Origin of the sequence: Pseudoclavibacter sp. JSM 162008 (genome assembly GCF_041366455.1) — a bacterium.
Lineage (GTDB): Bacteria > Actinomycetota > Actinomycetes > Actinomycetales > Microbacteriaceae > Pseudoclavibacter.
The window spans coordinates 57,352-285,521 of sequence record NZ_JBEWYX010000003.1 but is presented as its reverse complement, the minus strand read 5'-3'; the positions used below and the strand labels follow the sequence as shown (position 1 = coordinate 285,521).

The 228,170-nt window shown below is 68.0% G+C and carries 209 protein-coding genes, 5 tRNA genes, 2 other RNA genes and 1 pseudogene; 154 read left to right on the top strand and 63 right to left on the bottom strand.

Annotated features, from left to right (window positions below; translation table 11 throughout):
- Positions 1–128 precede the first annotated feature (128 nt).
- Complete coding sequence (locus ABVF28_RS04150) at positions 129–1,025, bottom strand: hypothetical protein (RefSeq protein ID WP_371029569.1); 897 nt, start codon at positions 1,023–1,025, stop codon at positions 129–131.
- 130 nt (positions 1,026–1,155) lie between these two features.
- Between ABVF28_RS04150 and ABVF28_RS04145 the strand changes: the two genes are divergently transcribed.
- From ABVF28_RS04145 to ABVF28_RS04135, 3 genes are all read left to right on the top strand, one after another.
- Complete coding sequence (locus ABVF28_RS04145) at positions 1,156–2,211, top strand: ABC transporter ATP-binding protein (RefSeq protein ID WP_306455467.1); 1,056 nt, start codon at positions 1,156–1,158, stop codon at positions 2,209–2,211.
- Positions 2,187–3,758: a hypothetical protein gene (locus ABVF28_RS04140; RefSeq protein ID WP_179556502.1), complete on the top strand. Its 1,572-nt coding sequence runs from the start codon at positions 2,187–2,189 to the stop codon at positions 3,756–3,758. The genes ABVF28_RS04145 and ABVF28_RS04140 overlap by 25 nt, the downstream gene beginning before the upstream one ends.
- A 78-nt stretch (positions 3,759–3,836) precedes the next feature.
- Positions 3,837–4,127 carry a DUF3039 domain-containing protein gene (locus ABVF28_RS04135; RefSeq protein ID WP_104312608.1) on the top strand — a complete coding sequence of 97 codons (291 nt, stop codon included), beginning with the start codon at positions 3,837–3,839 and terminating at the stop codon, positions 4,125–4,127.
- Between the two features lie 95 nt (positions 4,128–4,222).
- Here the strand turns inward: ABVF28_RS04135 and ABVF28_RS04130 are convergent, their stop codons facing one another.
- A complete protein-coding gene (locus tag ABVF28_RS04130; protein WP_211890233.1) occupies positions 4,223–5,563 on the bottom strand; it encodes a nicotinate phosphoribosyltransferase in 1,341 nt (446 codons plus the stop codon).
- A gap of 90 nt (positions 5,564–5,653) precedes the next feature.
- Between ABVF28_RS04130 and murI the strand changes: the two genes are divergently transcribed.
- From murI to rdgB, 3 genes are read left to right on the top strand one after another with little or no spacing between them, the layout of a single operon-like run.
- Complete coding sequence (gene murI / locus ABVF28_RS04125; protein WP_371029568.1) at positions 5,654–6,487, top strand: glutamate racemase; 834 nt, start codon at positions 5,654–5,656, stop codon at positions 6,485–6,487.
- 59 nt (positions 6,488–6,546) lie between these two features.
- On the top strand, positions 6,547–7,278 hold the full coding sequence (rph, locus tag ABVF28_RS04120; protein WP_371029567.1) for a ribonuclease PH: 732 nt from the start codon (positions 6,547–6,549) through the stop codon (positions 7,276–7,278).
- Positions 7,275–7,901 (top strand): RdgB/HAM1 family non-canonical purine NTP pyrophosphatase, encoded by a 627-nt coding sequence (gene rdgB / locus ABVF28_RS04115; protein WP_179556505.1) that lies wholly within the window; start codon positions 7,275–7,277, stop codon positions 7,899–7,901. The genes rph and rdgB overlap by 4 nt, the downstream gene beginning before the upstream one ends.
- Before the next feature lie 107 nt (positions 7,902–8,008).
- On the opposite strand, the gene ABVF28_RS04110 is transcribed toward rdgB, so the two are convergent.
- From ABVF28_RS04110 to ABVF28_RS04100, 3 genes are all read right to left on the bottom strand, one after another.
- Positions 8,009–9,385, bottom strand: a complete 1,377-nt coding sequence (locus ABVF28_RS04110; RefSeq protein WP_371029566.1) for an aspartate aminotransferase family protein — start codon at positions 9,383–9,385, stop codon at positions 8,009–8,011.
- Positions 9,386–9,484: 99 nt separating this feature from the next.
- Positions 9,485–9,566 (bottom strand) — tRNA-Leu (locus ABVF28_RS04105).
- A gap of 99 nt (positions 9,567–9,665) precedes the next feature.
- Positions 9,666–10,187: a hypothetical protein gene (locus tag ABVF28_RS04100; RefSeq protein WP_371029565.1), complete on the bottom strand. Its 522-nt coding sequence runs from the start codon at positions 10,185–10,187 to the stop codon at positions 9,666–9,668.
- 177 nt (positions 10,188–10,364) lie between these two features.
- On the opposite strand from ABVF28_RS04100, the gene ABVF28_RS04095 reads away from it, so the two are divergent.
- The 11 genes from ABVF28_RS04095 to smpB all read left to right on the top strand — a co-directional run bounded on the left by ABVF28_RS04095 (position 10,365) and on the right by smpB (position 18,487).
- Positions 10,365–11,594 (top strand): CpaF family protein, encoded by a 1,230-nt coding sequence (locus tag ABVF28_RS04095; RefSeq protein ID WP_371029564.1) that lies wholly within the window; start codon positions 10,365–10,367, stop codon positions 11,592–11,594.
- Entirely contained in the window at positions 11,591–12,454 is an 864-nt protein-coding gene (locus ABVF28_RS04090) for a type II secretion system F family protein (protein WP_371029563.1), read from the top strand. The genes ABVF28_RS04095 and ABVF28_RS04090 overlap by 4 nt, the downstream gene beginning before the upstream one ends.
- Positions 12,451–13,389 (top strand): type II secretion system F family protein, encoded by a 939-nt coding sequence (locus ABVF28_RS04085; protein WP_371029562.1) that lies wholly within the window; start codon positions 12,451–12,453, stop codon positions 13,387–13,389. Before ABVF28_RS04090 ends, ABVF28_RS04085 begins: the two co-directional genes overlap by 4 nt.
- A 23-nt stretch (positions 13,390–13,412) precedes the next feature.
- Positions 13,413–13,589 (top strand): hypothetical protein, encoded by a 177-nt coding sequence (locus tag ABVF28_RS04080; RefSeq protein WP_371029561.1) that lies wholly within the window; start codon positions 13,413–13,415, stop codon positions 13,587–13,589.
- Positions 13,576–14,001 carry a TadE family protein gene (locus ABVF28_RS04075; protein ID WP_371029560.1) on the top strand — a complete coding sequence of 142 codons (426 nt, stop codon included), beginning with the start codon at positions 13,576–13,578 and terminating at the stop codon, positions 13,999–14,001. The genes ABVF28_RS04080 and ABVF28_RS04075 overlap by 14 nt, the downstream gene beginning before the upstream one ends.
- A complete protein-coding gene (locus tag ABVF28_RS04070; RefSeq protein WP_104312254.1) occupies positions 13,991–14,428 on the top strand; it encodes a hypothetical protein in 438 nt (145 codons plus the stop codon). The genes ABVF28_RS04075 and ABVF28_RS04070 overlap by 11 nt, the downstream gene beginning before the upstream one ends.
- A gap of 38 nt (positions 14,429–14,466) precedes the next feature.
- A complete protein-coding gene (locus ABVF28_RS04065) occupies positions 14,467–14,892 on the top strand; it encodes a hypothetical protein (protein ID WP_371029559.1) in 426 nt (141 codons plus the stop codon).
- 54 nt (positions 14,893–14,946) lie between these two features.
- Positions 14,947–16,062, top strand: coding sequence for a peptide chain release factor 2 (gene prfB / locus ABVF28_RS04060; RefSeq protein ID WP_104312252.1), 1,116 nt, complete (start codon positions 14,947–14,949; stop codon positions 16,060–16,062).
- A gap of 107 nt (positions 16,063–16,169) precedes the next feature.
- A complete protein-coding gene (gene ftsE / locus ABVF28_RS04055; RefSeq protein WP_104312251.1) occupies positions 16,170–17,012 on the top strand; it encodes a cell division ATP-binding protein FtsE in 843 nt (280 codons plus the stop codon).
- Positions 17,009–17,920: a permease-like cell division protein FtsX gene (gene ftsX / locus ABVF28_RS04050; protein ID WP_371029558.1), complete on the top strand. Its 912-nt coding sequence runs from the start codon at positions 17,009–17,011 to the stop codon at positions 17,918–17,920. The genes ftsE and ftsX overlap by 4 nt, the downstream gene beginning before the upstream one ends.
- A gap of 90 nt (positions 17,921–18,010) precedes the next feature.
- The gene (gene smpB / locus ABVF28_RS04045) at positions 18,011–18,487 is read left to right on the top strand and encodes an SsrA-binding protein SmpB (protein WP_104241539.1); all 477 of its coding nucleotides are present in this window, start codon (positions 18,011–18,013) and stop codon (positions 18,485–18,487) included.
- Positions 18,488–18,585: 98 nt separating this feature from the next.
- Here the strand turns inward: smpB and ABVF28_RS04040 are convergent, their stop codons facing one another.
- Positions 18,586–20,694, bottom strand: coding sequence for a hypothetical protein (locus ABVF28_RS04040; protein ID WP_371029557.1), 2,109 nt, complete (start codon positions 20,692–20,694; stop codon positions 18,586–18,588).
- 171 nt (positions 20,695–20,865) lie between these two features.
- Between ABVF28_RS04040 and ssrA the strand changes: the two genes are divergently transcribed.
- Positions 20,866–21,234: a transfer-messenger RNA gene (ssrA, locus tag ABVF28_RS04035) on the top strand.
- 86 nt (positions 21,235–21,320) lie between these two features.
- Here ssrA and ABVF28_RS04030 read toward each other — a convergent pair.
- The 3 genes from ABVF28_RS04030 to ABVF28_RS04020 form a co-directional block, all read right to left on the bottom strand.
- The gene (locus ABVF28_RS04030; RefSeq protein WP_371029556.1) at positions 21,321–21,935 is read right to left on the bottom strand and encodes a DNA-3-methyladenine glycosylase I; all 615 of its coding nucleotides are present in this window, start codon (positions 21,933–21,935) and stop codon (positions 21,321–21,323) included.
- A gap of 157 nt (positions 21,936–22,092) precedes the next feature.
- Positions 22,093–22,536, bottom strand: a complete 444-nt coding sequence (locus ABVF28_RS04025) for a septum formation family protein (RefSeq protein WP_371029555.1) — start codon at positions 22,534–22,536, stop codon at positions 22,093–22,095.
- Positions 22,537–22,545: 9 nt separating this feature from the next.
- Entirely contained in the window at positions 22,546–23,121 is a 576-nt protein-coding gene (locus tag ABVF28_RS04020) for a septum formation family protein (RefSeq protein ID WP_179556516.1), read from the bottom strand.
- A gap of 162 nt (positions 23,122–23,283) precedes the next feature.
- On the opposite strand from ABVF28_RS04020, the gene ABVF28_RS04015 reads away from it, so the two are divergent.
- A complete protein-coding gene (locus tag ABVF28_RS04015; protein WP_179556517.1) occupies positions 23,284–24,828 on the top strand; it encodes an MFS transporter in 1,545 nt (514 codons plus the stop codon).
- A 31-nt stretch (positions 24,829–24,859) separates the two neighbouring features.
- On the opposite strand, the gene ABVF28_RS04010 is transcribed toward ABVF28_RS04015, so the two are convergent.
- Genes ABVF28_RS04010 through aroA form a run of 3 tightly spaced genes read right to left on the bottom strand, consistent with a single transcriptional unit; the run spans position 24,860 to position 28,210 of the window.
- A complete protein-coding gene (locus ABVF28_RS04010) occupies positions 24,860–25,675 on the bottom strand; it encodes an inositol monophosphatase family protein (protein ID WP_104312183.1) in 816 nt (271 codons plus the stop codon).
- A gap of 25 nt (positions 25,676–25,700) precedes the next feature.
- The gene (gene rsgA / locus ABVF28_RS04005; RefSeq protein ID WP_179556518.1) at positions 25,701–26,762 is read right to left on the bottom strand and encodes a ribosome small subunit-dependent GTPase A; all 1,062 of its coding nucleotides are present in this window, start codon (positions 26,760–26,762) and stop codon (positions 25,701–25,703) included.
- A 2-nt stretch (positions 26,763–26,764) separates the two neighbouring features.
- Entirely contained in the window at positions 26,765–28,210 is a 1,446-nt protein-coding gene (gene aroA, locus ABVF28_RS04000; RefSeq protein ID WP_371029554.1) for a 3-phosphoshikimate 1-carboxyvinyltransferase, read from the bottom strand.
- A gap of 149 nt (positions 28,211–28,359) precedes the next feature.
- Here aroA and ABVF28_RS03995 point away from each other — a divergent pair, with 149 nt between their 5' ends.
- The 3 genes from ABVF28_RS03995 to ABVF28_RS03985 are packed head-to-tail and all read left to right on the top strand — an operon-like array spanning position 28,360 to position 29,826.
- Positions 28,360–28,995 (top strand): sigma-70 family RNA polymerase sigma factor, encoded by a 636-nt coding sequence (locus ABVF28_RS03995; protein ID WP_371029553.1) that lies wholly within the window; start codon positions 28,360–28,362, stop codon positions 28,993–28,995.
- Complete coding sequence (locus tag ABVF28_RS03990) at positions 28,992–29,252, top strand: zf-HC2 domain-containing protein (RefSeq protein ID WP_104253513.1); 261 nt, start codon at positions 28,992–28,994, stop codon at positions 29,250–29,252. Before ABVF28_RS03995 ends, ABVF28_RS03990 begins: the two co-directional genes overlap by 4 nt.
- Positions 29,253–29,283: 31 nt before the next feature.
- Positions 29,284–29,826: a hypothetical protein gene (locus ABVF28_RS03985; RefSeq protein ID WP_104312179.1), complete on the top strand. Its 543-nt coding sequence runs from the start codon at positions 29,284–29,286 to the stop codon at positions 29,824–29,826.
- A 79-nt stretch (positions 29,827–29,905) separates the two neighbouring features.
- Here the strand turns inward: ABVF28_RS03985 and ABVF28_RS03980 are convergent, their stop codons facing one another.
- Positions 29,906–33,619 (bottom strand): multifunctional oxoglutarate decarboxylase/oxoglutarate dehydrogenase thiamine pyrophosphate-binding subunit/dihydrolipoyllysine-residue succinyltransferase subunit, encoded by a 3,714-nt coding sequence (locus ABVF28_RS03980; protein WP_371029552.1) that lies wholly within the window; start codon positions 33,617–33,619, stop codon positions 29,906–29,908.
- Positions 33,620–33,763: 144 nt separating this feature from the next.
- On the opposite strand from ABVF28_RS03980, the gene ABVF28_RS03975 reads away from it, so the two are divergent.
- From ABVF28_RS03975 to ABVF28_RS03955, 5 genes are all read left to right on the top strand, one after another.
- A complete protein-coding gene (locus tag ABVF28_RS03975; protein ID WP_371029551.1) occupies positions 33,764–35,203 on the top strand; it encodes a GuaB1 family IMP dehydrogenase-related protein in 1,440 nt (479 codons plus the stop codon).
- Positions 35,204–35,275: 72 nt separating this feature from the next.
- Positions 35,276–36,622, top strand: coding sequence for a hemolysin family protein (locus ABVF28_RS03970; RefSeq protein ID WP_371029572.1), 1,347 nt, complete (start codon positions 35,276–35,278; stop codon positions 36,620–36,622).
- Positions 36,615–37,658 carry a hemolysin family protein gene (locus tag ABVF28_RS03965; RefSeq protein WP_104312175.1) on the top strand — a complete coding sequence of 348 codons (1,044 nt, stop codon included), beginning with the start codon at positions 36,615–36,617 and terminating at the stop codon, positions 37,656–37,658. Before ABVF28_RS03970 ends, ABVF28_RS03965 begins: the two co-directional genes overlap by 8 nt.
- 66 nt (positions 37,659–37,724) lie before the next feature.
- Complete coding sequence (locus ABVF28_RS03960; protein WP_371029550.1) at positions 37,725–38,660, top strand: NAD(P)H-hydrate dehydratase; 936 nt, start codon at positions 37,725–37,727, stop codon at positions 38,658–38,660.
- A gap of 20 nt (positions 38,661–38,680) precedes the next feature.
- Positions 38,681–40,036: a glycosyltransferase 87 family protein gene (locus ABVF28_RS03955; protein WP_371029549.1), complete on the top strand. Its 1,356-nt coding sequence runs from the start codon at positions 38,681–38,683 to the stop codon at positions 40,034–40,036.
- Here the strand turns inward: ABVF28_RS03955 and ABVF28_RS03950 are convergent.
- Positions 39,929–41,137, bottom strand: a complete 1,209-nt coding sequence (locus tag ABVF28_RS03950) for a homoserine O-acetyltransferase (RefSeq protein WP_179556523.1) — start codon at positions 41,135–41,137, stop codon at positions 39,929–39,931. The genes ABVF28_RS03955 and ABVF28_RS03950 overlap by 108 nt on opposite strands.
- Positions 41,138–41,165: 28 nt before the next feature.
- Positions 41,166–42,455 (bottom strand): bifunctional o-acetylhomoserine/o-acetylserine sulfhydrylase, encoded by a 1,290-nt coding sequence (locus ABVF28_RS03945; RefSeq protein ID WP_211890248.1) that lies wholly within the window; start codon positions 42,453–42,455, stop codon positions 41,166–41,168.
- A 144-nt stretch (positions 42,456–42,599) separates the two neighbouring features.
- On the opposite strand from ABVF28_RS03945, the gene ABVF28_RS03940 reads away from it, so the two are divergent.
- Genes ABVF28_RS03940 through ABVF28_RS03925 form a run of 4 tightly spaced genes read left to right on the top strand, consistent with a single transcriptional unit; the run spans position 42,600 to position 46,366 of the window.
- On the top strand, positions 42,600–43,421 hold the full coding sequence (locus tag ABVF28_RS03940) for an SDR family oxidoreductase (RefSeq protein ID WP_371029548.1): 822 nt from the start codon (positions 42,600–42,602) through the stop codon (positions 43,419–43,421).
- Positions 43,418–44,149 (top strand): Type 1 glutamine amidotransferase-like domain-containing protein, encoded by a 732-nt coding sequence (locus ABVF28_RS03935; RefSeq protein ID WP_371029547.1) that lies wholly within the window; start codon positions 43,418–43,420, stop codon positions 44,147–44,149. The genes ABVF28_RS03940 and ABVF28_RS03935 overlap by 4 nt, the downstream gene beginning before the upstream one ends.
- The gene (locus ABVF28_RS03930) at positions 44,146–44,868 is read left to right on the top strand and encodes a uracil-DNA glycosylase (RefSeq protein WP_371029546.1); all 723 of its coding nucleotides are present in this window, start codon (positions 44,146–44,148) and stop codon (positions 44,866–44,868) included. Before ABVF28_RS03935 ends, ABVF28_RS03930 begins: the two co-directional genes overlap by 4 nt.
- Before the next feature lie 46 nt (positions 44,869–44,914).
- Complete coding sequence (locus ABVF28_RS03925; RefSeq protein ID WP_371029545.1) at positions 44,915–46,366, top strand: amidase; 1,452 nt, start codon at positions 44,915–44,917, stop codon at positions 46,364–46,366.
- 22 nt (positions 46,367–46,388) lie between these two features.
- On the opposite strand, the gene ABVF28_RS03920 is transcribed toward ABVF28_RS03925, so the two are convergent.
- The 3 genes from ABVF28_RS03920 to ABVF28_RS03910 form a co-directional block, all read right to left on the bottom strand.
- Positions 46,389–46,784, bottom strand: coding sequence for a Fe-S oxidoreductase (locus ABVF28_RS03920; protein WP_104312166.1), 396 nt, complete (start codon positions 46,782–46,784; stop codon positions 46,389–46,391).
- A 116-nt stretch (positions 46,785–46,900) separates the two neighbouring features.
- Positions 46,901–47,656: a PspA/IM30 family protein gene (locus ABVF28_RS03915; protein ID WP_104312165.1), complete on the bottom strand. Its 756-nt coding sequence runs from the start codon at positions 47,654–47,656 to the stop codon at positions 46,901–46,903.
- Positions 47,657–47,744: 88 nt separating this feature from the next.
- A complete protein-coding gene (locus tag ABVF28_RS03910) occupies positions 47,745–49,835 on the bottom strand; it encodes a TPM domain-containing protein (protein ID WP_371029544.1) in 2,091 nt (696 codons plus the stop codon).
- Positions 49,836–50,091: 256 nt separating this feature from the next.
- On the opposite strand from ABVF28_RS03910, the gene ABVF28_RS03905 reads away from it, so the two are divergent.
- Both ABVF28_RS03905 and ABVF28_RS03900 read left to right on the top strand, forming a co-directional pair.
- Complete coding sequence (locus ABVF28_RS03905; protein WP_179556530.1) at positions 50,092–50,394, top strand: DivIVA domain-containing protein; 303 nt, start codon at positions 50,092–50,094, stop codon at positions 50,392–50,394.
- Between the two features lie 77 nt (positions 50,395–50,471).
- Positions 50,472–51,302 (top strand): siderophore-interacting protein, encoded by an 831-nt coding sequence (locus ABVF28_RS03900; protein ID WP_104312162.1) that lies wholly within the window; start codon positions 50,472–50,474, stop codon positions 51,300–51,302.
- Positions 51,303–51,380: 78 nt separating this feature from the next.
- Here ABVF28_RS03900 and ABVF28_RS03895 read toward each other — a convergent pair whose 3' ends face one another.
- From ABVF28_RS03895 to ABVF28_RS03880, 4 genes are all read right to left on the bottom strand, one after another.
- Complete coding sequence (locus tag ABVF28_RS03895) at positions 51,381–52,898, bottom strand: SDR family NAD(P)-dependent oxidoreductase (RefSeq protein ID WP_371029543.1); 1,518 nt, start codon at positions 52,896–52,898, stop codon at positions 51,381–51,383.
- Positions 52,899–52,971: 73 nt separating this feature from the next.
- On the bottom strand, positions 52,972–54,225 hold the full coding sequence (gene fmdA, locus ABVF28_RS03890; RefSeq protein WP_371029542.1) for a formamidase: 1,254 nt from the start codon (positions 54,223–54,225) through the stop codon (positions 52,972–52,974).
- Between the two features lie 35 nt (positions 54,226–54,260).
- Positions 54,261–54,548 carry an FmdB family zinc ribbon protein gene (locus ABVF28_RS03885; protein ID WP_211890255.1) on the bottom strand — a complete coding sequence of 96 codons (288 nt, stop codon included), beginning with the start codon at positions 54,546–54,548 and terminating at the stop codon, positions 54,261–54,263.
- A gap of 160 nt (positions 54,549–54,708) precedes the next feature.
- Positions 54,709–54,781 (bottom strand) — tRNA-Arg (locus ABVF28_RS03880).
- Between the two features lie 130 nt (positions 54,782–54,911).
- On the opposite strand from ABVF28_RS03880, the gene ABVF28_RS03875 reads away from it, so the two are divergent.
- From ABVF28_RS03875 to prfA, 9 genes are all read left to right on the top strand, one after another.
- Complete coding sequence (locus ABVF28_RS03875; protein WP_371029541.1) at positions 54,912–55,703, top strand: transglutaminase family protein; 792 nt, start codon at positions 54,912–54,914, stop codon at positions 55,701–55,703.
- A 57-nt stretch (positions 55,704–55,760) separates the two neighbouring features.
- Positions 55,761–57,425, top strand: a complete 1,665-nt coding sequence (gene argS / locus ABVF28_RS03870; protein ID WP_371029540.1) for an arginine--tRNA ligase — start codon at positions 55,761–55,763, stop codon at positions 57,423–57,425.
- 7 nt (positions 57,426–57,432) lie between these two features.
- Complete coding sequence (locus tag ABVF28_RS03865; RefSeq protein ID WP_371029539.1) at positions 57,433–58,236, top strand: DUF2993 domain-containing protein; 804 nt, start codon at positions 57,433–57,435, stop codon at positions 58,234–58,236.
- Positions 58,237–58,341: 105 nt separating this feature from the next.
- A complete protein-coding gene (locus ABVF28_RS03860; protein ID WP_371029538.1) occupies positions 58,342–59,457 on the top strand; it encodes a hypothetical protein in 1,116 nt (371 codons plus the stop codon).
- Positions 59,458–59,517: 60 nt separating this feature from the next.
- On the top strand, positions 59,518–60,978 hold the full coding sequence (gene lysA, locus ABVF28_RS03855; RefSeq protein ID WP_258068172.1) for a diaminopimelate decarboxylase: 1,461 nt from the start codon (positions 59,518–59,520) through the stop codon (positions 60,976–60,978).
- 13 nt (positions 60,979–60,991) lie between these two features.
- Entirely contained in the window at positions 60,992–62,338 is a 1,347-nt protein-coding gene (locus ABVF28_RS03850; protein ID WP_104312156.1) for a homoserine dehydrogenase, read from the top strand.
- A gap of 96 nt (positions 62,339–62,434) precedes the next feature.
- On the top strand, positions 62,435–63,385 hold the full coding sequence (gene thrB / locus ABVF28_RS03845) for a homoserine kinase (protein ID WP_104312155.1): 951 nt from the start codon (positions 62,435–62,437) through the stop codon (positions 63,383–63,385).
- A 143-nt stretch (positions 63,386–63,528) separates the two neighbouring features.
- The gene (rho, locus tag ABVF28_RS03840) at positions 63,529–65,475 is read left to right on the top strand and encodes a transcription termination factor Rho (protein ID WP_371029537.1); all 1,947 of its coding nucleotides are present in this window, start codon (positions 63,529–63,531) and stop codon (positions 65,473–65,475) included.
- A gap of 17 nt (positions 65,476–65,492) precedes the next feature.
- Entirely contained in the window at positions 65,493–66,575 is a 1,083-nt protein-coding gene (prfA, locus tag ABVF28_RS03835; RefSeq protein ID WP_104312601.1) for a peptide chain release factor 1, read from the top strand.
- 85 nt (positions 66,576–66,660) lie between these two features.
- Here the strand turns inward: prfA and cysE are convergent, their stop codons facing one another.
- Together cysE and cysK are read right to left on the bottom strand one after the other, a co-directional pair.
- Entirely contained in the window at positions 66,661–67,257 is a 597-nt protein-coding gene (gene cysE / locus ABVF28_RS03830) for a serine O-acetyltransferase (protein WP_371029571.1), read from the bottom strand.
- Positions 67,258–67,266: 9 nt separating this feature from the next.
- Positions 67,267–68,202, bottom strand: a complete 936-nt coding sequence (gene cysK / locus ABVF28_RS03825) for a cysteine synthase A (RefSeq protein ID WP_244295926.1) — start codon at positions 68,200–68,202, stop codon at positions 67,267–67,269.
- Positions 68,203–68,336: 134 nt separating this feature from the next.
- On the opposite strand from cysK, the gene prmC reads away from it, so the two are divergent.
- The 16 genes from prmC (at position 68,337) to ABVF28_RS03745 (ending at position 84,638) form a co-directional block, all read left to right on the top strand.
- Positions 68,337–69,245 (top strand): peptide chain release factor N(5)-glutamine methyltransferase, encoded by a 909-nt coding sequence (gene prmC, locus ABVF28_RS03820; protein ID WP_179556539.1) that lies wholly within the window; start codon positions 68,337–68,339, stop codon positions 69,243–69,245.
- Between the two features lie 6 nt (positions 69,246–69,251).
- A complete protein-coding gene (locus ABVF28_RS03815) occupies positions 69,252–70,061 on the top strand; it encodes an L-threonylcarbamoyladenylate synthase (RefSeq protein WP_104312152.1) in 810 nt (269 codons plus the stop codon).
- Position 70,062: 1 nt separating this feature from the next.
- The gene (locus tag ABVF28_RS03810; protein ID WP_104312151.1) at positions 70,063–71,274 is read left to right on the top strand and encodes an MraY family glycosyltransferase; all 1,212 of its coding nucleotides are present in this window, start codon (positions 70,063–70,065) and stop codon (positions 71,272–71,274) included.
- Positions 71,271–71,711 (top strand): hypothetical protein, encoded by a 441-nt coding sequence (locus ABVF28_RS03805; RefSeq protein WP_104312150.1) that lies wholly within the window; start codon positions 71,271–71,273, stop codon positions 71,709–71,711. The genes ABVF28_RS03810 and ABVF28_RS03805 overlap by 4 nt, the downstream gene beginning before the upstream one ends.
- Before the next feature lie 174 nt (positions 71,712–71,885).
- The gene (gene atpB / locus ABVF28_RS03800) at positions 71,886–72,713 is read left to right on the top strand and encodes a F0F1 ATP synthase subunit A (protein WP_104312599.1); all 828 of its coding nucleotides are present in this window, start codon (positions 71,886–71,888) and stop codon (positions 72,711–72,713) included.
- 58 nt (positions 72,714–72,771) lie between these two features.
- Positions 72,772–73,002: an ATP synthase F0 subunit C gene (gene atpE / locus ABVF28_RS03795; RefSeq protein WP_104241494.1), complete on the top strand. Its 231-nt coding sequence runs from the start codon at positions 72,772–72,774 to the stop codon at positions 73,000–73,002.
- A 12-nt stretch (positions 73,003–73,014) separates the two neighbouring features.
- Positions 73,015–73,584: a F0F1 ATP synthase subunit B gene (locus ABVF28_RS03790; RefSeq protein ID WP_104312149.1), complete on the top strand. Its 570-nt coding sequence runs from the start codon at positions 73,015–73,017 to the stop codon at positions 73,582–73,584.
- Positions 73,584–74,375 carry a F0F1 ATP synthase subunit delta gene (locus ABVF28_RS03785; RefSeq protein ID WP_179556541.1) on the top strand — a complete coding sequence of 264 codons (792 nt, stop codon included), beginning with the start codon at positions 73,584–73,586 and terminating at the stop codon, positions 74,373–74,375. Before ABVF28_RS03790 ends, ABVF28_RS03785 begins: the two co-directional genes overlap by 1 nt.
- Before the next feature lie 52 nt (positions 74,376–74,427).
- Positions 74,428–76,053, top strand: coding sequence for a F0F1 ATP synthase subunit alpha (atpA, locus tag ABVF28_RS03780; protein WP_104312147.1), 1,626 nt, complete (start codon positions 74,428–74,430; stop codon positions 76,051–76,053).
- Positions 76,054–76,091: 38 nt separating this feature from the next.
- Complete coding sequence (locus ABVF28_RS03775; RefSeq protein ID WP_104312146.1) at positions 76,092–76,988, top strand: F0F1 ATP synthase subunit gamma; 897 nt, start codon at positions 76,092–76,094, stop codon at positions 76,986–76,988.
- A 30-nt stretch (positions 76,989–77,018) separates the two neighbouring features.
- Complete coding sequence (gene atpD / locus ABVF28_RS03770; protein ID WP_104312145.1) at positions 77,019–78,485, top strand: F0F1 ATP synthase subunit beta; 1,467 nt, start codon at positions 77,019–77,021, stop codon at positions 78,483–78,485.
- Between the two features lie 2 nt (positions 78,486–78,487).
- Entirely contained in the window at positions 78,488–78,766 is a 279-nt protein-coding gene (locus ABVF28_RS03765) for a F0F1 ATP synthase subunit epsilon (protein ID WP_104253476.1), read from the top strand.
- Entirely contained in the window at positions 78,763–79,578 is an 816-nt protein-coding gene (locus ABVF28_RS03760) for a YaaA family protein (RefSeq protein WP_371029536.1), read from the top strand. Before ABVF28_RS03765 ends, ABVF28_RS03760 begins: the two co-directional genes overlap by 4 nt.
- A 171-nt stretch (positions 79,579–79,749) precedes the next feature.
- Complete coding sequence (locus tag ABVF28_RS03755; RefSeq protein WP_104312142.1) at positions 79,750–80,502, top strand: DUF5684 domain-containing protein; 753 nt, start codon at positions 79,750–79,752, stop codon at positions 80,500–80,502.
- Positions 80,503–80,689: 187 nt separating this feature from the next.
- On the top strand, positions 80,690–81,775 hold the full coding sequence (locus ABVF28_RS03750) for a DUF4192 family protein (protein ID WP_371029535.1): 1,086 nt from the start codon (positions 80,690–80,692) through the stop codon (positions 81,773–81,775).
- A complete protein-coding gene (locus ABVF28_RS03745; RefSeq protein ID WP_371029534.1) occupies positions 81,738–84,638 on the top strand; it encodes an FtsK/SpoIIIE domain-containing protein in 2,901 nt (966 codons plus the stop codon). Before ABVF28_RS03750 ends, ABVF28_RS03745 begins: the two co-directional genes overlap by 38 nt.
- Here the strand turns inward: ABVF28_RS03745 and ABVF28_RS03740 are convergent.
- Positions 84,635–85,648 carry an asparaginase gene (locus ABVF28_RS03740; protein ID WP_371029533.1) on the bottom strand — a complete coding sequence of 338 codons (1,014 nt, stop codon included), beginning with the start codon at positions 85,646–85,648 and terminating at the stop codon, positions 84,635–84,637. The genes ABVF28_RS03745 and ABVF28_RS03740 overlap by 4 nt on opposite strands.
- A 112-nt stretch (positions 85,649–85,760) precedes the next feature.
- Here ABVF28_RS03740 and ABVF28_RS03735 point away from each other — a divergent pair, with 112 nt between their 5' ends.
- From ABVF28_RS03735 to rbfA, 12 genes are all read left to right on the top strand, one after another.
- Positions 85,761–87,098: an RIP metalloprotease gene (locus ABVF28_RS03735; protein ID WP_371029532.1), complete on the top strand. Its 1,338-nt coding sequence runs from the start codon at positions 85,761–85,763 to the stop codon at positions 87,096–87,098.
- Positions 87,099–87,235: 137 nt separating this feature from the next.
- Positions 87,236–88,240, top strand: coding sequence for an AAA family ATPase (locus ABVF28_RS03730; RefSeq protein WP_371029531.1), 1,005 nt, complete (start codon positions 87,236–87,238; stop codon positions 88,238–88,240).
- Between the two features lie 2 nt (positions 88,241–88,242).
- Entirely contained in the window at positions 88,243–89,139 is an 897-nt protein-coding gene (locus tag ABVF28_RS03725) for a DUF58 domain-containing protein (RefSeq protein WP_371029530.1), read from the top strand.
- Positions 89,126–89,614 carry a hypothetical protein gene (locus ABVF28_RS03720; RefSeq protein ID WP_179556550.1) on the top strand — a complete coding sequence of 163 codons (489 nt, stop codon included), beginning with the start codon at positions 89,126–89,128 and terminating at the stop codon, positions 89,612–89,614. Before ABVF28_RS03725 ends, ABVF28_RS03720 begins: the two co-directional genes overlap by 14 nt.
- Positions 89,605–90,600, top strand: coding sequence for a hypothetical protein (locus tag ABVF28_RS03715; RefSeq protein WP_371029529.1), 996 nt, complete (start codon positions 89,605–89,607; stop codon positions 90,598–90,600). The genes ABVF28_RS03720 and ABVF28_RS03715 overlap by 10 nt, the downstream gene beginning before the upstream one ends.
- Positions 90,597–91,583, top strand: a complete 987-nt coding sequence (locus tag ABVF28_RS03710) for a VWA domain-containing protein (protein ID WP_371029528.1) — start codon at positions 90,597–90,599, stop codon at positions 91,581–91,583. The genes ABVF28_RS03715 and ABVF28_RS03710 overlap by 4 nt, the downstream gene beginning before the upstream one ends.
- Positions 91,580–92,302 carry a hypothetical protein gene (locus tag ABVF28_RS03705; protein WP_371029527.1) on the top strand — a complete coding sequence of 241 codons (723 nt, stop codon included), beginning with the start codon at positions 91,580–91,582 and terminating at the stop codon, positions 92,300–92,302. The genes ABVF28_RS03710 and ABVF28_RS03705 overlap by 4 nt, the downstream gene beginning before the upstream one ends.
- 87 nt (positions 92,303–92,389) lie before the next feature.
- Entirely contained in the window at positions 92,390–94,168 is a 1,779-nt protein-coding gene (locus ABVF28_RS03700) for a proline--tRNA ligase (RefSeq protein WP_371029526.1), read from the top strand.
- A gap of 110 nt (positions 94,169–94,278) precedes the next feature.
- Positions 94,279–95,298, top strand: a complete 1,020-nt coding sequence (nusA, locus tag ABVF28_RS03695; protein ID WP_104312131.1) for a transcription termination factor NusA — start codon at positions 94,279–94,281, stop codon at positions 95,296–95,298.
- Positions 95,204–95,584, top strand: coding sequence for a YlxR family protein (locus ABVF28_RS03690; protein WP_371029525.1), 381 nt, complete (start codon positions 95,204–95,206; stop codon positions 95,582–95,584). Before nusA ends, ABVF28_RS03690 begins: the two co-directional genes overlap by 95 nt.
- Before the next feature lie 93 nt (positions 95,585–95,677).
- Positions 95,678–98,557, top strand: a complete 2,880-nt coding sequence (gene infB / locus ABVF28_RS03685) for a translation initiation factor IF-2 (RefSeq protein WP_371029524.1) — start codon at positions 95,678–95,680, stop codon at positions 98,555–98,557.
- A gap of 154 nt (positions 98,558–98,711) precedes the next feature.
- A complete protein-coding gene (rbfA, locus tag ABVF28_RS03680; RefSeq protein ID WP_371029523.1) occupies positions 98,712–99,146 on the top strand; it encodes a 30S ribosome-binding factor RbfA in 435 nt (144 codons plus the stop codon).
- Positions 99,147–99,186: 40 nt separating this feature from the next.
- On the opposite strand, the gene ABVF28_RS03675 is transcribed toward rbfA, so the two are convergent.
- Positions 99,187–101,094: a 2-dehydropantoate 2-reductase gene (locus ABVF28_RS03675; RefSeq protein WP_371029522.1), complete on the bottom strand. Its 1,908-nt coding sequence runs from the start codon at positions 101,092–101,094 to the stop codon at positions 99,187–99,189.
- Between the two features lie 99 nt (positions 101,095–101,193).
- Between ABVF28_RS03675 and truB the strand changes: the two genes are divergently transcribed.
- The 4 genes from truB to ABVF28_RS03655 are packed head-to-tail and all read left to right on the top strand — an operon-like array spanning position 101,194 to position 103,892.
- A complete protein-coding gene (truB, locus tag ABVF28_RS03670) occupies positions 101,194–102,117 on the top strand; it encodes a tRNA pseudouridine(55) synthase TruB (RefSeq protein WP_371029521.1) in 924 nt (307 codons plus the stop codon).
- Positions 102,114–102,500 (top strand): hypothetical protein, encoded by a 387-nt coding sequence (locus ABVF28_RS03665; protein WP_104312125.1) that lies wholly within the window; start codon positions 102,114–102,116, stop codon positions 102,498–102,500. The genes truB and ABVF28_RS03665 overlap by 4 nt, the downstream gene beginning before the upstream one ends.
- Positions 102,497–102,949 (top strand): hypothetical protein, encoded by a 453-nt coding sequence (locus ABVF28_RS03660; RefSeq protein WP_104312124.1) that lies wholly within the window; start codon positions 102,497–102,499, stop codon positions 102,947–102,949. Before ABVF28_RS03665 ends, ABVF28_RS03660 begins: the two co-directional genes overlap by 4 nt.
- The gene (locus ABVF28_RS03655; protein ID WP_371029520.1) at positions 102,933–103,892 is read left to right on the top strand and encodes a bifunctional riboflavin kinase/FAD synthetase; all 960 of its coding nucleotides are present in this window, start codon (positions 102,933–102,935) and stop codon (positions 103,890–103,892) included. The genes ABVF28_RS03660 and ABVF28_RS03655 overlap by 17 nt, the downstream gene beginning before the upstream one ends.
- Before the next feature lie 86 nt (positions 103,893–103,978).
- Here the strand turns inward: ABVF28_RS03655 and ABVF28_RS03650 are convergent, their stop codons facing one another.
- The gene (locus ABVF28_RS03650) at positions 103,979–104,635 is read right to left on the bottom strand and encodes a maleylpyruvate isomerase family mycothiol-dependent enzyme (protein WP_179556559.1); all 657 of its coding nucleotides are present in this window, start codon (positions 104,633–104,635) and stop codon (positions 103,979–103,981) included.
- A 265-nt stretch (positions 104,636–104,900) separates the two neighbouring features.
- On the opposite strand from ABVF28_RS03650, the gene ABVF28_RS03645 reads away from it, so the two are divergent.
- Positions 104,901–107,057, top strand: a complete 2,157-nt coding sequence (locus ABVF28_RS03645; protein WP_371029519.1) for a DEAD/DEAH box helicase — start codon at positions 104,901–104,903, stop codon at positions 107,055–107,057.
- A gap of 51 nt (positions 107,058–107,108) precedes the next feature.
- Positions 107,109–108,605 (top strand): aspartate ammonia-lyase, encoded by a 1,497-nt coding sequence (locus ABVF28_RS03640; RefSeq protein WP_371029518.1) that lies wholly within the window; start codon positions 107,109–107,111, stop codon positions 108,603–108,605.
- Between the two features lie 97 nt (positions 108,606–108,702).
- Here ABVF28_RS03640 and ABVF28_RS03635 read toward each other — a convergent pair whose 3' ends face one another.
- Positions 108,703–109,161, bottom strand: coding sequence for a hypothetical protein (locus ABVF28_RS03635; RefSeq protein ID WP_371029517.1), 459 nt, complete (start codon positions 109,159–109,161; stop codon positions 108,703–108,705).
- 167 nt (positions 109,162–109,328) lie between these two features.
- On the opposite strand from ABVF28_RS03635, the gene ABVF28_RS03630 reads away from it, so the two are divergent.
- From ABVF28_RS03630 to ABVF28_RS03585, 10 genes are all read left to right on the top strand, one after another.
- Positions 109,329–110,510: a PrsW family intramembrane metalloprotease gene (locus ABVF28_RS03630; RefSeq protein ID WP_104312119.1), complete on the top strand. Its 1,182-nt coding sequence runs from the start codon at positions 109,329–109,331 to the stop codon at positions 110,508–110,510.
- Positions 110,507–111,751 carry a PrsW family intramembrane metalloprotease gene (locus ABVF28_RS03625; protein WP_371029516.1) on the top strand — a complete coding sequence of 415 codons (1,245 nt, stop codon included), beginning with the start codon at positions 110,507–110,509 and terminating at the stop codon, positions 111,749–111,751. The genes ABVF28_RS03630 and ABVF28_RS03625 overlap by 4 nt, the downstream gene beginning before the upstream one ends.
- Positions 111,752–111,754: 3 nt before the next feature.
- Complete coding sequence (locus ABVF28_RS03620; RefSeq protein WP_068480291.1) at positions 111,755–112,129, top strand: FKBP-type peptidyl-prolyl cis-trans isomerase; 375 nt, start codon at positions 111,755–111,757, stop codon at positions 112,127–112,129.
- Positions 112,130–112,238: 109 nt separating this feature from the next.
- The gene (gene rpsO, locus ABVF28_RS03615; protein WP_104253448.1) at positions 112,239–112,508 is read left to right on the top strand and encodes a 30S ribosomal protein S15; all 270 of its coding nucleotides are present in this window, start codon (positions 112,239–112,241) and stop codon (positions 112,506–112,508) included.
- A 125-nt stretch (positions 112,509–112,633) separates the two neighbouring features.
- Positions 112,634–113,716 carry a polyphosphate kinase 2 gene (ppk2, locus tag ABVF28_RS03610; RefSeq protein ID WP_371029515.1) on the top strand — a complete coding sequence of 361 codons (1,083 nt, stop codon included), beginning with the start codon at positions 112,634–112,636 and terminating at the stop codon, positions 113,714–113,716.
- Between the two features lie 255 nt (positions 113,717–113,971).
- Entirely contained in the window at positions 113,972–116,230 is a 2,259-nt protein-coding gene (locus ABVF28_RS03605; RefSeq protein ID WP_104312116.1) for a polyribonucleotide nucleotidyltransferase, read from the top strand.
- Positions 116,231–116,374: 144 nt separating this feature from the next.
- A complete protein-coding gene (locus tag ABVF28_RS03600; protein ID WP_371029514.1) occupies positions 116,375–117,724 on the top strand; it encodes a M16 family metallopeptidase in 1,350 nt (449 codons plus the stop codon).
- Positions 117,724–118,323 (top strand): histidine phosphatase family protein, encoded by a 600-nt coding sequence (locus ABVF28_RS03595; RefSeq protein ID WP_179556565.1) that lies wholly within the window; start codon positions 117,724–117,726, stop codon positions 118,321–118,323. Before ABVF28_RS03600 ends, ABVF28_RS03595 begins: the two co-directional genes overlap by 1 nt.
- Positions 118,324–118,411: 88 nt before the next feature.
- On the top strand, positions 118,412–119,149 hold the full coding sequence (dapB, locus tag ABVF28_RS03590) for a 4-hydroxy-tetrahydrodipicolinate reductase (protein ID WP_371029513.1): 738 nt from the start codon (positions 118,412–118,414) through the stop codon (positions 119,147–119,149).
- Positions 119,146–119,607: a hypothetical protein gene (locus ABVF28_RS03585; protein WP_371029512.1), complete on the top strand. Its 462-nt coding sequence runs from the start codon at positions 119,146–119,148 to the stop codon at positions 119,605–119,607. Before dapB ends, ABVF28_RS03585 begins: the two co-directional genes overlap by 4 nt.
- An 18-nt stretch (positions 119,608–119,625) precedes the next feature.
- Here the strand turns inward: ABVF28_RS03585 and ABVF28_RS03580 are convergent, their stop codons facing one another.
- A complete protein-coding gene (locus tag ABVF28_RS03580; protein ID WP_371029511.1) occupies positions 119,626–120,579 on the bottom strand; it encodes a TIGR01777 family oxidoreductase in 954 nt (317 codons plus the stop codon).
- Positions 120,580–120,719: 140 nt separating this feature from the next.
- Between ABVF28_RS03580 and hemW the strand changes: the two genes are divergently transcribed.
- Entirely contained in the window at positions 120,720–121,931 is a 1,212-nt protein-coding gene (gene hemW, locus ABVF28_RS03575) for a radical SAM family heme chaperone HemW (RefSeq protein WP_371029510.1), read from the top strand.
- A 12-nt stretch (positions 121,932–121,943) separates the two neighbouring features.
- Here hemW and ABVF28_RS03570 read toward each other — a convergent pair whose 3' ends face one another.
- Positions 121,944–122,498, bottom strand: coding sequence for a DUF4870 domain-containing protein (locus ABVF28_RS03570; protein ID WP_371029509.1), 555 nt, complete (start codon positions 122,496–122,498; stop codon positions 121,944–121,946).
- A gap of 166 nt (positions 122,499–122,664) precedes the next feature.
- On the opposite strand from ABVF28_RS03570, the gene hrcA reads away from it, so the two are divergent.
- The 11 genes from hrcA (at position 122,665) to leuA (ending at position 133,597) form a co-directional block, all read left to right on the top strand.
- Positions 122,665–123,696 (top strand): heat-inducible transcriptional repressor HrcA, encoded by a 1,032-nt coding sequence (gene hrcA / locus ABVF28_RS03565; RefSeq protein ID WP_371029508.1) that lies wholly within the window; start codon positions 122,665–122,667, stop codon positions 123,694–123,696.
- A gap of 87 nt (positions 123,697–123,783) precedes the next feature.
- Positions 123,784–124,869 carry a molecular chaperone DnaJ gene (dnaJ, locus tag ABVF28_RS03560; protein ID WP_371029507.1) on the top strand — a complete coding sequence of 362 codons (1,086 nt, stop codon included), beginning with the start codon at positions 123,784–123,786 and terminating at the stop codon, positions 124,867–124,869.
- A gap of 1 nt (position 124,870) precedes the next feature.
- Positions 124,871–125,641: a 16S rRNA (uracil(1498)-N(3))-methyltransferase gene (locus ABVF28_RS03555; RefSeq protein WP_211890287.1), complete on the top strand. Its 771-nt coding sequence runs from the start codon at positions 124,871–124,873 to the stop codon at positions 125,639–125,641.
- Positions 125,642–125,650: 9 nt separating this feature from the next.
- Positions 125,651–126,001 (top strand): histidine triad nucleotide-binding protein, encoded by a 351-nt coding sequence (locus ABVF28_RS03550; protein WP_104312107.1) that lies wholly within the window; start codon positions 125,651–125,653, stop codon positions 125,999–126,001.
- A gap of 88 nt (positions 126,002–126,089) precedes the next feature.
- Positions 126,090–127,043: a PhoH family protein gene (locus ABVF28_RS03545; protein WP_104312597.1), complete on the top strand. Its 954-nt coding sequence runs from the start codon at positions 126,090–126,092 to the stop codon at positions 127,041–127,043.
- Positions 127,040–127,507, top strand: coding sequence for an rRNA maturation RNase YbeY (gene ybeY, locus ABVF28_RS03540; RefSeq protein WP_068480328.1), 468 nt, complete (start codon positions 127,040–127,042; stop codon positions 127,505–127,507). The genes ABVF28_RS03545 and ybeY overlap by 4 nt, the downstream gene beginning before the upstream one ends.
- Entirely contained in the window at positions 127,504–128,778 is a 1,275-nt protein-coding gene (locus tag ABVF28_RS03535) for a hemolysin family protein (protein ID WP_371029506.1), read from the top strand. Before ybeY ends, ABVF28_RS03535 begins: the two co-directional genes overlap by 4 nt.
- On the top strand, positions 128,775–129,665 hold the full coding sequence (era, locus tag ABVF28_RS03530; protein WP_104312105.1) for a GTPase Era: 891 nt from the start codon (positions 128,775–128,777) through the stop codon (positions 129,663–129,665). The genes ABVF28_RS03535 and era overlap by 4 nt, the downstream gene beginning before the upstream one ends.
- A complete protein-coding gene (locus ABVF28_RS03525; RefSeq protein WP_371029505.1) occupies positions 129,631–131,016 on the top strand; it encodes a sensor histidine kinase in 1,386 nt (461 codons plus the stop codon). Before era ends, ABVF28_RS03525 begins: the two co-directional genes overlap by 35 nt.
- A complete protein-coding gene (locus tag ABVF28_RS03520; protein ID WP_104312103.1) occupies positions 131,013–131,669 on the top strand; it encodes a response regulator transcription factor in 657 nt (218 codons plus the stop codon). The genes ABVF28_RS03525 and ABVF28_RS03520 overlap by 4 nt, the downstream gene beginning before the upstream one ends.
- 155 nt (positions 131,670–131,824) lie before the next feature.
- The gene (gene leuA, locus ABVF28_RS03515; protein ID WP_371029504.1) at positions 131,825–133,597 is read left to right on the top strand and encodes a 2-isopropylmalate synthase; all 1,773 of its coding nucleotides are present in this window, start codon (positions 131,825–131,827) and stop codon (positions 133,595–133,597) included.
- Positions 133,598–133,634: 37 nt separating this feature from the next.
- Here leuA and ABVF28_RS03510 read toward each other — a convergent pair whose 3' ends face one another.
- Positions 133,635–134,447, bottom strand: a complete 813-nt coding sequence (locus tag ABVF28_RS03510) for a trimeric intracellular cation channel family protein (RefSeq protein WP_179556573.1) — start codon at positions 134,445–134,447, stop codon at positions 133,635–133,637.
- A gap of 84 nt (positions 134,448–134,531) precedes the next feature.
- Here ABVF28_RS03510 and recO point away from each other — a divergent pair, with 84 nt between their 5' ends.
- Complete coding sequence (gene recO, locus ABVF28_RS03505; protein WP_371029503.1) at positions 134,532–135,341, top strand: DNA repair protein RecO; 810 nt, start codon at positions 134,532–134,534, stop codon at positions 135,339–135,341.
- Positions 135,338–136,159 (top strand): isoprenyl transferase, encoded by an 822-nt coding sequence (locus ABVF28_RS03500; protein ID WP_371029502.1) that lies wholly within the window; start codon positions 135,338–135,340, stop codon positions 136,157–136,159. Before recO ends, ABVF28_RS03500 begins: the two co-directional genes overlap by 4 nt.
- Here the strand turns inward: ABVF28_RS03500 and ABVF28_RS03495 are convergent.
- Positions 136,152–138,620, bottom strand: coding sequence for a hypothetical protein (locus ABVF28_RS03495; RefSeq protein WP_371029501.1), 2,469 nt, complete (start codon positions 138,618–138,620; stop codon positions 136,152–136,154). The two genes, ABVF28_RS03500 and ABVF28_RS03495, sit on opposite strands and share 8 nt — an antisense overlap.
- Before the next feature lie 238 nt (positions 138,621–138,858).
- Between ABVF28_RS03495 and ABVF28_RS03490 the strand changes: the two genes are divergently transcribed.
- From ABVF28_RS03490 to hutI, 21 genes and pseudogenes are all read left to right on the top strand, one after another.
- A complete protein-coding gene (locus tag ABVF28_RS03490; protein WP_179556577.1) occupies positions 138,859–140,238 on the top strand; it encodes a glycine--tRNA ligase in 1,380 nt (459 codons plus the stop codon).
- Between the two features lie 10 nt (positions 140,239–140,248).
- Complete coding sequence (locus ABVF28_RS03485) at positions 140,249–140,854, top strand: DUF4352 domain-containing protein (protein ID WP_179556578.1); 606 nt, start codon at positions 140,249–140,251, stop codon at positions 140,852–140,854.
- A gap of 79 nt (positions 140,855–140,933) precedes the next feature.
- The gene (gene dusB, locus ABVF28_RS03480; protein WP_104312095.1) at positions 140,934–142,088 is read left to right on the top strand and encodes a tRNA dihydrouridine synthase DusB; all 1,155 of its coding nucleotides are present in this window, start codon (positions 140,934–140,936) and stop codon (positions 142,086–142,088) included.
- Between the two features lie 2 nt (positions 142,089–142,090).
- Positions 142,091–143,389 (top strand): deoxyguanosinetriphosphate triphosphohydrolase, encoded by a 1,299-nt coding sequence (locus ABVF28_RS03475; protein ID WP_371029500.1) that lies wholly within the window; start codon positions 142,091–142,093, stop codon positions 143,387–143,389.
- The gene (gene dnaG, locus ABVF28_RS03470; protein ID WP_371029499.1) at positions 143,380–145,362 is read left to right on the top strand and encodes a DNA primase; all 1,983 of its coding nucleotides are present in this window, start codon (positions 143,380–143,382) and stop codon (positions 145,360–145,362) included. The genes ABVF28_RS03475 and dnaG overlap by 10 nt, the downstream gene beginning before the upstream one ends.
- An 83-nt stretch (positions 145,363–145,445) precedes the next feature.
- Positions 145,446–146,450, top strand: a complete 1,005-nt coding sequence (locus tag ABVF28_RS03465; protein ID WP_104253421.1) for an ATP-binding cassette domain-containing protein — start codon at positions 145,446–145,448, stop codon at positions 146,448–146,450.
- Positions 146,451–146,456: 6 nt separating this feature from the next.
- On the top strand, positions 146,457–147,464 hold the full coding sequence (locus ABVF28_RS03460; protein ID WP_371029498.1) for an NAD(P)-dependent oxidoreductase: 1,008 nt from the start codon (positions 146,457–146,459) through the stop codon (positions 147,462–147,464).
- 98 nt (positions 147,465–147,562) lie between these two features.
- A tRNA-Asn gene (locus ABVF28_RS03455) sits at positions 147,563–147,635 on the top strand.
- Positions 147,636–147,915: 280 nt separating this feature from the next.
- Positions 147,916–148,071 carry a zinc transporter permease gene (locus ABVF28_RS03450; RefSeq protein ID WP_371029497.1) on the top strand — a complete coding sequence of 52 codons (156 nt, stop codon included), beginning with the start codon at positions 147,916–147,918 and terminating at the stop codon, positions 148,069–148,071.
- 372 nt (positions 148,072–148,443) lie between these two features.
- Positions 148,444–149,286 (top strand): hypothetical protein, encoded by an 843-nt coding sequence (locus tag ABVF28_RS03445; protein WP_371029496.1) that lies wholly within the window; start codon positions 148,444–148,446, stop codon positions 149,284–149,286.
- A 296-nt stretch (positions 149,287–149,582) separates the two neighbouring features.
- A complete protein-coding gene (locus ABVF28_RS03440; RefSeq protein WP_371029495.1) occupies positions 149,583–150,350 on the top strand; it encodes a hypothetical protein in 768 nt (255 codons plus the stop codon).
- Positions 150,351–150,535: 185 nt separating this feature from the next.
- Positions 150,536–152,050 (top strand): annotated as a pseudogene (locus ABVF28_RS03435) (MFS transporter); the annotation flags it as partial.
- Positions 152,051–152,119: 69 nt separating this feature from the next.
- Positions 152,120–153,445 (top strand): FAD-binding protein, encoded by a 1,326-nt coding sequence (locus tag ABVF28_RS03430; protein WP_371029570.1) that lies wholly within the window; start codon positions 152,120–152,122, stop codon positions 153,443–153,445.
- A 149-nt stretch (positions 153,446–153,594) separates the two neighbouring features.
- A complete protein-coding gene (locus ABVF28_RS03425; protein ID WP_371029494.1) occupies positions 153,595–154,713 on the top strand; it encodes a M23 family metallopeptidase in 1,119 nt (372 codons plus the stop codon).
- Positions 154,714–154,855: 142 nt separating this feature from the next.
- Positions 154,856–156,061 (top strand): glutathionylspermidine synthase family protein, encoded by a 1,206-nt coding sequence (locus ABVF28_RS03420; RefSeq protein ID WP_218854932.1) that lies wholly within the window; start codon positions 154,856–154,858, stop codon positions 156,059–156,061.
- Positions 156,058–156,660 (top strand): hypothetical protein, encoded by a 603-nt coding sequence (locus ABVF28_RS03415; protein ID WP_371029493.1) that lies wholly within the window; start codon positions 156,058–156,060, stop codon positions 156,658–156,660. Before ABVF28_RS03420 ends, ABVF28_RS03415 begins: the two co-directional genes overlap by 4 nt.
- A gap of 39 nt (positions 156,661–156,699) precedes the next feature.
- Positions 156,700–157,230 carry a HutD family protein gene (locus ABVF28_RS03410; RefSeq protein WP_371029492.1) on the top strand — a complete coding sequence of 177 codons (531 nt, stop codon included), beginning with the start codon at positions 156,700–156,702 and terminating at the stop codon, positions 157,228–157,230.
- A 146-nt stretch (positions 157,231–157,376) separates the two neighbouring features.
- The gene (locus ABVF28_RS03405) at positions 157,377–158,042 is read left to right on the top strand and encodes an IclR family transcriptional regulator (protein ID WP_371029491.1); all 666 of its coding nucleotides are present in this window, start codon (positions 157,377–157,379) and stop codon (positions 158,040–158,042) included.
- Positions 158,043–158,044: 2 nt separating this feature from the next.
- Positions 158,045–159,703: a urocanate hydratase gene (gene hutU / locus ABVF28_RS03400; RefSeq protein ID WP_371029490.1), complete on the top strand. Its 1,659-nt coding sequence runs from the start codon at positions 158,045–158,047 to the stop codon at positions 159,701–159,703.
- Complete coding sequence (locus ABVF28_RS03395) at positions 159,700–161,073, top strand: formimidoylglutamate deiminase (RefSeq protein WP_371029489.1); 1,374 nt, start codon at positions 159,700–159,702, stop codon at positions 161,071–161,073. Before hutU ends, ABVF28_RS03395 begins: the two co-directional genes overlap by 4 nt.
- Entirely contained in the window at positions 161,070–162,227 is a 1,158-nt protein-coding gene (hutI, locus tag ABVF28_RS03390) for an imidazolonepropionase (protein WP_371029488.1), read from the top strand. Before ABVF28_RS03395 ends, hutI begins: the two co-directional genes overlap by 4 nt.
- 32 nt (positions 162,228–162,259) lie before the next feature.
- Here hutI and ABVF28_RS03385 read toward each other — a convergent pair whose 3' ends face one another.
- Together ABVF28_RS03385 and def are read right to left on the bottom strand one after the other, a co-directional pair.
- Positions 162,260–162,538 (bottom strand): hypothetical protein, encoded by a 279-nt coding sequence (locus ABVF28_RS03385; protein WP_104312085.1) that lies wholly within the window; start codon positions 162,536–162,538, stop codon positions 162,260–162,262.
- A gap of 41 nt (positions 162,539–162,579) precedes the next feature.
- Positions 162,580–163,155 (bottom strand): peptide deformylase, encoded by a 576-nt coding sequence (def, locus tag ABVF28_RS03380; RefSeq protein WP_104312084.1) that lies wholly within the window; start codon positions 163,153–163,155, stop codon positions 162,580–162,582.
- 65 nt (positions 163,156–163,220) lie between these two features.
- Here def and ABVF28_RS03375 point away from each other — a divergent pair, with 65 nt between their 5' ends.
- Positions 163,221–164,231 carry a DMT family transporter gene (locus ABVF28_RS03375; RefSeq protein WP_371029487.1) on the top strand — a complete coding sequence of 337 codons (1,011 nt, stop codon included), beginning with the start codon at positions 163,221–163,223 and terminating at the stop codon, positions 164,229–164,231.
- Positions 164,232–164,352: 121 nt separating this feature from the next.
- On the top strand, positions 164,353–165,606 hold the full coding sequence (locus tag ABVF28_RS03370; RefSeq protein WP_371029486.1) for a glycosyltransferase: 1,254 nt from the start codon (positions 164,353–164,355) through the stop codon (positions 165,604–165,606).
- A 15-nt stretch (positions 165,607–165,621) separates the two neighbouring features.
- Here ABVF28_RS03370 and map (ABVF28_RS03365) read toward each other — a convergent pair whose 3' ends face one another.
- A complete protein-coding gene (map, locus tag ABVF28_RS03365) occupies positions 165,622–166,404 on the bottom strand; it encodes a type I methionyl aminopeptidase (protein WP_371029485.1) in 783 nt (260 codons plus the stop codon).
- A gap of 77 nt (positions 166,405–166,481) precedes the next feature.
- Here map (ABVF28_RS03365) and ABVF28_RS03360 point away from each other — a divergent pair, with 77 nt between their 5' ends.
- Positions 166,482–166,775 (top strand): helix-turn-helix domain-containing protein, encoded by a 294-nt coding sequence (locus ABVF28_RS03360; protein ID WP_371029483.1) that lies wholly within the window; start codon positions 166,482–166,484, stop codon positions 166,773–166,775.
- Positions 166,776–166,781: 6 nt separating this feature from the next.
- On the opposite strand, the gene ABVF28_RS03355 is transcribed toward ABVF28_RS03360, so the two are convergent.
- On the bottom strand, positions 166,782–167,126 hold the full coding sequence (locus ABVF28_RS03355; RefSeq protein ID WP_104312080.1) for a thiamine-binding protein: 345 nt from the start codon (positions 167,124–167,126) through the stop codon (positions 166,782–166,784).
- A gap of 53 nt (positions 167,127–167,179) precedes the next feature.
- Positions 167,180–167,254, bottom strand: a tRNA-Ile gene (locus tag ABVF28_RS03350).
- A gap of 131 nt (positions 167,255–167,385) precedes the next feature.
- Between ABVF28_RS03350 and ABVF28_RS03345 the strand changes: the two genes are divergently transcribed.
- From ABVF28_RS03345 to ABVF28_RS03315, 7 genes are all read left to right on the top strand, one after another.
- Positions 167,386–167,991 carry a TetR family transcriptional regulator gene (locus tag ABVF28_RS03345; protein ID WP_371029482.1) on the top strand — a complete coding sequence of 202 codons (606 nt, stop codon included), beginning with the start codon at positions 167,386–167,388 and terminating at the stop codon, positions 167,989–167,991.
- 197 nt (positions 167,992–168,188) lie between these two features.
- Positions 168,189–171,911 (top strand): efflux RND transporter permease subunit, encoded by a 3,723-nt coding sequence (locus tag ABVF28_RS03340; RefSeq protein WP_371029481.1) that lies wholly within the window; start codon positions 168,189–168,191, stop codon positions 171,909–171,911.
- Positions 171,912–172,014: 103 nt separating this feature from the next.
- Positions 172,015–173,160, top strand: a complete 1,146-nt coding sequence (proB, locus tag ABVF28_RS03335) for a glutamate 5-kinase (RefSeq protein WP_371029480.1) — start codon at positions 172,015–172,017, stop codon at positions 173,158–173,160.
- A 50-nt stretch (positions 173,161–173,210) separates the two neighbouring features.
- Complete coding sequence (locus tag ABVF28_RS03330; protein WP_371029479.1) at positions 173,211–174,530, top strand: glutamate-5-semialdehyde dehydrogenase; 1,320 nt, start codon at positions 173,211–173,213, stop codon at positions 174,528–174,530.
- A 98-nt stretch (positions 174,531–174,628) separates the two neighbouring features.
- Positions 174,629–175,045, top strand: a complete 417-nt coding sequence (locus ABVF28_RS03325; protein WP_104312075.1) for a hypothetical protein — start codon at positions 174,629–174,631, stop codon at positions 175,043–175,045.
- Positions 175,046–175,097: 52 nt separating this feature from the next.
- A complete protein-coding gene (glgP, locus tag ABVF28_RS03320; protein ID WP_371029478.1) occupies positions 175,098–177,647 on the top strand; it encodes an alpha-glucan family phosphorylase in 2,550 nt (849 codons plus the stop codon).
- A gap of 177 nt (positions 177,648–177,824) precedes the next feature.
- Complete coding sequence (locus tag ABVF28_RS03315) at positions 177,825–178,331, top strand: DUF3145 domain-containing protein (RefSeq protein WP_104253399.1); 507 nt, start codon at positions 177,825–177,827, stop codon at positions 178,329–178,331.
- Between the two features lie 134 nt (positions 178,332–178,465).
- Here the strand turns inward: ABVF28_RS03315 and fabF are convergent, their stop codons facing one another.
- From fabF to aceE, 6 genes are all read right to left on the bottom strand, one after another.
- A complete protein-coding gene (gene fabF, locus ABVF28_RS03310) occupies positions 178,466–179,707 on the bottom strand; it encodes a beta-ketoacyl-ACP synthase II (RefSeq protein WP_211890375.1) in 1,242 nt (413 codons plus the stop codon).
- Between the two features lie 90 nt (positions 179,708–179,797).
- A complete protein-coding gene (locus tag ABVF28_RS03305; RefSeq protein ID WP_068479114.1) occupies positions 179,798–180,043 on the bottom strand; it encodes an acyl carrier protein in 246 nt (81 codons plus the stop codon).
- Positions 180,044–180,132: 89 nt separating this feature from the next.
- Positions 180,133–181,143, bottom strand: coding sequence for a beta-ketoacyl-ACP synthase III (locus tag ABVF28_RS03300; protein ID WP_371029477.1), 1,011 nt, complete (start codon positions 181,141–181,143; stop codon positions 180,133–180,135).
- A gap of 30 nt (positions 181,144–181,173) precedes the next feature.
- Positions 181,174–182,097: an ACP S-malonyltransferase gene (locus ABVF28_RS03295; protein ID WP_371029476.1), complete on the bottom strand. Its 924-nt coding sequence runs from the start codon at positions 182,095–182,097 to the stop codon at positions 181,174–181,176.
- 78 nt (positions 182,098–182,175) lie between these two features.
- On the bottom strand, positions 182,176–183,420 hold the full coding sequence (locus tag ABVF28_RS03290) for a CdaR family transcriptional regulator (protein WP_211890377.1): 1,245 nt from the start codon (positions 183,418–183,420) through the stop codon (positions 182,176–182,178).
- A 40-nt stretch (positions 183,421–183,460) separates the two neighbouring features.
- Positions 183,461–186,205 (bottom strand): pyruvate dehydrogenase (acetyl-transferring), homodimeric type, encoded by a 2,745-nt coding sequence (gene aceE, locus ABVF28_RS03285; RefSeq protein ID WP_371029475.1) that lies wholly within the window; start codon positions 186,203–186,205, stop codon positions 183,461–183,463.
- 168 nt (positions 186,206–186,373) lie between these two features.
- Between aceE and ABVF28_RS03280 the strand changes: the two genes are divergently transcribed.
- From ABVF28_RS03280 to ABVF28_RS03245, 8 genes are all read left to right on the top strand, one after another.
- Positions 186,374–186,868, top strand: coding sequence for a redoxin domain-containing protein (locus ABVF28_RS03280; RefSeq protein ID WP_371029474.1), 495 nt, complete (start codon positions 186,374–186,376; stop codon positions 186,866–186,868).
- Positions 186,859–186,934 (top strand) — tRNA-Val (locus tag ABVF28_RS03275). The genes ABVF28_RS03280 and ABVF28_RS03275 overlap by 10 nt, the downstream gene beginning before the upstream one ends.
- Before the next feature lie 265 nt (positions 186,935–187,199).
- Entirely contained in the window at positions 187,200–187,520 is a 321-nt protein-coding gene (locus tag ABVF28_RS03270) for a helix-turn-helix domain-containing protein (protein ID WP_371029473.1), read from the top strand.
- A complete protein-coding gene (locus tag ABVF28_RS03265) occupies positions 187,517–188,899 on the top strand; it encodes a type II toxin-antitoxin system HipA family toxin (RefSeq protein WP_371029472.1) in 1,383 nt (460 codons plus the stop codon). Before ABVF28_RS03270 ends, ABVF28_RS03265 begins: the two co-directional genes overlap by 4 nt.
- A gap of 398 nt (positions 188,900–189,297) precedes the next feature.
- A complete protein-coding gene (locus ABVF28_RS03260; protein ID WP_371029471.1) occupies positions 189,298–189,828 on the top strand; it encodes a hypothetical protein in 531 nt (176 codons plus the stop codon).
- 330 nt (positions 189,829–190,158) lie between these two features.
- Positions 190,159–191,703 (top strand): hypothetical protein, encoded by a 1,545-nt coding sequence (locus ABVF28_RS03255; RefSeq protein WP_371029470.1) that lies wholly within the window; start codon positions 190,159–190,161, stop codon positions 191,701–191,703.
- A 213-nt stretch (positions 191,704–191,916) separates the two neighbouring features.
- Positions 191,917–192,234 carry a hypothetical protein gene (locus ABVF28_RS03250; RefSeq protein WP_371029469.1) on the top strand — a complete coding sequence of 106 codons (318 nt, stop codon included), beginning with the start codon at positions 191,917–191,919 and terminating at the stop codon, positions 192,232–192,234.
- A gap of 24 nt (positions 192,235–192,258) precedes the next feature.
- Positions 192,259–192,456, top strand: a complete 198-nt coding sequence (locus tag ABVF28_RS03245) for a hypothetical protein (protein ID WP_371029468.1) — start codon at positions 192,259–192,261, stop codon at positions 192,454–192,456.
- A gap of 80 nt (positions 192,457–192,536) precedes the next feature.
- Here ABVF28_RS03245 and ABVF28_RS03240 read toward each other — a convergent pair whose 3' ends face one another.
- From ABVF28_RS03240 to ABVF28_RS03215, 6 genes are all read right to left on the bottom strand, one after another.
- Positions 192,537–193,037, bottom strand: coding sequence for a DUF1990 family protein (locus ABVF28_RS03240; RefSeq protein WP_371029467.1), 501 nt, complete (start codon positions 193,035–193,037; stop codon positions 192,537–192,539).
- A gap of 87 nt (positions 193,038–193,124) precedes the next feature.
- Positions 193,125–194,150 carry a hypothetical protein gene (locus ABVF28_RS03235; protein WP_371029466.1) on the bottom strand — a complete coding sequence of 342 codons (1,026 nt, stop codon included), beginning with the start codon at positions 194,148–194,150 and terminating at the stop codon, positions 193,125–193,127.
- Positions 194,151–194,252: 102 nt separating this feature from the next.
- Entirely contained in the window at positions 194,253–195,230 is a 978-nt protein-coding gene (locus ABVF28_RS03230; protein WP_371029465.1) for a zinc-binding dehydrogenase, read from the bottom strand.
- 2 nt (positions 195,231–195,232) lie between these two features.
- Positions 195,233–195,655: an organic hydroperoxide resistance protein gene (locus tag ABVF28_RS03225; protein WP_371029464.1), complete on the bottom strand. Its 423-nt coding sequence runs from the start codon at positions 195,653–195,655 to the stop codon at positions 195,233–195,235.
- 2 nt (positions 195,656–195,657) lie between these two features.
- Entirely contained in the window at positions 195,658–196,116 is a 459-nt protein-coding gene (locus ABVF28_RS03220) for a MarR family winged helix-turn-helix transcriptional regulator (protein WP_371029463.1), read from the bottom strand.
- A 47-nt stretch (positions 196,117–196,163) separates the two neighbouring features.
- Positions 196,164–197,189 carry a hypothetical protein gene (locus ABVF28_RS03215; protein ID WP_371029462.1) on the bottom strand — a complete coding sequence of 342 codons (1,026 nt, stop codon included), beginning with the start codon at positions 197,187–197,189 and terminating at the stop codon, positions 196,164–196,166.
- Between ABVF28_RS03215 and ABVF28_RS03210 the strand changes: the two genes are divergently transcribed.
- Complete coding sequence (locus tag ABVF28_RS03210) at positions 197,170–197,391, top strand: hypothetical protein (RefSeq protein WP_371029461.1); 222 nt, start codon at positions 197,170–197,172, stop codon at positions 197,389–197,391. The two genes, ABVF28_RS03215 and ABVF28_RS03210, sit on opposite strands and share 20 nt — an antisense overlap.
- A 61-nt stretch (positions 197,392–197,452) precedes the next feature.
- Here ABVF28_RS03210 and ABVF28_RS03205 read toward each other — a convergent pair whose 3' ends face one another.
- On the bottom strand, positions 197,453–198,094 hold the full coding sequence (locus tag ABVF28_RS03205; protein WP_371029460.1) for a Pr6Pr family membrane protein: 642 nt from the start codon (positions 198,092–198,094) through the stop codon (positions 197,453–197,455).
- A 64-nt stretch (positions 198,095–198,158) separates the two neighbouring features.
- Here ABVF28_RS03205 and ABVF28_RS03200 point away from each other — a divergent pair, with 64 nt between their 5' ends.
- Positions 198,159–199,184: a sensor histidine kinase gene (locus ABVF28_RS03200; protein ID WP_371029459.1), complete on the top strand. Its 1,026-nt coding sequence runs from the start codon at positions 198,159–198,161 to the stop codon at positions 199,182–199,184.
- Between the two features lie 36 nt (positions 199,185–199,220).
- Here ABVF28_RS03200 and ABVF28_RS03195 read toward each other — a convergent pair whose 3' ends face one another.
- From ABVF28_RS03195 to ABVF28_RS03180, 4 genes are all read right to left on the bottom strand, one after another.
- Entirely contained in the window at positions 199,221–200,114 is an 894-nt protein-coding gene (locus tag ABVF28_RS03195) for an SDR family oxidoreductase (protein WP_179556626.1), read from the bottom strand.
- 72 nt (positions 200,115–200,186) lie between these two features.
- Positions 200,187–200,987: an SDR family NAD(P)-dependent oxidoreductase gene (locus tag ABVF28_RS03190; protein WP_371029458.1), complete on the bottom strand. Its 801-nt coding sequence runs from the start codon at positions 200,985–200,987 to the stop codon at positions 200,187–200,189.
- Positions 200,988–201,049: 62 nt separating this feature from the next.
- Positions 201,050–201,940 (bottom strand): SMP-30/gluconolactonase/LRE family protein, encoded by an 891-nt coding sequence (locus tag ABVF28_RS03185; protein WP_371029457.1) that lies wholly within the window; start codon positions 201,938–201,940, stop codon positions 201,050–201,052.
- Positions 201,930–203,735, bottom strand: coding sequence for a glycoside hydrolase family 15 protein (locus tag ABVF28_RS03180; RefSeq protein ID WP_371029456.1), 1,806 nt, complete (start codon positions 203,733–203,735; stop codon positions 201,930–201,932). The genes ABVF28_RS03185 and ABVF28_RS03180 overlap by 11 nt, the downstream gene beginning before the upstream one ends.
- 208 nt (positions 203,736–203,943) lie before the next feature.
- Here ABVF28_RS03180 and ABVF28_RS03175 point away from each other — a divergent pair, with 208 nt between their 5' ends.
- The 6 genes from ABVF28_RS03175 to ABVF28_RS03150 are packed head-to-tail and all read left to right on the top strand — an operon-like array spanning position 203,944 to position 210,247.
- Positions 203,944–205,008, top strand: a complete 1,065-nt coding sequence (locus ABVF28_RS03175) for an acyl-CoA/acyl-ACP dehydrogenase (protein WP_181026977.1) — start codon at positions 203,944–203,946, stop codon at positions 205,006–205,008.
- Positions 205,005–206,519 (top strand): PIG-L family deacetylase, encoded by a 1,515-nt coding sequence (locus tag ABVF28_RS03170; RefSeq protein ID WP_371029455.1) that lies wholly within the window; start codon positions 205,005–205,007, stop codon positions 206,517–206,519. Before ABVF28_RS03175 ends, ABVF28_RS03170 begins: the two co-directional genes overlap by 4 nt.
- Positions 206,516–207,346, top strand: a complete 831-nt coding sequence (locus ABVF28_RS03165) for a glycosyltransferase family 2 protein (RefSeq protein WP_371029453.1) — start codon at positions 206,516–206,518, stop codon at positions 207,344–207,346. The genes ABVF28_RS03170 and ABVF28_RS03165 overlap by 4 nt, the downstream gene beginning before the upstream one ends.
- A complete protein-coding gene (locus tag ABVF28_RS03160) occupies positions 207,343–207,867 on the top strand; it encodes a hypothetical protein (RefSeq protein WP_104312049.1) in 525 nt (174 codons plus the stop codon). Before ABVF28_RS03165 ends, ABVF28_RS03160 begins: the two co-directional genes overlap by 4 nt.
- Positions 207,864–209,291, top strand: coding sequence for a phytoene desaturase family protein (locus ABVF28_RS03155; protein ID WP_371029452.1), 1,428 nt, complete (start codon positions 207,864–207,866; stop codon positions 209,289–209,291). The genes ABVF28_RS03160 and ABVF28_RS03155 overlap by 4 nt, the downstream gene beginning before the upstream one ends.
- Before the next feature lie 29 nt (positions 209,292–209,320).
- Positions 209,321–210,247, top strand: coding sequence for an aldose 1-epimerase family protein (locus ABVF28_RS03150; protein WP_371029451.1), 927 nt, complete (start codon positions 209,321–209,323; stop codon positions 210,245–210,247).
- A 104-nt stretch (positions 210,248–210,351) separates the two neighbouring features.
- On the opposite strand, the gene ABVF28_RS03145 is transcribed toward ABVF28_RS03150, so the two are convergent.
- On the bottom strand, positions 210,352–211,323 hold the full coding sequence (locus ABVF28_RS03145; RefSeq protein WP_371029450.1) for a LacI family DNA-binding transcriptional regulator: 972 nt from the start codon (positions 211,321–211,323) through the stop codon (positions 210,352–210,354).
- Between the two features lie 115 nt (positions 211,324–211,438).
- On the opposite strand from ABVF28_RS03145, the gene ABVF28_RS03140 reads away from it, so the two are divergent.
- The 3 genes from ABVF28_RS03140 to ABVF28_RS03130 all read left to right on the top strand — a co-directional run bounded on the left by ABVF28_RS03140 (position 211,439) and on the right by ABVF28_RS03130 (position 214,401).
- Complete coding sequence (locus ABVF28_RS03140) at positions 211,439–212,263, top strand: Nif3-like dinuclear metal center hexameric protein (RefSeq protein ID WP_371029449.1); 825 nt, start codon at positions 211,439–211,441, stop codon at positions 212,261–212,263.
- A 102-nt stretch (positions 212,264–212,365) separates the two neighbouring features.
- On the top strand, positions 212,366–213,100 hold the full coding sequence (locus ABVF28_RS03135; protein ID WP_104312044.1) for a zinc ribbon domain-containing protein: 735 nt from the start codon (positions 212,366–212,368) through the stop codon (positions 213,098–213,100).
- A 149-nt stretch (positions 213,101–213,249) separates the two neighbouring features.
- Complete coding sequence (locus ABVF28_RS03130) at positions 213,250–214,401, top strand: ABC transporter ATP-binding protein (protein WP_104253354.1); 1,152 nt, start codon at positions 213,250–213,252, stop codon at positions 214,399–214,401.
- 214 nt (positions 214,402–214,615) lie between these two features.
- Here ABVF28_RS03130 and ABVF28_RS03125 read toward each other — a convergent pair whose 3' ends face one another.
- The 3 genes from ABVF28_RS03125 to ABVF28_RS03115 all read right to left on the bottom strand — a co-directional run bounded on the left by ABVF28_RS03125 (position 214,616) and on the right by ABVF28_RS03115 (position 218,134).
- Positions 214,616–215,578 carry a carbohydrate ABC transporter permease gene (locus tag ABVF28_RS03125; protein ID WP_104312043.1) on the bottom strand — a complete coding sequence of 321 codons (963 nt, stop codon included), beginning with the start codon at positions 215,576–215,578 and terminating at the stop codon, positions 214,616–214,618.
- Positions 215,575–216,705: a carbohydrate ABC transporter permease gene (locus ABVF28_RS03120; RefSeq protein WP_179556637.1), complete on the bottom strand. Its 1,131-nt coding sequence runs from the start codon at positions 216,703–216,705 to the stop codon at positions 215,575–215,577. Before ABVF28_RS03120 ends, ABVF28_RS03125 begins: the two co-directional genes overlap by 4 nt.
- A gap of 112 nt (positions 216,706–216,817) precedes the next feature.
- Positions 216,818–218,134, bottom strand: a complete 1,317-nt coding sequence (locus ABVF28_RS03115; RefSeq protein ID WP_371029448.1) for an ABC transporter substrate-binding protein — start codon at positions 218,132–218,134, stop codon at positions 216,818–216,820.
- Positions 218,135–218,458: 324 nt separating this feature from the next.
- Here ABVF28_RS03115 and rnpB point away from each other — a divergent pair.
- Positions 218,459–218,847, top strand: an RNA gene (rnpB, locus tag ABVF28_RS03110) — RNase P RNA component class A.
- Between the two features lie 67 nt (positions 218,848–218,914).
- Here rnpB and ppgK read toward each other — a convergent pair.
- Together ppgK and map (ABVF28_RS03100) are read right to left on the bottom strand one after the other, a co-directional pair.
- On the bottom strand, positions 218,915–219,697 hold the full coding sequence (gene ppgK / locus ABVF28_RS03105) for a polyphosphate--glucose phosphotransferase (protein WP_179556638.1): 783 nt from the start codon (positions 219,695–219,697) through the stop codon (positions 218,915–218,917).
- Between the two features lie 51 nt (positions 219,698–219,748).
- Complete coding sequence (gene map / locus ABVF28_RS03100) at positions 219,749–220,621, bottom strand: type I methionyl aminopeptidase (RefSeq protein ID WP_371029447.1); 873 nt, start codon at positions 220,619–220,621, stop codon at positions 219,749–219,751.
- A 12-nt stretch (positions 220,622–220,633) separates the two neighbouring features.
- Between map (ABVF28_RS03100) and ABVF28_RS03095 the strand changes: the two genes are divergently transcribed.
- Positions 220,634–220,822 carry a hypothetical protein gene (locus ABVF28_RS03095; RefSeq protein WP_104312039.1) on the top strand — a complete coding sequence of 63 codons (189 nt, stop codon included), beginning with the start codon at positions 220,634–220,636 and terminating at the stop codon, positions 220,820–220,822.
- Between the two features lie 29 nt (positions 220,823–220,851).
- Here ABVF28_RS03095 and panB read toward each other — a convergent pair whose 3' ends face one another.
- Complete coding sequence (panB, locus tag ABVF28_RS03090; RefSeq protein ID WP_371029446.1) at positions 220,852–221,679, bottom strand: 3-methyl-2-oxobutanoate hydroxymethyltransferase; 828 nt, start codon at positions 221,677–221,679, stop codon at positions 220,852–220,854.
- 75 nt (positions 221,680–221,754) lie between these two features.
- On the opposite strand from panB, the gene ABVF28_RS03085 reads away from it, so the two are divergent.
- Both ABVF28_RS03085 and ABVF28_RS03080 read left to right on the top strand, forming a co-directional pair.
- Positions 221,755–223,092 carry a glutamine synthetase family protein gene (locus tag ABVF28_RS03085; RefSeq protein WP_104253347.1) on the top strand — a complete coding sequence of 446 codons (1,338 nt, stop codon included), beginning with the start codon at positions 221,755–221,757 and terminating at the stop codon, positions 223,090–223,092.
- Between the two features lie 3 nt (positions 223,093–223,095).
- Positions 223,096–226,113 carry a bifunctional [glutamine synthetase] adenylyltransferase/[glutamine synthetase]-adenylyl-L-tyrosine phosphorylase gene (locus ABVF28_RS03080; protein WP_371029445.1) on the top strand — a complete coding sequence of 1,006 codons (3,018 nt, stop codon included), beginning with the start codon at positions 223,096–223,098 and terminating at the stop codon, positions 226,111–226,113.
- A 52-nt stretch (positions 226,114–226,165) separates the two neighbouring features.
- Here ABVF28_RS03080 and ABVF28_RS03075 read toward each other — a convergent pair whose 3' ends face one another.
- Entirely contained in the window at positions 226,166–226,492 is a 327-nt protein-coding gene (locus ABVF28_RS03075; protein ID WP_179556643.1) for a hypothetical protein, read from the bottom strand.
- Between the two features lie 131 nt (positions 226,493–226,623).
- Positions 226,624–228,048: a type I glutamate--ammonia ligase gene (gene glnA / locus ABVF28_RS03070; RefSeq protein WP_104312035.1), complete on the bottom strand. Its 1,425-nt coding sequence runs from the start codon at positions 228,046–228,048 to the stop codon at positions 226,624–226,626.
- Between the last annotated feature and the right edge of the window lie 122 nt (positions 228,049–228,170).

Below are 228,170 nucleotides of genomic sequence, written 5' to 3'. Positions count from 1 at the left end.
CGGGGTGAGGGGTGCGTTAGCGTGAGTCACGAGAACCTCCGTGGTCAGGATTTGAGTGTGGTAACCCACATCCTGCACGGAGGTTCTCGCTTCACGTCACCCGTTCACAACGTCCCGAGGCCATACACCTAGGCCTCCGAGTCCTGGTTCTTGTCTTTCCCGCGGGTGAGGGCGAGTGGGACGTGGAAGAAGGAGAACGGCCCGCGCGTCAGCGCCTTGTGGTCGTCTCCGGTGTCGTCCTTGGGTGCGGCGTAGGTGGGGTGCAGTTCGATGGGGAAGCTGGAAGGTGCGACGCCGAACGCCTCGCGTGCGGTGCGGACGACCTCGTTGCTGAGCATCCGGTTGCCGGCTCCGCCGATGACGGCGCCGATGCCGAACGGGACGAGTCGTCCGACGGTGCTCGCCGACTGCCGCACGACGAACCTCTTGAGGAACATCGACTGGATGCGTCCGGACAGTTCGCCGACCATGGCGCGGGGGAGGCTCTTCGTCACCATCTCGCCCCAGAAGACCTGCTTGGTCGGGCCTTTCCCGAAGACCTGGCCCGCGAACTGCTGGATGAGGTTCTTGCTCGCTTTGCCGAGCATGAGCGACTGGATGAGGGTGCGTGCGCGGACGGGATCCGAGATGGGGAGGCCGTGGATCTCGGCGACCGCCTGCCCGAAGAGCGAGGTCATCTCAAGGAATCCGGCGGTCTCGACACCGGTGACGGCGAGCGAGGCGGCGGTTCCGACTCCGGGCACCATGGCGGCGGCACCGGCTGCACCGCCGCTGACGGTGGTCGCGTTGAGGTACTGCTGCTCGATCTTCTTGATGAGCTCGCTCGGCGTCGCGTCCGGGTACTTGCCACGGAGGATGCGGATCTGCCGGACCACGATGGGTCGCTGGATGGCCATGAGGCGGTCGAGCCAGATCTTGTCCTGTTCGCCGGGCGCCGCGCCGGTCTGCTCCTCGCGAGGCGGCAGGGGCGCGTAGGCGGTCGCGTCTGCGGCGTCGTCGAAGCGCTGCGTGCTGGAATCGGACACTTGACCTCCTCGTGGTGGCACCGCCCCGGTCTTGCAGAGGGCGACGCGAGCAGTGTATGAGGGGCCGCCTGGGGAGAGCTTGGAGCTGGGGCGGCGGCGCGCCACGCCGGATCGTTGGTACGGTTGAGCGATGTCTTCGAAGAGCTCAGACGTCGGCGATGGCACCGCCGACGATGTGAACGAGAGTGCTGCCAGCCCCGACGTGCCGGAGGGCGACGCGAGTCGACCTCAGCCGATCATGGTCGAGGCGATCGTCGTCGACGACACCGTGACCGTCTCCTCGCTGGCAGAGGAGGCGACTGCGGAGCAGGAGACCGGCCTCCCGGCCGCCGTCAGGAACCCGGTGCTGGGTGCCGCGACCGCCGAGGGGCTCTCGACGATGACGCCGGTGACCCGCGTCACGGAGGCTCCGGATCGTGAACTCGGCGACACCGTCCTGTCGGTCAACGGGCTCACGAAGCGCTTCGGTTCGGATGTCGCGGTGAACGATGTCACGTTCGAGGTTCGTCGCGGCTCCTTCACGGGCATCGTAGGACCCAACGGTGCGGGGAAGACGACGACCCTCTCGATGGCGACGGGGTTGCTGAAGCCCACGAGCGGCAACGTGGAGGTCCTCGGCCTCGACGTGTGGAAGAACCCGAAGGCCGCGCATCCGCACATCGGCATCCTGCCCGACCGTCTGCGCCTCTTCGATCAGCTCACGGGTGGGCAGCTCCTCTACTACTCCGGACTCCTTCGGGGGTTGTCGCCTGCTGATTCGCGGGCGCGCACGGAGTCGCTGGTGCACGCGTTCGAGCTCGAATCGGCGGCGAACCGGCTGGTCGTGGACTACTCGGCCGGCATGTCGAAGAAGATCTCGCTCGCCGCGGCACTGATCCACTCGCCGGAGCTTCTGGTGCTCGATGAGCCGTTCGACACGATTGACCCGGTGTCGGCGGGACAGCTCATCGACATCCTCCTCGAGTACGTGCAGCGCGGCGGCACCGTGCTGCTGTCGAGCCACAGCATGGACCTCGTCCAGCGCGTCTGCGACCACGTCGCGGTGATCGTGCGGGGGGAGCTGCTCGCTTCCGGCACCGTCAGTGACGTGCGCGGCAACATCACGCTCGAAGAACGCTTCCGCGACCTGGTCCGCGGCACGCCACAGATGGAGGGGCTGGATTGGCTGGACATCTCCTTCAACTGAAGCTGCAGTCGATCCGCAACGGTGCGCGACGCGACTCGCAGCATCGGGGGGCGTGGATCGGCACGCTGCTGCTCTCGATCGCCCTCGCGGTCTTCGCGGTGCTCACGGTCGTCTCGATGCTGGATTCGGATATCGAGGCGAAGCGCGAGAGTGCGATCATCGTCGGCTCGCTCGTCACGATCGCGACCGGCCTCGTGAGCGTCTTCGTGACGCCTGTCGCGGCCATCGACCCTCGGTCGCTGACCGTCATGGGCTTCTCGCCCCGACGTTCCGCCTGGCTCGCGCTCGGGACCGCCTTCGTGAGCGTGCCGTCGTTCGCGATCACCATCGTCCTCCTCGCGGGTCTGCTGCTATGGGCGAGTGCTGGCACGGCGCTCCTGGTCGGCGTGGTCGGGTCTGCAGTGGTGCTCGCGACGCTGGTCGTGCTCTCCCGCCTGGCTGGGCTCGTGGGTGAGGATCTGCGGGCCAGACGGCTTGTCAGCGATGCTCGCGCCGCCCTCGTCCTGGTGCTGCTCCTGCTCGCCTCGCCGCTCGTCTTCGTGGCCGTATCCGTCGACTGGCAGCTCGGTCAGCACGAGGCGATCAGCGCCGCGCTCGAGGTGCTCTCGCTGTCCCCGATCGCCGCACCGTGGGCCGCCGCGGCCAGCGCCGCCGGGGGAGACCTGCAGCTCGCGTTCGCGCAGCTCGGCATCGGCGCCGCGACCCTCCTCGTCCTGCTCGTCCTCTGGCAGGTCATCGCCGGTCGGGTCGCGTCGGCGGCACTCGGCGGTGACGAGACCGAGCTGGTCGACCTCGGCGTGTTCGGTGCGTTCGGTCGGTCGCCGGCCCTCGTCGTCGCCGCCCGCACGGTCACGTACTGGATGCGCGACCCGCGGTACGTCGTCGTGAACGTCTCGATCATCCTCATCCCGCTTCTCGCGCTCATCCCGCTCGCTGTCGTCGGCGTCGAGCCGAGGCATCTCGCGCTCCTGCCGCTGCCGCTGCTGGCGTTCTTCATCGGGTGGACGCTCCACAACGACCTCGCCTTCGACGGCTCGGCGGTGTGGATGCACGTGACGAGCGGCATGTCGGGGCTATCAGACCGCTTCGGTCGCGCCCTGCCGACCCTGGTGTTCGGCTCAGTCGTCGTTCTGCTCGGTGCGGTCATCACGTGGCTGATCGTCGGCGACTGGGGCACGATCCTCGCGCTCGTCGGGCTCTCGCTCGGTCTGCTGTTCTCGGCGACCGGGTTCTCGAGCATCGGCAGCGTGCTGCACCCGTATCCGGTGGCGCGCCCGGGCGACTCGCCGTTCAGCCAGCCGGTCCGCTCCTGGGGGTCCGGCGTGTTCTGGCACCCGACGACCGGCTTCATCGCGATCCTGCTCATGGGCCCCGCCGTCTACGCGGGCCTCGTGGCGCTCAACGGCGGCGAGTCGTGGTGGAACTTCGTGGCTCTCGGCTGGGGTCTTGTCGTCGGGCTCCTCGTGCTGCTCGTCGGCCTGCTGGCCGGAGCTCGCCAGTTCGAGCGTCGTTCGAGCGAGATCATGGCCTTCGCGCAGAGCGCGTAGACCTCGGCTGTTCTTCGAGAGGCGTCACCGGGTCGTGCATCCGGTGACGCCTCCGTTTTGCGCTCTAAGATGTTCGGCATGACGTTCTCCAGCACCCCAACCGGCCCGGGTGGGCCAGACGAGACCGGCGGCGGCACGGCGATCCTCGACCGCGAGCTCGAGAAGCTCCTCAACGAGGAGCAGACCGACGACCCCGGCGACCACGACAAGTTCTCGCACTACGTGCGCAAGGAGAAGATCCTCGAGTCGGCAGTGACGGGCAAGCCCGTGCGCGCGCTGTGCGGGAAGAAATGGCTGCCGAACAGCAACCCCGACCGCTTCCCGGTCTGCCCGAACTGCAAGGCCGTGTACGAGAAGATGAAGGGCTGAGAACCCTCACCGGTGTCGACGGCTTCTGCCGGATGCACAACGGCCGCGAACCCGGAGACGGGTCGCGGCCGTTGTGCGTGGTGGCGTGGCTGGAATCAGACCCAGACGGTCTCGCGGCCGTCCTGCTCGACGAACACAGTGGGCAGCGCCGCTTCACCGGCGTGGAGGCGGAGGGCACCGATCGGCAGCTCGTCGATGGCCGTTCGGTGGTGCTCGCGGGCGCGCTGCACGCCGGCCTCGCCGGTGAATTCATCGTTGATGACGCCGTCGACGACGAGGTCGACGAGCAGGGACCTGTCGCTCTTGTCGGAGACGGGTGGTGCGCCGATGCCGACGACCTCGGCTTCCGCCACGCCGTGCTCGTCGCGACGGCGGACGGGGAACTTCTCGCCGCCGACGCTCGCCTTGCCAGCGGAGCGCTTCGCGACGGACACCCAGTCGCCGTCTTCACCGCGGCGGGCGACGAGCTTGTAGACCATGCCGGAGGCGACGGCGCCGGAGCCGGTGACGACGCTCGTGCCGACCCCGAAGGAGTCGACCGGGCTCGCGCCGAGGCCGGCGATGGCGAACTCGTCGAGGTCGTTGGTGACCGTGATGCTCGTCTCGGTGTTGCCGAGCTCGTCGAGCTGCGCGCGCACCTCCGCGACCAGTGTGGGGAGGTCGCCGGAGTCGAGGCGGACGCCGCCGAGCTCGCGCCCCGCGACCTCCACGGCGAGCCGGACTCCTTCCCGGACGTCGTACGTGTCGACGAGGAGGGTCGTGCCTGCGCCGAGCGTCGCGACCTGCGAGGCGAATGCCTCGCGCTCGGAGTCGTGCAGGAGCGTGAAGGAGTGCGCGGCGGTTCCCATCGTCGGGACGCCCCAGCTGCGGCCCGCCTCGAGGTTGCTCGTCGCCTTGAAGCCCGCGATGTAGGCGGCGCGCGCCGCGGCGACCGCCGAGCGCTCGCCCGTGCGGCGTGATCCCATCTCGGCGAGCGGGCGTCCGCGGGCGACCGAGACCATGCGTGCTGCGGCGGAGGCGACGGCGCAGTCGTAGTTGTAGATGCTGAGCAGCAGCGTCTCGAGAATGACACCCTCGGCGAAGCTCGACCGGACCTCGAGGATGGGGGAGCCGGGGAAGTAGATCTCGCCTTCGCGGTAGCCGCGGATCGTGCCGGAGAACCGGTAGTTCGCGAGCCAGTCGAGGGTCTCGGGCGAGACGATGGAGTGCGCACGCAGGTGCTCGAGCTCCGCGTCACCGAAGCGGAAGTCGCGCAGCAGCTCCAGCGCGCGGCCCACCCCCGCCACGACCCCGTAGCGGCGTCCGCTCGGCAGTCGCCTCCCGAAGAGCTCGAAGACGCTGTCACGATCGGCGGTGCCCGCGTGGATCGCGGCATCGATCATCGTGAACTCGTACTGGTCGGTGAGGAAGCCGGTGGACGGGCGTTCGGAAGTCACCGCCCCAGCCTAGGCCCCACCGCGGGGAGCGCACGGGATCTCGGCGCGCGCATCCACGCTCGAAGGTGCCTGGGAGTAGACTCGGCACCCATGAGCGAGGCACCGATCGGCGTATTTGACTCTGGTGTCGGCGGGCTGACAGTGGCGAGGGAGATCCGGGCGCAGCTGCCGGGGGAGTCGCTCCTCTACGTCGGTGACACCGAGCACACGCCGTACGGACCGAAGCCGATCGCCGACGTCCGGCGCCTGTCGCTCGCGATCCTCGACGAGCTTGTCGAGCAGGACGTGAAGATGCTTGTGATCGCCTGCAACACGGCCTCTGCCGCCGTGCTGCGGGATGCCCGCGAGCGGTACGACGTGCCCGTCGTCGAGGTCATCGCCCCCGCCGTCCGCGCCGCCGTCAGCGCCACCCACAACAACCGCATCGGCGTGCTCGGCACCGAGGCGACCGTGTCATCTCGCGCCTACGACGACGCCTTCGCGGCGGCCCCTCACCTCGAGATCTTCTCGCAGGCCTGCCCGATGTTCGTCGAGTACGTCGAACGCGGCGACACGACGAGTCCCGAGCTCGTCCGCTACGCCGAGGAGTACCTCGCCCCCATCAAGGCCGCTGGCGTCGACACGGTGGTACTCGGATGCACGCACTACCCGTTCCTGAAGGGTGTGCTCGGCTACGTGCTCGGCGCGGGCGTCCGCCTCGTGTCGAGCGACGTCGAGACGGCCCAGGACGTGTACCGAGTCCTCGCCTCCAACGGGCTGCTCAACTCGAGCGGGCGCGCCCCGCAGTACTCGTACCGCGCGACTGGCGAGAACACGGAGGCGTTCGTGAACCTCGCTGGCCGCTTCCTCGGGCCCGATGTGCGCCACGTCGAGCGCCTCATGACGGAGGCCATCAACCTGCCGCCGTCGATGCGCCGCGCCTGACGCATCCGCCCGCCAGCTCCCACCGCTTTCCCGTACCCATCAGACTCTTTGGAGGACCAATGACCGAAGCACGCGCAGACGGCCGCACCCACGACCAGCTCCGCCCCGTGACGATCGAGAAGGGCTGGAGCGAGCAGGCAGAGGGCTCCGCCCTCATCTCGTTCGGGAAGACGAAGGTGCTCTGCACGGCGTCGTTCACGCCCGGCGTGCCGCGCTGGCTGAAGGGCCAGGGCAAGGGCTGGGTCACGGCCGAGTACGCGATGCTCCCGCGAGCCACGAACGACCGCAACAGCCGCGAGTCGGTCAAGGGCAAGATCGGCGGGCGCACGCACGAGATCTCGCGTCTCGTTGGGCGCTCCCTGCGGGCAGCCGTCGACATGTCCGCGCTCGGAGAGAACACGATCGTCATCGACTGCGACGTGCTGCAGGCCGATGGCGGCACCCGCACGGCAGCGATCACGGGCGCCTACGTCGCGCTCGCGCAGTCCATCGAATGGGCGAAGGTCAACAAGCACGTTCCGGCGAAGGCCGACGTGCTCACGCGTTCCATCGCCGCGATCTCGGTGGGCATCGTCGACGGCGTCCCCCTGCTCGACCTCGCCTACGTGGAAGACGTACGGGCTGGCACGGACATGAACGTCGTCGCGACCGGCGACGGCAAGCTCATCGAGGTGCAGGGCACCGCCGAGGGGCAGCCGTTCGACCGCGAGGAGCTCGACCGTCTCCTCGACATCGCCCTCGCGGGCACCGCGACGCTCACCGAGCTGCAGAACCAGGCGCTCAAGGCATGAGCGAGCCCGTCCGGGTCGTCCTCGCCTCCCACAACGCGCACAAGCTGGTCGAGCTGCGGCGCATCCTCGGCAACCAGCTCGACGGCATCGAGCTCGTCTCCTACGACGGGCCAGAGCCACGCGAGACCGGTCTGAGCTTCGAGGCCAACGCGCTGCTGAAGGCCCGCGCCGCCGCCGAGCACACGGGGCTCCCGGCGCTCGCCGACGACTCCGGCATCTCGGTGGACGTGCTGGGCGGGTCGCCCGGCATCTTCTCCGCCCGGTGGTCCGGGCCAGCGAAGGACGCCACCGAGAACCTCGAGCTGCTGCTCTGGCAGCTGAGCGACGTCTCGCATCCGCACCGCACGGCCCAGTTCGTCGCCGCGGCTGCACTTGTCGTGCCGGCCACAGCTTCATCGACGGGCGAGGAACAGAGCGAGGCCGTGCTGGGTGTGTGGCCCGGTCGCATCCTGGAGCAGCGGAGCGGGGACCACGGCTTCGGCTACGACCCGATCTTCCAGCCCGATGGGGCGGAAGGTTCGGCGGCCGACCTCACCGACGCGGAGAAGGACGCCGCGAGCCACCGCCGCCGCGCCTTCGACGCGCTCGCGCCCAAGCTGCGCACTGCCCTCGGCCTCGAATAGCGACTCGGGATGGGAAGCTCGCTTCGTGCTGGAGAACGTTCCAGCACGAAGCGAGTTTGCCATCCGGAGCTTTTCGGGTTGCCGTCGGTGACGACGACGAGCCCGTGTCAGAGGAGCGAGCTCGCCTCGGTGAGCACCCCTCGCAGCGTCTGCTCGATCTCGTCGAACTCGGCCCGGCCGATCGTGAGGGGCGGGGCGAGCTGGATGACGGGGTCGCCACGATCGTCGGCGCGGCAGTACAGGCCTGCGTCGAAGAGCGCCTTCGACAGGAAGCCGCGCAGCAGGCGCTCTGACTCCTCGTCGTTGAAGGTCTCGCGCGTGTCCTTGTCCTTGACGAGCTCGATGCCGAAGAAGTAGCCGTCGCCGCGCACGTCGCCGACGATCGGGATGTCGAGGAGCTTCTCGAGGGCAGCACGGAAGTGCGGCGAGTTCTCCTTGACGTTCTGCGTGAGCCGCTCCTCCTCGAAGATCTTGAGATTCTCGAGCGCCACGGCCGCCGACACCGGGTGGCCGCCGAACGTGTAGCCGTGCGAGAACGACGTCTGGCCGTGCTTGAACGGCTCGTAGATGCGGTCGCTGACGATGGTGGCGCCGATTGGCGAGTAGCCGCTTGTCATGCCCTTGGCGCACGTGATCATGTCGGGCTGGATGTCGTAGGTCGTCGATGCGAACATGTCGCCGATCCGGCCGAAGCCCGTGATGACCTCGTCGGCGACGAGCAGCACGTCGTACTTCGTGCAGATCTCCCGCACGCGCTGGAAGTAGCCAGGGGGAGGCGTGAAGCATCCGCCCGAGTTCTGGACGGGCTCGAGGAACACGGCGGCGACCGTCTCAGGGCCTTCGAAGAGGATCATCTCCTCGATGCGGTTCGCGGCCCACTGGCCGAACTCGACGAGGTTGTCGCCGTGCTCCGGCGCACGGTAGAAGTTCGTGTTCGGCACGCGGAAGCCGCCGGGCGTGAGGGGCTCGAACATCGCCTTCATGGCGGGGATGCCCGTGATCGCCAGTGCACCCTGCGGCGTGCCGTGGTAGGCCACCGAGCGAGAGATGACCTTGTGCTTGGTGGGCTTGCCCTGCAGCTTCCAGTAGTACTTGGCCAGCTTGAAGGCGGTCTCGACGGCTTCGCCGCCGCCCGTCGAGAAGAAGACGCGGTTGAGGTCACCAGGTGCGTAGTCAGCGAGGCGATCGGCGAGCTCGATGGCGTTCGGGTGCGCGTACGACCAGATGGGGAAGAACGCGAGCTCGGCGGCCTGCTTGGCGGCGGCCTCGGCGAGACGCGTGCGGCCGTGTCCCGCGTTGACGACGAAGAGGCCGGAGAGGCCGTCGAAGTACTTCTTGCCCTTCGAGTCCCAGATGTGGTGCCCGTCGCCCTTGACGATGATCGGCACGCCGGCGCCGTCTTCCATCACGGACTGGCGCGAGAAGTGCATCCAGAGGTGGTCTTTCGCCTTCTGTTGCAGGTCGGCTTCGTTGAACTCGGTCATCGTCGATGCTCCTTCGCAGTGCTGGTACTGGAACCGTACCCGTTGGGCGGGGGAGACGGACCAGACAGTCTGTCGAGTCGGAAGAGCCTGACACTCCAGTGCGGAAGGCGGGACTTGAACCCGCACGCTCGAAAGCACAGGAACCTAAATCCTGCGTGTCTGCCAATTTCACCACTCCCGCGGGCACGGGCGAACCCGTGTGCGGGAACCAGTCTAGGGCGGGAGCGACAGCCCTCGAAGTCGGGGCGCGTCATCGGAGGCCGACAGGCGGCGGGCGCGGCTACCCCAGGAGCGCCTGGATCGTGAGTGCGATCGCTGCGCCGAGGATGCACAGGCCGATGGCTCCGCCGGCAGTCCACAGTCCGATCAGCACGGACCTGCTCGGGCCCGGCTTCAGGCCGAGCTCCTGCCCGATCGCCGTGATGCGGGCGCGTTCCTCCTCCGGGCTGAACGACACCTCGAACCCGCCCGGTGCAAGGCCGAGCTGGATGACCCGGCCATACTTCACCCGACCCGACTGGAAGGACGTCGAGAAGCCGACTCGCGGGACCATCCCGGACACCCCTGCGCTCCAGCTGATCCGGCGGAGGGTGTCGTTGATGCTGAACTTCCCAGCGCGCTCGTTGACTCGAACGTTGTAGGTGATGCTGTCGCGAACGTCGTTGACGGCGAGGATGCTCACCCATCGGGCATCTGCGAGCGCGAACCCGACGTCGAATCCGCCTGGCACGCGCACGACCGCCAAGGGCTTGTCGGCGAGCTCGGCTTCGACGAGGTCGGCGAATCGTTCGGTGGTGGGCACCGGCTCAGCGTAGCCGTGCGTGGACCGTCGGGGTGCGGTCTGCGAAGGAGCCGGCGACTCATGCTCTGTGAGCTGGATGAGCGCCGGTGTCCGTGACACGTGGTCGGTCGTTTCCCTGCATTTGCTGGCCTGTGGATAACTTCTGCGGGGTTCTCTGGTTTTCGGCATGCTGACGGCGTGAGCATCGCGGTAAGCACCATCACCGACCGAATCCGTCGTCGTGTCCTGCTCGAGGGCATCGACCTCGGCGGCGACCGTGCACGGGCCGCCGACATCGCACGGGAAGAGGTGCGCGGCTACGCCGAGGAGGCCCTCGGGTCCTCGCTGCCGCTCGTGCACGACGAGGAGTCGACGACGCGCGAGGTCCTCGCGCGGGTCACCGGCTTCGGCTTGCTCCAGCCGTACCTCGACGATCCGGAGATCGAGGAGATCTGGATCAACGCCCCGTCACGCGTGTTCGTCGCGCGCGGCGGCGTCCCCGAGCTCACGCCGACGGTCGTCCCCGAGGGCGACCTGCGCGACCTCATCGAGCGGATGCTCCAGTCGAGCGGCCGGCGCGTCGACCTGTCTTCCCCATTCGTCGACGCTTCCCTCCCCAACGGCGAACGCCTGCACGTGGCTGTGCCGGAGGTGACGCGCCGGTACCCGTCGGTGAACATCAGGAAGTTCACGCGCCGCATCCGTGATCTTTCTCACCTCGTCGAGCGAGAGGCGCTCACCGCCCAGGCGGCGGAGTTCCTGCAGCTCGCGGTCCTGGCCGGATGCAACATCCTCGTCTCCGGCGCCACGCACACGGGCAAGACGACCATGATCAATGCGCTCCTCTCCTCCGTGCGCAGCGAAGAGCGCATCGTCACCGTCGAGGAGACATTCGAACTCGATCTCGTCGCGCGCGACGTGGTCGCGCTGCAGTGCAGGCAGGCGAACCTCGAGGGCACCGGGGAGATCACCCTTCGCCGACTCATCAAAGAAGCGCTTCGGATGCGACCCGACTGGCTTGTGGTCGGCGAGGTGCAGGAAGCCGAGAGCCTCGACCTGCTGATCGCCCTCAACAGCGGTATGCCGGGCATGTGCAGCATCCACGCCAACTCGGCTCGGGACGCGCTCATCAAGCTGTCGACGCTGCCGCTCCTGGCTGGGCGCAACATCGACAGCGCGTTCGTCGTGCCGACGGTCGCCAGCTGCATCGACCTCGTGGTGCACCTGGAGATGACTGCCTCGGGGACTCGACACGTGGGCGAGATCCTCGCACCCACGGGTGTCGCCACGGGCCAGGTCATCGAGGCGGCGACGCTCTTCCGCCGCGGTCGCGGGCAACTCGAATCCACGGGGTCACCGCCACCACGCATCGCGAAGTACGAGGCGCACGGTCTCGATGCTGCTCGGATTCTGCGGAGGTCCCTGTGAACGTGCTGCTCGCGCTCGTCATGGGAGCGGGTGTCTCCAGCATCGTGAGTGCGTGGCTCTGGCCTCTGAGCGCCGAGCGCGTCGAGCTCCGTGGCTTCCGCATCGACGACTTCCGCGCCGACTTGCGGCGCGCAGGCTTCGAACGTGTTCCGGTGGCCGTGTTCGCGGGCGCCGCCGTTGTCCTCGGCCTCACGCTCGGCGCCGCCGGACTCGCGCTCACCGGTGTGTTCGCTGTTGCTGTGCTGGCCTTCCTGGCGGGCTGCGCCGGTCCTTTCCTGATCGTCCGAATGCGTTCTATGCAGCGGCGCAGCCGCAACCGTCTCGTCTGGCCGGATGTCATCGACCATCTCGTCGCTTCCGCCCGGTCCGGCGTCGCCCTGCCGGAGGGAGTCGCGAGCCTCGCGGAGTCTGGCCCGACCGTGCTACGGGAGGACTTCACCGCCTTCACGAGGCAGTACCGCCTCACGGGGAGCTTCCGTGTCGCGCTGGACGTCCTCAAGGAACGGCTCGCAGACCCAACCGCCGACCGCATCCTCGAAACACTCCGCATGTCCAGGGACGTCGGCGGTGCCGAACTCCCCACGGTGCTCAAGAGCCTCGGCAGCTACCTCCGTGAAGAGCAAGCGGTGCGCCACGAAGTCGAGGCGAAGCAGTCCTGGGTCATGAACGCCGCCAAGCTCGGATCCGCCGCACCCTGGATCGTCCTGCTCATGCTGGGCACGCGGCCGGAGGCCGCCGCCGCATTCAACAGCTACGAAGGCGCCGTCGTCATCCTCATCGGCCTCGGGACGACAGTCCTCGCCTACCTCGCGATGCTCCGGATCGCGAAGCTGAAGGACGACCGCAGGTGGTTCGCATGAACGAGACCCTCGGCTGGGCCGTCCTATGCGGACTCGGTCTGGGCATCGGCCTCTGGACGATGCTCGCCGCCGTGCCCCGACTCTCCAGACCGAATCTCGCCGAACGCCTCGCGCCGCACCTCCTCGACGTGTCGGCAGCCGCTCGCGCCGACGTGCAGAAGACCGCGACCGACCCGCTCCCCGTCCTCGGCACCCTCGCCGCCCCGCTCATGGCGAAGGGGCGCGCACTGCTCGGCGAAGTCCTCGGTGGCAACGACCGCATCATCGGCCAGCTTCGCCAAAGCGGCTCCTCCGCCAGCGTCGAACGCTTCCGAGCCGAACAGCTCACCTGGGGGCTGATCGCCGCAGGAATCGGACTCGCCGCCGCACTGACGCTCGGCGTGACCCGAGGGATGCCGGTCATCGCTCAGATCCTGCTTCCCCTCCTCCTCGGCGGCGTCGGAATCTTCGCCCGCGACCAGGCACTCGGGCGCGCAGCGCACCGCCGGCATCGACAAGTGGCCAGCGAGTTCCCGACCGTGATCGAGTTCCTCTCCCTCAGCATCTCGGCCGGCGAGGGAGTCTTCGACAGCCTCAGGCGCGTCGCGAGCGTCAGCACCGGCGAACTGGCCAAGGAATTCGCACGCGTCGTCCACCACGTGAACACTGGCGTCTCGCTCTCCGACGCGCTCCACGAGATGACCAGGGGCGTCAAGTACCTGCCACTCGACCGCTGCGTCGAGCACATGATCTCCGCACTGGAACGCGGCGCGCCCCTCGTCGAAGTGCTCCGCGCTCAGGCAAGCGACGCCCGAGAGCTCGGGAAGCGCGAGCTCCTCGAAGCGGCGGGACGCAAAGAAGTGCAGATGCTCGTCCCGCTGATCTTCCTCATCCTGCCCACCACCATCCTGTTCGCGCTCTACCCGGCAGTCTTCGTGCTCCGCACGAGCTTCTAGAGCCCCACCCGAAAGGCACGACCATGCAGCTCCTGCACGCACTCCGAACCAGAGCCGCCTCCGAACGCGGAGACGTCCCCGGCTGGGTCTTGATCACGATCATGTCCGCCGGAATCGTCATCCTTCTCTGGACCGTCGCCGGCGACCTCCTCGTCAACGTGTTCGAGAACGCCATCACCCGAGTCAGTGACTTCAGCTGACAAGCCGGCCCGCTCACGCCGCCCCATGATCCGAGACGACCGGGGGTCGGCGGTCGCCGAGTGGGTCATGGTCTCGGCGATGCTCGTGCTGCTCACCGTCACAGTCCTGCAGATCGGCTTCGCGTTGCACGTGCGCACAACGCTCCTTGATGCGGCAGGAGAGGGCGCGAGGCATGCAGGACTCTTCGGTGCCGGTCTCGAAGCGGGCGAGGAACGAGCCGCAGACCTCATCGCCATGAGCATCGGCGGCGGGTACGCCGAGTCCGTGGTGGCGAGCACGACCGAGCTCGACGGGGCCCCCGTCGTCGCCGTCACCGTGCGCTCGCCGCTTCCGCTCATCGGCCTCCTCGGGCTGCCGGACGCGCTGGAGGTGACCGGACATGCCCCGCAGGAGACGCTGGATGCCGAGTGACGATCGCGGGTCGGCCTCGCTCGAGTTCCTGACACTCGGCACACTGCTGATCGTGCCACTCGCCTACCTCATGCTCACCCTCTCCGCGCTGCAGGGCGCGAGCATCGCCGGAGAGTCGGCGGCGAGAAGCGCGGCACGTCTGCTGGCGTCCGACCCCGAGTCGGTCGAGACGCAGGCGCTCGCCGCGGCGGCGATCGACCTCGCCGCTGCCGACCACGGCTTCGAGGCCGGCACCGTCGCACAGCACGTCGAATGCAGCAGCACGGCCGGTGCCTGCCAGGCAGCGGGTGCCGTCGTCTCCGTCACCGTCACGATCGACGTGCCCCTGCCGTTCGCGCCGAACCTGACCGGGGAAGCAGCTCCGCTGTCCATCCCGACCAGCGCCACGGCCTCGTTCGCCGTCACCAGGTTCGGGCTCTCCTCGTGACGGGCGCTCGGGCGCGACTGCGCGACTGCCTGCGCCGGATGCACGGCGAGCGCGGCAGCGTGCTCCCGCTCATCCTGGTCTTCCTCATGATCGGGCTCACCGCCGCCTACGTGCTGGTCGCCGCCACGTCGCTGTCCATCGAGCGCAAGCGACTCCTCACGATCGCGGACGCGGTGGCGCTCTCCGCCTCGGAGAGCTTCGCGGCGGCGGACGTCGCCTTCGTCGATGCTGAGCTGCAGCCGGTCCTCGACCCCACGAAGGTGCACGAACGCGCCCTCGCGACGCTCGAGGACCTCGCCGGGGCGAGCCCGGACAGCGTTGCGCTCGTCTCCGCGTCGACGCCAGACGGCGTCACGGCCGCCGTCGTCATCACCGGCCACTGGACTCCGCCCCTCACCCATGCGCTGCTCCCATCCGGGCTCGAGATCACCGTCTCCAGTGACGCCAGGGTGGTGCTCTCCTGACGCCACGCGCGCCCAACAGCGCCGCCCAGCCCTGGCGGCTAGTCTTGGGGGATCATGATCAACCTTGACCTCGCTTCGGAGATCGCCGCCCTGCGCAGCACCTTCGGAGACATCAGCGCCGTGCTCAACCCCGACAAGCTCCGCGCGAAGGTGGTGGAGCTCGAAGCCGCAGCATCCGTCCCCGACCTCTGGAACGACACCGAGAACGCGCAGAAGGTCACCTCGGCACTCAGCCACGCGCAGGCGGATCTCAAGCGCCTCGACGAGATCGAACGACGCCTCGACGACCTCGAAGTGCTCGCGCAGATGGCCGTCGAGATGGAAGACGAGGACACGGCCGAGGAAGCCCGCGCCGAGCTCAAGTCGATCACCAAGGTCATCGGCAACCTCGAGGTCCAGACGCTGCTCGACGGCGAATTCGACCCGCGCCCCGCGGTCATCACGATCCGCGCCGGCGCCGGAGGCGTCGACGCCTCCGACTTCGCCGAGATGCTCCTCCGCATGTACCTCCGCTGGGCCGAGCAGCACAGCTACAAGGTCTCCGTCCTCGACACCAGCTACGCCGAGCAGGCCGGCATCAAGTCGGCCACCATCGAGATCGACAGCCCATACGCCTTCGGCACCCTCTCCGTCGAAGCCGGCACGCACCGGCTCGTGCGCATGAGCCCCTTCAACTCAGCCGGAAGCCGCGAGACGAGCTTCGCCGCCGTCGAGGTCGTCCCGCTCATCGAGCAGACCGAGTCGATCGAGATCCCAGACAACGACATGCGCGTGGACGTCTTCCGCTCCTCCGGTCCGGGCGGGCAGTCCGTCAACACGACCGACTCGGCCGTCCGCATCACGCACCTCCCAACCGGGATCGTCGTGAGCTGCCAGAACGAGAAGAGCCAGATCCAGAACCGCGCCGCCGCACTCCGCGTCCTCCAGTCACGCCTCCTCCTGCTCCGCCGCGAAGAGGAGAACGCGCAGAAGAAGGAGCTCGCGGGCAACATCACCGCAAGCTGGGGTGACCAGATGCGCTCCTACGTCCTCGCGCCATACAAGATGGTCAAGGACCTCCGCAGCCAGCACGAGACCGGCAACACCGACAAGGTCTTCGACGGCGACATCGACGCGTTCATCGCCGCCGGCATCCGCTGGCGCAAGCGCGGCGAAGCCGACGCCGCTTAGGAACACGAAGTAGGCGCCAGGGAGCATCGAGCCGGGACACCCACGTCTGACGTGTTCTGCATGTCGCGCCGGGCTGCGGCCACTCCGGTGCCTACCCTGTTAGCGCCATGATCAGATTCGATAACGTCGCCAAGGTCTACCCTGGCACCGCCGCCCCCGCACTCGACGACATCACCTTCGAGGTGCTGCGCGGTGAGTTCGTGTTCCTCGTCGGCCCCTCCGGGTCCGGAAAATCCAGCGTCCTCCGCCTCATCCTCCGCGAGGACGCCCCGAGCCGCGGACAGGTGCACGTGCTCGGCCAGGACCTGCGCCGCATCTCCAACCGCAAGGTGCCGTACTACCGACGCAGCATCGGCATGGTGTTCCAGGACTTCCGCCTCCTCGCAGGCAAGACCGTGTTCGAGAACGTCGCCTACGCGCTCGAAGCGCTCGGCAAGTCCCGCGGCCACGTCGCGAAAGCCGTCCCCGATGTCCTCGAGACCGTGGGCCTCGGCGACAAGGCGAACCGTTTCCCCCACGAACTCTCCGGCGGCGAGCAGCAGCGCGTCGCCATCGCGCGCGCCGTCGTCAACAAGCCAGACATCCTCCTCGCGGACGAGCCGACCGGAAACCTCGACCCCGTCACGAGCCGAGGCATCATGCGCCTCCTCACCCGCATCAACGCGAACGGCACCACCGTCGTCATGGCCACGCACGACGTCTCGATCGTCGACGAGGAGCGCAGGCGCGTCATCGAGCTCGACGGCGGCGTCATCATGCGCGACGAGTCCGATGGCGTCTACCAGCCGGGCATCGTGCCGCTCACCGAAGCGGAGACCGCCAACCAGCTCGAGCAGAACGACGATGCCGAAGCTCAGGTCGCGTCGCAAGCCCCCACATCCATCGCCGACTCGATCGCCTCGCGCGTCGCCGGCGAGAAGACCACGAAGAACTCTGGAGACGTCAAATGATCGGCCGCGTATTCGCCGAGATGTGGCAGGGACTTCGCCGCAACTCGAGCATGGTCATCTCCGTGGTGCTCGTGACCTTCGTCTCCCTGACGTTCGTCGGCGCCGGAATCCTTATGCAGCAGCAGATCAGCAGCATGAAGGCCTTCTGGTACGACCGCGCTCAGGTGTCCGTCGACCTCTGCTCGTCCGTCTCGACCGCCCCGAACTGCGCAGGCGGTCAGGCGAGTGACACCCAGCGCGACGCCGTCGAGGCGGCCCTGCAGGGCGCCGTCCTTACCCCGTACATCAGCGAGTACGAGTTCGAAGACCAAGACCAGGCTTACGAGAACTTCCAGCAGCAGTTCGCCGGCGACCCCATCGTGTCCTTCGTCGAGCCCGAGTTCCTCTCGGAGAGCTTCCTCATCACGCTCACCGACCCCGACCAGGCCGACATCATCATCGAGCAGCTCTCGAACTACGACGGTGTGGAGGCGGTCACCGACCAGCGCCAGTACCTCGAGAGCATCTTCGAGCTCCTCAACGTCGCCAGTCTGTCTGCGATCGGAGTCGCGGTGGTCATGCTCGTCGCGGCGGCGCTCCTCATCGCGACCACGATCCGCCTGTCTGCGATCAGCAGGCGCCGCGAGATCGGCATCATGCGCCTCGTCGGCGCATCCAACCGCTACATCCAGGCGCCCTTCATCCTCGAAGGCGTCGTCGCGGCCCTCATCGGTGCCGTGCTCGCCTCGGCAGCAACCGTCGCCATCGCGCACTTCTTCGTGCAGGGCTACCTCGGCAGGCAGCTGCCGTTCGTCTCCCTCATCGGAGTCCCGGAGGCGCTCCTCGCGATCCCCGTCCTCCTGATCGTCAGCGTGCTGCTCGCCTGGGTCTCCGCGCGCATCGCGATTAACAAGTACCTCAAGGTCTGACCCGCACGCAACAGCAAGGTAGACCGATGGACAGCCCGTGTCGTAAGATAGCGGGCTGTCCATCGTCTGCCGTCGAGAGAGGAAGAGGCCATGCCGAAGGAGCAAGGGACGAAGCCTGTCGCGACGAACCGTCGAGCCAGGCACGACTACCTGATCGAGGACACCCTCGAAGCGGGCATCGTGCTGAACGGAACCGAGGTGAAGTCGCTCCGGCAGGGGCGCGCCTCCCTCGTCGACGGATACGCGTACATCGACCGCGGTGAGGCGTGGCTCGACGCCGTGCACATCCCCGAGTACCTCGAGGGCACGTGGAACAATCACGCACCACGCCGCAAGCGGAAGCTGCTGCTGCACAAGGAGCAGATCCGCAAGCTCGCCATGAAGACCAAAGAGGGCGGCTACACGCTCGTCCCGCTGACGCTCTACTTCCTCAACGGCCGTGCAAAGGTCGAGCTGGCCGTGGCGAAGGGCAAGCGCGAGTTCGACAAGCGCCACGCACTGCGTGAGCGCCAGGACAAGCGCGAGGCCGACCGCGCCGTCGCGTCCCGCAAGTACATGGGGGAGTAGATCGCGCCTCGAGCACCGATGCGCTGCACGCCCCGAAGAGCGATGCGGCCCCCGATCCAGTGGATCGGGGGCCGCATCGCTGTGTGTGCTTGGAACCGCTAGCGCACGCTCTCGACGAGCGTCGCGATGGAGCTCTCGTGTGCGGAGAGCAGCGTCTTCAGGCTTCGCGACTGCCAGCCACGGTCCGTCTGCCCGTCTGACGACGGGTCGGCGCTCCACCAGGCCGTCTGCACGGCCGCGTCGGCCGCGTCGAACGTGTCGAACATCGCGGTGAACAGCGTTGACGAGTTGGCGAACGGAACGGCCCCGACGGTGAGGCTCAGCGTCTCAGAGCGGTACGAGTCGGCGGCGGCCTGCGCAGCATCCGCGGCCTTCACGAACTCGGTGCTGTAGCTCGTGCAGACGTCCGCGAGCTCGTCGAGGAAGCACTCCGATGCGGCCAGGTCCGCGATGCCACGGTAGAAGTCGACGTAGGTCGACTTGATGCCGTCGGCGATCGTCGTGCCGATGTTCGGGTTGCTGTAGTCCGGGCATCCCGTCGACACGTTGCACGGGTAGTACAGGTTGTTGCCGAGGTCGATGTTCTGACCGTCCGGGATGGTGAAGATCGTCGACGAGAACGACGCGAGCTGCGTGCCGAACGTGTTGTAGATCGAGTTGTACTTCGGGAACGCCTCGCAGAACTGCTGCAGCGCCGCGACATCCGCGCTTGCCGTGTCAGCGAAGTTCGCGACGATGTCGCGTCGCTCGCTGAGGCCGTCGCTCTCGGTCTGAGCGGCCTTGTATGCCTCGGAGGCGTCGGCACCGTCCTCGACCGCAAGCGAGGGCACGGTGGACCCGGCGAGATCGTTGATCGTCGTCTCCGCCGTCGCGACGTTCCCGCAGCGAGTCGAGAAGTCGGTCATCTGGGCCGCCGACTGCGAGAAGAAGTCGGTGTTCTCGCCCAGTGAGGCCGAGATGGTGACGTTGGCGGCAAGGTCGAGGTTCTCGGTCGTCCAGTCCGCGTAATGCGCGTCGAGGTCCGTCTGGAACGCAGCCGCGAGCTCGTCGCCGCGGTTCACGTTGTTGTTGTGGATGGTGACGGGGATCGCTACGGCGGCTCCCACCAGGACCACGACGCCGATGATCGCGGGGATGAGGATCGCGGGCTTCCGGAACCAGGGCTTCTTGGCGGGGGCTCCGTTGCCGAAGTCGTTGGGGCCGGACGGTCCGCCGCCCTGGTAGCCACCGCCACCGTTGCCACCGAACGCGGGTGCCCCGAACTCCTGGCCGGGTGCCTGGCCGGGAGCGTAGGGGGCTGGGGTCTGGTTCTCCGGAGCGCCGTTCCACGCGCCTGCCTGCTGCTGCGCGCCATAGCCGACGCCGAAGGCAGCGGCACCCGCCTCGGGGGCGGTCGAGCCGAACGCGGGCGACTCGTTCTGGCCGCCGTAGCTCGGCGCGCTGTTCACCTCGCCGTACGCCGGCGCCTCGAGGCCGCCGCTCGCCTGACTCGGGTCAGCCTGGCCGGCACCCGGTGCGTTCCACGCCGGAGTCTGCGTCGTCTGGGCGTCCTGCGCGTCCGGAGCCGACTGGCCCCACGCCGGAGCGGAGGGCTGCTGGTCCCAGGATGCGGGAGCCTGGGCCGGTGCGCTCTGGTCGTTCCAGGCGTTGGGGTCGTGCTGGGCCGTCTGGTCCCAGCCAGTTGGAGCGGGGGTGGATGCGCCCTGGTCGTTCCAGGTGCTCGAGTCCTGTGGGGGAGTCTGCTCCCAACTCGGGGCGGCCGGCGCACCGGAGTCGAGGATCTCCGTCTGATTGTGGTCTCCGCGACCGAGCACAGCGGTCTCGTTTCCCTCGCCGAAGCCGAGGACCTCGGTGCTGTTCTCGTCGGGGTGAGACTGGTCGCCGCTGGCCGGTTCCGCGCCTTCGCCGACTGCATCGGCGACTGGCGCTGACTCGGCATCACGCGGCCAGGTGGGTGCCGCGGGCGCCTCGTCTTGGACCGGCGCGGGCACCTCGCCGTCGCTCACCTCTGGCTGGCCGGGCCCATCCTCGGACGGCGCGGGAGCGTCCGGCTCCTCAGCCGGCCTGCCGAAGTGCGCACCGAAGCCTTCGTGCCCAGAGGTCTGGTCTTCCGAAACGGAATCCCCGGACTCCTGGGCGTGCTCGTCGCCGTTCTCGGGCTTCTGCCAATTCGGGCGCCCGAATCCTTCAAAGTCATTGCCGCTCATGGGGTTCAGGTTACTGGTCCTCCCGGGAATCGCCTCCAGGCTTGCCCTGAGCACGCCAGGACGTGGATTTTCCGGCCGTCTTGACGTATGTTTAGGAGCTGCCAGTTCTTCTGGCAGCTGCAACTCAACAGAGCTCATGACGTGGAACGCCGCCGAGGAGACTCGGCTCACGGGGATGATCGGTTTCGACATGACTGGTGAATCGGCGTGAAGCGGGTCGAGGATGCGGGGTTATCTCGTAAACGCCCCTCGCAAAACATAGGTGCTAACGCTAAGCGCACCGACTTCGCCCTCGCTGCTTAAGCGAGTCCGATAGTCCGTCAGCCCGGGGGTGTTCCCGCTCCGGTAGCTGGCGTCATTAAGGGAACTTGCTGTGGTGTTGTGTTTCAGGGCACCACGGGACTTGCACTGGAACTGGGCTCGTCGATCAAGGTGTCTGTCCCCATGATCGGAGCCAAGTAGAACCGTAGACAGACTGCACCCGGAGAAGCCGCGGTTTCGTAGTTGTGGACGGGGGTTCGATTCCCCCCATCTCCACGAAACCCACGTCATGAGCGAAGGCCCCGACTGCCCAGTTGAACACTGGGAAGTCGGGGTTTTGTTGTCTGCGGTGAGCGGTGCCTGGGTCAGTCCGCCGGCCACACGCCGGATGTACCGCGACGATGGCTGCCGACGAGGTGCGTGTCGACGATGCCGATGGCCTCCATGAGGGCGAAGAGGTTGGTTGGGCCGACGAAGCTGAAGCCGCGCGCCTTGAGACTCTTCGTGAGCTGTCGCGACTCGTCGCTGGAACTGGGCACGTCTGCCGCTGACGCGGGTCTCGGCGTTGTCATCGGCTTGGCGCCCCAGACCAGTTCGTTGAGTGGCTCGCTCTCGCGCAGCGCGACCGTCGCGCGAGCATTCCTCATGACCGACGAGATCTTCAGTCGGTTCCGGATCACTCCGGGGTCGCTCATCAGTCGCTCGAAGTCGTCGTCGCCGAACCCGGCCACCGCGTCGACGTCGAAACCTGCAAACGCCTCGCGCAGCAACGGCCTCCGCTGCAGGATGAGGCGCCAAGAGAGCCCGGACTGGAAGATCTCGAGGCACAACCGCTCGAAGACGCCACGCTCGTCGGTGACGGGCATGCCCCATTCCGTGTCGTAGTACTGCATGAGCAGCTCGTCGCGGCTCGCCCACAGCGGCCGGGCGAGGCCATCCTCGCCGACGACGAGGTCAGGGGTGATGCTGGTAGCTGGCAAGGGCTTTCCTCTCCGGATGCGGAATCCTGCAATCTCCGCGAACCGGAAGGGACACGGACGGCGCTGATCGAGAACCTGCTGTGCGCCGAACGCTACCCGGCACCTCCGACACGCGCCGCCGCTGTCCACAGGCGGCAGCCCCGGCAGGAAACGGAACCTAGCCGTTGGTCGGCAGGCGTGAGCCGCTCAGCTCGTCACCCTCGCTGCTTGCAATGAGGCACACCAGGTTGCGGTCGCCCTCGCTCCAGCTCCGTTCGCTCGGAACAAGATGCAGCACGGTGAGGCCCGCGACCGCGTCTCGCCCGAGCTCGGCGAACTGAGCTGAGCACCGTGCATCCGCTTCGGAGGCCAGAGCGTCATCGCCCGGGAACGCCTCACCGAGTTCGCTCGGTGCCACCGAGAGCACCTCGTAGAGGTGTGGGTCCGCGCACGAGGCCGCAAGCGTCGCAACGGTGAGGTCCGCGTCCGACGAGAAGCAATCGCCAGCGCTCACTTCCGTCATCGGAACCACGCGGGGCGTCTCCGGGGAGCTCGCACAGGCCGTCAGCGCTCCGCTGACGACGAGCACGGCCAAGAGCGTTGCGGGGATTCGGGAGGACACCCCACCAGGCTAGCTGGCGGAACCCGCAGCCGTCCCCGCAGTGGCCTGACCGTCGAGGGGCGTCACGATGCACAGCACTTCTCGGTCGCCGCTGGCCCATGACTCGGCGCTCGGTACGATGCCCGTGTAGTTCCATTCGGTCAGGAACGGCTCCGCCCCGATGAAGCCCGTGAACGCTGCGGAGCAGATGTCCTCGAGGGCAGTATCGATCGCCGAGTCGCCGGGGAAGGTGTCACCGCCCGACATGTTCTCGGAGTGATACGCCTCGTACGTGTGCAGCGAGTCGCAGTTCGGGAAGAGCTCAGCGTCGTCGGAATCCGATTCGAGGTCGAAGCAGTCGCCGACCGCGAGGTCCTCGATGCCGGTCATCGTGCCGGCCACCGCGGTTGGTGTTGGTGTTGCCGTCTCGGATGCGGTGGGCGTGGCCGACTCGGTCTCCTCGGCAGTGGACGTCGACGTCGTCGTCACCACGGGGTCGGAGCCCCCACTGGCCAGTGTCGTCACGAGGGTGCATCCACTGAGGAGCAGGAGGGCGGCGAGCCCCAGGGACGCGCCAGCGGCGCTTCGTACGGCGGCGGTTCGCATCGTTGCTCCTCTTGCTGGTGAACATCGGTTCAGAGGTCCTGTTGCCGCTCCTGCAGACGCGACGCGACCAGTGTATTGCCGTGTTCCCGAAGATCACCACTGAGGCGATCGCAGTTGCTGCCACCCTGGCGTGTCGTCCCGCGGGCGTAGCATTGGCTCCCTATGTCTGCAGACGCGAGTTCCCCCACCCAGCAGTCGACCGTCCGGCAGGGTGGACCCTCTTCCTCCGCCACAGCACCCCAGGAGGCCTCCCGCTGGCCCGCCTTTGCGGTGTGCGCGGCGGTCGCCGTGCTCACGATCCTCGATCTGGCCAAGGTCAACGTCACGCTCGGCCCGATCGAGCACACGCTCGGCGCGGCCTCCTCCGACGTGCAGCTCATCGTCGCCGGCTACGTGCTGGCGTTCGGAATCCTGCTGGTTCCCTCGGGGCGACTCGGCGACCTGTGGAATCGCAAGCGCCTGTTCTTGATCGGTCTCGTCGCCTTCGGGCTCGCGTCGCTCGTGTGCGCGCTGAGTGTGAGCACCGAGATGCTGATCGGCGGTCGCATCCTGCAGGGTTTCGCCGCCGGCATCCTGATGCCGCAGGTGCTCGGCCTCATCCAGCAGCTCTTCACGGGCCAGGAGCGTGGGCGGGCCTTCGGGATCTTCGGCGCCATCGTCGGGCTCGGCACGGCGTTCGGTCCGACGATCGGCGGCTTGCTCATCGGCCTGCTGGGGGAGGAGGCCGGCTGGCGCTGGACCTTCGCGATGAACGTGCCCCTCGCCCTTGTCGTGCTGCCGTTCGCCTGGCGGCTCCTCCCATCGAGGCAGGAAGTGGCGAAGGGGCAGACGCTCGACCTCTTCGGCGTCGCCCTCCTCGGGCTGGCCGTGCTGACGACGATGCTCCCATTCGTGCTGACGTCGGGGCGGGACACTGACGACCCGGCCCGGTGGTGGCTGCTCGCCCCAGCGCTCGGCTTCTTCGTCGCGTTCATCCTCTGGGAACGGCGCTACCTCCGGATCGGGAAGACGCCCGTCGTCGACTTCGCGCTCTTCCGCACGCCCTCGTATCGCTACGGGGTGCTCATCACGACGCTGTTCTTCGCCGCGATGCCCGTCGGCTTCCTGCTCGTGACGCTGTTCCTGCAGCAGGGGCTCGGACACCCGGCCGTGCTGGTCGGTGCCGTCTCGGTCCCGTACGCGCTCACCTCGGCGGTCGTGGCAGCCGTGTCGGGCAAGTGGACGTTCCAGCACGGGGCCACGCTCGTCGCCGTCGGCGTCGCGCTGTTCGTTGTGGGCTACAGCGTGGTGCTCGTCGTGACCCAGCTGGCTGAGCCGGCGCTGTCGCCCTACCTGGTCAGCGCGTCGCTGGTCATCTCGGGTGCGGGCGCGGGGCTGGTGATGGGGGCGAACCAGATGCGGATGCTCCTGCACGTCCCCGTCGAGCAGGCGGGCATCGCGGGCTCGTTCGCGCAGGTCGGGCAGCGCCTCGGCAACGCCATGGGCTTGGCGATCGGCAGCTCCGTCTTCTTCGCGGGGGTCGCCGCCCTGCAGGTCACGGGAGCCGTGCAGGACACGAGTTCGCCTGTCGTGCAGGAGGCCTACAAGACGTCCGTCGCCGGCGGCCTGCTCGTGGTCATCTGCCTGGCCTGTCTCACGCTCGTGGTCGCCGTCGTGGACCTTGTCGGGCATCGGCGACGCCAGCGCGAGCAGCAAGTGGGGGAGTGACGTCTGATCTCCAGCCGAGTCGCGAACCGGATCAGCGGGCTGCGAGGGCCTTGAGCGCCTGATCGTGCAGAAGGCCATTCGTGGCGAGCGCACTGCCGTGCCACGGTCCTTCTTCCCCGTCCATGCTGGTGAACGTGCCGCCTGCCTCCACGACGATCGGCACGATCGCGGCCATGTCGTACGGCTGCAGATCGAACTCTCCCGCGATCTCGAGCGCGCCCTCCGCGACGAGCATGTAGGACCAGACCTCGCCGACGGCGCGCGTGCGCCAGATGGCTCGGCTGAACTCGAGCAGCTGCGCTGAGCGGCCCGCGTCATCCCAGCCCTTGAGGCTGTTGTAGCTGAGGGATGCCCGTTCGAGCTCGTCGACGGCGCTCACCTGAATGCGCCGGTCGGTGGCGACATCGCGGTCGCTGAGGTCGTCGTCGAGGTACGCACCCTGGCCGGTCGCGCCCCACCAGCGCCTGTTGAGGCCGGGTGCCGACACGACACCCACCTCGGGAACGCCGTCGATGACCAGCGAGATCAGGGTCGCCCAGATCGGGATGCCGCGCATGAAGTTGGCGGTGCCGTCGATCGGGTCGATGATCCACTGCCGGCGAGAGGTGCCCTGCGAGCCGTACTCCTCGCCGAGGATGGAGTCGCTCGGGCGGGTCTCCGCGAGGCGCGCGCGCAGGGCCTGCTCGACGGCCCGGTCCGCGTCGGTCACCGGCGTCCGGTCCTCTTTCTCGTACACCCCGAGCGAGCGCGAGTTGAAGTGCTGCATCGAGACCGCATCGGCGATGTCGGCGAGCTCTCGTGCGAGGCGGAGGTCGGAGGAGAGCGGGTGCAGGAGTTCGGTGGCCACACGGTCAGCCTAGGCCAGGGGCCAGCTAGTAGCTCGCGTCGGCCGCCTGGTCGAGCGACATGAACAGGCGTCGCAGCGAGTCGAGCCTGGCGATGCCAGCCTCGTCGAGCTCGCCGTCACGCGCAGCGTCGTCGAGCGCGCAGTCCGGGGCGTCGGCCCGGTGCGTGCATCCGCGCGGGCAGTCCTCGGCGATGTCGGCGAGTTCGGTGAAGCCGCGCAGCACGTTGTCGCGATCGACGTGCCCGAGTCCGAATGACCGGACTCCGGGTGTGTCGATGATCCAGCCGGTGCGGCCCTCGGCGTCCTCGATCCGAACGGCGAGGGTGGATGAGGAGGTGTGCCTGCCGCGACCGGTGACGGCGTTGACGACTCCCGTCTCGCGGAGCGTGCCGGGTACGAGCGCGTTCACGAGCGTCGACTTCCCGACGCCGGAATGGCCGACGGCGACGGTCGTGTGCCCGGTGAGCGCCGCTCGGAGCTCGTCGATGGGCTCGCCTCCCGGGCGAGACTCGAAGACCTTCACGCCGAGGGGCTCGACGAGCGCGCGCAGCTCGTCAGCGGGCGCCACGTCCGTCTTGGTGAGTACGAGGAGGGGCTGGATGCCCGCGTCGAGGGCCGCCACGAGGTAGCGGTCGATGAGTCGTGGTCGCGGCTCCGGCTGCGCTGTCGCCGCGACGATGAGCATCTGGTCGGCGTTTGCGACGATGACGCGCTCGACCTGGTCGGTGTCGTCCGCGCTGCGGCGGAGGAGCGTCTTGCGTTCGACGATGCGCACGATGCGGGAGAGGCTGCCCGCGTCGCCGGTGGTGTCGCCGACGATGTCGACGAGGTCTCCCGTGACGATGGCCGTTCGGCCGATCTCTCGCGCCTTGGCGGCGGTGACGGTCCGTTCCTCTGGCGTCCCCTCGTCGAGGAGCACCGTGTAGCGTCCGCGATCGACGGTCACGACGCGCCCGGTCACGGCATCGGAATGCTTCGGCCGCTGCTTCGAGCGGGGCCTGTTCGCCTTGGGGTTCGGGCGCCCCCGGAAGTCGTCCTCGTCCCAGTCGCCGTAGGCGTCGAACGCGTCGCCGAGTGAGCGAGCCACGGTCAGATGCTGAAGGCGGTGAGGTCGACGCTGCCGTCGTCCTCGCCCTCGTCCGGATCGCCGACCGTGCCCTGGTCCAGCATGTCCTGCCAGAGCTGGGTGAACTGGGGGAGCGTCTTGCTCGTGGCGTGGATGTCGTCGACGGTGACGCCCTCGATCGCGAGGCCGACGATGGCACCGGACGTCGCCATGCGGTGGTCCTCGTAGCTGCGCCACTCGTGGGCCGTGCGCGGTCCGGGAGCGATCTCGAGCCCGTCGTCGAGCTCGGTGACCTCGCAGCCGATGCCGCGCAGCTCGGCGGCGATGGCCGCCACGCGGTCGGTCTCGTGGCCCCGGAGGTGCGCGATGCCCGTGATGCGGCTCGTGGTGGTGCAGAGCCCACAGAGCGCCGCGAGGTTGGGGGCGAGCTCTCCGGCCTCCGAGAGATCGAGGTCGACGCCCGGCAGCTCGGCGCCCTCGGCGATGCCGCGTTCGACCGTGCACGTGAGCACGCCGTCCGCGACCGAGATCTGCGCGCCGAAGAGCGGGAGGAGATGCTGGAGGTGAGATCCGACCTGGGTCGTGGTCTCCGGCCAGTCCTCGATGGAGACGCTGCCGCCCGCGACGAGCGCCGCGATGAGGAAAGGCTCGGCATTGGAGAGGTCAGGCTCGATCGTGAGCTCCCGCCCGTCGATGACGCCGGGCGAGACACGCCACGTGCCCGCCTCCGAGTCGTCGATCTCGACCCCACGCTCCCGCAGGGCGGCGAGCGTCATGTCGATATGCGGTTGGCTCGGGACCCGATCGCCCGAGTGGATGAGCGTGAGCCCGTCCTCGAAGCGTGCACCGGCCATGAGCAGCCCTGAGACGAACTGGCTGGAGGCTCCAGCGTCGATCGTGACCTCGCCACCTGTCACCTCACCGGTGCCGTAGAGCGAGAAGGGCAGCCCGCCCCTCCCGTCGTCGCGGACCTCGACGCCGAGCGCCTTGAGCGCATCCACCGTGCCCTTCATCGGGCGGCGGCGGGCCGCCTCGTCGCCATCGAAGGCGACGGGGCCGAGGGCGAGGGATGCGAGGGGCGGGACGAAGCGCATGACGGTGCCCGCGAGGCCGCAGTCGATGGAGACGCCGCCTTCGAGCTCGCCCGGCGTGATCTCGAGATCGTTCCCGAACCGACCGTCGCCGGGGACTTCGACGACCTTCGTGCCGAGCTGCCTGAGCGCCTCGATCATGAGCTCGGTGTCTCGGGCCCACAGGGGGTGCCGAAGCAGCGATGGTGCGCCGGCCAGCGCGGAGAGCACCAGTTCACGGTTGGTGAGGCTCTTCGACCCAGGGATCTGCAGGCGCGCGTCGATCGGCGAAGTCGCCGTCGGGGCCTCCCACGGGCCGTCGCCGAGGGTCAGGGGCTCGCTGCCCTCGTCGTCTCGGTACAGGTCGAAGCGTGGTCCGGAATAGCCAAAGATCTCCATTGGTTGACAACGATACCGCCAGTGGCGCTCGCATCACCCGGAAAGACGATTCCGGCAGACAACGAAGGGGAGGGCAGCCCTTGCAGACAACCCTCGCGCCGCCGAGGCGTCAAGCCGCCGAGAGGCGCACGGCAGTACACTCACGCGTAATGAGTGAGCAGAAGTCGCCTCAGGCGACCCCAGATCAGGACGAACTCCGGCAGCTGTTCGAGGAGCAGGCGCTGCAGTACATCGACCAGTTGTACGCGGCAGCCATGCGCATGACTCGAAACCCCGCAGACGCGCAGGACCTCGTGCAGGAGACCTTCGTGAAGGCCTTCGTGGCCTTCGCGCGCTTCGAGCAGGGCACGAACCTCAAAGCGTGGCTGTATCGCATCCTCACGAACCTCTTCATCAACTCGTACCGCAAGAAGCAGCGGGAGCCGTACGCGAACGCGCTCGAGGACCTCGAGGACTGGCAGCTCGGCGGCGCCGAGTCGGCGACGGCCCAGACCTCGTCGCGCTCGGCCGAGGCCGAGGCCATCGACCACCTCCCCGACTCGACGGTGAAGGACGCCCTCCAGGCGATCCCGGAGGACTTCCGCCTGGCGGTGTTCCTCGCCGACGTGGAGGGATTCTCCTACAAGGAGATCGCAGACATCATGAAGACCCCCGTCGGCACCGTCATGTCGCGGCTTCACCGCGGCAGGCGACTGCTTCGCGAGCGCCTCACCGGCTACGCGCGAGAGAACGGCATCATTCCGGCCCTGGACGGGGACGAGCAGAAAACAGGGAGCAAGAAATGACCGATTGCGGCTGCGAGAAAGCCAAGGACGCCCTCGAGGAGTACCTGCGCAACGAACTCGCCAGTACGGACGCGAGCGATATTCGCGAGCACCTCGAGCACTGCAAGGACTGCGAGAGCGAGCTGCACGTGAACCGCTCGCTCATGGAAGTCGTCCAGCGCGCTTGCAAGGAGCGCGCCCCCGAAGAGCTGCGCCTGCACGTCCTCGACCAGCTGCGCAACATCCAGCGTTCGCACGGCACGCCGGTCGCGAACTGACACGGGGCGCCCGCGAACTCGTGTCCTGCCCATGACTCCGGATCCCGAGGAGGACGCCTGGCGCCTGCTCTCTGCCCGCGTCGACGAGGCCATCTCCGAGCTGCGGGAACGGGATGCCAGGCGGGAGACGCTCGCCGAGCTGGTCGAGCGTCGCCCCGTCCTCGGCGTCCGTCGGGGCCCCGTCCTGCGGCGCGTCTCGAACGTGTGGCGGTTGCGTGAGCTGCTGCTCGACGAGAGCGGCGGGCTGTTCCGCGTCGGCTCCGTCATCCGGGTCGCGAAGCAGCCAGACCACTACAGCGAGCAGTCGGCGCTTGCGGCCGAGCGACGTCGCGTGCAGCTGGCCGCGCTGAAGTCCGGGTTCGCCCTTGGCGAGGTCGTCAACTACGGCGCGGCGCGTATCCAGCTCTCCGACAGCGGGGGTGCCGACGCGCATCCCGGCCTCGAGGTGGTGGGCGGCGAGGTGGTCCTGCACTGGGGAGCTGTCCCTGGCGCGCAGGCCGGTCTCGGCGCAAGCAGCTCGACGCCACTCGCCGCGTACCTCGACGACGCCGTCGCTCTCCTGACCGGGCGCTAGCAGGCCGTTCATACAGCACACGAAGGCGCCCGCCCCGATTGCTCGGGACGGGCGCCTTCTGCGTTCGCGGAGGACCTGCCTAGTCGGCCAGCACTCCCTCGATGAGCTCGGCCTGCTGACGCTGGTGCGCCTTCATCGTGCCGACCGAAGGTGCCGACGACTCCGGGCGGGTGACCGCGCGGATCGTGCGTCCTTCGAGCATCGGCGCGAGGTGCGTGCGGATGAAGGGCCAAGCACCCTGGTTCTCCGGCTCGTCCTGCGCGTAGATGATCTCCGCGTTCGGGTACTCGGCGAGGATGCGGTTGATCTCCTCGCCCGGCATCGGGTAGAACTGCTCGAGCCGCACCAGGGCGACCGTCGAGTCCTCGCGCTTGTCGAGCTCCGCACGGAGGTCGTAGTGCAGCTTGCCGGCGTGCAGCACGACGCGCCGAACCGCGGCCTTGTCGGTGATGCGCTCGTCGTCCAGGACAGGCCGGAACGCGCCGTTCGTGAAGTCCTCGACCGGCGAGACGGCGCTGCGCAGGCGCAGCATCGACTTCGGCGTGAAGATCACGAGCGGCTTGCGCGGACGCGCGTAGGCCTGACGGCGCAGCAGGTGGAAGTGCGACGCGGGCGTCGATGGCATCGCGACCGTCATGTTCTCCTCTGCCGCGAGCGTGAGGAAGCGCTCGATGCGCGCCGATGAGTGGTCGGGACCCTGACCCTCGTAACCGTGGGGGAGCAGCAGCACGACGCTCGAGCGCTGGTTCCACTTCTGCTCGGACGCCGAGATGAACTCGTCGATGATGGTCTGTGCGCCGTTCACGAAGTCACCGAACTGCGCCTCCCAGAGGACAAGCGCGTCGGGACGCTCCACCGAGTAGCCGTACTCGAAGCCGAGCACCGCGTACTCGCTCAGGAACGAGTCGTAGATCGAGATGGGTGCCTGGTTGTCGCTCAGGTTGGAGAGCGGCAGCCAGTTCTGGCCGTTGAGGCGGTCGTGGAAGAGCGCGTGACGCTGCACGAACGTCCCGCGGCGCGAGTCCTGGCCGGACATGCGCACGGGCGTGCCCTCCATGAGCAGCGAGCCGAGGGCGAGGAGCTCGCCGAAGGCCCAGTCGATGCCGCCTTCGCGGCTCATCTGCTCGCGCTTCGACAGCACGGCCTTGAGCTTCGTGTGCACCGAGAAGCCCTCTGGCGGGTTCCCGTGCGCGTCGCCGATGGTCTCGATGACCTCGCGGGCGACAGCCGTCGACTCCGGCTCGGAGCGGTGGTTCTCCTCGCGGGAGCCCACTGCTGAGAGCTCGGCGGCCGAGATTGCGGTCGACTGCGTCTGGGCCTGGTGCGTCTCCGCGAAGGCGCGCTCGAGGCGGTCGTGGAAGTCCTTCTGCGCCGCGTCGAACTCGTCCTGTGTGATGTCGCCACGTCCGACGAGCGCCTCGGCGTACAGCTTGCGCACGGAGCGCTTCGCCTCGATGAGGTTGTACATGAGGGGCTGCGTCATCGAGGGGTCGTCGCCCTCGTTGTGGCCGCGGCGGCGGTAGGAGATGAGGTCGATGACCACGTCGCGCTTGAAGCGCTGGCGGTAGGCGAACGCGAGCTCGGCGACGCGCGCCACCGACTCGGGGTCGTCGCCGTTCACGTGGAACACGGGAGCCGAGATGGCCTTGGCCACATCGGTCGAGTACATCGACGAACGGGCGTCGCGAGGCGTCGTCGTGAAGCCGACCTGGTTGTTGATGTTCACGTGGATCGTGCCGCCCGTGCGGTAGGCGCGGAGCTGTGACATCTGCATCGTCTCGTAGACGACGCCCTGACCCGCCATGGCCGCGTCACCGTGGATGAGAATCGGCAGGACCGCATCCCGGCCGTCGGCCTTGCGGTCGAGCTTGCCGCGCACGATGCCCTCGAGCACGCCGTTGACAGCTTCGAGGTGCGAGGGGTTGGCGGCGAGGTACACCGGGATCGTCGCGCCGGAGGCGGCCGTGAACGTTCCCTCGATGCCGAGGTGGTACTTCACATCGCCCGAGTTGCCGCGGCCCGAGCTGGACTGCACACCCTCGAACTCGCGGAAGATCTGGCCGTACGTCTTGCCGGCGATGTTGGTGAGCACGTTGAGGCGGCCGCGGTGGGCCATGCCGATCGCGACCTCGTCGAGGTCTTCCTCGGCGGCACCCTGGATGATCGTGTCGAGCAGGGAGATGACCGACTCGGAACCCTCGAGCGAGAAGCGCTTCTGGCCGACGTACTTCGTCTGCAGGAAGGTCTCGAACGCCTCAGCCTCGTTGAGCTTGTTGAGGATGCGCATCTGCTCTTCGTGCGTGGGCTTCGTGTACGGGTGCTCCAGCTCGTCCTGGAACCAGGCGCGCTGCTCCGGGTCCTGGATGTGCATGTACTCGATGCCGATGGTGCGGCAGTAGGAGTCGCGGAGGATGCCGAGGATGTCGCGGAGCTTGAGCATCCGCTGGCTTCCGCCGAACCCGTCCGCGACGAACTCGCGCTCGAGGTCCCAGAACGTGAGCCCGTGGTTCTCGATCTCGAGGTCCGGGTGCGTGCGCTGCACGTACTGCAGCGGGTCGATGTCAGCCATCATGTGGCCGCGCACGCGGTACATGTTGATGAGCTGCTGCACGCGAGCCGTCTTGTTGATGGCGGCGGCGAGGTCGACGTGGACATCCTGCGACCACACGACGGGCTTGTACGGGATGCGCAGCGACGCGAAGATCTCTTCGTAGAAGTTGTGCTGGCCCGTGAGGTGCTCGTGCACGATCTTCAGGAACTCGCCGGAGCCAGCGCCCTGGATGACGCGGTGGTCGTACGTGCTCGAGATCGTGAGGCGCTTGGAGATGGCGAGATCGTCGAGGACGTGCTGCGCCATTCCCTGGTAGGGGGCCGGGTAGTCGAGGGCGCCGGCGCCGATGATCGCCCCCTGGCCCTTCATGAGCCTCGGGACGGACTGCAGGGTGCCCATTCCGCCCGGGTTCGTGAGCGAGATCGTCGTGCCCGCGTAGTCGTCGCCGCTGAGCTTGTTCTGGCGACCGCGCTTGATGAGCTCCTCGTAGGCGCCGAGGAACTCGCGGAAGTTGAGCGTCTCGGCCTGCTTGATGCTCGGGACCACGAGGGCGCGGGTTCCGTCGGGCTTCGGCACGTCGATCGCGATGCCGAGGTTGACGTGAGCCGGTTCGATGGCGGATGGCTTGCCGTCGACCTCGTCGTAGTACACGTTCATGCTCGGGAACTTGATGAGCGCCTTCACGAGGGCCCAGCCGATGAGGTGCGTGAACGAGACCTTGCCGCCGCGGGTGCGGCGAAGGTGGTTGTTGATGACGATGCGGTTGTCGATCATGAGCTTCGCGGGGATCTCGCGGTAGCTCGTCGCGGTCGGCACCTGCAGCGAGATGTCCATGTTCTTGGCGATGGCCTTCGCCATGCCCTTCAGCGGCGACACGATGTTCTCGCGTGACGGCGCCTTCTCCTTGTCAGCTGCCGGCGCATCCGCGGGGATGAGCTTCTCCTGCGGGGCTGCGGCAGTGGTCTTCGCCTGCTTCCGCGCTTCGCCATCGGCGGCCGGCTTCTTCGCCTCTGCCTCAGCGGCTGGAGCTGCCTGCGCCTTCGCGGGCTGGGCTGCCGGTGCCGTCTTCGCCGGGGCAGCGGTCTGCTGCTTGGCGTACTGCTCGAGTGTCGGCCACCAGGCCTCGTCGACACTCTTCGGGTCCTTGACGTACTTCTCGTACATCTCTTCGACGAGCCAATCGTTGGCTCCGAAATCGGACTTTGCTTCGTCTGTACCCGCACTGGTCAAATGACTCGCCACCTGAGTTTGTCTCGCGTTCGTCTGTTGATGCGGGACACGCCGAATCTGGGCGGCGGCCCCATCGAGTGACCAGCCTAACGCCCTTGGCGAGCGCTCTGCGCGAAAGTGGCCGGTTCGGCGTCTGGGCAACGTATTCTGGAGGCCATGCACTTCTCTGGTCCCGCCCCACACCACGAGCTCACGTACTCGGACGTCTTCCTGATTCCGAGCAGGTCGGATGTGGGATCGAGGCTGAATGTCTCGCTCGCCCCGGATGACGGCACCGGCATGACGATCCCGCTGGTCGCCTCGAACATGAACGCGGTGACCGGTCCCCGCATGGCGGCGGCCATCGCACGGCGAGGCGGTCTCGGCGTGCTGCCGCAGGACATGTCCCTCGAGGCTCTGCAGACCGCGATCGCCTGGGTGAAATCGCAGGACCCGGTCCTCGACACGCCCTTCACCGCGTCGGGCGACGCGACGGTGGGCGCGGTGCTCGAAATCGTCCCGCCCGTCGCCGGGTTCGGGGTCTCCGTGCTGGCTCCCGATGGGGAGGTGCTCGGTGTGCTGCAGGCGTCGACGCTGGCGCGTGTCCCGAGCGACGCCGTGCTGGCCGATCTGAGCCACCACTTCGTCAACGAGGTGCCGCTGGCCCTCGCCCGCGACTCCCGCGCGGTCTTCAACTCCTTCGCCGAGGCTGGCGAGAGCTTCGCGCCCGTGCGGACCGAGCGTGGTGAGATCGCGACGGTCACGGCAAGCGGCGCGCTGCGCAGCACGATCTACCAGCCGGCGCTGGATGCTCAGGGGCGCCTTCGTGTCGCGGTCGCCGTCGGCGTGTCGCGCAACGCGCTCGAGCGTGCACGCGCGCTTGTCGAGGCCGGCGCCGATGTGCTGGTCCTGGACACCGCGCACGGACATCAGGGCAGCATGCTGCGAGCGATCGAGGCGGTGCGTGGGGCGGAGCTCGGTGTTCCGATCGTCGCGGGCAACGTCGTCTCTGGAAGCGGCGTCCACGACCTCGTCTCGGCGGGGGCGAGCATCATCAAGGTCGGCGTCGGCCCCGGCGCCATGTGCACCACGCGCATGATGACCGCGGTTGGTCGTCCGCAGTTCTCCGCGGTGCTGGAGACATCGGAGACCGCGCACGCGCTCGGCGCGCGGGTCTGGGCGGACGGGGGAGTGCGCTATCCGCGTGACGTCGCCCTCGCGCTCGCCGCCGGTGGGTCCGCCGTCATGATCGGCTCATGGTTCGCCGGCACGGTCGAGGCGCCGGGAACGGTGCGGACCGACGATGCTGGCAACTGGTTCAAGGAATCGTTCGGCATGGCATCCACGAAGGCGGTCGAAGCGCGTTTCGGGGACCTCGAGCCCTACGAGCGCGCGCGAAAGCTCCTCTTCGCGGAGGGCATCTCGTCGTCGAAGATCATGCTCGACCCCAAGCGACCTGGGCTCGACGACCTGATCGACATGATCACGACCGGCGTCCGCTCATCGTTCACCTACGCGGGTGCTGACTCACTCCCCGAATTCCGCCAGCGGGCCAAGGTCGGCATCCAGTCGGCGGCCGGCTACGAAGAGGGCAAGGCCCTCCCGGTGTCCTGGTAGACGCGGCCGGCTGACGGGGGTCTCGGATATGTGTGCTCGACAGGGTGGTGACCGGGCGTGAACGAGTGGCTCATGCTCGGGATCGGCGTCCTCCTCACCCTGGGAACCGGCGTCTTCGTCGGCTCGGAGTTCTCGCTCGTCAACCTCGACCGCAACGATCTCGAGAAGCGGCGGGAACGAGGAGAGAAGCGCCTCACCCCGACGATCAACGCGCTCAAGCACACGTCCACGCACCTCTCCAGCGCGCAGCTCGGCATCACGCTCACGACGCTCCTCACCGGCTACACGATGGAGCCGGCGATCTCGTCGCTGCTCGCGACGCCGCTCGGCGCGGTCGGACTGCCGGAGGACGCCGTGCGCCCCGTCGGAGCCGTGCTGGCCATCGTCATCGCGACGGCCCTGTCGATGGTCGTCGGCGAGCTCATCCCGAAGAACTTCGCGCTCGCCGTGCCACGGACGACGGCGAAGTTCCTCATCCCGCTGCAGGTCGCCTTCACGACGGTGTTCAGGCCGGCGGTCGCGGTGCTGAACGGCAGCGCGAACGGACTCATCCGCTCCGTCGGCATCGAGCCGAAGGAAGAGCTCTCCGGCGCGCGCACCGCGGAGGAGCTGTCGAGCCTCGTGCGGCGCTCAGCGCTCGTCGGCATCCTCGAAGGTGAGCGGGCCGTGCTGCTGAGTCGCACGCTGCGCTTCGCCGACCACATCGCAGCGGATGTGATGACGCCGAGGCCTCGAGTGCAGTCCATCGCCGTCGACGCGCCGGTGCAGGACCTCATCGATCTCGCGAAGTCGACGGGTCACTCGCGCTTCCCGGTGACCGGTGAGGACATCGACGAGATCGTGGGCGTGGCGCACCTCAAGAACGCCGTCTCGCTCCCGCTCGACCGGAGGCGCTCCGTGCCGGTCGGGGCGATCAAGACCGACGCGCTGCTGGTCCCCGAGACGCTCGGCTTGGACGCGCTGCTCGCCGAGCTGCGATCCGGCGGCTTCCAGCTGGCGGTTGTGCTCGACGAGTACGGCGGCACGAATGGCGTCGTGACGCTCGAAGACCTCGTCGAGGAGATCGTCGGCGAGCTCGTCGACGAGCACGACCGCGCACATCTCGATGTGGTCCGCGCCAAGGGACGGACCACGTTCGACGGCATGCTCCGACCAGACGAGGTGCGTGACCGGCTCAACATCGAGCTCGACGACGACGGACCGTACGAGACGGTCGCAGGCTTCATCATGAACGCCCTCGAGCGCATCCCGGCCGTGGGTGACGAGGTCCAGGTCCCCGTCGGCACGTTCCGGGTCGAGCGGATGGAGGGCCGCCGCGTCGACCGCGTCGCGTTCACCCCCAACGAGTCCTACGAGTCGAGGGAGGCGCTCATGCAGCGCCTCGCCGACCAGCACGCCGAGAAGGAGAACCGTGGCTGAGTACTGGTCTGGACTCGCCTGGCTTGTCGTCCTCCTCGCGGCGAACGCCTTCTTCGTCGGGGCGGAGTTCGCCGTCATCTCCGCGAAGCGCTCGCAGATCGAACCCAGGGCGGAGCGGGGCAGCAAAGCCGCCCAGCAGACGCTCTACGCGATGGAGCACGCGACCGGCATGCTCGCGACGAGCCAGCTCGGCATCACGGTCTGCTCGCTCCTCATCCTCAACGTGTCCGAACCCGCGCTCCACCACCTCCTCGAGATCCCGCTGTCGGCCACGGGTCTCAGCGAGGAGATGATCTCGACCATCGCGTTCGTCATAGCGCTCGTCGTCGTCTCCTACCTGCACGTCGTCCTCGGCGAGATGGTGCCGAAGAACATCTCGTTCTCGGTTCCCGACCGCGCGGCCCTGCTGCTCGCGCCGCCGCTCGTGTTCTTCTCTCGCCTGTTCGCGCCGGTCATCTGGGCGCTGAACGGCATCGCGAACACGACCCTTCGCCTCTTCGGCGTCGAGCCGAAGGCCGAGACGACCAGTGCCTTCACCTTCGACGAGGTCGCCGGGATCGTCGAGCAGTCGAAGCGAGAGGGGGTGCTCATGGACCGCGCGGGCACCTTGTCGAACACCTTCGAGTTCACGGCCAAGAAGGTCGCCTCCGTCGCGATCGCCGGAGACCAGCTCGTCGTGCTCCCGCCGGACGCGACGCCGGAGATGCTGCAGCGCGCCGTCTCCGAGCACGGCTACTCGCGCTACATCATCCTCGACAGCGAGGGCGGGTACGCGGGCTACGTACACCTGAAGGACGTGCTCGACCTCGACGAGCCGGGCGAGTTCGACCAGCCGATCCCGGCCAAGCGCATCCGCTCGCTCGATGGGGTCCATGACGAGGCCGATCTCGAGGACGCCCTCGCGATGATGCGCCGCACAGGCAACCACCTGGCGCGGGTGCTCGACCGGGAAGGCAGCACGCGCGGCGTGCTGTTCCTCGAGGACATCATCGAGGAGCTTGTCGGCGAGATCCGGGATGCGACCGCCCGACACTGAGGTCCGGACCCCCTGAGCCCTCTCCATCGACTTGGCGTGTCGCCGAAGAGCGACCAGGATGGCCGGGTGAGGGAATTCGAAGCTCAGGATGCCGCGGCCAGCGTGTTCGCGCCGCGCGAGGACGACCACAAGTACCGAAGGGGCGTCGCCGCGTTCGTCACGGGCTCGACGCACTACCCCGGCGCCGCCGTGCTCGGCACGAGAGCCGCCCTCGCGACCGGCATCGGCATGGTGCGGTACTCGGGCGGCGAGGCCGAGACGAAGGCCGTGCTGTGGCAGAGTCCTGAGGTCGTGGCCGACCTCGCGTCGTTCGACGCACTCATCGTGGGCTCCGGTGTGGACCCGAAGGACGTGCGACGCACCAGCGAGGCACGCGAAGCCCTCGACCGTGCGCGTGAGCTCGACGCGACGGTCATCGCCGACTCGGGGGCCCTCGGGCAGATCGCCAAGCGCGTCCTCGGCGGGCACCATGTGCGCCGGTGCATCCTCACACCGCACGCGGCTGAGCTCGCAGCGCTCATCACCAAGCTCGAGAACACCGAGGTGCATGCGAGCGACGTCATCAAGGAGCCGGAGCAGGCCGTCCGCCTCGTCACCGACCGCCTCGGATGCACGCTTGTGCTCAAAGGGCACCGCACCCACATCGCCGGTGACGGCCCCACGATCATCGTGGATGCGCCCGGCGCCTGGCTCGCGACCGCAGGCACCGGAGACGTGCTCGCGGGCGCCATGGGGGCGCTGAGCGCCGTCGCCTCCAAGCGCGAGGTCAGCGAGCAGCCAGAGCCCCAGCAGCTCGCCGCCGCCGCCGTCTGGCTGCACGCGCGCGCCGGCTGGTTCGCCTCGCAGATCAACGCGGGCAACTCGGCCGCCGCGGCCGACCTCCTGGCGCCCATCGACCAGCTCCTGCGGCACGGGCCCGGCTCTCCCATCAGGGCGAGCGACGCGACCGCAGTCCTGCCTCGGCTGGTCGGCGCACTCGTGGCGTCCAAGATCCACGCCTGAGCTGGGGTAGCTTGTCCCGCATGACTACGTCGTGGATCGCCCGTCACTGGCGAGGCCCTCTCTCGATCGTGACGCTCTGGCTGGCCTTCGCCGGCGTGCACTACGTGCTGATCCTCGTGAACCTGTACTCGCTCTCGAACCCGATGGGCGACGTCTTCCAGGTGTACCGCGGGTGGGTGGATCAGGCGCAGCAGGGGCAGGTGCCCGGCATCGACGCGACGTTCGTGTATCCGCTGCCGTCGCTGCTCCCGATGCTGCTCGCCGACGTGGTGGGCGGGCAGGCGAACTACGGTCTCGGCTGGCTGCTCGTGGTCACGGCGGGCAATGCGGTGGCGTTCGCGGCCCTGACGCTCTGGCGGCCGTCGTCGCGCGACGCTCGCCTCCGGCAGGTGGCTGCCTGGTGGTGGCTCGTCCTGATGGCGCTGCTCGGTCCCGTCGCCCTCGGGCGGGTCGACGCCATCAGCGTCCCCATCGCGCTCCTCGCGCTCCTGTCGCTCCGACGAAGGCCGGAGATCGCGGGTGCGCTCCTCACCTTCGGGGCCTGGCTCAAGATCTGGCCGGCCGCCGTGTTCGCGGCCGCCTTCATCGTGCTGCGGCACCGCCTCTGGCTCGTGGCGGGCGCTCTCGTCGTCTGCGCCGCCGTGCTCATTCCGGCGTTCGCGCTCGGTGGGGGATCGAACGTGCTCTCCTTCGTGACCGAGCAGACCGGCCGCGGGCTCCAGGTCGAGGCGGTCGCGGCGACCGTGCCCATGTGGCTGGCCTCGATGCAGGTGCCCGGCTACAGCGCTTCCTACTCCATGGAGATCCTGACCTTCCAGGTCTACGGGCCCGGCACCGAGTTCGTCAGCGCACTGCTCACTCCGGTGCTGGGCGTGGCCGTGCTCGGCGTGGTCCTGCTCGCGCTCGTCTCCAAGCGCCGGGGGATGCCGTTCACCCGGTTGTTCCCGGCGCTCTCGCTCGCGCTTGTGCTCTCGTTCATCGTCTTCAACAAGGTCGGCTCACCGCAGTTCATCACCTGGCTGGCGCCGGTCATCGTGTTCGGCCTCATCGTGGATGTCAGGCGGTTCGCGCTGCCTGCGGGGATCGCGCTGTGCATCGCCTGGCTGACGCAGGTCATCTACCCCGGCAACTACAACTTCGTGACCGACGCCCACGCCGCTGGCGTGGCCCTTCTCGCCGGGCGAAACGGCCTCCTGGTGGTGCTGCTCATCTGGTCGCTGTGGGCCATGTGGCCGCGCAGCAGGCGTGCCGCGCCCACGTCGGCGAGGTCAGCCGTTGGCGAGCATCGAGCGGATCGCGTCGCCGACGTGATGGATCTCCAGCAGGAACCCGTCGTGGCCGAAGTTCGATCGAATCGTGACGGCCCGGTCACCTGAGTAGCTGTTCGGCACGCCGGCCGCGATGCGGTGCTGCGTCTCCGGCGGGAACAGGACATCAGTGGAGATGCCGATGACCATGGTTGATGCCGTGACGCGCCCGAGGGCCGCATCCACCCCGCCACGGTCACGGCCGACGTTGTGCGAGCTCATGGCCGTGAGCAGCGTGATGTAGCTGTTGGCGTCGAATCGACGCGTGAACCGATTGCCGTGGAAGTCGAGGTAGGACTCGACGGCATAGCGGCCCTCGTCCTGCTCAGGGCTGAGGTTCGACTGCCAGCTGCGGCCGAAACGGTCGTCGAGCTCAGTGCCCGAGCGGTAGTTGAGCATGGCGAGCCGCCGCGCCAGGGCGAGTCCCCGGTGCGGCCCGAAGCCGGCGGGCTCGTCCGCGTAGTCGCCGTCGTTGAAGTTCGGGTCGAGCCTGATGGCATCGATCTGCAGCGTGTTCTGCGCGATGGTCTGCGCGTCCGACGCGGCTGGCGCGCTCATCACGATGAGCCGCTGCGTGCGGTCGGGGTGCATGATGCCCCATTCGAGCGCGTGCATGCCGCCCATGGAGCCGCCGATGACGGCCGCGAACGTCGAGATGCCGAGCTGGTCGGCGAGCAGGGCCTGAGCGCGCACCTGGTCGCGGATGGTCAGGACGGGGAACGAAGCACCGTACGCATTGCCGCGTGCGTCGAGGCTGGCTGGACCCGTCGAGCCCTGGCAGCCCCCGAGCATGTTGGGAGCGATGACGAAGTAGCGGTCCGTGTCGAGGGGCGCCCCCGGGCCGATGATGCCGGGCCACCAGCCGGCGGTGGGGTGCCCTGGGCCGAGCTGCCCTTCGACGTGGGAGTCGCCGGTGAGCGCGTGGAGGACGAGGATCGCGTTCGACCTGTCGGCGTTCAGCGTGCCCCAGGTCTCGTAGGCGAGTCTGATGAGCGGCAGCTCGCCTCCGTGCTCGGGGCTGAAGGCCCCGAGCCACGCGAATTGGCGGTCGCCGACATCGTCGCCGTCGCGCCACGCGCCGGAGGCGGGCGGCCTCAACGAGGCCGCCCGCAGTTCGTCGTTCGGGATTCTGCCGCTCGGCGGCGAGATTCCGTGATCTGTCCAGTCCATCAGCGCCAGGCTACGGGCAATTCCGCGCCTACGCGCGGAGGGAGTCGAGTGCCTGCGCGAGGTCCGCGATGAGGTCGTCGACGTTCTCGAGACCGACCGACAGGCGCACGAGTCCAGGGTTGATGCCCGAGGCGAGCAGCTGCTCTGGCGTCAGCTGCGAGTGCGTCGTCGACGGCGGGTGCACGATGAGGCTGCGCACGTCGCCGATGTTCGCCAGGTGGCTGAAGAGCTGGACGCGCTCGACGAGCTTGCGGCCGGCTTCGACGCCTCCGCGGAGCTCGAACGAGAGGATCGCGCCTGCGCCGTTGGGTGCGTAGCGCTTCGCGAGCGCGTTCCACGGGCTGGACTCGAGTCCCGCGTAGTTCACGTTCTGCACTTCCGCGTTGCCCTGCAGCCAGCTCGCGATGGCGGTCGCGTTGGACACGTGGCGCTCCATGCGGAGGCTGAGCGTCTCCACACCCTGGAGGATCTGCCAGGAGGACGCGGGGGCGATGGATGCGCCGATGTCGCGCAGGAGCTGAACGCGGGCCTTCGTGTGGAAGGCGTTCGCGTTGCCCAGGGCGCCCGTGTAGCTCAGTCCGTCGTAGCTCGGGTCTGGCTCGGAGAGGCCGGGGAAGCGGGCCTTGTGCTCATCCCACGGGAAGCTGCCACCGTCGACGATGATGCCGCCGATGACGGCGCCGTGTCCGCCGAGGAACTTCGTGGCGGAGTGGACGACGATGTCGGCCCCGTGCTCGAAGGGGCGGATGAGGTAGGGCGTCGCGATGGTGTTGTCGACGATGAGGGGCACGCCGACCTCGTGTGCGACGTTCGCGACGGTCTCGATGTCGAGGATGTTCACGGCGGGGTTGCCGATCGTCTCGCCGAAGAAGAGCTTCGTGTTCTCCTTGGCGGCGGCCCGCCAGGCGTCCGGGTTGTTCTGGTCCTCGACGAACGTGACGTCGATGCCGAGCTTGGCGAACGTGTACTTGAAGAGGTTGAACGTGCCCCCGTAGATGGAGGTGGAGGACACGATGTGGTCGCCGGCTCCTGCGATGTTCAGGATCGCGAAGGTCTCGGCGGCCTGGCCAGAGGCGAGGGCGAGGGCGCCGCTGCCGCCCTCGAGGTCGGCGATCCGGGCCTCGAGCACGGCCGTTGTCGGGTTGGTGATGCGCGTGTAGATGTTGCCCGCGCGGGAGAGGGAGAACAGGTCGGCCGCGTGCTGTGCGTCGTCGAACACGTACGAGGTCGTCTGATAGATGGGGGTGACCACCGCGTTGGTCGTCGGGTCTGGGGCGGAACCGGCATGAATCTGCCTGGTCTCGAAGCTCTGGGTCATAGGTAGCCTCCGGGTCGGCTGCGACCCGACTGGACTGTCGGGTGGCACCGAGTGTGGCAGTGGGAGCACTGGGGGGCAACGGAACGGGACACAAATCGTCACGCGTTGAGCGTTCGCGACATGCGCGCATGCCACGATGGAGGCATGCCTGAACAACAGAGAACGCGTGTGGTCGTGGTCACGGGAGCGAGCAGCGGGATCGGCCGTTCGACGGTCAGATCCCTGCGCGCCGCAGGACGGACGGTGCTCGCGACGGCTCGTCGTGCGGATTGGCTCGACGAGCTCGCCGCCGAGACCGGGGCAGAGGTGCTCGCGGGCGACATCACGAGCGATGCGTTCGTCGCCGAGCTGCGGGACCGCGCGGCCCAGCTCGGCGTGGTTGAGGCGCTGGTGAACGTCGCGGGCGGGGCGTTCGGCACCGAGAGCGTCGAAGAGAGCCGCATCGATGACTGGCAGCGGATGTTCGACCTGAACGTTCTCGGCACCAAGCGCGTCATCACGGCGTTGCTGCCGCTCCTGCGCGCCTCCGCCGCGAGCAGCCAGGACGAGTTCCCGCACGCCGACATCGTCACCGTCACGTCGACGGCAGGGCGAGTCATCTACCAGGGTGGCGGAGGGTACGTCGCGGTCAAGGCGGCGGAGGCGGCGATGATCGGCGTGCTCCGACTCGAGCTCGGCGGCGAGCCCATCCGCGTCATCGACATCGCGCCCGGCATGGTGCACACCGATGAGTTCACGCTCAAGCGGATGCGCGGTGACGAGGAGTCGGCCGCGAAGCTCTACGAGGGTGTCGACCATCCGCTCACAGCCGACGACATCGCTGCGACCATCCAGCTTGCACTGCAGCTGCCCGGGCACGTCAACGTCGACGAGCTCATCGTGCGGCCGGTGGCCCAGCGAGAGCAGTTCCAGTTGCATCGTGGGCGTCTCGAGATGAAGGACACGGCGAAGGAGTCGAGCGAATGAGCATCTTCCTGGTCGGCGGCGGCGACGGACCGGGGGTGGAGCTCGCGCTCTCCCAGCTCGCGAGCGACGCACGGCTGCGGGCTGGCGGCGAGACTCCCGTCATCGCGATCATCGCGGTCGGGGAGGCACCCCGCCCCATCGCGGACTGGTTCGCCGATCGTCTGCGCTCGCTCGACCCCGGCGTCCTCGCCACGCCGGTGCTCGCGCGCAGCACCGAGGCCGGCGAACCGCTCGACGAGATCGACCTCGCGAGCTTCTCGACGGCGCACGCCATCCTCGTCGCCGGTGGGCACACGCCCGCCTATCTGGCCGCGTTGGCTCCGCTCGCGACGGACGTGCGTCGCCTCGTCAGCGAGGGCGTGTCGTACCTCGGCTACTCCGCCGGGGCGGCGATCGCGGCCGATGAGGCCATCATCGGGGGTTGGCGCATTGGTGGCGTGCCCGTGGCTCCCGAGGAGTCCGGTGAGGGGCTCGACGAGGTGACGCTCGAGGCGGGACTCGGGTTGGTCGACCTGACCATCGAGGCGCACGCAGCGCAGTGGGGTCTCGTCGCGCTGTGCGCAGCGAGCATCGAGGCGGGGCTGGCTGAGCGCATCCTCGCCATCGACGAGGACACGGTTCTGAAGGTGGGGGAGGGCGCACTCGAGATCCTCGGCTCGGGCAGCGTCTGGCAGCTCACTGCAGCAGAGGGCGGCGTCACGGTCTCGTCCAGTCGCGCGTCCGGATGACCGATCCCGCGGGCCTCGCTGACCTGGGGCGACTCGAGCAGGGCTGGGCCAGCGCGCTCGAACCGGAGGCGGGCGCACTTGCCCGGATCGAGCGATGCCTCGAGGCGGAAGTCGAGGCCGGCCGCGGATTCCTTCCCGCCGCAGAGCACGTGCTGCGAGCCTTTACCCAGCCCTTGGATCAGGTGCGGGTGCTGATCGTCGGTCAGGATCCGTACCCGACGCCCGGACACCCCATCGGCCTCTCGTTCGCCACCGACTCGCACGTGCGGCCGCTCCCGCGCAGCCTCGCCAACATCTACCGGGAGCTGCACGACGACCTCGGCATCGAGCCGGCCGCGAGCGGCGACCTCTCCCGCTGGAGCGAGCAGGGTGTCCTCCTGCTGAACCGGGTGCTCACGGTCTCCCCAGGGGCAGCGGGGTCGCATCGCAGCCTCGGCTGGCAGACGGTCACCGACGCCGCGATCACGGCGCTCGTCGCCAGGCAGTCGCCGCTCGTCGCGATCCTGTGGGGCAAGGACGCACAGGCCCTCGGCCCGATGCTGGGTGATACTCCACGCATCGAGAGCCCGCACCCTAGCCCGCTGTCCGCATCCAGGGGATTCTTCGGCTCGCGGCCCTTCTCCAGGGCCAACGAGCTCCTCCGTGACCAGGGAGCGGCTCCCGTCGACTGGCGTGTCGAGACGACGGACAGCGTCGTCTCTCAGCCCTCTCTCTTCTGACTCTTCCCGCCAGGGCGCGACGTGCCCGTTCCTCGAAAGGCACACCATGAGCGAACCGCTGCACGAACTCGGTGCCATGCGGCAACGCGAGCTGATCGCCGCTGGCGACCTCTCGCCCGTCGACCTCGTGAGCGCCTACCTCGCGAGAATCGACGCCGATGCTGGCAGGTCGGGCGCGTTCATCACCGTGACGCGCGAACGCGCACTCGACCGGGCGCGTCAGCTCGAGCAGGATCCCGGGGCTCGCTCGCAGCGCGCCGACAGGCGCTCAGCCCCGCTCTGGGGCATGCCGTTCGCGGACAAGGACCTCGAACCACGTGCTGGCGTGCCGACGACGTTCGGCTCTCGAGCCTTCGCCGGCCACGTGCCTGAGGCGAGCTCGGCACTGGTCGAGACGATGGATGCGGCGGGCGGCATCAGTCTGGGCAAGACGAACACTCCAGAGTTCGGGCTTCCCGCGTACACCGAGAATGCGGTCGCCGCCCCGGCCGTCACCCCATGGGGGTCCGGGCTCGGTGCCGGTGGCTCCTCGGGTGGAGCCGCCGCGGCGGTCGCGGCGGGGCTGCTGCCCTTCGCGCCGGGCTCCGACGGCGGCGGCTCCATCCGCATCCCCGCCGCGGCCTGCGGTCTCGTCGGCCTCAAGCCGAGTCGGGGTCGTGTGCCAGACGGGTCCGGCGTCGGATCGCTGGCCGGACTGCCCGTCGCCGGGCCGCTCGCGAGGACAACAGCGGATGCAGCGCTGCTGCTCGACGGCATGATCGCCCGCCGCGCCGACGGAGGCCAGGCTGACCGGAGCGCGCTGACGGCCCCGGCGGGAGAGCGGTCCTACGTCGACGCGCTGGAGGCGCCCGTCCGGAGACTCCGCATCGGCTTCACCACGTGGTCGCCGTGGTCGACCACCTACGCCATCGACCTCGACGATGGCGTCGCCGAGGTCTTCGAGGCGACCAAGGAGCACCTCGTCCGGCTCGGGCACCAGCTCGTGCCGGCGACCCCGGTGGATGCGCCCGAGTACTTCGAGGCGTTCCGCACGGTCTGGCAAGCGGGAGCATCCACCATCCCGCTCGAGGGGGAAGCGCTTGCTGCGCTTGAGCCGTTGACACGCTGGCTGGTCGGCGTCGGGAGGACGAAGTCGGCGGCGGACCTGGCCGCCTCGCTCGCGTCCCTCGGTGCGTTCGAGCGCAGCATGATCGCCCAGTACTCGGAGTTCGACGTCGTGCTGACCCCGACCCTGGCGATGACCCCGAGGCCGCTGGGATGGTTCGATGCGGAGGACGGCGAGCGGAACTTCGAGCAGCAGTGCCAGTTCACCCCGTACACCTCGTACGTGAACGTGACCGGGCTGCCGGCGATCTCGATGCCGACGGGGTCAGCGCGCGGTCTACCGGTCGGCGTGCAGGCCATCGGGCGCCCCGGGGACGACGTGACGCTGCTTCGACTCTCGAACGAGCTCGAGCGGGAGCTGGACTGGCCGAGGCGGCACCCGCCTACGTGGTGAGAGGCGACGTGCTCGCGTCCGGTCAGCCGCGCGGGGCTGGACGCCGGCGTGGCGGCAGGTAGTTGCCGTCTTCCAGGCCGGCTTCGATCTCGAAGCGGTTCTTGAGCGGGTCGAAACCCGCGAGCCAGTAGAGGGGCGGGAACAGGAAGCCGTAGCGCTTCCACTGCTCGACGTGCACGCGTTCGTGACGGAACACCCGCTCGCCGACGACGTCGCGCGTCAGATAGACACGGCCGACACAGGTCCCTCCTCGGCGGAAGGCCCACTTCGGGAGGCCGCGGCAGACGATGAGCCCGTCGTGCACCTCCACTCGGCCCGTCGAGAGCGGGACTCCGACGACGAGACCGACGGCGGTCGCCGCGTGGTAGCCGAGTCGCGAGATCGGCGAGTCGAGGAACAGGCTCTTGAGGGGGTTCATGGTGACGACCTTCGTACGCTGATTGTGGTGCCGCGGAAAGGCTGGGGGAGAAGGACGCCGCTGAGACCCGACCGTGTGCGACGGGTCTCAGCGGCGAACACTGCCGGCTTCGAGGTCTAGAAGCTCTGCTCCGGGGCGTCGATGGCGGCGGGGGAGCGCTGCCCCTGCTTGAGCGCGGCGAGGCGAGCCTCGACCTCGGTCAGCTTGCCGAGGTCCTCGAGCTGGTTGAACTGCGAGTCGAGGCTGGAGGTCTGCAGCTCCTGCTGGCCGCGGACGAGCGCCTCCTGGCGGCGCACCTTCTCCTCGAAGCGGCCGAGGTCGCTGGTCGGGTCCATGACGTTGATGCTGCCGAGGGCTTCGTTGACCTTCTGCTGCGCCTCGGCCGTCTTGGCGCGAGCGGCGAGCTGGTCGCGCTTGGCGCCGAGCTGACGCAGCTTCTCGCGCATCCCCTCGAGGCCGCCCTTCAGCTGGTCGACGACCTGCGTCTGGGCGCGGATCTGCGGTTCGGCAGTGCGCGCCTCGGTCTCGGACTCGATCTGGCGCGAGAGCGCGACCTTGGCGAGGTTGTCGAACTTCTGCGCGTCGACCTCATCGTTCGCGGCTCGGAGCTCGTCGGCCTTTCGGCTCGCGGCGAGCGCCTTGTTGCCCCACTCCGACGCAGCCTGCACGTCCTCGCGGTAGTCATCCTCCAGCATGCGCAGCTGGCCGATGGTCTGCGCGATGGCCGACTCGGCTTCCTTGATGTTCGCGGTGAAGTCGCGGATGAGCTGGTCGATCATGAGCTGCGGGTCTTCCGCGTTGTCGATGAGCGAGTTGATGTTCGCGCGGACGAGCTGGCTGATTCGTCCGAAGATGGACTGCTTGTTGGACATCGAGTGCTTCCTTCTTGCTGGTCGGTTCCTGGTGGATGGCAGTGCTGTGAAGTGGTGTGTTGCGGGCTGTGTGCTCCCGGGAGCGGCGTCAGCGCCGTCGGCCGCCGCCCGAGGAGCGGAAGCCGCCGCCTGAGGAGCGGAAGCCCCCGGACGACCTGAACCCGGAGGAGCCGCCTGAGCGGCGGCTCGAGCCGCCTCCCCAGGAGCTTCCGCCTCCCCAGGAGCTGCGACTCGAGGAGCCGCTGTTGCTGATGAGGCCGCCGAGGATTCCGCCCAGGAGCCCCGAGTTGAAGTTGCTGTTCGAGTTGACGCCAGACGACATGCCCCAGCTCTGCTCGTAGCCGCTGCGCTGCATCTGCACCTGGCTCCTGGCCTGCTCGGTCGCCCGTTCGGCGAGGCTGATCGCGCTCTTGGCTCGTTGCATCGCCTCTTCGGGCTGCGTCGCGGCGAGCTGCTCCGCCGTTCGGAGCTCGGTCTCGGCCTGCTGGATGCGCGCGCGGGGTTCGCTCTCGACGGCCCCTCGTCGTCCGTCGATGAACTGGAGCCCGCCCGTGACCGCGGAGCGGGCTTGTGCCAGCGCGACGTCGAGCTGGCGACGCAGACCGGCGAGGCGCTCATGCTCCTGCAGCAGCGATGCGATGGCGGTGTCGAGCGCCTCGTCGGCCTCGCGGAGAGCGCCGAGGGTCCGGAGGGGATCGGCCGCTGCCGTCCCGCCGGAGCGGGCCCGGCCGATGGCCTCATGGGCCGCAGTCTGAGCTGCCGCCGCCGCAGCGGCGACGTCGGGCTGCAGCGACGCCTGCTGGACGAGCTGGGAGCTGCGCGCGAGCCCGGACTCCAGCTCCCCGATCTCCTGGCGGATGAGCTGCTCCGCGTTCTCCAGGTCGCTCGCTGCGGCGCCGATCGAGCCGAGCACCGAGCTCACCCGTGCGAGCGCGAGCTGCGCGTCACTGATGTCGACGGCCGCGGGCCCGGTCCGGCCCTCACGAAGACCGCCGTCCGCGTTCTCCGTCTCCGTGCGCGCCAACGCGAGCAGCTCCCTCGCGTGCTGCGTGGAATCGTCGACGGTCGAGAGCGCCTGTGCGCTATACCGGGCACGCAAGGCTGTCAGCTGCGACTCGGCACCCTGCATCTGGCCTTCCAGCCGGTCGAGCTCGCCGCGCACCTGCCTGAGCAGTTCCGGCGCGTTGCGTTCCATGTCCCGCAGCTTCTCGAAGCGCGCGGCCTGCTCGGCGACGCGCTGCTCGGCCTGGTTCGCGAAACCCAGGATGGCCTCGTTCATCTGGATCTTGGCGGGCTCCGGCTCCGGGGTCGCGTCGAGGTACTGCCCCTGAACGTCGAACGCTCGTCGCAGCTGCTCGCGCGCATCCGCCACGGCCGCCCGGTACTCGGCGACCGGCTCCTGACCGAACTGCGCCTCGGCGAAGCTCACTTCCTGGTCGGCGGCGGTCACGAGGTTGTCGACCCTGACGAGCTCGCCTGCTGCGCGCTGCGCCAGCTGCTCGAGCTGCGCCGTGCGCTGAGCCTGGGTTGCCCGCTGTCCCTGCTTCTTCTTGCGCCGGGCCATCAGGACGACGACCAGGATGATGAGGGCCACGACGACGATGAATCCGCCCACGAAGAGGAAGATCGGCCCCGCATCGATGCTCGGGGCGGTTCCGGCCGACCCGCCTCCTGCCCCTGTCAGCTCCTGGCGGAGGGAGTCGGCGGCAGAGACGGCGGCTTGGCCGTAGTCGCCAGCATCGAGGTTGGGTGCGATGGACTGCGTCTCGATGTCGCGGAGCGCCCCGTCTCCGAGAGGGAAAGTGCTGTCGGTGTTGAGCCCGAAGTCGAGCTGATCGACGCCGACATAGAGGATGACCGCCTCAGAGCCGAGGTCGTTGACGGACGCGAACTCGCTCGCCCAGTCGAACCCCTCACTCGGGTTCGAGAATCGATCGACGATCGCGAAGTACATGGTGAAGTCGGTGTCCGCCTCGAGCGCCGAGATCGCCTGCTCGATGTCGGCGGTCTCACCCGTGACGAGCCCGTCGGGGTCGAAGATGTGCCCGTCGGGGGCCCCTGGGCTCGTCGCTGGCGCGATGGCAGCGGAAGTGATCGGAGAGACCTCGGCGGATGCTGGTGCACTCGTCCCGAGGAGTGCAACGGCAGCGATGCCGAGCAAAGAGAGCGCACGACGCACGGAGACCCCTTTCTGGCCGGTCAGCGGCCTCGCTCGTAACGCTAGCGGGACCAAGCCGTGAAGAACGTGATTGTTGTGCGCGTCGTCGCCGTGCTGGTGAACACGTGGGGAACGCCGGGCATCGTAGTGGTGGCCAACGTGAGCACTTGGTGACGATCGGGCGTCGATGTGTGATTCCGCATGGAGTTCCGTAGAATTGTCGTGCACCGGACAAGCGCACCTTGTCCGGTTTCACATGAGACACAGGAGGTCCAACGTGCGAAGTGAAGACGTACGCACCAAGCGGTTCAACGCGCTGAAGTTCGACGGCTGCTACGACGTGCAGGAGGTCGACCAGTTTCTCGACCAGGCAGCGGCGACGCTGGAGGCGTTCGAGAGCGGCCACCCGGAGGAAGCCCAGATCGCGGGAGCCCATGAAGTCGAGGCCGTGAAGTTCACCTCGCGGGTCTATGAGCGCGGATACTCGGCGCAAGAGGTCGACGTGTTCCTGGAGGAGCTCGCCGATGCGATCGCGCGCTACAAGCGCTCGGAGGACGCAACCGACGCCAAGGGGTCGTGAACCCGGTTCCATCACCCGTTCCCGGCGAGGGTTGTTAGGCTGTCCTAACTCATGCCCCCATCGTCAGGAGCCCCCACGTGACCGAAGCCGTCGTCCAGAAGCCACGCAAGCGCGGACCCACCGTCCGTCTGACGGTGGTGCGGACCGAGCGCCTCAGCCGTTCGCTCGTCCGCGTCCATTTCTCCGGCGCGGACCTCGACGACTTCGATCTCGAGCACGCCGACACCTACCTGAAGCTGCACTTCGGGGCAGGCATCGGCGAGCTCGAGCTGCCCTTCGACCTGCAGGAGCTCCGGGCCACGCTCCCGATCGACCAGGTGCCGGTCCGTCGCACCTACACGGTCCGCGGCATCGACCGTGCGAGCGGAACCGTCTCGGTCGACTTCGTCGTGCACGGCGACGCTGGGGTGGCCGGACCCTGGGCCCGAGACGCCAATCCGGGCGACGTCATCGTCGCAAGTACCCCGCACGGGGCCTACTCCCCGCTGCCCGAGAGCGACTGGCACCTCATCTGCGGTGACGAATCCGCCCTCCCGGCCATCGCCCGCACGCTCGAGGCGATGCCGGACGACGCCAAGGGCGCAGTGCTCGTCGAGGTTGGCGGGGACGAGGACCACATCCAGCTCGAAGCGCCGACGGGAGTCACCGTCACCTGGATCCACCGGGGCGAGCACGGCGGTTTCGACCGTCAGCTGCTCGCAGCCGCGGTCGAAGAACTCGAACTCCCGGACGGAAGAGTTCAGGTGTTCGCACACGGCGAGCGCGAGCAGATGAAGCGGTTGCGGAAGAACTTCTCCGCGCGCGGCATCGACCGATCGCAGCTCTCCCTGTCCGGCTACTGGGCGGCGGGCCGGACCGAGGACGCCTTCCAGAGCGAGAAGCGCGAGCCGGTTGGCCAGATCTTCTAGCCGGGACACCGTCAGTCTGGCTCGGCGGGCAGGTCCGGTGGTCGGCCGTGCTGGCGGGGTGGACGCCAGCCCCGCCTGCTACCAGGAGCCCGGCTTGTAGTCCTTCAGGAAGACGCCGAAGAGGTCCTCGCCGGTCTCGCCTCGAACGATCGGGTCGTAGACGCGCGCGGCTCCGTCGACGAGATCGAGCGGAGCGTGGAAGCCCTCCTCGGCGAGCCGGACCTTGGTGAAGTGCGGCCGCTCGTCGGTGATCCAGCCGGTGTCGACGGCGGTCATGAGGATGCGATCGCTCTCGAACATCTCCCTCGCGCTTGTGCGCGTGAGCATGTTCAGTGCGGCTTTCGCCATGTTCGTGTGGGGGTGACCTGGACCCTTGTAGCCTCGACCGAACACGCCCTCCATCGCGGAGACGTTGACGATGTAGGTGCGTCGAGCCGACGATGCTTTGAGCGCGCCACGCAGCTTGCTGACCAGCAGGAACGGGGCGGTCATGTTGGCGAGCTGCACTTCGAGCATCTCGATGGGCTCGACCTGGTCGACGTGCTGGGTCCAGGAGTTGATGTGCAGCTCGTCCGGCACGAGTCCGCCGGCGTCGATCGCGGTGCCAGCGGCGAGGCGTTCGAGCGACGAAGAGCCCGCGGCCATCGCGTCGGCGCTGAGCTCCTCCGCGGTTCGACCGGCAGCCGACGAGAGAATCGGGTGCGCCGCAACCGACTCCGCGAGGGCGAGCGGATGCGCGTCGTTGGTGTGCCCGAACGTCACGAGCTCCGGGAGCGGGCCGTCCGGCAGCGGCGCCAGCTCAGCTTCCACGAGCGGCGCGTAGGCGCCGGGGGAGCGACGCACGGTCTGCGCCGCGTTGTTGATGAGGATGTCGAGCGGCCCGGCAGCGGTGACCGAATCTGCGAGGCCCATGACCTGAGCCGGGTCGCGGAGATCGATGCCGACGATCTTCAGCCGGTCGATCCAATCGGCGGAGTCCGGCAGCGCCGAGAAGCGGCGCACGGCGTCGCGCGGGAAGCGCGTCGTGATCGTCGTGTGGGCACCATCGCGCAGGAGACGCAGCGCGATGTACATGCCGATCTTCGCGCGACCGCCCGTGAGCAGCGCGCGCTTCCCCGTGAGGTCGGCTCGTGCATCCCGCTTCGAGTGGCTGAACGCCGCGCAGTCGGGGCAGAGCTGGTGGTAGAACGCATCGACGACCGTGTAGGGCTGCTTGCAGATGTAGCAGGCGCGCGGCTTGAGGAGCTCGCCCGCGCTCGGGGTCGTCGTGGAGGTGGAGATCGGGATGCCGCGGGTCTCGTCGTCGATGCGATCGGGCGCGCCGGTCGCGGTCGCCGCGACGACCGCCTTGTCGGCGTCCGCGATGCGCTGCCGCTTCGCGGCGCGTCCCACCCGCTTCACGTCCTTGAAGAACTGGGCCGTCGCGCGTCGCACGGCGATGAAGTCCGGGTCCTCGCGGTCGTACGCGGACAGCTGCTCGAGCACCCGCAGGGTCGTCGCGAGGTCGGCTTCGCCGATGCGCTCCGGAGCGCTGCTCGCGATGGTCGCATCGTCGGGCGCCGCCGTGGGCGTCTCGTCTGGGGTCTCTGAAGGCACACGAGATTGTAGAGGCCAGCGGGCAGGCGCGCCACATGCGCCCACCCGCGGCCCCAGATGAGGGCGGGTCCTCTCAGGAGGCGACGGCCCTCGGCGCCCCCATGCCCGGGTCGATCTGATGCGGCCCGCGTGCGGAGGGCCGAACGTCGAAGTCGAAGATCGCCGTCGGCAGGTACACCGTGGAACAGGAGTTGGGGATGTCCACGACGCCAGACAGACGGCCCTCGATCGGCGCCGATCCGAGTAGCAGGTAGGCCTGCTCGGGGGCGTAGCCGAACTTCGTGAGGTAGTCGATGGCGTGCAGGCATGCTCGCTGGTAGGAGAGATGGGAGTCGAGGTAGCGCTGCTCCCCGTCGAGCGTCACGGAGGTGCCGCTGAACGCGATCCACTCGCTGTAGTTCGGCTCCACGTTCCCTGGCATGAAGATCGCGTTCTCCGAGACCCCGTACGTGTCCATGCCGCCCTTGATGACGTCGACCCGCACGTCCATGAACCCGCCCATCTCGATGGCGCCGCAGAAGGTGATCTCGCCGTCGCCCTGGGAGAAGTGCAGGTCGCCCATCGAGAGGTTCGCTCCGTCCACGAAGACGGGGTAGAAGATGCGGGTGCCCTTCGAGAGGTTCTTGATGTCCTGGTTGCCGCCGTTCTCCCGCGGGGGCGCGGTCCTGGCGGCCTCACCCGCGACGCGGTCGAACTCCGAGTCGGGGAGCGAGCCGAGCACCGCGAACTGCGGCTCGGGAGGCAGCGCGAGCGGCGGCACACGGTTCGGGTCGGTCGCGATGAGCTTCCCTTCCCGGGCGTTCCAGGTCGCGAGCAGCTCCGCCGACGGAGCCGTGCCCATCAGCCCTGGGTGGATGAGCCCGGTGAAGGACACCCCAGGCACGTGGCGAGAAGTTGCGGTCTGTCCGCTGAAATCCCAGATCGCCTTGTACGCGTCCGGGAACTGATCGGTGAGGAAGCCGCCGCCGTTCTGCTTCGCGAAGATGCCGGTGTAGCCCCAACCCTGGCCAGCGAGTGGGCCCTTCTCCTGCGGGATGGGACCGACGTCGAGGATGTCGACGATGAGCAGGTCGCCCGGCTTAGCGCCCTCGACGCGGAACGGACCGCTGAGCTTGTGCACCGTGAGCAGCGGTGCGTTGAGGATGTCTTCGGCCGAGTCGTCGTTGACGATCGCGCCGTCGAACCACTCGCGGCAGTCGACTCGGAACTCGTCGCCTGGTTTCACGGTGGCCACCGGTGGGATCTCCGGGTGCCACCGGTTGTGGCCGATCTTCTCCTGGTCCTCGAACTTCTTCGAGGAATCGAGGGGAAACAGCACGTCTGGCATGGGGCGGTCCTTTCGTTGGTGCGAGCCCCACGACGTCAGTGTCGTGGCAGCTTCGCGTGGAGCGGATTGCGGGTGACGCCGGTTCCGGCCCGGCGCGGAGTGCCGGGGAGCGAGCTCACGACGGCGGGCTCGTGCGCAGACCTGGCGGAGGCATCGATGAGGCCGTACGCGGAAGAGCCCGCGGCGGACAGATGCGGCGCGCCGGGACGCCGCAGCGCCTCGCCTCCGCACTCCGGGCAGGTGGATGCATCCGGTATGGAACTCATCGTGTGAACCTCGTCGAAGCGATGCGAGCTGTCGCATCGGTACGTGTAGGTGGGCATCCTTGCCTCCCCTCGTCGAGGTACTGCTGACCGTAGCCCCGCGTCGCGACGGCTGTCAACGGTGCCATGTCGACGGTCGATGGGTCCCGGCCCACGCGCAGACGGCCCGGCTCTGCGCTGCAGAACCGGGCCGTGCGTGATGCCTCGCGACATCGAGATGTGCCCCCGACAGGAGTCGAACCTGCGACCTTCGGTACCGGAAACCGGTGCTCTATCCACTGAGCTACGGAGGCGGGCGCGGAGCTGAGCATTCAGCAACGCGGGGCCAATACTAACAGGGCCAGAGGGCATCCCGACGCCACCCTGCGAGGCCGCACACACTTGTGCTGGAACGCCATGACGGCGTGACACAATCCGCTGGTGATGCGAAAGATCGAATCTGCCATTGACCTCGAACTCGACGGGGAAGCCGACCTCGTGTTCTCGATAGCCGCCCACACGCTGGCGAGCCTCGAGAGCGAGACGTTCACGATCACGGGTGACGGACAGCCGCTCGAGGTCATCGAGTCGATCGACCGCTCCGAGTGCCGGCTGCACCGCGTGACGACCTCAGCCAGGCACATCGAGATGCGCTACGGCGCGACGGTTCTCGGACGCGCGCAGGCGAACGAGCCGGAGGAACTCGATCTCATCCAGTTCCGCCGCCCCTCTCGCTACGCGGAGTCCGACCTGCTCGGGCCCACGGCCCGCTCGATGTTCCGCGGCAAGCAGAGTTTCGAGCTCGTGGATGCGGTCGTCGACTGGGTCTCGAGGAACATCAGCTACGTGCCGGGCTCCAGCGCGCCGACCGACGGCGCGCGAGACACGTTCCTGAAGCGCCAGGGAGTCTGCCGTGACTTCGCGCACCTGACCATCGCGTTCCTGCGCGCCAACGACCTGCCGGCACGGCTCGTGTCCGTCTACGCTCCCGGCCTGGTGCCAATGGACTTCCACGCCGTGGTCGAGGTGCTCGTCGACGGAGCCTGGTATGTCGTGGATGCCACCCACCTGGCGCCGCGCCGCCTCATGCAGCGCATCGCGAGCGGTCGGGATGCCGCCGACACCGCCTTCCTCAGCAACACCATTGCGAACCTCCGCCTCTCGAAACTCCACGTGAACGCGACGTCGAGCGAGGTCATCCTCGAGGACTGGACCGAGCGGGTCCAGCTGGGCTGACCCCGGCGCTCCTTCGCGCCGCCGGAGCGCCCGTCTCGGCTCTAGGATGGGTGGTCTATGACTTCTCCAGCTCTCGTCACGGCTCTCACCACCGCTGTCAACGCCGCACTCGCACCCCTCGAGGGCGCGGCAGGCATCACGGTCCCCGAAGCGGACATCGTGCTCGAGCGTCCGCGGAACCGCGACCACGGCGACTGGGCCTCGAACGTCGCGATGCGGCTCGCGAAGCGTGTCGGCACGAACCCGCGTGAGCTGGCCGCGAGCATCGTCGAGCAGCTGGTGCTCGACGCGCAGGTGGCGAGCGCCGAGGTCGCCGGCCCCGGCTTCATCAACATCACGCTCGACACGGCCACGGCTGGCTCGCTCGCGAAGGTCATCGTCGACGCCGGTGCGGCCTACGGCAATGGCGACTCGCTTGCCGACGTCAAGATCAACCTGGAGTTCGTGTCGGCCAACCCGACGGGCCCCATCCACATGGGCGGCGTCCGCTGGGCCGCGGTCGGCGACTCGCTGGCACGCGTGCTCATCGCTGCCGGCGCTGACGTGACACGCGAGTACTACTTCAACGACCACGGCGCGCAGATCGACCGCTTCGCCCGCTCGCTGCTCGCCGCCTACCTCGGCGAGGGCACGCCGGAGGACGGCTACGGCGGCGCGTACATCTCCGACATCGCGGGGCAGGTGGCTGCGGCATACGGCGACGGGCTCGCCGAGCTCGATCGGGAGGCGCAGCAGGAAGTCTTCCGCTCGAAGGGCGTCGAGCAGATGTTCGGCGAGATCAAGCAGAAGCTCCACGACTTCGGTGTCGACTTCGACGTCTTCTTCCATGAGGATTCGGTGCACGAGTCCGGCGCCGTGGGACGCGCCATCGAGCGTCTGCGCGAGCAGGGTCAGATCTTCGAGCAGGACGGCGCGCAGTGGCTGCGCACGACGGAATACGGCGACGACAAAGATCGTGTCGTCGTGCGCTCGAACGGCAGCCCGACCTACATGGCCGGCGACATCGGCTACTACCTCGACAAGCGCGAGCGGGGCTTCGACCAGTGCATCATCATGCTCGGCGCCGACCACCACGGGTACGTCGCACGCATGATGGCCATGGTCGCGGCCTTCGGCGACCAGCCCGGCGTGAACCTGCAGATCCTCATCGGCCAGATGGTGAACCTCGTGAAGGACGGCGAGCCGGTTCGCATGTCGAAGCGCGCTGGCACGATCGTCACGCTCGACGACCTCGTCGACGCAGTGGGCGTGGACGCGGGTCGGTACGCGCTTGTGCGCTCGTCCGCCAACTCGACCCTCGACATCGACCTCGATGTCCTCGCGCAGCGCACGAACGACAACCCCGTCTACTACGTGCAGTACGCGCACGCTCGCACGTGCGCCGTGGGGCGAAACGCGGCTGAGTCCGGCGTCGACCGCTCGGCCTTCGAGCCGTCCCTCCTCGACCACGAGTCCGAGTCCGCGCTGCTCGGCGCGCTCCAGGACTTCCCGCGCGTCGTGGCGGCGGCCGCCGAGCTGCGCGAGCCGCACCGCGTCGCGCGCTTCGCGGAGGAGCTCGCAGGGCTCTACCACCGGTGGTACGACAGCTGCCGCGTCATTCCGCGGGGGGACGACGAGACCACCGACCTGCACCGCACGCGCCTCTGGCTGAACGACGCCACGAGCACGGTCCTGCGCTCTGCGCTCACGATGCTCGGGGTCTCCGCGCCAGAGCGGATGTGAGCTCCGCGTGACGCCGGTCATCTCCGCCGAGCCGCCGCTCGGCCCCGGACAGGTCCCGAGGCCGCAGCGGAGGCGGAGGATGCGCCGCTGGGTGAAGGCCGCGCTCTGGGCGCTCGGCGCCCTGCTGCTCCTCGTCGGACTCGATGTCGGCGTGCGCCTCGTCGCGCAGGACCGGATCGCGCAGCACGTGCAGGACTCGCTCCCGCCCGGGGTCGAGGGTGATGTCGAAGCCCGCGTGCACGGCTTCTCGACGCTCTGGCAGCTCGCATCCGGTCGGGCGAGTCACGTCACGGTGTCGGCGGATGAGCTGACGGCGTTCGGACTGAACCTGGCGGCGAGCGTCGACGCCTACGGCGTGCACATCTTCGACGGCATGCGGACGGAGATGCTCACGGGCACCCTCGACGTTCCCGAGGCGACGCTCGAAGGGGTCGCGGCCCTGCCGGGAACGGATGCATCGCTGACGCTCGGTGAAGATGAGCTGTCGTACGCATCCACGGTCTCCTTCCTCGGCATCACCGGTGTGCTCACCGTGGATGCGCAGCTGCGGCTCGTTGACGGCGAGGTGGTTATCGACCCCACGAACGTCGAGGTCTCCGGCAGCGCGTTCGGGCAGGCGCTCACGCAGGCCCTTCCCGACATCGAGGAGTTCGCGGTGCCCATCTGCACCGCCGACTACCTGCCCGCGGGTCTGCACGTTTCGGAGTTGCGCATCGGCGAGGGGATGCTGACGGTCGGTGTCGAAGCGAGGAACATCGCGCTCACGGCCGAGATCCCGGATTCCGGGGAGTTCTCCACCTGTCGCGACTAGTTTCGAGCTGAGACGATGGGGTCCGTGCCGACGAGGCCACCCTGGGCTCGACGGCTCGCCTTCAGCGCGTCGCCGACTCAGCCGCTGAGGAACTGGAGAACTGAGATGAGCATCCCGCCGAACGGACAGGGCTTCGGGCATCAGCCAGGTCAGGGTCAGCAGCAGCCGGGGTACGGTCAGCAACCCCAGCAGCCCGGCTTCGGTCAACCGCAGCCGGGCCAGGGCCAGCAGCAGGGATACGGGCAGCAGCCTCAGCAGCCTGGCTTCGGTCAGCGCCCAGGGTACGGCCAGCAGCAGCCGCAGCCGCAGCCTGGCTACGGTCAGCAACCCCATGGTCCCGCCTACGGCCAGCCTCAGCAGCGTCCGTTCGGCCAGCCGCAGGGGAGCGGCTACGGCCAGCAGGTCGCGGGCGGTCCGCCCCCGAACGGTCAGCAGCCGGGCCCGTGGCAAGGCGGTCAGCCCCCGCAGGGCAAGAGGCCGCGGCCCTGGTACGCGCAGTGGTGGCTGTGGACCGCCGTCGGGGTCGTGGTGGTCGCGGGTGGCCTGGTCATCGGCGAGTTCGCGGCTCGGGCAAACGTGACCAGCGCGCTCGAGGAGCAGGCGAGCAAGATCGTCATCGACAACTACGGGGAGGCTTCGGCTCCGACGGAGTACACCGTCGCCGTGGACGGCTTCAGCGTGCTCGCGCAGGTGCTCACCGGCAAGATCGAGCACGCGACCCTGACCTCGGTGGGCGATGAAGGGATCACGGTCGGCATCGACCTCAGGGGCATCGACGCATCGCTGGAGGGTCAGGTGGACGCCACGACCGTCGATCTCTCGGTGGCGACCGACGTTCTCGATGGCGTTCCGACCGCTCTCCAGGGCGAGGAGAGCGAGATCGACACCGAGTCCTACGAGACGACGATCAGCTACGGCGACGATGTCATCAACATCGAGGCCGTGAGCGGAACTGGTGAGTTCCAGGTCAAGGTCGAGTCTGAGCTCGGGTACGAGACCGCCGACGGGAAGCTCTTCGTGACGAACGACAGCAGCATGACGCTGTTCGGGACGAGCATTCCCTTCGGGTCCGACGAGAAGGTCGAGGTGCCGACGTGCGCGGACTCGGGGCTCGAGGCGACGGTCACCGACGCGGGTGTCTCCAGCGAGGCGATCACGTTCTCCTGGCAGGTCGATGGTGCGAGGCTCGACGAGCTCCCCGCGGTGGCCGACTGCCTGTAGCCCCTGCGTGTCGGCGCCGGCGGCCTGTTCCGCCGAGAGGCCAGCCGATAGCATGCTCTGGTGCCTGAAGCTCTCCGCGAACCACAAGCTGTCCACCTGACCGGAGCGAACCCGCTCGCCCCTGCTGCCCTCGAGGTGCCGAGTGACCTGAACGAGCTCGACGCCCACGTCTGGTCGAGGAATGCGAACCGCGCCGAAGACGGCGCGGTCTCCATTGCGGGTGCGGATGTCCGCGCGCTCGCAGAGCAGTTCGGCACCCCGCTCTACATCGTCGACGAGTCGGATGCGCGAGCGAGGGCAAGCGAGACCGTCGCGGCCTTCACCGACGCCTTCGCGCCACTCGGGGTCTCGGCCAAGGTCTACTACGCGGGCAAGGCGTTTCTGAGCGCCGAGGTCGTGAGGTGGATGCTCGAGGCTGGATGCGCGATCGACGTGTGCAGCGAGGGGGAGCTGGCGCTGGCGCTGGCGGCCGGCGCGCCGCCCGCGCTGATCGGCTTCCACGGGAACAACAAGTCGAACCGAGAGATCGGCCTCGCCGTCGCCGCCGGGATCGGCGGGATCGTGCTGGACAGCACCCAGGAGCTCGATCGCGTCGCCGCGGCCGCTGCCGCCGCGGGGGTCAGGCAGCCCGTGCGCGTCCGCGTCAACTCCGGGGTGCACGCCTCCACGCACGAGTTCCTCGCCACGAGTCGCGAAGACCAGAAGTTCGGCATCCCGCTCGATGAGGTGGAGGCGTTCGTCGCGCGTATCCGGGAGCACCACTCGCTCGAGTTCCTCGGGTTGCACTCGCACATCGGTTCGCAGATCTTCGACGCGGACGGGTTCGGCGAGGCGGCGGACCGCCTCGTCGCCGTGCACGCGCGCCTGCTCGCCGGAGGGCCGGTGCCCGAGCTGAACCTCGGCGGCGGGTACGGCATCGCCTACCTGCCGCGCGAGACGCCGACCGACATCCGCACGATGGCCGCCCACATCGCCTCCCACGTGGCGGACGCCTGCTCGCGGCTGGGCATCGCCGTCCCGAACATGGCGTTCGAGCCGGGCCGCACCATCATCGGGCCGGCCGGCACGGCGCTCTACGAGGTGGGCACGACGAAGAACGTCCGCGTCCCACTCGACGCCGGGGGCAGCGCCGACCGCCTCTACGTCTCCGTGGACGGCGGCATGAGCGACAACGTCAGGGCCGCGCTCTACGAGGCCGAATACAGCGTCCGCCTCGCGTCGCGGGCGTCCGCTGCCGGGCCAGCGCTCGTTCGTGTCGTTGGAAAACACTGCGAATCCGGCGACATCGTCGTTCTGGCAGACTATCTCCCGAGCGATGTCGCCCCCGGCGACCTCGTCGCCGTGCCAGCGACCGGCGCGTACTGCTGGTCGCTCTCGAGCAACTACAACATGATCGGCCGACCGGCCGTCGTCGCGGTTCGCGACGGCGAGACGCGCACGCTGATCCGTGCCGAGACCGTGACCGATCTGCTTGCCAGAGACGCGGGACTCGCAGCTGCCGTGACCGATGAGCGCCCGTAACCGAGGAGAACCGATGAACCAGAACCGACCCATCCGTGTCGCCCTGCTTGGCGCGGGATCCGTCGGCTCGCAGGTCGCCCGCATCCTGCTCGAGAACGCCGAGGAACTCGCTGCCAGGGTGGGGGCCCCGCTGCTGCTCACCGGCATCGCGGTGCGCAACGTCGACGCGAAGCGCGACGTCGACCTGCCCAAGGAGCTGTTCACCGACGACGCCGAACGCCTCATCCTGGGCTCGGACATCGTCATCGAGCTCATGGGCGGCATCGACCCGGCGAAGCACCTCATCTCCCTGGCGCTGTCCACGGGCGCCGACGTCGTCACCGCGAACAAGGCGCTCGTCGCGGCGCATGGGCCCGAGCTGTTCGACCAGGCGCGCCGGGTCGGCGCGCAGCTCACGTACGAGGCCGCCGTGGCGGGCGCCATCCCGATCATCCGCCCGCTGCGCGACAGCCTCGCCGGCGACAGGGTCGAGCGCATCCTGGGCATCGTGAACGGCACGACCAACTTCATCCTCGACCGGATGCACACCAGGGGCGACTCCCTGGAGGAGGCCCTGCGCATCGCGACGGAACTCGGCTACGCCGAAGCAGACCCGACGGCCGACATCGGCGGCTACGACGCGCAGCAGAAGGCGGCCATCCTGGCGTCCATCGCCTTCCACACCGAGGTGCCCGTCGAGCTCGTGCACCGTGAGGGCATCACAGAGATCACCATCGAGCAGATCGAGCGAGCGAAGGCGGCTGGCTTCGTGGTCAAGCTGCTCGCGATCTGCGAGCGCGTGACGGGCTCCGACGGCGTCGAGGGCATCTCGGCGCGCGTCTACCCGGCGCTCGTCGACGAACAGCACCCGCTCGCCTCGGTGCACGGCGGGAACAACGCCGTCTTCGTGCAGGCGCAGGCCGCCGGCGACCTCATGTTCTACGGTGCTGGCGCCGGGGGAGTGGAGACCGCCTCGGCGGTCCTCGGTGACCTCGTCTCCTCCGCCAGGCGCCGCGTCAACGGCGGACCCGGCCTGGGTGAGTCGACGCACGCGGACCTGCCGGTACTCGAGGTCGGCGAGATCACGACCCGCTACCAGATCATCCTCGAAGTGCACGACCGTCCCGGTGTGCTCGCGGAGATCGCGAAGGTCTTCAGCGACTTCGGCGTCTCGGTCTCGACGCTCGAGCAGCGCAGCGCCGGTGGTCAGGATGGCTCGCCCGCGGGCCACTCCGCAGACTCAGCCGAGGGCGGGGCGACCCTCGTCATCGGCACGCACGCCGCAACCGAACGAGCCCTCTCGGCCCTCGCCGAGGCCCTGGCCGCTCACGAGGCATCGCGTCGCGTCACGGGGGTTCTCCGTGTCGAGGGCGCGCTCTAGCGCACGGCCCACCGGCGCCACCGACCACGACGCACCGCCCGTGGTGTCCGTCGAATTCACTCACATCGCAACAGTCCTCTGCCTAGGAGTCGCAGCATGAAGCAGGTCGAACAGGCGCGTCGCGTCGAAGTCAAGGTCCCCGCGACGAGCGCCAACCTCGGACCGGGCTTCGACACGCTCGGTCTCGCGCTTGCCGTCTACGACACGCTCGTCGTCGAGAGCGCGCCGGCTGGCGTCCTCGAGATCGACGTGGAAGGCGTCGGTTCCGAGAGCGTGCCACGCGACGCCTCGCACCTCGTCGTCCAGTCGATCGAGCACACGCTCACCGGCCTCGGCTACGAGCTGCCCGGGCTGCGCATCCACGCCGTCAACACGATCCCGCACGGGCGCGGCATGGGGTCCTCTGGCGCCGCGATCGTCTCCGGCGTCATGGCAGCAGCCGCGCTCGTCTCCAACGAGGTGGAGCTCGACGCGGACACGCTCCTGCGATTCGCGACCGAGCTCGAAGGTCACCCGGACAACGTCGCGCCGTGCCTCTTCGGTGGTCTGACGATCGCCTGGGTCGGAGAGAACGGGCCCCGCTCGAAGCAGCTGCTCGTGCATCGCGGCGTCTCGCCGATCGTCCTGATCCCGACCGAGACGATGTCCACCAAGCTCGCCCGCAGCCTCCAGCCCGAGAGCGTCCCGCACGCCGACGCGATCTTCAACCTCTCCCGCTCCGCCCTGCTCGTCGCCGCACTCGTCCAGAGCCCGGAGCTGCTCTTCGAAGCGACGGAAGACCGCCTCCACCAGAGCTACCGCGCATCCGCCATGCCCTTCACGAGCGGCCTCGTCGCCGAGCTGCGGGCCGCAGGATTGCCCGCAGTCGTCTCCGGCGCGGGCCCGAGCGTGCTCGTGCTGTGCGAGAGCCCCGAGCAGCGCCTCCGCGCCGCGGCGGTCGCGGAGGCCAACACGCAGACCGAGTGGAACGCCATCATGCCTGCCGTTGATTTCCTCGGTGCTACAGTGGAGGTGCTGTCGGGCGACGCGGCCACACTCTCGGTGTAGGCACAGCGCGACAGCTTCAACTCTCCGAGCAGCGGAGTACGCACCCCCCTCGATTTCTGTCGATGTGGTTCAGAGTGCGTGAGAAGTCCCGCTCGCTCGATCTGAACACCGCAGAACGCGGTAGAGGTAAGGACTCACAGCAGATGACTGACACGACACCCACTGCGGAGCAGGAAGCTCCGCTCACTTCCATGAAGGTCGCGGACCTCCAGGCGCTTGCCGCCGGTCTGCAGATCCGTGGCGCTCGGAGCTTGCGCAAGGGCGCGCTCATCGACGCCATCGAGGCGGCACGCGCAAGCGCCGCTCCCGAGGCGCCGGCCGTCGAAGCCGACGTGGCATCGCTCGAAGCTGACGTCGTCGAGACGGATACCGCACCGGTCGAGGCCGCTACGGCGCCCGAGGCGGAAACCCAGGCCGAGTCGGCGCCTCTCACCGATGAGGAAGCGCCCGTCGTCATCGATGACTCCGCAGCTCAGGAAGCGACCGCACCGGCCGCGCCCGCGGCTCCGGAGCTGTCGCTCGACGACCTCGTCCTCCCTCCCGCACGCGGCGAGGCCTCGGAGCAGGACGACGCACGCGACGAGGACCAGGGACGCGCAGGCCAGCGGAAGCGTGGCCGCGGCCGCGGCCGTCGTGGTCGCACCAACGACACCGAGCAGAGCACCACCGACAACGCGGAACTCGCCGCCAAGCAGGACGAGCCGGCCACGGAGTCCAACGGCGACGCGCAGGATGACGAGCAGCAGGGCGGGCGCCGTCAGCGCGGACGCTCGCGCGGACGCGGCGGAGACCAGGCGCAGGGGCGCGCGGAAGGCCAGCAGGCACAGGACACGCCCGCTGACGACGAGACGGACGAGCAGCGTCGTGGCCGTGGCGGTCGCTACCGCGACCGCAAGCGCGGACGCGGGGGAGCGGAGGACACCGAGCCCGAGATCGCAGCGGACGACGTGCTCCTCCCCATCGCGGGCATCCTCGACGTGCTCGACAACTACGCCTTCGTGCGCACGAGCGGCTACCTGCCAGGCCCGAACGACGTCTACGTGTCGCTCGCGCAGGTCAAGAAGTACCAGCTGCGCAAGGGCGACGCCGTCGTCGGCGCCATCCGCCAGCCGCGCGAGGGCGAGAACCAGCACGGCCGCCAGAAGTTCAACGCCATCGTGCGCTTCGACGCGATCAACGGCCAGTCGCCGGAAGAGCCGCGCCAGCGCCCCGACTTCGACTCGCTGACCGCGCTGTACCCGCAGGAGCGACTGCGCCTCGAGACGAGCGAGGACCGCGTCGCCACTCGCCTCATGGACCTCTTCGCCCCCATCGGCAAGGGGACCCGCGGCCTCATCGTCGCACCGCCGAAGTCGGGCAAGTCCATCGTGCTCGAGCAGGTCGCCGCCGCAGTTGCGAAGAACAGCCCCGACGTGCACCTCATGGTCGTCCTCATCGACGAGCGTCCGGAAGAGGTGACGCACATGCAGCGCACCATCCAGGGCGAGGTCGTCGCGGCCACGTTCGACCTCCCCGCCGACGACCAGACCACCGTCGCGGAGCTCGCCATCGAGCGGGCGAAGCGCCTCGTCGAGCTCGGCCACGACGTGGTCGTGCTGCTCGACGGCGTGACCCAGCTGTGCCGCGCCTACAACCTCGCGGCTCCCGCATCCGGTCGCATCCTGCCTGGTGGCGTGGACGCCTCCGCGCTGACCCCGGTTCGCCGCTTCTTCGGCTCAGCCAAGAACGTTGAGAACGGCGGCTCGCTCACGATCCTCGCCACGGCCATGATCGGCACCGGCTCCAAGACGGAAGACACGATCCTCGAGTCGTTCGCCGGCACGGGCAACATGGAGCTGCGCCTGTCCCGCGACATCGCCGACAAGCGCGTCTTCCCCGCCATCGACATCTCGCACTCCCAGACGCTCCGCGAGGAGCAGCTGCTCACGCAGCAGGAGGTCGAGGCGACCTGGAGCATCCGCCGAGCCCTCACAGGCGGCGACCCGCTCCTGCTGCTCGAGGCCGTGCTCGCCCGCGTCGCAGGCACGAGCACCAACGCGGAGTTCCTCGCCTCTGTCGCGAAGCAGCCCATCCGCGCCGCCAAGGCATAGTCATGGCCAGACACGAGATGGCCGACTCCGTTCGGCAGCTTCGAGCCGAGCACGAGGACCTGCAAGAGCAGCTGGCCGACCCTGAGCTGCACGCCAACCCGGCGCGCGCGAAGAAGGTCAACCGTCGGTATGCCCAGCTCGCGCAGATCCTCGCGGCGGACGCCTCCCGCGCCGAGCTCGAGGACGACCTCGAGGCCGCCAGGGAACTCGCCAAGGAGGACCAGTCGTTCGCCGAGGAAGTCCCCGTGCTGGAGGAGAACCTGCGTGTCGCGCAGGAGAAGCTGCGGCGACTCCTCATCCCGCGCGACCCCGACGACGGACGTGACGTGATCATGGAGATCAAGGGCGGTGAAGGCGGCGAGGAATCGGCGCTCTTCGCAGCCGACCTCCTCCGCATGTACTCGCACTACGCGGAGCAGCGCGGCTGGAAGACCGAGATGATCTCCTCGACGGAGAGCGACCTCGGGGGCTTCAAGGACGTGCAGGTCGCGATCAAGGGCAATGCCAACGACCCGGCGCTCGGCGTCTGGGCGAGCCTCAAGTACGAGGGTGGCGTGCATCGCGTGCAGAGGGTCCCCGCGACCGAGTCGCAGGGACGCATCCACACGTCGACCACTGGCGTCCTCGTGTTCCCTGAGGTCGACGAGCCGGAGGAGATCGAGGTCAGCCCCAACGACCTCAAGATCGACGTCTTCCGCTCGTCCGGCCCCGGCGGCCAGTCGGTCAACACGACCGACTCTGCCGTGCGCATCACGCACATCCCCACGGGAATCGTGGTGTCGATGCAGAACGAGAAGAGCCAGATCCAGAACCGCGCAGCCGGCATGCGCGTGCTGCTGGCGAGGCTCCTCGCCCACCAGCAGGAGCAGATCGCGGCAGCGGAGTCGGAGGCGCGATCCGGGCAGATCCGCACGATGGACCGTTCGGAGCGCATCCGCACGTACAACTTCCCGGAGAACCGCATCGCGGACCACCGCACCGGGTACAAGGCGTACAACCTCGACCACGTCATGAACGGAGCCCTCGGGCCCGTCATCCAGTCGGCGATCGCCGCCGACGAGGAGGCACGTCTCGCGGCCCTCTCCGGCAGCGACGACTGAGGTCGACGCTCACATCGCACCGAAACGGCGGCCAGCACTGCTGGCCGCCGTTTCGCTGTCCCGGGGCTGGGACCCTTGAGATCTTTTAGATCTCGTAGTACCCGACGAGGTCCTGTTCGGCGGGAGTGCGCTGACGGACGCGAGCTGGCACACCCGTGAGCACCGAGTTCGCGGGTGCGTCCCGCGTGACCACGGCGTTCGCACCGATCCGCGAGTCGTCGCCGATCGTGATGTTGCCGAGCAGCTTCGCCCCGGCGCCGATGAGCACCCGGCTGCCCACGGTGGGGTGCCGCTTCACGCGGTGGCCGGAGGTGCCGCCCAGGGTGACCCCGTGGTAGATGAGCACGTCGTCTCCGACGACCGCGGTCTCGCCGATGACGATGCCCATGCCGTGGTCGATGACGACCCGGCGACCGATCTGCGCGCCCGGGTGGATCTCGACGCCCGTCGCGAAGCGATTGAACTGCGAGAGCGTGCGTGCGAGCAGCTTCGTGTCAGCGCGCTTCCACAGTCGGTGGGCGATCCGGTGCAGCCAGAGCGCGTGCATGCCCGAGTAGTTGATCACGATCTCGGCCTTGGAACGGGCCGCCGGATCGTTCTTCCGGGTCGCCGCGATGTCCTCCCTGACGCGACGCCAAACGCCGACACCTTGGGGTGCCGGCGTTCGACGTGGTGTTGCCAGTGCCACTCGCTAGTCGCGGAGGTCGTCGAAGAGCACCGTCGAGAGGTAGCGCTCGCCGGTGTCGCAGATGATCACCACGATGTTCTTCCCGGCATTCTCGGGACGCTTCGCGATCTCGAGAGCCGCCCAGAGGTTCGCTCCGCTCGAGATGCCGCTGAAGATGCCCTCGGTCGAGGTCAGGGCGCGGGAGACGCGGATGCTGTCCTCGAGCGTCGCGTCGAGGACCTCGTCGATGACATCGCGGTCGAGCACGTCTGGCACGAAGTTGGCGCCGAGGCCCTGGATCTTGTGGGGGCCGGCCTTGCCCTCGGTGAGGAGCGGCGAGTCCTTCGGCTCGACGGCGACGATCTTGACCTCGGGCTTGCGCTCCTTGAGCACCTGTCCGACGCCGGAGATCGTTCCGCCCGTGCCGACGCCCGCGACGAAGATGTCGATCTCGCCGTCGGTGTCTGCCCAGATCTCCTCGGCAGTGGTCTCGCGGTGGATCTGGACGTTCGCCTCGTTCTCGAACTGGCGAGCGAGGATCGCGCCCGGCGTCTCGTCGACGATCTGCTTGGCGCGGGCGACGGCGCCACGCATGCCCTCGGGGCCGGGCGTGAGGACGAGCTCGGCGCCGAACGCCTTGAGCAGCTGTCGGCGTTCGATCGACATGGTCTCGGGCATGGCGAGGATGACGCGGTAGCCGCGAGACGCGCCGAGCATCGCGAGCGCGATGCCGGTGTTGCCCGAGGTGCCCTCGACGATGGTGCCACCCGGCTGCAGCTCGCCACTCTGCTCAGCTGCGCGGATGATGCCGAGCCCGAGGCGGTCCTTCACCGACGACCCGGGCCCGAAGAACTCGAGCTTGGCGAAGATGTTCGCGCCGGTCTCGTTGATGCGACCGAGCTTGACGAGCGGGGTGCGGCCGACGACCTCGGTGATGTCGTTGTAGATCTTTCCAGTCACTTCGTGCCCTTCTGGGATGCTGTGTGAACTTCGTGGGTGTCGCTGGCAGCGTTCGCCCGCGTCAATCGTCCCAATCATCTCGCGCGCGAGTGCTGTGCATGACGCTGCGAGTCAATGTGCGGGAGACTCTCTCCATGATCTTGCACGTAGACGCGCAGAGAAAGCTGGTTCGCGAACAGCTGAAGGCGGCCGGCATCGCCGAGAGCAGCGTCGAAGCGGACCTGCTGCTCGCGGGTGTGCTCGGCATCTCACGTGGCGAGGTGCAGATGCGCTCGCTGCTCGGCCGAGAGCTGTCGGAGCAGGAAGCACTGGAGGTGAGTGCTGCGGCGGCGAGGCGAGCCCGTCGCGAGCCCCTCCAGCATGTGCTCGGCGTGGCGCCCTTCCTCGACATGGAGCTCGCCGTCGGCCCGGGGGTCTTCATCCCGCGGCCCGAGACCGAATCGCTCGTGACCGCCGCGGTGTCCCTGCTCGGCCAGGATTCGAACGGCACCGACCTGGCGGGCATCGATGTCGGCTCCGGGAGCGGGGCGGTGGCGCTCGGCGTCGCCCGGACGCACGGTCGCATCCGCATGACGGCGATCGAGCGTTCGAGTGCCGCCTGGCCCTGGCTGCGCGCGAACGTCGAGGCGTTCGGCGGCGGGCAGGTGAACGCGTTCTTCGGAGATGCCGCGCGCGCCTTCTCGGCGGTGCCGCCCGGATCGCTTGATCTCGTCGTCTCCAACCCGCCGTACGTGCCCGCCGCGAATCGGCCGGAGAGCCGCGAGGTCTGGCGACACGACCCCGAGGATGCGCTCTACTCCGGAGCCGACGGCCTCGACTTCATCCGGGAGCTCGCGACCTGGTCGTCCGCTTCGCTCGCTCGGGGCGGCGTGCTCATCGTCGAGCACGAGGACTCCCAGGGGGCGGAGATCAGACAGATCTTCGCCGACGCCGGCTTCATCGACGCCACCACCGGTCAGGACCTCACCGGCAGGGACCGCATCACATCCGCCGTGCTCTCCGCGTCGGGCCAGGGTGGAAGCGGCCAGCCGACTATCATGTGACGAAGAATGGGACAGATCTACGCCACCACAGACTCACTCGACCTCCTGGCAGCGGTCCGCGCGGCACGCACGGCCATCGCGAGCGGCGAGGTCATCGTCATGCCGACCGACACGGTCTACGGCATCGCGGCCGATGCCTTCTCGGCATCTGCCGTCCAGCGTCTGCTGGACGCCAAGGGGCGCACACGCGCGACCCCGCCGCCGGTGCTCGTGGCGAACCACGAGACGCTCGACGCGCTCGCCGAGAACGTCCCCGCGCTCGCGCGGCAGCTCTTCGAGCGCTTCGCGCCGGGCCCCCTCACCGTCATCCTGCAGGCCAGGGGCTCGCTGCAGTGGGACCTCGGCGAGACGAACGGAACGGTCGCCCTGCGCATCCCCGACAGCCGCCTCGCACGCGAGCTGCTCAAGGAGACCGGACCGCTCGCCGTCTCGAGCGCCAACAAGCACGGCGAGCCCGCGGCGACGACGGCGCAGGAGGCGCTTGATGCCCTCGGCGAGGTCGTCGGTGTGTTCCTCGACGGTGGCCCGGCAGGAGGCGAGCCCTCCACGATCGTCGATGCGACCCCGCTGACGCGCGGTGAACCCGCGCGCATCGTCCGACAGGGAGCGCTTTCACGCGAGCTCATCGAAGAGGTGCTCGGAGACAAGCTCGCGCCGGTCGATGCCCCGGCGGCGGAACCGGCAGTCGAAGCGGAACCGGCAACCGTGCCGGAGCCGGCAGGAGAAACGCAGCCGGCAGTCGTCGCTGCGAACCCGGAGCAGGTGGCCAGCGCACCCGAGGCGCAGCCGAAGCCGTCGACGGGGCACGAGTCCTAGCGTGCGGATCTACCTCGCCCTCGTGGTCGGCACGGCGCTCGTCACGCTTGTGCTCGTCTACGTGGTCTGGCGACTCGCGATGCGCTACAAGTGGTACCCGCCTGTCCGCGACAGGGACGTCCACACGACACCCAAGCCGAGACTCGGCGGCGTCGCGATGTTCGTCGGCATGCTGCTCGCGCTCGCCGCGGCCTCGCAGATCCCGTTCTTCTCACTCGTCTTCGAACAGCCGGGACGGGTATGGGCTCTCGTCGGCGCCGCGTCCCTCATCGTGCTGATCGGCGTCATCGACGACTTCATCGACCTCGATTGGATGACGAAGCTCGCAGGCCAGATCCTCGCCGCCATCCTTCTCGCCTGGCAGGGCGTCGCGATCACCTCGCTCCCGATCGGGGGCATCACGGTCGGCTCCCAGTGGATGTCGATCGCCATCACGGTGCTCGCCGTCGTCCTGGTGATGAACGCCGTCAACTTCATCGACGGGCTCGACGGGCTCGTGGCCGGAGTCGCGATCATCGCGAACGGCGTGTTCCTCGTCTACAGCTACGTGCTCAGCGAGTTCGCGGGGCAGACGGGGCGCTTCACGATGGGTGCGCTGCTCTCGGCGATCGTGATCGGCATCTGCCTCGGCTTCCTGGTTCTCAACTGGTACCCGTCGAAGATGTTCATGGGGGATGGGGGAGCGCTGCTCGTAGGGCTCCTCATGGCCGCCAGCGCTGTCGCGGTCACGGGCGAAGTCGACCCGCAGACGATCAGCCGCACGGAGCTCTGGCCCGCCTTCCTGCCCATGATCATCCCGTTCGCGGTGCTGATCGTGCCGCTGCTCGACTTCTCCCTCGCAGTGTTCCGACGGATGCGCGCGGGCAAATCGCCTTTCACCGCCGACAGGAAGCACCTCCACCACCGCCTGCTCGACATGGGTCACTCCCAGCGCTGGGCGGTCGTGGTCTTCTACTCCTGGACGGCTGTCGTCTCGGTGGGGGCGCTCATGGCGTTCGCCGCCGATCTGATCTCGATCCCCATCGGCCTCGTCATCGGCTTCGTCGTCGTCGGCTTCGTGCTCTGCACGCTCGTGACGATCGCGCCGCTCAGCCGGCGCAAGTCGAGGGAGCGCCACGCGCAGAAGGCTCCGGGCGAGAACGCCCACGACGAGCTCGCCGATGCACACGCCTCGCTGCTCAAGGCAGCACCAGAATCCGGAATGGACGCATGAACTCCTCTACGACCCCCACCTCCGTGCCCATCTTCAAGAGCATCCTGAAGTGGTCCGTCGTGGTCGCCATCGCGGTCGCCGTCATCGGCGGCGCCGCTGGCTTCTTCGCGGTCGGGATCAACGGCCTGTGGAGCGCGCTCTTCGCCGCGGCCATCACGCTGCTCTTCACGGGTATCACGGTCGTCTCCGTCATCCTGGCTTCGCACCTCGATCAGATCTTCTTCATGGCGACCATCCTCGGCGCCTGGATCCTCAAGTTCATCGTGTTCCTCGGCGCGCTCTTCCTCATCAGGGACCTGCCGATCGTCCACCTCTTCACCCTCTGGCTGTGTCTCGTCGTGGCTGTCATCGCGACGGTCATCGTGGACGTCGTCTGCGTCGTGCGCGGGCGGATGGGCAACGTCAGCGACGTGCGCCTGCCCGGCGACGACAAATAGTAGAAAAGTTGGCTCTGGAGGCCCGAACTGCACTCCTGCCTGGGGATTTCTTGATAGGCTGATCCAGGTGCGCCGAGAAGGGGTCCTTCTCGTGTGCTCACCCGCCCGAACTCATCGAAGCGCAGCAAAGACAGCTGCGCCCCGAGACAGGAGAGTGCTCTGTTCGCCTCAGCCCTGAATCTGCCAGTTTTCATCGCTGCCGCGGAGGACAACAGCATCTTCCACCCGCCGTCGCTTGACCACGAGTTCTTCCTCGAGGCAGTGGCGTTCGCCGGCACCCCCTTCGAGCTGAACCGCATCATCCTCGTGCGGCTCTTCGCGATCGCGATCCTCCTGCTCCTCTTCTGGCTTGCACTGCGCAGCCCGAAGGTCATCCCGGGCAAGGGACAGTCGCTCGCTGAGATCGCCATCGGCTTCGTGAAGTCGCAGATCGCGGACGGCATCCTCGGAGAGAAGCTCGGCCATAAGTACCTGCCGCTGCTCTCCGCCATGTTCTTCGGCATCTTCGCGATGAACATCACCGGCATCATCCCCGGCCTGAACATCGCCGGAACCGCGCTCATCGGCATGCCGCTCGTGCTGGCCGTCGTCTCGTACATCGCCTTCATCTACGCGGGCTTCCGCGAGGCCGGGCCCGGAACGTTCTTCAAGAACGCGCTCTTCCCGAGCGGTGTGCCGTGGCCGATGTACATCCTCCTGACGCCGATCGAGTTCATCAACATCTTCATCGTGCGCCCCGTGTCGCTCGCCCTGCGACTCTTCCTCAACATGATGGTCGGCCACCTCCTGCTCGTCCTGACGTTCAGCGCGACGAACTTCTTCGTCATCCAGTACTCGATGAACGGCCCAGGCGGCCCCCTCGACATGCTGTTCGGCATCCCCACGCTCCTTGGCGGCTTCGTCATGACGCTCGTCGAGATCCTCGCGTCGGTCCTCCAGGCCTTCGTATTCACCCTCCTGACCGCGGTCTTCATCCAGCAGGCCGCCGCCAAGAGCCACTAAGACCCACCTGACTCACGCGAAGCAACCTGCTTCACCACCCATACGGAAGGAAACCCCTGTGGAAACCACCACGCTCGCCGAGATCTCCGGCAACATCGCTACCGTCGGCTACGGCCTCTCTGCAATCGGCCCCGGCATCGGCATCGGTATCGTCGCCGGCAAGACCGTCGAGGCCATGGCACGTCAGCCCGAGATGGCTGGCCGCCTCCAGGTCACCATGTTCCTCGGTATCGCCTTCACCGAGCTGCTCGCCTTCATCGGCGTCGCAACGTTCTTCATCTTCCAGTAAGCGGGTCCGCACATGAGCACCTTCGTACTGTCGGCGGCAACGTCGACGCTCGCAGCGGAAGAGGGCGGCAACGTCCTCCTTCCCGCTACGTATGACATTGTCTGGTCGTTGGTCGTCTTCGTTGTGCTCGGATTCTTCTTCTGGAAGTTCGCCATCCCGGCACTCCGCAAGGTTCTCGACGAGCGCGAAGCGCAGATCGAGGGCGGCATCCGCAAGGCGGAGATCGCTCAGGCCGAGGCCGCTGCCAAGCGCGACGAGAACGAGAAGCTTCTCGCCGCCGCGCGAACCGAAGCCGCGGAGATCCGCGAGCAGGCTCGCGTCGACGCAGACCAGATCAAGGTCCAGAAGAAGGCCGAGACGCAGGCTGAGCTCGACCGGATGACCGCTTCCGCAAAGGCGCAGATCGAGGCGGAGCGCCAGACGGCGATCGTCTCGCTCCGCGCCGAGGTGGGCACGCTCGCACTCGACCTCGCCTCCGGCGTCGTCGGTGAGAGCCTGCGCGAGGACAGCCGTTCGACGGCCTACGTCGACCGGTTCCTGAGCGACCTCGACAACGACCAGAAGGCAGGAACGCACAGCTGATGGGAAGCGCGACCAGACACGCACTGGCAGCCCTCAAGAACAGCGTCGACGGCTGGGGCCAGGCAGAGCTTGGAGATGCTGAGCAGGTGTTCGCGGCGGTCAACGCGGCGGGCGCCAACCAGCACCTCCTCGCAGCACTGTCCAACCCCGCCGCCGACGTCAGCGCCAGGCGCGAGCTCGCAGGGAAGGTCTTCGGATCGCACCTCGGCCCGCGTGCGCTGCAGCTCCTCCAGGACGCTGTCAGCCAGACCTGGTCGAGCAACCATGAGTTCGCGCTCGGCCTGCAGGAACTCGCAGTCCGTGCCACGGCCCAGACCGCAGGAGAGCAGTCGGCGATCGCCGGCGAGCTCACCACGGTCGCTGACACGATCAGCGCCAACCCGGAGCTCGAGCTCACGCTCGGGTCGCGCCTCGGAGACTCGGCTGTCAAGTCGCAGCTCATCGAACGTCTCTTCGCGGGCAAGATCAGCGCGCCAAGCCTGCTGATCCTCCGTGAGCTCGTGGGCAACCCGCTCGGTCGCCGCACGCGCCGCCTCCTCACGTGGGCTGGCGAAGTGGTTGCCGACCAGGCAGGCCGCTCGGTCGCAACGGTCACGGTGGCGAGTCCGCTCGCCCCCGAGCAGCTTGCGAAGCTCGAGGCGGGACTGACGCGTCGCTTCAACCGACGCGTCTCCGTCACGACGGTCATTGACCCGAAGATCATCGGCGGCCTGCGCGTGCAGCTTGGCGATGACGTGATCGACGACAGCGTCGCCGCTCGACTCAACAACCTCCGCCTGCAGCTCGCCTGAGCCTCACGCACTGAAACTCTCGGGGCGAGGCCCCGGACGACAAGGGAAGAACATGTCAGAACTCACAATCAATCCGGATGAGATCCGCGACGCGCTTCAGCAGTTCGCTTCCTCATACCGTCCGGAAGGCGCCACGGCGACCGAGGTCGGCACCGTGGTTGACGCCTCGGACGGCATCGCGCACGTCGAGGGTCTCCCTGGCGTCATGGCCAACGAGCTCATCACCTTCGCCGACGGAACGCTCGGCCTGGCCCAGAACCTCGACGAGAGCAGCATCGGCGTCATCGTCCTCGGCGAGTTCCAGGGCATCGTCGAGGGCATGGAAGTCCGCCGCACCGGCGAGGTCCTCTCCGTCCCAGTCGGCGACGGCTACCTCGGCCGCGTCGTCGACCCGCTCGGGAACGCGATCGACGGACTCGGCGAGATCGCGACGTCCGGTCGCCGCGCCCTCGAGCTCCAGGCTCCAGGCGTCATGGACCGCAAGTCGGTGCACGAGCCACTCGAGACCGGCATCAAGGCCATCGACGCGATGATCCCCGTCGGCCGTGGCCAGCGACAGCTGATCATCGGCGACCGCCAGACCGGCAAGACGGCCATCGCGATCGACGCCATCATCAACCAGAAGGCCAACTGGGAGTCGGGCGACGTCAACAAGCAGGTTCGCTGCATCTACGTCGCCGTCGGCCAGAAGGGCTCGACCATCGCCTCCGTCAAGGGCGCGCTGGAAGACGCCGGAGCAATGGAATACACGACGATCGTCGCGTCTCCCGCATCCGACCCTGCAGGCTTCAAGTACCTCGCTCCGTACACCGGCTCGGCCATCGGCCAGCAGTGGATGTACGAGGGCAAGCACGTCCTCATCGTCTTCGACGACCTGTCGAAGCAGGCTGAGGCCTACCGCGCCGTCTCGCTCCTCCTGCGCCGCCCGCCGGGCCGCGAGGCCTACCCGGGTGACGTGTTCTACCTGCACTCCCGTCTGCTCGAGCGTTGCGCGAAGCTCTCCGACGCGATGGGTGCAGGCTCGATGACCGGTCTTCCGATCATCGAGACGAAGGCCAACGACGTCTCCGCGTACATCCCGACCAACGTGATCTCGATCACGGACGGCCAGATCTTCCTCCAGTCCGACCTCTTCAACGCCAACCAGCGTCCTGCGGTCGACGTCGGAATCTCCGTCTCGCGAGTCGGTGGCGACGCGCAGCAGAAGCACATCAAGAAGGTCTCGGGAACGCTCAAGCTCGAACTCGCCCAGTACCGTTCGCAGCAGGCCTTCGCGATGTTCGCGTCCGACCTCGACGCGACGACGCGCAAGCAGCTCGAGCGTGGCGCACGCCTCACCGAGCTCCTCAAGCAGCCGCAGTACTCGCCGTACCCCGTCGAGCAGCAGGTCGTCGCGATCTGGGCCGGAACCAACGGCAAGCTCGACCTCGTCCCGGTCGACGAGGTGCTCCGCTTCGAGCGCGAGCTCCTCGAGTACCTCGAGCGCAACACCGACGTCCTCAGCCTCCTCCGCGACAGCGGGAAGCTCGAAGACGACACGCTGAAGGCCATGGCCGACGGTGTCGACGCCTTCGTGAAGACGTACCTCAAGAACGACGGAACTCCGCTCGTCGCAAGCGCCGAACAGGTCGCCGCTGACGAGATCGAGCAGGAGAAGATCGTCAAGAAGCGCCGCTAGGCGCCCTCGACGACTTCGACGACGAGCACAGGAGAAGCATGGGAGCACAACTTCGGGTCTACCGGCAGAAGATCAAGTCTGCCCAGACGATGAAGAAGGTCACCCGCGCCATGGAGCTGATCGCCACTTCGCGCATCACCAAGGCGCGGAAACGCATGGCCGAGTCGAACCCGTACGCGCAGGCGATCACCGAGGCAGTCTCGGCAGTGGCCAGCTACACGGACATCGATCACATCCTCGTCACCGAGCGTGAAGAGGTCCGCCGCGTCGCGGTCGTCGTCTTCACGAGCGACCGAGGCCTCAACGGAGCCTTCTCCTCGAGCGTGCTTCGCGAGGCCGAGGGCCTCACGAACCTCCTCGAATCAGAGGGCAAGGAAGTCGTCCACTACCTCATCGGGCGCAAGGCGGTCGGCTACTTCGCCTTCCGCAAGCGCGCGAGCGAGAAGCAGTGGACGGGCTCGACGGACCTCCCGGTCTTCCAGACCGCGAAGGAGCTCGGCGAGGCACTGGTCGAACGGTTCACGATTCCGTTCGAAGAAGGCGGCGTGGAGGAGATCCACTACGTCTACAACCGGTTCCAGTCGATGGTCACGCAGACGCCGACCGTCGTGCGGCTCCTGCCGCTCGAGGTCGTCGAAAGCGACGACGTCGTGGAAGAGGCCCCGCTGCTCCCGCTGTACGAGTTCGAGCCGGATGCGGAGACGGTGCTCCACGCACTGCTTCCCGACTACATCCAGGCGCGCCTCTTCAACGCCATGCTGCACTCCGCCGCATCCGAGCACGCTGCCCGTCAGCGCGCGATGAGCGCGGCTTCCGACAACGCAGACACCCTGGTGCGCGACTACACCAGGCTCGCGAACAACGCGCGCCAGGCAGAGATCACGCAGCAGATTTCCGAGATCGTGGGCGGCGCGGACGCGCTCGCAACCGCATAACCGCGCGAACACGCAAGAAAAGGACAAGACATGACGACGCACATCGTCTCCGACAGGGAAGACACGAAGGCTCCGGCCGGTGTCGGCCGGATCGCCCGTGTCACGGGTCCCGTTGTCGACATCGAGTTCCCGCATGACGCCATCCCAGGCATCTACCACGCGCTCGAGACCGAGGTCAGCCTCGGCGACCAGTCGCTCAAGCTCACGCTCGAGGTCGCACAGCACCTCGGCGACGACCTCGTCCGCGCCATCGCGCTCAAGCCGACCGACGGACTTGTCCGCGGCCAGGAAGTCCGCGACACGGGAGCCCCCATCTCGGTGCCCGTCGGCGACGTCACCAAGGGCAAGGTCTTCAGCGTCACCGGTGAAGTGCTCAACGAGACGATGATCTCCGAGCCCTACGAGATCACCGAGCGCTGGCCCATCCACCGCGAGCCCCCGGCCTTCGACCAGCTCGAGTCGAAGACCGAGCTCTTCGAGACCGGCATCAAGAGCATCGACCTGCTCACCCCGTACGTCCAGGGTGGAAAGATCGGCCTCTTCGGTGGAGCCGGTGTCGGCAAGACCGTCCTCATCCAGGAGATGATCCAGCGCGTCGCACAGGACCACGGCGGCGTCTCGGTGTTCGCCGGTGTCGGGGAGCGCACGCGTGAGGGCAACGACCTCATCTACGAGATGGAAGAAGCAGGCGTCTTCGACAAGACCGCGCTTGTGTTCGGCCAGATGGACGAGCCGCCGGGAACTCGACTCCGCGTCGCGCTCTCGGCCCTCACCATGGCTGAGTACTTCCGCGACGTGCAGAAGCAGGACGTGCTGCTCTTCATCGACAACATCTTCCGCTTCACGCAGGCCGGTTCCGAGGTCTCCACGCTGCTCGGCCGCATGCCGTCCGCCGTTGGATACCAGCCCAACCTCGCCGACGAGATGGGTGTGCTCCAGGAGCGCATCACGTCGACGCGTGGCCACTCGATCACGTCGCTCCAGGCCATCTACGTGCCTGCTGACGACTACACCGACCCGGCCCCCGCGACGACGTTCGCCCACCTCGACGCCACGACGGAGCTCTCGCGAGAGATCGCCTCGAAGGGCCTCTACCCGGCCATCGACCCGCTCACGTCGACGAGCCGCATCCTCGACCCCCGTTACCTGGGCGCCGACCACTACCGGGTCGCGACCGAGGTCAAGCAGATCCTCCAGAAGAACAAGGAACTGCAGGAGATCATCGCGATCCTCGGTGTCGACGAGCTCTCCGAGGAAGACAAGATCACCGTCTCCCGCGCTCGCCGCATCCAGCAGTTCCTCTCGCAGAACACCTACATGGCGAAGAAGTTCACGGGTGTCGAGGGTTCGACGGTTCCGCTCAAGGAGACCATCGAGTCGTTCGACGCCATCGCCAAGGGCGACTTCGACCACGTCGCCGAGCAGGCCTTCTTCAACGTCGGTGGAATCAACGACGTCGAAGAGAAGTGGGCGCAGATGCAGAAGGACAACGCATAGTCATGGCAGGCAAAGGCGAACTGACCGTCAAGGTCGTCGAAGCAACCAAGCTCGTCTGGGAAGGCAGCGCGACCATGGTCGTCGCTCGCACCTCCGAGGGCGAGATCGGAATCCTCTCCGGCCACGAGCCTGTGCTCGCTGCCCTGGGTGCCGGACAGGTTCGCATCACGGCTTCCGACGGATCGAAGATCGTCGCCAACGCCGAGGGCGGCTTCCTCTCGGTGAACAGCGACGTCGTCACGGTCGTCGCCGGCGAGGCTGAACTCGTCTCCGGGGAGTGACCGAAGGTCTCCTGCTGCTGTTGCCGCCGTCCGAAACCAAACGGGACGGCGGCAACGCTGCGTTCACGGGCGAATTGGTCGAGAGCCCGGAAGCAGGCGGGCTCAGCTGGTCGGAGACATTCGCGGCGACGCGTGAGCTCGTCGTCAGCGAGCTGCACAGCCTCTCCCACGACCGCGAGACAGCCCGCAAGGTGCTCAAGATCTCCGAGAAGCAAGCGGAGATCGAGCTCAACAGGAACCGCACGCTCCGCTCAGCCCCTCGCATGCCAGCGCTGCTCCGGTATACAGGTGTGCTCTACGACGCCCTCGACGCCCCGACCCTGACGGCGTCCCAGCTGAGCTGGGCGGCGCACCACGTGGCGGTTCACTCCGCCCTGTTTGGGCTCGTCGGCGGGGGAGAAGGCATCCCAGCCTACCGGCTCTCTGCGGCGTCACGGCTCGGCGGTGTCGCGGCCGCACGCCGGTGGGCTCCAGCGGCGAGCCAGGCGCTGTCGGCGCACAGAGGTCTTGTGGTGGACCTTCGATCGAAGGCGTATTCCGCGCTCGGGCCCGTCGAAGCCGCTCAGCAGCATGTGTCCATCGACGTCGTCTCGAGGTCCGCCGACGGCGCCGTGCGCTCACTCAACCACTTCAACAAGCGAGGCAAGGGCCTCTTCACCCGCGGTCTCATCACGCGCGCCTCGTCGCAGCCCGACCGGGCGGCGGCGCTGCAGGATGCGGAAGAGCTGTCGGACTTCTGCCGCGAGGCCGGTTGGGAACTCGAACCAACAGGACCGGGCGCGGCGCGGCTGATCGTGCCGGAAGGCCTTTGATCTCTCCACGAGGGGCATCGGTGTTGCCGAACACAGGCGCGCAGGGGAGCGCTCCCCATCGACAAAGTCGTTGAAACGCCGCTACTTTGTACCATGTCTGCGATTTCTGGCTCATGCGCACTCCCCGCGCTCGACGCAGACGTCGATTGAATATCAGAAAGTGACTCCTCAATGGAAATCATCGCTTACGGCGATCAGGCTGCTGCCGGTATCGGCGCCCTCGGGATCCTCCTGTGGCTCGTCATCGTGCTCGGCGCGTACGCGCTCACCGCGTGGATCATGTCGAAGGTGTTCACGAAGATGGGCATCGAGGCCTGGAAGGCCTGGGTTCCGGTCTACAACTCGTGGACATTCGTCGAGGCCGCGGGCTTCCCCGGTTGGTGGGTCCTCGTCGGTTTCATCCCCGGCGTCAACATCGCGCTCGTCGTCCTCATGGCGATCGCCGCCTACCGCATCGGTCTTGGCTTCGGCAAGAGCGGCGTCTGGGTGCTGCTCTACATCTTCCTTCCCATCGTGTGGCTCGCCATCATCGGCTTCGACAGCTCGCGTTGGAACCCGGCACTCATGAACCTCGGTGGCCAGTACGGCCAGCAGCAGGGCGCAGTCGGCTACGCGCCTGGGGCCCAGGGGCAGGCGTACGGACAGGCACCGGTGCAGTCGGGCTACGGACAGACTCCCGCCCAGCCGTATGGTCAGGCCCCGGCCCAGCCCAACGGCCAGCAGCCCTATGGTCAGGCCCCGGCGCAGCCCAACGGCCAGCAGCCCTATGGTCAGGCCCCGGCGCAGCAGCCGTATGGGCAGCAGCCGTACGGCCAGGCACCGACGCAGCAGCCGTACGGGCAGCCTCCCGTTCAGCAGCCGCCGCTTGGCCGGGCCCCCGAGAACCAGCAGCCTTACGGTCAGCAGCCCCCGGCTCAGCACTGACAGCGCACTGGACGCGGCGTCGTCCAGCCCCGAAGCACGGCACGCGGATATTCTTCCGCGTGCCGTGCTTCTTTCACGTCGTCGTCTGCTCCGTTCACTTCGTCGTCACAGACGCGTGAGTTTCGCGCTGTCCACAGGCGAGGCCGCCACGGAACCGCGCCGTTGACGTGAGGCCTAGCGTCTGGGCATGCAACAGATTCGCCTCAGCACGCCGAAGCAGATCCTCGACGCCGTGCCTCGTCTCCTCGGCTACTCACCCGTCGGCTCCCTTGTCGCCATACCGCTCAGCGGGAAACGGGGAGGCGTGGTCCTTCGCTTCGACTTGCCGGAGGTGCCGGAGCCATCTTCGGCGGGTGCGGCCCCGTACGCGAACGCGGTGATCGGTCACCTCTCGCACCTGAGAAGCATCGAGCGAGTCGTCTTCGTCCTGTGCCCGGACCTGCCCTTCGGGTCCGGGCCGCGGCCCCCCTTCTCCGTGGTTGCCGAGGAGCTCGTCGCAGCGGCAGACCGCGCGGGAATCGAGGTGGCTGCCTGCATCTGCCGAGCTGCTGACGCCTGGGGTGTCTACGGATGCGACGACGTCGACTGCTGTGACATCGGCCCGCGCGCGCTGGGCTCGCAGGAGGAGTGGGTGCAGGCTACGGCAAAGCCGGGGGACGAGTCGCTGATCACGCCCGCGTCCGTGACCAGGAGGCTTCGATTTGCGGAGGAGGATGAGCGACACTGGCAGCACCACGACGGCGAGGATGACCTGCCATCGATGCGGCAGCGGTGGCTTGCGGCCTTCGCGCCTGACACGTTCCGCGCTGCTCCGGCAGACGCGGAACTCGCACATCTGCTCTGCATGCTCCGAGGCCGCCACACCTCGGAACTCCTCCTCGTGACGATCGGGTTCGGCGCCCACAGCGACCTGCTCTCGCTGACGCCGGTCTGGAGCACGGTGATGGGCGAGGAGGACGTGCACCGACCCTTGCCCGAGTTCTCCCGCAGACGTGTTCGCCAAGCCGCCGCGATCCTCCGACGTCTCGCCGAGCTCGTCGACCTCGACGATGAACCCGTGCTCCTTGCCAGCATGAGCTGGCTCGAATGGGCCTCGGGGCGTTCGAGCGCCGCGGCGGCCTTCGCGAAGAGAGCCCTCGGCGTCAGCGCGGACGATCCGCTTGCCTCGAGTGTCGCCTGGCTCGTCGAACGGTGCGTGGTTCCACCCTGGCTCGCCGTTGTCGAACAGTGGTCGGATGAGCCGGAAGCCGCCGCTGCAGGACGTGACGACTGAGCGGAGTGACGGGCCGCCGGACGAGCAGGCGCGGCCCCGGCTGATCGAGCCCGTCCTGTGCCTGCCGTCGCCCGTCGCCGATGCGAGAGTGGTGGCGTTTCCCATCATCATGGCCTCGGCTCCGGTCGTCGTTGCGATCCTGCTCTGGCTGCTTCTGGGGTCACCCGCGATGCTCGCGTTCGCCCTGCTCGGTCCCGTCATGGCGGTGGCCAGCTACGCGGAGTCGAGACGTCAGGCGAGCGCCCAGCAGACGCGCGCGCAGGCCGTGTTCGACCGCGAACTCGACGCGTGCATCCAGCAGGCTCGGTCGCTCGCCGCGGACGAGCTGCGGAGGCTGGAGGCCCTCGCTGCGGAGACCTGCACCGCTCGGGCGGCACCTCGCCTGGAAGCCCAAGAGCGCTTCTGTCTCGGATCCGGCTCGGTGCGCGTGCGCGTCCCCATGTCCGGTGAGCTGCGCCACCTCCCCGAAGACGTGCGTTCACGTCTCGATCACGTCCTCACGCTCGACGACGCTCCCGTCTTCGGAGGCGGTGCGACGTTCGAGATAACCGGGAGTACCAGCCTGGTGCTCGCGGCAGGGCGCGCGCTGCTCGTCCAGCATGCGGCGTGCGCGGGCGAGGTCCGCATCTGTGCCGGCATTCCTGGGGCAGTCTTGGCTCAGGAACTGTCCACGCTTGGCCGCCCGTGGAGGTGGGGCGACGCGCAGGTCGCCGAGGGCGGGTTGCTCCTTGATCTCTCCGAAGGCCGAGGTATCGAATCGTCGAACGCGGCGCCGGTTCGCGTCCATGTGCAGAGCGCGTCGGCCGCGAGCGTCGTGCTCGAGAACGGCAGTCGCGTCACGCTGCGGCCCAGGTTCATGACGGCGGAGCAGCTGCGCGCGTCCGGTCCGAGCCGTTCCGACGAGGCTGGTCAGGCGGGCGTCGACGGCAAGGACGCAGGAGAACTGCGACGTGCCGCTTCGATCACGAGCCGAGGCGGGGCCCAGCCAGCGAGGCTGGAAGGCGCCGGCCTGTTCGCCCAGCTGGGCACGCACGGCACCGCGCTGTTCGGCATCGACCTCGTCACCGACGGCCCGCACGCGGTCATCGGGGGCACGACCGGTTCGGGGAAGAGCGAGCTGCTCGTGACCTGGGTGCTGGCGCTGACAGAATCGAGGTCCAGTCGCGAGGTACAGGTGCTGTGCTTCGACTTCAAGGGCGGCGCGACGTTCGACCCTCTGGCCGAGCTCCCTCACTGTGTGGGGATCGTGACCGACTTGGATGCTGCCGAGGCGCAACGGGCGGCGATCAGCCTGCGCGCCGAGCTCCGCGAGCGTGAACGTGCGCTCCGAGCTGCCGGTGCGACCCACATCGGCCAGCTGCCCGGCCTCGCACGGTTGGTCGTCATCGTCGACGAGTACCAGGCGCTTGTGGACGCCGGTGCCGCGCTGCATTCCGTGTTCGCGGACATCTCAGCGAGGGGGAGGAGCCTCGGGATGCACCTCGTCCTGTGCTCCCAGCAGCCTGCGATCGCGGTCCGTGGGACGACGCTGGCCAACTGCAGCATCCGCATCTGTCTCCGCGTGGTCGCGGAAGCGGACAGCACCGCGCTGATCGGCACCGCGTCCGCCGCGCGCCTGCCGGCCGACTCACCCGGGCTCGCCCTGGTCGTGCGCGACAGCCGGATCGTCGAAGTCCAGGTGCGGCATCGTGAGCGACTGGCCGTGGCGGGCCTCGTCCTGGCGGCCGTCGAACGTGAAGCTCACCTCGGTCATCTGCCGCCGCAGCGGCCGTGGCTCCCTGCCCTTCCCTCGCGGATCGCGCTTGCCGCGATCGCGGGGGACGGTCCGGGCCTCGCATTCGGGCTGAGCGACGACACGGACGCTCGCGAGCAGCGACCGGCTCGCTTTGATGCAGGTCTCGGCGCGATGGCCGTCATCGGCGGGCCTCGAACCGGCAAGACCGGCTGCCTCACGGTGCTCGTCGAGGCGTCCGGCGAGCGGTCCGACTCTGCCGTCGGGCGGATCACCGTCCTCTCGTCGGACCCTGAGTCCGCCTGGGACCAGCTGTGCGCCGCAGACCTCGCGTCGAGCCCGGGCTTGCTGGTCGTCGATGACATCGATGCGCTCCTCGCCGGGGTGGAGGAGCCGCACCGCACCGCCATGACCGAGCACCTCGTGCGCCTCATCAAGGCCTCCGCATCCTGCTCACCGGCTGTTGCGTTCTCGCTGAGTCGGGTGACGGGCGGGACAGCCGCGCTTGTCGCCTCCGCCGCCCAGACGCTCCGCCTGGTCGGCGGTGACCGCAGCGCGTACGTCATGGCGGGCGGGCAGGCTTCGGAGCACGACGCGGATGCCCCAGCCGGCCGCGCGGTCTGGCGGGGGAGAGCCTGTCAGGTCGCACAGGCGTCCCGGCCGATCAGCAACCGTGATCGCGACGCCGAGGCTGCGACGGATCGGCTCGCTCCGGTTCAGGGAGAGACCGACCGAGAGCTGCTCGTGGTGGCGCGGCAGCCCACCACGATGCGGCGCGTCCTCGAGGCAAGGGGGTTCGTGTGCACGGATCTCGCGGACTGGTGCGCGGCGACAACCGTGACTCGTGGCCACCCCGAGCGGGGCGGCTCGGAGCCGGGGAGCGTTCAGCGAGCCGTCATCGGCGACGTCGAGACGTGGCAAGGTCGCTTCGGGGTCCTGGCGAGGCTCTCCGCCGAGCACCGCGTGCTGCTGTCCGGTGTGACCCCCGGAGAGCACCGGTCGCTCCTCAGAGGCGATCCTCTGCCACCGCTGGTCGTCGACGCGTCGCGCAGCGCTGTGCTCCGCCACGCTCGAGGCACGATGGAACGCATCCGCTGGTCGAACGAGGAGAGGTCCCTCAGCAGTGCCTAGAGGCTCGTCGGAACTCCGCTGCCGACCATGATCTCGCCGACGAGGACGCCACCGCCCATGACCTCGAGCCCAAGCCGCGGCAGCAGCTGCTGCACTCGGCCCACATCGACGGCACCGGCGGCAACGAGCAGCTGCAGTCCCACGAGCGTCGTTCCACGACTGGAGCCGTCGAGCATCTTCATCGCAACAGCGGTGCCGTCCGGCGAGGCGAGGATGAGGACACCTTCAGCGCCGGACTTCGCGAGGACACCGAGCTCGGAGATGACGAGGGAGTTCGGGCGCCCGTGGCCCTCGAGAAGCCAGCCGTTGGAGAGCACGGAGCGCCACACCGCGGCGGCAGCTTTGAAGAGCGGAAACGGGGAAGACGGACTCGCCGTGGCGAGCCGGCTCGCCGCCGCCGCGAGACCGACGAGGCTCACGGCGAAGACCGGCGCGCCGCATCCGTCGACACCGACCGCGCTCGGGCGCTCCCGGGTCATGCGCTCGACCGTGTCCTTGATAGCCACCTGGAGCGGATGATCCGCCGCCAGGTACCCCTCCGTCGGCCACCCCTGGGCGACGCAGGCCGCCAGCATCGCAGCATGCTTGCCGCTGCACTCCATGTACACGGGGGAGGATGCCTCGCCGGCGCGTACGAGCGCGTCTCTGGATGCACGATCTCGGGGCCAGGAGGCGGGGCAGGCGAGCGCCCGGTCGTCGAGCCCGCTGGCGTGCAGGATCTCCCGCACGTGTGCGACGTGGTCTGGAGATCCGGAGTGGCTGCCGCAGGCGATCGCCGTCTGCTCGTCGGTCAGCTGCGCGCCGAGCGTCAGCGCGGTCTGCGCTTGGAAGAGCTTGAGGGTCGAGCGTGGGAACACCGGCTGATGCCCGTCTCCCAGCTCGGCTCGGATCGTAGCGTCCGGGTTGGTCAGGGCCGCAGCGCCGACGTGCCGGGATTCGATGAACCCTGAGCGGACGACAACGGCGAGTTCGACGGCGGCTGCAGCGTGCAGCGTTGATGCTTCGCTCATGATCGGGCAAGCCTACGCGGTGGGGGACTCGCACCGCCGGTACGCGGGCGGCCCGGCGGGCAAGGCAGATCGACAGCATGCGAGCGACAAGGCAGGTCTACGCTTGACCCCCGTGGAATCAGTCTTGCTCTTCATCGTCGGCGTCCTGGCCGCAGTCATCGGCCTCGCCGCGTCTGTCGCGCTCCACGAAATCGGCCACCTCGTCCCGGCCAAGCGCTTCGGAGTGCGTGTCACGCAGTACATGGTGGGGTTCGGGCCGACGCTCTTCTCGCGCAAGCGGGGTGAGACGGAGTACGGCGTGAAGGCCATCCCGCTCGGCGGCTACGTCGCCATGATCGGCATGTACCCGCCTGCCAAGGCTGGCCAGGCCGCACGCACGGGTGGGACCGGGTTCATGTCGAGCATGATCGACGATGCCAGGCTGGCGTCCGCGGAAGGAGTGGCTCCAGGGGAGGAGTCGCGCACGTATTCTGCGCTCCCCGTGTGGAAGCGCATCGTCATCATGGTCGGGGGACCAGCCATGAACTTCGTCATCGCGATCCTCGGGTTCATGATCGTCTGCTCCGGATTCGGCCTGTACCAGCCGTCGACGACGGTCGGCACGGTCTACGAGTGCGTGGTCCCCGCCGGCTCGGTGGCGCCAGAAGCAGGGGAAACGTGCGAGACGCCGGCACCGGCCTTCGAGGCCGGCCTCCTCCCCGGCGACAGGATCACCAGCGTTGACGGCACCGCCACCGACAGCTGGGACCTCCTCCAGGAGACGATCCGCGTGAGCCCGGGGGAGCCGATCTCCGTGGGGGTCGATCGCGCGGGGCAGCAGCTGGAGGTGGAGCTCACCCCACGCGTCAACACCGTCTACCAGCTCGACGAGCTGACGGGAGCGCGCGTCGAGGCTGCGGACGGCTCGTTCGTGACGCAAGAGGTCGGGTTCGTCGGCATCACGCCCACGCAGGAGCGCGTCAGGCAGTCGCCGCTCTACGCGTTCACGATGGCCGAGGCCAATGTGCGCGCCGTCGGCAACTTCCTGACCACGATCCCCGAGCGCATCGTCGAGATGTGGAACGCCGGCTTCGGGGGCGCCGAGCGCGACCCGAACGGTCCGATGAGCGTTGTCGGGGTCGGACGGATCACGGGCGAGGTGGCGGCTGAGAGCAGCATCCCCGTCGTCGATCGGGTCGCGACCATCGTGCAGCTGGTCGCATCCGTCAACATCGCCCTCGGCGTCATCAACCTCGTCCCGCTGCCGCCGCTCGACGGCGGACATGTGCTCGCCGCGCTCATCGATGGTGTCCGCCGCCGGCTGGCCAAGCTGTTCGGTCGCCCCGATCCCGGTCCGTTCGACACGGCGAAGCTCCTCCCCGTCACCCTCGTCATCGCCGGATGCCTCATGGCGATGAGCGCACTCTTCATCTATGTCGACATCGTCAATCCGATCCGGCTCTTTCCATAGTCGCTCGCGCGAGACTCGCGGGAGGCTGAACGCGAGTGCCGCACGGTGTCACTACGCTTTCCCTTGCGAATCACTGAAATGCCCCAGACGAGATCAGAAGAGTCGGCAGGTGTGTCCAGCCGCAGGAAGAAGGATCCGTGACGATTGTCGGCGGTCAGCAGCTCAAGCTCAGCCAGCAGGAGCTCCAGGAGGCGGGGCGTGCCATCGGGGCCGTCTCGCAAGCCTTCGCACACAAGGTCGTCGGCCAGACGCAGCTGCGCGAGACACTGCTCGTCGGGCTCATGTCGGGCGGGCATGTCCTCCTCGAGTCCGTTCCCGGCCTCGCGAAGACGACGGCCGCCCAGACGCTCGCCCAGTCGGTCCGTGGGTCGTTCAGCCGCATCCAGTGCACGCCGGACCTCCTGCCGTCAGACATCGTCGGCACACAGATCTACGATGCGGCGGAGCACCGTTTCTCGACTCAGCTCGGGCCCGTGCATGCGAACTTCGTCCTGCTCGACGAGATCAACCGCTCGAGCGCGAAGACGCAGTCCGCGATGCTCGAGGCGATGCAGGAGCGCCAGACCACGATCGGCGGCACGCTGTACCCGCTGCCGGATCCGTTCCTCGTGATCGCCACGCAGAACCCCATCGAGCAGGAAGGCACGTACGTGCTGCCTGAGGCGCAGCTCGACCGCTTCATGCTCAAGGACGTGCTCGAGTACCCGAACCCCGCGGAGGAGGCCGAGATCCTGCGGCGCATCGACGAGGGCGTCTTCGAGCACGGGGAACCAGCCGCGGTGGGGCTGCAGGATGTGACGAGGCTGCAGGAGCTGACGTCGCGGGTGTACGTCGACAAGGCGATCACGGAGTACATCGTCGGGCTCGTCTACGTGACGCGTCACGCCGGGGAGTACATCGGCCCGGAGCTGGCACGGCTCGTCGAGGTCGGCGCGTCGCCGCGCGCCTCGATCAACTTCGCCAAGGGCGCCAGGGCAGTCGCGCTTCTGCAGGGCCGCGACCATGTCGTGCCGGAGGACGTTCGCCGGCTGGCGCACCGCATCCTGCGCCACCGCATCATCCTCGGTTTCGAGGCGGATGCGACGGGTGTCCGCGTCGAGCAGATCATCGACGCGGTGCTCGGGGCTGTTCGTACTCCGTGACCATGTCGAGCGAACGCCCCCTTCTGGCGAAGGTCAAGTCGAAGATGTTCCTGCACGCGCGAAGGCGCGTGCTGCACCTGCTCGACGGCCAGTACGCCTCGCATCTGCGTGGTCGGAGCATGGATTTCGATGACCTCCGCGAGTACGTGGCGGGAGACGAGATCAAGGACATCGACTGGAAGGCGAGCGCGCGAACGGGGCAGCCGCTCGTGAAGCGCTACGTCGCCGAGCGGCGCCACCGTGTGCTCTTCGCCGTCGATGGTGGCCGCAACATGGCGGCGATCTCGGCGAGCGGCGAGCCAAAGCGAGAGGTGCTCGTCACGGCCCTGGGTGTTCTTGGGTATCTCGCCATCCGGCATGGTGACGACGTCGGCCTCGTGACGGGCAGCTCCGAGGGCATCAGGCAGCTCCCGTTCCGCAGCACGTCGTCCGCGCTCGAGCGGATGCTCCACGCGGTCTACGACTCGGTTGGACTCGAGACGGCGACCAGTGACATGAACGCGGTCCTCGACCGAGTCCGGCTCACGGTCAGACACCGTGCGCTGCTCGTCGTCATCGCGGACGAGTTCGACTGGGACGAGGAACGTGCTGCTCTCGTGCGTCGGCTCGCGGCTCAGCACGAGATCGTCTGGCTCCAGATCACGGATGCCGAACCCCATCAGCGGGGCGCCCGCGGCGAGCTGGCCTTCGACGTGGAAGGGCACTGGGCGATGCCGAGCCTCTTCGGCGGGGACCGGCTCCTCGAGCGCGAGTTCGAGTACGCGGAGCAGAAGCGAGCGCTCGACATGGAGCGGACGTTCGAGGCGAACGCGGTCTCGTACGCGGAGATCGCGAGCGAGCAGCAGGTCGCGCCGACGCTCCTGGCGCTCTTGAAGGCGAGGGCGAATGTTCGTCGCTGATGTCCAACCGCCGGAGGGAACCGTCGTTCCCGTCATCGACTACGCGCAGTTCTGGCTGGTTCTCGGGTTCCTGATCTTGGCGTCCATCGTCGCGTACTACTTCCTCGTGGTCTTCCTGACTCGACCGCGCCCGCCGAAGGCCGCCCCGGTGCTCCCGGCCGCGAGACCGCCAGTCCACGCGCTGCAGCAGGAGTATCTCGAGCGCGTGGACGAGGTCGCCCGTCGTGCGGCAGCCGGCGAGCTGACGCCACGACGTGCTCACGCCGAGCTGAGCGTGCTCGTGCGTGGTTTCGTCGCTGCCGTCTCGACTGTTCCGGCGGACAAGATGACACTCACCGACTTGAGGCGCACCGAGCTCCGGGGGGTCTCGCACACGGTCGGCCAGTACTACCCCATGGTCTTCGGGGCGCACGATCCGAGCGGCACAGCCGCCGGGATCGCGGCTGCGCGGGAGGTGATCGCGACATGGCGATAGCGATGTGGTGGGTCAGTCTGTCGCTGATCGCAGTGGCGGCGGCCGTCGCGGCCATCGCCTGGTGGCGCGCCCGCAAGCGTGGGCAGTCCGGCGCTCTTCCCGTCGCCAACTCCAGGCGCCTCACGAGGCTCCCGGCGTATCGGCGAGCGTTGCTCCGATACTCGAGTCTCATGACCGCGGTCGGGGTCGTGCTCGCGATCCTCCTCGCCGTGACGAGCGTCGCGGCCGGCCGCTGGGTGTACCAGCGTGTCGAGTCGCCGGAGAAGTTCAACCGCGACATCGTGCTCTGCCTCGATATCTCGGGCTCCATGGTCGACTACGACGTCGAGGTGCTCGACAGGTACCTCGAGATGCTCCCCGGGTTCGACGGGGAGCGCATGTCGCTCATGCTGTGGGATGCGACGGCGGTGCAGCTGTTCCCGCTGACGGACGACTACGCGTTCGTCGAGACCCAGCTGCAGCAGGTGCGGGATGAGATGGAGTCAGCCTCGGGCGGGTCCAACAGCGAGTACTCGTTCGCCCAGGGCACGCAGGGCGCTGCAGGTGCGTCCCTCGTCGGCGATGGCCTTGCCTCCTGCGCGATGACCTTCGGCGAGTACGATCCGGCCGCCGACGACGGAAGGTCCCGGTCCATCATCTTCGCGACGGACAACGCGGTGAACGGCGACCCGCTCGTCTCGTTCCCGGAGGCCGCCGAGTACACGGAGGAGCGGGGGATCACCATCTACGCGCTTGATGCCAACCAGTTCGAGGATGCGTTCGCGGACCAGTTCCGGACGACGATCCTGCAGGCGGATGGCAGCTACTTCAAGCTCACCGACCCAGCCAGCGTGTCCGGCATCGTCGATCAGATCACGAGCGAGCAGACCTCGCTCATGGTCGGCCAGCCCCAGCTGCTCGTCACCGACCGGCCGAACGTGTGGCTCGTGCTGATGCTCGTCTTCGCATCCATCTACGTCGTGCTGGCCTGGAGGCTCCGACTATGACCTGGAATCCCATACTTCCCCCGGTGCTCCTTGCGCTGGTCGGCATGGTCCTGCTCGGCTTCTGCGTCTTCGCGCTCGTCAGGGCATCCGATCGACGCCGGCGCGACAACTGGGTCCTGCGCCTCGCCGCCTGTGCGCTGATCGTGGTCGCCGCGTTCCGCCCTGGCGTCGGCAGCGCTCCGGCGCCGAACCTCCAGAGCGAGGTTGACGTGCTCTTCGTGGTCGACACGACCGCGAGCATGGTCGCGGAGGACTGGGACGGTGCACCGCGGCTCGACGGCGTGAAAGCGGATATCTCAGCGCTGACGGCCGCGCACGAGGGTGCCAGGTTCGGGCTGGTGACCTTCGATGCCGCCGCCGTCCAGCGGCTGCCGTTCACCGCCGACACGACCGCGCTCGACGCTCTGCTGCAGACGCTGCGTCCGGAGGTCACCCAGTACTCCCGTGGCAGCTCCATCTCCATCGCAGAGCCGCTGGTCCGGGATGTGCTGGAAGCGGCCGCCGAGGCCGAGCCGGAGCGCGCGAGGCTCGTGTACTACCTGGGCGACGGTGAGCAGACAGCCGAGACGGAGCCGGAGTCGTTCAGCGCTGTCGCGGGCTATCTGGCCGGGGGCGCCGTGCTCGGCTATGGCACTGAGGAGGGCGGGCCCATGAAGGCGACTGCTGGCACGCTCGCGACGGACGAGCCGAGCTACATCCTCGACGGACAGGGCCAGCAGGCTCGCTCCGTCATCGACACGGCGGCTCTGCAGACCATCGCGGACGACCTCGCGCTGCCGCTCGAGGTGCGCGAGCCTGGCACCGAAGTGGTGCCCGCGGAGGTCGACGGCACGAGGGTGACGAAGACCGGCGGCAGCGCGGAGACGGCGTTCGAGGTGTACTGGATCCTCGCCGCGGCCGCGTTCCTCCTGCTGCTCCGAGACGTCTGGGAGTCCGTGAAGCATTCGATCGAGCTCAGCAGAGCAAGGGGAGGAACGGCATGAGTCCTCGCCGGAAGAAGTCGGGCGGTGCCCTGCCGGTGGCCGCCGTCGCCGCGAAGCGCAGGCGCAGGTTCATCCTCTTCAGCATCCCGTTCGCGCTCCTGGCGGCCGCATTCGCGACGAAGCTGATCAGCATGTCGATCATCGCCGACCGCACGGTGTCGCTCTACGCCGACTCCGAGTACGAGGGGAGCATGAACTCCGCGCAGCAGCAGAAGTTCGTGAACATCCTCGAGAGCTGGAAAGCCCCGTACAACACGGGCACGTCGATGCTCCAGCTGGGGCTGCTCGACGAGGCGCGCACCGAGCTCGAAGCGGCCCTGCCCATGGCCGAGCCTCCGCAGCAGTGCCCGATCCGCGCGAATCTCGCCATCACGATCGAGCGCCAGGGCGATGCGCGACTGGCCGCGGACGACACCGCAGGGGCGGTGGCGCTCTGGCAGGAGGCGCTCGCAGTCCTGGATGCCCGCGACCCGAGTTGCGCGTCCACCGAATTCGAGCCCCCGACGGTCGAGTCGAGCGAACGCATCCAGCAGAAGCTGCAGCAGCAGTCGGAGGCGCAGGAGCCGAACGAGGGGGAGGAGCCCCCGGAATCGACGCAGTCACCGGAGATGACCGAGCTCGAAGAGCAGCTGCTGGAGAATCAGCAGGACCGACAGGACGAGCTCGACCAGGAGCGCGGCGAGACAGAGGGTGATTCGCTGTACGACAAGCCCTGGTGACGCAGATCGGTGCCCGCGGTCGAGCAGCCCTCTGCCAGGGTCCAGCGCGGCCAGCGCGTGGGCCCTGGCACGACTAGCATTGGCCGGGTGACTACTCGCCTCTCCAAGCTCTTTGTCCGCACGCTCCGCGAAGACCCCATCGACGCAGAGGTGGCAAGCCACAGGCTCCTCGTGCGCGCCGGCTACATTCGCCGCCAGGCGCCAGGCGTCTTTGCATGGCTGCCGCTCGGTCTCAAGGTGAAGCGCCGCATCGAGCAGATCGTGCGCGAGGAGATGGAAGCCGCGGGTGCCCAGGAGGTTCATTTCCCAGGCATCCTGCCTGCCGACTTCTACGAGGCCACGGGGCGCCTCGACGATTTCGGCGACGGGATCTTCCGCTTGGAGGACCGCAAAGGGGCGCCGCTGGTGCTCGCGCCGACACACGAGGAGGCCTTCACGCTCGCCGTCAAGGACCTCTACTCCTCGTACAAGGACCTGCCGCTCGCGATCTACCAGATCCAGGACAAGTACCGCGACGAGGCTCGTCCCCGCGCTGGGCTGCTGCGCGGCCGTGAGTTCACGATGAAGGACGCCTACTCGTTCGACATCGACGACGCCGGTCTCGACATCAGCTACCAGGCTCAGCGAGACGCCTACGAGCGCATCTTCGATCGCCTCGGACTCGAGTACGTCATCGTCGCGGCGAACGCCGGCGCGATGGGCGGCTCGCGGAGCGAGGAGTTCCTGCACCCCACACCCGTCGGCGAGGACACCTTCGTGCGCTCACCCGGCGGCTACGCGGCGAACGTCGAGGCCTACGCCGCGCCGGCTCCCGTTGCAGTGGACCCCAGCTCGACCGGGGCCGCGACCGTCTTCGATTCGCCGGACACGCCGACCATCGCGACGCTCGTCGCACAGGCGAATGCGGTCGTCCCGAAGACCGGGGACCGCGACTGGACCGCGGCGGACACACTCAAGAACGTGGTCGTGGCACGTCTCCACACAGACGGCACCCGCGACCTGGTCGTCGTCGGCATCCCCGGCGACCGTGAGGCCGACATGAAGCGCCTCGAGACGGCCCTTCAGCCTGCCGGGGTCGAGGCTGCGACTGCGGAGGACTTCGCGAAGCACCCCGGTCTCGTTCGCGGGTACATCGGACCATGGTCGGCCGCGGGCCAGGTGCTCGGTGAGGAGTCGACCACCGGTGTGGCGTACTTCCTCGACGAGACGGTCGCGGACGGCTCCAGCTGGATCACCGGCGCCAACATCGCTGGCAAGCACGTCCACTCGCTGGTCGTCGGACGGGACTTCACGGCGGATGCGCGCATCGGCGCCGCCGAGGTCCGTGACGGCGACCCTGCCCCCGACGGCAGCGGAGCCATCACGACGGCTCGCGGCACGGAGATCGGGCATGTCTTCCAGCTCGGTCGCAAGTACGCGGAGGCCCTCGGGTTGAAGGTCCTCAATGAGCAGGGCAAGCTCACAACCGTGACGATGGGGTCGTACGGCATCGGCGTGACCCGCAACCTCGCGCTCATCGCCGAGGCCAACCACGACGACCGTGGTCTCATCTGGCCTGAGCAGGTGGCGCCTTTCGACGTGCAGATCATCGCAACCGGGCGCAACGAGGAGCCGTTCGCGGTTGCGGAGGAGCTCTCCGCCGCGTTCGACGCCGCCGGCCTCGACGTGCTCTACGACGACCGGAAGAAGGTCTCACCCGGCGTCAAGTTCGGGGATGCGGAGCTCCTGGGCGTTCCGTGGATCGTCATCGCGGGCAAGGGCGCCGCCGAGGGCCAGGTCGAGCTGTGGAACCGCCGGACGAACGAGCGCGACGCGGTCGCCAAGGACGAGGTGCTGGCGCTGCTGCAGTCCAAGCGCGCCAGCTGAGGGCGGTGCGGGACGAGGCGCCGCGTCGCCTCGTCCCGCGTGCCTGGCCTGAGGACGAGTCTGCCCCGCATGGGGTAAACTCGTCCTTTCATCTGAATAGAGGGAGCGCCATGAAGATCGACCTTGCTGTCCTGAGGATTCTCGAGCGAGAGCGTGAGATTCCGTTTGAGGAACTTGCCAGCATTCTCGAGCAGGCGATCCTGACCGCGTACGAGAAGCACGTCTCGCAGGAACTGGGCCAGGACGTGCCGCCGGCCTCGACCCGGGTGCACCTCGACCGCAAGAGCGGCGAGGTCAACGTCTTCGTTCCCGAGCTCGACGACGACGGCGAAATCGTCGGCGAAGCCCAGCTCCCCGCCGACGACTTCGGCCGAGTTGCCGCGTTCGCCGCCAAGCAGGTCATCAACCAGCGCATCCGCGACATCGGCGACGACAAGGTGCTCGGCGAGTTCCGCGGACGCGAAGGCGACATCATCGCCGGCGTCATCCAGCAGGGGCCGAACCCCCGCATGATCCACGTCGACCTCGGAACCGTGGAGGCGATCCTGCCCCCTGAAGAGCAGGTGCCGGGTGAGGACTACTCGCACGGCCGCCGGCTGCGGGTCTTCGTGACGAAGGTCGAGCGGGGCAGCAAGGGTCCCCAGATCACCGTCTCCCGCACCCACCCGTCTCTTGTGCGCAAGCTCTTCGCACTCGAGGTTCCTGAGATCGCGAGCGGCGTCGTCGAGATCGTGTCGCTGGCCCGTGAGGCCGGTCACCGCTCGAAGATCGCGGTGCGCGCGACGCAGGAGGGCATCAACCCGAAGGGCGCGTGCATCGGTGAGCTCGGGGCACGCGTGCGTGCCGTCACCAACGAGCTCGGCGACGAGAAGATCGACATCGTCGACTACTCGGATGATCTGCCGACGTTTGTGGCCAGCGCACTGAGCCCTGCCAAGGTCTCGAGCGCGTTTGTCATCGACCGGGCGACCAAGGCCGTCCGGGCACTTGTTCCGGACTTCCAGCTGTCGCTCGCGATCGGCAAGGAAGGCCAGAATGCACGTCTCGCGGCCAAGCTCACGGGGGCGAGAATCGACATCCAGCCCGACTCGATCCTCGAAGACGGAGACGAAGCGCGCGCAGAGGGGTAGTATGTCGTCTGTACGAACGTGCGTTGGATGCCGTTCGCGCTCCGCACGGAGTCAGCTCCTCAGGGTTGTGCTCCGTCAGGGAAGCCTCGAAGTCGATATCTCGGCGAGTCTTCCAGGGCGCGGAGCCTGGATCCATCCGACCGCGGAGTGCACCAGGCTAGCGATCGAGCGGCGCGCATTCTTGCGGGCCTTCAAGACCGGCACGGTGGACACCGAGGCGCTCAGCAGGCACGCGAGCACACTGGAGCAGGGCGAACGCACTGCTCCTACCACGAGAAAAGGCTGATCGGACCATGGACTAATCATGAGTGACTCACGATGAGGCACATCCGACTTTAATGGTCCGCTCCTGTTTGGGCGGGCCCCAGACAGGAGAAAAGTGGCAAAACCACGCGTACACGAAATCGCCAGCGAGATGGGCGTCGACTCGAAGACCGCCCTCAAGACTCTGCAGGACATGGGCGAGTTCGTTAAGAGCGCATCGTCGAGCGTCGAGCCCCCCGTGGCCCGTCGCCTTCGCGAGGCGCTGAAGACCAACGCAGCCGGTGGCGCACAGCCGCAGGCCGCGGCTCCCGCGGCATCGAAACCCGGCTCCCCGCGTCCCGGTGGCGCGACGCCGTCGAGCGTGCGCCCGGGCACGAAGCCCGGACCCTCCGCCCCCTCGGCGCCGGCCGCACCCGCTGCGCCCGCCGCGACGCAGAAGGCTGCCGGTTCCTCGGCTCCGACTCCCGGACCGAAGCGCAAGCCTGAGCCAGCACCGGCTCCGGCCGCAACTGAAGCTCCGGCTCCGGCTCCCGCAGCTGCCGCGCCCGCGGCTCCGGCCGCTCCCGCAGCCGAGGCTGGCGCACCGAAGCCGAACGCGCAGCGTCCCGCTGCTCCCGGCGACGCCAAGCCTGCCCAGGCCGAGGGCGGCGCAAGCCCCTCGATCCCGCGCCCCCGCGGCCCGCGTCCCGGACCCCGTCCGGGCAACAACCCCTTCGCGTCCAGCCAGGGCATGGGTCGTTCGCGACCCGGCAACAACCCATTCGCCTCGAACCAGGGCATGCGCCCCGGTGGCGGCGCCGGTGGCGGCCCCCGTCCGGGCGGCGCAGGCGGGCCCCGTCCTGCAGGTGCAGGCGGACCCCGTCCGGCAGCTCCGCGTCCCGGTCAGCCCCGCGTCCTCCCAGGTGCCCGCCCCGCGGGTGCGGGCCGGCCAGGCGGTCGTCCGGGTGCAGGTGGCGCTGGTGGCGGACGCCCAGGTGGCGCTCCAGGCGCCGGTGGCGGTTTCGCGCCGCGTCCAGGTGGCGGCGGAGGTCGCCCTGGTGGCGGCGGTCGCGGTCGCGGCTCGACGGCCGGAGCGTTCGGTCGTGGCGGCGGCAAGTCGAAGGCGCGCAAGTCCAAGCGGACGAAGCGGGCAGAATTCGAGATGCGGGAAGCCCCGAGCGTCGGCGGCGTCAAGGTTCGTCGCGGAGACGGCTCGACGCCGATCCGCCTGCGCCGCGGTGCCTCCATCTCGGACTTCGCTGAGAAGATCGACGCCAGCCCAGGCGACCTCGTGACGGTGCTGTTCCACCTCGGTGAGATGGCGACCGCAACGGAGTCGCTCGACGAGGCCACGTTCGAGGTCCTCGGCGAGGAGCTCGGCTACCGCATCCAGATCGTCAGCCCCGAAGACGAAGACCGCGAGCTCCTCGAGGGCTTCTCGATCGACCTCGACCAGGAAGCAGAGGACGAAGGAGACGACGTCCTCGAGATCCGCCCGCCCGTCGTTACAGTCATGGGTCACGTCGACCACGGAAAGACGCGCCTCCTCGACGCGATTCGCAACGCGAACGTCGTCGAAGGCGAAGCCGGTGGCATCACGCAGCACATCGGTGCGTACCAGGTCTGGCACCAGCACGAGGGCATCGAGCGCGCCATCACGTTCATCGACACGCCAGGTCACGAGGCCTTCACGGCCATGCGTGCCCGTGGTGCGCAGGTCACCGACATCGCGATCCTCGTGGTCGCGGCGGATGACGGCATCATGCCGCAGACGGTCGAGGCGCTCAACCACGCCCAGGCTGCCAACGTGCCGATCGTCGTCGCGGTCAACAAGGTGGACAAGGAAGACGCGAACCCGTCGAAGGTCCGCGCGCAGCTGACCGAGTACGGGCTCGTCGCCGAGGAGTTCGGTGGCGACACGATGTTCGTCGACGTCTCCGCTCGCAACAACCTCAACATCGACAGCCTCATCGAGGCGGTCCTCCTGACGGCTGACGCAGGTCTCGACCTTCGCGCCAACCCGAACAAGGAGGCGCGCGGTATCGCCATCGAGGCGAAGCTCGACAAGGGACGCGGTGCGGTTGCGACCGTCCTCATCCAGTCGGGAACGCTGCGGGTCGGCGACCCGATCGTCGCCGGAACGGCGTACGGCCGCGTCAGGGCCATGCTCGACGAGAACGGCCAGGTCGTCACCGAGGCTGAGCCTTCGCGCCCGGTCCAGGTGCAGGGCCTCTCGAGCGTTCCTCGTGCAGGCGACACCTTCATCGTCACGGAAGAGGACCGCACCGCGCGTCAGATCGCCGAGAAGCGTGAAGCCGTCGAGCGCAACGCGAGCCTCGCGAAGTCCCGCAAGCGCATCAGCCTCGAGGACTTCACCCGTGCACTCGAAGAGGGCAAGGTCGAGTCGCTCAACCTCATCATCAAGGGTGACGTCTCCGGTGCCGTCGAGGCACTCGAGGAGTCGCTGCTCAAGATCGATGTGGATGACTCGGTGCAGCTGCGCATCATCCACCGCGGTGTCGGCGCCATCACGGAGTCCGACGTCAACCTCGCCACGGTCGACAACGCCATCATCATCGGCTTCAACGTGCGCCCCGACACGAAGGCGCGCGAGCGTGCCGCTCGTGAAGGCGTGGATGTCCGGTTCTACTCGGTCATCTACGGAGCGCTCGAGGACATCGAGAACTCGCTCAAGGGCATGCTCAAGCCCGAGTTCGAAGAGGTCCAGTCGGGTGTCGCCGAGATCCGCGAGGTGTTCCGTTCCTCCAAGTTCGGGAACATCGCCGGATGTATCGTGCGCAGCGGAACGATCACGAGGAACGCGACTGCTCGCGTCATCCGCGACGGCATCGTCATCGCGGACAACCTCGCGATCGACTCGCTCCGCCGGTTCAAGGACGACGTCACCGAGGTCCGCACGGACTTCGAGTGCGGTATCGGCCTCGGCAAGTACAACGACATCCAGATCGGCGACGAGATCGAGACGACTGAGCTCGTCGAGAAGCCGCGCGTCTAGCTGTCGACCGAGCTGCCGCGCTGCCTGAAGCGCGGCGCGTACTCGGGGCGGGGTCCTGGCCAACCGGCCGGGGCCCCGCCTTCAGGTTCTGCGCAGTTTGAGACACCGCAGACGCATTTGACTGTCTGCATCAGCACACGAGAAAGTAGCCATCATGGTCGATCATTCACGGGCCCTGCGACTCGCAGACCGCATCAAGGTCATCGTCGCGAAGACCCTCGAGCGAGGCGTCAAGGACCCGCGGCTCGGGTTCGTCACGATCACGGACGTGCGCGTCACGGGTGACCTGCAGCATGCCACGATCTTCTACACCGTCTACGGCGACCAGAAGGAGTGTCGGGACACCGCCGCGGCGCTCAGGAGCGCGACCGGGATGCTTCGCACGGAGGTGGGCAAGAACATCACGTCGCGCCTCACCCCGAGCCTCGAATTCGTGCCGGATGCGATCCCCGAGAACGCCGACGCCATCGCGGCGCTGCTGCGGGAAGCACACGAGCGTGATAGCGCATCCGCGGAGCAGGCCAAGGGGGCAAGCTACGCGGGTGACGCCGATCCGTACGAGAAGAAGGACGAGCCCGAGGACGCCTGACGCTCCTCTGCTCACTGCTCCAGCGTTCGCCGGTGACTGCTCAGTCGCCGGCGAGCGCTATCTCCGCCGCTTCGCGTTCCACGATGAGTCCGTCGCTCTTCAGCGAGGCGATCGCACGCGTGAAGCGGTCTGCATCCGCACCGGATGGGGCGAGGTGCTGCTGCAGGAACGCGATCTCCACGCCGCCCGGGATCGACCGGAGCTCGCGGAGCACCAGGCCTCGCATCTCACGGTCGGAGCCGGCGAACGTTGCCTGGCGCTTCCTGGCGGCGCCGTTGGAGGCTGGCCGGCCAGCTCGGAACCACGCGCACAGGCCCATGACGGGGCACTCCTCGCACTTCGGCCGCTTTGCGGTGCAGACAACGGCACCCAGCTCCATTGCTGCGGCGTTCCAGGCGTTCGCGGCGTCGGGATCCGCGGGGGAGACTGCCCGCATCTCCGTGGCGTCGCGCACGGCAGACGGCCCCCACGGAGTCTCCACGCCCCCGAACGCGCGCGCGAGCACTCGACGAACATTCGTGTCGACGACCGGCTCAGGCACGCCGTAGGCGAACGACATCACGGCTGATGCCGTGTAGGGACCGACGCCTGGCAGCGCGAGCAGCTCCTCGCGTGTGCGCGGGACGGCGCCAGCGTGGTCAGCCACGATCGAGCGGGCGCACGCGAGGAGCCAGAGAGCTCGGCGCGGGTAGCCGAGCCGATCCCAGAACCGGAGCACTTCGGCCTCCGATGCGGAGGCCATCGCAGCTGGCGTGGGCCAGCGGTCGATGAAGTCGAGCCATTTCGGTTCCACTCTGGCGGCCTGGGTCTGCTGCAGCATCGTCTCGCTCACGAGCACACCCCACGGCGTGGTCGTGGGCAGGCGCCACGCGAGCGCGCGATGGCCGCGGTCGAACCAGGCGTTGATGGCGGCCGTCACCGTGGAGCTGTGGACCGCGGACGGGGAGAAGTGGGGTTGCCCGCGCTCGATGTCGTGGACGAGCTCCGCGAGGGTCGCGTTCACCGGAGCGGGCAGACCGAGCGCGCGACCGTGGGCGACCACGGCTCCATTGAGTGCGTCGATCTCTGTCGCCTCGCCGCGGCGGATGCTCTGCAGCGTCGATGCGTAGTTCGGCGTCGGACCGAAGGCGGCGGACAGCTCGCGCGCCAGTCGCTCGTTCCGAGCGTTGGCGTCGCCCGGCTCGCGAGGTTGGCTGTTCGCGAGAGATGCGAGCGCCGCGTCGAACGGGCCGACCTCGACGTGGATTGCGCCACTGGCCGCCGCGACGGTGAGCAGCTCGCCCATGCTCGCAGCGAGGACGCTCAGGAGGGTTGGGTGCTCACCCACTTCCTGCACGCTGAGCCCGGTGATGGCCGGCAGCGCGTTGACCTGATTGATGAGGAGCTTGCTCCACAGCGCTGAGGCCAGGTCATCGGTGGCCGGCGCCTCGATCGCGGGTGACAGATCCGCTGCGAGCTGCGCGAGGCGCGGAGCGTCGGCGCTGGATGCCGTTCCGAGCGTCAGTGATCCAGCCGCCGTTGCCCGGACCTCATCGGACGAGGGCCGGTTGACGGCGAACGTGGCAAGCCCTCCTGCGACGAATCCACTCCTCAGCGCCTCCGGAATCGATGTGAGCATCCGTTCGACGGTCGACGCACCCTCGAGGCCGTTCTGCACGACGACCGTCACGGCGCGAGCCACCGCTTCGAGGTGCGGCTCGACCGCGCGCACGGTGTCCTGCGCCTTCACGGCGACCAGGATGAGGTCGAACGCTCCGGAGAGCTCTCGGCGCGTCGCGAGCTCTGCGTCGTGCGTGCCGAACGCGCCGGTGAGCACGAGGTGCCGTCGGTCGGCGGGGGACACCCGCGCGTCATCTCGCTCGACGAGCACGACCTCGTGCCCTGCTCGATCCAGGAGGAGCGCCAGCGTACCCCCGACCGCGCCGGCGCCGATGACCGCAACCCGCATCTGATCTCCTCCGCGCGTGTGGAAGGGCGGTCGCCGGGATATCCCGGCTCCGTCCGGTGGCCGGGAACGAGCCTACGGGCACCGTAGGATATTGGGGACATGACGACTCCATCTTCCGGCCCAAGCGGTGTCCTCCTCCTTGACAAGCCCCAGGGGCCGACGAGTCACACGCTCGTCGCGATGACGAGGCGGGCGCTCGGGACGCGGAAGGTCGGCCACGCCGGCACGCTCGACCCGATGGCGACCGGACTCATGATCTTGGGCGTGGGCGGCGCCACGCGTCTCCTCACCTACTTCGTCGGCGACGACAAGGAGTACTTCGCGACGGTGCGTCTGGGGGTCTCGACGAACACCGAGGACGCGGAGGGGGAGGTCACAGCCACTGCCCCCGCGTCAGCTGTCGCGGCGGTCACCCCAGAGCGTGTGGAGGCGGCGATGTCTGCGCTTCGTGGGCCGATCAGCCAGATCCCCTCCGCGGTGAGTGCGATCAAGGTCGACGGGGTTCGTGCCTACAAGCGCGTTCGCGACGGCGAGGCCGTGCAGCTCGCAGCCCGCGACGTGACGATCTCCGAGCTCGAGCTCCTCGATTCGCGGTCGACGACCGCAGAAGAGCAGCCCGTCCTCGACCTCGACATCCGTGTCTCCTGCTCGTCCGGCACCTACATCAGGGCCCTGGCACGAGACCTCGGCGCTGCGCTCTCCACGGGTGCGCACCTGACGGCGCTCAGGCGCACGCGCGTCGGCGATTTCGGCATCGAGGATGCGGTCGCACCGGACGTGGACGACCTCGGAGCGCGCCTCCTGGCGCCGGCGCAAGCTGCGCTCCGACGGTTCCGCGCCTTCGAGGCGACCGCCGAGCAGGCTGCCGACCTCAGAAACGGCAAGAAGCTGCGCCTCGATGCGGGCGCCGACGACGGGGTGCTCGCCGCGATCGACCCGGACGGCGACCTCATCGGCATCGCCAGAGCCAAGGCCGGCGTGCTCAAGTCGGAGTTCAACATGCCGACGGAGGCCAAGGCGTGATCGACTGGTTCACCTGGACGCTCTGCCTCGTGAGCGCCGCAGCCGGTGTCTTCTGCGTCATCGCGGGCGCCGCCGGCCGCAAGCCCGGCGATGTGACGGTGGGCGCCGTCGCCCTCGTCGAGCTGCTGCTCGTAGCGCAGCTCGTGATCGCGCTCATCGCGCCCGCCACGGGGAATGCGCCGGTCGGGGACGCCCTCGAGTTCTGGATGTACTGGGTGGTGGCGGTCATCATCCCGCCCGCGGCAGTCTTCTGGGGTCTCGTCGAGCGCACACGGTGGTCGACCGTGATCCTCGGCATCGCCGCCCTCACCGTCGGCGTGATGGTCTTCAGGATGCACCAGATCTGGATCGGCGCCAGCCCGTTCATCGGGGCACAGGCGTGAGCCGAGCCGAGCGCGAGCCCGGCAGCGACGGCGGGTACCAGGGTGCGCGGGGCTCGGGGCGAGTGCTGGTCGTCATCTACGCGGTGCTCGCGCTGGCGTCGATCGGCAGGAGCTCGTACCAGCTGCTCTCCAAGCTCGGCGAGGCGCCTCTCGCGTACTCGCTCTCCGCGGCCGCGGCGCTTGTGTACCTGCTCGCCACGATCGCGCTCGTCCGGCGCGGGCGCGTCTGGAATCGAATTGCCTGGTTCACGATCGTCTTCGAGCTCGTCGGCGTCCTCGTGGTCGGGTCGCTGACGGAGTTCCACCCGGAACTGTTCCCCTCCGACACCGTATGGTCGGACTTCGGGGTGGGCTACGCGTATATTCCTCTTGTGCTCCCGATCCTCGGCATCGCGTGGCTTGAGACGGGACGATCGAGACGAAAGAGGGAACGTGCGGCTGTTCACTGACCTGGCTGAGCTGCCTGTCGAGCTCGCGCCGAGTGCCATCACCGTCGGCAAGTTCGACGGCGTGCACCGCGGCCACCGGTGGCTGCTCTCGCGTCTCGTCGACGAGGCCTCCTCGCGCGGGCTGGAGCCGGTCGCGGTCACCTTCGACCGCCATCCGCTCTCGCTCATCACGCCTGGCGTCGAGCCAGAGCCGATCACGTCGCTGAGCCAGAAGATCGACCTGCTCGCCGAGACCGGCTTGGGCTCGACGATCGTCCTGCCGTTCAACGACACCCTCGCTGGCATGAGTCCGGAGGCGTTCGTCCGGGATCTGCTCGTGGGTACGCTCCGGATGCGGCTCATCGTCGTGGGACAGGACTTCCGTTTCGGCGCCAAGGGGGCCGGCGACGTCGCTCTGCTGCGCGAGCTCGCCGCCAGCTGCGGATTCGAGATCGTCATCGCCGATGACGAGATGGCGGAGGACTCGCGCTCGCACGCCGAACGCCGCGCATCCTCGACCTGGGTTCGCGAGCTCCTCGGAGCCGGTGAGGTCCGTGCCGCCGCCGAAGTGCTCGGGCACAACCACACCGTGACGGGGGAGGTCGTCCACGGCGCGAAGCGCGGTCGGGAGCTCGGGTTCCCGACGGCGAACCTGTCGCCGGAGCTCGAGGGCCTCATTCCAGCCGACGGGGTCTACGCGGGCTGGTTCAGGGGCGGGGATCTGAGCGCTCCGGCGGCGATCTCGATCGGCAACAACCCCACCTTCGACGGGGTGCCCCGCAAGCAGGTCGAGGCGCACCTCATCGGCGAGACGGTCGACCTCTACGGGCTCATGGCCCACGTGGAGTTCGTCGAGCGGATACGCGGCATGGAGAAGTTCGACAGCATCGACGCGCTCAAGGACCGCATGGCGCTCGATGTCGTCGAGGCTGCGGAGACGCTCGGCGGCAGCTACGCCGTCTGAGTCGCACTTCCGGGGAGATTCGACAGATCGTCGGCGCCCGCCGGAGGCCGGACCGACCGTCTCAGCGTGGGCACCGTGGGACGTGCCTAGTCGTCGAGCTGCACGCTGCGCCCGAAGAGCTTGAGCACGAGCTGCGCCGCGGTCCCCTCGACCACAGGTCCCTTGTCGCCGATCTGCCACCGCGCATCTGTCGCGCGGAGCCGATTGCGCTTCGCGAGGGACGCCGCCGAGCTGAGCGGCACCCGCGTGCGCACGAGGGCAACCGCGCTCGTCGACCGTGGGCTGAGACGGATCCGCAGACCGAGCGCCTCGGTCATGTCGTAGGTGTGCACGACCGCCTCGGTGAGCTCGGAGATACCGGCTCGCGTCGGGGAGACGACCTTCGTGGCCGCGATGGAGCGGATGCGCGCGACGAGTTCCTCGGTCGGGGCTGCTCCCTCGCGCTTCGCGATGTCGTCCAGGTAGGCGTCGACCCGCAGTCCCTTGCGGAATACGCCCTTGGACGCCTCACGCACGAGGGAGGATGTGGGGGAGCCGAGTCTCCAGGCGAGGTGCCCGGCCACGTCACGAACGCTCCAGCCGTCGCACTTGCTGGGAGTCTCCCATTGTTCGGGCGTCAACCCTGCGAGCAGCGTGGCGGTGCGGTCGAGCGTCGTCGCGATGTGAGCGCTCCAGTCGCCGGCGACCCGCTTCGACGGCGTGAAGTACGGCCGGTCGGGATCTGGGAAAGGGCGTTGTGGCACCTGACGATTATCGCACCCGCGCGGAGTCTGTGCGGGGCAACGACACGTCGTTCCCGAGTCGAAACCTGCGGGTCGCCTGGCGTACACTGTCAACGCTGGTGTCTGAGGGAATCTGAACTCTCCTCGAGACCTGCATGACATCCGGGAGCTCGTCACTCGAGTGGGCCGACGCCCGCCTCACTGCCGGTCGCCGCGTTCGGCGCCGATGCTGCGACCTCCGCCCGGCTCAACTTCCCGATCCCTGCCACGTTGCATAAGGAGGGGCATGTCTCGTAGGACACGCGCCCAAGCCGGCGGTCGCGCCGGCGTTCACACGGCGCCACGCCACCGTAAGCCCGTCGACAACACCGGCGTCATCCCTCAGCTCGCCAAGGCGGCGCGGGAAGTCGAGGCCTCCGCTCAGCGAGGCAAGGTCTCGCCGTCGAACCGCACGAAGTTCCAGGTCATCGCCCTGCTGATGCGCGAAGAGCGCGCGAAGGCGAAGGAGTCGACGGAGCTCGGCGAGCACGACAGGGCCGAGGCGCTCAAGCGTCTCGACGGTCTCGCCTCGATCCTCGCGAAGACCGCTGCCCGTGACACGTCGCTCATCAGCCTGCTCGAACCGGGCGCTCCTGTCAGCGAGGCGGCGAAGGCCCTGCGCAAGCAGATGCTCTTCGCTGGCGGCATCGAGATGGTCGTCGACGAGCAGCCGGAACCCGAGACCCAGGCGGAGAAGCTGCCGCCGGAGATCGCGCAGCGTCAGGTCCTTCCCGGGTCCGTCAAGGCGCGGACGCGTTCCAACCCGTTCCTCGCTCCCGTGCTCACCAGCGTGAACACGACGACGCCGCACTATTCGCGCCTCTCCAATTGGGAGCTGCTCGGGCCGCTGCTCCGTGCCTTCGAGACCGGTGCGGGCGGCAACGCGGCTTCGATGGAGCTGCCTCCTGCCCCTCGGTGGGACCGAATCTCCCCGCCAGGGCAGGAGCTCATGGATCACCAGGCGAGGCTCCTCGCGAGCGTCGCCGAGGGGCACAGGGCGTACCTGCTCGCCGACGAGCCCGGACTCGGCAAGACCGCGCAGGCACTGCTCGCGGCGTCGGTCGCCGACGCGTATCCGCTGCTGTGCGTCGTCCCGAACGTCGTGAAGACGAACTGGGCACGCGAGGTCCAGCGATGGACCCCGAACCGCCGCGTCACCGTCATCTCCGGTGACGGTCAGGGCATCGACGCCTTCGCGGACGTGTTCGTCGTCAACTACGAGATCCTTGACCGCCACCTGGGGTGGCTCACCTCTCTAGGGTTCAAGGGCATGGTGCTCGACGAGGCGCACTTCATCAAGAACCTGCAGTCGCAGCGGTCGCGGTTGGTCATGCAGCTCGCGAACAGCATCCGCGCGCGCGTTCCAGGCGCAGACCCGCTGCTCATGGCGCTGACGGGAACGCCGCTCATCAACGACGTCGACGACTTCAAGGCCATCTGGCAGTTCCTCGGCTGGCTCGAGGGCGATCGGCCCTCCCAGCTGCTGCTCGATCGCCTGGACGAGACGGGACTCGTGCCGAGCGACCCCGGCTTCCTCGCCGCCGCGCGACAGACGGTCATCGATCTCGGCATCGTGCGCAGGCGGAAGATCGACGTCGCGGCGGACCTCCCCGCGAAGCGTGTCGTCGACATGCCTGTCGAGCTCGACTCCGACGAAGGCCGGAGCATCCGAGCGGCGGAGGCGGCGCTCGTCGCGCGCCTCCTGGAGCGCTACCGCCGGATGGCGTCTGCCGCGGGTCTCGAACCCGGCGTCGTCGACCTCGATCGGGTGCGGATGATCGCACGACAGGAAGTCGAGGAGTCGAAGGCCTCCTCGACTGGAGCGAGCATCTTCACCATGCTCCGCACGATCGGTGCCGCCAAGGCGCGCCTCGCCGCGGAGTACGCGGGGCAGATCGCGCGTTCGGCCGGCAAGGTCGTGTTCTTCGCGAAGCACATCGAGGTCATGGACGCGGCCGAGCGCACCTTCGCCGAGAACGAGATCTCATCCGTCTCCATCCGTGGCGACCAGTCGCCAGCGGCGCGCCAGGCCGCGATCGATGCCTTCCAGAACGACCCGAGCGTGCAGGTGGTCGTCTGCTCGCTCCTCGCCGCCGGCGTCGGCCTCAACCTGCAGGCCGCGTCTGACGTGGTGCTCGCCGAGCTCAGCTGGACCGCAGCCGAGCAGACTCAGGCCATCGACCGCGTGCACCGCATCGGTCAGGAAGAGCCGGTCACGGCGTGGCGCATCGTCGCGGCCCAGACCATCGATGCCCGCATCGCGGAGCTGATCGACGCCAAGCAGGGCCTCGCGCTGCGGGCGCTCGAGGGCATCGACGCGGGTGAGCAGTCCGCCGACAGCATCCAGGTGGATGCGCTGGCGAGTCTCCTCGAAGCGGCGATCCGAGGAGCGCGCCGGCAGTAGGCTGAGGTCAGCGCGGAAACTCAGACGACGAAGTTGGAGGACCATCAGGTCATGTCAGAAACGCAGGAATTCCGTGTCGAACGCGACTCGCTCGGCGAGATGCGGATCCCCGCAGGTGCCTACTGGGGCGTGAACACCGCGCGTGCCCTCGAGAACTTCTCGATCAGCCGACGACAGATCAGCGTGTACCCGGACTTCATCGTGGCCTACGCGCAGGTCAAGCAGGCGGCGGCACGTGCGAACCTCGAGATCGGCGTGCTCGATCAGGAACGCTCGTGGCTCATCGATCGCGCCTGCCAGGACATCATCGACGGCAAGCTCCACGAGGAGTTCGTCGTCGGTGTCATCCAGGGCGGCGCGGGCACGAGCACGAACATGAACGTGAACGAGGTCATCGCCAACCGAGCGCTCGAGCTCGCCGGCCGGCCGTTCGGCGACTACGAGTTCCTCTCGCCGAACGACCACGTCAACCGCTCGCAGTCGACCAATGACACGTACCCGAGCGCCGTCAAGGTGGCGCTCGTGCACGCCACCGAACGGCTCATCGACGAGTTCACGCTTCTGCAGAACGCGTTCCGCGTCAAGGGGAGCGAGTTCAAGCACATCCTGAAGATCGGTCGCACGCAGCTGCAGGATGCGGTGCCGATGACTCTCGGCCAGGAGTTCAGCGGCTTCTCGACGACGATCGGCGAGGACATCGAGCGCCTGCGCGACGTGCTGCCGCTGCTCCTCGAGCTCAACCTCGGCGCGACGGCGATCGGCACCGGCATCACGGCGGAAGCGAGCTACGCGTCCGCGGTCATGCGACAGCTTCGCAAGATCACGGGCTACAACGACCTGCAGACGGCGCACGACCTCATCGAGGCCACGAGCGACACGGGCGTCTTCATGTCGCTCTCGAGCGTCATCAAGCGCACGGCGATGAAGCTGTCGAAGATCTGCAACGACCTGCGACTGCTGTCGTCCGGCCCGCAGGCGGGTCTCGGCGAGATCAACCTGCCGGCACGCCAGGCAGGTTCGTCGATCATGCCGGGCAAGGTCAACCCGGTCATTCCTGAGGCGGTCAATCAGGTCGCGTTCGTCATCGCGGGTGCCGACGTGACGATCTCCATGGCCTCCGAGGCCGGTCAGCTGCAGCTCAACGCGTTCGAGCCCGTCATGCTGCACACGCTCATGCAGAACTCGGCCTGGCTCCGCAGGGCAGCCCGCACCCTGCGGGTGAACTGCATCGACGGCATCACCGCCAACGAGGAGCTTCTCGAGTCCAGGGTCTCGAGCTCCGTCGGCGTCGTGACGGCCCTGACGCCGTACATCGGCTACTCGGAGGCCTCGAAGCTCGCGAAGGAGGCCCTCAACACGAAGGCCACCATCGCGGACCTCGTCGTCGAGCGGGGGCTCCTCAGCCGAGAAGAGGTCACGAGCATCCTCTCGCCTGAACGCCTCTCGGGTATTCAGGCCGTGACGAGTGCCATCCCGATCATCACGCAGGCTCAGGCCACGGCGCTCGAGGACAGCCTCGACCGAGCCGACCTGCGCGACTTCTCGTAGCGTCCGCCCGTCGCTCGCGAGGCGCGCGTCTTGCAAGGAGTTCGGCCCCGCCGGTGCGCGTGCACCGGCGGGGCCGAACCGGTCAAGCCTCGTGAGGTCAGTTGGACGGCTTCTCGTCTGATGCGGCGGGGGCGTCGTCGGCGCGAGCCGCGTGGCGGGGCGACGCCGTCTCAGTGGGGGAGAACATGGCGTCCGCGTCATCGTCCTCGAAGGTCTCGAGCACGTCCTCGCGGGCCTGGCCGGCGCGGACGAGCGTCTGCACCTGGGACTCGATGCTCTTCTCGACTTCCTCCTCGACCCGACGCTTGACGTCGTCGAACCCATCGTCGACTCGCTTGCGCATGTCCTCGAGCTGCTCGTCCACGCGCCGGCGCATGTCCTCGAGCTGGGTGTCGCTGCGTCGCCGCAGATCCTCCGCCGACACCGTCATGCGCTCGGCGAACGCCTTCGACTTGCCGCCGATGTCCTTCGCGACCTCTTCTGCATGCACGCGACTCGTGCTGATACCAGCGATGAAGCCGACAGTGGCACCGAGAAGGAATCCGAGACGCATCATGGGTCCCAATCTACCGTGCGACTGCCGCCGCCGACTGGCCGTTCGCTCGACGCGCCCCGGCTTGGCTAAGCTGACCGCAGCGTGTCGACGAGACGGGGCAACCCGCGCGCGCCGCGATCCCGGCAGCCCCTGATCCGGACACCCACCCAACGCACGGAGGACCATCGATGAGCAGTGCCACGTCCGTCGCGCCGAAGAAGCGTCGGAGGCTGACGCGCGGCAGGCTCACCTGGCTGCTGCTGCTCGGCTTCGCCGTCCTGCTCTCCGTCGGCGTCGTCGCGTGGCTCTTCAGCGAGCTGCGCTTCGCCGCCCTCACCATGGCCATCCCAGCCCTCGTCCCGCTCGGCCTCGTGCTCGCCGCAGTCTGGTGGCTCGACAGATGGGAGCCGGAGCCCCGCATCCTGCTTGCCTTCGGGCTGTTCTGGGGAGCAGGCGCATCCGTCGTCGGCACCCTCGTGACGGGCGGGATGATGCTCGACGTCGCGCGGTCCTACCTGTCGACCGAAGGTGACGTCAGCAAGTTCTCCGTGCTGATCCAGGCGCCCGTCTCGGAGGAGGCCATCAAGGCCGTCGGGCTGTTTCTGATCCTGGTGTTCGCGAGGCGACACTTCGACAGCCCGCTCGACGGGTTCAGCTACGCCGCCGTCATCGGGGCCGGCTTCGCCTTCACCGAGAACATCATCTACTTCTCGCAGGCAGCCGACTCCGCCGCGGGTTTCGCGTCCACGTTCATCGTGCGTGGCATCCTCTCGCCGTTCGCGCACGCCCTCTTCACGGGCATCACCGGCATGGCGATCGGCTGGGGAGCCCGGCGCGGCGGATGGATGCGCCCCGTCCTCATGGGGCTCGGCGGCCTGGTCATCGCGATTCTCGCGCACGCCTTCTGGAACGGAGGCAGCCTTCTCATCCTGCCGCTCCTCGGCGTCGACCCCACCAACCAGTTCGGATGGCTCATCTTCTACCTCGTCGTCCAGCTGCCCATCTTCCTGCTGCTCGCCTGGCTTCTCGTGAAGCTGCACGACCGCGACCGTCTCATCATCGTCGACCGGCTCGGCGAGTACGCAGACGCCGGTTGGTTCACGACCTCAGAGGTCGCCATGATCGGTGACTGGAGCGCACGGGAGCAGGCCTTCGCGTGGGCCAAGTCGGTGAGCCCCGAAGCTGACCGCGCGATGCGTGGCTTCGTGCAGGACTCGTCCCGCTTGGCCTTCGCCCGCGAGCACGCGCGTGTCAACAAGCGCGATCCGAACCGACGCGTCGTGGAGAAGCGGATGCTCGACCGCGTCAAGGAGCACCGCTCGCAGCTTGCCGCGTTCGGCGTCGCCGGCACCAGGTCGGCCGCGTCGTGACCGCGCCTCAGCCACAGCAGGGTGCCTGGGCGGCAGCCGGCGCGCAGCGTCAGCTCGACCCGCAGTTCGCGGTCCCGCAGCCCCCGACCAGGGGCGAGCTCGCGATGCGCATCACCACGATCGTCGTGATGAGCCTCGCGGCGCTCATCATCGCCGTCGTCCTCTTCCTCGCCTACCTCGGCAGCAGCGACGTGGTGCTCCTCGGCAGCGTCCTGGCCGCCCTCATCCCGCTCTTCGTCGTTTGGATGGTCGTCTGGCTCATCGACCGCTGGGAGCCGGAGCCGCGCATCCTGCTCATCGGGGCGGTGTTCTGGGGCGGCGGCATCGCGGTCGGCGGTGCGCTGCTCACCGGCCTGCTGCGCGAAGCGCTCCTGCCCGGCGCGCTCCCGGCCTGGTGGGGGCCATCCGTCGAGGCTCCCGTCGGCGAGGAGATCTGGAAGGGCCTCGGCCTCATCGTCATCTATGCGGTGGCTCGGCGCCACTTCAACGGCCCGACCGACGGCCTTGTCTACGGTGCGCTGCTCGGCGCCGGGTTCGCCTTCACCGAGAACATCCTCTACTTCTCCTCGATGTGGCAGGAGGCAGGCGTCGGCGGGTTCGTCGCCCAGTACTTCATCCGCGGTATAGCCCTTCCGCTTCTGCACCCGATGTGCGTCTCCCTGACGGGGATCGGCATGGGCATCGGCGCACGCCGCGGTGGCTGGGGATCCGCGCTCGGCGGCTTCGCGCTCGGCCTGATTCCCGTCATGGGACTGCACGCGCTCTGGAACGTGGGCTCCGGCCTCGTGCAGCAGTCCGCGGGCATCCTCGGCCTCATCCTGTTCTTCGCCGTCGTGATGGTGCCCATCTTCATCGCCTGGATCGTCACGATCTTCCTGCTTCGGAGAAGAGACGCGCGCATCATCGTCGACCGACTCTCCGAGTACGCGGCCGTCGGCTGGTACTCGCCCGCGGAGATCAGAATGCTCTCGACCATGCGGGGCAGGTCGAGCGCACGCGCCTGGGCGCGACGCTCAGGGAAGCGCGCTGACAAGGCCATGCGTGACTTCATCACGGAGTCCACGCGTCTTGCCAGTGTGCGTCACCAGGTCGTCCTCGACCCCAATCGGACCAGCAAGCTGCTGGACGAGCGGCTCTTGCTGCGCCGTCTCGGCGAGCTTCGCGGCGAGCTCATCATGGCGCAGGCGCAGCCGCACGGCGCGTCATCCGGGACTCGTCCAGGCTCCGGCGCTTGGATGTAGGACATGACAAACACTGATCGCACCAAGCCAGAAGTCGACTTCCCAGGTGGAGAGGCACCAGCAGAGCTGGTCATCGAAGACATCATCGTGGGCGACGGGGCAGTCGCGGAGCCGTCCTCGACGGTCGACGTGCACTACCTCGGCGTCGAATTCGAGTCGGGGGAGGAGTTCGACTCCTCGTGGAACCGTGGCGAGTCGGTCAACTTCCCGCTCAAGGCGCTCGTGCGCGGCTGGCAGGAAGGCATTCCCGGCATGCAGGTCGGTGGACGGCGCAAGCTCGTGCTCCCACCCCACCTCGCCTACGGCGCGGCAGGCGGAGGACACCCGCTGTCCGGCAAGACGCTCGTCTTCATCATCGACCTGCTGGGTGTGAGCTGAGCCTTCGAACCTGATATGCTCTTTCGGTTGCCGTGAAACGGCCGCGGATCAAGAGAGCTCGCACACTGTGTGCTGAGCGCCGCGCAACGAAAGAGAAGGGGGTCTGTCAATGGCACTAAGCGCTGAGGGCAAGAAGGCCATCATCGAAGAGTACGCAACGCACCCGGGTGATACTGGCTCCCCTGAAGTTCAGGTTGCCATCCTCTCCACGCGAATCAAGGAGCTCACCGAGCACCTCAAGGAGCACAAGCACGACCACCACTCGCGTCGTGGTCTCCTGCTGCTTGTGGGTCAGCGTCGTCGTCTGCTCGGCTACCTCGCCGACGTCGACATCGCGCGTTACCGTTCGCTCATCGGACGACTCGGCCTCCGCCGCTAAGCACTTGCTGCGAAGAGCCCCTGCCATCGGCAGGGGCTCTTTTCGCGTTCGACGGGCTGACCGCGTGCGAGAAGTCGAACCGTCTCGGCGGTGGCCGCTCGCCGAGGCGCGACTAGGCTGTCGTCATGGCAGCCTCTCGCACCCCAGCTCAGCACCAGGCAGGTTCAAAGGGCCAGGCAAAGGCCGCATCCGACGGCGATGGAGCCCTCGTCGATGGAAGCAAGGCTGCCGATGGCTCGAACGGTCGCTCCCGCAGATCCGCCCAAGGAACTCAGACCGCGTACCGCCTGAACCGGGCAGGTATCCCGGACACGACTCCCGAGATCGACGAGCTCGCAGAGCTCCGAGACGAGGACCCGCTCGGCGAGGCCTGGCGGCACGGTTACCCGTACGACACGAAGCTCCCGCGCAAGGAGTATGAGAAGCAGAAGCGCGCACTGCAGATCGAGCTGCTGAAGCTCCAGACCTGGGTCAAGGAGACCGGCCAGAAGGTCGTCATCATCTTCGAGGGGCGTGACGCGGCAGGCAAGGGCGGGGCGATCAAGCGCTTCATGGAGCACCTGAACCCCCGCGGTGCACGCACCGTCGCGCTCGAGAAGCCCACGGAGAAGGAGCAATCGCAGTGGTACTTCCAGCGCTACGTCGAGCACCTGCCGTCCGGTGGCGAGATCGTGCTCCTCGACCGCTCCTGGTACAACCGTGCTGGCGTCGAGCGCGTCATGGGCTACTGCACGCCGACGGAGTACCTCGAGTTCACCCGGTCGGCTCCTGAGTTCGAGCGGATGCTCGTGAACTCCGGCACCACGATCATCAAGTTCTGGTTCTCCGTCGGTCGGGCCGAGCAGCTCGCTCGCTTCGCCGCCCGGCGGGACGACCCGGTGCGCCAGTGGAAGCTGAGCCCGACCGACCTCGCCTCGTTGGACAAGTGGGACGAGTACAGCGAGGCCAAGGAGGCGATGTTCTTCTACACGGACACCGCGGAGTCGCCGTGGACGGTCGTCAAGTCCAACGACAAGAAGCGGGCGAGGCTCGAGGCCATGCGCTACGTCCTCTCGCAGTTCGACTACCCGTCGAAGGACGAGGGCGTCGCGCACGCGGCCGACAAGAAGATCGTCGGATCCCCGAGCAAGCTCTACGACGAGGGGGAGAAGCCGACCGGTGAGTTCCCGCTCGTGACGGAGCTGCCTCGAGCGTCGCGCAAGAAATAGGGCCAGGTCTGCAGTGTTGCGCGGCTCGTCGGCAATCGCCGCACGGGTTCCAGCTGCTCGGCGCCTCCGCTGGTAGAGTTGATGTCGCAAACACTCAAGATACGCGGGGCGGCGAGTAGCTGGTCCTCGGTGGTGGGTTCCTGTCGTGGCTTCGCGTCGAAGCGCGAACAAGACAGAGGTCTTCTACTGACGATCAGCCCGGGATGACCCGGTCGCGCTTTCCCTTCGCGTGCACACGCAAAAGGAGGAGACCTCTTGGAAGGTCCCGAAATCAAGTTCTCTGAAGTCGTTCTCGACAACGGCAAGCACGGCCAGCGCAAGATCCGCTTCGAAGCAGGGCGCCTCGCCCAGCAGGCGCAGGGCTCCGCCGTCGCCTACCTCGACGACGAGACCATGCTGCTCTCGGCCACGAGCATCTCGAAGAACCCGAAGGAGAACTTCGACTTCTTCCCGCTCACGATCGACGTCGAGGAGCGCAGCTACGCCGCCGGAAAGATCCCCGGATCGTTCTTCCGCCGTGAGGGTCGCCCATCGACCGAGGCCATCCTGGTCTGCCGCCTGATCGACCGCCCCCTGCGCCCGTCCTTCGTCAAGGGCCTGCGCAACGAGGTCCAGGTCGTCGTCACCGTGCTCTCCATCGCACCGGGCGAGTTCTACGACGCCCTCGCCATCAACGCCGCGTCGCTCTCGTCGCAGCTGAGCGGCGTGCCGTTCTCCGGCCCGATCGCCGGTGTGCGTCTCGCGCTCATCGACGGCCAGTGGGTCGCGTTCCCGAAGTTCGAGCAGCTCGCTGACGCGGTCTTCGACCTCACCGTCGCCGGTCGCCTCGTCACCAAGGCTGACGGCACCGAAGACATCGCCATCATGATGGTCGAGGCCGAGGCCACCGAGCACGCGTGGGGCCTCATCCAGGCCGGCGCGCAGAAGCCGGACGAAGCGGTCGTCGCACAGGGCCTCGAGGCGGCGAAGCCGTTCCTCACGCAGCTCGTGAAGGCACAGCAGGAGCTCGCAGACCAGGCCGCGAAGCCCGTCGTCGAGTACCCCGTCTTCCTCCCGTACACGCAGGAGGCGCTCGACGCCGTCACCGCGCTCTCGCACGACGGCCTCGTCGACGTGTACCAGATCGCCGGCAAGGTCGAGCGACAGGACGCGGACGACGCCCTCAAGGCGAGCGTCAAAGAGCAGATCGCCGCGAAGATCGAAAGCGGAGAGCTCGACGCCTCCGTCGCCGGTCAGGTGTCCGCCGCGTACAAGACCGTCACGAAGGACGTCGTCCGCGGACGCATCCTCCGTGAGGGCAAGCGCATGGACGGGCGCGGCGTCGCCGACATCCGCCAGCTCGACGCAGAGGTCGACGTCGTGCCTCGCGTGCACGGCTCGGCTATCTTCCAGCGCGGCGAGACGCAGATCCTCGGCGTCACCACGCTGAACATGCTCAAGCTCGAGCAGCAGATCGACTCGCTCTCGCCGATCACGTCGAAGCGCTACCTGCACCACTACAACTTCCCGCCGTACTCGACGGGTGAGACCGGACGCGTCGGCTCGCCGAAGCGTCGCGAGATCGGGCACGGCTTCCTCGCCGAGCGCGCTATCGTGCCGGTGCTCCCCAGCCGCGAGGAGTTCCCCTACGCGATCCGCCAGGTCTCGGAGGCGCTCAGCTCGAACGGCTCGACGTCGATGGGCTCGGTCTGCGCCTCCACGCTGTCGCTCCTCAACGCCGGCGTGCCGCTGCGCGCGCCCGTTGCCGGCATCGCCATGGGCCTCGTCTCCGACGAGGTCGACGGAGAGACGCGCTACGCCGCCCTCACCGACATCCTCGGCGCTGAAGACGCACTCGGCGACATGGACTTCAAGGTCGCCGGCACGGCCGAGTTCGTGACGGCCATCCAGCTCGACACGAAGCTCGACGGCATCCCGACGTCGGTCCTCGACGGCGCGCTGACCCAGGCTCGGGATGCTCGCATCCAGATCCTCGACAAGGCGATCAACGCAGTCATCGACACGCCGGATGAGCTGGCAGCCACGGCTCCGCGCATCATCTCGGTCCGCGTGCCGATCGACAAGATCGGCGAGGTGATCGGGCCAAAGGGCAAGGTCATCAACCAGATCCAGGACGACACCGGCGCCGACATCTCGATCGAGGACGACGGCACCGTGTACATCGGCGCTGTCGATGGTCCGTCCGCCGAAGCCGCTCGGGCAGCGGTGAACGCGATCGCGAACCCGACCAACCCCGAGGTCGGCGAGCAGTACCTGGGCACGGTCGTCAAGATCGCGTCGTTCGGTGCCTTCGTCTCGCTCCTCCCGGGCAAGGACGGCCTCCTGCACATCTCCGAGGTGCGCAAGCTCGCCGGTGGCAAGCGCGTCGAGAACGTCGAGGACGTGCTCGGAGTCGGCCAGAAGATCCTCGTCGAGATCACCAAGGTCGACGACCGTGGAAAGCTGTCGCTCGCCCCAGTGGTCGAGGAAGCAGCAGCTGAAGAGGGCGTCGCCCTCGAGGCAGGCGCCGAGTAACTCCGGCCCCGTATCGCCGAGACGGCCCCGCGCATCCCTGCGCGGGGCCGTCTTGCTGTCCTGCGGCTGCGCTTCCGCCTCGCTGCTGGGAGTTCCCACGTCGCTGACGCTCGCACCGCTCGGACGCTCTAGGCTTGACTGGTTATGCGCGATGCCATTGAACTGCCACTTGACCTTCCCGAGATCGAAGCACGTGTGTCGAACGGCGGCCTCTTCCGCCGATCCGTCCTCCCCAGCGGCGTGCGCCTCCTGACCGAAGAGGTCGTCGGGGCCGCCAGCTCCAGCATTGGGCTGTGGGTGCCGGTCGGCTCGCGCGACGAGCAGCCTCACGAGTACGGATCCACACACTTCCTGGAGCACCTGCTCTTCAAGGGGACGCCCTCGCGTACCGCCTTCGAGGTCTCGGCCGCGTTCGAGAGGGTGGGCGGCGAAGTCAACGCGCAGACGGCGAAGGAGCACACGCTCTACCACGCCAAGGTTCGTGATGCGGACCTGCCAATGGCCGTCGACGTGCTCAGCGACATGATCACCTCGAGCGTGATCGACGCGGCGGAATTCGAGATCGAGCGCGGTGTCATCATCGAAGAACTGGCGATGGCCGACGACGACCCGAACGACGTCGTCTGGGAGCGCTTCTACGAGACGCTGCTCGGCACGCATCCGCTCGCGCGACCTATCGGCGGGACCCCGGCCTCGATCAGGGCGGCCGAACGCGACGCCGTCTGGAGCTCCTACCGCCAGCACTACCGTCCCGAGGAACTCGTCGTGACGATCGCGGGCGCGGTCAAGCACGACGAGGTCCGTGCGCAGCTCGAGAGGAACCTGAAGGCCGGAGGGTGGGACCTCGACGTGCCGTCCGCCCCCGTGGCCCGTCGGGAGACGGCCCTGCAGCCCGGGTCCGCAGTGCCCACCGGCCCGCTGTCCGCCATCGACCGCCCGCTCGAGCAGCTGGCGCTCGTCATCGGCGGGCAAGGCATCACCCAGCTCGACCCGCGTCGGGAGGCGTTCGGCCTCATGCACCGGATCTTCGGCGGGGGCATGTCGTCGCGCCTGTTCCAGGAGATCAGGGAGAAGCGCGGGCTCGCGTACTCGGTGTACTCCTTCGGCGGAAGTCACTCAGACCTCGGCGTCACGGGCATGTACGCCGGATGCGCGCCAGACAACGTGCTCGAGACCGTCCGAGTGCTGCGCCAGGAAGCCGAGAAGCTCGTGCAGGACGGTGTGACGGCCACGGAGCTGGCGGATGCGAAGAGCGCGAGCGCTGGCGGCTCCGCGCTGGCGATCGAGGACGCGGACACTCGCATGTCGCGCCTCGGCCGCGCGGAGATTCACACGGGCCGGTTCTACGACCTCGAGGCGGCACTCTCGAGAGTCGAGGCCGTGACACTCGATGAGGTGCAGTCGGTCGCCGCCGACATGTTCAGCGGCGAGCTCGTCGCATCCGCTGTCGGTAAACTGTCGTCCGAAGCAAGGACCGAACTGGAGCGCCGCTGATGTCGCACTACCTCTACCTCGTCAGACACGGCGAGCAGGAGAACGCAGAGCACGGTATCAACGACGGCCCGCTCTCCGAGCGAGGCCGTGCGCAGGCCCACCTGATCGGCCGTCGTCTTGCCGCCGTCCCGCTCAGCGAGACCTACACCTCCCCGCTCGATCGTGCCGTGCAGACGAGCGCGATCATCGACCAGTACACGAGCGGCCCGGCGGCTCTCGAGTCGACGCTGCTGTTCGACTGCATCCCCACTGGACAGGACGGCGCACCCTCCATCTACGACGGCTTCTTCGGCGGCATCGGCGATGAGGTCATCGAGGCGGGTGTCGCGCAGATGAGTGACGCCTACGACACGTTCTTCAGCAAGAGCCGAGACGATCGGCACACGCTCCTCGTGACCCACAACTTCGTGATCGGCGAGTTCGTGCGTCGGGTCGTCGACGCTCCAGACTGGCGCTGGCTCGGGCTCAACTCGGTGAACACGGGGCTGACCGTCGTGCGTGTCCGCACGCGCAAGCCCGCGGAGCTGCTGCTGTTCAACGACCAGGCGCACCTGACTCCGGAACTTCGCACGGGCGTCAGCGCCTCGATCGCGGTCTGACCACTCGCGGCGTTCGGCGCCGCCGCGCAGCCAGACGCTCCCTCCACAGCGACCTGGACCGACGGCGGTTGCCCGTACCCTTGGAGACATGGAAACTCAGGTCGCCGTGCTCGGCGCATCCGGTCGCATGGGAAGCCTCGTGGAGCGCATCATCGACTCGACGGAGGGGCTTGCGCTCCACGCGAGGCTGACGAGTGCCACTCCGCTTGAGGAGATGCTCGGCGCCGACGTGCTCGTGGACGTGTCGCACCTCGACGCCTCGGAGATCGCGGTGCCGTTCGCGCTCGAGCACGGGCTCGATGTGGTCGTCGGCACGAGCGGGTGGGATGAGCAGCGCATCGCGAGCGTCGCGGCGGTCGTGCCGGCCGGACGAGCAGCCGTGTTCGTCCCCAACTTCTCGCTCGGCTCCGTGCTCGGCACGGCGCTGGCGAGCGTGGCCGGCCGGTTCTTCGACTCGATCGAGATCCTCGAGGCCCACCACGACAAGAAGGTGGACTCCCCGTCCGGGACGGCGGTCCGCACCGCGGAGCTCATCGCGGCAGCGCGAGAGCACCCGCTGAGCCCACCGAACGCCGACCAGGAGGCGCGAGGACAGCAGGTCGCAGGCGTGCCGATCCACAGCATGCGTCTGCGCGGTGTTGTCGCCGACCAGCAGGTCGTTCTCGGGGGAGCTGGGGAGGTGCTCACGATTCGACACGAGACGATCTCACAAGAGGCGTATGTGCAGGGCATCAGGCTTGCGATCGGGCACGCGCGGTCCTCACAGGGCACGACGGTCGGCCTTGACGATGTGCTCGGCCTCGGCGAACTGCTGGGCAGAGCGTGAAGCGCAACCTCGCTACCAAGCTGGGCGTCGCGGCTGTCACACTGCTCCTGCTGCTCTACGTCGTCTTCGTCGCCGGCATGGCGGTCTCCCTGTTCGCTGGCGATATCGTCGCGAAGATCATGGGCGCGGCGCTCATCGTCTTCCCGGTCCTCGCGGTCGTCTTCATCGCACGCGAGCTGCTGTTCGGGATGCAGACGGAGCGGCTGCTCCGGCGCCTCGCTGACGCAGGGGAGCTGCCGGAGGACGACCTGCCGAAGCGTCCGAGCGGCCGAGTCGTGCGCGAGGCCGCCGACGAGGACTTCCCGAAGTGGAAGGCCGAGGTCGAAGCCGCCCCCGACGACTGGCGTGCCTGGATGCGCCTCGGGCTGGCCTACTCGGCGTCCGGAGACCGGAAGCGAGCGAGGTCAGCGCTTCGGGAGGGTATCCGCCTGGAGAAGGTGCGCCCCGAGGTGGCGTGAACTGCGCTCAGGCTCAGGTCAGACACCGGCCCCCAGCTCCGGCTCGAACTCAGGAGACTTCAGCGCGAGCTCCACGGCTTGCGTGGCGGTGCGGTCCTTGAACGCGAATCCGGCGTCGAGGAGGCGCTTCGGACGGATCTGCTGGTCGGCGAGGAACAGCTCGCGGCCGGCTTTCTGCAGGGTGAGGTCGATGAGGGTCGACGGCGCCTTCAGCTTGTAGGGGCGACCGAGCTCGGTCGCCAGCTGCTGCTGGATCTCGTCGGCCGTCGCGGGGGTGGGACCGACCAGGTTGTAGGCGCCTTGCGCGTCGTCGGATTCGAGCAGGAACCTGAGGGCGCGCACCTCGTCGCGGAGGCTGACCCACGGCCAGTGCTGCGTGCCGTCACCCAGCTGGGAGAGGAGCCCGACGCTCGCCAGCGTCTTGAGGACCGTGAGGACTCCGCCGCGGCCCAGTACGAGCCCCGTGCGGGCGAGAACCACCCTGGTGCCCTCCGGCGCCGTCTGCGCCGCGCGCTCCCACCGGTCGACGACGCGGGGCAGGAACTCGTCGGTCTCTGGAAGCAGGGAGTCCTCGTCGAGGACCTGACCTGGCCGGTCGCCGTACGCGCCGGAAGCCGAGCCGTTGATGAGCAGGGTCGGCGGGTTCGCTGACGCGGCCATCGCAGCAGTGATCGTGAGCGTCGCATTCACGCGCGACCTGAGGATCTCCTTCTTCACGTTGTAGGTCCACGGGAGCTTGCTGAGCGGTGACCCCGAGAGATTCACCACCGCGTCCACCCCGTCGAGCACCCTCGCGTCGAGGGTGCGCTGCGCGGGGTTCCATCGGAACTCGGTGCTGTCCTTCGGCTCGCGCCTGACGAGCCGCGTGACACGGTGGCCGTGCGCGTGGAGTTCCTCGATCAGGCTGTGGCCGATCATGCCGGATGCCCCGGAGACGAGAACGTGCTTATGGGAGGTCGCCTGGCTGCTCATGACTCAGACGGTAGTCCCCTCAGTTGGGCGGGAGCGCAACGCACGGTGGGGCTCGGGTGATGTGGCGACGGAAACCGCCTAGGCTGTCCGGGTGCATCACGAGACTCGCGCCCCGAGCTGGGCCAAGCTGAACGGCCATCTTGGCGCCTAGCGCCCTGCCTCTTGGCGAGCCGGTCCCGCCGAGCGGCGAGCTCCCGGCTCAGGCTCTCATCGGCGCCGAAGCACGCGACTTCGGCGTGTACATCCACGTGCCCTTCTGCCGTGTCAGGTGCGGGTACTGCGACTTCAACACGTACACGGCCGAGGAGCTCGGCGGGGTATCTCGCTCGAGCTACGCGGGTGAGGTCGAGAAGGAGATGGTGATCGCGGAGCGCGTTCTCGCAGGATCGCCCCGCCAGGTCTCGACCGTCTTCTTCGGCGGTGGGACGCCGACCCTCCTGCCGGTCAGCGACCTCGCGGCGATGCTCGATGGCGTTCGGAGCCGCTGGGGCCTCGCCCCTGACGCCGAGGTGACGGTCGAGGCGAACCCGGATTCAGTCGGCGAACGTGAACTCGCGCAGTTGCGCGAGGCCGGTGTGACCCGCGTGAGCTTCGGGATGCAGTCGGCGGTCCCGCATGTGCTGGCCGTGCTCGAGCGCACGCACGACCCCGCCCGCATCCCGATCGTGGTGGCTGCCGCCAAGAGGGTTGGGCTCGAGCCGAGTCTCGATCTCATCTACGGCACGCCAGGGGAGTCGCTCGAGGACTGGCGCCGTTCGCTCGACATGGCCCTCGAGCAGGAGCCGCTGCACGTGAGCGCGTACGCCCTCATCATCGAGGACGGCACGAAGCTCGCCAGGCAGATTCGCCGCGGTGAGGTGCCCGCCGTCGACGACGACCTGCAAGCGGACATGTACGAGCTCGCGGAGGAGCGCTTGGCTTCGGCCGGCTTCGAGTGGTACGAGGTCAGCAACTGGTCGCTGCGGGGCGAGCATCCGTCGCGCCACAACCTGTCCTACTGGCGCGACGCCGACTGGTGGGGCTTCGGACCGGGAGCGCACAGCCATGTCGGCGGAGTGCGCTGGTGGAACGCGAAGCACCCGAGCGCGTACGCGTCGAGGCTCGCCGACGGCATCACCCCGGCCATGGGGCGGGAGGTGCTCGACGAGGACACGAAGCGGTTCGAGCGCATCATGCTCGGGTCACGACTCCGCGAAGGACTCGCGATCTCTGAGCTCGACGATTCCAGTGTGGTCGCCGAGCTCATCGCCGAGTCGCTCGTCGACGGCAGGGCGGCGCTGCAGGGGAGGCTCGTGCCCACGCTGCGGGGCCGCCTCATGGCGGATGCGATCGTCAGGCGCATCGCCGTCTGAGACGTGCCCTCGTCAGCTGACGAACCGGAAGGTCACCGGGTAGCGGTACGGTCGGCCTTGATTGGCCTGCACTGCGCCGAGGATCGCGTACACGACGACGGCGACCCAGAGCAGCGGGTACAGCAGTGGCACGAGCAGGGCCAACGGTCCGCCGAACAGGGACAGCAGCGAGATGACCCCGATGCCGACGTAGATGATCGCGACGGTGATGCCGAAGTTGAGGGCTTCACGGCCCTCGCTGTTGGCGAGTGGGCCGCGCCGCCTCGTCACGAGCCAGAGGATCAGTGGGCCGACAGCGGGCGCGACGATGTTGAGCAGGTGATCGAACGTCGCGACGAGGCGGTCCCCGTCCGCCGTCAGCGGCGGTTCCGAGCTCGTGGCACCGCTCGAGTGCGGCCCGGCCTGCTGCTGGCCGTACTGCGGCTGACTGTACTGGGGCTGCTGTCCGTATGGCGCCTGCTGCCCGTATGGGGGCTGCTGCCCGTACGGGCCGGGCTGGCTGTACGGCTGGTGCTGAGCAGGATCCTCATTCCCAGGCTGCGGGGTCGGTGCGTTGTGATCGGACATGGGATTCCTCTCGACGGTTTTCACCCAGGCTATTTCGGTTGCTCGGTGACGGCCTGGGCATTCTGCCCCTGCCGTCGACCGAACGCGGTAGGATTGGCAGTCTCTGACTGGGAGTGCCAGATGGGCGCCCCGTCGAGGGCCAGCGGTCGGAAGCGGAAGGGGCATCGTGGTTTCGGACAGAAGCATGCAGGTGCTCCGAGTCATCGTCACCGACTACGTGACGAGCCGTGAGCCCGTCGGCTCGAAGTCGATCGCCGACCGTCACGACTTCGGCGTCTCAGCCGCGACCATCCGCAACGACATGGCGCAGCTCGAGGACGCGGAGCTCATCGTCGCCCCGCACACGTCCTCCGGGCGCATCCCGACGGACAAGGGCTACCGGCTCTTCGTCGACCGGCTTGCCGAGTTCCGACCGCTCTCGGGTGCGCAGCGACGCGCGATCGAGACCTTCATCGAGGGCAGCGAGGACGTCGACGAGGTGCTCGGGCGTTCGGTGCGCCTGCTCGCCCAGCTGACGAACTCCGTGGCGATCGCGCAGTACCCGTCGCTCGCGAACGCGTCGATCCAGCACGTCGAGTTCGTGCTGCTCTCGAGCAGGCGGGTGCTCACCGTCCTCATCACCGACTCTGGCCGCGTCGAGCAGCGCATCGGGCATCTCGGGGCTGAGGTGAGTGTCGAGCAGCTTCACGTGCTCCGCGATCGCCTCGCTGGTCGTCTCGTCGGCCGGACCGTCGCGCACGCATCCACTGAGCTGAGGGACGTGAGCGGCATCATGGGGCAGCAGGACGCGGAGCTCTTCGCGCCCGTCGTGGCCAACCTGCTCGAGCTCGTGCTCGCGCACCGCCAGGAGCGCCTCGTCATGGCAGGGACCGCCAACCTCGCCCGAACGGAACGCGACTTCCCCTCGAGCATCCTCCCGGTGCTCGAGGCGATCGAGGAGCAGGTCGTGCTGCTGCGCCTGCTCGACGAGCTCCACTCCAGCACCGAGGCCTACTCGGTCAGCATCGGCCAGGAGAACGTCGACCTCGGCCTCGGCGAGACGGCCATCCTGACCAGCGGATATCGCAGCTCTGGCAGCGATGCGCGCCTCGGGGTGGTGGGACCGACGAGAATGGACTACCCGCGGAATATCCAGGCCGTGCGGGTCGTTGCGAGTTACCTGTCACGGGTGCTCGACGAAAGACACCTGGACGCCTGACCGACACCGACCGGCTCGCCGGCGGTTGCACCCGGTGCCTGACAACACAGGCACACATTCACAGATGCAAAGAAGGAGTCGCCACTCTTGGCAGACCACTACGACGTGCTCGGCGTGAGCCGCGAGGCGTCCCAGGACGAGATCAAGAAGGCCTACCGCAAGCTGGCCCGCCAGCTGCACCCGGACGTCAACCCGTCCGCGGACGCCGCGGAGCGCTTCAAGTCCGTCACGCACGCCTACGACACGCTCAGCGACACCGAGCGACGCAGACAGTACGACCAGGGCGGACCGGACGGGCAGTCCTTCGGCGGCTTCGGGGACATCTTCGAGACCTTCTTCGGGCAGCAGGGTTCCCGGGGCCCGCGGTCGCGGGCAGAGCGCGGTCAGGATGCGCTGGTTCGCGTCGAGCTGGACCTCGACGAGGTCATGTTCGGCACGCACCGCGACCTCGAGGTCACCACTGCGGTCGCCTGCGAGAACTGCCAGGGAACGTGCTGCGCTCCGGGCACCTCGCCGACGACGTGCTCGGCATGCGGGGGAGCCGGTTCGGTCCAGCGTCAGGTGCGCTCCATCCTGGGCATGGTCGTCACGAACCAGCCGTGCGCGCAGTGCCGCGGCTACGGAACCGTCATCGAGCATCCGTGCGAGACGTGCCACGGTCAGGGACGTGTGCGCGCCAACGTGAGCATTCCCGTCGACATCCCCTCCGGCGTCGACTCCGGCCTGCGCATCCACCTTCCCGGCCGAGGCGAAGCCGGTCCGGCTGGTGGAGAGAACGGCGACCTCTACCTGGAGATCCGGGTCCGACCGCACGAGGTCTTCTCTCGTGACGGCGACGACCTGCAGTGCGTCATCGAGGTGTCGATGGCTGACGCGATCCTCGGCACCTCGACCACGGTCGGCGCCCTTGACGGCGATGTCGACCTGCAGATCCCGGCCGGCGTTCAGTCGGGCGAGGTCCTCACCGTTCGCGGTCGTGGGATCACGCGTCTGCGCTCGACGCACCGAGGCGACCTCGACATCGCGGTGCAGGTCGTGACGCCCGCGAAGCTCGACGGGAAGTCGCGCAAGCTGATCGAGGAGTTCGCGACCCGTCATCGTCACGAGGCACCGCGCCTCGCGCGCGAGAAGCAGGGGATGTTCTCGAAGCTCCGCGACCGATTCGGCCGCTGACATGGCCTGGCTCTACCTCGTTGAGGACCTCGACGAGGCGCTTCGTGCGGGCGACGTCACGCAGGTCCGCGGGGCGGAGGCCAAGCACATGGGCGTGGCGCGCATGCGCGTGGGCGAGCACCTGCAGCTCGGCAACGGGCGCGGCTTCGTCGTCGACGGCGAGCTCGCCGCACTCGAACGCGACCTGGCGGTCGTGAACGTCCTCCGGGCCAGCCGGGTTCCAGAGCCCGAGCCCCGAGTCGTCGTCGTGCAGGCGCTGGCGAAAGCCGGACGGGACGATCTCGCGGTTCAGGTGGCCACAGAGCTCGGCGCCGCGGCCTTCGTCCCCTGGCAGGCGAAGCGCAGCGTGAGTCGCTGGGACCAGAAGGCGGAGAAGGGCCGAGAGCGCTGGGCCGCCGTCGCCAGGGAGGCCAGCAAGCAGAGCCTGTCGCCGTGGGTTCCCGACGTCGCTGCTCTGCACTCGACGGCACAGGTCGCTGGGCTCGCCGCGGAAGGTCCGCTGCTGGTGCTCGACCCTCTCGGCGACATCTCGCTGAGAGACGCGCTCGAGGAGCGTCCAACCGCGGGTCTGGGGCGGCTGACGCTCGTCGTCGGCCCGGAAGGCGGGATCGACAGCAGCGAGTTCGAGACGTTCGAGGCTGCCGGCGGTCGCCGCGTGCATCTCGGCGCCTCCGTCCTGCGGACCTCGAGTGCGGCTCCAGCCGCCATCGCCGCGATCCTCGCCCTGAGCGGCTCGTGGGACTCGCGGCTCCGCTCGGGCGCCGAGTCGTAGGCTGGCTGCATGTCGAGTTCAGAGCCGTCCATCTTCACGCGCATCATCAACCGCGAGATCCCAGCCGACATCGTCTTCGAGTCGGAGCGGGTCATCGCGTTCAAGGACATCAGCCCGAAGGCACCCGTGCACCTCCTGGTCGTCCCGAAGACTCAGGAGTACGCGAACGTCTCCCAGCTGGCAGCCGGAGACCCCGAGCTGCTCGCCGAGGTCGTCGCCGTCGCCCAGGGGCTCGCCGACCAGCACACGGACAGCGAGTTCCGCCTCGTCTTCAACTCGGGAGCGGCCGCGGGCCAGACCGTCTTCCACGTACACGCCCACGTCCTCGGCGGAGGACTCTCGGAAGGATCCCTTGCCTAGTCAAGACAGTTCATCGACCCGCGGCGCCGAGCAATCGGGCGTCGAGGACGACTTCGTCGAGCAGACCACGACGGTGGAGGGGGTCGCCATGGTGCGTCTCCTCGGACCGGGGGACCGGCTGCTCAAGTCAGTGGAGCGCGAGCATCCACGCGTGCGGGTGCTCGCCCGCGGCAACGAGATCACCTTCAGCGGGCAGCGCGGCGACGTCGCGGCCGCTGAGGCGCTCCTGCGCGAGATCACCGAGATGGCCAGGAGCGGCGTCGACCTCGAGCCCGCCCAGGTCGAGCGCTCGCAGCGTCTCATCGATCGCGGCGAGGAGACCCCGACCGACGTCCTCGGACAGGCGATCGTCCAGTCCCGCGGCAAGATCATCCGCCCGAAGACGCTCGGCCAGAAGCAGTATGTGGATGCGATCGACGACAACACGATCGTCTTCGGCATCGGGCCGGCGGGAACCGGCAAGACCTACCTGGCGATGGCGAAGGCTGTCCAGGCCCTGCAGCGCAAGGAGGTCACCCGGATCATCCTGACTCGCCCTGCCGTCGAGGCCGGCGAGCGGCTCGGATACCTGCCCGGCACGCTCAACGACAAGATCGACCCGTACCTGCGACCGCTCTTCGACGCGCTCAACGAGATGCTCGACCCCGAAGTGGTCGTCAAGCTCATGGCGAGCGGCACGATCGAGGTCGCTCCCCTCGCGTACATGCGCGGACGCACACTCAACGACGCGTTCGTCGTGCTCGACGAGGCACAGAACACGACGCCAGAGCAGATGAAGATGTTCCTGACGAGGCTCGGGTTCGGCTCGAAGATGGTCGTCACGGGCGACATCACGCAGCTCGACCTGCCGATGGGGGCCTCCGGCCTGAAGCTCGTCACGCACGTGCTCGGCGGTATCGACGAGGTGCACTTCTCGCACCTGACGAGCGACGACGTCGTCAGGCACACCCTCGTGGCGCGCATCGTCGACGCCTACACCGAGTACGACCAGAAGAAACAGGCCGACGATCACCGTCGCCGGGACAGGAACGAGGGCCGATGAGCATCGAGGTCAACAACGAGGCCAGCTACGAGGTCGACGAGGGTGCTCTGCAGCGTGTCGCGGCGTACGCGCTCGACCAGCTGCATGTCCACGCCGAGTCCGAGCTCGCCATCGTTCTCGTCGAGGTCGGTCCCATGGAGGAGCTGCACGTGCAGTGGATGGGCGAGCCCGGTCCGACCGACGTGCTGAGCTTCCCCATGGACGAGCTCCGGCCAGGCAACGTCGACAGGCAGACTCCTCCGGGACTCCTGGGCGACATCGTGCTGTGCCCGCAGGTCGCCACGGATCAGGCCAAGGCCGCGGGACACTCCATGATGGACGAGCTGCTGCTGCTGACGACGCACGGCGTCCTCCACCTCCTGGGCTTCGATCACGCCGAGCCCGAGGAGGAGAAGCAGATGTTCGGGCTCCAGCGCGACATCCTCGTCGGCTTCCACCTCCAGGAGAGGAAGCGCGCCAGATGACCGCGGTTCTGCTCGTCGCCGCCATCGTCCTGATGGTGGCGCTGAGCGGACTGCTCGCCGCAACTGAAGCGGTCATCGCTCGCCTCTCCCGGCCCGAGCTCGAGCAGGTGGCGGCTGAGAGCCGCGCACGGCGCTCCATCGAGGCCATCGCCGCCGATCCAGGCGCGCACAGCAACGCGCTGACCTTCGCGCGCGTCCTGTTCGAGAGCATGTCCGCGGTGCTCGTGACGCTCATCCTGACCGACCTCTTCGACGTCAGGTGGCAGGCGTTCCTCGTCTCCGTGGCCATCATGATCCTGGTGTCGTTCATCATCGCGGGGACCAGCCCGAGAAGCGTCGCCCGCGCGCATCCGCAGCAGGTCATGAGCTTCGCCGCGCCGATCGCACGCGCCGTCCGGGTGGTCATCGGGCCGGTCGCAGACCTTCTTGTCGTGCTCGGCGACCGGGTGACTCCTGGACGACCGCAGCGCATCGGCTCGGTCTCCAGCGAAGAGGAGCTGCTCAACATGGTCGACGAGGCCGCCGACCTCAAGGTGCTCGAGCACGGCGACCGCGAGCTCATCCACTCCGTCTTCGAGTTCTCCGACCGGCTCGTCCGCGAGGTCATGGTCGCCCGCACGGACATGGTGACGATCGACGGCGACGAGGGCGTCAGAGACGCACTCGAGCAGTTCCTCGAGACCGGCATCTCCCGCGCCCCTGTCGTGGGGCGCGACAGCGACGACATTCTCGGAGTGCTCTATCTGAAGGACCTCGTGCGGCAGTCGCTGCAGGAGGAGAGCCGGTCGAAGCCCGCCGTGGAGCTGGCGCGCCAGGCAGACTTCGTTCCTGAGTCACTCCGCGCCGATCTGCTGCTGCGGCGCATGCAGGCCTCCGCGACCCACCTCTCCATGGTAGTCGACGAGTACGGCGGCATCGCGGGCCTCGTCACCCTGGAGGATCTCATCGAGGAGCTCGTCGGCGAGATCAGCGACGAGTACGATCGACCGGGCGACGAACCACGAAAGCTGCTCGACGGCGGCTACCGGGTCTCCTCCCGGCTCGCTACCGGCGAGCTCGGAGACCTCTTCGACATCGACCTCGAGTTCGATGACGTCGACTCCGTGGGCGGCCTGCTCGCGAAGTCGCTGTCGAAGATCCCCGAGCGCGGGGACAGGGCAGTCGTCGACGGCATCGAGCTCGTCGCCGAGCGCGTCGGCCCTCGCAAGCGCATCCTCACCGTCCTGGCGCGTCGCCTGGAACCACTTCAAGAGTCAGGAATGGAAGCATGACGAACTACCGAGCAGGATTCGTGACCTTCGTGGGTCGCCCGAACGTCGGGAAGTCGACCCTGACGAACGCGCTGGTCGGCGAGAAGATCGCCATCATCTCGGACAAGCCCCAGACGACCCGCCGGGCCGTTCGAGGTATCGTCCACCGTGAGGACGGCCAGGTCATCATCGTCGACACGCCTGGAATGCATCGCCCGCGCACGCTGCTCGGCGAGCGTCTCAACGACGTCGTGCACGCAACGCTCGCCGAGGTTGACGTCATCGGATTCTGCGTCCCGGCGAACGAGCCGGTCGGCCCGGGGGACCGCTTCATCAACGAGCAGCTCGAGGAGGCTCCCAAGGCGCGCAAGATCGCCATCGTCACGAAGGCAGAGACGGTGAGCCGCGACGTCCTCGCGGCGCGCCTCGTCGACGTGCAGGGCCTCCGCGAATGGGACGACATCGTGCCGGTCTCGGCGGCGGAGGACATCCAGCTCGACACGCTGACCGGCATCATCCTCGCGCTCCTCCCGGAATCGGAACCGCTCTACCCGAGCGATATGAAGACCGAGGAGTCGTTCGAGCAGCGCGCAGCCGAGCTCGTCCGCGAGGCCGCCCTCGAGGGTGTGCACGACGAGCTCCCGCACTCGATCGCCGTCACCGTCGAGGAGATCGTCACCCGCGACGACGGCGTGACCCGCGAGCTCTACGTCAACATCGTCGTCGAGCGCGACAGCCAGAAGGGCATCATCATCGGGCGCGGCGGGGAACGGCTCAAGCGCATCCGCGAGCAGGCGCAACGGGAGATCTCGCAGATCACCGAGGGACGCGTCATCGTCTCGATCCGCGTGAAGGTGGCGAAGGAGTGGCAGCGTGACCCGAAGCAGCTCGGACGCCTCGGTTTCTGAGACGGCCAGCCCGGCTGCCCGGGCGGTGGAGTCGAAGAAGCGGGAATCGCTGCTCGCCACGGTGACACGCCTCTGGACGCAGCACACCCACCGCCTGACCTGGCTCCAGTGGGTGACCGACATCATCCTCGGTGTGCTCTTCGCCATCAGCCTGGGGCTGCCGTTCGATTACGACGCGTCGAACGGCACCACCCTGACCTGGCTGCTGCTGCCCTCCTGGGTGCTCTTCACGGTCGCCATCATCCTCCGCCGCTACGCTCCATGGCCGAGCTTCCTCATCGTCGTGCTGGCGGCTCTGCTGAAGTCGATCTTCGCGTTCGGGCCCCATCCGCAGGACGTGGCGATCTACCTCAGCATCTACGCTGCCGTCGCGTACGGAAGCCGAGCACTGCTTGTCACCTCCGGCGCCTACGGGATCATCGCGCCCACCCTCATCGTCGCCTTGATGCCGCATTGGGACCCCGGCACCTTCACCTGGGCATCGATCGCGTCGAATCTCGACGGAAGCAGAGACGAGTTCCTGCTCTCGGCGGCACTAATCTGGCTTCTATTCGTGGGGGCTGGTGTCGTCGCCTGGCTGGCTGGGCTGCTGCGCCGCATGCACCTGAGGGCGCAGGAGGTCAAGAACCGCGCGGCCATCACCGAGCTGGAGCGCCTGCGCGCGAAGGAGCAGCTGACGGCGGAGCAGGAGCGCACGCAGATCGCTCGCGACATGCACGACGTGGTCGCGCATTCGCTCGCCGTCGTCGTCGCGCAGGCCGATGGCGCCAGATACGCGATGAAGAGCAGCCCGGAAGCTGCGGAAGCCGCCCTCGTGACCATCTCGTCGACGGCGAGGAGCGCCCTCGTCGACGTCCGAGGGCTCCTCGGGCAGCTGCGTCACAGCCAGGAGGCGGGCCCGGAGCCGGGGCTCGATGAGCTTCCAGCTCTCTACTCCCGAATGCGCGCTGCGGGCCTCGATCTGCAGCTCGAGACCCGCGGGCAGCCTGGGACGCTCTCGACGCAGGCGCAGGGCGCGGTCTTCCGCCTGCTGCAGGAGTCGCTCACGAACGTCCTCAAGCATGGCGATGCGACGCAGCAGGTCGTCGTCCGGTTGAGCTGGGGGCAGGTCTTCGAGGTCACCATCGTGAACGCCATCGCCGCCCCGCCCCGCCCGCGGACCGACACGGGACACGGTCTCATCGGCATGGCCGAGCGCATCGGCATAGCAGGCGGTAACGTGCAGGCAGAGCGACTGGGTGGGCAGTTCCGCGTCCATGCCTGGCTGCCGCTCGCTTCAGCACAGCCGACCGGCACGGGAGACCTCGAGGGCGACCGTGCCCGCACGACAACCGAGAGGCAGGACCTGTGACCAGCAGTCAGATCACCGTCGCGCTCGTCGACGACCAGCCTCTGTTCCGCAGCGGCATCAGGATGCTCATCGAGAGCCAGGACGACATGCGCTTCATCGGGGAGGCCAGCGACGGGGCCGCCGGGGTAGCTCTTGCGAAGGCGCTGAAGCCGGACGTGATGCTCATGGATGTGCGCATGCCGGGTCAAGACGGGCTCGAGTCCACGAAGCAGATCGTCGCGAGCGGCTCGGCGACGCGCATCCTCGTCCTCACGACGTTCGACCTCGACGAGGCCGTCGCGAAGGCCGTCGGCGCGGGCGCCAGCGGCTTCCTGCTGAAGGACGCCGACCCCGAGTTCCTCCTTGCCGCGGTTCGCACGGTCAACACCGGCGCGGAGGTCTTCGCGGCTCAGGCCACGGCTGACCTCATCCGTCGGTACTCCGCAGCGGTCCCAGAGGCGGTGGCTGTCCCAGAGCGCTACCTGACCCTCACGGAACGTGAGCGGGAGATGTTCGCGCTCGCCTCGCGGGGCCTCTCGAACGGGGAGATCGCGCGGCAGGAGTTCCTCAGCGAGGCGACGGTGAAGACGCACATCTCGCGGGTGCTCGCGAAACTCGGGCTGCGGGATCGCGTGCAGCTCGTCGTCTTCGCCTACGAGCACGGACTCAACTGATCGAGCAAGTGAACGAGTGCCTCGGTGTTACGCTGTGACCATGCTGTTCGGCACGCTCCTTCTTCGCTGCCGCGGCGAGGCTTCGCTCTAAGCCCCCCTCGCCGCGGAGTCTGCTGTCGGCTTAGCACGTCTCGAAGCCAATCTCGGAGCCAAAAATGAAGAACATGCAGCAGCCGTCGTCGATGCCAGCGCATCGCTATGTCCCGCACCACGAGCAGATCACCGTCGAGCTGCCCGACCGCACCTGGCCGTCGAAGCGCATCGAGCGCGCACCCCGCTGGTGCGCCGTCGACCTGCGCGATGGGAACCAGGCCCTCATCGACCCGATGTCGCCCGAGCGCAAGCGTGCGCTCTTCGACCTCCTGGTCCGCATGGGCTACAAGGAGATCGAGGTAGGCTTCCCGTCGGCCAGCCAGACCGACTTCGACTTCGTGCGTTCGCTCATCGAAGAGAACGTCATTCCCGACGACGTGACGATCCAGGTGCTGACGCAGGCCCGCGGCCACCTCATCACGCGCACCTTCGAGTCCCTCAAGGGCGCCAAGCAGGCAATCGTCCACCTCTACAACTCCACCAGCGTGCTGCAGCGTGAGGTCGTCTTCCGCAAGGATCGCCAGGGCATCATCGACATCGCGCTCGAGGGTGTGCGCCTCTGCCGCGAGGCCGAGGCGATCGTGCCAGACACGAAGATCTACTACGAGTACTCCCCGGAGAGCTACACGGGCACCGAGCTCGACTTCGCCGTCGACATCTGCAACCAGGTCATCGAGGGCTTCGACGCGAGCCCCGAGCGTCCGGTCATCATCAACCTGCCGGCGACCGTCGAGATGTCGACCCCGAACGTGTACGCGGACTCGATCGAGTGGATGCACCGCAACCTGGCCCGGCGCGAGAGCGTCGTGCTCTCCCTCCACCCGCACAACGACCGGGGCACCGGCGTCGCGGCAGCCGAGCTCGGCTACCTCGCCGGGGCCGACCGCATCGAAGGCTGCCTCTTCGGCAACGGCGAGCGCACGGGCAACGTGGACCTGGTGACGCTCGGCGTCAACATGTTCACGCAGGGTGTCGACCCGCAGATCGACTTCTCCGACATCGACGGCATCCGACGCACGGTCGAGTACTGCACGCAGCTCCCGGTGGGCGAGCGCGCGCCGTGGGGCGGGGACCTGGTCTACACGGCCTTCTCCGGCTCGCATCAGGACGCCATCAAGAAGGGGTTCGAGGCGATGGCCGCAAAGGCCGAAGCCCTCGGGGTCTCCGTCGAGGAGCTGACCTGGGAGGTCCCGTACCTGCCCGTCGACCCGCGCGACCTCGGCCGCAGCTACGAGGCGGTCATCCGCGTCAACTCGCAGTCGGGCAAGGGCGGTGTCGCGTACCTGCTCAAGGAGCACCACAACCTGGACCTGCCGCGTCGCCTGCAGATCGAGTTCTCCGGCGTCGTGCAGAACAAGACCGACTCCGAAGGTGGCGAGGTCTCGACCGACGCCATCTGGCGCATCTTCAACGACGAGTACCTGCCAGCGGAGAGCGAGCAGCACAAGTGGGGCCGCTTCGAGCTGTTCCGCACCGCGACGAGCTCCGCGCTCGACGGCGCGGTCGACCTCAGCGTCTCGCTGCGAGACGGGACCGCGGTCGAGGACCACGCGTCCAAGGGGAATGGTCCGCTCGACGCCTTCATGCAGCTGCTCGGTGAGCAGGGTCTGCAGGTCGAGCTGCTCGACTACGTCGAGCATGCGCTCTCGGTCGGCGGCGACGCTCGTGCCGCTGCCTACATCGAGCTCGACGTCGCCGGCGTGCGCCTGTGGGGTGTCGGCATCGACAGCGACATCTCGACCGCCTCGCTCAAGGCCATCGTGTCGGGCGTCAACCGTGCGCTGCGCGGGCAGACCGAGGCCGAGCTGGACGCGCAGCTGACGACCGTCGCGTAGGCGCGACCACCAAGGAGGGCGGGCGCCCGACCGGAGCTCACTCCGAGTCCGGGTCGCTCGCCCTCTTCTGCTCCTGGTTGGCCCGCTTCTCCTCGAGGACTGCGATGGGGCGCGTGTCCAGGGCGTGGAAGCCCGACGCCTCGAGAATCTCCCGGTCGGTGAACGGCCGCTCCCGCTCGGTCTTCCCCGTGCGCGCAGATCGTCGGAACCGGGGCATCCGCAGCGCTATCTGCTCAGGAAGGCTGAGTCCGAACCAGACACTCGCCATGCGCACCGCGAACGTCACCGCGACGCAGATCACGATGCCGATGATCTGAGAGACGCCGAGGTAGTCGGCGAGCACGAACGCGGCGCTTCCCGCCGTTGCCGCGATCGCGTACAGCGAGCCGACGAAGAGGATGCCGACGGGCATTCCGAGCAGCATGTCCCGAACCACGCCGCCGCCGGCTGCGGTGACGGTGCCCACGAGCAGCGTCGGCAGGATGGGGAGCTCGAAGTTCATCGCCTTCAGGGTGCCGACCGCGCAGAAAAACCCGAGCGCGGCGGCATCGAGCACCGACACGAGTCCGTCCATTCGTCGCAGCACGCGCTGCAGCAGCATCCCTCCGAGCGCCGCCGCTCCGGCCGTGAACAGGAACCACTCGGTCTCCATGCTCACCGGGCGGATGCCGAGCAGGAGGTCGCGGATGATGCCCCCGCCGAGACCGACCGTGATGCCGATGATCACGACCCCGAGCCAGTCGAGCTTCTTGTCGCGGAACTGCTCCGCGACCATGGCCGCCGTGATGGCGCCGATAGCGATGGCGGTGAGGTCCAGCCAGAGGGGGAGCGTCGTGGCGGGCGAGTCCATGGACTCAATGCTCGCACAGCACCGTCATCGGCTCGGTCACGCGTGGTTCCGGCCTCTCGGTGAGAGGAGGTTCATACTGGATGGATGCCCACCTATCGCGACGAGGCGGTCGTCCTTCGCACCCAGCGCCTCGGCGAAGCCGACCGCATCGTGACGCTGCTCGGCAAGGAGCGGGGGAAGGTGCGCGCCGTCGCGCGCGGCGTGAGACGCACCTCCTCGAAGTTCGGGGCACGACTCGAGCCGTTCATGGTCGTGGATGTGCAGTGCTACGCGGGCCGCAATCTCGACACGGTCACGCAGGCGGTGACGTTGGCCGCGTACGGCCGCGACCTGGTCGACGACTACTCGCGCTACTCGGCGGCGTCGGTGATCGTCGAGGCTGCCGAGCGGATCGCCGAGGCTGAGCCCACGCCGCAGCAGTACACGCTGGTCATCGGGGCTCTGCGTGCCCTGACCATGGGCGCGAGGGCGTCCCAGGACATTCTCGACTCGTACCTGCTGCGTGCACTCTCGCTGGCGGGCTGGGCCCCGGCGCTGGATGACTGCGCGCGATGTGGGGCCCCCGGGCCGCATGAGCGGTTCAGCGTGCAGCTCGGCGGTGTGGTGTGCGCGCGGTGCACGCCGGCCGGCGTCATGCGTGTGGATGCTGCGACCATCGACGCGCTCCGAGCCCTGCTGTCTGGCGACTGGGCGACGCTGGACACGCTCGATGCGCCGCCGAGGGCCCGCGCAAGCGGTATCGTCTCGGCGTACTCGCAGCAGTACCTCGAGAAGAAGCTCCGATCCATGCAGGTGCTCGAGCACGATCGACTGCTCGGCAGGCTGGAGTCGCCCAGCGCAGCAGCATCCGTTCGCGAAGAGGCCGTCGAGCCGAGCATTGAGGAGAAGGCATGAGCCGCAGCAAGCAACCGCGGGAGTTCAAGCCCGTCGACTGGACCGGCGTGTATCCGCCGCAGTTCGATGCGTCCGAGGTGCCGTCTCACGTCGCTGTCGTCATGGACGGCAACGGGAGATGGGCGAACCAGCGTGGTCTGCCGCGGATCGAGGGGCATCGAGCCGGCGAGGCCGCGCTGCTCGACGTCGTGGCCGGGGCCCTGCAGGTCGGTGTGAAGCACCTGAGCGCCTATGCCTTCTCGACGGAGAACTGGAAGCGCTCGCCGGAGGAGGTGCGCTTCCTCATGGGGTTCAACCGCGACGTCCTGCACCGCCAGCGCGATCAGCTCAACGAGTGGGGTGTGCGCATCCGTTGGGCGGGTCGTGAGCCGCGGCTGTGGAAGTCGGTCATCAAGGACCTCCAGCTTGCTGAGCGCTTGACGAAGGACAACACGCGGATGACGCTCACGATGTGCGTCAACTACGGCGGTCGCCTCGAGATCGCGGACGCTGTCAGGAGCATCGCGGAGGAGGTTCGCGCGGGCCGGCTGCGCCCGGAGCGCGTCACCGAGCAGACGATCGCCAAGCACCTCTACGACCCGGAGATGCCTGATGTCGACCTGTTCGTCCGCTCGAGTGGCGAGCAGCGCACCAGCAACTTCCTTATCTGGCAGGCGGCCTACGCGGAGATGTGCTTCCTGGACACACTGTGGCCGGACTTCTCGAGGACGGACCTCTGGGAAGCCATCGAGCGATATGCCGGTCGGGATCGGCGTTTCGGGGGAGCGGTCGACGCGCCGACGGCGCCGACAGGCTCGCCCCCGAGCGCCCTCAGCTGAACTCGATCGTGACAGTGCCTCCGACGACTGTGAAGGTCCCCGTCGTCCGGATGGGACTGGAGCCCGTGCTCGTCCGACCGCTGCTTCCGGTGTACGAGAAGCTCGCGAGGCCATCCTCGACCTCGAATCGGTCTGACGTCGTGCTCACTGACACGTCCGGGTAGCTGGTGACCTGCCAGCTCAGGGGCGTGTCCGCGCCGTAGACGTAGGTGTCGAACGGGCAGCCGTCGGGCGCCGCGTCGGTTGACAGCACGCACTCGTCGATCATGGCTGTGACGGCGGCGTCCACCGCTTCGGTGAGGGCGTCGGTGGGGGTGTAGACCAGGTTGCGATCAGGCACGTGCTCGGCTTCGACTGGGCCGACCCGGACGGGCTCGCTGGCAACCGAGTAGAACGTCGACTCGGTCCCGCTCACCGGGTAGATGGCCGGGTACGCGCTGAACGGCACCCAGCTCACCGGCTGGCTGCCTTCCCAGGTCAGCGTCTCAACTGGTCCAGGTGCTGCCGCCACAGCGCCGATGGTGAAGTCCATGGCGTGGCTGGTGCCGGCGACGGACTCGAAGACGAGTGGGGTGACGACCCGCCAGGTCTCGAGGACGAGGAACTCGTTCTCGATCCGCTCTACGGCGAGCACGGTGCTCTCCGTCGTGCCGCCGAGCCGGTAGGTGACCTGCACGTTCCGCGTCTCGCGGCCGGATCCGTGCGGCTCCTGGGCGGGTTCCTCGAACCAGCTCGTGCTCGGGGCCGCCGGGCTCAGCTCCGTCTCGACCACGTCCAGGACGGTGATCCGCTCGGTGGCTGATGCGAGCATCGCATCGCTCACGTAGTCGCGTTGCGAGGTCTCGACGTTGGGGTCGACCAGCTCGCCGGCGTGCGTCGCGTCGCCCGCGGCGATCGCTTCCACGTATTCGCGGACCTTCGCGACCGCACCGCGCTGCGTGTTGACCGACGTGATCGCGATCGCGGAAGCCGTGACGACAAGCACTGCGACCGTGGTGCAGACGCCGACGATGCGAAGTCGGCGCTTGGTCCTCCCGGTCATGGGCTGAGGCTGGGGTCCTGCTGATTCGTGCCGAGGCTCTGGGAGCGAGGACGCCTGGTGGGGCGACACCGACGCCGACACCGACGGCAGCGAGACGGGCGCGGTGCCTGCCCACTCCACGCTGGCTGGCGATCCCGAGCCCCCGACTTGCGTGCGGATCCGGATCGCGACGGCGTGGGCCCTCGGTGTGAGGGCCCTGGCGCGGTCTGGGAGCGCCCATGCGCCGAGCTCGACGGCCAGGGCCCAGACGGCGAAGAGCGCAGGGGTCCAGAATGCGGGGCGAGCGGCGAGATCGAGATCCCCAAGCGTGAAGCCGAGCACCGTCGCCGAACCGGAGAGCGTCACGGGGAGGAAGACCAGCGAGCCCAGCATCCACAGGACGAAGACCGCGGCGGGGAGGCGCCAGATCTTCGCCAGGTCTGGGGTGCGCGTCCGGGAGCGTCCGACACCGATGACGAGCGCCGAACCGAGCGAGGCCAGGACGACGGGAAGCACCGAGAACCAGGCGAACGGGAGGTCCGGTGACAGGACGGAGATGCCCTGGAGGGCGGTGTACGGGGCTGTCACCGTGACGGCTCCGAGGTGCGCGAGGATGAGCGCCCAGAAGCCCGCGTGCGGAGCACCGGCGAGCAGCATGGGAAGCAGTGCGCTCTGACCGCCGGTCTGCACGAAGACGACCACGAGGGTGACGGTGCCCAGCACCGCGCCGGTGAGTGAGAGCGCTCCTGCATAGATGCCGAGGTCGGTGGCGAGGCTCGCGAGCTCGTGCGCCAGCGGCCCTCGTGGTCTCCTCGTCGGCCCGACTTCGAGTCGCTTGCGGGTTGCGAGGGACCTGCCGAGCCAGCCGCTCGCGAACACGGTCGCGAACGAGAACGGCGCGAGCGCGGGTCCGAGAGCCGAGACGGTGGCGACCGCGCCTGGCGCATCGAAGCGGACGCCCGGCACGGCGACGAGAAGCATGAGCACGGCGAAAGCGGCCCCAGCGGCCGCGGCGGCTCCCGCGCGCATTCCGCCGCTGCGCTGCGGGTGACGGCGTTCGAGCAGATACGCGCCGAGAAGGCTTGCGAGGACCACACAGGCCAGCGAGGCGAGCGGCCACACGCCCAGGGTGAACCCCTCGTCGCCCGTGCTGACGAAACCGCCGATGGTCTCGAAGCCCGCCCCGAGGCGCCCGCTGAACGGCAGCAAAGTGAGCAGGAGGAACATTCGCCAGAGCTGATCGGCGAACTGCATGCCGGAGCTGCTGGGACCGGATGCGGCGGACCCCGCGTTCAGGGCCTCGCTCAGGAAGAGAGCCGTCGCGACGCAGAGTGCGGCGCCGGCGAAGGCCGCGGCGCCTGCGGTGATGCCGGCGTGCGCGGCCGCTGAGGTGAGGAATTGCTTGTCGACGGCGATTCTGCGCGCTGATTGGAGGGTCACTGGTGTCCTTCGGATGACAGACGCCCTGGGAGACCGCGTCATTCGAGTGTTCAGGTGGTCCGCGACATGGTTGCAGGAGAGAGGAGCGCACCGGTGGTTCACGCTGGCATCTGTGGATAACTTCCACGCCATCGCGTCGACTGGGCCAGCCGCGAGTTCGGCGGCTGACTAGACTGGCGACTTGCGGCGAGCACGACCCTGGGCTCGCCTTCGACACCCTCAGCAGGAGTTTTTCTCAATGGCGCAATCCACGCTCGATAAGGTCATCGCCCTCGCGAAGCGACGCGGCTTCGTCTTCCAGGCCGGCGAGATCTACGGAGGCACGCGCGCCTCGTGGGACTACGGCCCCCTCGGCGTCGAGCTCAAGGAGAACATCAAGAAGCAGTGGTGGCAGACGTTCGTCCGCGGGCGCGCCGACATGGTGGGTCTCGACTCCTCGATCATCCTCCCCAAGGCCGTCTGGGAGGCCTCCGGCCACGTCGCCACGTTCACGGACCCGCTGGTCGAGTGCCTCAGCTGCCACAAGCGCCACCGCCAGGACCACCTCGTCGAGGCGTTCGAGGCGAAGAAGAAGCGCGCTCCAGAAGGCATGTCGGAGATCGTCTGCCCTGACTGCGGCACCAAGGGCCAGTGGACGGAGCCGCAGCTGTTCTCCGGACTCGTCAAGACCTACCTCGGTCCGGTCGACAACGAGGCTGGCCTCCACTACATGCGCCCTGAGACCGCGCAGGGCATCTTCGTGAACTTCAACAACGTGCTCACGACGTCGCGCAAGAAGCCGCCGTTCGGCATCGGCCAGGTCGGCAAGGCGTTCCGCAACGAGATCACGCCAGGCAACTTCATCTTCCGCACGCGTGAGTTCGAGCAGATGGAGATCGAGTTCTTCGTGCACCCCGACGAGGCGCAGAAGTGGTTCGAGGATTGGGTGGAGGCCTGCTGGAACTGGTTCACGGACCTCGGCCTGAACCCGGACAACATGCGCCGTTTCGACGTTCCCAAGGAGGAGCGCGCGCACTACTCCGCCGGCACGATCGACTTCGAGTACCAGTTCGGGTTCAAGGGCACCGGATGGGGCGAGCTGATGGGCGTCGCGAACCGCACCGACTACGACCTCACGTCGCACTCGACGGCGTCCGGCACGGGCCTCAACTACTTCGACCAGGCAACCGGCGAGCGCTACACGCCGTTCGTGATCGAGCCGAGCTTCGGCCTGACGCGGTCGATGATGGCGTTCCTCGTCGACTCCTACGTCGAGGAGGAGGCGCCGAACGCCAAGGGCGGCGTCGACATCCGTACCGTGCTGCGCCTCGACCCGCGCCTCGCGCCCATCAAGGTCGCTGTGCTGCCGCTGAGCCGCGACGAGCGCCTCAGCCCGGTGGCCCGTGAGCTCGGCGACAAGCTCCGCAAGCACTGGAGCATCGATGTGGATGACGCGGGCCAGATCGGTCGCCGCTACCGCCGCCAGGACGAGATCGGCACGCCGTTCTGCGTCACCGTCGACTTCGACACCCTCGAGGACAACGCCGTGACGGTTCGCGAGCGCGACTCGATGGCCCAGGAGCGCGTCGCCCTCGACCAGCTCGAGGCCTATCTCGCGGCTCGCCTCCTCGGGGCCTGACTCAGCCGACGTGAGCCCGAGCAAGACCGACGGTGCCGAGCGCCCGCCTGCGACTTCGCGGGCGGGTCGCTCGTGGCGCGTCACCCTGCTGGCGCTCGCCTCGCTGCTCGTCGTCCTCGCTGTGGTCGGCTACGTCCACGTGTCGAGTCGAGCGACCGACCGTGGCGAGGCAGCGCTGACGGCGGGCGAGGCGACGCCTGCCTGGCGCGGCGAGGGGTCCGAGCTCACGAGCCGCGGTTCGGTCGAGGTCGATGGCGTGCGGTTGACGGCCAGTGAGATCCAGTGCGGTCTGCCGAGGCACGACTGGCAGGGCGGCAGCGCGCGGGCATCCGGTCAGTTCTGCGTCGTCGACATTGAGCTCCGCAACGACGGTGACGCGGCGCTGGTGATCGCCCCCGGTGTCTTCGAGATCATCGACGGGGAGGGATCGCGGGCTGTCGCCGACGAGCGCGTCACCGCATACGGCACCGACCTCCCGCCGGGTCCGCCAGGTGCTCGTGAGCTCCCGCTCGGGGCAGGTACGCGCATCCATCTGGTGTTCGACGTTCCCGCCGATGCCTCCGGACCGATGGGGCTGCGCTTCACCCCCTCAGAGCAGCTGTCGATCACCGTCTGACCTGGCCTGGGGTCGCACGTCGTCGCGTCGAGGCAGCGCGCGTGCGAAAGTCGACGCGACCTGCGAGAATTGATCGGTTATGACCTTGACTGCACTCGACTCGAAGCCGCTGCGCATCGGACCCCTGGTTCTCGACGTTCCGGTGGTACTGGCGCCTATGGCTGGCATCACGAACTCCGCCTTCCGACGCCTGTGCCGTGAGTACGGCGCCGGCCTCTACGTCTCCGAGATGATCACGTCCCGTGCGCTCGTCGAGCGCACGCCCGTGACCATGCGGCTCATCGAGCATCACGAGTCGGAAGACACCAGGAGCATCCAGCTCTACGGCGTCGACCCCAAGACGGTGCGCGAGGCCGTCACGATGCTCGTCGCGGAGGACCGCGCGGACCACATCGACCTCAACTTCGGGTGCCCGGTGCCGAAGGTCACCAAGCGTGGCGGCGGGGCTGCGCTTCCCTGGAAGACGTCCCTGTTCCGCTCCATCGTGGAGGGCGCCGCCGAGGCGGCGGGAGACATCCCCCTGACCATCAAGATGCGCAAGGGCATCGATGATGAGCACCTCACGTACCTCGAAGCCGGTCGCATCGCCGAGGGCGCCGGCGTCGCCGCCGTCGCGCTCCACGGGCGCACCGCCTCGCAGTTCTACTCCGGTCAGGCCGACTGGGACGCCATCGGGAAGCTCAAGGAGACCGTCACGAGCGTCCCAGTCCTCGGCAACGGCGACATCTGGGCGGGCGAGGATGCGCTTCGCATGATGGAGCAGACCGGATGCGACGGGGTCGTGGTCGGCCGCGGCTGCCTCGGCAGGCCGTGGCTGTTCGGCGACCTCGCGGCTGCCTTCCGGGGTGAGACGACTCGCATCCAGCCGACCCTCGGGGGCGTCGGGGACGCCATCCGTCGGCACACCGAGCTGCTCGCGGAGTTCCACCAGGAGGAAGCAAGGGCGTGCCGGGAGATGCGCAAGCACATGGCGTGGTACCTGAAGGGCTACCCGGTGGGTTCCGACATCCGCTCCGGGTTGGCTCTCATGTCGACGCTCGAGGAGCTCGACGGGCTTCTCGCCCAGCTGGACCGCGATCAGCCGTACCCGGGTCGGGACGCGGAAGGACCGCGGGGGCGAGCGGGAACGCCGAAGCGCCCGTCGCTGCCAGACCGCTGGCTCGAGTCACGAGAGCTGAACGACGACCAGAAGGCGAACATCTCCGCGGCCGAGCTCTCGCACTCGGGAGGCTGAGGGTGTCGCTTCCTCCAGAGCCGATCGACCGCAGCCCGTACGGCGACCACGACCGGGAGCGGTTCCTGCCCGAGCATCACGAGAACCGTCGGCGGTCGACGTTCGCCCGCGACCGGGCGCGCCTCGTCCACTCGAGCGCGCTGCGTCGGCTGGCCGCGAAGACCCAGGTGCTGTCGCCGACCGCTGGCATCGATGCCGCCCGGAACCGACTGACCCACTCGCTCGAGGTCGCGCAGGTGGGGCGGGAGATCGCCGGCACGCTCGAGCTCGACCCGGACATCGTCGACACCGCCTGTCTCGCCCACGACCTGGGGCATCCGCCGTTCGGTCACAACGGGGAGAAGGCGCTCAACGAGTGGGCGCGGGACATCGGCGGCTTCGAGGGCAATGCGCAGACGCTGCGCATCGTCGCGCGGCTCGAGCCCAAGGTGTTCGGCCCAGACGGGCAGCACTACGGGTTGAACCTGACGCGCGCGAGCCTCGACGCCAGCTGCAAGTACCCGTGGACGCGTGAGGTCGGCGCGGAACGCGGTACCGGCAAGTTCGGCGTGTACGCGGATGACCGTGCGGTCTTCGACTGGGTGCGGCAAGGCGCTCCGGAGTCGCAGACGAGCATCGAGGCGCAGGTCATGGATCTGAGCGACGACATCGCGTACTCGGTCCACGACCTCGAGGATGCGATCGTCGAGTCGTTCGTGTCGCTCCCGGAGCTCGATGACCCCGCGAACAGGCCGGCGATCCTCTTCGCCGCCTCCGACTGGTCCGGATCGAAGTTCACGGAAGAGGAGCTCGACGAGGCGTTCGTGCGTCTGCAGCTGCAGCCGTACTGGATGCGCGAGTACGACGCCTCGAGGCAGGCCCAGGCGGGTCTCAAGAACCTGACATCGCAGCTCATCGGACGGTTCGCGAAGGCTGCGACGGCGGCGACGTGGGCGGCGCAGCCGGGGGAGTCGCTCATCCGGTACCGCGCCTCGCTGGTCGTGCCGCGCGAGATCCGCGCTGAGATCGCGCTGCTGAAGGGCATCGTCGCGGGCTTCGTCATGTCGCTGGATGCGCGTCGCCCCATCTACGAGCACCAGCGGAAGATCCTGGTGGAGCTCGCCGAGATGTTCTGGCAGACCGGGGACCAGCATCTCGATGCGGCCTTCGCGGCCGATTTTCGGGCCGCGGACGACGACACGGCGCGCAAGCGGGTCGTCGTCGACCAGGTCGCCAACCTGACCGACAAGGGCGCTCTCGTCTGGCACGACCGGCTCGCTGCGGCGTCGGAGGTGCCGTCTAGGGTGGCTTCATGGCACTGATCCGCAAGAGCGATATCGAGGAGGTTCGCTCTCGCACGGACATCTCCGAGATCGTGGGTGACCACGTCACGCTCAAGAACGCGGGTATCGGTTCCAAGAAGGGGCTCTGCCCGTTCCACGACGAGCGCACGCCGAGCTTTCACGTCCGCCCGCAGCTGGGCTACTACCACTGCTTCGGCTGCGGCGAATCGGGCGACGTCTTCACGTTCCTGCAGAAGATCGACCACGTCACGTTCTCGGAGGCCGTGGAACGCCTGGCCGGCCGGCTCGGCTACGCGCTGACCTACGAGGACGGCGGGCACGCCCCGGACCATTCGAAGCGGCTCCGTCTCCTCCAGGCGCACACTGCGGCTGAGACCTACTACCGCGAGCAGCTGCAGGCTCCGGGTGCCGAGGCGGCCCGGGAGTTCCTCGGGGGTCGCGGGTTCGACCCGAACGCGGCGGCGATGTTCGGTGTCGGGTACGCCCCGCAAGGCTGGGACTCTCTGTCGAAGCACCTGACGGGGCTCGGTTTCACGCTGCCGGAGCTCAAGGAGTCGGGCCTGCTCTCGACCAACGAGCGCGGGTCCAGCTACGACCGCTTCCGCGGGCGCGTGATGTGGCCCATCCGGGACACTTCGGGACAGACCGTCGGGTTCGGCGCGCGCAAGCTCTACGACGACGACAAGGGGCCGAAGTACCTCAATACGCCTGAGTCGCCGATCTACCACAAGGCCCAGGTGCTGTACGGGCTCGACGTCGCGAAGCGCGAGATCGCGAAGCAGCACAAGGTCGTCGTCGTCGAGGGATACACGGACGTCATGGCCGCGCACCTCGCGGGAGTGCCGACTGCGGTCGCGACCTGCGGGACGTCCTTCGGTGTCGATCACATCAAGGTGCTGCGCCGGATCATGGATGATGAGTCGGCCGGTGGACAGGTGATCTTCACGTTCGACCCGGATGAGGCGGGCAAGAAGGCTGCGATGCGTGCCTTCGCTGAGGAGCAGCGCTTCGTGGCCCAGACGTTCGTCGCGGTGGCGCGCGACGGTCTCGACCCCTGCGACCTGCGTCTCGCGCGTGGTGACGCCGCCGTGCGGGATCTCGTCGACCATCCAACGCCGATGTACGAGTTCGTCATCGCCCAGCAGCTGCTCGGCCACGACCTCGACACGGTTGAGGGGCGAGTCGCGGCGTTGCGTCAGGCCGCGCCGGTTGTGGCGGGAATCCGCGACCCAGCGATGCGCCCCGGGTACTCACGACGACTTGCGAAGATGCTCGGCATCGATCTGGTGCAGGTCGAACAGGCCGTGCGGGCGGCGCGGGGGGCGAGCAAGAACACGCCCAGGCGACAGACGGAGACCCGCGCGCCGGTTCGAGCGGCCGACCAGCGGTCCCGGGTGCCGGCGCAGCGTGGGCCAGCCCCCGGCCAGTTCGAGGAGGAGCCGCCATTCCCGGACGGGGAGGGTTATGACTTTCCGCCGGACGCCAGCGACTTCGGCGGCGGTGCGGTGCGCGCGGTTCGGATGAGCGATCTGCCGAATGACCCGGTGACGCGTCTGGAGCGGGACACGCTCATGGCGGTGCTGCAGCACCCCAGGCGTCTGTCGGATGAGCGGTTCCAGCAGGTCATGGCGGCTGGTTTCACCAACGCGTCGCTCTCGACGGTGCGCGACGGGATCGTCGCGACGCGCGACTCTCTGGGGTCGATGGAGTGGATCACCCGCATCGGCGAGGAGGTGCCGCAGGCCTTCACGACCCTCGTCACCGAGTTGGCGATGGCCTCGATCCCGGCGGGAAACAAGGACGAGCAGATCGACCTCTACGTTCGCTCGCTGAGCGCTTCGCTGGTCGAGCGCGACCTGCTGCGAAGGAAGGCTGAGCTGCTCGGAGCGCTGCAGCGGACAGATGGCAGGACGGAGCCGGACCGGTTCCGGGCCCTGAACGAGCAGCTCGTGTCCATCGAGAATCAGAAGCGCGAGCTGCGCGAGGGCTAGGCTCGCACGGTGAGCCCGGAGCGGCGGAGGACGCGCTTCGCCAGCGTTCCGGTGGGCTCGGAGAACAAAAGGGGAGACCAGGCATGGCAACCAGTGCAGATCATCAGCGGGCCGTCGTCGCCGACGACCTGTCGATCTCCTACATCGAGCACGGGTCGAATCGGAAGCACGAGGCGGTCAGCGGCATCTCGTTCGAGCTCGAGCCTGGCGAGATTCTCGGCGTCGTCGGCACGGCGGGGTCAGGCAAGTCGGCGTTGGGTCGCATCCTCTCCGGCCGCCGCAGGCCGGGCAAGGGGGAGTGGCCGTTCATCACGGGCGGCACGCTCGAGGTGGTCGGCATGGACCTGCGCCACCCGTCGCGGCTCGACCGCCGCCGCATCGACCTCGACATCGGCTACCTGGCCCAGGACTCCGGCGACCAGCTCCGGAACGACCTGACGGTCGCCGAGAACATCGCCGAGCCGATCCTGTCCCGCGACAGGACGTTCGATCGGAAGCGTCTCGGGCGCGCGGCGGCGATGCTCATCGACGCCGTCGATCTCGAGCTGGGCATGCTGGGCAAGTTCCCGTTCGAGCTGTCGCGTGGTCAGCGGCAGCGTGTGGCGTTCGCGCAGGCGCTCATCGTGGAGCCGAGCGTGCTGGTGGTCGACGAGCCGGCGCAGGGAGTCGACATCATCGCGAGGCCGGCGCTGTTCAGCCTGCTGGAGCGCATCAACGTCGCTCGCAACTGCACGATGATCCTCCTGAGCCATGACCTGCGCGCGATCGAGCGGCTCACGAAGAACGTGCTTGTCCTCGACCGCGGCTTCGTGCTGGCTCGCGGCACGATCGACGAGGTCCTCACTGACCCGCATCACGCGTACTTGAAGCGGATGCGCGAGGCGCGGGAGTACGCGCTCACGCCCCTGCCTGGCCTCGTCGAACGCGAGACGCTCGCCGCCATGGATCTGGTCGCGGACGGTCTGTTCGGCGATCCAGACCCCGAGCAGCTGGGCGCGGATGCTGAGCGTTCCGCCCGCGAGCAGCTCGTCTCCCAGCGCGCTGAGTTCGCGCGCTTCCACACCGACGACGCCGACGAGAAGGAGTAGCAGCGGATGAGCGCAGGCATCGGGCAGGTTCAGCACCAAGCGAGACTGGCGGAGGAGTCGACGCTGCTGGAAGGCGATGCGAGACCGGAGCCCGGCGCCATCACTCTGCTTCCTGTGAGCCACGCCGAGCCGTTCAGGGAGGCCGTCGTCGCGGGCGACGGGCGGCTTGTCGACCTCGGGCCCGAGACGCGGGGGATCGTCTACCTGTCGGCATCCAAGGTCCAGGGGCTCATCGACGCGCTCGAGGCCAACCCGCAGGTGACCTGGGTGCAGTTGCCCTTCGCTGGCATCGACAACTTCGCTGCCAAGCTGAAGCCGTATGCGGAGCGTGGTGTGCTCTTCACCTCCGCGAAGGGCGCGTACGCGGAGCCCGTCGCCGAGCACGCGCTGGCGCTGACGCTGGCGTTGCTGCGCGAGTTCCCGCGGCGGCTCGCTGCTCGCACGTGGGAGAAGAAGACGGGAACCTCGCTCTACGGCAAGCACGTGGTGATCGTCGGCGCGGGCGGCATCGCGCTCGAGCTCCTCGACCTGCTGAAGCCCTTCCGCGTGACGACGACGATCGTCCGAGCTCGCGACCTGCCGGTCGAGAGTGCGACGCGGACGGTCACGGCGGATCGCTTCGACGAGGTCCTGCCAGAGGCCGACGCGGTCATCCTTGCCGCGGCGGCCACAGACGGGACGCGGGGGCTCATCAACGAAGCGCGCCTCCGGGTCATGAAGGAATCGGCGGTGCTCGTCAACATCGCGCGGGGGCCGCTCGTCGACCTGGCGGCTCTGCAGGTGGCACTCGAGGAGTCGTGGATCGCGGGGGCCGGGATCGACGTGACGTCGCCGGAACCGCTGCCTGACGGCCACCCGCTGTGGACCGCGCCGCGCCTCATCATCACGCCGCACTCGGCAGACACCCCCGAGATGGTCCGGCCGCTGCTGCAGGAGCGTGTGCGTCAGAACGTCGATGCCTTCGTGTCGACGGGGCGTTTTGTGGGCGTCGCGGACCCCGTGCGAGGCTACTGAGCCCCGCCCCGACACGGGGTCGGAGAGGCTCCCGCGACACGCCAGCCGCTCGATTTCGCATTCGGTCGAAGGTGTTGCTATTCTCTTCGAGTTGCCAATCCCTGATAGCTCAATTGGCAGAGCAGCCGGCTGTTAACCGGCAGGTTGATGGTTCGAGTCCATCTCAGGGAGCAATCAAGACCCCCGCACTCCGCTTGGAGTGCGGGGGTCTTCTCGTGCGCCGGTTGCGTCGAGTCGGTCGCGACTCGGGATGGGTCTCTCGGGGCGTTCGTTGGGTGTCCACATGACAAAAAGGCACGCAGCGGGATCGATCTGGCGGATCGGCCGGTGGGGGCTGATGACACGCGCGAGACTGCTCTCGAACCAGGCGCGGTGTCGCGTCGAGCCCCGCTGCCGGAGCCCCCTGCACGATCCAGGTCGGGTCCGGATGACGCCGAACCGAGGACATGCCATGACTGGTACCGAAGAACACGCCGAGCACTTCGTCGAGGAGCACGCCCACGGCTACGACTGCGGTCATGAGCAGCTCCAGCACGGTGACCATGTCGACGCCGTGCACGGCATTCACCGGCATGCGCGGCATGGGGACCACTATGACAAGCACTGAGTCCCAAGGCCTTCCTCTCGGTCTGCCCTCGCACGGCTCAGGCAAGGATGTCTCAGGCCAGGTTGGGGAACCCGCCTGAGACAGTGAGCGGGCCCAGGCAGCTTGGGCCCGCTCGCATGGTTCGGGTGAGCACGCGCTCCCAGGACCGGGTCGTCTCGTCTCCGTGCACACGCATCGAGTCGAGAGCCCGACGTCAGCTGGCTGCTGGGGAGCCCCGGTTGACGTCACCCCGCAGCTCGAGCCGCAGCCAGACCCGAGCTGCGGGCCCCTGATCGGGCCGCCCGCCAATCGCGGCGTCGCGGCCGCGTCGTCGTGCGTGCAATCCCGCGAGACCTCATCCCACCTGAAGAACACCGTCACGAGAAAGCACTCATGCCGCAGAACCAGTCCGCACTCACCACCGCATCACACAGCATCGAGCCCTCGCGAAGGACCGTTCTCGCCGGTGCTGCGTGGAGCATGCCCATCGTGGCGACAGCCGCGACCCTCCCGTCCGCGGCCGCATCCGCGAACTGCCCCACGGGGACCTTCACCGTGCAGTTCACGACCGGGCAGGGCACGGGCAATCCCATCACGCTCCGTGCTACGTCGCCGAGCACTGCAGAAGTCTTCACGGTGCGCATCACGTCGACCCTGGATGCAGGTACCACCGTCACCCAGAGCAACGCGAACTACAACTTGACGCAGTTGTCGTCAGGCTGGAACGGCGGGTACGCGAATGACGGCAGCCAGGACTACGTCTTCAACGATTTCGGGCGCCGGGGCGCGCTGGTATTGAACCAGAGGAAATCCGGAACGACAGCAGCATCCGCACCCGGCACTGACGGGCAGCAGCTCCGCTTCGATTTCTTCGATAGCGCGGGTGCGAGGATCGACCCCACGAACGTGCAGTTCGATATCTTCGACATCTCTTCCACTGACAGCACGCCGGCCTGGCGAGCGACGTATTGGGATGCGGTCGGGTTCAGCCGTGCTCCGTCTGCGATCACCACCACGCCTGGGAAAGATGCTGGAGTCGGGGCTGGAACCATCAGGAGTCCGTTTGGTCGATCTACAGGACTTCTCCCGACCACGGCCGGCCCTTGGAGCGACCAGTTCACGTTCGCCACGTTCCCGTCGGGGAGCTACATGCGGTACACCCAGCTGGGGGGTCGACAGGGTTGGCACTTCATCTCGGTCAGCGGACTGCGTTTCGACGCGCTCGTTCCCTGCTAGGGATGCGCCGGTGCTCGCTTCATGGCAGCGGACGGTGCAGGTGAGCCGTAGCATTCGGAGCCTTCGCCGAGCTCCGGTGATGCCGGGTTCCGACGCTCCAGACGAATGGGAATGAGCAGCGAATGACAGGCAGACGCAGTCCTTCTCTTCCCCCGTTTCCTCTCGGGAGCGAGCGTGGCATCGACGTGGTTGGGAAGGAATCGATCGAGATCGGTGCCCGCTTGGGATGGACCGTCCGACGGCCGGACACGCGGCCGCGGATCGCCGGGGACTGGCTGGTGGGCCGGGACCACTACATGGCTCGAGTCTTCTTCACGCCCGCGTTGCTCTCCAACGCCTGGAGTCGTGTGCCCGATGGGCGAGTGCGGATCAGCTATCTCCTGGAAGGTGAGGGCACTCTCGTCATCGGCGACGGTCCGCCGCAGCCGTTTCGGCCGGGTGACATGGTCATCACCGACACGTCGATGTCGATGACGATGGAGTCGACGGAATCGGTCACCGGTCTCCACTTCGGGAGCACGTGGGACCGATTCCTGGGGCTGCGACCAGACAGCTCGATCGTGGCGCGCCCCTTCTCGGCCGACCACGGGTATGCGCGCGTCTTCGCGAGTCTGCTCAACTCGACGCTCTCGAGCGGGGTGGTCTCGGAAGATCCAGCGGTGGCGCCGCTGTACCGAGCCGCAGACGCGGTGATCGAATCGTGTGTCGTCGCCCAGACCGGCTGGGCGATACTCGATTCAGCCTCGCCTGTCAGGCAGCTCCACGACGCCGCCACGGAGCTCATCGCTCGGGAATTTCACGACCCCCGTCTCGACGTGAACGGGATCGCGCTGAGGCTCGGAGTGTCGGTCAAGCACCTTCAGGCGGCATTCCGAGCCGCGGGGGAGACTCCCAGCGGATCCCTGCGACGCGCTCGGCTCGCGAGAGCCAGCACGCTGCTGGACGAACGGGAACAGCTCAAGGGGCGAGATCTGCATCCGATCGCGCAGACCTGCGGATTCTCCACGGCGCTGCAGCTCCGCCGGGCGATCGGATCAGCTTCGCGTTCGAGACCTCATTCCTGACGCGTCGCTCCTCGACGGTGACACGCACCGATCATCCGTCGGACGTGCTGACCTGAGTCCGCATCGCTCTCCACAGCTGTGCCTCATCGCCCTCCGCGCCTTTTCGCCGCTGTCCTTGGGGTCGCTCTGCGCCTAGTGTGAGTTCTGCTCGTTTCGCTGGACTTCGCTGTCTTCTGGAGGGCTTGATGTCGGTCAGATCGGTATCCGCGTCGGCGTCGGCGTCCGCGTGGGCGCCGATGGCGATCACGGCGTTTCGCGTGCTGTGGTTCGCGCAGCTCGGCAGCAATATCGGCACCTGGATGCAGACGGTCGGGGCGCAGTGGTACCTCGTCGAGGCTGCCGCAGGTGCAACGGTCATCGCGCTCGTGCAGACCGCGAGCCTCGCCCCGGCGATGCTGTTCTCGCTCCCGGCGGGTGTGCTCGCCGATTCTCTCGACCGCCGCAAGCTGCTCATCTGGGGCTCGACCGCCAGCGCGCTGATCGCCACAGGGCTGACGGTGATCGCCCTCTTCGACGGGCTCACGCCGTGGACGATACTGGGGTTCACCTTCCTCCTCGGCATCACGTCGACCCTGACGTCTCCCGCATGGCAGGCGATTCAGCCCGAACTCGTGCCGCGGGAGCTGATCGGCGCGTCCTCAGCGCTCGGCGGTGTCACCGTCAACGGGGCCCGCGCGGTTGGGCCTGCCCTCGCGGGCGTAGTGCTCTCCATCGCGGGAGCACCGGTGGTGTTCGGCATCAACGCACTGAGTTTCGTCGCCGCCATCGTCGCCCTCTGCTGGTGGAAGAGGCCGCCCCAGGAGGGGCTTGAGGACCGTGAAGCGTTCGGACCGGCCCTGCGCGCCGGCGTGCGCTACGTCGCATCCGCTGGCCTCGTGCGGCGCATCCTTCTGCGGTCAGCACTGTTCGCGCTTCCGGCCAGCGCATTGTGGGCGCTCCTGCCAGTCACCGCCACAGGCCTCGGGCTCGACTCCAGCGGGTACGGTTTCCTGCTCGGAGCCCTGGGCCTCGGAGCGGTCCTCGGGATCTTCGTCCTCCCGTTCGCCCGAGCGCACCTGTCGGACAATGTCGTCATCGCAGCCAGCGCCGTCCTGTTCGCGGCCGGTGCAGTCGCCGCCGCGGTGCTGCCGTTCGGCGTGATGCTGGTGCTGCTCGTCCTGGCCGGCCTTGCCTGGATCGGCACCTTGACGGTGCTGAACGCCGCCCTGCAGCTCACACTCCCGCAGTAGGTGCGCTCGCGTGGCGCGTCGGTCTACATCCTCGTCTTCATGGGAACGATGGCGATCGGGTCGTTCGTCTGGGGCATCGTGGCGCAGCTCATCGGGACGGCAGCCGCACTTGGCGCTTCGGCCGTGCTGCTGCTGCTCGTGGCGGCCAGTGTCCGACTGCTTCCGCTGCTGCCAGGTACGGGCACAGTCGACCGCACCATCTCCCTGACCTGGGCGACCCCCATGCTCGTGTTCGAGCCCGACCCTGCAGACGGGCCCGTCCTGGTGCAGATCTCCTACACGGTCCGTCCGGGGGCGCTTCGAGAGTTCCGCGCTGCCATGCGCCTCGTCGAGGGCTCGCGCCGCCGCACGGGCGGTTCTCGCTGGGGCCTGTACCGCAGCGGTGAGGACGAGGATGTGCAGCTCGAGTCGTTCGTCGTCCCGTCCTGGGGCGAGCACCGACGGCAGGAGACGCAGCGCCTCACGGGGCGCGATCGCGAGATCCGGGCTGCGGCGCTCGCCGTCTGCGACGGCGAGCCGTCGAGCGGCATTACTTCGCGAATGGGGATCCGCAGTCGCACGGGTCCCCATGAGACTATCCACCATGGAAGCCACGAGGACGCGCAGTCGATGACGACACCCAGTGCTGGTCAGCATTGGACGAACTGGGCCGGGTCGCTGACCTACACGGCTCGCGAGATCGTGGTGCCGAGATCGATCGCAGAGGCAGCGAGCGTCGTGGCGGAAGCGGACCAGGTGCATGCGCTCGGCACACGACACTCCTTCAGCGATGTCGCTGATGCCGCGGGCGTGCTCATCGACCTCAGCCGCCTTCCACTGGACCTCGTCATCGATGAGCAGGCAGGAACCGCGTCGATGAGTGCGGCGGTGTCGTACGGTCTCGTCGCCCCGGAGATCGATCGGGCAGGCTTCGCGCTGCACAACGAGGGTTCGCTGCCGCACATCTCCGTCGGCGGGGCGACTGCGACGGGCACTCACGGTTCGGGCACGGCACTCGGTTCCCTCAGCACAGCCGTGCGGTCGTTGGAGATCCTGGGCTCTGACGGCTCGCTGCGAACGCTGACGCGAGACTCGCCTGCCTTCGACGGCTCCGTACTGCACCTCGGCCTGCTCGGGGTCATCACCAGGGTGACGCTCGACCTCGAGCCGAGCTACCGAATGCGCCAGGATGCCTACGGGCCGATGCGCTGGGACACCTACCTCGAATGGCTCCCTCAGATTCATGACTCCGCGTACTCGGTCAGCGCGTTCACGACATTCGACGGAACCGTGAGCGAGGTGCTCGTGAAGACACGAATTCCGGATGGGGCTGAGAATACGGAAGTTGCTGGCATCCTTTATGGCGCTCCGCTGCTCGCCGGAGATCCGGATGGGGCGTCTCACACGGCTCGCGACGGCACGGCGGGTCCATGGTGGGATCGGCTTCCGCACTTCCCGGTCCACGCCGCACCCAGCGTCGGATCCGAGCTCCAGAGCGAGCACTTCGTGCCGCTCCGACACGCGACCTCGGCTCTCGAGGCCGTCCGGGCAGCTGCGACGCGCCTCCAGCCGCTCCTGCACGTGTGCGAGCTGCGGACCATGGCAGGCGACAACCTCTGGCTCAGTCCGAGCCAGCGCGAGGACGTTCTCTGCATCGCCTTCACCTGGAAGAAGCTCGCTGAGCCCGTCTCGGCCCTGCTCGCCGAACTCGAGAGGAAGCTCCTGACGTTCGATGCGCGGCCGCACTGGGGCAAGCTCAGTCTGCTCGATAGCACTGAGATCGCGGCGCTCTACCCGTTGCTCCCGGAGTTCCGCGAGCTGGCATCCGGTATCGACCCGAACCGCAAGTTCTCCTCGTCCTTCGGTACGCGAGTGCTCGATATCTGAATGGCTCGTGGAAAGGCTTTCTCGGATTCGGCGAATGCGGTCTGAATGCCCGTTCACGCGGAAGGTCCGGAAATCAGCCCTTCCGTATTCGAAGAAGGCTCCTTAGACTCGGACACGTTGCCCCGAAGCACCAATCGCAGGAGACTCCCTTGCCGAAGTCATCCAACGCTCCGTCAGAACCTCCCCTCGACGTTCCTGGCCGCCGCGCCCGTCGTGCGCGCGAGCGCCGTCGCGCCAGACTCCTCGCCGTGCCGGTGGTCGCCGCGACGCTCGGGTTGATCGCCGCCGCTTCCATCGGCGCCGCCGCCGTGACCGGTGCCGTGGATGACGGACAGTCGACCGTTCCGGTCGTGAGCTCCGAGAAGACGGACGGGGTCACCTACACGGTCTCCGGGAGCGTGCCAGGGCAGCTCATCGGAACGCGCGATCTGCCCGTGGTCCAGAACGCGGCAGCAGGCTCGACTGACGGCACCGCAGCGCCCGGAGTCCAGTGGCCGGTCGACATGAGCGTCGTGAGTATCTCCGACGGGTTCGGCCCGCGCAATTCCCCGTGCTCCGGATGCTCATCCAACCACCGCGGACTCGACCTCGCTGGCCCACAGGGAACGCGGGTCGGCAGCATCGCGAACGGGATCGTCATCGAGTCCGTCCCGACAGACAGCGGCGGACTCGGCGCCCACGTGGTCGTCGAGCACCGGATCGACGGCTTGCAGGTGCGATCCGTGTACGCCCACTTCGTGGCCGGGTCCCCAGCGGTGAAGGTCGGCGACCAGGTCAGGACGGGGCAGCTGGTCGGTCTCCTCGGCAACACCGGCGCATCCACCGGGCCGCACCTCCACCTGGAGACCATCGTCGACGGGGCCCACGTCGACCCCCAGAAGTTCCTCAACAAGTACGCGGACGGTGTCGCAGTCGACATCTTCGGCGAGGTCCCGACGTGGAATCCGCCGACCGGTGACCCGGACGAGAAGGACTACTGGGAGCAGAACGAGGACACACGCGTGCCACCGGCCGACGCCGTGCCTGACACGACCCTGCCTGCGGCCACCCCTCCGGCGTCGACGCCGCCGAAGGGCACCAGCACACCGACGGCACCGCCGACGCAGAGCAGCTCTCCGACACCTCCGCCGCCTTCGACGACACCGAGCGGAGAGCCCGAGACGGCGAGCCCCGAACCCTCGCAGTCTGCGAACCCGACACCGCCGAGCTCCTCGACGGAGACGAAGACCGAGTCAACCTCCGAGACAACGAGCACACCGAAGTCCTGAGCCAGCGCTCCCCCCGGGCAGCAGCCTGACCGCCCTCGCGCGGTGTTCTCCGAGGATTCTCGATGCGCAGCCCTAATGTAGCTGTGGTGGACCGCTCGAGCGGTCCCCGGCGTGAGCCGAGAGCAGCGAGGATGGGCCGACTTTGATCCGCACGTACAGTGCTCCGCGAGCCGATTGGCGAGCGCGCTTCGACTCCATCGGCTTCACGTTCTACGACATGGAGTCGGAGGGTGGTCGACCGTACTGGCAGGAGGAAGCCGCCTACGGCTTCTCCGGCGCCGAGATCGACGACTTCGAGCAGGCGACCGCCGAGCTCTTCCGCCTCTGCATGGAGGCTTGCGAGCGCATCGTCCGTGACCGTCGCTTCGAGGAGTTCGGCATCCCGGTCGAGCTGTGGGACCTGGTCGAGAAGTCCTGGGACGAGGACGACCCGACGGTCTACGGACGCTTCGATCTCGCCTACGACGGAGCCGGCACGATCAAGCTGCTCGAGTTCAACGCGGATACCCCCACGTCGCTCGTGGAATCCGCAGCTGCGCAGTGGCAGTGGCTCGTGGAGACCAGAGGTGAGCGCGCCGACCAGTTCAACCTCCTCCACGAGCTGCTCGTCGAGCAATGGGTGCACATCCGCATGCAGCGGTGGTTCCTGCCGCAGGGAGCCCGACTGCACCTGGCCTCCCTGCACGATGACGGCGACGGGCAGCTGATCGTCGAAGACGCGGATACGGTGAGCTACATGGCCGAGACGGCGCGTCTCGCCGGCTTCGACGTCAAGCAGATCTACATGGAGGACGTCCAGTTCGACGAGGCCTCGCACGGATTCGTCGACGGCGACGGGGAGCGGATCGACCGCATCTTCAAGCTCTACCCCTGGGAGTGGATGGTGCGCGAGGAGTTCGCGACGTACTTCCCGACGACACGCGCGACGACGGCCTGGGTCGAGCCGATCTGGAAGATGCTGCTCTCCAACAAGCAGCTGCTGGTCGTGCTGTGGGAGCTCTTCCCCGACCACCCGCTGCTGCTGGCCGCCTACGCGACACCCGAGCGGCTCCGCGGGCGCTCGTATGTCGAGAAGCCGAAGCTGGGGCGTGAAGGCGCCAACGTCACGATCTACGATCTCGTCGGGCGCAAGACCGCCGAGAACGGCGGCGACTACGGGGAAGAGGGCTTCGTCTACCAGGAGCGTGCTCGGCTGGCGAACATCGACGGGAAGACCGTCATCATCGGCTCGTGGGTCGTGGGCGAGACACCAGCCGGCATCGACGTGCGCGAGACGAGCGGCCCGATCACGGGCGACCTCGCCGAGTTCGTACCCCACTACATCAGCGATCGCGAGGAGCGGCCATGACCTACGAACCGAAGCTGCGGCGCAGCACCGGCGTCACCCTCTCGGGGATCACGCGTCCCTCGACCACCAAGACGGTGGGAGCCATGGGGGTCGCCACCGCGATGATGTTCCTCGCGGGTTGCAGCACGGTGCCCGACGAGGGCATCGTCGTCGAGGGTGCTGATGGGGAGAACTATGTGCTGCCCGAGGGAGCTGAGCGGCCCACGTACTCGTCGAAAGAGGACTGCCTCGCCGACGTGAACGAGCAGATCCAGCTCCTCGAGCAGGAAGGTGAGCAGGTGGAAGGCGACGCCGAGTCGCTCTGTGAGTCGTCGAGCAGCTACGGAACGCACTACAGTTCCGCGCTGTGGCTCGGACCGGTGCTGTTCGCCTCATCGCGCTGGAACAGCACGCGCGTGAGCTCCTGGGCGCCGGTCACCTCCGGAGGCTTCGCGGCGCCCGGCTCGGCCGCCCACTCGGATGTGGCGCAGCGTGCTCCGGCGGGGGCGACCGTCGGGTCGCGGGCCCCGTTGAAGAACGGGTTCGGCTCGACCGGGAAGTCGGGTTTCGGCTCGACGGTCAAAGGCAAGGCCGGGGGAGGCAGCTCGACCGGGGGCTGACCCAAGGCCCGTCCCGGCCGGGCGCAGCAGAATGGATGCATGACCGCTGCGCGTGTACTTCGTTACGACGACATCGAGCCGATGCCCTGGCGCAACGGACAAGGCGTGACGCGGACGCTGCGGGCCATGTCGGATGTCGGGGGATGGGCGCTGAGCATCGCAACGATCGAGGGACCGGCTGCGTTCTCCGTCATCCCGAGCATGCAGCGGGTGCAGCTCGCCATTGATGCGGTGCGTCTCGAGATCGAGGGCGACGAGGTGCGGTTGAACAGCGGAGAGCAGGTGCGCTTCACCGGCGAGCAGCGCGTGACCGGTGCATCCGCCGCCGTGTCTTCGCGGGTGCTGAACCTCATGTATGCCGATGGCGCGCCGGAACTCCGGCTCGTCGTCGCTCGGACCGTGCCGCAGATTCCCCGAGCGGCCGAGGCAGTGGTCGTTCTGGCCGGGTCGCTCGAGACGGGAGACGAGACGTTGGGCCCCCTCGACTCGGTCCTCTTCTCGGGGTCGCCAGATCATTCGCGCGACTTCGCTGGTCGGGGGGCGTTCGCGGTCGTTCTCCCGCGCAGCTGAGCGCGGTTGGGGCAGAACACCAACCCGGTCGTCCGAACCCAGCGTGCCTCTTGCCATTCACTGACATCTTCGTTTTACTGAGTGCAACAAGGCTGACGGACATCACGACGTCGGCAACCGCGCCCGCCTGCGACGAGGGAGTCACGTTGGCCGAACCATCGACGCGGACCGTCGAACGAGCACTGAACCTCCTCGCGTCCGTCTGCGAGCGGGACGGTCTGAGCCTGGCGGAAAGCGCGCGCCTCGCCGACCTCTCGCCGAGCACCTCCCTTCGGCTCCTTCGAACGTTGGAATCGGCCGGATTCGTGAGCCGCGACGACCAAGGAGACTTCCGCGCGGGGAGTCGCATGGTCCAGCTCGGAGCGCGAGCCCTCTCGAACGACAACCTCGCGCAGCTCTCTGCGCCCGCAATGAAGCTCCTCGCGGAGACGACCGGCGAGTCGGTCTACCTGTGCGTCGAGGGCCATGCGGAGCAGGCGCTGTACATCGCCATCCACGAGGGCACGCACTCGGTGCGCCATACGAACTGGGTCGGGCGCACCATCCCCCTCGACGGGTCCGCGTCCGGCCAGGTTCTTCGCGGCGAGACCCCGCCGATCGGCTACGTGACGGTCGAGCGCGGCATCGAGCCGGACGTCACCGCGATCGCAGCTCCGGTGGAGCTCCATCATCGCGTCCTCGGTTCAGTGAGCCTGCTGGTGCCGAGCTACCGAGTCACGTCGAGCAGAGCGGCCCGCTTCGGCGAGCTGCTCACCGACGCCGCGGCGAGCATCGAGCGAAGCCTCGGCACACCACCGCAGGAAGGGATCTGAACATGAACACGCACAAGAACATCAGGGCAGCACGCGGCACGCAGCTGACCGCGAAGAGCTGGCAGACCGAGGCACCGCTTCGCATGCTCATGAACAACCTCGACCCCGAAGTGGCCGAGCATCCAGAGAGCCTCGTCGTCTACGGCGGCACGGGCAGAGCCGCACGCAGCTGGGAGGCGTACGACGCCATCGTTCGCACGCTCACGACACTCGAAGACGACGAGACGCTCCTCGTCCAGTCTGGGAAGCCGGTCGGCGTCTTCCGCACACACGAGTGGGCTCCTCGCGTGCTGATCGCGAACTCGAACCTCGTCGGCGACTGGGCCAACTGGCCCGAGTTCCGGCGCCTCGAGGCAGCTGGCCTCACGATGTACGGGCAGATGACGGCGGGATCCTGGATCTACATCGGCACGCAGGGGATCCTCCAGGGGACCTACGAGACGTTCGCTGCCGCCGCCGAGAAACGCTTCGGCGGGACGCTCGCGGGGACCCTCACGCTCACGGGCGGCGCTGGAGGCATGGGAGGCGCGCAACCCCTCGCCGTCACGATGAACGAGGGCGTCGTCCTCATCGTGGATGTCGACGCCAGCCGCCTCGAGCGGCGAGTCCAGCACGGCTACCTCGACGAGATGACACACGACCTCGACGACGCCATCGAGCGTGTGCTCGCCGCGAAGGAAGCCCGCCAGCCCCGCTCCGTGGGCGTCGTCGGCAACGCGGCGACGATCTTTCCGCTGCTCCTCGAGCGCGGCGTCGCGATCGACATGGTCACCGACCAGACGAGCGCGCACGACCCACTCGCCTACCTCCCCGAGGGGGTGGGCGTCGAGGAGTGGAAGGCCGAGGCCGGACGAGACCCGGTCGGCTTCACCGAGCGAGCCCGTGCGTCCATGGCCAAGCAGGTCAAGGCGATGGTCGAGTTCCAGGATGCCGGGGCCGAGGTCTTCGACTACGGCAATTCGATTCGCGCGGAGGCGAGACTCGGCGGCTACGAGCGGGCGTTCGATTTTCCTGGATTCGTGCCAGCCCACATCCGCCCCCAGTTCGAGGAGGGGCGCGGCCCGTTCCGGTGGGCGGCGCTCTCCGGCGACCCCGCCGACATCGCCGTGACGGACCGCGCGATCCTCGAGCTGTTCCCGGATGACGAGCGCCTGCACCGCTGGCTGAAGGCCGCGGGGGAGAAGGTGCGCTTCGAGGGTCTGCCTGCGCGCATCTGCTGGCTCGGCTACAAGGAGCGTCATCTGGCCGGACTCAGGTTCAACGAGATGGTCGCGTCCGGCGAGCTCTCCGCGCCCGTCGTGATCGGCCGGGACCACCTTGACTCCGGCTCGGTCGCCTCGCCCTACCGCGAGACCGAGTCGATGAAGGACGGCTCGGATGCCATCGCCGACTGGCCCCTGCTGAACGCCCTGCTGAACACCGCCTCCGGCGCAACCTGGGTGTCGCTGCACCACGGCGGAGGCGTCGGGATCGGCAGATCGATCCACTCGGGCCAGGTCATCGTCGCCGACGGCACGGATCTCGCGGCGCAGAAGATCGAACGCGTCCTCACCAACGACCCAGGCACGGGAGTCATGCGCCACGTGGATGCCGGCTACGAGCACGCCGCCGACATCGCGAGGGAGCGCGGACTGCGCGTCCCGATGTGGGAGGGCGAGTGACCCATCATCGCACCGCGCTCCGGCTGCTCGACGAAAGCTGGATCTGGGCCGACACACTCGTGCGGGGTGCGGACACGGTGCGGTCCGTGCGACTCAAGAACGAAGCGGGCGTGCTGGTCGACGAGCAGGTGGGCGTGCGCGCGCAGGACGATGACCTCGTGCTCGGCACCGCCTTCCCCGCGTTCGGCAACGCCCACTCGCACGTCTTCCACCGCCTGCTGCGGGGGCGCACGCACGCAGACGGTGGCACCTTCTGGTCGTGGCGAGACAAGATGTACGCCGTGGCGGGTGCGCTCGAGCCACACGCCTTCGAGCGCATCGCCACCGCAGGTTTCACCGAGATGGTCGCCAACGGATGGGGGGCTGTCGGGGAATTCCACTACGTGCACCACCGCGCGGATGGCGAGTCATACCCTGACCACGACATGGAGTTGGCGCTCGCCAACGCCGCACGGAGAGCAGGCATCCGCCTGACACTGCTCGACACCTGCTACCTCACGGGGTCCATCGGAGCGGACCTCTCGCCCCAGCAGCGGAGGTTCGGAGACGCGGACGCAGAGCGCTGGCTCGAGCGGTGGTTCCGTCTGCGAAGCCGCCTCGCATCCACACACCCCGAAGTCCTCCTGGGAGCGGCGATCCACTCGGTTCGGGCTGTCCCAGCCGACGCGATCGCCAGCATCGTCCGAGGGCTCCCGACCGACGTGCCACTCCACATCCACCTCTCAGAGCAGGCCGCGGAGAACGAGCAGAGCCTGACGGCCTACGGTCGGACGCCGGCGAACGTGCTCGCGGATGCCGGTGCCCTCTCCAGCCGCCTGAGCGTTGTGCACGCGACGCATCTGACCGACGACGACATCACGCATCTCGGGGAGACCGGGGTGCACGCCGTGTTCTGCCCGACCACGGAAGCAGACCTCGGCGACGGCATCGGCCCGGCCACCGAACTGGTCGCAGCCGGCGCACGTCTGGCCGTCGGGTCCGACCAGAACGCGGTGGTCGACCCGCTGCTCGAGCTGCGCGGCCTCGAAGCCGGGGAGCGACTTCGCTCCCAGACCCGAGGCAGGTTCTCACCGCAGGAGCTGCTGACGATCGGCACGCAAGGCGGGTACTCCTCGCTCGGCGTCCCAGCGCCCGGCGCGGTCGGCGGTCCATTCGACTTCGTCGAGGTGGACTCGTCCTCGGTCCGCACGGCAGGCTCGATGCCGCCTCAGCTGCTGCTCGCCGGGACAGGGAGCGACGTGGTCCGAACGATCGTGGGCGGGCGCGTCGTCTACGACCGCGGCAGGGACGGGCCGCGGCTTGCACACGCAGCCGCCGAGCTCGCGCGCTTCGCCGCCGATCCGGCGTCACGATCCGAAGGAGCCTCATGACCTCGACCGTGTTCACGAGCATCGGCGAACTCACGACCAACGGCGACGATGGCGTGCTGAGCGATGCCGCCCTCGTCATCGACGGTGACCGGGTTGCGTGGATCGGTCCGACCATGCGGGCGCCCGCGGCAGACCGCCGTGTCGACGTCGGCGGCCGTGCCGTGCTTCCGGGCTGGGTCGACTCGCACACGCACCTCGCGTTCGCCGGAGACCGTTCGACCGAGTTCGCGGCACGCATGGCGGGGGAGGCGTACGCGGCCGGCGGCATCAGGGTGTCGGTCGAGCGAACTCGTGCCGCCAGCAGTGAGGAGCTGCGGGCGCTCATGGCCGAGCGCGTCCGCGCAGCCAATGTCGGAGGCACGACCTGGCTTGAGACGAAGACCGGGTATGGGCTCGACGTCGAGACCGAGGAGCGCTCCGCCCGCCTTGCGGCCGAGATCTCCGACGACGTCACCTACCTCGGCGCCCACGTCGTCCCGGAGGGGTGGCATGCCGACGACTACGTGGGGCTCGTCACGGGCCCGATGCTCGACGCCGTCCGCCCGTACGTGAAATGGATGGACGTGTTCTGCGAGCGCGGCGCGTTCGATGAGGAGCAATCGCGTGCTGTGCTGCAGGCGGGCCGTGATGCAGGGCTGGGTCTGCGTGTCCACGGCAACCAGCTCGGTCCGGGCCCCGGGGTGAAGCTCGCCGTTGAGCTGGGGGCCGCGAGCGTCGACCACTGCAACTTCCTCGACGACGAAGACATCGACCTGCTCGGGGCATCGGCCACCGTCGCCACGCTGCTGCCGGCGTGCGACCTGTCGACACGGCAGCCGTTCCCACCGGCAAGGGCCCTGCTCGACGCGGGCTCGACGGTAGCCCTGGCGAGCAACTGCAACCCGGGCACCTCGTACACGACCTCGATGGCGTTCTGTGTCACCACGGCCGTGCTGCAGATGCGGATGACCGTGGAGGAGGCGGTCTGGTCCGCCACGATGGGCGGGGCGATCGCGCTCCGGAGACACGAGGGTGAACTGCCCGTCGGCGCGCTGGTGCCAGGCTCTCGTGCGGATCTCCAGGTGCTGGACGCGCCCTCGGTCACGCACCTCGCCTACCGCCCGGGCATGCAGCTCACCCACTCTGTCTGGCAGGCCGGGCAGCGCATCGTGTGAGATCGCGGCGCCTCGACGACGTCACGGGTGGATCACTCCCACCGCAGCACCAGCCGCCAGCCGTCCGGGTCCCTTCGCAGGTCGAAGAGGGAAGCCTCGCCGTCGGAGCCATCACGTTTCGCGCTGACGCGCCAGAACTCGGTGTCGAGGCGAGACGGGTCACCCTCGCCCGTCCACCACCGTTGCTGCACGCGCCGGTAGAACGCCTGCGGCAGACCGTGCACGACGTAGGCGAAACGCTCCCACCAGAAGACGGACGGGAGCTCGTCGACGAGTTCGACCTCGATGGGGTCGTTCAGCGCTGTGGTCATGTCGGAACCCTCGCAGGAGCCACCGACATTGACCGGCGGGGTCAGCCCTCGAGGTCGTCGACCCCAGGCAGCCAGCTCTTGCCGGGCCCGCCCCAGCTGCGCTTGCGCATGACCTTGAACGCATCCTTGTACCAGGGGTGCTCCAGACGATCCGCGTAGATGACGCCGTTGAGGTGGTCGAACTCGTGCTGCAGGATGCGCGCGAACCAGCCTTCTGCCTCGATCTCGTACTGCTCGCCCTCGAGATCGGACGCACGCAGGAGCGCACGCTCCGATCGTCGCAATGGGTAGCGCTCGCCGGGGAACGAGAGGCACCCCTCGGATTCGAGCTCGTCGTCCAGCTCCAGCAGCGACTCAGGTGCGGCGGGAGTCACGTACAGCTCCGGGTTGATGGCGACACCGCGATGCATGGTCCCGTCGGCGTCCTCGTACGAGTACACGAAGAGGCGCTTGCCGACGCCGACCTGCGGGCCTGCGAGGCCGACACCCGGCGCTGCATCCATCGTCTCGAACATGTCCGAGACGAGTTCACGGATCTCGTCGGTGATGTCGCCCACCGGGGCTGCGGGCTCGTGGAGGACGGGCTCGCCGTAGATGCGAATTGGGAGAGTTGTCATCCCATCAGCGTATCTTCGCGCCAACCTCCCTCTCTGACTCGCGCCGCCCAATAGGATTGCCCATCATGACCATCGCACCCCTCAGTGATCTGGCAGTGCTCCCGGGGCTCAGTCCGGTCCAGATGATCGGCATCCCGCTCGCTCTCATAGGCGCGGTGTTCCTGTCGCTCGGCGCCATGTACCAGCACCGCGGAGTGAGCAAGGTCGAGGCAGCGAGCGGCGCGAGCGGTGCTGCGGGGCTGAACCTGAAGCACCTGCTCGCCCTCCTGAGCCGCCCCTCCTGGGTGATCGGCACGGTCATGCTCGGGCTGGCAGTCGTGATGCAGCTGTCCTCGTTCGTGTTCTCGCCGATCATCGTGGTGCAGCCGCTCGGCGTCGTCTCGCTGCTCCTGACGACACTGCTCACAGCTCGCGCCATCAGGCAACGACTGCCGAACGTGAAGATCTTCGCGGTGGCGCTCTGCATCATCGGCGTCGGCGCCTTCGTCACGGTCGCGGCGCTCTTCGCGAAGGAGCGCGCGATCTCAGACGAGCAGGTCGCCACCGTCCTCGTGCTGCTCGCCGTGGTCGTCGTGGTCTTCGGCACCGCCTTCTTCTTCCTGCGCAAGCGGTTCAAGGCGCTCATCTACGTTCTTGGCGCCGGAGTGATCTACGGCTTCGTCGCAACGCTCGCGAAGATCACCATCAACCGCATCCAGCACGACAACTTCGAATGGCTCACGCTCATCTGCCTCGTCGCGCTGCTCGTCGCCACGGGGGTGGGCGGCTACTTCGTCCAGAACGCCTACGCCTCAGGACCGCCGGACATGGTCATCGCCGGCCTCACCGTCATCGACCCGATCATCGCCGTCGGCATCGCCATCGCCGTGCTCGGCGAGGCGAACGCGGCGCCCTGGTACGCCTTCCTCATGTTCGTCGTCTCGGGCGCCATCGCCGTCACGGGCGTGTTCGTGCTCGAACGCGGGCAGACGGATGCCGAGGTCGAGGCCGTGCGTCGAAATGCCGTCGAAGGTCGTGGCACGCAGGATCCCCAAGGGCACCACCACGACTCTGAGGCCCGAGTCATCGAGCAATAGCAGCGTCCCAGCGTGTGCTGAAGCCCCCTCGCGGAGCGCGGCCAGTAGCATGACGTGAGATTCCGCGAGCGACGACCACACCCTGTCGCGAGCCCCCAGACGAGATCGAGGTCACCACCCCGTGCCGAATGAAGGTCACTCAAGCAGCACCCCCGCCGTCGCAGCTGACGGCGAGCGGCCGCTCAAGATCCTGATCGCGGGGGACACCTTCACGCCCAACGTCAACGGTGCCGCGAAGTTCACCGAGCACCTCGCGTCCGGCATGGCTGCCAGGGGGCACGACGTGCACGTCATGGTGCCAGCCGCCAGCCGCCGCCACGGAACCTGGACCGAGCAGTACGACGGGCAGAACATCACCGCTCACCGCCTCCGCTCGCACCGGTGGTGGGCCCACGACTGGCTGCGCTACGCACCCCCGTGGCGCATCCGCTCCGAGTCGCAGCGGGTCGTCGACGAGGTGCGTCCCGACGTCGTTCACTTCCAGTCGGCGGTCATCATCGGCCGCGGGGTGGCGATCGAGGCGGAGAAACGCGGAATCCGCATCATCGGCACGAACCACCTGATGATCGAGAACCTCGTCGACCACTCCCTGCTGCCGCAGGCTCTGCGTGGCCTCGCGGCCAGGATCTGGTGGAACGACGCTCGCTCGACGCTCGGGCGCGCGACGGCGATCACGACCCCGACGCGGCGTGCCGCCGACTTCCTGGAGGCAAACGGGGGGATCTCCGACGTGCTCGCGATCTCGTGCGGCATCCGGACCTCCGACTACGCGTTCGACTTCTCGGCGCGAGAAGCCAAGCGCATCCTCTTCGTCGGCCGTGTGACGGGCGAGAAGAAGATCGACGTGCTCTTGCGCGCGCTCACTCTGCTGCCCCCTGACGTGCAGATCGACATCGTCGGTGGTGGAGACCAGAAGAAGAATCTTCAGTCGCTCGCCAAGCAGCTCGGTCTCGCCGATCGGGTCACGTTCCACGGCTATCTGAGCGACCAGGAGCTTCGTCGCATGTACACGCGCGCCTCGGTGTTCGCGATGCCGTCGATCGCCGAACTGCAGTCGATCGCGACCATGGAGGCGATGGCCTCCGGCCTGCCGGTTGTCGCAGCCGACGCCATGGCGCTTCCGCACCTCGTTCACGATGGCGAGAACGGCTTCCTCTTCGAGCCGAACAACGAGCATGACCTCGCGGACAAGCTCGCGAAGGTGCTGTCGCTCTCGGACGCCGAGCGTGAGGAGATGGGCCGGACGGGCCTCGACCTCGTTCGTATGCACGACATCGACCGCACGCTCGAGCTCTTCGAGCGCCTCTACCGGGGCGCCTCCGTCAAAGACGTCGCCCGTGACTCGGTGAACGAGCAGGACCACTCGCTCGACTGACCGCTCGGGCGTTCGTCAGTCGACCGGCCCGGCGGGGAGGGTCAGGATGCGTGGCCCGTCTTCGAGGATCGCGATCGTGTGCTCGGAGTGGGCGGTTCGGCATCCCGTCACGCTGCGGAGCGTCCAGCCGTCGTCGTCCGTGACGAGCTCGCCGGTGTCGGCCATGACCCACGGTTCGATGGCGAGCAGCATGCCACGGCGGAGACGCACTCCGCGGCCCGGTCGGCCGTCGTTCGCGACGTGCGGATCCTGATGCATGGTGGAGCCGATGCCGTGTCCACCGAACTCCATGTTGATCTCGTAACCCGCCGACGCGAGCACCGTGCCGATCGCGTGTGAGAGGTCGCCGATTCGAGCACCGGGGCGTGCGACGTCGATGGCAGCCGCGAGGGCTCGCTCCGTGACGGCGATGAGCGCTTCGTCACCGGCGTCCCGCGTCGAGCCGACGATGAAGCTGATCGCGGCGTCAGCCGCTACCCCGTCCTTGACGATGGCCAGGTCGAGGGTCAGGAGGTCCCCGTCAGCGAGCCGGTAGTCGCGAGGCTTGGCGTGCAGCACGGCGTCGTTCACCCCTGTGCAGATGTAGTGGCCGAACGGCCCACGTCCGAAGGATGGCTCGTAGTCGACGTAGCAGGAGGTCGCGCCCGCATCGAGGATCATCGACCTCGCCCACCGGTCGACCTCGAGCAGGTTGGTGCCTACTCGGATCCTCGATCGCAGTTCCTGGAGAATCGACCCGACCAGCTGCCCGGTGACTGCCGCCCGCGCCAGCTCTTCGTCGTTGAGGATCTCGATCATGCGGTGCCTTTCGTAGTCCGACGCGAAAGCGCCCCAATAAGTATCCCGGTAAAGATATACCGGATTAGTATCGGGTCATGGTCAGACTGCCGCTCAGCCCCGAGGAGATCGAGCGCGGGGAGCGTCTCGGCGAGTTCCTACGACGATCTCGGGGGAACAGATCGATGCTGCGCGTGGCACTCGACGCCGGCGTCTCGCCGGAGACGCTTCGCAAGATCGAATCTGGCCGAGTCGCGACGCCGGCGTTCACGACGATCGCCGCTATCGCGGGGGTGCTGTCCGTTTCGCTTGATGAGATCTGGGCGCAGATCAGCACGTCAGACGACCGGGCGGAGTCCGCGACCGGCGCGGGCATCCGCGCCGTGAGCTGACGCCGACTAGCTCGAGCGGGCCTCGCGTGCCTCGAGGGCGGCCTCCAGGCGCTCGACCTTTCCATCGAGCTCGCCCGTGTGCCCGGGCCGGATGTCCGCCTTCAGCACCAGGGAGACTCGGCTGCCGAACTGGCCGACGGCCTCGGTGGCCGCTTTGACGACGGCGAAGACCTCGTCCCACTCGCCCTCGATCGTCGTGAACATCGAGTCAGTGCGGTTGGGGAGCCCGGACTCGCGCACGACCGCGACGGCTGCTGCCACCGCGTTGTGCAGCGAGGCGTCGCCCTCACCCGGTGAAGGGGCGTTGGGGCTCGGAGTTCCGCTGGGGGCGACAGAGAAGGCAACGATCATGCCACCATCGTGCCACGCGGGCGCTCCGACAGGGAGTGCCGAACAGAGGAGAGTAGGGCGGGTGGGACTCGAACCCACGCATCGTCCAGTTATGAGCCGGATGCCTTAACCAGCTTGGCTACCGCCCCAAGCGCTGTCGATTCTAGCCAGAATTCGCTCCCGCGTGCGGCAGGCCGATGGTCGGGGTGTGCGCAGGTCTAGACTGGTGCCCCACAAGCGGGGTCGACGTCGATCCTGCATGCACGAAAAGCAGGGGATGATGAAGCGAGCTGAACAGCGAGCGCAGACGAGGCGGGCGCTTCTCGAAGCCGCCTCGCTCGAGTTCGAGGCAAACGGATACGCCGCGACGGTGCTCAGCGATATCTCTGATCGACTCGGCATGACCAAGGGAACCGTGTACTTCCACTTCCCGACGAAGGCGCTGCTCGCGCAGGCGGTCACGGTGAGCTGGACGGTCATGTGGGATGAGGAGATCGCGGCGTCTCGTGCTCGCGGCCTGTCGCTCGACGAGCTCGAGTCCCTGATGATCCGCATCGCAGAGCGCTTCCAGTCCGATGCGCTCATCCGCGCGACGATCAGGCTCGTCCGTGAGCGGGAGCTCATCGAGGAAGAGCTGCCCCGCCCGTTCGACCGGTGGCTCGAGGTGACGAAGGAGGCCCTCCAGGCGTCGCGTGAGTCCGGTGCGCTCCGGGATGACATCGACGTGGATGCGGCCGCGTGGCAGATCCTGGCGAACCTGGTCGGCATCCAGCTGCTGATCGACGATCTGAACGACGGCAGGAGCATCGTCGACCGCGTCCGCGAAATGTGGGCGGTCCACCGGGTGACGCTCGCGAACCCGGGACGTGGTGCCACGCACGCCTGATCCGCCGGTCGGCCCACTACCAGAGCCGCGCTGTTCCCGCCGCGCCGGGGTGGCTTTTCGGTCAAAGATCAGTCTCAAGTAGGGCATAGGGCAGACGGAACCCGTCCTTTCGGGCGATTCAGAGGAATCACCCCGGCGACAGGATTGAGGAGCGCCAGGTCACCGCTCGGCGTCGTATCGCGTCGAAAGGGCCCTCTGTGTCTGTGCTCACCCGTCTGAGTCTCAAGTATCGAATTCTGATCGGGTTGCTCACCGCGGCGATCGCGGCCGCGGGGATCATCTCGACGGCCCAGCTCAAGCAGGAGCTCATGCCGTCGATGGAGATCCCCCAGGGCTTCGTGACGGCGACACTCGACGGCGCTTCTCCCGATGTGATGGTGTCGGAGGTCACCGAGCCGATCGAGAACGCGTTGCGCGCGGTCTCGGAGGTGCAGTCGGTCACCTCGACGACCTCGGAGGGCTTTGCCCAGATCGTCGTCGCGTGGAGCTTCGACGCGGACAAGACGCAGGTCGAGGCCGAGCTGCGCTCCGCCGTGGAGTCGACGGAGTCCCAGCGTCCTGAGTCATCGACGGCTGAGCTCATGACGTTCTCGCTCGATGCCCTGCCGGTGCTCACGCTCGGTGTGTCGTCGGATGCTGACACGGCCACCTTGTCGAAGACGATGACCGACACCGTGGTGCCTGCCCTCTCGCAGGTCGACGGGGTCCAGAACGTCGAGGTCTCCGGGGCGCGCGAAGAGCGCGTCGAGATCAATCTCCGCCAAGCCGACGTGGATGCTCTCGAGATCGACACGGCGACGATCGAGCCGACGTTGACGGCGGCGGGTCTTGTGCTCCCGGCGGGCGACGTGACGGGCGGCAGCGGCGAGATCTCCGTGCAGGTCGGCTCGCAGCTCGACACGCTCGATGCCATCCGCGCCCTGCCGTTCACCACAGAGGACTCGACGGTCCTGCTCTCGCAGTTCGCGGATGTCGACGTCAAGGAGATCCCCGCGACGTCGATCTCCCGCGTCAACGGTGCGGAGACCCTGACGCTCAGCGTCACCAAGGCCGCCGACGCGAGCACCGTCTCCGTGGCTCACGGGGTGACCGAGAAGCTCGCCGAGCTCACGCCGACGCTTCCGTCCAACGTCATCTTCACGGAGATCGAGAACCAGGCGCCGTACATCGAGCAGTCGATCCACGATCTCTCGGTGGAGGGCGGGTTGGGCCTGATCTTCGCCGTCCTCGTCATCTTCCTGTTCCTCGCCTCGTTCCGTTCGACCATCGTCGCCGCGATCTCCATCCCGATGTCGCTGCTCATCACGATGGTCGGCCTCAACGTGGGTGAGTACTCGCTGAACATCCTGACGCTCGGAGCGCTCACGATCGCCGTGGGTCGCGTGGTCGACGACTCGATCGTCGTGATCGAGAACATCAAGCGAAGGCAGGGGACTGGTCCTCTCACGATCGAGGGCATCGTCGGCTCCGTCGGCCAGGTGGCAGGCGCCATCACGGCGTCGACGCTCGCGACGGTCGCCGTGTTCCTGCCCATCGCGTTCGTCGGGGATATCGTCGGCCAGCTGTTCCAGCCGTTCGCTCTGACGGTCTCGATCGCCCTCGTGGCCTCCCTGGTCGTCGCACTCACCATCGTGCCCGTCTTCGCCTACTGGATGCTCCGTCGCCCGTCGAAGCCCATGAAGCGGGAGCGGTTCATCCGGGCTCGAGCGACGCACGCAGCGTGGACCGAACGGCAGGAGGAGTCTGCCGAGCGCCGCCGGGCACGCCAGGCGGCGAAGCTCGACGCGAAGAACGCGAACCGCGAAACGCGCGGGAAGACGCTCCTGCCGGTCCCCACCACCGTCACCGGTGTGGTCCAGGCGCGAGGCGATGGCGAGGAGGGGTCGCCGTATGACGGCCTGCAGCGCGCCTTCGTCCCGATTCTCGATGCGACGCTGCGCCACCCCCGCCGCACGGTCGCGGCCGCGCTCGCGCTCCTGCTCCTCACCGGTGTCGGGGCGACCGCCCTTCGCAGTGATTTCCTCGGCAGCATGGGCGACGAGACCATCGTGGTCGAGCAGAAGCTCGCACAGGGCACGACCATCGAGCAGAGCCTCGCGGGCGCGGAGAAGCTCGAGGCTGTCATCGCCACGAAGGACAGCGTCGAGACGTTCGTCAGCTCGATCGGGACCGTCGGGGCGAGCGCTTTCGGTGGTGGCGGGGGAGACACCTCGATCACCGTGATCCCTGTCGAGGGGCAGGATGCGGAAACCGTCGCGAACAGCCTCAGAACTGACTTCGGCGGACTGAGCGACGTCGGTGAAGTGACCGTGACGACCGCCGCTTCGTCTGCGCTGGCGAGTGACGTGCAGCTCGCGATCCAAGGCAACGACGCGGACGCCCTCAGCCAAGCCGCGACGCAGCTCGGAGACGCGGTCAAGGATCTGCCTGGCGTGACCGCGGTCACGAACGACCTCAGCACTGGAGGGAACGTCGTCGTCGTCGACGTCGACCGCAGCAAGGCCGCTGGCTTCGGCTACACGCAGGCCACGGTCGGCCAGGCGGTCTCCGCCGCCCTCAACGGAACCCCGCTCGGATCCGTCCGCCTCGAAGGCGTCGACCGGGACATCGTGATCGCTCCGACCCAGGGCGCCGTCGCGCTTGACCAGCTTGCGCTCATGCAGCTTCCGGTGACCGCGGTCCAGCAGCAGCGCGCCATCCAGGATGCGACGGATGCCTTCGCGGACGAGCAGGAGGCGAAGGCCGAAGAGCAGCAGGCTGAGGCGGTCGAGCAGATGCAACAGACGGTCGACGACGCCGTCGAGGCGCGAGACACGGTCTCGTCTCAGCTCGCAGAGCTGCAGACGCAGCTTGCGACCCTGCAGACAGCCCCGCTGACGCCGATGACCCCCGAAGTCGGTTCTGCGATGACGCCGGAGCAGGCAGCGCAGGCCGAGCGCGATGCGCAGATCGCGGCGCTCACCGAGGCGATCGCGCAAGCGGAGTCGGGCATCGAGCAGGCGAACGCCGGTGTCGACGCGGCCGTCAAGGCGCAGGAGGACATGGCGGCCCAAACGCTCGAGGTGGAGGAGACGCAGGCCAGGCAGGAGGGGCTTGCCGACACGAAAGCGACGCCCATCCGCCTCGGCGACATCGCCGCCGTGCGCGAGGAGGCGACGCCGAGTGCGATCACCCGCAACGACGGGGCGCGTCAGGTGACGGTCTCGATCACGCCAGCCGAGGGGCAGCTGGGAACCGTCACGCAGTCCGTGTATGCGGCGACCGACGGCCTCGCATTGCCGGCAGGCGTCACGTTCGTGGTCGGCGGCGCATCGGCTGACCAGAGCGAGTCGTTCGAGCAGCTCGGCATGGCGATGCTGCTTGCGATCGTCCTCGTGTTCCTCATCATGGTGGCGACGTTCCGAAGCCTCATGCAGCCGCTGATCCTGCTCGTCTCGGTGCCGTTCGCGGCCACGGGAGCTGTCGCGCTCCTGCTGCTCACGGACACGCCGCTGGGGCTCCCGTCGCTCATCGGCCTGCTGATGCTGATCGGCATCGTGGTGACCAACGCGATCGTGCTGATCGACCTCATCAACCACATCAGGGAGCGCGGAGCGAGCGTGCATGACGCGATCGTGCACGGCACCAGGCTTCGCCTCAGGCCGATCCTCATGACGGCCGCCGCGACGATCTTCGCGCTCATCCCGATGTCGCTGGGGCTCACCGGTGGCGGGGTCTTCATCTCGAAGCCGCTCGCCATCGTCGTCATCGGCGGTCTGATCAGCTCCACGTTGCTGACGCTGGTGCTCGTCCCCGTGCTCTACTCGAGCGTGGAGCGGCGCGCCGATCGCCGAGCCGCGAAGCGGGCGGCGCGAGCGGACCGGAAGGCCGAGGCCGCGGCGCGGAAGAAGGAGCTGGGCGCCGCCCCCGCGGCCAGCTGAGTGGGGCGGCGCCGCGCGAGAGCGCGGCGCCGTCATCCCATCGTGCCCGCGACGTTTCGCGACGCAATTCGGCACGCGCCGAGGATCAGGGGAGAATAGGCGGATGCATCCGATCGCCGCCCGTGCTCAGCTCTCGACCGCCCACCGCATCGTGGTCAAGATCGGGTCCTCATCGCTGACCGGCGCCGACGGACACCTCAACCTCGATGCGCTCCGCAAGCTGGTGGAGGTGATCGCCGACCGTCACGAGAGCGGCCTGCAGACCCTGCTCGTGACCTCTGGCGCAGTTGCCGCGGGTATCGGCCCACTCGGGCTGCCCTCGAGACCGCGTGACGTCGCGACGGCTCAGGCGGCCGCATCCGTTGGACAGGGGATGCTCGTGGCCAGGTACGCGGAGGCCTTCGCCGACCGGGCGATCACGGTTGGGCAGATCCTGCTCACCGCAGAGGACACGGTGCGCCGAACGCGCTACAAGAACGCGCAGCGGTCGCTCGAGCGGCTCTTCCGACTCGGCGTCGTCCCTATCGTGAACGAGAACGATGCCGTCGTGACCGATGAGCTGCGCTTCGGCGACAACGACCGTCTCGCGGCGCTGGTCGCGCAGCTCGTCGGCGCCGACGCGCTCGTGCTGCTCACCGACGTCGACGGCCTCTACGACGGACCGCCCACGAGGGAGGGCACACGGCGCATCTCGGAGGTGCTCGGCCCGAGCGACCTCGAGGGCATCGAGGTGTCCGGGAGGGGAAGCGACGTCGGAACGGGCGGCATGCTCACGAAGCTCGAGTCGGTGTCGATCGCCACGGGGTCGGGCATCCCCGTCGTCCTGACGAAGGCGGACAACGCACGCCCGGCGATCGCGGGGGAGCGCGTCGGGACCTGGTTCGCGCCCACTGGGAAGCGCGCGTCGCGGAAACGCCTGTGGATCGCGCACGCGGCACGCGTGCAGGGGAAGATCGTCCTCGACGACGGTGCCGTGGATGCCGTCCTCGGCGGCCGCGCCTCCCTCCTCGCGGCAGGCATCGTCGGCGTCGAAGGCGAGTTCGTCGCGGGTGACCCCGTCGAGCTCGTCTCCAGGAGCGGTTCCGTGATCGCCCGCGGCCTCACCGGCTTCGATGCCGTCGAGATCCCGGACATGCTCGGGCAGTCCTCGAGCGCGCTCCGCGCATCGCTGGGCTCAGGGTACGACCGCGAGGTCATCCACCGTGACGACCTCGTGCTCGTGCGCCCGAAGGGGCTCCGCGTCAGCTGAGTCGGGCGCAGCGGGCTGAGGCGCTCCCGCGCCGCATAGAATGCACTGTCATGACGATCTTGCAGGGTGAGCGCGCGGAAACGGCCGACCAGGGTGATGCGGACGAGGCGGCGACAGCCGCGATCGTCGAGCTCGCCGGACGCGCACGAGCATCGTCCCGGGTCCTGGCACGGGCGACGCGCGCGCAGAAGGACGGTGCACTCCTCGCGCTCGCCGACGCGCTCGTGGCCGCCAGTCCGGAGATCCTCGCCGGCAATGCCCTCGACCTCGAGCGAGGGCGTGCCTCCGGTATGTCCGGGGGACTTCTCGACCGGCTCGCGCTCGACGACGCACGCATCCGCGCGATCGCAGACTCGCTCCGCGAGGTCGCGGCGCTTCCTGACCCGGTTGGGGCAGTCGTCCGTGGGTCGACACTCGCGAACGGCCTCCGGCTGCGTCAGCTGCGCGTGCCCATGGGCGTCATCGGCGTCATCTACGAGGCACGTCCGAACGTGACCGTCGATGTCGCGGGCCTCGCCTTGAAGAGCGGCAACGCGGTGATGCTGCGTGGCGGATCTGCGGCCGAGTCCTCGAACGAAGCCATCATCGGCACGATGCGCGCGGCACTCGAGGACTACGGGCTGCCCGCCGACCTGGTGCAGCCCATCGACGAGTACGGGCGAGCCGGAGCGCGCGCGCTCATGCGCGCCCGCGGCCATGTCGACCTCGTCGTCCCGCGCGGCGGGGCTGGGCTCATCCAGACCGTGGTCCGCGAGTCCCGTGTCCCCGTCATCGAGACAGGGGTCGGCAACTGCCACGTCTTCGTCGACAGCTCGGCCGAGCTCGACATGGCCCTCGACATCATCATCAACTCCAAGACGCATCGGGTCGGGGTCTGCAACGCGGCCGAGACACTCCTCGTGCACGCAGATGCCGCCGCCGCTTTCCTTCCTGGCGCGCTCTCCGAGCTGAACCAGCGCGGGGTTCGTCTGCACGGCGACGAGCGCACGCGGTCGGCGGCCCCGGGCGGCATCGAAGTCCACGAGGCGACGCACGAGGACTGGGCGACTGAGTACCTCGACTACGAGATCGCAGTGCGAGTCGTCGACGACTTCGACCAGGCCCTCGAGCACATCCGCGAGTTCAGCACGGGTCACACGGAGGCGATCGTCACGAGCTCGCTGCAGGCGGCAGAGCGGTTCACCGCCGAGGTGGATGCGGCCGCTGTGATCGTCAACGCGTCGACTCGCTTCACCGATGGCGGCCAGTTCGGTCTGGGCGCAGAACTGGGCATCTCGACGCAGAAGCTGCACGCACGTGGGCCCATGGGGCTCGAGGAGCTCACGACGACGAAGTGGGTCGTCACGGGCGACGGTCAGATCCGCTCCTGACCACCGCCGAGAGCGGGCGCCCAGAAGATCAGACCAGGTGATGACGCGCTCGGTCAGGTGCGCCACGTAGCCTTCTGGAAGTCGAGGAAGGGACGATCATGACCAGCACCCCACTGCCCATCGAGAACCAGCAACAGAATCTCGACCGAGTGTTCCTCGGCGAACTCGAGGTGTCTCGCGATCGCATCGCCGGTCCCTACGGCTCGCTGCCGACCGCGGGCTCAACGGTCTTCGTCACGAACATGTCGCGAGTCGAGCGGGCGATCCCCACGTGGGCGATCATCGTCGCCATCGCGGGCTTCTTCGTCCTGACGATCTTCAGCCTGCTCTTCCTGCTCGTCAAAGAGGACAGGGTCGTCGGCGGCTACGAGGTGCGCATCTCGAATCCCACCGGCACGCTGACGAGCTTCGTGCCGGTCGATGCGCGGTCTGCCGCGTGGATCTGGCAGGACCTCCAGGGGCGCGCAGCCGCCGCACGGGAGATCATCGCGTCGGTCACTTCTTCCGTTCACTGACGTTCACTCGCGCGACGCTGCGATCGCGCGTTGTGGGGCTACGCTGTACCGCGTGAAGGCCTACGACTCGCTGCCCGTATCCACTGTCCTCCCCGATGAGCTCGCCGCTCTGCGGCTACTTGCGAAGAACCTCCGCTGGTCTTGGCGCCCGAGCGCCGAGCGACTGTTCGCGGGCATCGGCGAGCGGTTGTGGCGCGAGTGCGGTAGCAATCCGGTCGTGATGCTGCGCTCACTTTCAGCGTCGCGGGTCGCCGAGCTCGCCGCTGACGACGCGTTCCTCGCCCGTCTCGGACAGGAGGCCGAGAACCTGGCCGCCTACCTCAAGAGCGACCGCTGGTTCCACGAGCGCACGCGCGCGAGCGAAGACGAGGCCACGAGCGTCGCCTACTTCTCCATGGAGTTCGGCATCACCGAATCGCTGCCCGTCTACTCCGGGGGCCTTGGCGTGCTCGCCGGCGACCACCTCAAGAGTGCGAGCGATCTCGGTGCGCCCGTCATCGGCATCGGACTCCTCTACACCTACGGGTACTTCTCGCAGACGCTCTCCCGGGAAGGCTGGCAGCAGGAGGCGTACACGGAGCATCCTCCGACGGATCTCGCGGTCGATCCCGTGCTTGACGCCGAGGGGCAGCAGGTACATGTAGCGCTCGGCTTCCCCGACGGGAGATCCCTCGACATCGCCGTCTGGGAGGCGCAGGTCGGGAGCGTGCCTCTGCTGCTGCTCGACACGAACCTGCCGACGAACCCCGAGGACTTCCGCGCGATCACCGACCGTCTCTACGGTGGTGACGCGGAGCACCGCATCCGCCAGGAGATCGTGCTGGGCGTCGGTGGTGTTCGCGCTGTTCAGGCCTACGCGGAACTTCGCGGGCGTCGGCAGCCGACGGTCTTCCACCTCAACGAGGGCCACGCCGGCTTCTCAGGGATCGAGCGGATCGGGCAGCTCATGGCTGACGGCGAGACGTTCGAAACGGCCCTGGCGATCGTCCGCTCGAGCACCGTCTTCACGACCCACACGCCGGTTCCCGCAGGCATCGACCGATTCGATGCGCACCTCGTCCAGCGCTACCTGGGCTCGTCGGGCGGCCACACCCTTGTGCCAGAGGTCCCCGCTGCCCGCATCATGGACCTGGGAGCGGAAGACGATCCAGGTCGCTTCAACATGGCGCACCTCGGCCTCCGGCTCGCCCAGTACGCCAACGGCGTCGCCAAGCTCCACGGCGTCGTCTCACGTGACATGTTCGCGAAGCTCTACCCGGGTGTGGAACCCGAGGAGGTGCCGATCGGGTCCATCACCAACGGCGTGCACATCCCGAGCTGGACCCGACCGGCGATGATGCCAGTCATCGAGGCGATGAACGGCGGTCGGGACCTGGCCACCTCCAACACCTGGGACAACCCCGGCGCTGTCAGCGCTGAAGAGCTGTGGCGCATCCGCGGCGAGCTGCGTGCCGAGCTGGTGGGTCGCGCGCGCGACTCCGTGCGCGCGTCGTGGAAGGCACGCGGTGCGCAGGATGCGGAGCTCGGCTGGGTCAGGGACGTCCTCGATCCCAGCCGGCTCACCGTCGGCTTCGCGCGCCGGGTCTCGACCTACAAGCGCCTGACGCTGATGCTCCAGGACCGGGAACGGCTGGCGCGAATCCTGAACAATCCCGAGCGGCCCGTGCAGTTCGTGATCGCCGGCAAAGCGCATCCAGCCGATATGGGCGGCAAGCAGCTCCTGCAGCAGCTCGTCGCGTTCGCGGACGAGGCGGGTGTGCGGGATCGCATCGTGTTCCTGCCCGACTACAACGTCACGATCGCCAGGCACCTCGTAGCCGGGAGCGACGTCTGGCTCAACAATCCCGTGCGTCCACAGGAAGCCTCGGGGACGTCGGGGATGAAAGCCGTCATGAACGGCTGCCTGACCTTCTCGATCTCAGACGGCTGGTGGGACGAGATGGCGGATGACAGCGACGGCTGGACCATCCCGGACACGAGCGGTGTCGACGAGCACACCCGGGACGCGCTCGAGGCCGGGGCCCTCTACGACATCCTCGAGCATGAGATCGCCCCGCTCTTCTACGATCGTGACGAGCGCGGCCTGCCCGTCGAATGGGTCGAGAAGGTGCGCCGCTCGATTGCGATCGTCGGGCCGAAAGTCGCCGCCGAACGCATGGTCCGCGACTACGTGAACGACTTGTACCTCCCAGCGGGGCGTTCGGCGCGGATCGCCGCTGATCGGGTGGAGACCCGTGCATTCGCCAGCTGGCTGGGTGAGGTGCGCGCTGCCTGGCCCAGTGTTCGGGTCGAGTCCGTGGGAGCAGTGGACCCGGCTCCGAGGACCGGGGAGAGCCTCCGCCTGTCCGCTCGTGTTGAGCTCGGGCAGCTCACCACGGACGACGTGCTGGTCGAGGCGATCGTCGGGACGCCTGGCGAGCACGGGGAGCTGCAGGGGGCTCGCATCGTGGAGATGCGCCCCGCCAGTGTGCGGCCGTCGGAGTTCCTGGCCGATGTGCCGCTGGACGCTCCGGGTCACCTCGGCTACACGGTTCGAGTGCAGCCCAAGCACGCCTACCTGCAGGCGCCGGCCGAGCTCGGCCTGGTCCGCTACCCGGCCTAGCGGCGAACTTCCGGGCGGCGGCGTCGAATGTAATGACAGGCTTGTCATTCGGCGTCGCCGTCGGGCATAATTCAAGAGACGACAGAAATGTCGACGTCTGGTAAGCGATGCAGTTCGCATCCATTCATCACGTGATCGTTGGGGAAGACGTATCACCAAACGAATGGAGGAGAACTCATGGTTGCACCAAACGCAGGAGGGGTGCTCTACGTGCACTCCTCTCCTAAGGCGCTTTGCCAGCACGTCGAATGGGGTGTCGGTCGCGCCCTCGGGTACGCCGTCAACCTTCCTTGGATCGACCAGCCGGTCATTCCGGGGCAGTTGCGTGCGGAGTTCACCTGGGAAGGCGAGCCCGGCGCGGGGGCGGCGATTGCGTCGCATCTGCGCGGGTGGGCTCACCTTCGCTTCGAAGTCACCGAGGACGCGCGTCCTGGCGTCGATGGCGGCCGTTGGATGCACACGCCTGAGCTTGGTATCTACTATGCCCAGACGGATGCCTCTGGCGGCGTCGTGGTTCCGGAAGAACGCGTTCGGTACGCGATGGAGATTGCGGGCGGCAATGCCTCTGAGCTCCACCGTGAGCTGCGCCTCGCGCTTGGGCAGGCTTGGGACGACGAGTTGGAGCCTTTCCGCATCGCCGGAGACGAGAGTCCCGTCGTTTGGATGCACCACCGCGTCGGCTAGGTCAGCCACGCCGTAGGCCCGCCGTGAGGTGAGTCTGCAGCTGTTCTCGATACTCCAAGGACTGTGGCCCCTCAGGTTTCCACCTGAGGGGCCACAGTTCTGTCTGCGCGCAGCGAACCGCGTGCAGGTCTTGCCTAGATGCCGCGGAACGCGACGACGGCGTTGTGCCCGCCGAAGCCGAACGACGTCGAGATCGCGACCTTGCCGGACGCCTCGAACGGGCGCGGTTCGGTCACCACGTCGAGGTGGATGGCAGGGTCCTGCTCGTTGAGGTTGATCGTCGGGGGCAGCGTGCCCTCGGAGAGCGCGAGCACCGTGAACATCGCCTCGATGGCGCCGGCCCCACCGAGGAGATGGCCAGTGGATGCCTTCGTCGCCGAGACGGGGATCGACGCGAGGTGGTCCCCGAAGACGGACTTGAGGGCCGTGAACTCGGCGATGTCCCCGACGGGTGTCGAGGTCGCGTGGGCGTTGATGTGGGTGACGTCCTCGACTGAGACCCCGGCTTGCTCGAGTGCAGCCCTGATGGCGCGGGCAGCCCCCGTACCTTCTGGGTCCGGCGCGGTGATGTGGTGCGCGTCTGCGGTCACTCCGCCACCGATCAGCTCGGCGTAGATGCGTGCGCCACGGGCGAGCGCGTGCTCTTCCGTCTCAAGCACGAGCGCCGCGGCACCTTCGCCGAGCACGAAGCCGTCGCGGCTCACGTCGTAGGGGCGTGACGCGTGAGACGGGTCGTCGTTGCGCTTGGAGAGCGCCTGCATGGCCGCGAAGGAGGCGACGGGCAGGGGGTGGATGGCCGCTTCCGATCCGCCGGCGACCACGACGTCTGCGAGGCCCTGCTGGAGGTGCTCGTAGGCGTCGGCGATTGCCTCTGTGCTCGAAGCGCACGCGGAGACGACGGTGCGGACGCCGGCGCGGGCCTGGATGTCCATGCCGATCGCGGCTCCGGGGCCGTTCGGCATGAGCATGGGAACCGTCAGCGGCATGACGCGGCGCGGCCCCTTCTCGCGGAGCGTGTCCCAGGCGTCGAGCAGGGTCCATACGCCGCCGATGCCGGTGGCCCAGTCGACGAGGAGTCGCTCGGCGGGGATGTCGCCAACCGTGAGCCCGGCGTCGGCGAAGGCTTCACGGCCAGCGATAAGCGCGAACTGGCTTGAGGGGTCGAGGCGCTTCGCCTCGTGGCGGGGGAGCACCTCGCTTGCCGGGACCTTGGCGGTCGCGGCGAATTCGATGGGGATCTCGTACTTCGCGACCCATTCGGCCTCGAGCGTCCGGGCTCCGGACTCACCGGCGAGGAGTGCTTCCCAGGTGCTGCGGGCGTCTCCGCCGAGCGGGGAAGTCGCTCCGATTCCGGTGACGACGATTTTCTTGGTCATGACAATTGCTCCTGAATGAACTGGGGCGAAGGTGAAACAGTCACCAAGAGTGGGCGGCAGATGCCGCCCACTCGAAGTGGAGGACCGTCCTTAGGACGCTGCGACGATGAAGTTGACGGCGTCGCCCACGGTCTTGAGGTTTGCGACCTCGTCGTCCGGGATCTTGACGTCGAACTTCTCTTCGGCGTTGACGACGATCGTCATCATGGAGATCGAGTCGATGTCGAGGTCGTCGGTGAAAGACTTCTCAACGGTGACCGTGTCAGCCGCGATTCCGGTCTCGTCGTTCACGAGCTCAGCGAGTCCCGCGAGAACTTCGTCGTTGGTAAGTGCCATGGTGTTTCTCCTTGATTGTCAATGACCGAGCCAAGTGTATTGGTCGGCGGCGGTGCGTGGTGGAGGCGTGCGGGGAGTTCTTGGCCGCGTTAGGGGAGCACGACGACCTGGGCGCCGTACACGAGGCCGGCGCCGAAGCCGATCTGCAGTGCGAGGCCGCCCGAGAGCTCGGGGTTCTCTTCGAGCAGCCGGTGCGTTGCGAGCGGCACCGAGGCGGCCGAGGTGTTGCCGGTCGTCGCGATGTCGCGGGCGATGACGACGTGGTCTGGCAGGGCGAGCTGCTTCGCGAACTCGTCGACGATGCGCATGTTCGCCTGGTGAGGGATGAACGCGGCGAGCTGGTCGGGGGTGACGCCCGCCTCTTCGAGTGCGCGTCGCGCGACCTTCGCCATGTCCCAGACCGCCCAGCGGAAGACGCTCGGCCCGTCCTGGCGCAGCGTGGGCCATTCGGAGCCGCCTTGGCGGTACTCCTGCAGGCTCGCGTTCATGGAGACTGCCTCCCAGCGCGAACCGTCGGATCCGAGGATCGACTTGGAGATGCCAGGAGTGTTGCTCGGCCCGATGATCGCCGCTCCGGCGCCGTCACCGAGGAGGAACGAGATGGTGCGGTCGGTGGGGTCGATGAGGTCGGAGAGCTTCTCCGTGCCGACGACGAGGACGTGCTCGGCGACCCCGGTGCGCACGAGCGCGTCGGCCTGGGCGACGGCGTAGCAGTAGCCGGCACATGCGGCGTTGAGGTCGTAGGCTGCCGCGGGCGTCGTGCCGACGAGGTCGGCGAGGCGGGCGGCGAGCGAGGGCGTCTGCATCCCGTTGCTGATCGTCGCGACGATCACGGCACCGATCCTGCTCGGGTCGATGCCGGAACGCTCGATGGCCTCGCGGGAGGCGTCGACGGCGAGGTCGAGTGCGCTGGTGTCCTCGTTTGCCCGGACACGAGTGATGACGCCGGTGCGCTGGCGGATCCACTCGTCTGACGAGTTGATCGGCTCGATGATCTCCGAGTTCGGCACGACGCGCTCACCGCGGGCGGCGCCCATTGCGAGGATGCGCGTGAACTGCGCGCCCGTCGACTGCACGAGGGTGGGTGTTGCTGTGGTCATGCGAGTCCTCTCGAGGATGCTCTTGGCGGGTCAGGCGTCGGCGGCGATGCGCTCGCGCGCGACGTCGAGGTCTGCGGGAGTGGAGAGCGCGAGCGTCGGCGTTCCCCTGAGGGCGCGCTTGGCGAGCCCGCTGAGGGTGCCGGCGGGCGCGAGTTCGATGAGCGAGGTGACGCCGGCGGCCGCGAAGGAGCGCATGCAGGCGTCCCAGCGCACGGGCTGCGCGAGCTGGCGGATGAGGGCTGCGCGGAACTCCACGCCGTCCGTCACGGTCTCGCCGGTCTCGTTGGACCAGATGGTGCGCACTGGATCGCGAACCTCGAAGAGCTCGGCGTCCGCGCCGAGCGCGGAACGAGCCTGTTCCATGTACCGCGTGTGGAACGCGCCGGCGACTTTGAGGGGGATGACGCGCGTCCCGGCGGCTGGTTCGCTGCGGAGCGCGTCGAGGGCCTCCGGGGCGCCTGCGGCGACGATCTGGCCGCCGCCGTTGAAGTTGGCCGGGGTGAGGTCGAGCTCTGCGAGGCGCGCGAGGACGGCATCTTCGTCTCCGCCGAGCACTGCGCTCATGCTGGTCGGCGTCGCGGCCGCATCCTGTGCCATGAGCTGCGAGCGGCGGGCGACGAAGCGCATCGCGGTGTCGGCGTCGAAGATGCCGGCAGCGTAGGCGGCTGTGATCTCGCCGACCGAGTGTCCGGCGACACCGCGGACGGCGGACGCTGCTCCGGGGAGTTCCATGAGCGAGTTCCACGCGAGGATGCCGGCGGCGACGATGAGGGGCTGGGCGATCGCCGTGTCACGGATCGTGTCGGCGTCTGACTCGGTGCCGTGCTTGACGAGGTCGATGCCGGAGGAGGCGGACAGCTGCTCGAGCGTGTCTCGGTTCCTCGCGTCTTCGATCCAGGGGAGCAGGAAGCCTGGAGTCTGAGAACCCTGGCCTGGGCAGGTGACGACAATCATGGATTCCATCATGACAGCACCTGAGTCCTCAGCCCTGTAGCAACAGTCCCAAGAAGTCGAGAATTCATTAGAGGATCTCTAGTGGGAGGTGCGCCGACCGCGTCGCGGAACGTTGGCTGCTCCGGTCGTGCCCGCTTGGCGTCGAGGTTCAGGCTGCTTGGGCTCGGCGATGTTGCCGAGGATGAGCGCGCACTGCAGGATGAGGGCCTCGCGTGGTCCGGTCGCGTCCCAGCCGATGACTTCGCTGACCCGCTTGAGGCGGTAGCGAACGGTGTTGGGGTGCACGAAGAGCTCACGTGCGGTCGCTTCGAGTGAGCGGCCGTTGTCGAGGTAGCACCAGAGCGTCGTGAGGAGGTCGCTCTGGTGGTCGGCGAGCGGCCTGAACACGCGGGCGACGAGTGTCTGTCTCGCGAGCGGGTCGCCTGCGAGTGCTCGCTCCGGCAGCAGTTCGTCGGCGAGCATGGGCCGCTGCGCCTTGCGCCAGGCGCCGGCCACCGCGAAGCCGGCGAGTGCGGCGCGCGCGCTTCTGGAGGCCTCGACGACGCTCGGCACGGGTGGGCCGAGCACCAGACGTCCGTCACCGAAGCTCGGTTCGAGGCGCTCGGCGATCTCCATGAACGGAACCTGCTCGGTCTCGTCACCCTCCCCGTTGGGGTGCGCGCGCCCGATGACGAGCACGAGGCGCCCGCCTTGGACGCCGACGAGCAGGTCGACCTTGTTGTGTCTGGCGGTTCGGCGGATCTGGTCGACCTCGAGGATCCTCGGGGTGGTCCCGACGAGGACGCTCACCTCGCCGTGGCCGTGCCAGCCGAGTGCCGCGATGCGGCTCGGGAGCTCATCATCGTGCTCGCCCGTGAGGATCGAGTCGACGACCAGCGCCTCGAGGCGCGCATCCCACAACCCGCGAGCCTCCGCGGCGCGCGCGTAGACGTCCGCAGCCGCGAAGGCGATGTCACGCGAGTACTTCAGCACCGCTTCACGCACGTCGCCGTCCGTGGACTTCGTCCGTTCCTCGACGACCTCCACGACCACTCGGATGAGCTGCAGCGTCTGCTGCAGGCTCACCGAGCGGAGGAGCTCGCGCGGAGCGGAGTCGAAGACGTCCGCCGCCACCCAGGGGGTGGCGGTCGGGTCCTCGAACCAGGCGATGAAGGAGGAGATGCCCGACTGGGCGACGAGGCCGACGGCGCTTCGTCGCCCAGGGGGCATGTCCCCGAACCAGGGAAGGGTGTCTTCCAAGCGCTTCACTGTCGCGGTCGAGAGCTCTCCCGAGATCGACCGAAGCCAGTTGAGTGTCTGGTCCTTTGTGCGTGGAGCAGGCATGATTCCGAACTGTGAGGTGGCGAGCAGGGGAGGAGGGCCGTTAGGCGTCTCCGCCCGCGCTGCCGCTCGTGCCGGCCTTCGGGTTGTGCAGGTCGTACTTGTCGATGGCCTCCTGCACGACCGAGCGGTCGAGCTTGCCCTGCGTCGCGAGGCGCTCGAGGGAGCGGACGACGACGGAGTGGCTGTCGATGAGGTAGTAGCGACGAGCTGCCGGACGAGTGTCGGAGATGCCGAAGTCATCGGCGCCGAGCGTCGTGAAGTCGTTCTTCACGAACGGACGGATCTGGTCCTGCACGGCGTGCGAGAAGTCGCTCACCGCGATGACCGGGCCCTCTGACGCCTGGAGCTTGTCCGTGACGAAGGGAACCTTCGGCTCCTCGTTCGGGTGCGTCCAGTTGTACTCCTCGGCACGGAGGCCGTCGCGACGGAGCTCGTTCCAGGACGTGACCGACCAGACCTCGGCGGCAACGCCCCAGTCCTTCTCGAGAATCTCCTGCGCCTCGAGAACCCACGGCACACCCACGCCAGACGCGAGCAGCTGCACGCGCGGCCCGGAGGCCTCGGTTCCCTTGAGGTAGTAGATGCCCTTGAGGATGCCCTCGACGTCGACGTTCTCCGGCTCAGCTGGCTGCGCCATCGGCTCGTTGTACACCGTGAGGTAGTACATGACGTTCGGGTCCTGCTTCGGGTTCTCCGACTGGGAGTCCGGGCCGTACATCCGCTCGATGCCTGCCTGCATGATGTGTGCGAGCTCGTAGGCGTAGGCGGGGTCGTAGGTGATGACTGCCGGGTTGGTTGCGGCGATGATCGGCGAGTGGCCGTCCATGTGCTGCAGGCCTTCGCCGGCGAGTGTGGTGCGTCCGGCGGTGGCTCCGATGAGGAAGCCTCGCGAGAGCTGGTCGGCTGCCGCCCACATGGCGTCCGCCGTGCGCTGGAACCCGAACATCGAGTAGTACATGTAGATCGGGATCATGGCTTCGCCGTGCGTCGAGTACGACGAACCGGCTGCCGTGAATGCGCCCATGGCGCCGGCCTCGTTGATGCCGACGTGGTTGATCTGACCCTGTTCGCTCTCGCGGTAGGCGAGGAGCAGCTCACGGTCGACCGACATGTAGTGCTGGCCGTTGGGGTTGTAGATCTTCGCGGTCGGGAAGAACGCGTCGACACCGAAGGTGCGGGCCTCGTCCGGGATGATCGGGACGATGCGTGCGCCGAAGTCCTTGACGCGCATGAGGTCCTTGAGGAGGCGGACGAACGCCATCGTCGAGGCGATCTCCTGCGTTCCGGAGCCCTTCTTGACGGACGCGTACGTCTTGTCTTCGGGGACCGCGATCTGCGTGAACTTCGAGCGACGCTCCGGCACGAAGCCGCCGAGCTCGCGGCGACGCTCCTGCATGTACTGGATGGCCTCGTTGTCCGCGCCGGGGTGGTAATACGGCGGCTGGTAGACGTCGGCTTCGAGCGCTGCGTCCGAGATGGGGATGTGCAGCTGGTCGCGGAACGCCTTCAGGTCGGGAAGCGTGAGCTTCTTCATCTGGTGCGTCGCGTTGCGGCCCTCGAAGTGCGGTCCGAGGCCGTAGCCCTTGATCGTGTGGGCGAGGATGACGGTCGGCTGGCCCTTGTGCTCAGTCGCTGCCTTGTAGGCCGCGTAGACCTTGCGGTAGTCGTGGCCGCCTCGCTTGAGGCCCCAGATCTCGTCGTCGCTGTAGTTCTCGACGAGCTTGAGAGCTTCTGGGTCGCGTCCGAAGAAGTTGTCGCGGACGAATCCACCCGACTCCGTCTTGTACGTCTGGAAGTCGCCGTCTGGCGTCTCGTTCATGAGCGTGCGGAGCGCGCCCTTGTCGTCGCGCTCGAGCAGCGAGTCCCACTCGCGACCCCAGACGACCTTGATGACGTGCCAGCCGGCGCCGCGGAAGAAGCTCTCGAGCTCCTGGATGATCTTGCCGTTTCCGCGGACGGGGCCGTCGAGGCGCTGCAGGTTGCAGTTGACGACGAAGGTCAGGTTGTCGAGGTTCTGGTTGGCTGCGACCTGCAGCTGACCACGCGACTCGACCTCATCCATCTCTCCGTCGCCCAGGTACGCCCACACGTGCGAACCGGAGGCATCCTTGATGCCGCGGTTGGTGAGGTACTTGTTGAACTGCGCCTGCCAGATCGCGTTGAGCGGCCCGATACCCATCGAGACGGTCGGGAACTGCCAGAAGTCCTTCATGAGGCGCGGGTGCGGGTACGACGGCATGCCGAACGGAGCAGCGGACTGCTCCTGGCGGAAGCCGTCGAGCTGCTCCGACGAGATCTGCCCCTGCAGGAAGGCACGCGAGTAGTTGCCGGGGGAGGCGTGCCCCTGGAAGAAGACCTGGTCGGGTCCGTCCGCGTGGTCGTAGCCCTTGAAGAAGTGGTTCAGACCCACTTCGTAGAGCGTCGCCTGCGACGCGTAGGAGGAGATGTGGCCGCCGACTGCGACCCCTTCGCGCTGCGCGCGCTGCACCGTCATGGCCGCGTTCCAGCGGATCCACGAACGGTACGTGCGCTCCAGCGACTCGTCACCGGGGAACTCTGGCTCATCCTCGGGCGCAATCGAGTTCACGTAGTCGGTGGTTGGAACCATGGGAACGCCGAGGTGGCGCTCCCGAGACCGCTCAAGAAGGCTGAGCATGATGTCTCGTCCGCGCTGGTGTCCCTGCGCGTCTACGACCGCATCGAGCGATTCTCGCCATTCGGCGGTCTCCTCGGGGTCGCTGTCAACGTAATGCTCTGAGTACGGATCCTGGTTGTTAACAGCCACCGTCGACCTCATTTCGTTCCGGGTTCGTCACGTCAATGGCGCACGCCAGGTTATGACGCGCAGTCCACCCGGTAGCCTATCTATGGTTTGTGCGATGCACACGCAGGTTGAGGGGAATCCTTGTCGAAGCGCGCACAACCGAACATCATGAGTGGAGAGGGCCTGATCGTGAGCGAATTCGGGCCGCCACTCGAATCCATCTCCCTGGTCGATCATCGCGGCGGGATGCGCGTCGTCGCGGGCCCGGCAGCGTCGGCTCGGCTGCTCGTGTTCGTGCCAGGGGCGTTCACACCCGTGTGCGCCGATGAGGTTCGAGAGTTCGTCGAGCTGGTCGACTCGGCTCGGAATACGGGGAGATCCAGCGCTCTCGCTCCAGGCTTCGAGGTCTTCGTCGTCGCTACCGACAGTGCGGCGACGCTGAGAGCCTGGCTGCACGACCTCGGCGCTGACGGAGTGCTCACCGGATGCAGCGATTTCTGGCCGCACGGGCGGGCCGCGCGCGCCTACGGCGCATTCGACGAGGGTTCTGGCGCAGCTACGCGCCGTACCTTCCTGCTGCGAGCGGATGGCAGCTACCGTCTCGTCGCGTCCGCTCGCCCGGGGGAGTCGCGTGTTCGAGCGGACCACGCCGCCGCGCTACACTTGCTCGCCGAGGGCCTTTAGCTCAGCTGGTAGAGCGCCACGTTTACACCGTGGATGTCGTCGGTTCGATCCCGGCAGGGCCCACCACTCTCCACCCCTGGTCAGAGGCACATTCGTGCCGAGCCTCTCGCTCCCAGGCTCTCGATCAGGCGGTCAAATTCCGGTGAGATTCCGATCGCCTTATGTTCCACCCTCGGTCTCGCAAGGGTGGTGCTCACCGCGCCGCCGAGACCTCCACGAGACCCGTGCGGTCGCGGAGGTTCTATGCATCTGATGAGCCGCTCGGGCTGGATTCGTGGCAATAAAACTGTCCATTCGAGGTCGTAATGGATACAAGTGTTACCATGCCGGTATGGCGGAACCCGATCTTGCACGACCACAGCGCCGCAGTCGCGAAGAGCGCGCGCTGGCCGCGCTCGGAGATTCCCTGCGTCGCTGGCGGAAGCTGCGCGGCATCACCGCCGAGCAGGTCGCGGAGCGCGCGCGCACCACACGGGTCACCCTCCGCAAGATCGAGAACGGCGGCAGCGTCTCCAGTGACATTCTCATGCGCGTCCTCATGGTTCTTGGTATCGAGCAAGGCATCCTCGACGCTGTCGAACCCCTCAACTCAGATGTCGGCCGCCTTCGCGCGGACGAGCTCCTCGGCGAACGAGTGAGACCCCGACGATGAACGTCGACGTCTTCACCACGCTCGCCGACGGCAGGGAAGTGCTTGCCGGCATCGCGCAATCTACGGCCCATCCGCACCGGCGCGCTGCCGGTATCAGCTTCACCTACGCGCCCGACTACCTGCGCCTGCGCGGCGCGTACGCGCTCTCCCCGGACCTGCCACTCAGAGTCGGTGTCCAGAACCCGCCTATGCACCGGCCGATGTTCACCGGATTCGCCGACGCGATGCCCGATCGATGGGGCACGCGTCTCCTCCAGAGCGAGCACCGGCGTCGTCGCCGAGCCGACCCGGCCCTGCCTTCGAAGCTGGACGAGACGGGCCTGCTCCTGGCTGTGCCCGACCACACTCGCCAAGGCGCGCTCCGCTTCCGCGACAGCAGCGGCAGCTTCCAGAGCCACGCCGCTGGGCCACCCCCGGCAGTCCACGACCTCGCCTCACTGGTTGCAGCCAGCGACGACGCCCAACGGGGGATCGGACCCAGTGACGAGACGCTCCGCACTCTCGTGCCGATCGGCACGTCCCAAGGCGGTGCGCGCCCGAAAGCAGCCGTCATCAACGGGCGCGGTCGGCTCGCGATCGCCAAACTGCCCCAGGCCGACGACCGCTGGAACATTGCAGCCTGGGAAATAGCGACCATGCGGATGGCGCACGCCGCCGGCATCGTCACCCCGCACCACGAGCTGCACCCCGCCACGACCGGTGACGGCTACGGCGTTGCCGTCATCGAACGCTTCGACCGGGACGGCGATACGCGCCGCGGTTATCTCAGTCTGCATAGCTTCCTCCAGACGGAAGATGGGCAGCACACCGACTACGAGTCGATCGCCATCGAGCTCACAGCCGCCACGGCCACCAATGGCGAGCAGCTGTTCCGACGAGTGGCGCTCACCATCCTCGTCAACAACGTCGACGATCACCTTCGCAACCACGGACTGCTCCTCGGCCGCCGCGGATGGGAGCTGAGCCCCGTCTTCGACGTGAACCCGTTCCCCTACGCGCAAGACGCCGCGACAGCACTGACCCTTGACGATGACCCCGACAACCGCGACCTCCGGCAGCTCATCGCCAGCGCCGACGCGTACCGGCTCGCCGACGAGCAGGCCATCGACGCCATCCGCGAGGTCGAGCACGCAACCGCTGACTGGGCGAAGTACGGGGCTGAGGCTGGCTTTCCGCGAGACGAGATCGAAGGGTTTGCCGACGCATTCGAGGGGCCGAACCGCGAGCGTGCGAAAGCGGCCGTCCCCTCGAGCCCAAGCATCATCGACCTGCCAGCCCCGCCCAGATCGAGCGGCGCAGCAGGGGCAGGCCGCGTCTGGATCCCCGCGCACACCCGTCGAGGGATGCACGTCCGCGGACACTGGCGCGACACGAGCTAAGCCATCCACCGCAGGATGGGCAGCTTCCGCCCACGACTGCCCCGATCGTTGCTGTTCTGCGGATTGAGAGCACCCTCGCACGCGGTGAGACGGCCGTCCGCCGAGACCCGCAGTTGCAAGGGCGGCGAACGGAAGCCACGAAACTCAGCACGCAGGCGCAGGAGCTGATCGAAGCCCGGAGACATGCTCGAGGCAAACCGCATCCAGGTGGTCAACCCGCAGGCGAAGTCCGTGAACGACATGTCAGTGACGACCACCGCGATCCACCGCGCTGGCGGAACGTTCACCGCGATCGCCCTCCACTCGGCCACACCTGTACCCGGGAGGCGTCCAGGATCGATTGGGAGCGTGGTCGCGTCACCCGTGCACGGACAACAGGCGAACGAAGCGAGGTACAGATGACCGCAAACCCCAACTCAGAGCTGGCAGCACCTCCCGAATTGGAGGCCGTGATCGGGCGCGGGTGGATCGTGGAAGTACGCCGCTACACCCTCTGGATCCTCACGATTGCCGTGTTCCACACCATCGCGAGCAGCGGTTCTCGCAGCTACTGTCCGGGTGGTGTGACCGGGGCTGGAGACTATCTCGACGCGAATGGGGAGATCACGGACCAGGTCCCGAATTGTCTCGCGATGACGCTGCAGCCCAGTCCGTTCGCATACCTGGCGTTGGCGCTCGGATTCGTGAGCATCCTCACCGTGCTCATCCGCCGGGGAACGATCCTCGCAGACGCTCGACGCCAGTTCAGTCGTTCAGCGATCCTGTTCACCATCGTGATCGTGCTCTGGACCGGAGGGTCGCTCTACTCACTCTTCACGTTCCCGATCGAGCTCTATGACGGTGGCCTCGCTCGTCCTGACGGATTCATCTTCGGCGATGTCGAAGTCGACATCTCTCCTATGCAGGTCCAGCTGCCGAACCCGAGCTGACCGGCGGCGCTCGGCGGTGCCTATACACAACCACGGACGCAGCAAGGGTGCACACCCCCACCCCGCCAGCCGGCCACAGGAAGACCGCGCTCGCCGCATCCCGCGCCCTCATGGATCGCAAACGTGGACCCGCGTCCGCTCAGGAATTGTTCACACGCCTTAAACGTGAACAATCCCCGTAGTCGTGTTGAACAACATAGGGTCGATTGATACCCGGGTGTTCGCACCGGCGATCTTGATCCCTGAGCGCGACCCGCGGTGTACCCACCCCTCTGCCGACGGCGCCGGAGCACCATGAGTCCGACGCCCCCACACCTAGGACAAGAGACCATGACACGCGTCACCAGACGACTCCTCGCCGCACTCGGCGCCGGGGCCATCCTCGCCACCGTGCTCGCCTCGCCGGCGCAGGCGGCACCCGACCCCCGCCTCGAGAGCACCGAGCGCGACGTCGAGGAGCTCCGTCTCAGCGCCACGCTCCCCGGCGAGACCGTTCCCTTCTCCACCCAGATGATCGCATCCACCGGGCTTGAGGCCGCGCTCGACAACTTTTCGGCCGCGCTCGCCGGGACCGCACCCGACAACGCCGACACGCTCATCGTGGAGACGGGACGTGAGCTCTGGGACATCGCTGTCCAGAACGCTCAAGACGTCGGAGCAGCCACCCGTTACGAGGACCGCGGCCTCTACTGGGCGCGGCTCGCGATGCGCGCCGAGGTCAAGGACTGGGCCGCCTCCTCCGCCGTCTCGGCTGAGCAGCTCACCGACCTGCTGCACAACCTGGAGGAGGCGACTCGCGGCCTGCTCGAGCTCGGCTTCGACGAGGACCCTGGCGTCACCAAGGTGATGATCAGCGGATTCGACCCGTTCCAGCTTCCCGCCCTGCTTGAGCGCTCGAACCCCTCCGGTGCCGTCGCCCTCTCCCTCTCCGGCCGTGTCATCGAGACGCCCTCCGGGCCAGTGCAGATCCAGGCCGTCGTGCTGCCCGTGACGTGGTCGCGCTTCGACGGCGGAATCGTCGAGGACGCGTACGGTCCCCAGTTCCTCGCGGGTCCCGCGTCCCCCCAGATGGCGATGACCATCAGCCAGGGGCGCACCGGCTACGACATCGAGCGCTGGGCGAGCAGTTGGCGCGGCGGCGGCGTCGACAACCTCGACGAGCGTGCTCTCGAACAGGCACCGGATTCGGCGGCGTGGCCGCAGACCGTCGACGGGGCGCAGTTCATCGAGACGACGCTGCCGTTCGAAGAGATGGTTGCCGCAGAGACGGGCCCGTTCCCGGTGCAGCTCAACAATGCCTTCTGCTACTCCTTCAGCGAAGCTCGGGATGACGAGGCGCAGTGTGTCGGCACGAACGACCCGACGGCGCCGCCCGAGGGATCTTTCGCAGTGAGTGGTGGAGGCGGCGACTACCTCTCGAACGAGAGCATGTACCGCGCGAACCGCCTCCGCGTCGGCCTGGACCGTCAGGACGTGGCCGGCGGCCACCTGCACGTCCCAGTGCTCGACTACGCCAACCTCGCCGCCAACCGGGCGACGAACGTCGAGCAGACGCAGCAGCTCATCTTGGCCGCGGCCGCCGCGCTTCCGACACCCGCAAGCCCGGAGCCCACGCCCACGGCAACCCCGTCAACCACTCCGACCGTCGCGCCCGAGCCCACGCAGGAACCGGAACCCACCGTTGCGCCTGAACCATCGACGGCTCCGAGCCCCGTCGAGACCGCGACGTCCGCGCCAGCGGCTCCCGTCGACGGTGACTCGAGTGCATCACTCGCCACGACAGGAAGCGCCGGAGTGCCGTTCCTGACGATCACTGCGGCTGCGATCGCCGCACTCGGCGGGCTTGTCCTGCTGCTGCGTCGCCGACACAGCTAACGCCCGCTTGGCGGGGAAGGTGGCGCATCCGTCTTCCCGAAGCCAACACAGCCTCCCCGGCTCGCCGACCGCCGCCCCGACTCCGTGGGTCCAGACGGTCGGCTGGTCGGGGAGGAATCCACCCTGTGCGGATGAGCCGTGACGACGATCATCCCGCTTTCGCTAGGCTCGCAGTGACACCGCGGGGGGGCAGCAACCGCCTTGGAGGCGATCATGCCGAACCGAGCACATCGCGCGGAGGAAGAGTCGCTCGAGGATTTTCTCGACGACTACACACCCGGGGAAGCGACGTTCTCCCTCTCGACCGGTGACACGCCGCTGCTCAGGGCGATGCTGAATCCAGATCTGACGGCCCGCCTGGGCATCGCTGAGCGGCTGCTCGACGACGGCGCGGATGCATCCGTCACCCTCTCGTCCGGTCTCAACGCCCTGCACCTGCTGTTCTCGAACCGCGAGCACGACCTCGACCGCGAGGCGGCGCTTGCCGCTCGGCTCATCGCGGGCGGCGCCGACGTGAACGCGATCTCGTAGCGGCAGGGACCGCCGCTGCTCACCATGATCGACTCAGGTATGGCCTCGCTGACCGGCATCGGCGTCGTCATTGATGCGATCACCGAGTCGACGATGATCGACCTCGAGGTCCTCGTCAACCGCAGAGGAAGGCCTCGAAAGACACTTCGCGAGGAGATCGCGACATCGGCGTGGCACATTCCCGAGGTGAGGGAGCGTCTCGGGATCTCGCACCAGCCCTGACCGAGGCGATAGCCTCGCCAGCCTCAGGTGGTCTCCCCGGAGCGTCGCTAGCCTCGACGGGGCATCCGGCGCGCTCAGCTTCAGGTCTCGCTTGCGGCCAATGCCCGAAGGTACCGGCGGGTCATCCGAGTCTGCACCGTTCGAGCTATTGGGCCGCCGAGGATGGTGAACCAGCGCGCGGGTGCGGAGAAGGCGACGATGCTGAAAGTCACAGTCCCGGAATCCGCCAGGTCCAGCACGAAGCGCTCCTCACCTCGCTCGGGGTGGCCGGGGAGCGTGCCGTAGGCGAAGCCGCAGGAGGTCGAGGTGCGCTCGGCCCAGACGACGAGGCAAGGGATCGTGAACTTCAGCGGACCCATCCGCAGTCGCATGACGACACGCGATCCCTCCCGCAGGGGGACCTCCGAGAGCTCGACCGAGGCGCCGGATCTGCTCTGCGCGCGGCCAGCGAGCAGGTCGTCGGCCGCCCGCTCGAACGTGTCGCGCCCGTGCCCGATGACCAGCGATTCGCGCACGTGGTGGTAGCCGTCAGGCAGTTGTCCGGCGGTCGCTCCGACCTCCGCATACGTGAGCCGTGTCATGAGGTGCTTGCTAGCCCGCACATCATGTGGGCGAGCTCATGCGACGGTGAGGCGAGATACGCCGAGGCGGAGGCGGTCGGCATGAACCTAGAACCTCTCCTTCTCGTCGATGGCTGCGGGAGACACGACGGCGGCGATCTGCGTGCCCTCCTCCGCGCTCGTGAAGAGGGCCACGACGATGTCGTCGGTGACCGGCCAGAGGTCGACGTGCTGGATCCACGTCACCTCGAGCTTGTTGGCTGCCCACGAGCCTGGCGCTGGCGCCTCAGCCCGAGGGGTTCCCCACTGTGCGATGAAGGCGGCTCGCACATCGCTCATGACCCGAGCGAGCGCTGCCACATCAGCGGGGCTCCCTGGCTCGTGGGTGTCGATGACGGCAAGCTCATGCCCCCACGCTGCCGTGGTGCGTGGCAGGTTCCGGAGTCGCCCGAACTGGATTCGCTCGATACGCGGCTCCTCGAACAGCTCGAGGCAGGCAGCGATCACCTCGCTGGTGTTCACCTCTGGGGCGACGAAGGGAGTGGCGGCGCGGACAGGCTCAGGTTCCTCGTTCTTGACTTCAGCCACCCAGGCGTCGAACGGGTCTGGTTCGCGAACCTCCCAGTGGGCGGGCACCTCGACGCCGAATTCCGTCTCGACCCACGCCCTGAACTGAGCCAGTGCCGCCACCGATTCCTCGTCCTCGTCAGACGGTTCCTCGGCGAGCCCGTAGCCGTTCAGCTCGAGATAGCCGATGGCGAGCAGTCGCAGGAAGTCCACCGCGTCATCAGCGAGGGAAAGGCGCTCGCCCTCCGACCCGAGCACCACCACACGGATGGCGTCCGAGGGGTCGCGCCAGAGCGCGGCGAAGCTTCCGGTGCCGTCGGTCTGCCCGAGCGGGAAGAGGCGGTCGTGCCCCACTTCGTCCGGCTCGAACCAGCCGGTCAGCGACTCGGTGGGGGAGAAGACGATGCCGAGCTCCGCGGTCCCCGCGTATGGGGTGAGGAAGTAGCCGTTCCGGTTCTCGAAGCCCCAGCCCTGTCCTTCCATCCACGTCCACGCCCGCTCGAGCGGCTCGGGGATGGTCATACCGTCGGGGAGCTTCGGCACCAGGAGGTCTGCGAGATGTGACATGCGTTCAGGATGGCCGCCGAGCTTGAGCAGATCCAGGGAGCGCCGTGCAGAACGCCCCGCCCTGTGACGGGCGGGGCGTTCGAGAAGCCGATACCTGCGGCGCTAGGGGCGAAGCAGGACCTTGCCGACCCGGCCCGAGGTGAGGCTCGCCTCGACCGCGTCGGTGATCTGTTCGAACGGGAACACGTCGGCCACGGGAAGCGTCAGCTGACCCGAGCCGAGGTGCTGAAGCAGCTCGCCGAAGAGACGCTGCTTGAGGCCGGCGTCGATGGACTGGCTGACCTTGCTGCCCCAGAACCCGCGGACTGTCGCCTGCTTGAAGATGACGTCGCCGGAGGACAGCTCGAGCGTGGGTGACGCCATCGCGCCGAAGACGACGAGCTCGCCGTTCTCCGCGAGGAGCGAGAGCACCTCGCCAGCCGACTTGCCACCCACGGATTCGATGCCGACCTTGATGGGCGCACCACCGGTGATCGCCTCGACCTCGTCGCGCCAGCCGTCCACGTTCGTCGCGACGATGCGCTCGATTCCCTGCTCGCGAAGCTCGTCAACACCCTCGGACCGACGCACGAGGCCGACCACGTTGACGCCGCGGGCCGCCGCGATCTGGGCGACCATGCGGCCGACGGCGCCGTTCGCCGCGTTCTGCACAAGCCAGTCGCCGGACTCGAGGCCGAGCGACTCGAGCAGGCTGATGGCGCTGAACGGCATCGCGACGAGCTGCGCGGCCGATTCGTCCGGCACGCTGTCCGGGACGGGGATGAGGCCAGCGGCGGGGGTGGTCACGTACTCGGCCCACGCGCCGAACGATCCGCCGGTCGCTACCCGCTGGCCGACACTCAGTCCCTCGACGTCGGAGCCGATCGCGTCCACGACCCCGACAGCTTCGGTCCCAGCTCGTGCGGGCAGCTCGGGCTTGAAGCCGTAGGTGCCGCGCACGGTCCAGAGGTCATGGTTGTGGATGGGGGAGAGCAGGATGCGCAGGCGCACCTCGCCGGGGCCGGGCTGGGGGAGTTCCTGTTCCTCGACTGTCAGGACGTCCTGCGGCTCGCCGAAGGTGGGATGGGTGATGGTGCGCATGATCAGTCCTCCGAGACCGTGATGGTGACGTCGATGTTGCCGCGAGTGGCGTTGGAGTATGGGCAGACCTGGTGTGCCGCGTCGGCGAGGGCCTGAGCTTCGTCGTGGGCCAGGTTGGGGATGACGACCTCGAGCAGCACGGCGAGCTGGAACCCGCCCTCGCCGTTCGGTCCGATCTGCACGCGTCCGCCGACGCTGGAGTCGCCGAGGTCGAGCTTCTTGCCTCGCGCGACGGCGTTCAGGGCGGAGTGGAAGCAGGCTGCGTACCCGGCGGCGAACAGCTGCTCGGGGTTCGAGCCAGCTCCCGACCCGCCCATCTCCTTGGGTACGGCCATCGTGAGGTCGACGGTGCCGTCGCTCGTGACGACGCGACCGTCTCGGCCTTGGCCGGTCGAGAGAGCTTCCGCGGTGTAGAGCACGTCCACAGCTAGTCCTTCTTTCCTTGTGCGTCCGCCTGGTCGGCGGTGGCTTGCATGGTCTCGGTCAGGTGCTGGAGGGTGCGCAGCAGTGCTGCACCTGATTCCTCGGTCCCGAGACCGGTCCCCGCGGCGATGCGGGCTGGGATGTGCGAGAGCTCGGTGCGGAGCGCGACGGCTCGGTCGGTGAGCCTGACGTCGACAACCCTCTCGTCGTCCTGGTGACGTTCGCGTGCGATCAGGTCCGCCTGGGCCATGCGCTTCAGCAGCGGCGACAGGGTGCCGGAGTCGAGCTGCAGCAGCTCGCCGAGCGTCTTCACCGACTGCTGCCCGTCGTTCCAGAGCACGACGAGCACGAGGTACTGCGGGTAGGTGAGGCCGAACGGCTCCAGGAGCTTTCGGTAGGCCTGCGTGGTCGCCCTGCTCGCCGCGTAGAGCGAGAAGCAGATCATGTCGTCGGTAACGGGCATGCATAAAGCATTGCACACAGCTCAATTGTGCACAATTAAACAGCGCATCAGTCATCACCGTCGAACAGTCCTCCGTCGAGCACCCAGTTGTAGCGGAGGCGGAGCGCGCGTTCGGTGCTCGCCACCAGGCTCGCGACGACGAGAGAGATGTTGAGCCACGACGGAAGATGGATCGGCGAGGAGAACGTGCCGACCCGATCCGCGATCGGCGGAATGCTCGTCAACTGCTCTGCGATCTGCGGCACGCCGAGCACGAGCGCGACGACGAGGATGCTCACCGAGGCGATGCCGAGGAAGCGGCTCAGGCCGGGCCGGTCGCGCTGCAGTCGCGCTCTGCGCCCCTCTGCGGAGCCAGGGTCGGGCACCAGCTGCTGCTCGCGTCCCTCCGCCGAGACGAAGTGGCAGCGCTTGAGCCCGTAGCCGCTGGCGACGACCTCGATCGTGCCGCCGGGGGCCTGGAACAGGGCGGGGAGCTTCGACTGCGCCACATGGCGTCCATCCCGGTAGAGGCCCGCCACAACCTCGCCGTCAGAGTCTCCCCAGAGCTTCACGTCCACCGACCAGAGGTGCTGCACGCCGTCGCCTTCGACGAGCCGGAGGTGGAACAGGGCTCGTGAGAAGGGCTGCCACCACCGATACCGCTTGAGCTCGTGGCCATCGCCGGCCGTCACCCTCTGGGCGGCCCGCTTGCGCTTCCAGTCCGAGAACATCGCGGCCACGGTAGCAAGCGGCCCTGCGCGGCTCCCGGACACCGTGACCGGAACGTAGCCGTTCGGGGTCCTGCAGCCGGATAGATTGAAGTCTTCCCGACCCGGAGGATCGCCCGTGACTCGCCCGTCGCCCAAGAAGCGCTCCCGCGCCGGTAGAGCCGCTGCCAAGCGCGCGCCGACGACAGCTGGTCCAGGCCGGAAGCGGGTCGCGCCGCGCTCGGGGTCCGCGACGTCGAGGCCGCGCACGCCTCGACGCGCGAGCACGCCGCCTGCCAGGGGTGGCCGCACGAGCGCGAGCAGATCGGCGCGGCCAGCCGCCGCCAGGCGAGCGCCCGTGTGGTGGATGCAGGCGAAGCCGGTCACCTCCACGCTGCGCTATCCGCGGCTCGCCGCGCTCGCATTCCTGCTGGCGGTCACGCTCGTGACACTCGCTGCGACACTCGGCATTCTCTGGCTCTTCGTGCCGGAAGTCGCTGCGCGTACGGTCGAGCAGGCTCTCCTGCTGGCCCTCGGACTCGCCCAGGTCGTGCAGTCCGTCGTCTCGTGGCTCGGGTCGGTGCTCTAGCGCCTCGAACGTACAGGCCACCTGTCACGGTCTCCCTCACCCGGTCTCGCATCCTCCACGTTCAACCGCGCACAGACCCCCGGAAGCGGCTCGCCCACCAGACGAACGTGGCCGCCACGAGAAGAGCACCGAGCAGGCCCACGACGTGCAGGAACAGAGAGACGGGCCCGTGCTCCGGCAGCAGGAACCCGTAGGGCACCCAGCCGTCGGTCGCACCTCGGAGCAGCACGACGAGCATCCAGAGCAGCGGGTAGGGCAGCACGACCCACAGCCGCTGCCAGGCCAGTCGCGGGCGATCACCGACGAGCAGCCAGTCGAGGACCACGTAGGAGGGGAAGACGACGTGCAGGATGGCACTCACCCACGGAGGCGCAGAACCGGTCCCAGGCACGAGCGTGTTGTAGATGACACCCACGATGATCATGCAGCTCGTAGCGACACCACGGAGAACCGCGAGCCATGCGGGAGCATCGCGCCCGAGCATGGCGAGCACTCCCGCCGCGATGAGGAGTCCGCTCGTGATGAGGCTCGTCTGATTCGTGAAGTAGCCGAAGAAGTCGAACGGGTTGCTGTCGCCGACACCGATGCGGCCGACGTAGGTGGAGACGAGCATCGCGATGACGGCGAGACCGACGCCGATCCGCACCACGCCGACAACTCGGCGTGCCGACTTGGACGCCTGGTGCTCTGTCGTGCTCGTCATCTGCGTCAGCCTAGGGCCGCAAGGCTGGCACAGGACTGCGACCCGCGCTCGTAGGATCTGGAGCGTGACCGACGACTTCCCCCTTCGCGACCCCGCTGCCACCACCGCCCACGTGGCGGAGTCCGATCTCACCGACGCCATCGACGAGGTCCTCGATGCCGCGATGGCGTTGCTCTCGGAACGCGGCGATGCGGCGGTCGAAGATGGCGACCTCGATCCCGTCTTCCGCGCCCACGTCGTGGAGATCCTCACCGAGGCCTGGACGAGGCTCGCGGGACTCCGCGATTTCGGGTACCTGCAAGCCCCCGCATCGCTGGACCTCGGCCTCATGCAGGCGACGGCCGACGTGCTGCTCGCCCAGGGCCTGCACCCGGCCCAGCCTCTCGTATCGGCGAACGTCCTCTTCGAGGTCGCCCTTCCCGCGTTCGCTTCCCGGATGCCGGTGCCGACGGTGACGGTCGCCCAGGTGCTGCACTCGAGCGTCTTCGGCAGGTTCGTCCCGGGGGCCCTCGCCTACGCCGAGACGCTCCGCGGCCAGCTCTCCGGAGTTCAGCGCGTCGCGGAGCTCCGCCTCGCGCGTCAGCTGCGGGAGTCGATCCTGCCCGAGCTCGGCGGTGACCGTCCCGCTCGAGCAGCGGCGCTCGTCGACGCGCTCAGCTGGGACCTCGAGCACCCGGCACCGCAGGACTTCCCGGACGCCTTGTTCGAGTACGCGCGCCACGAGCTGCCGATCCTGACGCCTGTGGAGGTGACCGAGATCGGCACCAGGGGCCGAGTCTCCGCGCCCGCAGCTGAGGAACTGCACGCCATCGCGGTCGAGGCGATCAGGAACGCGCGGCGTCACGCCGGGGCGAGTCGGATCGACGTCGTGCTGCTCTGGCGGCCATCGACGCTGGTGCTCACGGTCACGGACGACGGACACGGCGCCGCCGCGCCGCTCGAGGAGCTCGGGGCGCGAACCCACGGCATCGCATCCATGCGGCAGCGGGCGGCGCTTGTCCACGCACGCATCCGCTTCGAGACGAACGAGACGGGCACGACCGTGACGCTCACGTGCCCGACGGATGCAGACGAGGACGCCCGCGCCTGAGGCGCGGGCGTCCGACGTCGACGAATGAGCCGAGTGCTACGGCGTGGGCATGCCGCCGTTCACGTTGAGCGTCTCGCCGAGCACGTAGCTCGACTCGGGTGAAGCCAGGAAGACATACGCGGGCGCGAGCTCTGCTGGCTGCCCCATGCGCCCGAGCGGTGTGTCCTCGCCGAACTGCTCGACCTTCTCCGGCGGCTGGCCGTCCGTGACCTGGAGGGGCGTCCAGATCGGGCCGGGAGCGACCGCGTTGACGCGGATGCCCTTCGGCGCGAGCTGCTGCGCGAGGCCCTTGGTGAAGGCGTTGATGGTCGCCTTCGTCGATGCGTAGTCGACGAGGATCGGAGCCGGCGAGTAGGCCTGGATCGACGTGGTGTTGATGATCGTCGACCCCGGGGGGAGGTGCGGGATCGCGGCCTTCGAGATCTCGAACATCGCGTACACGTTGACCTTGAACGTCTCGTCGAACTGCTCGCTCGTGAGCGTCGTCAGGTCCTCGTTGTAGATCTGCTTCCCGGCATTGTTGACGAGGATGTCGAGTCCGCCGAGCTTCGCGACGGCAGCATCCGCAAGGCCCTTCACGTACTTCTCGTCGGTCAGGTCGCCGGGCAGCTGCACGACGTTGACCCCAGCGTCCTGGGCGATCGCGGTGATGCGGTCTGCATCCTCCTGCTCTTCGGGCAGGTAGGCGAGAGCGACGTCTGCACCCTCGCGGGCGAAGGCGATGACGGTTGCCGCCCCGATGCCGGAGTCGCCGCCCGTGACGAGGGCGCGGCGGCCCTTGAGTCGGCCGGAACCCTCGTAGGTGCTCTCGCCGAGGTCGGCGGTGTCGCGGAGCTTCGCGTCGAGTCCCGGCTCCGTCTGGTCGTCGGAGTTCGGCTCGATCTCGCTGTAGAGCTTGGTCGGGTCGGTGAAGGTGTACTGATTGGCCATGTTCGACTCCTGTTCGTTCGGTTGATCGTTCGTGGGTGAGGGGAAAGCGAGTCCGCGCGAAGCGGATGACGCTCAGATGGTCGCTACCGAGCCCGCGTCGACTCGGTAGTTCGAGCCGTTCACGAAGGAGGCTCGGTCTGAGCAGAGGAAGGTGATGACGGATGCGACTTCGTGGGCCTCCCCGCGGCGGCCGAGCTCCATGTACGGGCGCTCCTCGTCGAGGAACGACTCGATGGCCTCGTCGAAGCTCGTGCCGAGCTCGTCGGCGCGCTTCTTCATCATCGCGTCAGTCATGGGCGTCGCGATGAAGGCGGGGGACACCGCGTTCACGAGCAGTCCCTCGGAGGCATAGCTGCGGGACAGCCCCTTCGAGAGCGCGAGGATGCCCGCTTTGGCCGCGCAGTAGGGCAGCTCGTCGTCGTACGGCTGGACCGCATCCTCGGAAGCGAGGAACACGATGCGCCCCCAGCCGCCCTTGCGGAGCGAGGGGAGGAACTGGCGGACGAGGCGGACCGGCCCGAGCAGGTCGATCTCGACGGTCTTGGTCCAGCCCTCGTCGTCGATCTCATGGAAGAGGCCCTGCGCGCCTGTGATGCCGGCGGACTGGACGAGGATGTCGATGTCTCCGACGTGCTCCTGCACGAAGCCGTGGAGTTCCGCGAGATCGTCGAGCTTCGTGATGTCGGCGGCGTACGAGTGGAGGCGCCCCTCGGGTGCGTCCAGTTTCGCCGCGGCCGCCGCCAGCGACTCCTCGTCGCGGTCGCTCAGGACGACGGTCGCGCCCTCTTCGAGGAGCTGCTTCGCGGTCTCCCAGCCGATGCCGGAGTCGCCGCCCGTGATGAGTGCCTTCTTGCCGGTGATGCCTAGATCCATGTCTTCTTCCCGTCTGCGATGTTCGTGTGGTGTGCGGTGCGGTCGAGTTGAGGATGGAGACGTCAGAAAGCACCGGTGGTCTGCCCGAAGACAGACGCGGCGCGCCCGCGGCCCATGCCCTCGACGGCGAAGATCGACCCGCTCAACGGGGAGTCGACCAGGTCGCGTTCCGTGAGGTTCTCGCGCGCCGTGCCGACGAAGAGGGTCGACAGGGCTTGACCGCCGAAGGCGACGGACGTCACGTTCGGGGCGGGAACGCTCAGATCCCCGAGGGGGTCGCCGTCTAAGCTCCAGTGCGCGACGCTCCCGGCTCCGTAGATGCCGTTCCAGAACGAGCCGTCGACAGCGCGTGCGAGACCATCCGAGTTGCGACCGTGGATGAACGGCTCGAGCTCGCCGAGGTCCTCGGGGCCGGGTCCGTACGCTGCACGGTAGATCGTCTGCGTCGAGGTGTCAGTGACGTAGATGGTGTCGCCCGAGTCGCTCCACTCGAGGCCGTTGGTCGTGTGGAACCCGCCCAGCAGCATCCGCACCGTTCCTTCGGCGTCGAACGTGTAGAGCGCGCCGTCTGGGGCCGTCGAGGTCATGTTCATGGAGCCGACGACGAAGCGGCCGAACGGGTCGACCTTGCCTTCGTTGAAGCGGATGCCACCGTGCGAGTGCTCGACCGAGGCGAGGGTCTTCGTGAGGCGCCCGTCAGCGTCGAGCTCGACGATGCGGTCCTGGAGTGAGGCGACGAACCCGCCGCCCGCGGCTGGCTGGATGGCGCTCACCGGAGCCGGGAGCTCGGCGATCCGGTCGTCGCTGCCGTCCCTCGCTCCGTCGATGCTCCCCAGGTGGAACGTGCCCTCGGTGATGTCCACCCAGGCCAGGTCCTCCGTTCGGGCGTCCCACCAGATGCTCTCCACGAGCACGGAGCGCAATTCGCGAAAGAGGGTCGGCTCACCGGTCATCACGGGCCTCCTTCGGCACCAGGTCCTTGATCATGAGGGCCGCGTTGACGAGCGCCAGGTGACTGAGTCCCTGTGGCAGGTTGCCCCAGAACGCTCCGTCGCCTGCGGCGATCATCTCGGCGAGCAGGCCGACGTCGTTGGTCTGCGTCACGAGGTCGTCCATGGCTGAGACCGCTTCTTCGTGCCTGCCCACGCACGCGAGTGCGGACACCCGCCAGAAGGCGCAGGCCACGAACGTGTGCTCCTCCGCTGAGACGCCCGAGTACCGGTGGAGCAGCGACCCCTGGCCGAGCTCCCGAGTCAGGGCGTCGATGGTGGACGACATCCGCTCACCTCGATCGAAGCCGCTCGGCGCATGCAGCAGCACCGAGGCGTCGAGGCGGTCCGTCCCGGGGTGCATGACGTAGCTTGCGAGGTCCTCGGACCAGCAGTGCTCGTCGGTCCAATCGTGAATCCGGTCGCGTTCCGCCTTCCAGCGTGCGGCGTCGCCGTTGATGTGCGAACCCTCGGCGAGCGCGATCGCGTCGGTCAGCGCCTGCCAGCACCCCATCTTCGAGGACGTGTAGTGCTGCTCGTCCCCGAGCTCCCACATCCCCGCATCGCGGCTGCGCCACTCGTCGCACACCTTGTCGGCGACCTTGGCGAGCAGGCGCGCAGTCTCGACATCCAGCAGATTGCCATCGTCGACGTAGGTGCGGCTGATGGCGATGAGGTCGCCGTAGATGCCCAGCTGGAGCTGGCCCTGCGCGGGGTTGCCGGAGACGACGGGGCCGATGCCGCGCCAGCCCGGCACGTCGTATTCGACGACGCCGGCGCAGGTCGAACCGCCGAGCGAGTACATGACGAGGACGTCTGGCCCCTGCTCGCGGATGGTCCGGAGCAACCAGGAGATCGCAGCGTGCGTCTCCTCCCGAAGTCCGAACCAGGTCAAGGAGTGTGCCGTGTAGGCGAGGTCACGGATCCAGGCGAAGCGGTAGTCCCAGTTCTTGCCGCCAGCGGGGTTCTCTGGCAGAGAGCTCGTCGCGGCGGCCGCGATGGCACCGGTCGGGCTGTGGATGAGGAGCTTGAGGGCGAGAGCGCTGCGCTGAACCTGCTCGGACCACGGACCCTCGTAGGAGAACTCATCCGACCAGGTCAGCCAGCTGTCGATCGTCCGGTCGATGCCCTGGTCGACCTTCGCCGGGTCTGGCACCCGGAGCGGCTCGCCTTCCGTCGCTGTCAGGACGAGGAGGTGCCGTGAGCCCACGGTGGTGGTGAAGTGGCCGTGGAGTTCGGCGGGGTCAGCGCTGGTCGGGTCGGAGGAGGCCGGGCCGTGGTCTGAGCCGACGACGGCCATCGACAGCTGACCGCAGCGGATGATGGTGTGCTCGCCAACCCGGTCGAGCCACGGGGACTTGGTCCCGAGCATCGTTCCGGGCGAGATCTGCCAGGTGAACTCGACGGATCCGTCGAGCCCCTCCACACGACGCGCGAACTCGGCCCAGGGGAGGCGTCCGGCGACTCCCGTGACCATGGCGTCCGTGACACGGGCGACGCCGCCGGCGGTCGTGAAGGTCGTCTCCAGCACGTTCGTCTTCTCGATGTAGCGGCGTGAGGATTCGTAGGCCTCGCGTGGGACGAGCTCGACGGATCCGCCTGTCTCCTCGTCGAGGATGCGCGCGAAGACGGGTACGGAATCGAGGTTCGGGAGGGGCAGCCAGTCGACCCGACCGTTCGGGGCGACGAGGGCGACGGTGCGGCCGTCGCCGAGGGCGGCGTAGTCGCGAAGGGGGAGTCCGGGGGGAGTCTTCGTCATGAGGGTGACGACGCTACGGGACGTCCCGGCTGACTCCGTGGGAATTTGCTCCGCGTGCCTGGGCGTCTGTCGGTACTCGTGAGCGCGCGTGATAACTGGGTTGCGGGACCGGTGTCAACCCTCCCGGGGACTCACGGTCGAGGTGCGTAGCGTGCCACGTTCGGGCCATGTGTCGGCTCCGTTCGATGGACATCCGGAAGGAGAGCACGTGTCTGAACGCTTCCAGGGCATCGACGTCGATCCCGGATTCTGGGATGGTTCGTCCGCACTCCTGGCGGCGGCTGGCTCGTGCAATGGAGTCGCTGCGCCGCTCATCGACGCCCTGCGCGCTTCGCCCTCGCCGCCGGTTCCCGGCAACGGCAGGACGCGGTCGCTGTTCGGCTTGCTCGCCAGCTTCGGCGCGCTCGACCTGACGGCCGCCCGAGTCATCGAGCCGCATTTCGACGCGGCGGCCATCATGGCCCAGTCCGGTTCCTCGATCGACCCCGGGACGAGCTGGGGGGTCTTCGCCTCCGCCTCGCCTGTCGAGGTCCGGTGGGAACCGGAGTCGGCGCGCGACGACAGCCCACCGCGTCGCGCGACCCTCTCGGGAACGAAGCGGTGGTGTTCCCTCGCGTCGAGCCTCGACCGCGCGCTCGTGACGGCGTCGGACCATCACGGCGAGTGGATGTTCGTGCTCGACCTCAGCCAGGACGCCGTCAGTCCTCATGAAGGGGGCGCGCCCCTCACCGGCCTCAGCGGGGTGCCAAGCGGACCGGTGGAACTCGATGCGGCGTCAGCGTGGACCGTCGGCGACGGTGCCGACTGGTACACCTCGCGTCCGGGCTTCGCCTGGGGTGGCATCGGCGTCGCGGCCGTCTGGTTCGGTGCCGCAGTTGCGCTCGGTCGGTCGCTTCAAAGCTCGGCGAGCTCTCGTGAGCCGGACCAGCTGGCGTGCGCCTGGCTCGGGGAAGCCGACCGCCTGCTGCATGGCATCCGCGTGCAGCTGGAGGACGCGGCCGACCGCATTGACGCGGGGACGGCGGACTGGGGGCTCGCGCAGCGAGTGCGCGGGAACACGGCGAGCGGATGCACACGGCTCCTCGCGATCTGCGGGGAAGCGCTCGGACCGGCACCCCTCGCATTCGATCCCGTCCACGCCAGGCGCGTCGCGGACCTGACCATGTACCTCCGGCAGCATCACGGCGCGCGCGACGACGCGGCCCGCGGCCGGTCGCTCTCCGACGCGGTTCGGGCAGAGCACGATGCGTCGCCCGGGGGAGGAGCCTCGTGATCGGGGCCGCGCAGCCTGCGTTCACGCACCTGCGGGGCGGAACTCCCGAAGCTGCCTGGCTGGAGGCTGGCGTCACCGGCTTGCCGAACCTTGATCCTGAGCTGTTCGCGCCGTACCGCGGAGCGGAGACGTTGCTGCTGGTCGGCGCGGCGCATCCCGACGACGAGTCCCTCGGCGCCGCAGGACTCGTCGTCTCCGCGCTCGCCGTGGGCGCCGATGTGAGCGTGCTGCTGTGCACCAGGGGTGAGGCCTCCCATCCGGGGTCGCAGAGCGTCTCCAAGCAACGCCTCGGCGAACTCCGACGGGCTGAGTTCGAGGTCGCTCTCCGCGAGCTGCACGAGGGTGCGGCGGTGATCGCCCGCCAGGCTGGACGTTCAGTCGGTCGCCTCGACCTCACCGAGCTCAGACTGGCTGATGGGCAGCTGTCGAGCGCCGTCGACGAGATCGTAGCGGCCGCAGGATCGAGGCTGCGCGACGGCCCGGAGCGGCGGCTGATCGTTGCTGCCCCGTACCGGCGGGACGGGCACGCCGACCATGACGCCGTCGGCGAGGCTTTGGCCCGAGCTGCTCTCGGCACCGGTGCGGTGCTGCTGGAGTTCCCGATCTGGTTCTGGCACTGGGCAGACCCGGTGACGGATACGGAGTGGCGCCACTGGCGGAGCCTCCCGCTCGCTCGTGAGGCCGCCCAGGCGAAAGACCGCGCCATCTTCGCCCACGCGTCCCAGGTGCGTCCCCTCTCCGACGCTGCAGGCGACGAGCCGGTGCTGAGCCACGCGCACCTGCAACACTTCCGGCGTGACCTCGAGGTCTTCCGGGTGACGGCTTCCGCCACCCGCGACTCCGGCTCCGCGCGCGGGGCCTTCGACGAGGTCCACGCTGCTGCCGTCGACCCGTGGGAGCTTCGCTCGAGCTGGTACGAGCGGCGCAAGCTCGACGTGCTGCTCGCGATGCTCCCGGCCGAGCGCTACGAACGGGCACTCGAGATCGGCTGCTCGATCGGCGAGAGCACGTCGAAGCTCGCGGGCCGGTGCTCCCGGCTCCTGGCCGCGGATGCGAGCACTGAGGCGTTGAGGCTCGCCGAGGAGAGGCTGACGGGCAGCGAACATGTCGAGTTGGTCCTCGCGACCCTCCCACGTGACTGGGCCGCGCTCGACGTGGCGGATGGGCAGCTGGACCTCGTGGTGCTCTCCGAGACGGGCTACTACCTGGCCGAGGATGAGCTGTGCGAGCTCATCACGAGGTCGCGTCGGGCGCTGGCCCCGGCGGGAGTGCTGGTGCTCTGCCATTGGCGTGGTCCCATCGTCGGCTGGCCGCTCGACGGAGATCGCGTCCACTCGCTGACCGCCCGTCTCGGTATGCGCCGCCTGGCCTCCTACTCGCAGGAGGAGACGCTGATCGACATCTACGAGAACGGGAACGACGCTGGGAGTTCCTGCTTCGCCAGCCCGTCCATGACTGCGACGGCGGCCTCGGACGTCGACAGCGGCCGACGTTCGGAAGAGTCCTCGTGAGCGTCGCGTCGCGACCACGAGGCGTCGACGAGGATGCCCGCATTCGCGACGTGCGCATCGTCGTCCCGGCACGCGATGAGGAGCGCACACTCGAGACCTGCCTCACTGCGCTGACCGCAGCGATGGACGCCCTCGGCAGAGTTCAGCGAGACTTCCACGTGCGGGCTCACGTCGTGCTGGTTCTCGACTCATGCCGCGACTCGAGCCTCGAGATCGCAAAGCGCGCCGCGGACCGCGATCCCCGCATCCACCTGATCGAACGTGCGCACGGATCCGTGGGCCGCGCGAGACGCGACGGTGTCCGTACCGCACTCACCCTGTCGACAGCCCACTCGGGTGACACCCCATTCGAACTGCACACCGCCTGGATCGCCTCGACGGACGCGGACTCGGCTGTGCCGAGGGACTGGCTGGTCGGGCAGCTCGAGTTCGCCGACGACGGAGCCGACCTGCTGCTCGGCACGGTGCTCCTCGCGCGCAGCGGCGACCCCCGAGACACGGAACTCGAGACCAGATGGCTCGAGGACTACGTCTTCGAGGAGGGTCATCCCCACATCCACGCCGCGAACCTCGGTATTCGAGCCTCCACGTACCTGCAGGCCGGCGAGTACCCTCCACTGCGCGAGCACGAGGACGTCGAGCTCACCTCGGCGGTCATACGGCTCGGTGGCGTCGTGCGCTCGAGCGCCAGACATCCGGTCGTGACCTCCGCACGTACGACCGGACGCACCCCCGGAGGGTTCGCGATGTTCCTCAGCCGTCTTTGCGGTGAGGAGCAGACACCACGAGAGAATCAAGAAACGACGATCGTCAGGAGCATCCGATGACAACGACACGAGGATTCGACCACGAGGTCTACGCGGGCTACCTCAACGCGCACCTCCTTGCCTCGGAGGCTGGACTGAGGGCCTTCAAATCCGCCACTGCCACCTGGGCGGGCACGCCCCACGAGGAGACCATGCGTGTACTCGTGGCACACATCGCCGCAGACCGGCGCGACCTCAAGACGCTGATCGAAGGGCTCGGCTACCAGGAGTCCTTCCTCAAGCTGTGGCTCACCAACGGCGCTCGTCTCGCGGGCACCTTCAACCCCGTGAACATCCTTCGCCTGCGCCGTCGACCGAGCACCCAGCTCGAACTGGACATGCTCACTGGAATGGTCCGCGCCAAGCTGTCCATGTGGGAGGCGCTCATCGCGGTGCAGCCTCGCGATCCGCGCCTCGTGCTCTCCGGGCTCGAAGAGCTCCTGGCGCGTTCGCAAGCGCAGATCGATCTCCTCCAGAGCATCAGCCAAGACTCCGTGGAGGAGCGCTTCCTCGAGCAGGCCTCGAGGGACGTCAGGTCATGAATCGCCGCGCGATCGTCGTCGGCGCGGGGCCGAACGGCCTCACGGCAGCGGCGCTGCTCGCCAAGCGCGGCGTCGAAGTCGTCGTCTACGAGCGCGCCGCGAAGATCGGGGGAGCGTCCAGGTCGGCGGAACTCTTCGGCGACGGGTATGTGAGCGATCTCGGTGCCGCGGCGCATCCGATCGGCATCGCGAGCCCCGCCTTTCGAGAGCTGGAACTCGAGGCCAACGGCCTCACGTGGGTGCACCCTGACATCCCGATGGCCCATCCGCTGCCAGGCGGTCGCGCCGCGATGCTGCACCGGGACATCGAGCGGACCGCCCACGAGCTCGGCGTCGACGGGCCGGCCTGGAGGTGGTTGCACGAGCACTTCTCGCACCACCCCTTCGAGACGGTGGAGAACACCATGGGGCCGCTCCTGCGGATCCCGCCACACCCGTTCGACATGGTGCGCCTCGGAGCGCTCGGTGCGCTCCCCGCCGCGACGATCGCCGGCCTGCTCTTCCGCAGCGGAGCCGCCAAGGCGCTGTTCGCTGGCTCATCCGCGCACGCGACGCTCCCGCTGACTCACGCGCTGACCGCGGCGTTCGGCATCACCTTCGGCGCGCTCGGCCACAGCACCGGATGGCCGGTCGCCGAGGGCGGTTCGAGCAGCATCACCGATGCGCTCGCCCGGGTCGTGCTCGCGCACGGTGGCCGCATCGAGACGAACGCCGAGGTGACCGACCTCCGGGACCTGCCGGACGCCGACGCGGTGCTGCTCGACCTCACCCCGAAGCAGATCCTGCGCGTCGCGCACGAGCAGCTGGAGTCTCGGTACGCCGCCCATCTCGCCGGGTGGAAGTACGGGGTCGGCGTCCATAAGATCGACTACCTGCTCGACGGTCCGGTGCCGTGGGCGGATCAGCGCGTGACCGGTGCGGGCACCGTGCACGTCGGTGGTCGCATGCAGGAGATCGTCGCCGCGGAGCGGGCCGTGAACCGTGGCCGCATGCCCGACCGCCCGTTCGTGATGGTGACGCAGCAGTCCAACGCGGACCTGAGCCGCACCCACGACGGCAAGCAGGTGCTGTGGACCTACGCGCACGTCCCCAACGGAGCGGACCTCGACGTGCGCCCCGCGCTCGAGGCGCAGATCGAGCGCTTCGCCCCTGGCTTCTCGGAGGTCATCCGTGACCGCCGCGAGTGGAAGCCCAGTGCCCTCGAGGCCTGGAACCCGAACCTCGTTGGCGGCGACATCGGCGGAGGAACGCTCGCCGGCACGCAGCAGATCTTCAGACCTGCTCCGTCGTTGCACCCGTACCGAGCTGGCCGCCGTGGACTCTACGTCTGCTCCTCGTCCACCCCGCCAGGGGGAGGAGTGCACGGGATGCCGGGGATGCACGCCGCGCGAGCCGTGCTGCGCGATTGGTCACGCAGCCGCTGACCGCGGGCTCCGAGCGCTACGGTGGATGCATGCACCCACCCGTCACCGGCGTTCAGCACCATCTCGAGAATGGGCGTGTCCGCGTCGCGGTCGGCACCGTCGCGGCGGTGCTTCGATCTCTCGACGTCGACGGCGTGCAGCTGGTCGAGGACTTCGGCGACGACGTCCTCCCGCCGTTCGGGGCCGGCATCACCCTCTTCCCGTGGCCGAACCGGGTCCGCGATGGCAGATGGAGCTTCGGCGGCAAGACTCAGCAGCTCGACATCACGGAGCCGAGCAAGGGCAACGCGTCGCACGGCCTGCTCCGAAACACCGAGTACGCGGTCCTCGACACCGATTCCTCGAGCATCGAGCTGGGGGCGACGGTCTACCCCCAGCACGGATGGCCGTTCACCCTCCGACATTGCGTTCGGTATCGGGCGAGGCAGGACGGACTCGAGGTCACGCACACCGTCGCCAATCTCGGGGCGCAGGACGCGGTGTTCGCGGTTGGCGCGCATCCGTACTTCCGGCTGGGCGAGGAGCCCATCGGGGACCTTGTGGTCACGTCCGACCTGACCGAGCGGGTCCTCCTCGACGACCGCCTGCTCCCTGTCGGCACGGAGCCTGTCGTCACCGGAGGCGAGTTCGACCTGACATCGGGACGCGAGCTTCGGGAGCTCGACCTGAACTACGCGTTCAAGGTCCGCCCGAGCGGCGAGAAGACGCTGGTCACTCTCTCGTCCCGGTCGGGCGCCCGACTCGAGTTGTGGGGCGACGACGACTTCCGGTACGTCCAGCTCTACACGCCGAGCGACTTCCCTCGTCCCGAGGGGCACCATGGCGGTACGGGCCTCGCATTCGCTGCGGAGCCCATGACGGCACCACCGGACGCCCTGAATTCCGGCACCGACCTCATCCGGATCGAACCGGGCGGGGTCTGGACAGCCTCGTGGGGAGTCACGTTCAAGAGATAGCGGAAGCCTGCCTGCACGGCTGCCGCTGCCGTCAGATGCCGGAGCCTGAAGACCGTCGTACGACGAGGCGCGGCTCGATGAGCAGCTCATGCGGCCGCGAGTCGTTACCGGCCTCGTTCGATGAGCCAACGCGCCGCCTCGCGTCCGATGACGCCGTTGTGCGGGTCAACTGACGTGAGGGAGACCCCGGCTATCGACGCGAGGAACGAGTTGTCGTACCCGGTGAGCGCCACGTCCTCGGGGGTCAGCCCCCGCTCATCGAGAGCACGCTGCACGCCAAGGGCTGCGAGGTCGTTCGCCGCGATGATGGCTGTCGGCGGGGTCCCGCGAGACAGCAGGCTGGTCGCGGCGACGTAGCCGCCGAGTTCGGTGAAGTCGCTGTCCTGCACGTGCACGTGACGCGCGAGCCCGTGCGTGGTCATGGCTTCCTCGTACGCCTCCGCTCGGCTGCGACCGACGGCCGTCACACCGCCGAGGTGCGCGATATCGCTGTGCCCGAGGCCGGTGAGGTGCTCGACGAGGAGGGCGAGGCCCTTCCTGTCATCGGTTCGCACGCTGCCCGCGTTCGGAAGGCCCTCCGCCAGGCCCGAGGCCACGACGACCGGCCGGTCCTCGGCGAGCGATCCGAGTGACGTCACATCCGGGAGGGAACCCGCGATGAGGACGCTTCGGGGACGCAGGTCGCTGAGCGTCGCGATCGTTCCCTCGTTCAGCCGACGAACAGTCCCGGATTTCGGCAGCACGGCGGTTGTCATCAAGCCGCGGCGCCCTGCCCGGTCGAACTCCAGGCTCGCGGCGTCGATGATCTCGGCGAAGACCGGATTCACGGGGTCGGCGACGAGGATGCCGATGAAGTCGCTCATGTTCGTCGCGAGGGAACGGGCGAGCAGGTTGGGGCGGAAGCCGAGCTCCTCGGCGGCCGCGAGAACGCGCCCCTTGCGAGCTTCACTGACCTTCTCCGGGTCGCTGTAGACGAGTGACACCAGAGACTTGGAGACGCCAGCGACCGCAGCCACATCGCGGATGGTCGAACGCTTCGCGGGATTCGCGACAGGGCCGCGCTCTTGTTCTGACAAGACGTCTCCTGGGGGAAACTCTGATAGGAGGACTCCCGGGGGAAGGAGCAATGAACTGCTCACTCTACGCGGAAAGTCCAGTGGTTGGCCGCATCACCGCGGCTAGGATCGCCCTATGGTGACCCGACTGCGCGACGTGCTGGAACTTGCCGAGAGAAGCTGGCCAACCGCGGGGGCGGAGGCCTGGGATTCGGTCGGACTGGTGTCCGGTTCGCCCGAGGCGGCCATCACCCGAATCCTGCTGGCGGTGGATGCGACGCAGATCACCGTCGGCGAGGCGGTCGATACCTCGTCTGACCTCCTGCTCGTGCATCACCCGCTGCTCCTGCGCGGTGTCACGACCGTCGCGGAGACGACCGCGAAGGGGGCACTCCTCGCGACCCTCATCCGAGCCCGGTGCGCGTTGATCGCGGCCCACACCAACGCGGACGTCGTGGAGACCGGGACCTCCGCCGCGCTCGCCGCAGCGCTTGGCCTCGAGGGTGCTGTCCCCATCGTCGTATCGAGCGACCACCCGAGTCGCGGACTCGGCCGCGTCGGTCTCCTGCCGGAACCGATGACGCTCGGTGCGCTCGCCCGGAGGGTCGCCAGCATCCTGCCGGCAACCGCCACGGGCATCCGGGCCGCGGGCGCGTTCGACCGGGTCGTCGAGACGGTCGCACTCTGCGGAGGTGCGGGCGACTCGCTGCTCAGCGAGCCAGCAGTCGTGAGCGCCGATGTCTACATCACGAGCGACCTCCGGCATCATCCCGCGTCCGAGGCTCTCGAAGAGACCCTCGCGAGGGGGAGCGGCCCGGCGCTCATCGACACCTCGCACTGGGCGAGTGAGTGGCTGTGGCTGGATCACGCCGCGCGCGAGCTGCGGGAGGCGTTCCCCGAGGTGGAGGTCGAGGTCTCGGAGCTGCGGACGGACCCATGGGACTTCGCCATCCCGCAGTAGTCGACTCAGCGCACGAGAGCGCGCCCTGTGCGGGCAGCGCGCGACTTCACGACAGAATGAGAGCACTATGAACGTCATCCAAGACATGAACACGGGCCAGGCATGAAGGCCAGCGAGGCGGACCAGCGGCGTCTGCTCGAACTCGCCGACGTCGACACGAAGCGTCGACGGGTGCAGCACGTCGCGAAGAATCTGCCGGAGCAGCATCACCTGAACGCCCTCGATGAGGAACGGACGCAGCATCGCGCGGAGGTCGTGCGGTTGCTGGGCCAGCTCGAGGATTCCCGGAGTGAGCTCAGCAAGATCGAGTCGGATGTGGCGACTGTGGAGGCGCGTCTCAAACGAGACGACGAGCGCCTGCAGGGCGCATCGAGCCGCAAGGACATCGAGGCGCTGCAGCGCGAGATCGAGGTGCTCCAGCGTCGTCGCTCGATCCTCGAGGACGGCGAACTCGAGGTCATGCAGCGCGTCGAAGAGCAGACCGCCGCTCACCAGGCAGCGCTCGAGTCGCAGCGCGGAGTCGAGGAACGCGCGACCGAGCTCACCGTGCTGCGGGATGCCGCCCGCGACAACTTGAAAGGCGAGTATCGAGTGCTCGCCGAACAGCGGGAGAGCGTGCTTGCCACGCTCCCGAGCGATCTCGTGGCGCTCTACGAGAAGCAGCGGGAGCGGTACGGGGTCGGCGCGGCCGAGCTCATCGGCATCATCACGACCGGCACGAACGTCGCGCTCGATCGGCCGGAGCTCGAGAAGATCCGCCGCGCCGCGCCGGATGACGTCGTGATCTGCCCGGATTCCGGTGCGATCCTCGTGCGCACGGAGAAATCCTCGCTCTGACTCGAACAAGTCGCGCGCCCGCCGTTGAGTTCTGACATACTCAGTGGTGGAGCGCCGACGGCGTCGCTTGAAGTGAAACGCATCGTTGCTCCTCACCTATTACCACGGATCGTCCGGCACGTACCTGCCGGTAATGAGGGAGTACTCCTATGGCAACTGTGACCTTTGAAAGCGCCTCGCGCATCTACACCGAGGGCGCTCGCCCAGCGGTCGACAGCTTGGACCTCGAGATCGACGACGGAGAGTTCCTCGTCCTCGTCGGCCCGTCCGGCTGCGGCAAGTCGACATCGCTCCGCATGCTCGCAGGCCTCGAAGAGGTGAACCGCGGACGCATTCTCATCGGCGACCGCGACGTCACGCACCTCCCTCCCAAGGACCGCGACATCGCCATGGTGTTCCAGAGCTATGCGCTCTACCCGCACATGACCGTCGGCGAGAACATGGGCTTCGCGCTCAAGATCGCCGGCATCAACAAGGAAGAGCGTGCGAAGCGCGTCCTCGAGGCCGCCAAGATCCTCGACCTCGAGCCCTACCTCGACCGCAAGCCGAAGGCGCTCTCGGGTGGCCAGCGTCAGCGCGTCGCCATGGGCCGCGCCATCGTCCGCAGCCCCCAGGTCTTCCTCATGGATGAGCCGCTCTCGAACCTCGACGCGAAGCTGCGCGTGCAGACGCGCACGCAGATCGCGAGCCTCACCCGCCGTCTCGGCGTCACGACGGTCTACGTCACGCACGACCAGACCGAGGCGCTCACGATGGGCGACCGCATCGCCGTGCTCAAGGACGGCGTGCTGCAGCAGGTCGGCACACCGCGTGAGCTCTACGCGAAGCCGAAGAACGTCTTCGTCGCCGGCTTCATCGGCAGCCCGTCGATGAACATCTTCGGTGCCGACCTGACCTCCGAGGGCGTCCGCTTCGGCACCGACGTCATCCCGCTCGAGCGCGCGACGCTGGCGAAGCTCAAGTCGGGCACCGCGACCGTCGGCGTTCGCCCGGACGACATCATCATCTCGCGTGAAGAGAAGCCCGGCCTCAAGGTCGAGGTCGACCTGGTCGAGGAGCTCGGCGCCGAGGGCTACCTCTACGGCCACTCGATGATCGACGGGAAGCGCACGGACATCGTCGCTCGCGTCGACGGTCGCAGCCACCCCGAGGTCGGCGAGACGATCTACGTCACGACCGACAACGACCACATCCACATCTTCGACCCGGAGACGGAGCAGCGCATCAGCGGTGCGCTCACGGAGGCCATCCGCCTCCAGGAGGCGAACGACGCTCTCGCGAGCGGCGCGGCTACCAGCTAGCACTCCTTCGAAAGCACGGAACGCCCTCCGCAGATCTCGCGATCTGCGGAGGGCGTTCTGCTGTCCGTATCCACCTGCGCGCCGCCGTCTCCCTGCGCCGCGGTCCTCCCCGCGGTTCGGATGCAGCGCGGAGACGCGCGCCGCACACGAAGGAGGGGGAGCCTCGCGGCTCCCCCTCCTCGGTGTTGCTGGCACGTGATGTGCCGGCGGGGTTCTACCCCTTTGTGGATCCAGCCAGGAGGCCGCGGACGAAGTATCGCTGCAGCGAGAAGAACACGATGAGCGGAACCAGGATGGACAGGAACGCGCCGGCTGTGAGCAGCGGCCATTCCTGACCGCGGGAGCCCGTGATCTCGGCGAGCAGCTTCGTCATCGGGGCGACCGCACCGTCGGCGAACACGAGCGCGACGAGCAGGTCGTTCCAGACCCAGAGGAACTGGAAGATGCCGAACGAGGCCACTGCGGGCAGCGTCAGCGGGACGATGATGCGGAAGAAGATCTGGCCGTGGCTCGCGCCGTCGACCCGGGCCGCTTCGATGACCTCACGCGGAATCTCTGCGATGAAGTTGTGCAGCAGGAAGATCGCGAGCGGCATGGCGAAGATCGAGTGGGCGATCCATACCTGCGCGAATCCGGCGTCGGCGCCGAACGCCGCGATGACGGGGACGCCGAAGATCTCGCCGCGAGCGAAGAGCTGCAGGAGCGGGACGAGCGCCATCTGGATGGGCACGACCTGCAGTGCGAAGACCAGGATGAACAGCCAGTTCTTGCCCTTGAAGTCCATCCAGGCGAACCCGTAGGCGGCGAGCAGCGCGATCGCGAGCGGGATGACCGTCGCGGGGAGGGCGATCACGATCGAGTTGAGGAAGGCCTGCGCCATCGTCAGCTGCGTGTTGCCCGATGCGAGCACTTCGACGTAGTTGTCGAAGGTGAAGCCCCAGTTCTCGAAGATCGTCCACCAACCGGTGCTGACGACCTCCGCCTTGGGGCGGAACGAGGAGACGAAGAGCCCGAACGTCGGGATGGTCCAGATGACGGCGATGGCGATCGCCGCGACGGTCGCCCATCGACTGGTGAGATTCTTCTTGACCTTGCCGCTTGTGCTCTGCTCGCCTCGCGCAAGCTGCTCCGCCGTCTTGGTGTCGACGGGAAGTTCGACTGGAACGATGGCGCTCATCGGATCTCCCTCTGCTTCTTCATCTGGTTCGCGTTGTAGATGATGATCGGCAGCACGAGGATGAACAGCACGACCGCGAAGGCGGCCGATCGTCCGGTCTCGAAGGTCTTGAACTGCGTGTACATCTCGTTGGCGATGACGCTCGTGTCGTTGGCGCCTGCGGTCATCGTGCGAACAATGTCGAAGACCTTCAGCGACGCGATGGAGATCGTCGTCACGACGACGACGAGCGACGAGCGGATGCCGGGAACCGTGACGTTGATGAAACGCTGCCACGGGTTGGCGCCGTCGAGCGAGGCGGCCTCGATCTGGTCCATCGGCACGCCCTTGATGGCCGCTGACAGCACGACCATGGCGAAACCGGTCTGCACCCAGATCAGGACGATGATGAGGAAGAACGTGTTGAGCGGCGACTCGGCCAGGAAGTCGTACGGCTGTCCGCCGAACCAGACGAGGATCTGGTTGAGGAGGCCGATCTGGTCCTGGTCTGCGGGCCGTGCCGTGTACATGAACCGGAAGATGATCGACGCGCCGACGAACGAGATGGCCATTGGCATGAAGACGAGCGCCTTCAGGAACTTCTCGCCGCGCGACTTGTCGATGAAGACCGCGTAGGCGAGGCCCGCGACCGTCGACAGGATCGGCGTCACGACGACCCAGATGATCGTGTTGAAGACCGTCCGGAGGCCGCTCGGCTGCGTGAAGATCCAGATGAAGTTCTCGAGGCCGACGAAGTCACCGGCCTTGTTCGTGAACGCCTGCCCGGTCGTCTGGATGCTCGGCACGATGAGGCCGACGACGACGAGGATCAGGGCTGGGCCGAAGAAGCCGATGAGACCGATCAGGTAGCCGGCGCCTTCACGCGACCGGCTGTCGAGCCAGAAGAGGAGCGCGCCGAGCACGATGGCGATGATGGCCGCCCACGTGTAGGTGCCGAGGATGAAGACGAGCGCGACCGGGACTGCGATGCAGACCACGAGACGGAGCACCGTGTACTTGGTGCCGGGACGAGGAGCGAGCTCGACGAAGTAGACGATGAGCGCGACCACCGCGAGGAACGCGATGATGACGATCGGGACTTGCAGAAATGGTGGCAATTGAGCCAACCACGTGAAGAAACTTGCCATGGTGACCTTCCAGGGTGGCAGACAAGCACGTTCGTTCGCGGGGGACGACGTCGTCCGTGCGGTGGAACTCGTGTGGAGCACCCGGCGGACGCCGGGTGCTCCACACGAGTGCTTAGCTGGAGGGCCAGCCGGATTCGATCTGGGTCGTCACGGTGTTGACGTCCGTGCCGTTGATCCAGTCGATGATGCCCTTCCAGAACGTACCTGCGCCCACTGCCGACGGCATGAGGTCAGAGCCGTCGAAGCGGAAGGTCGTCTCGGGGTCCTGAAGGATCTGGATGGACTCCTGCAGGATCGGGCTCTTCGCGTTGGCAGGGTCGAGACCCGTGTTCGCGCTGATCACGCCGCCGAGTGCGACGCGGCTGTTCGCCCACTCCGGGCTGGAGAGGTATTCGAGCACCTTGACTGTGTCCTCGTCCGAGTTGAACGATCCGACGATCTCGCCGCCACCGGTGACAGCCTGCTCCTTGCCCTCTGCGGGGGGCGTCATGAAGGCCCAGACGTCGCCGTCCTCACCCACGGTGCCGCCGGCCTCGGTGATGAAGCCGTCGTAGAAGGAAGCCTGGTGGTGCAGTGCGCACGTGCCGTCGACGAGCTTGGGGGCCACGTCGCCGAATGCCGTCGAGTTGATGGAGCGAACGTCACCGAAACCTGCGTTGACGTAGTCGGGGTTCGTGAGGATCTTGCCTGCCTCTTCGAACGACGCCTGGATGCGCTCGTCGGTGAAGGGGATCTCGTTGGCGACCCACTGGTCGTACACCTCGGGTCCGTGCATGCGGATGACGAGGTCTTCGATCCAGTCGGTGCCGGGCCAGCCGGTTGCCGCGTCGGAGCCGAAGCCCGCGCACCAGGGCGCGGTTCCCGTCTTGCCCTGGATCTCACCCGTCAGCGTGACGAGCTCTTCCCACGTCTTCGGGACCTCGTAGCCGTTGTCCTTGAAGAACTTGGGGGAGTACCAGACGAAGCCCTTGAGGTTCGCCATGAGCGGTGCGCCGTAGACGGTGCCGTCGTAGGACGAGTACGTCTTCCAGTCCTCGGACCAGTGCTCTTCGAGGTTGCTAACGACGCCCTCGGGTGCTTCGTTGAGCAGTCCCGTGCTGGCGAGGTCGCCCATGAGGCCAGGCTGCGGGAAGATCGCGACATCGGGCGGCGTGCCACCCTGTGCGCGCACGGAGATCTGCGTCTCGAACTCCTTGGAGCCCTCGTAGACGATCTCGATGCCGTTCTCCTCCGCCCAGCCGGACCAGGACTCCTCGAGGAGTTCTGCTTCGGCGTCAACGATGGTGCCGTAGATCGTGACCTTGTTGTCACTGGGGGCACCTGCGTTGTCCTGCACGCCGGGTCCGCCTGAACAGGCGGTCAGACCCAGACCGGCGACTGCGAGTGCGGCAACCGCTGTTGCGGCGCGCCGCTTCGTGAATGTTGTCATTGAACTCCTCCTTAAGTCCTTGACTGCGAGTGAACCGCCGTTACGGGCCGTCATTGCCCGGATTCGCTGCGAGAACGCGGCGGTTCGTGCACAGCATTCCAGAGATCTGCGTGTGGAAATGCCGTGCGCTTTTGGAGCGTACACGAACATATGAGTTCATCCACGCCGTTCACTAAGTCGTTATCAAGCGATGTCCCGCGCGGTGGGAAGTGCCTCGGCCTGCGCCGAATTTGTTGTCTGACACGACGATGCCAGCTCGCTTGCGAGTGCCGCGGCGTCGCGACGGTTCGCAGGCACGTCCAGGGCGGTAGCATGGCACGTGAGTAGGTCGACCAGGCGGTCGCGTCATGGGAGACCATGCCGAGGAACGTCCGGGCTCCACAGAGCAGGACGGTGGGTAACGCCCACCCGGGGAAACCCGCGAGACAGTGCCACAGAAAGCAGACCGCCCCGCCGCCGCTTCCTTCGAGGAGCGGGACGTCCTCCGGGACGCAGGGGTAAGGGTGAAAGGGTGGGGTAAGAGCCCACCGGGTGCCTGGTGACAGGTGCCGCACGGTAAACCTCGTCCGGAGCAAGGCCATACAGGGGATGACGACGCTGCTCGCCGAGTCCCCGGGTAGGCCGCTAGATTCGCGCGGCAACGTGCGAGCGAGAGAGATGGCCGCCCCCGACGCAAGTCGGGACAGAACCCGGCGTATCGGTCGGCCTGCTCACCTCAGCTTGGAGACAGGAGGCCGGGGGCGACGCGTCGCCCCCGGCCTCGTGTCGTGGAGAGCAGCCCTACACCCAGTGCTCTGCCGCAAGGCACGCGGATCCGACGATCCCGGCGTTGTTCATGAACTCTGCGACAACGATCGGCGTCTCCACATCGATGTAGTGGAGGAACTCATCGGCCTGCTTCGAGATGCCCCCGGAGACGATGAACACGTCGGGGGAGAACAGCGCTTCGAGCTGGCGGTAGTAGGGGGTGAGGCGGGCGCCCCACTCCGCGAACGAAAGCTCCTCGCGCTCCCGAACCTTCGACGAGGCGTACTTCTCGTAGTCGCTGTGCTCGCCGATGCTGATGTGGCCGAGCTCTGAGTTCGGGAACAGGTGGCCGCCGTAGAACATCGCCGTGCCGATGCCGGTGCCGAGCGTGGTCATGATGACGCTGTCGAGCCTGCCGTGCGCGACACCGAATCGAACCTCGGCGATGCCGGCCGCATCCGCGTCGTTGGCGAGTGCGACCTCGCGGCCCACAGCTTCCGAGAACGCCGCGCGTGCCGCGAAGTTGATCCACAGCGGTGAGATGTTGGCGGCGGATCGGGTCACGCCGTGCTTGACGATCGCAGGAACGCTGATGCCGACCGGCACGTCGGTGTCGCCGTCGAGGTCCTTCGCCCAGATCTTCCGGACGATCTCCATGGTCGCGTCGATGACCTCGCGGGGGTCCCCACCGACCGGCGTCGGGACCTTCCGCCGCTTGGAGAGCAGCTCTCCCGTTCGCAGGTCGACAAGCGCTCCCTTGATGCCGGTCCCGCCGATGTCGATGCCGATGGCCTTCGTGGCTCTGCTCTTCCCCATGCCTGCGAGCATATCGGGCGCGCAGGCCCTGGCCCTTCTGTGCCGTGGGCGTCAGGCGGTGGGAACCGTGAGCAGGCGCGCACCGTCGGCGGTCACCACGACGGTGTGCTCCCACTGCGCGCAGCGGGACCCGTCGGCGGTCACGACCGTCCATCCGTCATCCCAGAGACGCCAGTCCGACGTTCCGAGCGTGAGCATCGGCTCGACCGTGAAGACCATGCCCTCTTCGATCACGGTCGTGTACTGGGGAGCGTCGTAGTGCGGGATGATGAGGCCGGAGCGGAAGGCCCCGCCGACCCCGTGACCCGTGTAGTCCCGGACGACCCCGTAGCCGAACCGGCCCGCGTACTTCTCGATGACTCGGCCGATGATGTTGACCTGGCGACCCGGCTTCGCGGCGGCGATACCGCGCATCATGGCCTCGTGGGTTCGCTCGACGAGCAGCCGCGACTCTTCATCCACCTCACCGACGAGGTACATGCGGTTCGTGTCGCCGTGCATCCCCTCGAAGTAGGCGGTGATGTCGACGTTGAGGATATCGCCCGATTCGAGCCGCGTGTCGTCGGGGATCCCGTGGCAGATGACTTCGTTGAGCGAAGTGCAGCTCGCCTTCGGGAACCCGCGGTAGCCCAGCGTCGATGGGTAGGCGCCGCGGGCCGTCACGAAATCGTGGGCGATGCTGTCGAGCTCGTCCGTCGTGATGCCAGGTACGACGTGCTGCTCCAGGTGCTGGAGCGCGTCGGCGGCGATGGCCGATGCTCGAGCGATGCGTGCAACCTCGTCCGGTGTGTACACGTCACCACCGGTCCACGCGTCCGGTGCCTGCTTGCCGACGTACGGCGGGCGTGCGATCGAGGAGGGAACGGATCGGACTGGTGCGCTTGGGCCGGGCGTGAGGAGTCCGGTTCTCGGGTCTTTCGGCATACGCTTGAGCCTATGACCGATACGCATGCACAGGAATTCTGGTACAACTCGCGCACGGGAGAGGTGGAGGTCGGAAAGCAGTCCCTCGGCTCCGAGCTCGTCGGCCCGTTCACCTCCGAGGCGGAGGCCAGGCGCGCCCCCGAGAAGCTTCAGGAGCGCGCCAAGGCCTGGGCTGAGGAGGAAGCCGACGAGGACCGCTGACTCACACCTCCGTCGGTTGGTCGACGGGGCTAGCTGGTCTGGTCTTCGAAGCTCTCGGCGGCAGAGGGGAACGCGCCGGACTTGACCTCGTCGCGGTACGCGGAGGCCGCATCGAGCAGCGTCGTGCGAAGGTCCGCGTACTTGCGGACGAATCGCGGAACGCGCCCGGTGCCGAGGCCCATCGCGTCAGTCCAGACGAGGATCTGCCCGTCGCACTCGGCACCGGCGCCGATGCCGATGGTGGGGATCTCGAGTTCTCGCGTGATCTCGGCGGCGAGCACGGCCGGCACCATCTCGAGCACGACGCTGAAGGCGCCAGCATCCTGCACGGCTCGTGCGTCCGCGCGCACGCGCTCAGCGGCGTCGCCCCGGCCCTGCACGACGTGCCCGCCGAGACCATGCTCGCTCTGGGGCGTGTAGCCGATGTGCGCCATGACCGGGATGCCCGCCTCCACGATGCGCTTGATGGTCGCGTGCGATCGCACGCCGCCCTCGAGCTTCACCGCCTGCACGCCTGCTTCCTTCATGAAGCGGACCGCCGTGTCCAGCGCCTGCTCCGGTCCGCGCTCGTAGCTGCCGAACGGGAGATCTGCGACGACGAGGGCTCGCGACACGCCGCGCGCGACGGAGCGCGCCATGGGAATCAGCTCGTCGACCGTGACAGGAAGCGTGGACGTCTCGCCGAGCACGGTCGTCGCCGCAGAATCGCCGACGAGAAGGACGTCGATGCCGGCTTCGTCAAACACCGCAGCGGTCATGGCGTCGTAGCTGGTGAGCGCGGTGATGCGCTCACCAGCGGCCTTGGCCGCCTGGAAGTGTCGAATTCGGACTCGCTTCGGTGCACTGGCCTGAGACATGCAGGCCATCATACGGCGGGGCGGGCTCAGGCCCAGTAGCCTATGGGGAGGCGCACAACAAGAATTGGAGCCCGAGTGGACAAGCAGCAGGACTTCGTACTCCGCCAGATCGAGGAGCGCGGGATCAAGTTCATCCGCCTGTGGTTCACGGATGTTCTCGGAACATTGAAGTCCGTGGCTATCGCACCGGCGGAAGTCGAGGGTGCCTTCAATGAGGGCATCGGGCTCGACGGCTCCGCCGTCGAGGGCTTCACGAGGCGCTCCGAGGCGGACATGCTCCTCCACCCGGACCCATCGACCTTCCAGATGCTGCCGTGGCGTGGGGACATCGACCCGACGGCGCGCATGTTCTGCGACATCTCGACGCCGGATGGCCAGCCCTCCGTGACCGACCCCCGTCGGGTCCTCCGCCGCGCGCTCGACGTGGCCTCGGCGCAGGGCTTCACGTTCTACGTGCACCCCGAGATCGAGTTCTACCTGCTGAAGTCGGATGAGGCGCTCAACGGCGAGCCCGTGCCCGCCGACAACGCCGGCTACTTCGACAACGTCCCCGGTGGCACCGCGCACGACTTCCGTCGTCGCGCCGTCCGCATCCTGGAAGACCTCGGCATCTCGGTGGAGTACAGCCACCATGAGGCTGGCCCCGGGCAGAACGAGATCGACCTCCGCTTCTCCGACGCGCTCAACACGGCCGACAACGTCATGACGTTCCGCACGGTCGTCAAGGAGGTGGCCATCGAGCAGGGCGTGTACGCGACGTTCATGCCGAAGCCCATGTGGCAGCACCCTGGCAGCGGCATGCACACGCACGTCTCGCTGTTCGAGGGTGACACGAACGTCTTCCACGAGCCGGGCGCCGAGTACCAGCTCTCGAAGATCGGCAGGCACTTCGTCGCGGGTCTCCTCAAGCACGCACCGGAGATCACGGCCGTGACGAACCAGTTCGTGAACTCCTACAAGCGCATCTGGGGTGGAGACGAAGCCCCCAGTTACGCCTGCTGGGGCCACAACAACAGCTCGGCGCTCGTGCGCATCCCGACCTACAAGCCCAACAAGGGCGGCTCGGCGCGTGTCGAGTACCGCGGCATCGACTCGGCGGCGAACCCGTACCTCGCGTACGCGGTCCTGCTCTCCGCCGGGCTCAAGGGCGTCTCGGAGGAGTACGAGCTTCCCGCCGAGATCGAAGGCGACATCTGGGAGATGTCGCCTCGCGAGCGCAGTGTGCTCGGCTTCGACCCGCTGCCCTCGAGCCTCAACGAGGCCATCTCCATTATGGAGAACTCGGAACTCGTGGCCGAGACGCTCGGCGAGCAGGTGTTCGCGTACTTCCTCGCGAACAAGCGCGCCGAGTGGAAGCAGTACCGCGCTCAGGTCACCCCGTTCGAGCTGGCCTCGAACCTGCACGCCTTGTAAGCCGTGCGCTCCGACGGACTGCGCACGCGCCTCGCGAGGGCTGGTTTCGCCGCGCCGAGCGAGGCCGAGCCGCACCTCGCGGAACTGACCGAGCTCACGGGCGTGCGCGCGGACGACCTCTTCTCGGTCGTCGACGAGCGCGTCGCAGACCCGGACCAGGCGCTGCAGTGGCTCGTGTACCTCGCCAGGCAGCACCCGAGCGCGGTGGACTCGCTGTTCGCCGAGCGGCCCAACGCGAAGACGGTGGTGCGCCTTCTCGGCGCATCGACTGGTCTCGCCGAGTTCTTCCTCCGGCATCCGCGCACGATGGAGGTCGTGCAGTCGGGCGAGGCGGAGCTGCCGACTCGTGAGGAGCTGCAGCGTCGCATGGCGGCGAGCGTGGGCGTGGACGCCGAACGTGCAGACGCCGACGGCGGCTTCGGCATGGCGGTGGCGCAGGTGACCGGGTCCGATGCGATTCGCTCGCTCCGCGTCCGCTACCGCACCGAACTGGCGCGCATCACCGCGTTCGACCTCGCCCAGGACGATCAACGCGGGTGCGTTCGAGAGGTGAGCCGCGCCCTCGCCGACCTCGCCGGAGAGACGCTGGATGCAGCCATCATGGTCGCGCGAGCTGAGGCGCAGTCGCCGCCGAGCGGTTTCGGTCGCTTCCCCGCCGAGCAGGTCGAGTGCGTCCGCCTCGCAGTCATCGGCATGGGCAAGGCGGGCGCGGAAGAGCTCAACTACATCAGCGACGTGGACATCATGTTCGTCGCCGAGTCGTCAGACCCCGAACAGGTCGCCGTGCCGAAGGCCGTCGAGATCGGGACACGGCTCGCGAGCCTCACGATGCGCGTCATCGATTCCACCGACGTCGAGCCGGCCCTGTGGGAAGTGGACGCGAATCTCCGCCCGGAGGGCAAGGACGGCGCGCTGGTCCGGACCATCGACTCGTACGCCAAGTACTACGAGCGCTGGGCGAAGAACTGGGAGTTCCAGGCCCTCATCAAGTCACGGGCCATGGCGGGTGACCTGCGCCTCGGCTCGGACTTCGAGCGCAGAGTTGAACCGCTGATCTGGGCGAGTGCGAGCCGGGCCGACTTCGTCAAGCAGGTGCGCGCCATGCGTGAGCGCGTGACCGACCACATCCCCGCCGAGGAGGTCGACCTGCAGCTCAAGCTCGGCCCGGGCGGTCTGCGAGACATCGAGTTCACGGTGCAGCTGCTCCAGCTCGTGCACGGGCAGCACGATGAGAGCGTCCGAGAGCGCTCGACGCTCGCGGCCCTCGAAGCGCTCAGCGAGGGCGGGTACATCGGGCGGGATGACGCGAACCAGTTCTCCTCGGACTACGAGTTCCTGAGGCTGCTCGAGCACCGTATCCAGCTGCGAGCGCTCCGACGCACGCACCTCATGCCGACCAGCGACATCGAGCGTGCCGTGCTCGCGCGCTCCGCCAGCTTCGCGAACTCCCGAGAGCTCACGGACGAGTGGCAGCGGGTGAAGCTGCGGGTCAGGGGCCTGCACGAGAAGGTCTTCTACCGGCCGCTGCTCTCTGCGGTCGCCGCCCTGCCGACGGCTGGCTTCGCGCTCAGCTCCGACCAGGCCGAGGCCCGACTGCGCGCGATCGGCTTCCTCGACCCCAAGGGTGCGCTCGCGCACATCACCGCCCTCGTGAAGGGCGTCTCCCGGCGGGCCATCATGCAGCGCACGCTGCTCCCGGTGCTCATCGACTGGTTCTCGCAGGGGAGCGACCCGGACAGCGGGTTCCTCGCCTTCCGGAAGCTCTCCGAGCGTCTCGGCGACACCGCCTGGTATCTGCGGCTGCTTCGCGACAGCTCGGCCGCTGCGAAACGGCTGACCCAGCTGCTCTCGGGTTCCAAGTTCGCAGCGGAGTTCTTCGAGCTCTACCCGGAGGCCGTCAAGTGGCTTGACGATGACGCGCAGCTGAAGCCGCGCTCACTCAACGCGTTGCTCGACGAGGTCGCGACGACGATCCGTCGTCACGACGACGAGGTGGCCCTCCGGCGTGCTCTGCGCACGTTCCGCCGCCGAGAGGTGCTCCGTCTGGCGATCGGCGGGCTGCTGAGCCTCATCGACATCAAGCAGACGGGGGCCGGCCTCTCGGACATCGCGACGGCGACCCTGCAGGGCGCGTACGACGCGGTCCGTCGCATCGACAAGGTCGAGTATCCGCCATTCGCGATCATCGCCATGGGCCGCTACGGCGGCCGCGAGCTCGGTTTCGGCTCGGACCTCGACGTGCTCTACGTGTTCGAGCCCGGTGACTTCTCCAACCCGGACCTCGCGAGCCGACGAGCCCTGGCGCTCGTGCACCGCATCGTCGAGTTCACGGCGGACCCGCGGATGCCGATCGACCTTGATGCGGGTCTCCGGCCCGAGGGCAAGTCGGGCCCGCTCGTGCGTTCCCTGTCGGCCTACCGCAGCTACTACGCGCGGTGGTCGCTCGGGTGGGAGACGCAGGCGCTGCTCCGCGCCCACGATGTGGTCGGCGACGCGAACGTGCGCGACCGTTTCATGGACCTGGTCGACGATGTGCGCTACGGCAAGGAGCTCTCCGAGGACGGACTGCGTGAGGTGCGCCGGATCAAGGCGCGCGTGGAGAACGAGCGGCTTCCGCAGGGAGCTGACCCGAAACGCCACCTGAAGCTGGGCCGCGGATCCCTGAGCGACGTCGAGTGGCTCGCGCAGACCCTGCAGCTGCAGCACGCGATGCATACCGCGCCGCTTCGCACGACGTCGACCCTCGAGACCCTCGACGCCGCCCAGGGGGCGGAGCTGCTGACCCTCGCTGAGGCCAATCAGCTCAAGGACGCATGGCTCTTGGCGTCTCGCGTGCGTTCGGCGCTGTACCTGGCCACGAACAAGCAGTCGGACCTCCTCCCGCAGGACGGTCCGACGCTCGACGCCGTCGCGCGGGCGCTCGGCTACGCCCCTGGCTCGGGTCCGCTGCTGGAGGACGACTACTTGGGTGAGACGCGCCGCGCACGGCGCGTGTTCGAGCGACGCTTCTACGGGGAGTAGCGCCGACGCGAGACCGTCACGCGCGGACCGGCCGGGACTCCGTGGAACGGGTCTAGGACCCTGCGGCCTGCTGGTCGAGAATCGCCCGCTCGAGGCTGTCCGCGATCAGGACGGCATCGAGCCCGGATTGACGGCCGATGCCGACGGCGTGCTGCGCCTCGTGGGCGGCGAGCGCCTGCAACGCAGACTTCGCGGTGGTGAACTCGTGGGCGAGGAGCTCGTCGATGCAGCGATCCACGTCGGCATTGTGCCGCTGCCAGTCCTCGCTCTGCGGCTCGGACGACAGGCGGCGGACGGCCGCCGCGTGGATGCTCGCCGCGAGGCGCTTGTGGTGGTCGATGGCGGCCAGGGCTTGCGCGCGAAGCTCTTCGTCATCCATCCGTCCAGCTTGCCACGTCCTCGGGCGCCAGCCTGAGTGGAGACAGAGACACCGCCACCCGCTCCGGACGCGAACGGAACCGGCCCGCCTCGCAGGAGCGAGACGGGCCGGGTGCGGAACTGCGCTACAGGCTAGACGCCGTAGTAGAGCTCGAACTCGTACGGGTGCGGGCGCTGCGCGAGCGGCTGCACCTCGTTGACCGTCTTGTAGTTGATCCAGTTCTCGATGAGCTCTGGCGTGAAGACGTTGCCCTTCGTCAGGTACTCGTGGTCAGCCTCGAGCGCTGCGAGCGCCTCGGGCAGCGAGGTCGCGAGCTGGGGAATGCTCTTCGCCTCCTCCGGGGGAAGCTCGTAGAGGTCCTTGTCGACGGGCTCGTGCGGCTCGATGCGGTTCTGGATGCCGTCGAGGCCAGCCATGAGCTGGGCGGCGAACGCGAGGTACGGGTTGGCTGAAGCATCCGGTGCGCGGAACTCGATGCGCTTCGCCTTCGGGTTGGAGCCCGTGATCGGGATGCGGATCGCAGCCGAGCGGTTGCCCGCCGAGTAGACGAGGTTGATGGGGGCTTCGAAGCCCTTCACCAGGCGGTGGTAGGAGTTCGTGGTCGGGTTCGTGAACGCGGCGAGCGAGTTGGCGTGCGCGAGCAGTCCGCCGATGTACCAACGAGCCGTGTCGGAGAGCGAGCCGTAGCCGGCCTCGTCGTAGAAGAGCGGCTCGCCGTCCTTCCACAGCGACTGGTGCGTGTGCATTCCCGAGCCGTTGTCGTTGTAGAGCGGCTTCGGCATGAACGTGGCCGACTTGCCCCACTGCTCGGCCGTGTTCTTGACGATGTACTTGAACTTCAGGATGTCGTCAGCGGCGCTGACCATCGTGTCGAAGCGGTAGTTGATCTCCTGCTGGCCACCCGTGCCCACCTCGTGGTGCGAGCGCTCGAGGATGAAGCCGGCTTCGATGAGCTTGAGCGTGATGTCGTCACGCAGGTCAGCCGTCTTGTCGACGGGGGAGACGGGGAAGTATCCGCCCTTGAACGGCGTCTTGTTGCCGAGGTTGCCGCCCTCTTCTTCGCGGCCCGAGTTCCAGGCGCCCTCTTCGGAGTCGACCGAGTAGAAGCTCTGGTTCGACGTCACGGAGTAGCGCACGTCGTCAAAGATGTAGAACTCTGCCTCGGGAGCGAAGAACGCGGTGTCGGCGATTCCCGTCGAGGACAGGTAGTCGACAGCCTTCTTCGCGACCTGGCGGGGGTCGCGGTGGTAGATCTCACCCGTGCGGGGGTTGTAGATGTCGAAGACCATGATCAGGGTCTTCGCCTCGCGGAACGGGTCGAGGTACGCCGTCGTGACGTCGGGGATGAGCTGCATGTCCGACTCGTGGATCGACGCGAAACCGCGGATCGAGGAGCCATCGAAGAGCTGGCCGACGGAGAAGAACTCCTCATCGACGGTCGACGCGGGGATGTTGAAGTGCTGCTGCACACCGGGGAGGTCGGTGAAGCGGATGTCGAGGAACTTGACATCGTTGTCGGTGATATAGGCGAGGACTTCAGACGGTTCTTTGAACATGGCTTCTCCGGGTCGTGTCGAAGGTGTTGGCGGACGGGGTCCTGTCACAAGCTAACCACTCGCTGTTGCCCCGTGGTCACTGTTATGTTTCGCGCACGTTACGCAGAGCGTGATAGTGCGCC

Excerpts from the sequence above, each read along its gene's own strand:
- ABVF28_RS03985 (WP_104312179.1), top strand. The coding sequence starts at position 29,284 with ATGACTCCGGATCCCGAGGAGGACGCCTGGCGCCTGCTCTCTGCCCGC.
- ABVF28_RS03580 (WP_371029511.1), bottom strand. The coding sequence starts at position 120,579 with ATGAGCAGCCAGGCGACCTCCCATAAGCACGTTCTCGTCTCCGGGGCA.
- ABVF28_RS03325 (WP_104312075.1), top strand. The coding sequence starts at position 174,629 with ATGACCAGCACCCCACTGCCCATCGAGAACCAGCAACAGAATCTCGAC.
- ABVF28_RS03675 (WP_371029522.1), bottom strand. The coding sequence starts at position 101,094 with ATGCGGGTTGCGGTCATCGGCGCCGGCGCGGTCGGGGGTACGCTGGCG.
- ABVF28_RS04085 (WP_371029562.1), top strand. The coding sequence starts at position 12,451 with ATGAACGAGACCCTCGGCTGGGCCGTCCTATGCGGACTCGGTCTGGGC.
- rho (WP_371029537.1), top strand. The coding sequence starts at position 63,529 with ATGACTGACACGACACCCACTGCGGAGCAGGAAGCTCCGCTCACTTCC.
- rph (WP_371029567.1), top strand. The coding sequence starts at position 6,547 with ATGACCGAAGCACGCGCAGACGGCCGCACCCACGACCAGCTCCGCCCC.
- ABVF28_RS04070 (WP_104312254.1), top strand. The coding sequence starts at position 13,991 with ATGCCGAGTGACGATCGCGGGTCGGCCTCGCTCGAGTTCCTGACACTC.
- rbfA (WP_371029523.1), top strand. The coding sequence starts at position 98,712 with ATGGTCGATCATTCACGGGCCCTGCGACTCGCAGACCGCATCAAGGTC.
- ABVF28_RS03305 (WP_068479114.1), bottom strand. The coding sequence starts at position 180,043 with ATGGCACTTACCAACGACGAAGTTCTCGCGGGACTCGCTGAGCTCGTG.
- thrB (WP_104312155.1), top strand. The coding sequence starts at position 62,435 with ATGAAGCAGGTCGAACAGGCGCGTCGCGTCGAAGTCAAGGTCCCCGCG.
- ABVF28_RS03270 (WP_371029473.1), top strand. The coding sequence starts at position 187,200 with ATGGCGGAACCCGATCTTGCACGACCACAGCGCCGCAGTCGCGAAGAG.
- ABVF28_RS03240 (WP_371029467.1), bottom strand. The coding sequence starts at position 193,037 with ATGACACGGCTCACGTATGCGGAGGTCGGAGCGACCGCCGGACAACTG.
- ABVF28_RS03375 (WP_371029487.1), top strand. The coding sequence starts at position 163,221 with ATGACCATCGCACCCCTCAGTGATCTGGCAGTGCTCCCGGGGCTCAGT.
- ABVF28_RS03545 (WP_104312597.1), top strand. The coding sequence starts at position 126,090 with ATGGTGCGTCTCCTCGGACCGGGGGACCGGCTGCTCAAGTCAGTGGAG.
- fmdA (WP_371029542.1), bottom strand. The coding sequence starts at position 54,225 with ATGCCAGACGTGCTGTTTCCCCTCGATTCCTCGAAGAAGTTCGAGGAC.
- ftsX (WP_371029558.1), top strand. The coding sequence starts at position 17,009 with ATGATCGGCCGCGTATTCGCCGAGATGTGGCAGGGACTTCGCCGCAAC.
- ABVF28_RS03195 (WP_179556626.1), bottom strand. The coding sequence starts at position 200,114 with ATGGCCAATCAGTACACCTTCACCGACCCGACCAAGCTCTACAGCGAG.
- rpsO (WP_104253448.1), top strand. The coding sequence starts at position 112,239 with ATGGCACTAAGCGCTGAGGGCAAGAAGGCCATCATCGAAGAGTACGCA.
- ABVF28_RS03160 (WP_104312049.1), top strand. The coding sequence starts at position 207,343 with ATGACAACGACACGAGGATTCGACCACGAGGTCTACGCGGGCTACCTC.
- map (WP_371029485.1), bottom strand. The coding sequence starts at position 166,404 with ATGATCGAGATCCTCAACGACGAAGAGCTGGCGCGGGCGGCAGTCACC.
- fabF (WP_211890375.1), bottom strand. The coding sequence starts at position 179,707 with ATGACCAAGAAAATCGTCGTCACCGGAATCGGAGCGACTTCCCCGCTC.
- ABVF28_RS03355 (WP_104312080.1), bottom strand. The coding sequence starts at position 167,126 with ATGATCGTTGCCTTCTCTGTCGCCCCCAGCGGAACTCCGAGCCCCAAC.
- ABVF28_RS03125 (WP_104312043.1), bottom strand. The coding sequence starts at position 215,578 with ATGAGCGCCATCGTTCCAGTCGAACTTCCCGTCGACACCAAGACGGCG.
- ftsE (WP_104312251.1), top strand. The coding sequence starts at position 16,170 with ATGATCAGATTCGATAACGTCGCCAAGGTCTACCCTGGCACCGCCGCC.
- ABVF28_RS03460 (WP_371029498.1), top strand. The coding sequence starts at position 146,457 with ATGAGCGCAGGCATCGGGCAGGTTCAGCACCAAGCGAGACTGGCGGAG.
- ABVF28_RS03955 (WP_371029549.1), top strand. The coding sequence starts at position 38,681 with ATGACTACGTCGTGGATCGCCCGTCACTGGCGAGGCCCTCTCTCGATC.
- ABVF28_RS03850 (WP_104312156.1), top strand. The coding sequence starts at position 60,992 with ATGAACCAGAACCGACCCATCCGTGTCGCCCTGCTTGGCGCGGGATCC.
- ABVF28_RS03135 (WP_104312044.1), top strand. The coding sequence starts at position 212,366 with ATGAAGGCCAGCGAGGCGGACCAGCGGCGTCTGCTCGAACTCGCCGAC.
- ABVF28_RS03600 (WP_371029514.1), top strand. The coding sequence starts at position 116,375 with ATGCGCGATGCCATTGAACTGCCACTTGACCTTCCCGAGATCGAAGCA.
- ABVF28_RS03945 (WP_211890248.1), bottom strand. The coding sequence starts at position 42,455 with ATGACCCAGAGCTTCGAGACCAGGCAGATTCATGCCGGTTCCGCCCCA.
- ABVF28_RS03190 (WP_371029458.1), bottom strand. The coding sequence starts at position 200,987 with ATGGATCTAGGCATCACCGGCAAGAAGGCACTCATCACGGGCGGCGAC.
- ABVF28_RS03255 (WP_371029470.1), top strand. The coding sequence starts at position 190,159 with ATGACACGCGTCACCAGACGACTCCTCGCCGCACTCGGCGCCGGGGCC.
- atpD (WP_104312145.1), top strand. The coding sequence starts at position 77,019 with ATGACGACGCACATCGTCTCCGACAGGGAAGACACGAAGGCTCCGGCC.
- prmC (WP_179556539.1), top strand. The coding sequence starts at position 68,337 with ATGATCTTGCACGTAGACGCGCAGAGAAAGCTGGTTCGCGAACAGCTG.
- aroA (WP_371029554.1), bottom strand. The coding sequence starts at position 28,210 with ATGGAGATCTTTGGCTATTCCGGACCACGCTTCGACCTGTACCGAGAC.
- ABVF28_RS03415 (WP_371029493.1), top strand. The coding sequence starts at position 156,058 with ATGACCTACGAACCGAAGCTGCGGCGCAGCACCGGCGTCACCCTCTCG.
- dapB (WP_371029513.1), top strand. The coding sequence starts at position 118,412 with ATGGAAACTCAGGTCGCCGTGCTCGGCGCATCCGGTCGCATGGGAAGC.
- ABVF28_RS03120 (WP_179556637.1), bottom strand. The coding sequence starts at position 216,705 with ATGGCAAGTTTCTTCACGTGGTTGGCTCAATTGCCACCATTTCTGCAA.
- map (WP_371029447.1), bottom strand. The coding sequence starts at position 220,621 with ATGCCGAAAGACCCGAGAACCGGACTCCTCACGCCCGGCCCAAGCGCA.
- ABVF28_RS03750 (WP_371029535.1), top strand. The coding sequence starts at position 80,690 with ATGCAACAGATTCGCCTCAGCACGCCGAAGCAGATCCTCGACGCCGTG.
- ABVF28_RS03805 (WP_104312150.1), top strand. The coding sequence starts at position 71,271 with ATGAACTCCTCTACGACCCCCACCTCCGTGCCCATCTTCAAGAGCATC.
- leuA (WP_371029504.1), top strand. The coding sequence starts at position 131,825 with ATGAAGAACATGCAGCAGCCGTCGTCGATGCCAGCGCATCGCTATGTC.
- truB (WP_371029521.1), top strand. The coding sequence starts at position 101,194 with ATGACGACTCCATCTTCCGGCCCAAGCGGTGTCCTCCTCCTTGACAAG.
- proB (WP_371029480.1), top strand. The coding sequence starts at position 172,015 with ATGCATCCGATCGCCGCCCGTGCTCAGCTCTCGACCGCCCACCGCATC.
- ABVF28_RS03450 (WP_371029497.1), top strand. The coding sequence starts at position 147,916 with ATGACTGGTACCGAAGAACACGCCGAGCACTTCGTCGAGGAGCACGCC.
- ABVF28_RS03725 (WP_371029530.1), top strand. The coding sequence starts at position 88,243 with ATGTCGAGCGAACGCCCCCTTCTGGCGAAGGTCAAGTCGAAGATGTTC.
- ABVF28_RS03500 (WP_371029502.1), top strand. The coding sequence starts at position 135,338 with ATGAGCCGCAGCAAGCAACCGCGGGAGTTCAAGCCCGTCGACTGGACC.
- ABVF28_RS03180 (WP_371029456.1), bottom strand. The coding sequence starts at position 203,735 with ATGACGAAGACTCCCCCCGGACTCCCCCTTCGCGACTACGCCGCCCTC.
- ABVF28_RS03915 (WP_104312165.1), bottom strand. The coding sequence starts at position 47,656 with ATGTCCAACAAGCAGTCCATCTTCGGACGAATCAGCCAGCTCGTCCGC.
- ABVF28_RS04015 (WP_179556517.1), top strand. The coding sequence starts at position 23,284 with ATGTCTGCAGACGCGAGTTCCCCCACCCAGCAGTCGACCGTCCGGCAG.
- ABVF28_RS03250 (WP_371029469.1), top strand. The coding sequence starts at position 191,917 with ATGCCGAACCGAGCACATCGCGCGGAGGAAGAGTCGCTCGAGGATTTT.
- ABVF28_RS04080 (WP_371029561.1), top strand. The coding sequence starts at position 13,413 with ATGCAGCTCCTGCACGCACTCCGAACCAGAGCCGCCTCCGAACGCGGA.
- ABVF28_RS03465 (WP_104253421.1), top strand. The coding sequence starts at position 145,446 with ATGGCAACCAGTGCAGATCATCAGCGGGCCGTCGTCGCCGACGACCTG.
- panB (WP_371029446.1), bottom strand. The coding sequence starts at position 221,679 with ATGTCTCAGGCCAGTGCACCGAAGCGAGTCCGAATTCGACACTTCCAG.
- recO (WP_371029503.1), top strand. The coding sequence starts at position 134,532 with ATGCCCACCTATCGCGACGAGGCGGTCGTCCTTCGCACCCAGCGCCTC.
- ABVF28_RS03205 (WP_371029460.1), bottom strand. The coding sequence starts at position 198,094 with ATGACGAGCACGACAGAGCACCAGGCGTCCAAGTCGGCACGCCGAGTT.
- ABVF28_RS03510 (WP_179556573.1), bottom strand. The coding sequence starts at position 134,447 with ATGGACTCGCCCGCCACGACGCTCCCCCTCTGGCTGGACCTCACCGCC.
- ABVF28_RS03935 (WP_371029547.1), top strand. The coding sequence starts at position 43,418 with ATGAGCATCTTCCTGGTCGGCGGCGGCGACGGACCGGGGGTGGAGCTC.
- prfB (WP_104312252.1), top strand. The coding sequence starts at position 14,947 with ATGATCAACCTTGACCTCGCTTCGGAGATCGCCGCCCTGCGCAGCACC.
- ABVF28_RS03185 (WP_371029457.1), bottom strand. The coding sequence starts at position 201,940 with ATGACCGGTGAGCCGACCCTCTTTCGCGAATTGCGCTCCGTGCTCGTG.
- ABVF28_RS03235 (WP_371029466.1), bottom strand. The coding sequence starts at position 194,150 with ATGTCACATCTCGCAGACCTCCTGGTGCCGAAGCTCCCCGACGGTATG.
- ABVF28_RS04145 (WP_306455467.1), top strand. The coding sequence starts at position 1,156 with ATGTCTTCGAAGAGCTCAGACGTCGGCGATGGCACCGCCGACGATGTG.
- ABVF28_RS03635 (WP_371029517.1), bottom strand. The coding sequence starts at position 109,161 with ATGATGCGTCTCGGATTCCTTCTCGGTGCCACTGTCGGCTTCATCGCT.
- rdgB (WP_179556505.1), top strand. The coding sequence starts at position 7,275 with ATGAGCGAGCCCGTCCGGGTCGTCCTCGCCTCCCACAACGCGCACAAG.
- ppk2 (WP_371029515.1), top strand. The coding sequence starts at position 112,634 with ATGGCAGCCTCTCGCACCCCAGCTCAGCACCAGGCAGGTTCAAAGGGC.
- ABVF28_RS03230 (WP_371029465.1), bottom strand. The coding sequence starts at position 195,230 with ATGCGCACCATCACCCATCCCACCTTCGGCGAGCCGCAGGACGTCCTG.
- ABVF28_RS04135 (WP_104312608.1), top strand. The coding sequence starts at position 3,837 with ATGACGTTCTCCAGCACCCCAACCGGCCCGGGTGGGCCAGACGAGACC.
- glnA (WP_104312035.1), bottom strand. The coding sequence starts at position 228,048 with ATGTTCAAAGAACCGTCTGAAGTCCTCGCCTATATCACCGACAACGAT.
- ABVF28_RS03555 (WP_211890287.1), top strand. The coding sequence starts at position 124,871 with ATGGCCTGGCTCTACCTCGTTGAGGACCTCGACGAGGCGCTTCGTGCG.
- murI (WP_371029568.1), top strand. The coding sequence starts at position 5,654 with ATGAGCGAGGCACCGATCGGCGTATTTGACTCTGGTGTCGGCGGGCTG.
- ABVF28_RS03975 (WP_371029551.1), top strand. The coding sequence starts at position 33,764 with ATGCACTTCTCTGGTCCCGCCCCACACCACGAGCTCACGTACTCGGAC.
- ybeY (WP_068480328.1), top strand. The coding sequence starts at position 127,040 with ATGAGCATCGAGGTCAACAACGAGGCCAGCTACGAGGTCGACGAGGGT.
- ABVF28_RS03925 (WP_371029545.1), top strand. The coding sequence starts at position 44,915 with ATGAGCGAACCGCTGCACGAACTCGGTGCCATGCGGCAACGCGAGCTG.
- ABVF28_RS03940 (WP_371029548.1), top strand. The coding sequence starts at position 42,600 with ATGCCTGAACAACAGAGAACGCGTGTGGTCGTGGTCACGGGAGCGAGC.
- ABVF28_RS03950 (WP_179556523.1), bottom strand. The coding sequence starts at position 41,137 with ATGGACTGGACAGATCACGGAATCTCGCCGCCGAGCGGCAGAATCCCG.
- ABVF28_RS03595 (WP_179556565.1), top strand. The coding sequence starts at position 117,724 with ATGTCGCACTACCTCTACCTCGTCAGACACGGCGAGCAGGAGAACGCA.
- ABVF28_RS04110 (WP_371029566.1), bottom strand. The coding sequence starts at position 9,385 with ATGACCGAGTTCAACGAAGCCGACCTGCAACAGAAGGCGAAAGACCAC.
- dusB (WP_104312095.1), top strand. The coding sequence starts at position 140,934 with ATGACCTTGACTGCACTCGACTCGAAGCCGCTGCGCATCGGACCCCTG.
- ABVF28_RS04020 (WP_179556516.1), bottom strand. The coding sequence starts at position 23,121 with ATGCGAACCGCCGCCGTACGAAGCGCCGCTGGCGCGTCCCTGGGGCTC.
- dnaG (WP_371029499.1), top strand. The coding sequence starts at position 143,380 with ATGGCACTGATCCGCAAGAGCGATATCGAGGAGGTTCGCTCTCGCACG.
- ABVF28_RS03360 (WP_371029483.1), top strand. The coding sequence starts at position 166,482 with ATGGTCAGACTGCCGCTCAGCCCCGAGGAGATCGAGCGCGGGGAGCGT.
- ABVF28_RS03570 (WP_371029509.1), bottom strand. The coding sequence starts at position 122,498 with ATGTCCGATCACAACGCACCGACCCCGCAGCCTGGGAATGAGGATCCT.
- atpA (WP_104312147.1), top strand. The coding sequence starts at position 74,428 with ATGTCAGAACTCACAATCAATCCGGATGAGATCCGCGACGCGCTTCAG.
- ABVF28_RS03775 (WP_104312146.1), top strand. The coding sequence starts at position 76,092 with ATGGGAGCACAACTTCGGGTCTACCGGCAGAAGATCAAGTCTGCCCAG.
- ABVF28_RS03300 (WP_371029477.1), bottom strand. The coding sequence starts at position 181,143 with ATGACCACAGCAACACCCACCCTCGTGCAGTCGACGGGCGCGCAGTTC.
- smpB (WP_104241539.1), top strand. The coding sequence starts at position 18,011 with ATGCCGAAGGAGCAAGGGACGAAGCCTGTCGCGACGAACCGTCGAGCC.
- ABVF28_RS03990 (WP_104253513.1), top strand. The coding sequence starts at position 28,992 with ATGACCGATTGCGGCTGCGAGAAAGCCAAGGACGCCCTCGAGGAGTAC.
- ABVF28_RS03860 (WP_371029538.1), top strand. The coding sequence starts at position 58,342 with ATGAGCATCCCGCCGAACGGACAGGGCTTCGGGCATCAGCCAGGTCAG.
- ABVF28_RS03875 (WP_371029541.1), top strand. The coding sequence starts at position 54,912 with ATGCGAAAGATCGAATCTGCCATTGACCTCGAACTCGACGGGGAAGCC.
- ABVF28_RS03885 (WP_211890255.1), bottom strand. The coding sequence starts at position 54,548 with ATGCCCACCTACACGTACCGATGCGACAGCTCGCATCGCTTCGACGAG.
- ABVF28_RS03075 (WP_179556643.1), bottom strand. The coding sequence starts at position 226,492 with ATGGATGACGAAGAGCTTCGCGCGCAAGCCCTGGCCGCCATCGACCAC.
- ABVF28_RS03715 (WP_371029529.1), top strand. The coding sequence starts at position 89,605 with ATGGCGATAGCGATGTGGTGGGTCAGTCTGTCGCTGATCGCAGTGGCG.
- hutU (WP_371029490.1), top strand. The coding sequence starts at position 158,045 with ATGAACACGCACAAGAACATCAGGGCAGCACGCGGCACGCAGCTGACC.
- ABVF28_RS03345 (WP_371029482.1), top strand. The coding sequence starts at position 167,386 with ATGAAGCGAGCTGAACAGCGAGCGCAGACGAGGCGGGCGCTTCTCGAA.
- ABVF28_RS03095 (WP_104312039.1), top strand. The coding sequence starts at position 220,634 with ATGACCGATACGCATGCACAGGAATTCTGGTACAACTCGCGCACGGGA.
- ABVF28_RS03290 (WP_211890377.1), bottom strand. The coding sequence starts at position 183,420 with ATGCCTGCTCCACGCACAAAGGACCAGACACTCAACTGGCTTCGGTCG.
- nusA (WP_104312131.1), top strand. The coding sequence starts at position 94,279 with ATGAAGATCGACCTTGCTGTCCTGAGGATTCTCGAGCGAGAGCGTGAG.
- ABVF28_RS03155 (WP_371029452.1), top strand. The coding sequence starts at position 207,864 with ATGAATCGCCGCGCGATCGTCGTCGGCGCGGGGCCGAACGGCCTCACG.
- ABVF28_RS03640 (WP_371029518.1), top strand. The coding sequence starts at position 107,109 with ATGTCAGAAACGCAGGAATTCCGTGTCGAACGCGACTCGCTCGGCGAG.
- ABVF28_RS03720 (WP_179556550.1), top strand. The coding sequence starts at position 89,126 with ATGTTCGTCGCTGATGTCCAACCGCCGGAGGGAACCGTCGTTCCCGTC.
- ABVF28_RS03740 (WP_371029533.1), bottom strand. The coding sequence starts at position 85,648 with ATGAGCGAAGCATCAACGCTGCACGCTGCAGCCGCCGTCGAACTCGCC.
- ABVF28_RS03245 (WP_371029468.1), top strand. The coding sequence starts at position 192,259 with ATGATCGACTCAGGTATGGCCTCGCTGACCGGCATCGGCGTCGTCATT.
- ABVF28_RS03970 (WP_371029572.1), top strand. The coding sequence starts at position 35,276 with ATGCTCGGGATCGGCGTCCTCCTCACCCTGGGAACCGGCGTCTTCGTC.
- ABVF28_RS03710 (WP_371029528.1), top strand. The coding sequence starts at position 90,597 with ATGACCTGGAATCCCATACTTCCCCCGGTGCTCCTTGCGCTGGTCGGC.
- era (WP_104312105.1), top strand. The coding sequence starts at position 128,775 with ATGACGAACTACCGAGCAGGATTCGTGACCTTCGTGGGTCGCCCGAAC.
- ABVF28_RS03645 (WP_371029519.1), top strand. The coding sequence starts at position 104,901 with ATGTCTCGTAGGACACGCGCCCAAGCCGGCGGTCGCGCCGGCGTTCAC.
- ABVF28_RS03745 (WP_371029534.1), top strand. The coding sequence starts at position 81,738 with ATGAGCCGGAAGCCGCCGCTGCAGGACGTGACGACTGAGCGGAGTGAC.
- hutI (WP_371029488.1), top strand. The coding sequence starts at position 161,070 with ATGACCTCGACCGTGTTCACGAGCATCGGCGAACTCACGACCAACGGC.
- ABVF28_RS03620 (WP_068480291.1), top strand. The coding sequence starts at position 111,755 with ATGACAAACACTGATCGCACCAAGCCAGAAGTCGACTTCCCAGGTGGA.
- ppgK (WP_179556638.1), bottom strand. The coding sequence starts at position 219,697 with ATGGGGAAGAGCAGAGCCACGAAGGCCATCGGCATCGACATCGGCGGG.
- ABVF28_RS03765 (WP_104253476.1), top strand. The coding sequence starts at position 78,488 with ATGGCAGGCAAAGGCGAACTGACCGTCAAGGTCGTCGAAGCAACCAAG.
- ABVF28_RS03210 (WP_371029461.1), top strand. The coding sequence starts at position 197,170 with ATGCAGGCGAAGCCGGTCACCTCCACGCTGCGCTATCCGCGGCTCGCC.
- def (WP_104312084.1), bottom strand. The coding sequence starts at position 163,155 with ATGACAACTCTCCCAATTCGCATCTACGGCGAGCCCGTCCTCCACGAG.
- ABVF28_RS03930 (WP_371029546.1), top strand. The coding sequence starts at position 44,146 with ATGACCGATCCCGCGGGCCTCGCTGACCTGGGGCGACTCGAGCAGGGC.
- ABVF28_RS04065 (WP_371029559.1), top strand. The coding sequence starts at position 14,467 with ATGCACGGCGAGCGCGGCAGCGTGCTCCCGCTCATCCTGGTCTTCCTC.
- ABVF28_RS03690 (WP_371029525.1), top strand. The coding sequence starts at position 95,204 with ATGCACGTCTCGCGGCCAAGCTCACGGGGGCGAGAATCGACATCCAGC.
- ABVF28_RS03150 (WP_371029451.1), top strand. The coding sequence starts at position 209,321 with ATGCACCCACCCGTCACCGGCGTTCAGCACCATCTCGAGAATGGGCGT.
- ABVF28_RS03445 (WP_371029496.1), top strand. The coding sequence starts at position 148,444 with ATGCCGCAGAACCAGTCCGCACTCACCACCGCATCACACAGCATCGAG.
- ABVF28_RS03130 (WP_104253354.1), top strand. The coding sequence starts at position 213,250 with ATGGCAACTGTGACCTTTGAAAGCGCCTCGCGCATCTACACCGAGGGC.
- ABVF28_RS03550 (WP_104312107.1), top strand. The coding sequence starts at position 125,651 with ATGTCGAGTTCAGAGCCGTCCATCTTCACGCGCATCATCAACCGCGAG.
- ABVF28_RS03995 (WP_371029553.1), top strand. The coding sequence starts at position 28,360 with ATGAGTGAGCAGAAGTCGCCTCAGGCGACCCCAGATCAGGACGAACTC.
- ABVF28_RS03410 (WP_371029492.1), top strand. The coding sequence starts at position 156,700 with ATGACCGCTGCGCGTGTACTTCGTTACGACGACATCGAGCCGATGCCC.
- ABVF28_RS03265 (WP_371029472.1), top strand. The coding sequence starts at position 187,517 with ATGAACGTCGACGTCTTCACCACGCTCGCCGACGGCAGGGAAGTGCTT.
- ABVF28_RS03115 (WP_371029448.1), bottom strand. The coding sequence starts at position 218,134 with ATGACAACATTCACGAAGCGGCGCGCCGCAACAGCGGTTGCCGCACTC.
- ABVF28_RS03920 (WP_104312166.1), bottom strand. The coding sequence starts at position 46,784 with ATGAACCCCCTCAAGAGCCTGTTCCTCGACTCGCCGATCTCGCGACTC.
- ABVF28_RS03705 (WP_371029527.1), top strand. The coding sequence starts at position 91,580 with ATGAGTCCTCGCCGGAAGAAGTCGGGCGGTGCCCTGCCGGTGGCCGCC.
- ABVF28_RS03315 (WP_104253399.1), top strand. The coding sequence starts at position 177,825 with ATGGTTGCACCAAACGCAGGAGGGGTGCTCTACGTGCACTCCTCTCCT.
- argS (WP_371029540.1), top strand. The coding sequence starts at position 55,761 with ATGACTTCTCCAGCTCTCGTCACGGCTCTCACCACCGCTGTCAACGCC.
- ABVF28_RS03385 (WP_104312085.1), bottom strand. The coding sequence starts at position 162,538 with ATGACCACAGCGCTGAACGACCCCATCGAGGTCGAACTCGTCGACGAG.
- ABVF28_RS03260 (WP_371029471.1), top strand. The coding sequence starts at position 189,298 with ATGACCGCAAACCCCAACTCAGAGCTGGCAGCACCTCCCGAATTGGAG.
- ABVF28_RS03490 (WP_179556577.1), top strand. The coding sequence starts at position 138,859 with ATGGCGCAATCCACGCTCGATAAGGTCATCGCCCTCGCGAAGCGACGC.
- ABVF28_RS03330 (WP_371029479.1), top strand. The coding sequence starts at position 173,211 with ATGACGATCTTGCAGGGTGAGCGCGCGGAAACGGCCGACCAGGGTGAT.
- ABVF28_RS03790 (WP_104312149.1), top strand. The coding sequence starts at position 73,015 with ATGAGCACCTTCGTACTGTCGGCGGCAACGTCGACGCTCGCAGCGGAA.
- ABVF28_RS03220 (WP_371029463.1), bottom strand. The coding sequence starts at position 196,116 with ATGCCCGTTACCGACGACATGATCTGCTTCTCGCTCTACGCGGCGAGC.
- ABVF28_RS04040 (WP_371029557.1), bottom strand. The coding sequence starts at position 20,694 with ATGAGCGGCAATGACTTTGAAGGATTCGGGCGCCCGAATTGGCAGAAG.
- prfA (WP_104312601.1), top strand. The coding sequence starts at position 65,493 with ATGGCCGACTCCGTTCGGCAGCTTCGAGCCGAGCACGAGGACCTGCAA.
- ABVF28_RS03755 (WP_104312142.1), top strand. The coding sequence starts at position 79,750 with ATGGAAATCATCGCTTACGGCGATCAGGCTGCTGCCGGTATCGGCGCC.
- ABVF28_RS03815 (WP_104312152.1), top strand. The coding sequence starts at position 69,252 with ATGGGACAGATCTACGCCACCACAGACTCACTCGACCTCCTGGCAGCG.
- ABVF28_RS03140 (WP_371029449.1), top strand. The coding sequence starts at position 211,439 with ATGGTGACCCGACTGCGCGACGTGCTGGAACTTGCCGAGAGAAGCTGG.
- ABVF28_RS03535 (WP_371029506.1), top strand. The coding sequence starts at position 127,504 with ATGACCGCGGTTCTGCTCGTCGCCGCCATCGTCCTGATGGTGGCGCTG.
- ABVF28_RS03785 (WP_179556541.1), top strand. The coding sequence starts at position 73,584 with ATGGGAAGCGCGACCAGACACGCACTGGCAGCCCTCAAGAACAGCGTC.
- ABVF28_RS03440 (WP_371029495.1), top strand. The coding sequence starts at position 149,583 with ATGGCTCGAGTCTTCTTCACGCCCGCGTTGCTCTCCAACGCCTGGAGT.
- ABVF28_RS03295 (WP_371029476.1), bottom strand. The coding sequence starts at position 182,097 with ATGATTGTCGTCACCTGCCCAGGCCAGGGTTCTCAGACTCCAGGCTTC.
- ABVF28_RS03430 (WP_371029570.1), top strand. The coding sequence starts at position 152,120 with ATGGGGATCCGCAGTCGCACGGGTCCCCATGAGACTATCCACCATGGA.
- ABVF28_RS03630 (WP_104312119.1), top strand. The coding sequence starts at position 109,329 with ATGAGCAGTGCCACGTCCGTCGCGCCGAAGAAGCGTCGGAGGCTGACG.